Here is a 230,686-nt window from a genome sequence, read left to right on the forward strand (position 1 = left end):
GGGTCAACAGATCTTCCACCAGGCTCTGCATACGTCGCGTCTGCTCGCTCATCAATTCCAACGCCCATCTGCGCGTATCGGGATCTGGTTGATTATCGTCCGACAGTGTTTCGAGAAATCCGCCGATGACGGTCAAAGGCGTGCGCAGTTCATGCGAGACGTTGGCCACAAAATCACGGCGCATGGTCTGGATTCTTTCAAGCTTGGTTATATCACGGCTGAGGAGCAGTTTCTGCTTGTCGCCATAAGGAACGAACTGCAGCGAGAGCGTCAGCTCGTGCTGCCGCGGCTGTTTGATCACCAGGGGTTCCTTGTAATTCCGCGAAGCGAGATATTCCGCGAACTGGGTTTGACGCATCAGATGCGTGATATGCTGTCCGGTATCGAGACTGGCATTGATACCCAGATGTTTTTCGGCCACTGGATTGCACCATTCGATGTGGTCCATTTCATCGAGGATGACCACTCCCTCGGGCATGGCTGAGGTAGCGCGCCGCAGACGCTCCAAAGCGGAGCTGAGGTTTTGGTGGGTTTGTTTTTGATCGCGCATGAGCCGGGCCAGACGCGCGAATACATCTCCCCATCTGCCGGAGCTGTCGGGTAGCGCAGCTTCTTCACTATGGAGCCATCGGTCCAGCCGCTTCAGATTGTGCGAGTGGCGCAGGACCAGCAGGAACAGAACGATGACATAAAATGTCAGCGCCGCAGCTGCGCCGAACACAGTCATCAGTACTCCGCTTACAACGGCAATCAGTACGAGAGTGGCAAAATGCCCCCAGAAACCGGACACGAACGTCAGCTGGAACGATTACAACAGATCATTCCAGCTTTCATCCCGCGTTCACCGCTTGCCCTGCCGAGAGGCGATAGCCGGAGCCCCGTACCGTCTGCACCAATCCATCTTTGTCGACGTTTTCGAGAGCCTTGCGCAGGCGGCGGATATGCACATCCACGGTACGGTCCTCGACAAATACATGATCGCCCCATACCTGATCGAGCAATTGGGAACGGCTATGTACCCGTTCGGAATGAGTCATGAGATAGTGCAGCAAGCGGAATTCGGTGGGTCCGAGCACGACTTCAATCTCATTCGCAGTGACGCGATGGGTTGCCGAATCCAGCCGCAGTCCACCGATCTCCACAATATCGTCGGCGGCTTCGGGAGCGCGCCGCCGTAGCACCGCCTTGATTCTCGCCAGCAGTTCCCGGGGTGAAAAAGGCTTGGTAATGTAATCGTCGGCGCCGCTTTCCAAGCCGGTCACCTTGTCGCTCTCGTCCGCGCGAGCAGTGAGCATAATAATGGGAATATCTTTTGTGCGAGTGGCTCGCCGCAGCATGCGGGCAAAATCCGCGCCGCTCATGCCGGGTAGCATCCAATCCAGGAGCACTAGGTCGGGCAGCGTATCATTGATGATTTTCATGGCTTCCTCTGCGTTTTTCGTCGAGGAAACCGTATGCTTGGCCTGCCGGAGACTATATGAGATCAGTTCCTGGATCGCGGGTTCATCTTCCACCACCAGTATCGTTGCTGCCATTAGATCATTCCTTCTATCGTCAGAATCTTCTCCGTTTTTGATTTTTTCTTATATTTCGATGATATGTAAACAGTATTGCGGTTTTGTGACATTTGCAAGCAGCGAGAGATCCGCAGCAGGTATCGTCAAGCCACGAGGAGGTTCCGGCGGCATCGAGGGATTCGAACCTCCTGTCGAAGATTCACAAAATCAGTATGACGCGGTAGTCGTTGACGTTGGTTCGGGTCGGGCCGGTCGTGACCAGATCGCCCAGCGCTTCAAAGAAGGCATAGGCATTATTACAGGTTAGCAAGGATGAAGGGTTCATGCGCCGCTCGGTGGCGCGCCTGAGGGAGTCCGGCGTGATGAGCGCGCCTGCATTGTTTTCAGTGCCGTCTATGCCGTCGGTATCGCATGCGAGCGCGTAGATGTTTGCCGCACCGTTCAGTTCGATGGCGAGCGACAGCAGAAACTCGGTATTGCGACCGCCCCGTCCGCTCTTCTTACATCCTTGTTCATTTTCCCGTAATGTGACTGTCGTCTCGCCTCCTGAGATCAGGGCTACCGGCAGCTTCCACGGCTGCCCATGTTGCCGCACCTCCTTCGTCATTGCGGCGAAGACCTTCGCCACCTCGCGCGCTTCCCCGGTAACGGAATCTCCCAGCACTACAGCTGGAATTCCTTGGGCACAAAAATATTCCGCCGCTGCCACGAGTGAAGCATGCGCTGTTGCGATCACCCGGTTTTCCACCCGATCGAAAACGGTATCCCCGGGTTTGGGCGTCTCCCTGAGCCTGCCTTCCACTCCTGCACGCAACGTTTCCGTCACGGCTGCCGAGGCATCGATTTTATAGTGTTCGAGTATGGCGAGCGCATCGGAGAACGTCGTGGGATCAGGTGCGCAGGGGCCGGAAGCAATATGGGTCGGATCGTCTCCTGTTACATCGGAAATGATCAGTGCCAGCACCGGAGCACGGCTCGAAGCCGCCAGTCGCCCGCCCGCTGTCGCAGAGAGATGCTTTCGTACAGTATTGATTTCCTGGATGGCTGCACCGCTGCGCAGCAGTTGGGTAGTGACATCGCGGAGATCATCGAGCGATATGCCGGTTGCCGGTACCGACAGAAGACTGGAGCCGCCCCCACTCAGCAGGCACAGCAGGAAATCGCCAGCTCCCAGTTTTTCTATTTCCGCCAGAATGGCACGGGCCCCTTGCTCCCCGCTTTCGTCTGGCAGTGGATGGCCTGCTTCTATCAACCGGATTCGTGCGAGGGGCAGGCCGTGACCATAGCGGGTGAGTACGATTCCGCTCAAAGGCATCTCTTGGGGCCAATAGATTTCCACAGCCTGCGCCATTGCCGCCGCAGCCTTGCCTGCGCCTACCACCAGGGTCCGTCCCCCGACATGGTTCCTGATACGGTCCCTAATGCAGCCTTCATGCTGTTTGACTGCAAGCGCGCGAGATGACACGGAAGCAAGATGCAGGGATACGACACGCAGCGGATCGGCTGCGGCGAGCGCAGCGTTGAAACTGTTGAGCAGGAGTACCCGCGGGTTCATGACGCGCCTTTACCTTTCAACAGTGCATTCAGGTGGTCGCGTGAAGATTCTCCAGCATGCCCTTGAGGTGATGCCCGGTAAAGCTTCTTTCATTCGCTGCTATTTCCTCCGGCGGGCCCTGTGCGATGATTTCACCGCCACCTTCGCCACCTTCGGGGCCGAGATCGATAATCCAGTCCGCAGTCTTGATCACATCCAGGTTGTGTTCGATCACGACCACGGTATTGCCATGGTCGCGCAATCGATGCAACACTTTGAGCAGGAGGTCGATATCCTGGAAGTGAAGCCCGGTGGTGGGTTCATCCAGAATGTAGAGCGTGCGTCCGGTATCCCGTTTGGAGAGCTCCAGCGAAAGTTTCACCCGTTGCGCTTCGCCGCCTGAAAGCGTCGTCGCCGATTGGCCCAGGCTGATGTAACCCAGGCCGACATCCAGCAAGGTCTGGAGCTTGCGTGCCACCACGGGTACGGGACTGAAAAATTCATGCGCCTGCTCTACCGTCATCTGCAGGATTTCATGAATGTTTTTTCCCTTGTATTGAATCTCCAGCGTTTCGCGGTTATAGCGCTTGCCGTGGCAGACATCGCACGATACGTAGATATCGGGGAGAAAGTGCATTTCCACCTTGATCATGCCGTCACCCTGGCAGGCTTCGCAACGGCCGCCCTTCACATTGAACGAGAACCGCCCCGGTCCATAGCCGCGTTCCCGCGCCTGGGGCACACCGGCAAATAACTCCCGGATCGGAGTGAACAACCCGGTATAAGTAGCTGGATTCGAGCGTGGCGTGCGTCCGATGGGACTTTGGTCCACGCTGATCACTTTGTCGAAAAACGCCAGTCCTTCCAGATTCTGATAGGGAGCGGGTTCTGTTGCGCTGCCATAAAGATGGCGGGCAGCAGCCTGGTAGAGCGTTTCGTTGATGAGCGTCGATTTACCCGAGCCGGATACACCGGTAACGCAAACGAACAATCCCACCGGCAGGTTCAGGGTGACGTTTTTCAGATTGTTTCCCGATGCGCCTTCAATCCGCAGCCAGCGGTCATTTTTCGGTTCGGTGCGTTTTTCGGGGGTGCTTATGGTCAATTCGCCCGAGAGATACTTTCCGGTAAGTGAGCCGGCATCGCGCTGGATAGCTTCCGGCGTACCTTGGGCGATGATGGCGCCCCCATGCTCACCGGCCCCGGGGCCCATGTCTATCACATGATCCGCGGTCAGTATTGCATCCTGGTCGTGTTCCACCACGATCACGCTGTTGCCGAGATCGCGCAGGTTCTTGAGGGTTTTCAGCAGGCGGCTGTTGTCCCGCTGGTGCAGGCCGATGGAAGGTTCATCCAGCACATACATCACACCGGTGAGACCTGATCCAATCTGGCTGGCAAGCCGGATGCGCTGGGATTCCCCCCCGGACAAGGTATCGGCGGACCGATCCAGCGACAGGTAGTCCAGTCCGACATTGTTGAGAAATGATATACGGCTCGAGATTTCCTTGATGATCTTCTCTGCAATGGCAAGCTTATGACCGGTCAGCGTCACCTGGTCGAAAAAAACCTTTGCTTCCTTCAGCGGCAAGGCGTTGATTTCATATATTGCCATGCCGCCTACATGCACATGGCGTGCTTCCCGCCGTAAGCGCGTTCCAGCGCATTCAGGGCAGATCTGGGAATTCAAATATTTCGCCAGTTCCTCGCGTACGGTAACTGAATCGGTTTCCTTGTAGCGCCGTTCCAGGTTGGGAAGGATTCCCTCGAACGTATGCTTGCGATAATTTCTCGATCCGTTTTCGTTGAGATACGAAAACATGATTTTTTCATTGCCGGATCCATTCAGGATGAGGTCCTGAATATGGCTGTTCAGTTGCTCGAAAGGCACTTCCAGATCAAAATCGTAATGACTGGCCAGGCTCGCCAGCAACTGATGATAAAACTGGTTGCGCCTGTCCCATCCCTTGATGGCGCCGGCAGCCAATGACAGATGCGGAAACGCGACGATCCGTTTGGGATCGAAGAAGGTGATTCTGCCCAGTCCATCGCATTTGGGGCAGGCGCCCATCGGGTTGTTGAACGAAAACAGACGGGGTTCGAGTTCGGGCAGCGAATAGCTGCATATCGGGCAACTGAACCTGGCTGAAAAAAGATGCTCCGCGCCGAAATCCATCTCTACCGCCAGTGCGCGCCCCTCGGCATGGCGCAGCGCTGTTTCGAATGATTCCGCAAGCCGCTGCTTTGAATCCGGCGAAACCTTGAGCCTGTCGATTACCACCTCGATCGTATGCTTCTGGTTTTTTTGCAGCTTGGGCAGGGCATCGATTTCGTATACGTTTCCGTCGACCCGCAGCCGGATGAAGCCTTGCGCGCGCAGTTCATCGATCAAGTCCACCTGCTCGCCCTTGCGCCCCACTACCAGTGGCGCAAGTATCATCAGCCGGGTATCCGGCGGCAGGCACAGCACATGATCGACCATCTGGGAAACGCTCTGCACAGTCAGCGTGATGCCATGATCGGGACACTGCGGATCTCCTACCCGCGCGAAAAGCAGGCGCAGGTAATCATGTATTTCAGTGACAGTGCCGACAGTCGAACGCGGGTTATGGGAAGTCGCTTTCTGCTCTATGGCGATGGCGGGCGATAATCCTTCAATCAGATCGACATCCGGTTTTTCCATCAATTGCAGGAACTGGCGGGCGTATGCCGAAAGCGATTCCACATAACGCCGCTGGCCTTCCGCATAGAGCGTGTCGAACGCCAGCGAAGACTTGCCCGATCCGGACAGACCCGTAATGACGACAAGCTTGTTGCGCGGCAGATCGAGGTTAATGTTTTTGAGGTTGTGCGTGCGCGCACCGCGGATCTTGATGAGTTCCATTGACTCCTTTCGCTGACGGTCCGGCGCCTGCTCCTCCAGCGAGGCAAGGCTACCTGAGAACCGGCCAAACCTGTTAATATACTCAAGTTTCCGCGTTTTCCCAATCTGATTCATGTCCCCCTCATCGTCTCCCGAGAAACTGTCACCCACAGAGGTACGCGCGATCGCGGGCCTGGCGAGTATTTACGGCCTGCGCATGCTGGGAATGTTCATCATTCTCCCGGTATTCGCGTTTTATGCCGAACGTCTGCCGGGAGGAGACAACTACACGCTGGTCGGAATTGCACTGGGGGCATACGGGTTGACGCAGGCGATATTGCAGGTTCCGTTTGGCTGGCTGTCTGATCGCTTCGGTCGCAAACCGGTGATTTACGGCGGCCTGCTCTTGTTCGCCCTGGGCAGTTTTGTCGCAGCCGCGGCAACGGATATTTACTGGGTAATCGCTGGCCGCGTCATCCAGGGAGCAGGGGCGATTTCGGCGGCTGTGATGGCGCTTGCCGCGGATCTCACACGCGAAGAGCATCGCACCAAGGCAATGGCAGCGATCGGCATGACGATAGGGACGACCTTCGCGCTGTCGCTGGTCATTGCGCCGTCGCTCAACCGCATGATCGGCGTACCCGGAATTTTCTTCATGACAGGCGTGCTGGTGCTGCTGGCGATGATCGTGGTTTCGCGAGTGGTTCCCAACCCGACAGACAGCCGGTTTCATTCGGATACGGAAGCATCCGCTGGGCGATTTTCCAATGTTTTAAGAAATCCGGAACTGTTGCGGCTCGATTTTGGTGTCTTCGCACTGCACGCCGTACTGATGGCACTGTGGCTGGTGGTACCGCTGTCGCTGCGGCAGGCAGGGCTCGCAGCGGATGATCACTGGCAAATCTATTTTCCCGCGCTGGTCATTTCCATGCTGCTGATCATTCCAGTGATCATCTACAGCGAAAAGAAGGCAAAGCTCAAGCAAGTGTTTGTCATATCCGTCGCTGTGCTGCTGGTAAGCCAGATCCTGCTGGCTTTTACATTCGATTCGATATGGGGCACCGCAGGAGCCCTGCTGGTATTCTTCACCGCCTTCAACCTGCTGGAAGCGACCCTGCCTTCGCTCATTTCCAAGATCGCTCCCGTAGGGGCAAAAGGCACCGCCATCGGTGTCTATAGCAGTGTCCAGTTCCTGGGTACGTTTATTGGTGCCAGCGCCGGTGGCTATCTCTATCAACATTACGGGAGTACCGCACTGTTTGCATTCTGTGCCGTGCTCCTCATGTTGTGGCTGATATTTGCCGTTACCATGAAGGCGCCCGCGGCTGTTCGTACCAGGATGTACCACGTGCAGGTAATGGATACCGGCACCGCCCACGGACTTTCACGGCAACTGGCGGCGCTGCCGGGAGTACACGAGGCGCTCGTACTTGCGAGCGAAGGGGTGGCTTACCTGAAAGTAGATATGCGCGGTTTTGATGAGCAAGGCGTTGCTCAATTACTTGGAGGGGAAGCATAAATGGCATCAGTCAACAAAGTCATACTCATCGGCAACCTCGGCAAGGACCCTGAGACGCGCTATATGCCGAACGGTGACGCGGTAACGAACATCACCGTGGCAACAACCGAGACCTGGAAAGACAAGAACGGCGAAAAGCAGGAAAAAACCGAGTGGCATCGCGTCACCTTCTACCGCAAGCTGGCTGAGATCGCAGGCGAATACCTCAAGAAAGGACGCTCCGTCTATGTCGAAGGACGGCTGGAGACGCGCAAGTGGACCGACAAGTCGGGCGTCGAGCGCTACACTACAGATATCATCGCTACCGATATGAAAATGCTTGGCAGCAAACCCGGGGGAGCCAGCTATGAAGCTCCGGCGAGGGAAGAAGGCGGATTCGCGCCGAGTTCATCCGGGGGCAGGGCGCCCGCCAGAAGCAGCACCGGGTTTGATGATATGGATGATGATATTCCATTTTGAATGGAGATGAGTCAAGATCATCATCAGAATCTAAGCTCTAGCGCGAGTACTGAACCGTCGTGATTGCCACTAGCCACTGGATTTGAACGGGTAGCTCTAAAACCTTTATGCCGTCGACGCATCAGCAAGGTAGAAAGGGACGCATGACCTCTCAAAAGAGGGCAATTTCTGCCCAATCTTTTTGCTCCAATCGCTCCTAAGCGTTCGCACTAATCCACAGTTCCAGACTCCCGAACTGCTGTCCGATAGGTCTTATGCAATCGTCCCCAGCACGAGGCCCACAGTAACGCCCAAAATACTTTGCTGTATTCGAGTGTATGAGAGTTATCTGGAGCAAAATTTGGAGTCTATAGCTATGTATAAGCTGTCGCGCTCGAATGCCCTATGTTCAAATTAAGTGCAAATGGCCGATTGACAGGGGCGTTCATTAGTCTAGGTGATCTCTATGTCGCTTATCGAAAAGCCAAGGTTGAGGCTTACTACGAAAACACCCATTTTCACGCACTCGCCTTTACAGAGTATGAGCAGGACCTACATGAGAATCTAACTCGCCTACATCAATCGTTATTGAAACCAGGCTTCGCTTGGGCCTTTGATTTGGCGTTTATTGGGGACTTCGCTTATTTGCCAAAGTCAATCGATTCCTCAGTATGGGAAAGTCAGGCTGATGGGCATTTCCGCGCATTAGATCCACTGAGTGATTGGGAGCAGCGGTTTCATGAGTCAACGATCCGCGCACCCGCCAAGTTAAGGTTGATCATTCGACCCACGGTCAACTTCCAAATTGTGTCCGCTCTCTGGATTATCAAAGTTGGTCATCTATTCGACGGTGTGATTAAGCCGGCGGTGTCATACGGGAATAGGCTTCGTCGCTCTTACAACGAGTTCGGCGATCCGAGAGTGGATGGACCGGCGATAAATTTGACGACAACAGGTCTCTTCGCTCCCTATTTCTCTGCCTACCGTACGTAGCGTGAAAAGGGATTGTCAGCGATGGAAAGGTCGCTGCAAGAAGGGAAAAGTATCTTGGCGATCACAATGGATATAGAACAATTTTACCATCGTGTATCGCCCAAGTTTTTACTAAGGAAGACATTTCTAGACTCAATAAAGCTGTCTCTTTATCGGCAAGAATCCATATTTACGAGAGCACTGTTAGCTGCAATCGACGTCTGGTACAAATCGACACCCGATTACGTTGATCGTCCAGAGGGAGGAATACCTGTTGGTCTTTCGGCCTCAAAGATCATCGCGAATGTATTGCTTTCAAACTTCGACAATGAGCTTGTTGATCGGTTAAAACCGATATATTACGGCCGTTACGTCGACGATATTTTTCTTGTCTTCGAAAATCTAGAGGGACTTACGACTGCAAGGCAGGTAACGAAGCGAATAGCTGATGTTTTGGCACCTGAATTAGTTCTTGAAAGCAATGATACGGAAGCACCGTCTCTGAAACTTCGTCTCCCCTATGCAAAAGATTCGGAATTGCTTTTCGTCGGGAAGAAACAAAAGATATTCGCGTTGTCGTCATCGCATGGCCTCGATCTGATACAGCATATTCGAGAGCAGATTCGCATTCAGTCCAGTGAATATCGTCTGCTCCCCGCTGTTCCGACAACCGGTGTCAGAAGGGCGTCCAAGGCATTGCTGGCGACTCCTAATGCAACTCTACAAGTAGACGCGCTTCGGAAAGCGGATGTGGTGTCCGTGAAACGCCTAGGAGTATCTCTCTTACTTAGGGATTTGGAAGCTTATTCGGCTGACTTACATCCTGAATCATGGAGTGAAATACGTAAAGAGTTTTACGGACTAGCGAAGCGCCACATCTTAACGCCAATAGGTTTTTTTGAATTTTTCGGCTATCTGCCTCGGATTTTTGGTTTGATGCTCACGAGCCGAGATGTGCGCGAGGCTAGTCAACTCATTGAAGACTTGATCGCGGTCGCAAATCTTGTCAAGAGAACGACCACAGTTGGCGAGGCTGCTCAGTTGCCGAAATTTAGGCTGTGCTTAGTGCAATATGCACAAGCTTTTCTCCAGGCTGGCTTACAGGCTGCGACTGAACGTACCCTAAAGTTGGATCGTCAGTATCTTAAAGTGTTGCACGCGCTGTTAGGGTTGGATAAAGACATCAAAATTCCCACTTCACTGCGCTGCCTAAAGACGCGTGCCCATCAAATTCTATTGGCTGATTGGGGAAGACGCCCCTATAAGGACTATTGGTATCTGAGCCAAGAGAACGATGAGAAAGGACCACCCATACCTCGCCAGCTGGAAATTCAACGAAAGATTAGATTGGGTGGCATTCGGCGTTTCAGTACACAATCGACCAATCTCAAAATTCCGCATTGGCCAGCCCTTGCATTTCCGACAAGGCCCTTACGAATCGACGAAATAGCCTTGGTTGCACCGAATGTTCTTTCGGATCCTGTGCAGTTTAAGCATGCCATTCTGGTTTTACGTGGAGCGAAGGTGTCAGCAAGGTCGCACCTAGGGTTTGTACTGGGAAGTGAGGCGGGTAACGAGGAACCAGCCATATTTATTGTTCCTGGGCACAGCAAAAAGTTGATAGGGGTGGCGATCACTAGTCTTGAAACGACTGAAGTACAATGGGCTAAGGCGGCAAAAGGAAAACAAGATCGATCAATAGAGCGATATAGAAATCTAAACGGACTGGTAAACCAGATTCTTCGGGAGACTAAGACCCCTGACTATATTGTTTTTCCCGAACTTAGTATTCCCCTTCGATGGGGTTTGAGGATTGCGAGGAAATTGGCGGCAAATGGTGTTTCACTGCTTGCAGGAGTTGAATATCACAGAGATCGAACTACAGGGCGATTGCGTAATGATAGTTTGATTTCCCTGGTTACAGATTGGCCAGGCTACGCAAGTCATGTCGCGAGACTTCAGCCAAAATTTTTCCCTGCTCATGGCGAAAAAGTAAACTTAGCTAATTTAAGACTAGGAAAGCGAGGACACTTTTTCAAACCATCCGGACTCTATGTAAAACCTACGCTTTATGTACATAGAGGGTTTTGCTTTTCTATTCTCATATGTAGCGACTTAACCAATATAGCGCACAGGCATCAACTTCGTGGCAAGGTAGATGCTCTGTTTGCCTTGGAGTGGAATCCTGACATTAAGACATTTGCACCGCTGATTGAGGCGACAGCCAATGATTTGCACGCTTACGTTGCTCAAGTAAACAATCGAACTTACGGGGATAGTCGTCTTCGGGTGCCTGCGGTGGAAGACTATTTGAGGGACGTGGTACAGGTTAAGGGAGGTATCAGTGACTATTATGTTCTAGGCGAAATCGATTACCTAGCGTTGCGTAAGGAGCAATGCCGCCCTCCGAGGAAACGTAAATTCAAGCCAGTACCGATCGGGTACAAATTCTCGCCTCTTAGAAAGAAAGCAAAGTAGAAAGGAAAGCTTTCCTTTCGTTACCTTGGGTCGGCATGTAAAATGGTAACAACTCTTCTATCTTCTAGGAACTCCAGGGCTGTTTACATTTTCCGCTTGTTTTTTGGAGTCGACCGTTAGTTTAGGCAGCATCGGTTTGTATTTTCCAGGTTATTAACATCATTAGGTATACACAACCGTTCTGATGCGACTTTCCGACATGACTGCAAGATGCTGCATGACCGAATCTGCTAGAAATATGACCAAACTGTTTCTTCTCCTTATTACGCTGTTTGTATTTAGCGGAGCGGTATTCGCGGCTGTCAATATCAATACCGCTAGCCAGGCCGAACTGGAAAGTCTTCAGGGAATCGGCCCGGCCAAAGCCAAGGCGATCATCGACTATCGCAAGAAGAAGGGGTCTTTCAAATCCGTGGATGATTTGCAGAACGTAAGCGGCATTGGTCCCGCCACGGTTCAGAAACTGCGCAAGGATATCACTGTCGGTGGCGGCGCGGCAGCCAGGAAGGAGCACAAGCCTGCTGCCAGGGAATAATCCTCGCATACCGGTTGGTGCCGCAGAATGCGGAATGGGTGAAGGCTTGACCGCACCCATCTACTATCGATAAGTTACGCTTTTACCCCATCTCCTACGATCACTACGCGCCACTCCGGCTACTGCGGGAATTCGTTGTGACGTTTCACAAGTCGGACAGGTCATGTTCAAAACCATAGAAGATTTTGTCGGCAATACGCCTCTGGTCAAGCTTAAACGCCTGCCAGGGAATACTACCAACACTGTCCTCCTGAAGCTGGAAGGCAACAATCCGGCGGGTTCGGTAAAAGACCGTCCCGCTATGTCGATGATTACGCGCGCGCAGGAGCGCGGGGAAATCAAGCCAGGCGATACGTTGATAGAGGCCACCAGCGGCAACACCGGCATCGCGCTCGCCATGGCGGCGGCAATCATGGGTTATCGCATGGTGCTGGTAATGCCCGAGCATCTCAGCGTGGAGCGCCGGCAATCGATGAAGGCGTACGGAGCGGAAATCATACTGACTTCCAGAGAGGGCAGCATGGAAGAAGCGCGCGACGTGGCCGAGCGCATGCGCGACGAGGGGCGGGGAATCATCCTCGACCAATTTTCCAGTCCGGATAACCCACGCGCCCATTACGAAGGTACTGCTCCCGAAATCTGGCGGGATACCGAAGGAAAAATTACTCATCTGGTGAGCAGCATGGGCACGACCGGAACGATCATGGGTTGCTCCCGCTATTTCAAGGAGAAGAAACCCGAGGTCCGGATCATTGGTGTACAGCCGGAAGAAGGCGCCCAAATTCCTGGTATCCGCAAATGGCCTGAAGCCTATTTGCCAAAAATCTATGACTCGGGCCGGGTAGACCGCATCATGCTGGTTTCCCAGAAGGAAGCCGAAGAAATGACGCGGCGACTTGCGTCCGAAGAGGGGATCTTTGCCGGAATTTCGTCGGGTGGCGCGCTCGCCGCGGCGCTCAAGGTTTCTGCGGAAACAGAAAATGCAACGATCGTCTCGATCGTTTGTGACCGAGGGGACCGTTACCTTTCCACCGGTGTTTTCCCTGCGTGATTACTGGTTTCAGGGGGTAGACGGGTCGGAGAGCTGTAGCAGGGGAGCAGCAATAGGCTGAGGTTAGACACGCATCCCAGCATGGCCAATGGCCACCGGAACATATCGGGCTTCCTTCGTCATCTCCCTATGATAGAAGGGTGCGGGTTGAAGCTGCAACCCATCACTGGAATTCGATGGTTACGCTTCACTCCATCCATCCTGCAATCCCAACCAGCACAGCTTGTGCCTGGTCTGCAAATGACAAAATTCCTCATCAGGATACTGGCAGCGTTCTTCCCCGCAGTGGTATCCGCGCAGGCTGCGTCTCTTACCTTTTCTGCAGAGGCTATCCGCGGCCCCTTTTCCAATATCAAGGGGATCCAGATCACCCTCGCTGGTGCTCCTGCGGCGTCCTCGCTGGGGATGAAGCTGTCCGAGGTGGCGATACAGGGAAAGACCTGGCATAACCTGCATCTTTCATGCGATCGATTTCGTGCCAGCAGGGAGGAGATCAACTGTGATAGCGGTGCGCTGAGGTTGTCGGAGTCCGCGCCACTGCCTGTGTCATTTCGTTTGTCTGTTCCAGGCAGAACTTCCGACGTAAAAATCCTGGATGTGAGAATCAGAAACAGTGCAGGCAAGACAGGCGAGGGGTGGAAGCTGTCGCTTCGCATGGGAAGAGCAGGTTGGGAAGGGACGCTTGTCGCGGCTAACGGAGAGGTCGCGCAGATCGTACAATTGCTGCCGGTCAGTGAGAATGCCATCCTGCCTTCATCCACGAAAGGGAAAATCAATGGTACAGCGAAACTGCAGGCTGACCTCGACGGACCTGCTGACATCGATGCCCATCTGGCGGTGGAGGGCGTGGCCTTCAGTGATGTCAGCGGTTTGCATGCGGGCGAGAATATCAGTGTTACCGTCGACGCAAGGGCCAAACGCAAGCCTGGACAGATTCCCTCGCAGAACACCCGGTTATGGGAGTGGCAGGCGGATGCCCAGTGGCCGCAAGGGGAAGTATTCTGGCAACCCCTCTATTTCGCTGCCCAAGGTCATCGTTTCAGCGGGCGGGGCGAACTCGATGACGGCATCCTTCGTCTCCAGACGGGAAAACTTTCCCTGGCAAAGATTGGGGAGATCGATCTATCCGGCAGTATGGACTGGGGCGCGGGCACGCTGCATGATTTCGACCTCGACGCGCCTGATCTGGAAATGGCAGGGTTGTACAGCCAGATCGTAAAACCTTTTCTGGTCAATACTTCTTTTTCCGCATTGAAGACCGCTGGACAGGCGGGAGTAAAGTGGCGATTCCGGAATGGTGTAAGCGAAATGCTCGATGTCGATTTGCGTGACGTATCGCTGGAGGACGAGAGCGGGCGTTTTGCGCTGCGCGATATCAATACGCGCATCCCCCTGCGCGCAGATGCGCTGACGCACGCGGCCATTACGATAGGGGGCGGTCACGTAAGTCGGCTACCCGTAGGGCCAGTTCATATTCCCCTGGAAATAACCGGATTAAATGAACCGGGTTTTCGCATACCCCGAATGGAAGCCCCCTTGCTTGACGGCAAGCTGACCCTGGAGAATTTCAGTGCCATCAGGCAAGCGCAGGGATCGCTTCCAGGCTGGCGTTGGCAGTTCAGCGGCGACCTCTCGTCCATATCCATGGAGCAACTCACCCGCGCGCTCGGGATTCAGCCGATGCGCGGCAACCTCTCGGGAAAAATCCCCAAGGTAACATTCGACGGCTCCGCTGTTGAAGTGCAGGGCGCTCTGCTTCTCAACGTGTTTGATGGCACGGTGCTGGTATGGAACCTGAAAGCGCTGGAGCCATTCAGCTCCGCACCCTCCCTCATGGCGGATGTGGACATGCGTAATCTCGATCTTGACCTGCTCACCGGCGCATTCTCATTTGGCAATATGGAAGGCCGCATAGATGTGGTCGTGCGTGATCTCGAGCTTTTTGACTGGAAGCCAGTGAAATTCGATGCCCACCTCATGAGCAGCCCGGGCGATTACAGCCGCCGCATCAGCCAGCGGGCGGTGCAAAGCATTTCATCACTGGGTGGACTGGGCGCTGCCGCCGCAATCCAGCGCAGTTTCCTGCGTGTCTTCGATGAATTCGGCTATTCGCAAATCGCGTGGAGCTGTACATTGCGCAATGGCGTCTGCAATATGGGCGGAATAGAATCGGAACCCTTGCCGCACGGATATCTGATCGTCAAGGGGGGCGGAATCCCGGCGATCACCGTGATAGGTTATAATCGCAGGGTGGACTGGCGGGAATTGGTAAGTCGTCTTCAACGGATTACGGACGGCAATGCCAAGCCTGTCCTTCAACAGGATAAACAATGAAGAACCTTTTGTTCCAGGCAGCTTCGCTGACCCTGGTCGGCGCGGTGTCAACCGCCTGCGTCACCATCAATATTTATTTCCCTGCCGCTGCAGCTGAAAAAGCAGCAGACAAGATAATAGAAGAAGTGTGGCAACTCAAGAAACCGGAAGGGGGTGAGAAGACGGAGCCCGTTTTGCCTCCTTCTTCTTCCCAACCTGCGGTAGAGCAGCAGCCATAACAATAAAGGCAGATATCATGGTCAGTTCGATTTTCCGGGCAGCACTGCTGATGTTGCTGTCATTGGCGCCGCTTGCGGGGCATACACAGGTCAATATCGAAATCGATACCCCCGCAATAGCAAGCATCAAGCGGAGCATGCAGCAACGCCATATCCAACTGGAGCCGTATTATTCAAGTGGAGCAATAGGCCTCACGCGTGACGGCCTCATTGTCATGCGGGATGCCAACGCGGTGCCGCTGGGGGCACGGCAGTCGGTGAATGGATTGATCGCAGCGGAAAATCAGGACAGAAATGCGCTTTATCGCGAGATTGCCCGCGCCAATAGTCACCCGGAATGGGAAACGGATATCCATTCCACGTTCGGCCAACGCTGGATCGAACTGGCGCGGAGCGGTTGGTGGTATCAGGGTGTGGACGGCGGATGGGTCAAGAAGTAAAGTCGGATTGCCGGGCACACTCAAAAACAGATACACAGGATTTATTTGAACGTCTAGCGTGATTCCCGTACTGGTTTTCGACATCGAGACTGTTCCCGATACAGAGGGATTGCGCAGACTCTACAATCTTCCGCACGAGCTTCCAGCCGTCGACATCGCCGAGATGGGGTTTCAGTCACGCCGCCAGGCGGTCGGAAGCGATTTTCTTCCCCTGCACCTGCAAAGAGTAGTGGCGATTTCCTGTGCGCTGCGCGACAAGGATGAATTCCGCGTATGGTCTTTGGGGAGCCCGACGGATTCCGAAGCCGAACTCATACAGCGCTTCTTCGACGGCATAGAGAAATATAGTCCGCAACTGGTCTCCTGGAACGGAGGTGGGTTCGACTTGCCCGTGCTCCACTACCGCAGCCTCATCCACGGCCTGAAGGCCCGGCGCTACTGGGACATGGGCGATGACGACCGCGATTTCAAATGGAACAACTATCTCAGCCGCTACCATACGCGCCATCTCGATTTGATGGATATCCTGGCGCTGTATCAGCCACGGGCGAATGTTCCGCTGGACGAGCTGGCGAAGCTGATGGGTTTTCCAGGGAAGTCGGGGATGGATGGCTCCCAGGTCTGGAGTGCTTTCCAGAAAGGCGAGGTTGTCGCCATTCGCAACTATTGCGAAACGGACGTGGTGAATACCTACCTTGTGTTCCTGCGCTTTCAGCTTATGCGCGGAACCTTCAACAACGAGCAGTATCAACGTGAATGCGAGCTGGTTCGCTTCACCCTGAGCAAGTCTTCCGAGCCGCATTGGCAGGAATTTCTCGAACAGTGGTTCTGTTTGAGCGAAGCGTCTTCATTTCTGGATTGATCGACAGCTGCTGCGGCTGCTCATTCTCCTGCATGGAGGTGCGGCAGATTCCGGAAAGCATCCGAGGTTGGAATATCCAGTCCTTCTGAACCCGTTCCCGATTTCGAACCTGCCAGTGTGAATATGACTGCTCCCGTTCTTATCGAATCCCTGGATCAGGAAGGCCGGGGCGTTGCGCATGCCGAAGGCAAGGTCATTTTCATTGAAGGCGCCCTGCCGGGAGAAGTGGTCACCTATAACCCCTATCGCAGAAAACCGAGCTTCGAGCTTGCCCAGGTCGATCAGATTCTCAAGCCTGCGTTTTCGCGGGTAACGCCGGAATGCCGTCATTTCGGCATCTGCGGCGGTTGCAGCATGCAGCATATGGACGTTCGCACCCAGGTGGCAGCAAAACAGCGCGTGCTCGAAGATAATCTCAAGCACATCGGCAAGGTCGCACCCGAACTGATATTGCCGGCGGTTTATGGATCACCTTGGGGTTACCGCTACCGGGCACGGTTATCCGTCCGCTATGTGGCAAAAAAAGGTGGCGTACTGGTCGGTTTTCATGAAAAGCGCAGCAGCTTCATTGCGGACATGCAGGCCTGTAGGATCATGCCGCCGCGTATTTCCGCGCTCATCATGCCATTACGAAAGCTGGTGGAAAACTTGTCCATCCGCGAGCGTCTGCCGCAGATTGAAGTTTCACTGGGCGAGGACGTGGATGTACTGGTCCTCCGCATTCTCGAACCCCTGACCGTGCAGGATGAAACCTTGCTCAAGGCTTTTGCCGATCGGCATCACGTTCAGCTTTTTCTGCAAACCGGTGGTCCTCAAACAGCTTATCCTTTCTATCCCGAGGACGCGCCGGAACTGAGTTATACGCTGCCGGAATTCGATGTAACCATTCCATTTCATCCGACTGAGTTCACCCAGGTGAACCCGATGGTCAATCGCATCCTGGTGCGGCGAGCGCTCAACCTGCTCGATCCCCGGACCGGAGAACGCATCGCGGACCTGTTTTGCGGCCTGGGTAATTTCACCTTTCCCATTGCGCGGCGCGGCGCGCAGGTAGTGGGCTATGAAGGCAGCGCGGCGCTCGTCTCCCGCGCCCGTCAAAATTCACAACGAAATGGGCTGGCGGAGAGTACACGATTCATGGAAGCCAACCTGTTTGAAATCAATGAAAGCTGGATGCATGGGCAGGGGGATTTCGACAAGATGCTGATCGATCCGCCGCGGGAGGGCGCTATTGCCATGGTGACCGCCCTCGAAGAGAAACAGCTCAAGCCGTGGCGCATTGTTTACGTCTCCTGCAATCCCGCCACACTCGCTCGCGATGCAGGCGTGCTGGTACACAGGAATGGGTACACGTTGAAGGCGGCAGGTGTCATCAACATGTTTCCGCATACCGCGCATGTCGAGTCCATCGCGCTGTTCGAGAAAGCCAGCAAGCAAGCTTGAAAGAGGCATGAAAAAAGGCGGCTGTTTCCAGCCGCCTCGGAGGTATTTCCGGATTCCCCTGGTTTGCTTTGCTCCTGGGGTTTATCCAATATTTTTTTCTATGGCGCTTTGCGTCAGTCTTTTTCGCCCGACAAAGCCAGCAGCAGGTGCAGCAAACTGGTGAAGAGGTTGTAGAGGCTGAGGTAGATGCCCATGGTCGCCATCACGTAGTTGGTTTCCCCGCCGTTCACGATGCGGCTTACATCAAACAGAATGAAGCCGGAGAACAGCAGTACCGCAACTGCCGAAATGGCAAGCGAAGCTGCCGGTATGGCAAAGAACAGATTGGCGATCGATGCGATCATCAGGAGTATCAGCCCCACGAACAGGAAGTTCTGCATGAAGCCGAAATCCTTCTTCGTCACCGTGGCGATGGTGGCCAGCGTGAAGAAGATTGCTCCTGTTCCCGCTGCGGCGGTTGTGATGATTTGCGCGCCATTCTTGAAATGAAGCGCATATTGGAGCATCGGGCCTAGCCACCACCCGGCCACAAAAGTAAACAGAAACAGCAATCCGATTCCCACCACGCTGTTACGGGTGGCGCTCACGCCAAACAGCAATCCCATCATGATGGCCAGCATCACCAGCGGTCCCATGATAGGCGCTTGCGCGAGGAACGCGAAGTTGGTGCTCATTCCGATCATCGCGCCGATCACCGTTGGAATCATGGTCAGGCCAAGCATCCAATAGGTATTGCGCAGTACCTTGTTACGATCGACTGCAAGTCCGGTTTGCACAGTCGGGCTGGAATATCGAAGTTCAGGTTGCATGACGTCTCCTTGGTTGACGAAACTTTACACGCATAAGACTACTCATCTTTATGGAAAGTTGCAATCCTGTCGTCATTGCGGACGCATTGCTGGAAAAACAGGCCCCAAACGAGTATGATTCGCAAGCAGTTTCGGAGGCGTGGCCGAGCGGTTTAAGGCAGCAGTCCGAGAGTCAATGGAAGAGTGGCCGAGCGGTTGAAGGCACCGGTCTTGAAAACCGGCAATGGGCAACCATTCGTGGGTTCGAATCCCACCTCTTCCGCCATCCATCGCGTAAATACGCGGTTTTAAGGTAAGTTGGAATTTATACCCACCATTAAAACCACCAAGTTTTAGCCGGTTAATCAACGCGTTTTGATTTAACTAAGGCCATTTCTCACGTTCTCATGCGGTTTCCGTAGTTTCCCGGTTTTTTCGAAGTTAACTGCTCCACACCTAGCTAAGTTACCGGTGAGGACACAACGTCCATGAATGCGGGTTTATTCTCACCAGAGAGGACGGGGTTAATCAAAGAGGAGTGATTTACAAGGTAGGTGTTATCTGCTGAGCCGAACGGAAAGAATGAGAAGAAAGAAGGCAGGCTCGTGTTGAGGGATTTATGGATTAACAGTATTCAATTCATATAATCTGGTTACATCTATATTGTTGCTAAGACATTGAATTATTAATATTTTAACTGTTAAGTGAAACGGTTCAGTTCTTTTTGATTCTTGTGAATTGTGTAATTTTCGCTGCGCAATTACACAGGAATTACACAGATATATGTCATCTCCGATGAGAGTAGTTTGTTGTGGCACATACAACGCTCCCCCTGCTAAAGGTTAAGGGGCGGGGGAGTACGCGACGTGACCTAAACCACACCCTGATTTTAAGGCCAAATACCCACGATAAAATACGTTATCATGGGTAAAAGTATACGAACCTGACCAACATCTTTCAAAAAAAACCGTCAGAATGGACGTGCCAAAGATGCCTTCTATCGTAATTATGTTGAAATGGAAGATGACCCGAAGTCCCTGGATAGCGCAACCTTGATGTTGACGGGCATGTTGGGTAGGGATAAAAGCGGCATGGATATGATTCTTATTTTGTTTTCTCAGCGAGCAATGCATCTCCGGCACGTTTCCACTCCCGTCTTCTAGGATCCTCTGCCGGCACATTTGCCAGCCCCAGCAGGGCACCCAGTAGCTCCCCTCGATCGAATGCCGGAGTACGGGTTGCCGGATCCACGAGACCTGCGAGAATCAGCAACTCGGCAGCATTGTACAATTCCTGGTCACGCTCTCTGGAGGCCTCCTCCCTGTTGATCGCTTCCAAAATACGTGCCGCTTCCTCGTCCCTGGCCGCAAGGCGGGCGGCTTCTGCCTTTGCCCTTTGTGCTCGCTCGGCCGCCGCCTCCGCCTTGATTAACGCGGTAAGGATATGGGAGTCTACGTCAGTGCGCTTGAGCTTGTCCGCCAACAAGAGGAGCTGTTGTTGTTGTTCGCTGGGTGCTTTGAGGCCACCTAGATACGCCAGTCTCGCGGTAAGCCATTTGTCGTGCAACATGAACACCTCCTGGTTCATTGATTGACAGCCGTTCTAGCTGCTTCGAGAGAGGTGAGAGTAAGCTGGAGACCGTAAACCCTCATCTTGAGGGGTAGTGTGATCAGATATCCAGCTCAGAGAGTTAGCGAGCGGACAATAGGTGTTCGACGCCACGCATCCGATCGATGGATGTAAAGTCAACGCACAGGTTCGTCTGCTTCGCCACTTGCTATTGAGTTATCCTCTCGTCCGATGTTGGAGTAGTCGTATAGCTCTCCGTATCGCTATGTGTTAGTTGCAGTATCAGCTGTCAGCCTCGATCAAGTTTTTTATATTACGTACCGTTCGCTCAGCTCCATGCTGAGCCGCGATGCGTATTAGTCGTTCGAAGGGTCGCATAAATATCTTCATCTCCAGCAACTCGAAGGTAAATATCAGTTTGACCAGACCTTCTCTACCTTCATCCTGTATCTCGTACATGCAGTGAAAAGGGTCAGAAATACCCGCAAAAGCCAGGGATCGGTTGGGTTCATAAAGCGTAATTCTGAATTTGGATTCAGACCGGTGTCCACCATCAACACGCACTTGCCTTGCGGTAACTCCTGGGCCCATTGGCTGATCTCCGATTTGCTTAAGCTCTTTAACTTCGGGAGACCATTTTGGGTAATTCTCAAAGAAATTATCGCCCAGATAGCGAAATACCTTCTCAGTAGAACCCTTCATAAGAATACTTGCTTTGGAAGCTACCGGTTGGGCCGGTCTCGAATCAAATATCGATCGCAAACTGAACATATGGGTATACTCTTTGAAAGGTGATTCCTTGAGTGAAAGGTAACCCAGGGATTTGAAAATCGGCTCTTTGATCTTGATCTGGTCGCGGGCAGGCGCTATAGATTATTAAAATCATCAAAAGCTGTTCTCGTTTATTCGAACCGTTGATGATTTCCTAAAGAAAACCGTTCATATTACCGAACCATGCCTCCACGGTCTGTTCGTTGCCCCACTATTCATTGATCTGGGAGTTGCGGCTGCTCCGCTGAGGGCAGATCAATCCAGAATGTACTGCCGGCCGCGACAACACTTTCAACACCGATTTCTCCTCCCATAAATTCAACCAGTTTTTTCGTAACGACCAACCCAATACCAGTACCTTCCTCAGAACCGCTCTCACGACCAAGGCGATTGAACGGCTGAAACAGCTTGTCGAGCTGATCTTGTGTTAACCCAGAGCCAGTGTCACGAATGCGGATGCGAGTCACCCCAAAATTATTTTGAGAATATTCCACCGTTACATCACCCCCCTCACGGTTATATTTGATCGCATTGGTGAGAAGATTGATTAGAACCTGCTTCAGTTTGGTCTCGTCAGCCAGTACATGCACGGGAAACGTATGCTCATATCGGGGAAAATTCAGTCTGATGTTTTTTTTCTGTGCCTGGGATTTAATCATCGTTTGGCACTCTTCCAAGATGGTGAATAGCGATAATGGCGTTTGCAAGAGGGATAACTTCCCCGATTCAATCGCTGCCGAATGGAGGATTTGATTAACCAGACTCAATAGGTACCACCCTGATTCCAGAATATATTCAATATTTCCCTTTTGGGATGATGTTGGGGGTGGATTATCCATTTCCATAAGTTGAGCAAACCCGAGTATGGCATTTAGCGGCGTTCGTAATTCGTGGCCCATACTTGAAATAATTTCCGATTGCTCTAAGTTGGCTTTTTTCGCGGCATCTTTGTTCCGGATTATCTGGGTCAGTATTCGGCTCAAGTTAAGGCTTGATTCCAGCCGATCCATGATGAGACACGCCAAATCCTGTAAGCTGGCAAATTCTTTCTCATTCAATACCCGAGGCTTTCGGTCGATAATCCATAACGATCCCAGATTAAAACCTCCAACTGTAATCAAGGGCGCTCCCGCATAGAACTCCATACCTGCCACCTCGGTTGCAAGCATTTTTGTAAGCAGGCTGGTATCGATCTTCGTATTTGCAACAATATAGGGAGCGTCACATAGCAGAGTGATCGCTGGATATTCCGGGGGAAACCTAATTTCGGTGGCTTCAAGGCCACAGCCGGATACAAGCCGAATATGATCGCTATCGACAATACCGATTACTGCAACCGGAACGTCAAACAGTTGTGCTGCGAGTGCGGTAATTCGATCTAGGGTTCGGTCTGGGGTGGGTAACAATATCTCGTATTGCTTCAACACGAGCGCCCGTTCTGTTTCATTCGCTGACATAAATCAACCGATTAATTTTTGGTATCCATCACTTTATGACGGAACAGACAGAGCGCGGGAACGATTGGGAGCAACTACTCAGCCTGTGAAATAAGGCTTTTTCTACCGGCAGAATCTATTTGGAACACAGCACGCCTGCTGCCCCAAGGAGTTTACTAAGAAGCTTCAGAAGATATTCCGCTGCCGTTGAGTCTGGTTCGTTTCGCTTGACTGGAACCTAAACGGAACGTCATATCTATATTTTTAGTGGGATGCGCGGCAGAGGAAAGCGGATGGCATGGTCTATGCGCAGCAAGACTCATTCACTCCAGCGCGTGCCGCAGCAGGATAACTGTAAATAGTAGGGAGTCCGGGGACTGAGATCTGGCGCGGGCTAGCCCGCGAGGATGATACAATTTCTCAAACGAAAATCCCAAAACAGGAATTTTCGTTTGTTTTGTTGACTTTTTACTGGGGTCTAATATTCGATGCCTGTAAACCCTTAGGCCCGCTTATCACATCAAAAGTGACACGCTGGGCCTCTTGCAGCGTTTTGAAACCTTCACCCACAATTGAAGAGAAGTGGGCAAAAAAATCTTTTCCACCTTCATCTGAGGTAATAAAGCCAAAGCCTTTATCATCGCTAAACCATTTTACAATACCTGTTTCTGTTGCCATGTCATTTCTCCTTAATAAGATTCCACTCACAGTGACCTGCAAGTGATCAGTCTGTGAATATCAAGGGAAAGAGTCAACCAAAGGTATCGTTTTACAGCTTGAATCCAAAAGACCTACTTCAGGATACACGCTATATGAAGAAGGTCAAACTTTATTTTGCACAACCGCGCTGTCAGGCAGCATACCAGAGCACGGCAAAGTAATGGCATGTGGTGCCTGCTATCACAAAGAGGTGCCAAACGAAGTGACCATACCGCAACCGTGAATCGAGCGCGAAAAAAACCACTCCGAGTGTGTAAGACACGCCCCCCGCAGTCAACCAGAGCAACCCTTGTATTGGCATTTTAGCCACCAAGGGATCAGCCGCAATCACAACAAGCCACCCCATAAACAGATAGAGGATGGTTGATAGAATGGGTAAAGAGGCTCTATAAAATACCTTGAGCATTATACCGGCCACCGCAAGACCCCAAATTCCCACGAGAAGGGCACGTCCCCATACTCCATCAAGTACTCCGAGAGTGAACGGCGTATATGTGCCCGCGATAAGAACAAAGATGGCAGAATGCTCGACAACTTTAAACACGCGCTTGGCCTTGCCTGTCGGCAACGCGTGGTATATGGTCGAGGCAAGATAAAGAAATATGACAGTCGCGGAGAAGAGACTCGTGCCTACAAGGAATCTGGTGTCGCCGGAGCGGGCAGCATGAGTGATGAGAAATGGAGTCCCTACGAGTGCGGCGACCAAGGCTATACCATGGCTAATGCTGTTTGCAATTTCTTCCGCTTGCGACTGCTCACGCTTTAGCGGCAACTGATTGAAGTACGGCATGATACTTGAGCTAATCTTGGCGCCTCTCTAACAACCCACCTTGAACGTTTGACTATCTGCCGGTCAGCTCTTGTTCCATAAAGGAAAGGCGAAAGGACTAACTGAGTATAAGCTTGATGGCTTATCGAACATTTCGTGGACCCAAGCATTCAGACTTTGTCGCCTTGTTTATAACGCTCTAGCTTTCTTTTTTATCCATGTTAGGTCCTATTATTTTTCTTGTTCAGAACAATTTCAGTATAGCTAACCTTGGGCTTACATATCTCTCTTGCTAGGGAGATGGTTTGATGTGCCCCCGGTAGTAGTGCCAGGGCGTTCTAGCAAAGTCCCAGTTAAAAATCAGTTTTTGTTTCTTTCACAGCTTTTATTTCTTTATTTATGCGGCAGTTGGCGGCGAATTCTGCCGGAGTTTGATAATTCAATGCGCTGTGCGGTCGATGCTCGTTGTAGTCGCGCCGCCAGACTGATATTCGAATCCGTGCCTCAGCCAGGCTGGTAAACCAGTGATCGTTCAAGCACTCATCCCGAAACCGACCGTTGAAGCTCTCAATGTACGCATTTTGCGTTGGCTTACCCGCCTCAATCAATTTGAGTTGGACGCCATTCTTATAAGCCCACTGATCCAGTGCCTTGCTGGTGAACTCCGGTCCCTGATCGGTGCGAATGGCCAAGGGCAACCCACGAAACTGTGCCGCCCGCTCCAGGACACGCACGACATCTATCACAGCTTTAGTGAATCGTGTGAGAGTAAATGATCATTGGTTACGCGACAATTTCAACGATCGATCAGACGGCGGGTTTCGAGTCCCAGTTGAGAGAACTTGAAGGCGTCAAGTGCCAAAAAATCTTCCGGGAACAAACCTCATCGGTTGGTATTCGTCTACAGCTTGAAACGGCGCTGGAGTTTGTGCGGCAAGATGATGTTCTCGTGGTCATCAAGCTTGACCGGCTTGCCAGATTCGTCGCCGACCTTATGAGAATCATCCAGGCCCTGGAACGAAGGGCGCTGCCTTGCGGGTTCTGAACCTCCGGATGGATACAAGCACGCCCACCGGAAAGCTGATGTTGACCGTACTGGGAGGCATCGCTCAATTCGAGCGGGAAATGATGCTGGAGAGGCAAAGGGAAGGTGTGGCCAAGGCCAAGGCCGCGGGAAAATACAAGGGACGAAAACCAATCTCGGACGCGATCAGGCAGGAAGTAATCCGCCTTGCAGGAGAGGGGACGACCAAGCCGCCATCGCTAGCCAATTAAGAATTGGTGAAGCAACCATCATGTATCGGATTCTCGCTGGTTCCTCAAAGCTAGAAGTTCTCTCACTAAAAAGGGTTTAACGAATGGCTGCGCGTGCACGTTGGGAAACGGCGCAGCGTTGGTATGAGGTTGAGCCTGTTTGTGATTTGGTAGGCGACTGGATCCTTATGTGTAACGGCTCGCAATGGAAAACGGTTGTGCTCGCATTTAACGCCGTTTTCGGCTCAGAATAACTGCAACTGGCAGAGCCTGCCGGCTCACACATATGAATTGAGCCAAGTCCGATACCGTTAGAAATACCGGCAATAATCGATGCACAGCATCGATAGCTGTCGATAAATAATGAGATTATTATTTGTTATAAATAGATGCTTACGCCAAGTGTTCAAACAGTCGCGCGACCGCCTCAGCACCTGGATCAGCGTGACCGACCAAATGCTTGGCATTGATATAGGAAGCGCGGCCCGCATTCGCCTTGCTCATGTGGGCAGTGCGGTCGGCACCCGCACGCGCGGCTTTCGCCGCCTCGGGCAGGCTCTCTTCCAGGGCATCAAGGGCCGGCGCAAGAGCATCGACCATGGTGCGGTCACCCGGACGTGCCCCGCCGATCTCCTGCATTCTCCGCAACCCGGCCTGCAACGCTTCGCGCATTGGCAAGCCGCTTGAGGCGGCATCGCCCGCTGCGGCGAAGAAGATCGCGAGGAGGACACCGCACGAGCCTCCCATGGTTTGGGAAAGCTCCAAGCCAATGGCTCGATAGAGCTGGGTATGGTCGGCAAGCGGCAATCGGTCCACGGCGCCGATCAGGGCGCGTGCCGCGCCAGCTAGCGTGCTGCCGGTGTCGCCATCGCCTGACTTCGCGTCGAGCGCGTTGAGGTCGTTCTCGGCGGCGATCAGAACCTCGCAGCAACTGGTCAGGAACTCCCTGGTCGGCTTGTGCATCGAGGGCATCGGAACGACAGCCGTCAGGCCGTCCGGAAGCGCCTGAATCGCGACTTGGCCTAGCCGGGAGACCCGTGGCCATGTCGCCAGGGGCGTGTGCTGCTTGAGCAGGGCGATCTCGGCATCGTCGGCAGGATAGGCCGAAATCGAGAAGCCATGCATGTCGAGCGATGTCATCATGGTCGCCGGCCCGATGACGTGGGTTATCCGCTCGCCAATCGCTGACCGCCGGATTTCGTTGAGGATGATCGACATCTCGATGACCGACGTGCCGCCGAGATTGTTGACCATAGCGACATGCGGCTTTTCTTCCATTGCAGCTGACAGGCGCTCGACCATGGCAGCGACAGCTTCGCTCGCGTCCTTGAACTCGACCTGCTCAACCCCAGCTTCACCGTGGATGCCAAGCCCAAGCTCGGACATTCCGGGCGGGATGCGATCCTCCTTTGGCGAACCTGGGATGGTGCAGGTGTTTAGCGACATGCCGATGCTTTTTGTCTTTGACACGACCTTGCGCGCGGCCGCGGCGACGTGCGCCAAGTCGGCCCCATTCTCGGCCAACGCGCCGGCTATCTTGTGCACGAAAAGCGTGCCGGCGACGCCGCGGGCTTGGGGCAAGTCGGGCAACGCCACATCATCGTCGACGATCACTATCTCGACATTCAAGCCAAACTGGCGAGCGCGTTCGGCCGCCAGCCCGAAATTCAATCGGTCACCGGTATAATTCTTGACGATGAGCAGGCAGCCGGACAATCCCGTCACGGCAAGGATGCCTGCCAGTACCGCGTCGACTGTCGGCGAGGCGAAGATGTCGCCGCACACCGCGGCCGTCAGCATCCCTTCCCCGACGAAACCCGCATGTGCCGGTTCGTGGCCCGATCCGCCTCCCGAAATCAACGCGACCTTGGACTTGTCCCAGTCATTGCGTACGACCACCCGTATATGCGGATAGCCGTCGAGCCGCGCCAGCTTACCGCCAGACGCCGCGACCAGACCATCGACGGCTTCGGTGACGATGCTTTCTTTGGTGTTGATGAACTGGGCCATGTTTTCGGCTCTGTTGCAAAAAATGATTTTTGATAAAAAGTGAATTTAAAAGTTATTAAAAATATTTAATTAAAAATTAAAATATAGCTGTTTCTTATTTCTTGCAACAGAGCTGGATTTTTGGCCACGGGTCTTGTCCGTGCCCGCTGGAAACGGCGCAGCGTTGGTATGAAGTTGAGCTTGTTCTTGATCTATTGGGCGATTGGGTTCTTATGCGTCGATGGGGCAAGGCCTCCCGGAGATACGGAGAACTGTCCCATGTGGTAGCGGGAGAGGCCGAGGGAAGGCAATTATTGAACGAATCCATTTAGTGAGACTACGGCTCAAGCCAGCGTACTGGCGGGTCTATTAATCGCTTTCCCTTTTGCCTTGTGGAAAGCTGTGGACTGCCCAAGTAGCGGATTGCGTGCCGGGAGGGGCTTCCACAACCTAAGTATCTGACTACTGCGATTCCAGATAAATTGAAAGCGATCTCGTTGAAAGAGGAAGTATTGAAAAAATTGAAAGGACAGGGTGTAAAGATATAGCAAAAGGAAGCCTTTGCTACTTATCGGCTCGCCCAAAAAGGACAATATTGCAGAACAAGAGACGAGAGCTCAATAACGTTTTAAATTTTCCATCTTCTTCCGTCTCGCCATAAACCCGATCAAACCCAACCCGGCGAGCATTAAGGCATAGGCTTCAGGTTCGGGATAGTAGTAGGAATAGCAATAGCAATGACTTGGCCCCTGTTATTGATATCCATTGCCTTGACTAGAACCATCCCTTGAGGGAGGTCAACCAACGAATTGAGGTCCGTCATTCCTTCACCATCAGGACCGGTGATGAAGGCATGGTAATAACCTTCAGCCGTGTAAGAGTATCCCACTACCTGTCCGATATCGTTGATGTCGTTAGCCTGGCTCCCGTTCCCACCTAATAAAGTGCCCAGGTCTCTCATCTCCACCCCATCAGGACCGGTGATGAAGGCATGAAGACTACCTTCAGCCGTGGAAGAGTTTCCAACCACTTGTCCGGCATCGTTGATACCGTACGCATAGCTCTCACCCCCCCCCCAAACTGCCCAGGTCTCTCATCTCCACCCCATCAGGACCGGTGATGAAGGCATGACGATTACTATCAGCCGTGAGAGAGTATCCAGCTACCTGTCTGGCATCGTTGATGCCGAAGGCATAGCTCCAGCGCCCGCCCAGAGTCCCTAGGTCTCTCATCCCCATGCCATTCGGATCAGTGATGAAAGCATGGGCATAGCCTCCAACAGTGCCAAAGCCTCCCACTACCTGTCCGGCATCGTTGATACCGTACGCATAGCTCTCACCCCCCCTCAAAGTGCCCAGGTCTCTCATCTCCACCCCATCAGGACCGGTGATGAAGGCATGCTGACCACCTTCAGCCGTGAGAGAGTATCCAGCCACCTGCCCGGCATCGTTGATGCCGGAGGCATTGCTCCAGTTCCCGCCCAAAGTGCCCAGGCTAATTGCTGTCCTGCTGTTAAGGTCAACAAGGAGGACTATTTCGGCGTTTGCAGGATTGACAAAACCAAGGCCGGTAGTTAAGGCTGCGGCCAGGATAAGGTGGCAAGCTTTGAAGGAAGGGCTGAGTAGTGTCATGATATCTCCGGCAAGGCGATGTTTGGCAATCCATTGCTTCAATGTAGATAATGGAGTTCATGCTGTCAAAGCAGCTTCTCTCGGTTTTTGGTCTGATTTTGAAACTTCCCCACAACTCGCCTGATCTTTCTTCTTATCGGATGTATTGATAAAGGGTCTCGCGGCTTATCCCAAACTCCTTCGCCAGCTTTGTCCGGTTTGCTCCGGCTGCGGCCTCCTCTCGCAACCGGGCAATCCTCTCTGCGTTGAGTGCAGGCTTCCTGCCCTTGTAGACGCCCTTGGCCTTTGCCAGGGCTATCCCTTCCCGCTGCCTCTCCTTGATCAGAGAACGTTCAAACTGAGCAAACGCGCTAAGCATCGTAAACATCAACGTAGAGCGTGGATCATCATTACCGACAGTGAAGTTCATATTCTCTTTAATGAATTGAACCGATACTCCCCGGCTATTCATTTCCCTCACCAGCCTGAGCATGTCTTCCACATTACGGGCGAGCCTGTCCATTGAGTGAACGATGAGCGTATCTCCTGCACGAACATGATCGAGCGCCGCCTGGAGCTGAGGCCTGTTTGTATCCTTGGCTGATGCCTTGTCAGTAAATACCTTGTCTAGCGTAATACCATCGAGCTGGCGCTCATGATTTTGATCCAGCGAACTCACCCGCACATATCCGATTCTTTGACTGGACACGACGCTCTCCCCATAAATCGTCAGGATAGAATCTATAGCTCTTACCAAGGAATGTCAATTAATAATAATTAAAAGTCTATTTTGACAAAAAACAGTAGGAAAAGTGTCAGGCAGATTTGTCAGGATGGGGTGTCCCACAAATTGACACAATCGATACCTAAGGGGTTACAAAAATGGGGAGATTAGAAGCAGCTGATAAAATACGTTATCAAGGTCATAACGGCCCTTTAACGACTCGCAAGTAGCTTCTCCTGATGGTGGTTCTGGACGGTAAGATAAATATAAAATTGCATGCATAGCGGCAGTACTGCTATATCTAAAGATGCAGTTAAAACGCTCATAACGGTAGTTGTCTTAATGCCGCAGGGCTGATCAGAAGCATCCAGAAGGGTCCTTTCTATGTCCTTCCTGAGGAGATGCTTAAAGAAATTCAGGCGCGAACCACTGATGAGTAATCCCTCTATATGCCGGCAGGTGTACCAGGAGGCACAACTCGATGGATGTAGCTGAGAACGATAATGATGCATTACGCCGCTTGCGGCGAACAATGCGGGATTTAGTAGCTCTCTCGACCTTGTCGGAGGCGTGGGCTGGTTTAGAACCGGAGGATATTGCCAAGAGACTCGCTAAAGTTCTCTTGAGTACTCTTGATCTTGACTTGGTCTACATCCGCCTTGCCCAGCCCAACAGCTCTGGCTTCACGGAGGCTATATGCGACAAGCATCGTCCTGATGCGGACCCCTGCATTTACGAAGTGCGGGACTGGCTCACTTCGCTCTTGACCGATGCTGCTTCAATCCCGGTTGCTATAGTGCCTGATCCGTTTGGCACGGGCACTCTGCGAATGACTCTCACTCGGTTCGGCTTGGAAGAGCGTGATGTGTTAGTCACTGGTTCGCAGCGCGCAGGCTTTCCAACTGAGGATGATCGGCTGCTGCTGGAGCTCGCTGCCAACCAAGTTGCTGTCATTGCCCAGCAGCAGCGGGCCGAGCAGGCCCTCCAGCAAAGCGAAGAGCGGTTTCGCGGCTTTGCCAACGCCGCTCCAGCCATGCTCTGGGCGACCGAGCCGGACGGTTTCTGCTCATTCCTCTCTCAAGGGTGGTACGAGTTTACTGGCCAAGACGAGGACGAAGGACTGGGCTTTGGGTGGCTCAATGCCGTGCATCCGGAAGATCGGGAAGAAGCAAGCAAAAATTTCCTTTTCGCAAACGAGCGGAAAGAAGAATTTTTCATCGAGTATCGGCTGCAGCGGGCCGATGGTGTGTACCGGTGGATCATCGACGCAGGCCGCCCTCGCTTCTCCCTCGAAGGCCAATTTCTCGGATATGCCGGAAACCTGCTCGATATCACGGATCGCAAGCAGGTCGAGAAGGATCTTCAGGAAAGCCGAGAGTATTTGCGGGCTATCTTTGAATCCGTCGGTGATGGTCTTTACGTAATGGGACCAGATTTCCGCTGCACCTACCTGAATCCAGCTGGGGCAGCGATACTTGGCTACCAGGCCCGAGAGCTCGTCGGTCGGCACCTGCACGACATCATTCACCACACACACCCGGGCGGCGGTCATCGCGCTGTCAGCGAGTCCCCTGTGGCCTTAGCTGTGCGCGAGGGTGTGCCAGCCCGTGTGGACGACGATGTCTTCTGGCGAAAGGATGGCAGGCCAGTACCGGTTACCTACTCTGTTTCTCCGATAATGGTCGATGGGCGGCCCGCCGGAGCAGTCGTCGCATACCGGGACGTCACGGAGCAGAAGCAATCCGAAGAAAAGATGGCCGCTCTCTTGGGAACAGAGAAGTGCCGTGCTGCACTTCTGGCACGGGTAGCCAATGCAAGCAAGTCGATGAACGTGGAGTGGTCGGTGGACAGCATTGCCCGGATTTTGACTGAAGAAGCCCGCTCTATGCTTGGAGCTCACCAAGCAGTCACTTCCGTGACTATTTCAGCAAACTGGGCACAGGCGATTAGAGCGGTATCACTGTCGGACAAGTATGCCCACTATCATGCCTATTCCGAGAAGCCGGACGGGTCTGGCATTTACATGGAAGTATGCCGTACCAATCGTCCGATGCGGATGACTCAACAAGAGATGGAAGCCCATCCAGCATGGAAAGGGTTTGGAAAACATGCCAAAGATCATCCACCCATGAGAGGCTGGCTTGCCGTACCGCTGATCGGCCACGGGGGGAAAAACCTCGGCTTGGTCCAGCTCACGGACAAGACTCAAGGCGAATTCACCGAAGAGGACGAGGCGATTCTGGTGCAGCTTGCTGCGATTGCCTCTGCTGGGATCGAAAACGCCTATCTTTATGAGCAAGTGCGGGAGCAGGATCGACGCAAGGATGAATTCCTCGCCACGCTGGCTCATGAACTGAGAAATCCTCTTGCCCCCGTTCGTAACGGACTTGCCGTGCTCAAGCTGGCGCCTTCAATGGAGGCCACGGTGAGGACGCGAGAGATCATGGAGCGACAGGTGGAACATATGGTCCATCTAATCGACGATCTGCTTGACGTTTCCCGCATTACCAGCGGAAAGGTCCAACTCAAGAAGGAGTGGGTAGATATTCGCACGGTACTGGATGCAGCTCTTGAACTGAGTCGGCCTCTTATTAAGGAAAACCAGCACAGGCTGTTCATTTCGAATCCTAAAGAGTCGCTCCTGCTTGACGCCGATCCAACGCGTATGACCCAGGTAGTGAGTAACCTCCTGAATAACGCGGCGAAGTACACTTCCAAAGGAGGACAAATCGAGCTGTCTGCCGAGAGAGATGGCAGCGAAGTAATCATCAGGGTGCGGGATAACGGAGTCGGCCTTACGTCAGAGGCTCTGCCAGAGGTATTTGAATTATTTAGTCAGGTCGGGAAAACCCTGGATCGCTCACAGGGAGGATTAGGCATCGGGTTAGCCCTCGTCAAGCGACTTGTAGAAATGCACAACGGATCCATCACAGCGGAAAGCCAAGGCCTCGGGCAAGGCAGCACGTTCGTTGTCCATCTTCCCCTCCCCCCAACGCAAATAATCAAGAGGCAAGTTGCTGGGGCAGGTGACTCCTGTACCCTATCTATTCCCCGCCGCATCCTTGTGGTGGACGACAATGTGGATGGTGCTGAAACACTCGCCATGCTCCTCATGATGTCCGGACATACGGTAGAGACGATTCACACTGGCCCGGATGCTCTTAAGGCCGCTCAGACCTTTCAACCTGACGTAATGTTCCTCGACATTGGCCTTCCTGGTCTGAGCGGGTATGAAGTTGCACAACAACTCCGTTCTGATTCGAACATAAATGGCTTGATCCTGGTAGCTTTGACCGGATGGGGATCCGAAGATGACCGCCGACGAGCGCGAACTGCTGGATTCGATTATCACCTTACCAAGCCAGTCGAGATAGAAAAGCTGCAGCGGTTACTCAGCGAAATAGATCAGGAATTAACCACCAAGAGTTGAGGAATACGTTCGTAGTGCAGGTAATTGTTTGGGACCTACTGATCATCTCAAATCAGGAAGGATGAAGCCCTTCTATCCTTGCTTAAACCCTTCTACGTCCGAACCTTTTTTCACGGTGGAGAATTTATCGATAGCTCGCCCCGGTTGACAATTGCTTTTGATGCAGGAAAGGGTGGAGGATGCACCCCAAGAGAGGATAAAAGGAGATAAAGTAGAGGTTGAGATATTTTTTCCGAGGGAATATATGCAGAACCTGAATTTGAAGTTATTGGTGGTTGTTTTTTTCCTGTTTCCGCTTTCATTTCTCTCCGGTTGCGCGGCGGTGGCGGTAACGGGGGCGGCTGCGGGCAGTGGATATGCGGTAGCTGAGGACAGGCGTACAAGCGGCACCATGATGCAGGATGAGAGCATCGAGTTCAAGAGCAATGGGAGAATCAAGGACAAATTTGGCCGCAAGGTTCACGTGGAGGCCACGAGCTTCAATGGTAAGGTACTGCTGACTGGCCAGGCAGCATCCGCGAAGGTTAAAAATGAGGTTGGAGACATCGTGCAGGCCGTGGAAGGCGTGCGTGACGTCACCAATGAAATTGCCGTAGGAGAGATCAAGCCGCTTACCGCGCGCAGTTATGATGCCTGGATTACATCCAAGGTCAAGGCGAAGTTTGTGAATGAGGGGCTATTCCAGGCTAACCACGTCAAAGTCGTGACCGAGGATGGGGTGGTTTATCTGATGGGAATGGTGGATCGGGAGGAAGCGCAAAGCGCGGTGAAGATTGCGAGATCTACGGATGGCGTTCGCAAGGTTGTCGAAGTGTTCGAGTATCAGGAGTGACATTTGAATTTTTTAATCTACCTGGAATACTGTCCGACACGATCCGATCCCTTTGAGCGGGCGCTCAATGCATCATGGCGATGAATTCATAGCTTCCGTAGCGGGGAGGCGAAAAGGCTAACCAGGCTTCTTGTCGAGCTTGTCTGTTCCGGCTTCCGGTTTGCGTAGCCGGCGTGCGGCGGGTTTTTTCCTTCCCTTGGTTCCTGGTTTTTCTGACACTGTTTGATCTGCCGGATTGCCGGCAGTCTGTGCAGTTTCTGCCCCGGGCACAGGAGTTGCTGGCAGCAAATCTGCTTTCTTTTCCCCGGTCTTTCGACGGCTTTTTCTCTGCTGATGAGTTTCATCCAGGGAGCTGACGCCGTCGAGCGGCACTGATGGGGCCGCAATCTCAAGCGAAGCAGGAACAGGCGGCGATGCTTCCACTGCTGTGCCGCTATCGGCCGCCGCACTGCTGCTGCGATAAACATACGTGCCCGATTTCTCATCACGCCCCAATTCCAGCAGGCCTCGGGCTTGCGCCTCTTCAAGCAAATTACCGAAAGCACGAAAGCCATAATAAGACTCGTTAAAACCGGGTTTACGGCGCTTGATCGCTTGTTTGAGCGTCGATGCCCAGATTTTTCCGCTGTCGCCCCGCTCGGATACCAGGGCGTCGAAAGTCTCTACCGCCATGTTGATTGCCTGGCCCTTGCGTGCTTCGAGTTCTTCTCCTGGGCGTTTTTCCTCCGCAGGCGCATGCTTCACCACAGGCGGTGCTTCTGCTGTATCGTGTTTCGCGGCAGTCCGCTGGATTTCCCGTACCAGATCGTCATAAAAAATGAATTCGTCGCAGTTGGCTATCAGCAGGTCGGAAGTTGATTTTTTGACTCCAACACCGATTACTTGTTTCGCGTTCTCGCGCAACTTGGAGACGAGTGGCGAGAAATCGGAATCGCCACTGATAATGACGAACGTGTTCACATGCGATTTCGTATAACAAAGATCGAGCGCATCCACGACCAGGCGGATGTCGGCTGAGTTTTTACCGGACTGACGAATGTGCGGAATCTCGATCAATTCGAAATTTGCTTCGTGCAGCGCAGTTTTAAAGGTCTTATAACGATCCCAGTCGCAATAAGCCTTTTTTATGACGATGCTGCCTTTGAGCAACAATCGCTCCAGCACCGGCTTGATATCGAACTTCTCGTATTTCGCATCACGCACGCCAAGAGCGACATTTTCGAAGTCACAAAATACCGCCATGCTGACATTTTCCTGAAGTGTGGCCATAAGGTTTATTTCCTATCAATAATGGGGGGTCAGGGTCAGGGTGATTTCCCCTTCCCGTGTTCGACGTGTTCGAAATCCTGTATCAATTTCCCGATATGCCTTACCGCTTCGGGAGGCAGGGTGGGGTAGATAGGCAGGGCCAGCACTTGATCGGCAAGACGTTCCGCCAGCGGCAGTGAGACACCGGCGTGCGATTCCGAGAAGGCTGACTGCCGATGGCAGGGGAGAGGATAGAAAACGGCAGTTGAAATATTATGCTCTGCCAGAAACAGTTGCAGCGCATCGCGCTGCGGATGGGTAACTACGAACTGATGGTGGACGGGAACAGTGCCTTCAAGGACTGTCGGCCAGTTGCATTCCGTATTTTGGAGAGCTTGCTGGTAGAGCGCGGCAAGCTGGTGGCGCTGCGTGTTCCAGTTATCCAGATAGGGAAGCTTGACTCTCAATATTGCTGCCTGGAGTTCGTCGAGGCGGCTGTTGAAGCCGATCTCGGCGTGCTGGTAGCGGTCCTGTCGCCCGTGATTTCGAAGGCGTCGCAATCGCGACGCGAGATCGGGATCGCTACAGGCAATCGCTCCACCGTCGCCATAAGCGCCCAGGTTTTTTGTCGGGTAGAAGCTGAAGGCGCCGGTGATACCGAAGGATCCGATACCCCGGTCGTGATAGCGCGCGCCGATTGCTTGCGCCGCATCTTCGATCAGCCACAGATTGTGGCTTGCGCAGAATTCCTGTAACGGCGCGAGGTCGACCGGCTGCCCGAAAAGATGGACGGCGATGACGGCTCTTGTCCGCGGCGTTAACGCCTGCCCCACGCTGCTCGCATCGATATTGTATTGGCCGGGTGCACAGTCGGCAAAACAGGGGCGCGCTCCCGCAAGGCTTACCGCCTCTGCCGTCGCAAAAAAGGTGAAGGCGGGCACGATTACGTCATCTCCCGCACCTATTCCCAATGCCTTGAGGGAGAGTAACAGCGCGTCGGTACCGGAATTGACGCAGATGACTTCAGCAGCTCCGATGTATTCCGCAAGCTCGTATTCCAGTGCCGCGTTTTCTGCACCGTCGATAAATGTGCCTTTCAAAAACACCTGCTGCACAGCAGCGTCGATTTCTGCACGCAGTTGCTGATACTCCTGAGCTAGGTCGAGTTGCGGGACGATCACGGGCAGGGCCTGAGTATCTGCTGGCGGATGTGGTGCGCCAGCTCCAGGGCAGCATTGCCTTCCGCTGGCGTAACCTGGGGTAATGAACGGTTGCGGCAGGCATCGAGGAAGGCTGCGAGTTGCAGGCTCAACGTATCTTCCTGTATCCGTTGCGTGGGAAACGCAAGCGTGTGGCCGTTCACAGGCAAAGGACCCGTTGAGCTGTTGGGTGCCTTGCGATAGGTTATCCGGCGCCTGAAATCGATGACCCATGTTTCATCGTTTTCCAGTTCCGCAACCATGCGACGTTCTTCCTGCTTCGTACCCCGCCCCCAGTATGCGTCCAGGAATGCCCGGCACCCATTGGAGAAAGCCAGTTCAACTTCTGCTTCATCTATGGCTGTTAAACCGCAGCTTCTACCGGAGGCATGCAGCTCCACCACGGAGGAATCCAGGCTATGCAGAACCAGGTCAAGATCATGGATCATCAGATCGATGACCACGTCCAGTGCGCTCGGTCGCGGGGGATGTAGTGTGGTACGCACCGATCGGATGGTACGGGCGAACGGGAGGAGTGTTCTGCCAGCGGTAAAGGCCGGATTGAAGCGTTCGATATGTCCGATTTGCAGGATGCATTGATTTGCCTCCGCTACCATTCGCAGTTCCATCGCCTGTACCGCGGTTTCCGCAATCGGCTTTTCCAGCAGCACGTCCAGCCCCTGCTGGAGCAAGGATCTGGTCAGCCCGAAATGCGTGGCAACCGGTGTCGCAACCGATACGGCGCGGATTGTGGGCGGAAGTTCTGCAACACATGTAAACCAGGGAACATCCAGATGCTCAGCCAGGAATTGCGTAATCGGATCGGGGTCGATCAATGCCTGGAGGCGGCTTCCCGGCAAGCGGGAGTAGCACAATGCATGCAAGCTGCCGAAATACCCCACGCCGACGACAGCGGTATCAACAGGCAACGCCGGTTCGAGGACAGGGGATAGCGGCACGAGTGCATTCATCAGATTCATCAGGAGAGCGGCATCTCTGCCAGCATCCATAGACCCAGTATCTTTCCGGTTTGCGGATTTTCGACGATACGGTCCAACGGAGGGGGAAGGTTGAAAGGCGCCAGCGTCAGGTTCACGGAACGCCATCCGCCCGTGGCGATGTCTGTGTTGGCGCTGGTCATTTCATGGCTGGTTGCCAGCAGGTACTTTGCTCCGGAGCGACGGATATTGGAAAGCGCCCGCAGAATGTCCGCCAGTGACAGGTGGATCAGGGCATCGCGGCAGAGCACTGCATCACCGCGCGGCAGGCTATCTTCTACCAAGTCGGCAACCTCGAATCTCCAGTTGGGATGGGGAAAGCGCTGCCGGTTTTCCTCTATCAGCGCAGGAACGATATCGACACCGATGTATGCATCGAGATCGATTGCAGTATGCTGCCGCCAGTTGCAATCCCCGCAGGGTGCATCCACCAGTGTGCGAACGCCGAGGCGGGTTAGCAGAGGGGGAAGTTCACGCCGCAGTATCCCAGTTCGTTCCAGCGTGGAGCCCGGCCCCGAACGGGATTCAGAACTCTGCCAGGCGTTGCAGGTATAGATTTGCTCGAATACGCTGACACGATCGCCCGGATGGCTGTTTTCTCCAGCCTTGCTCTCGTTCTGATCATTTCGATTCTCCCGGCATCGATTTTCTCGACGTGCCCGAAGGACGGCAATGGGACGATTCCATAACCTATACTTGAGCCGATAAAGCGACATGACAAGTGGCCAGAGACGCGAATTGTGGATTTTCGCCAGCTCGAACCCGGCCTGCTCAGCACGTGTGCGCTCCGCTGCGGCTTCAGCCACAGCAAGATGTTTCTCCTGCTCCACCTGATGGCGCCTTTTGGTGAAATCGGCGATCTCGCGGAGATATCTGCTTGCCGCCTGAAGGCGGGAGTCGGAGGAGCTTTCCTGCTTCGGTTTCCTCTCCGTGGATTCGCGGACGTGCGCTTCGATTGCCTCCTGGTAAACCTGGAGAATCCGCTCGATCGCCGGATCGATACCCGCTTCTGATCGCACGCGCCGGGTAACCTCACGCGCTCCGGCCACCTCATACCGGTCGAGTTCCCGCGTGATGGTATCCAGAGTAATGGGATTGCGCAAACTCCGTATACCGAAATTGAGCGCGCGAAAGGTTTCATAGTTGTCCGGAGTGATCATGCCCCCGAGTCCGGCTGCGTCGCAGGCTATTACAGCCGTTCCGCTGGCAAGGGCTTCAAGCGCGCAACGTGCTTTCGCAAAGACAATATCATAGCGGCCAAGAATCTGTTCAGGCCGGGCTTCACTGTGCCCGACAGAAAGGCCGATGGCATCGAGTTCGATGCCGTGGCCGGCACAGGCTCGGCGCAGGATTTCCAGGCGACCGTCCTCACCGATGTAATTACTGAAAACCAGGGCCTTGCGCGGTATGGCAGGTAAATCCGCGCGCAGGCCGAATCGCTCCAGATCGACAAAATTGCGTATTACACAAATGCGCGCGGGAGGGATGCCATCGAGGCATTGCAGTCGTTCCTGGCAGAGATCGTCCACAGCAACATAGCGCTGGATTGTGGGGAAGCGTGGCGCCATTTCTTCCCACGGCAGCCAGCCATGGCAGAAGTAGACCGCAGGCGTATCGGGAAAATGCAACATGGCCGTCATTGCATCGAGATGATGCTGGCCATGAATAATGTCGGGCGGAACCGTCAGCAGATTGAGATCGTCGATGACAGGAATGGCCGCCGAATGTAACTCCTCTGCAACCGCTCCAAGTCGAGTGCTATAGGCCACAGGGTTATGGCCGCGCCGCAGCAGCGCCGAGGCCAGGTCGCGGACATACAGTTCAGAGCCGGCGCGGGTGTCGAGCGTGTTATTGGTTATGAGTACCCTCATGGCGCTTTTCTGTTTTTCCCTGCTCTATCCGCCCCAGCCGATATCTTTGTATTCAGCCGGTTCATGATTGGCAGAACATGCTCATGAAACCGGATGACGTCCCGGTAACGCCCGTCCGCCACACGTTGTTCCCCGCGGATTTCATAAAAAGGTTTCTGTTGCAGGAAATTTCGTTCCGGCTCTTTCCCCGGTAAGACAGCCGCATACAGGTATTCACGGCCAAAAGCCTCTTCACCATACGAGCGGAACGCATCCTCCACCTCCTGCTGAAGGATTCCACCTGCTCGACTGGCATACTCGCGCATGGTTTCCAGCTTGTGCGCCAGTTCACGCTCGTTCAATTCGATAATGCACTGCTCGCTCTCCTGCTGGATGACAGGATTCGCGCTTTCTGCACGACATGCAGTTGGCTGCACAGTGGGTCGCGGATCCCCCATGAGGGGGATAGTGTAATGCCGGACAAGGTATTCTTTTCCATCCGCAACCCTGGCGATATTGGGGACGTTGTTGGTAATAGCCACCGCAGTCCGGACAAGTACCTCGCATAAGTCATGTGTCGGGTTGTAACCCTCGATGCCGTCGCTTACCACCGTGCGAATATCCCGCGCAGCGATAAGTGCAGTCAACCGCTCGCAGAGGTCATCGAACATATCGTATTCGCCATGCAGCATCTTCCTGTAGATTTGCCGGTCGGTAAGTTCACCGCACACCGGCGCGATTTCAGCCCCCAGCCCCTGCAGGATATTCAAGGTAGCCGACAGCCGGGGCTTATCATCGCTTCCTGAACCGTCGGTAAGAATGCAAACCAGAGGTTTCGTCTGCGCGATCCAGCCGTAGAGGCGCAGTTCATGCCCCGGATGGGCGATGACCAGCAAATTGCGCCTCCCGGAAAGATTGCCGGAAAGATTGTTCCGCCGGGCGTCGTTCATTCCAGAACCCTTACATCGAGCGTATTCGGCAGATAAACCTGTGTCCAGAACTTTGCAGTCTGGTTAGGCAGCACTTCGAATACGTGGGCGATCTCCACGATATCGAAGAACAATGCCTGTTGATGGGCGTTGACGGGATGTGTGAGCGAAATTCTCAAGCTGTATCTGCCGTCAGTCAGCGGGAGCGATGTCCGGTAAAGCACCTCGGCCTGCTGCGATGGCTCCAAGGTCAGCAGCGTCTGTCTTTGCATGAGGAAGTCCGCTCCTATTACCGGCGTCCGATTCTTATCGCAAATTTTGTAGTTGACTGAAAAAGTACAGGGGCGGGCGGCTTCAACGATGATACGTATGAGGACTGATTGTCCGAATTCTGCCGAGCGTACCAGCAGTCCTTTATCATCTGTCATTTCCGCGTAAATTACACGCACATCGCCAGTCCCCGAGCGGCAGTGATTTGCATTTTCAGCAAAGCGTGCAAGATGCTCCTTCTCCACGCTCTGGAACGGGCTTGCTGCCGTAAAGGATCCAGACGCGGAGGATCCAGACGCGACTCCAGACACCGCCCTCGAGCTGGTGGGGGAAGCAGTACGGTGAGGGGGAGTGATCCCGGTCTCAGAAGCGTCGGATGTGCTCGCGATTCTCGAATCGTTGTTTCCAGAAACGGCTACGTTTATTTTCCGGTTATTTGCTTCCTGTACTTCACGAATATAGCGTGCAACGATATCCGGAGTGGGACCGATTTCCAGTGCCCGACCATGCTTGAGGTAAAGGGTGTGCTCACATAAGGCGCTCACCACTCCCACATCATGACTGACAAAGAGGATGGTGGTACCGCGTTCCTGCATCTGCTTCAATGTCACCATGCACTTCGCCTGGAATTCCATATCTCCCACCGCCAGTGCTTCATCTATGATCAGTACCTCCGGCTCGACCGAGATGGCGACGGCGAATGCAAGGCGTACATACATGCCGCTTGAGTACGTCTTTACCGGTTGATCGAGGAAATCGCCAATGTCGGCATAAGCAGCGATGCGCTCGTAGCGCTGTCCGATCTCGTCAGGATTCAATCCCGCAATCGATGCCGCCATATGGATATTCTCGCGGCCGGTAAATTCCCCGTTGAAGCCGGCTCCCAGTTCAAGCAAAGCCGAGACCTTGCCTTTGATATATATTTCACCCTGGGTGGGTGTCAGCGTTCCCGCGATCAGTTGCAGCAGCGTGCTTTTCCCGGATCCGTTCGGACCGACGATCCCGAAGGTTTCTCCACGACGAATCTCAAAGGAAATGCTATCCAGCGCCCGGAATTCCCGATACAGTTGCTTTCGGTTACCCCACAGGCCTTGCAGCAGCCGGTCCTGCGAACGGCCATAAATGCGATAGGTCTTTGACAGCCCCGATACGCGAAGCGCAATATCTGCGCTATTGATATCATCGGTTGCCGTTGGCGGAGAGGAGGCCATGGAGGAGTCGCATCTTGTTTCGGCTGTGAGTTCTCTCGGGACTGTCATTACAAAGTCGCGTCGAGGCCTCGTTCTGGCACGATCAAACGCTTCGGATGGAATGGGGAAGTATGGCATGTATGTAATGTATGCCGAGAATTATCTTAGCCGAGAACCGGGGTTCCTGCTACTGGTGCCTGAAGTATCCGGAGTATCAGCGATTACGCAGTTCAAGTTTATCAATGCGGGACTGACTCATGAAGGAAGCCAGTATCCACCCAACAGCCATTGTCCATCCCGGTGCGCAACTTGGCTCGGGCGTTATCATCGGGGCTTATTCCATCGTGGAAGAGCATGTTGCGATTGGCGACGATACCTGGATCGGGCCGCATGTTGTCATAAAGGGGCATACGCGCATCGGGGACAATAACCGGATTTTCCAGTTCTGCTCGCTAGGGGATGAGCCGCAGGACAAGAAATATAAGGGCGAACCTACCCGATTGGAAATAGGCGATCGAAATACGGTTCGCGAGTTTTGCACTTTCAACCGGGGTACCATCCAAGGCGCGGATGTTACTCGCCTCGGGAATGACAATTTCGTGATGGCTTACGTCCATCTGGCGCATGATTGCCAAGTGGGTAACTTCACGACCTTTATCAATAACGCTTCCCTGGCGGGCCATGTACAGGTGGGCGATTACGCGGGACTCGGGGGATTCACCTCCGTCCATCAGTTCGTTCGCGTGGGCGCCTACAGCTTCACCGGCTTAGGCACCGTGCTGACTCAGGACCTGCCGCCTTATCTCCTGGCGGCAGGAAATCCCGCCATGCCTTACGGTCTCAACTGGAGAGAACTCAAGCGCCGGGGTTTTTCCGATTCCACTATCGGGGCATTGAAACGCGCCTACAAGCTGGTATACCGGTCCGGCCTTGCATTGAAAGAAGCGGAAGCGCAGCTCATGCAGCTTGCTGGCGATACGCCGTCTGTCCAACGCTTTCTTGATTTTATTTCCGTACGAGGACGTGGAATTATCCGATGATGGGTTAGCAGGGCTGATCTTTTCGGCGCGGTAAGCATTTGGAAAGTTGCAATCAAGACTTCACTTGGTAAAATAAGCTTTCAGTACTCAGCGGAAAGATCGTACAAGTAGCTTTGGAAGGCAGCTTTGGAATCAGGTTTTATCGAATTACCTGTTACTTCAAAGGATGCAGCCCGGGTTATAACCTTTACACCACCACGATCCTTTCGATCGACTGCTGATTGCAGATGCTTCTGATGCTTGCGCGGCTTATAAGCGCGCCGACTCCGCGTTGATGCCCGTTGCGTTATTCGTTTTTATTGATGAGGTAGGACGTGGGTTTACTGAATCACAATCTGAGCGGGAGAATCGTCATATGAAGAATCAAAAACAGAAAGCGATTGCACAGGCAACGCGGGCGGTAGTTAACGGAGGGTTGTTTGCAAGTTGCCTGTCGTTCAGTCTCATTGCAAATGCGGGCATCGATTTCCAGTTTGTATACAAGGATGCGCCGGGTACGGGATTTCTCGATCCCGTAAACGGTGCCAGTCGACAAGCTGCGCTCAACACTGCTGCCACGGAATTCTCCAGAATGTTTGGCAGCCACTTTGCCAACTCAGGGACCATTGTGCTGGAAGCGACGGCCACGAATGATCCCCAGAGCAGTACACTGGCAGGGGCCGGCAGTGAATATGTCGTTCCCCAGGTACCGGGATTCAATCTCAACGAGGTCGTGCGCGAGAAACTCCAGACAGGGATTGATCCCAACGGAAGCAGACCCGATGGCTCTCTCGACATCAACTTTGGGAACAAATGGGAGCTGGGCTTCAACACGCCGGTTCCGAAAGAACGCTACGACTTCTACTCCACGATGTTCCACGAATTTACGCATACGCTTGGTTTTTCTTCATCCATAGGGCAATTCGGTGATCCGCTCGGGGGTACAAAGGATGCGGGAAGCTGGAGCACCTTCGACAGCTATCTAGCAAACAAGAATGGTACTCCGGTCATTGATCCCACGACTTTCGCGCTCAATCAGACTGTCTGGGATGCGGGCAGCGTGGGAGGCACCAGTCCCTCGGGAGGCCTGTTCTTCGATGGACCTCACGCCATGGCGGCAAACGGAGACAATCCGGTGGGTCTGTACACACCGTTTCCGTGGGAGGAGGGGAGCAGCGTTTCCCACCTGGATGATAATAATAGCGCTTATGCGGGAATGATGATGCTGGCCGCCTCGGATACGGGACCTTATGCCCGGGACTACAGCGCGGTCGAAATCGGCATGCTCCAGGATATTGGATATACGGTAACGGCTGTGCCAGAGCCGGAGGCCTACGCAATGATGCTGGCCGGCCTGGGCTTGCTGGGCTGGGGAACACGGCGCAAAAAGCGCCATGACCAGTAATGCTGGGGAGATAATCTTTCTTGCCGCCGCCTTATCCTTATGGCGGCGGCGCAGTCTGACTTGCTGGGCACTGTTACCGAGGTCTCGGACTTATCGAACTTTTCTTGCCAGGCTGTTCCCTGTTTTCATCTTGCTCCTTGTGGGGTCAGCGTCCATGGCAGCCGAACGCACCTTGGGGCCTGAGGGTCCTCCACTCACCTATCCCATCCAGGAAGTCGATCTCCATCTGATCCGACAGGCAGGCAATGCGGCCTTTCCTGTACAGCGGATCAGCCTGTCAGGCAAGGAAAGCGCTACTTTCGAACGGGGTGATAAACTTCTGCAAGTTTTCTATCCAACCAGCGCACTGGTTGCTCTTCTGAACGAGCTTTACAGAATTCGTTTCTTCGAATTTCCTTCGCAATATACCCCACGCTATTCTGTCTTTCTCAAGGATGATGGGATGATTGCGACTTCTGCATTGCGCATGATGGATACAGGGAGCACGCGCATCTGTTTTGCGGTGACCGGTTATGAAAAATGTGTTACGTATGGACGTGATGGTCCGCATGACCTGGAGAATATCGTCAATCGCGTTTTTGACGATATTGAGAAGCAGGTGAAGCGGAAATAGCGCGGAAAGCATCAGTGGGGGCTCGATGCTCTGCCCTGTATATTAGAGAAGCCGGCGCTTGTGGAACTCACTCGATAAGGTTGGTTGTTGCTCGTATCTATTTTATGGATTCGTTGCGAAAAGAAGAGCACTCTGCATCCTTTCAGAATCGTGCTCAATCGTCTTGCACAGGTTTTTTGCTTGGTAAACAATAAGAAGTTGATCCTGACATTTTTTTGAAAGAGGAGGTAGTATGGCCAATGAGGGTTACCACGAACCCATTGAGGAACTCTCCGACGAAACCCGGGATATGCACAAGGCGATCGTTTCGCTGATGGAAGAACTGGAAGCGATAGACTGGTATAACCAGCGTGTGGATTCCTGCAAGGATAAGGAACTCAAGGCAATCCTCGTGCATAACCGCGATGAGGAAAAGGAGCACGCAGCAATGGTGCTCGAATGGATTCGCCGTAAGGACCCCGTCTTTTCGATGGAAATGAGAGACTATCTATTCACTGACAAGCCCATCGCCCACAAATCATAATCAATGGGGTGACCCATCGGTTTATCCGGGCAAGCTTTTCAGCCAGCGTTCCCTCGCGTTACGCGCCTTGGCGAAAAGTCTTTCGAGGGCATTCCCATCGCCAACCGAGAGCATTTCGCGCACCGCTGTCAATTCCTTCTGATACGCATCGATCTGGTTTAGCAACGCCTTCCGATTGCCAAGACATATGTCGCGCCACATTTCGGGAGAGCTGCCGGCGATACGCGTAGAATCGCGAAAGCCGCTCCCGGCAAAGCGCAGCAGATCGTTGTCGTGGGTGTCGTCGCTTCCATTGACTTCGGCAGAGACGACATGATTCATCAGCGCAAAGGCAAGAACATGGGGGAGATGACTGACAGCGGCCAGTATCTCGTCGTGCCGGTTCGCACTCATCCGGGAAATCCGCGCCCCGCAAACCTCCCATAATTCCGTTACTTTTTGCGTTGCCTCCCGGCTGGTTTCCTCAAGGGGGGTCAGTACAACATTTTTGCCGCGAAACAGATCTGCATTGGCTGCGCCTGCTCCACTCCTTTCCGCACCGGCAACGGGGTGTCCGGGAACAAAATTTTTCAGATGAGGGGCGAGATGGGAGCGTGCCGCCTCTACTACATCCTGCTTGGTGCTGCCCGCATCTGTCACGATGGTGGAGGGCGCAAGGTATGCGGATATCTGCGCCATGATTTCGCTGGTTTGTCCGACAGGTACGGCAAGGAACACCAGTTCCGCATCCTTCAAGGCGGACTCAACGTCGTCGGCAATCTCATCTATCTCACCCAGCGCAAGGGCTCGCCGCATATTTTCCCTGCTGCGACCAATGCCGGTGATATGCTGCACCATCCCAGCCTCGCGCAACGCAAGCGCGAATGAACCGCCGATCAAACCTACCCCGATAACCACCAGTTTTTGGATCACAGTAGTAGTCATTGTCGGCATCGGTTTATATGAGCGGTTGATATGAGCGGTTGATATCACGCCTCGCATGGCTATCAGGTGCAGCGGCTATTCATCACAGACTCCGTCCGATTACTGCCGCTATCCCTTGCAGCGACCCCATCAGATCGCGGAATTCCTCGGGATTCAATGCCTGGTCTGCATCGCACCAGGCTTCGCATGGGTTGGGATGCATCTCCACCAGCAGCCCATCCGCTCCCGCTGCAACTGCCGCGCGCGCCAGGGCGGGCACCATCCATGCCTTTCCCCCCGCATGGGAGGGATCGACGATTACCGGCAAGTGCGTTTCTTTTTTCAGCACGGGGATGCAGGTTACATCCATTACGTTGCGATAAGCAGTTTCAAAGGTGCGTATGCCGCGTTCGCAGAAAATGATGTTATGGTTGCCGCCCGCGGCGATGTATTCCGCCGCCATGAGCCACTCGGAAACGGTTGCGGACATGCCGCGCTTCAGTATCACGGGCTTGTTGATTCGCCCCACTTCTTTCAAAAGTTCGAAGTTCTGCATGCTGCGTGTCCCGATCTGGATCACATCCACGTCATACTCAAGGAAAGTGTCCAGCATGCGCGCATCCATCAATTCCGTGACGATTCGGAGGTTGTGCTTATCCGCAGCCTTGCGGAACATTTTCAATCCTTCTTCGCCATTGCCCTGAAAGGTATAGGGACTGGTACGGGGCTTGAAGGCCCCGCCGCGCATCAGTCGGCAGCCCGCATCCGAAACATGTTGCGCCGCCGAATCCATTTGCTCTTGCGTTTCCACCGAACAGGGACCTCCGATCACCTGCACCTGATCGCCGCCAATCGCCACACCTCCCACATTGATTATCGAGTTATCCTTGTGCCATTCGCGCGACACGATCTTGTACTGCTTGACGATATGCATGGAATATTCGACGCCGCTCAGGGTATCGAACATTTCAGGACTGAGCTTGCGCTCATCGCCAACTGCGCCGATTACGGTGCGCTCGGTGCCGCGCGAAACGTTCGCGTCGAGGTCGAAGCTTCGAATTTTTGCAACCACCGTTTCGATCTGCTCTTCGGTGGCGCCGTTATTCATGACAATGATCACGCTGATCCCCCCGATGCAACTTTGTGGATGCTCACCATCATCTCCGGTATTGTGTCTGCTGCTGCCCCTCCCGCCGTCTCCAGCGCTATCGCCAGCGATTTCAGGAATTTCTCATTTTCAGATTCGAGCCCGACAGTCACCCGGAGATGTTCCGGCATTTCATAGATGCTGATGGGGCGGACAATCACGCCCTGCTTCAGCAAACTCTCGTTTATTGCCTTGACATTGCCTGGCACCCGAAAGCTCAGGAAGTTTCCGTAGGATGGAATGTACTCGATTCCCATCCTACGCAGTCCGGTGACAATCTGCAGCATGCCCGCCTGATTGAGCGCATAAGAACGCTTTACGAATTCCTCATCCTGCAGCGCAGCCACCGCTCCGGCGAGACCGATATTGTTGACGTTGAATGGCTGGCGCACGCGGTTCATCAGACCGGCGACGTCAGGATGCGCAAGACCGAAACCGACGCGCACGCCTGCCATACCGTAAGCTTTGGAGAAAGTGCGGGTAATGAGGAGATTGGGGAACTGCTTCAGCCAGGCAATGCTATCTCCCTTGAGGGCGGGTGGCAGATACTCGTTGTATGCTTCATCGAGTACAACCAGCACATCCGGGGACACACGCTCGAGAAAGCGCAGTACATCATCGGCAGGCAGCAACGTGCCGGTGGGATTGTTGGGATTGGCAATAAATACAACCCGTGTTTCAGGCGCGACAGCATCCAACATGGCGTCAAGATCATGTCCATAGTTCCTGGCGGGAACGGAAATGCCAATTCCACCTACCGCTTTCGTCACCAGTGGATAAACCGCAAAGGCATGCTGCGAATAAACGGTCGAGGCCCCCGGCTTCAGAAATACGCGGGCGGCCAACTCCAGAACGTCGTTGGAGCCGTTGCCCAGCACAATCTGATCGCTGGTCACGCCATAGCGCTCGGATAGAGCTGCTTTCAGTTCAAATCCGCTTCCGTCCGGATACAACGAAACTTCGTCGAGTGCCTTGCTCATTGCGCTCAGAGCCATTGGACTGGTTCCCAGAGGGTTTTCATTGGACGCAAGCTTGATGATGGACTGTTCATCCATCCCCATCTCCCGGGCCAGTTCAGAAATAGGCTTGCCGGGCTGATAGGGACTGATGGCACGGATATACGCAGGAGCGAGATCGCAAATATTCATAAGATGGTATCGTGATTTGCAGAGGGAAGAAAAAGCAGAAAATAATAACCGTCAACAAGACAGGCAATTCCACAAAAAGCATGGATTCATGCTTGCAATAACCCGTTTCCCGGCTGTAGGCAAAATCTTCGTCATGGCCGCACCATCGAGGATTCCGGGATGCGGAGCCGCAATGATATGACGCTGAATTTTTCGCAGGGTAACAGGATCATCGCACGGATTCACTTTACGGCATTTCGTGGTAGTGCATGGAGGTTTGTGAGAAAACAGAGGAGGAGGGTCAGGCTGCGGGATATGAGCCGAGCACTTTGAGAAACGCCGCTTTTTCCACCAGCTCGCGCAGCGCCTGAGAGACTTTCGGCTCCTGCTGGTGGCCTTCGACATCCACGAAAAACACGTATTCCCATAAACCCGCGCGGGACGGGCGCGATTCAAGCCGGGTCATGCTGACTCCATAATGGGCGAACGGGGCCAGTAACTCATGTATGGCGCCCGGCCGATTCCTGACCGACGTTACCAGCGACGTCTTATCCCTGCCGGAAGGTGCAACTTCCTGCTCGCCTATTACCAGGAAGCGCGTCGTATTGTTGGAATCATCCTCGATGTTCTCGGCACAGACAGTGAGACCATATACTTCTCCTGCCTTTTTTCCCGCCACTGCCGCGGCGCTTTCATCTTCCGCCGCCAGCCTCGCGGCATCCGCATTGCTTGCGGCGTTGATTCTTGCCGACGCGGGTAAATGGGGCAGATTGGCATTGAGCCACGCGTGACATTGAGAAAACGATTGAGGATGAGAGTAAATCCTGCGAATGCGTGCAAGGTCGGTATGATGCGCCAGCAGAAGCTGATGTATGGCCAGCGCCACTTCGCCGCATACCTTCAACCGGGTTTGCAGCAACAGATCGAGCGATCTGCCCACTGCGCCTTCGGTTGAATTCTCTACCGGTACAACTCCATAGTTTGCCTTGCCGGCTTCCACCTTGCTAAATACGTCATCTATCGAATTGCACGGCAGTGCGGTCACCACGCTACCGAAGCGCTTGAGGGCGGCCTCTTCGGAAAACGTGCCTCTCGGCCCAAGATATGCCACTGTCAGAGGTTCTTCCATGGATCGGCAGAGAGACATGATCTCCGTAAATAACCGCGCAACCTGTTCATTCTCCAGCGGCCCCGGGTTCAGTTCGCGCATCCGCGCCAGCACCTGAGCTTCACGCTCGGGCCTATACGCAGTGCCATTCTTGATTTCTCCGATTTCGCGTGCGAGATCTGCACGCGCGCTCACCAGTTTCAGGAGCTCGCTGTCGATTGCATCTATCTTGTCGCGCAGCTGTTTGAGTTGAGCGGTCATCGCGGGATAATTTCTGTTTTGAACCGTACCTGCCAGAGCTATAGCATAAGATGGCAGCTATTTGGCTGGTATGGGCAGGTAGCGCACATTCAGCACACCCTTTATCGCCGCAATCTCGTCGATCGTTTCTTGTGGTACCGGACTATCGACATCTACCAGAGTGTAGGCCATTTCGCCGCGCGACTTGTTACCCATGGTGTGGATATTGAGACCGGCTTTCGCCATGGCGGTGGAAATTTGTCCCACCATGTTCGGGACGTTGGCATTCGCAACGGCCAGTCGATAAGGGGATTCCCGTTCCATTGTTATGTTGGGGAAGTTGACTGCATTGGTAATGCCGCCGTTCTCCAGATAATCGATTATCTGCTTCGTCACCATCACTGCGCAATTCTCTTCCGCTTCCTGGGTGGATGCGCCCAGGTGCGGCAGGGTGATCACCCTTGCATGATGTTGAAGTTTTTCGCTGGGGAAATCGCTTACGTAATATTTTATCTTCCCCATCTCGATTCCTTCGAGCACGGCATTTTCATCCACGATGCCGTCACGCGAAAAATTGAGCAGAATTGTACTGTTTCTCATGCTTTGCACAACCTTCCGGTTGACGAGGTGACGGGTCGAATCCAGCAGGGGTACGTGCAATGTTACAAACTCGCTGTTGCGCAATAAATCTTCGATACTTTCCGCGCGTTTGACCTCCGAGGACAGGTTCCAGGCTGCATCCACGGTGATATTGGGGTCATATCCCATCACCTTCATGCCAAGCCGAAGCGCTGCATCAGCCACCAGGCGTCCTATTGCACCCAGACCAATAATGCCCAGCGTACGTCTTGGCAACTCGATGCCCGCAAACTGTTTTTTGCCGCCCTCAGCCAGCCTGCTGAGGGTCTCGTTATCGCCTTCCAGTTTTTCGGTGAAATGAATCGCCGGAATCAGGTTACGGGAAGCGAGCAGCAGGCCTGCCAGCACCAATTCCTTGACTGCGTTGGCATTGGCTCCCGGCGCATTGAAAACGGGCACCCCGCGCAGGTTCATGGCGCTGACCGGTACGTTGTTCGTGCCTGCCCCAGCCCGGCCTATTGCTTTCACACTGGAAGGAATATCCATGTCCAGCATATTATGGGAGCGCACCAGAATCGCATCGGGCTCGGTTGTATCGCTGCCCACCTTATAATGGCCGGAATTGAAAAGCTTGAGGCCCAGCGACGAAATCTGGTTGAGGGTCAGTATCCGGAAAATTTTATGTGCACGTTCAGGCATGATTGTTTGCAAATTCCTTCATGAATTCCACCAGGACCTTTACGCCTTCAAGCGGCATCGCGTTGTATATCGAAGCGCGCATTCCGCCGACAGAACGATGGCCTTTCAACTGGATGAGGCCGTGGGTTCGCGCCTGTTTCAGAAACCCTTCATCGAGCGCCGGATCTTTTAAAGTAAACGGCACATTCATGCGCGACCGGTCGGGTTTCGCCACGGGGCAATGATAAAAATCAGTAGTGTCCAGGAAGTCGTACAGCAGACGCGCCTTGGCAAGGTTGATTTTCTCCATTGCCTGAAGTCCACCCTTCTGTTTCAGCCATTCCACCACCAGCCCCGTAATATACATCGCATAAGTCGGCGGCGTGTTGTACATGGAGTCGTTGTCGGCGTGAATCTTGTAATCGAACATGGTCGGTGTGCCCGACACGGTTGTTCCTATCAAATCCTCGCGCACGATGACAATACACAGACCTGCGGGACCTACGTTTTTCTGAGTGCCTGCATAAATCAGCCCAAACCGGCTTACATCCAGGGGGCGTGACATAAAGGCGGAAGAAATGTCCGCCACCAGGGGCATATCGGTACCCGACAAGTCCGGAATCCAGTTGAACTCCACTCCGCCAATCGTCTCATTGGGCGTGTAATGCAGATAAGCTCCATCCGGATCGATGTTCCATTTATCCTGGGTGGGAGCGTACGTAAAATTTGCATCTTCCGAGGAAGCTGCAACGTGAACGGCGCAATATTTTTTCGCTTCCTTGATCGCTTTCGTGGACCACTGGCCAGTGTTGATATAGTTGGCGCTTTTCTTTCCGCGCACCAGGTTCATCGGCACCATCGCGAACTGGCTGGAAGCGCCGCCGGATAAAAAGAGTACCTTGTAGTTGGCAGGGATGCCGGCCAATTCCCGCAAATCCGCCTCGAGCCTGGCCGCGATGGACATGAATTCCTTGCCGCGGTGGCTCATCTCCATCACCGACATACCGCTGCCGTGCCAGTCGAGCATTTCGTCGCGCGCCTGCTGCAAAACTTCCTTTGGTAATACCGCTGGACCTGCGCTGAAGTTATAGATGGGTTCCATCGGAGTTCCTTATGAATTCCTCATGAGTTCCTTACTCTGGCTGTTTCACGGCAAATCCGTGGACAAGCCTTCCTCTAATCCTGGCGCTTCGTCAGTTTCCACGACTCTTTCCAGCCCGGCAAGTTTCTCACCCTCATCCAGGTTGATCAGTATCACGCCCTGTGTTGCCCGGCTCATCTCGCGCACCTCTTTCACGCGTGTGCGAATCAGCACGCCACCGGTCGTAATGAGCATGATTTCGTCATCCTCGCGCACAAGCCGCGCCCCGACGACCTTGCCGTTGCGCTGAGTCGTCTTGATCGCAATCATGCCCTGCGAACCGCGGCCATGACGAGTGTATTCGCTGATGGGAGTACGTTTGCCATAACCATTCTCGGTTGCGGTCAGCACCGCCTGCTCCTCGCTCTCGGCCACCACCAGCGAAATCACCTTTTGCCCCTTGCCCAGCGTCATCCCGCGCACACCACGCGCGCCCCGTCCCATCGGGCGTACGTCATTCTCGTCGAAACGCACGGCTTTCCCTCCATCGGAGAAGAGCATCACATCATGCTTGCCCTCGGTCAACGCTACACCGATCAGAAAATCATCTTCGTCGAGACCTACCGCTATGATGCCACTCGCGCGCGGCCGCGAAAACTCCGACAGCGGTGTTTTTTTCACCGTGCCCAGGGAAGTTGCCATGAATACATAACGGTTGTCATCGAATGTCTTTACCGGAAGAACGGCATTGATCTTCTCGCCGTATTCCAGTTGCATCAGATTGACGATAGGCCTGCCACGGGAAGTGCGCCCTCCCTGCGGCACGGAGTACACCTTGATCCAGTAGACCCTCCCTCGGCTGGAAAAGCAAAGGATATAGTCGTGCGTATTGGCGATAAACAGGTTATCGATGAAATCATCATCTTTGGTGCCTGTTGCCTGCTTCCCGCGGCCGCCCCGTTTCTGCGCGCGGTAGTCGTCGAGCGGCTGGGACTTGATGTACCCATTGTGCGATAGCGTCACGACCACATCCTCCGATGCGATCAGATCCTCCATGCTCAGATCCTGCGTATTGATGACGATCTCGCTGCGGCGTTTATCACCAAACTGTTGCTTCATCGCAACAAGCTCCTCGGTGATGATGGCCGTGATGCGCTCCGGGCGGGCAAGAATGTCGAGAAGGTCGGCTATTCTTTCCATTACATCCCTATACTCGCTGACAATCTTGTCCTGCTCGAGCCCTGTCAGGCGTTGCAGGCGCAATTCCAGTATAGCTTGCGCCTGCGCATCGGAAAGATGATAGCCGTCATCAAATAACCCGTATTCGGGCGCCAGGCCCGCGGGACGGAATTGTTTCGCATTCACTGCAGCGCGCCCCAGCATTTGCTCCACCAGTTGCGAGCGCCATACCCGCGACATCAATGCTTCCTTGGCTGCTGCAGGCGTCTGCGCCGCCTTGATCAGGGCAATCACTTCATCCACGTTGGATAAGGCGACAGCGAGCCCCTCCAGCACGTGGCCGCGTTCACGCGCCTTTTTCAACTCGAACACGCTGCGCCGCGTAACAACCTCGCGCCGGTGGCGCAAGAACGCCTCCAGCATCTGCTTCAAATTCAGCAGGCGCGGCTGCCCGTCAAGCAGGGCCACCATGTTCATGCCGAAGGTGTCCTGCATTTGCGTTTCTTTATACAGATTGTTCAGCACCACCTCGGGTACTTCGTTGCGGCGCAGTTCGATAACCACACGCATCCCCGATTTATCCGATTCGTCGCGCAAATCGGAAATGCCTTCGATTTTCTTGTCCCGCACCAACTCGCCGATACGGACAAGCAGATTGGCCTTGTTTACCTGGTAGGGCAGCTCGTCGATAACGATGCTCTGGCGTCCGCCCCCTTTTTCCATATCCTCGAAGTGAGTGCGCGCGCGCATGATCACGCGCCCGCGGCCCGTGCGGTAGCCTTCTTTTACACCAGTCACGCCATAGATCAGGGCGGCGGTGGGAAAATCCGGGCCGGGTATCAGTTCGATCAGATCCTCGATGGCGATTTCGGGGTCCTTCAGCAGGGCGAGGCAGGCATCCGTCACTTCATTCAGGTTATGCGGCGGAATATTGGTTGCCATGCCCACCGCAATGCCAGACGAACCATTGATAAGCAGGTTCGGGATTTTGGTCGGCAGGATCAGCGGTTCTTTCTCCGTCCCGTCGTAGTTAGGGCCGAAATCAACCGTTTCCTTATCCAGATCGGCCAACATTTCATGCGCGATGCGCGACATGCGGATTTCGGTATAACGCATTGCTGCCGGGTTGTCGCCATCCACGGAGCCGAAGTTGCCCTGTCCATCCACGAGCATGTAGCGCAGCGAGAAATTCTGCGCCATCCGTACTATAGTGTCATATACGGCGGTATCGCCGTGCGGGTGGTATTTACCGATGACATCACCGACGATGCGCGCCGATTTTTTGTAGGGACGGTTCCAGTCGTTGGAGAGTTCATGCATAGCGAATAGAGCCCGGCGGTGCACCGGTTTCAGGCCGTCGCGCACGTCAGGTAATGCGCGTCCCACGATGACGCTCATGGCGTAGTCGAGATAGGAGCGGCGCATTTCCTCTTCGAGGCTGATCTGCAGGGTTTCTTTCGCGAATTGATCCATTACTTTTGAAGGGGGACAAGAACTTGCGGGAACGGGAACATATCGAGGATATATTTCTTTCCTGATATCGGCGCATAAAGCCCCCCATTTTAGCATGCCACCCGTATGGGAGTCACCCGGAAAGCCCAGTTTTCATGCCGATTGCAACACCCCTATTTGACAAGGACAAATATATGAATACATAATCGAAGCGCGATTATGCGATGATGAGCCATGCTACAATGAGGTGGCTTAGTCTTTCATTTGCATGACTTACAGGGATGATCTGATCTTGAATCTTAGTTTTTCTAAAAAGGGGCATAGCATGAAAAATACAGTAACGAAAAAACTCTTGCTTGGAGCAGCTGTTTTGCCAGTGCTGTTTTCAGGCGTCGCTATGGCTCAGGAGGTACCTGAGGCCTACGCGGTCGATAGCGTTGGCGAAGTAGTCAGAGATTCTTCCGGAGACTGTTGGCGCACCGGTTATTGGACACCTGCAATGGCAACCTACGAGTGCGATCCTGACCTGCTGCCAAAACCCGAGAAAAAAGTCGAAGCGCCCGCTCCAGAGCCCATTCCTGCCCCTGCTCCTGCTCCTGCTTATACCGAACCTGAGAAAATCTCCCTCTCCGCCGATCAACTGTTCGATTTCGACAAGGCCAACCTGAGGCCCGAAGGCAAACAGACCCTGGATGATCTCGTGGCCAAGCTCGGTGGCGTCAAGTACGACACCGTGGTTGCCATCGGTTATGCCGACCGTCTCGGCAGCGATGCGTATAACAAGAAACTCTCCATGCGTCGTGCTGAAGCCGTCAAGGCTTATCTGGTCAACGAAAAAGGCATTCCGGCTGATCGCATCTTTGTCGATGGCAAGGGCGAAGCCGACCCTGTGACGGGCGATACCTGCAAGGGTAACAAGAAGACGAAGGCACTGATTGCGTGTCTGCAACCCGACCGTCGCGTCGAAGTTGAAGTCGCCGGTACGAAGGAAACAGTACAATAATTCGATTCACATACAAAAAACATAAAAAAATCAGACCCTGCCATTGCGGCAGGGTTTTTTTTTGCTAAGCTTTGGCGATGATGATGGATCCGGTAAAAATCGATACGCTGCTGGAGGCGCGCTGGATAATCCCGGTTGAGCCCGCGGGTACAGTGCTTCATGATCATGCCATTGCAATTGACGAGGGCATGATTCGCGCAATCCTGCCCCGCGACGAGGCACGCGTGCAATTTGAGCCACGCGAACGCGTCGTGATGAACAGGCACGCGCTCATTCCCGGCCTGATAAATCTCCACACGCATGCGGCCATGTCGCTGATGCGAGGAATGGCAGATGACCTGCCCTTGATGGAGTGGCTAACCAATCATATCTGGCCGGCGGAAGCGAAGCACGTGGACCAGGGTTTTGTTTTCGATGGTACGCGCCTGGCATGCGCCGAGATGTTGCAGGGCGGAGTCACCTGTTTCAATGACATGTACCTGTTTCCGGAAGCAACTGCGCGTGCTGCCTTGGCCTCGGGCATGCGCGCCAGCATCGGCATGATCGCAATCGACTTTCCCACCGCCTACGCCAGCGATCCTGACGACTATCTGACCAAGGGCCTGGCGCTGCGGGATGATTACAATTCGCATCCCCTCCTGTCATTCTGTTTTGCCCCGCATGCACCTTACACGGTAGGTGACAAGAATTTGTCCCGGGTTCTCACTTATGCAGAGCAGCTGGATGTGCCCATTCACATTCATTTGCACGAAACCGGGGATGAAATCAACAACAGCCTGAAAAGCTACGGAATGCGTCCGCTTGAGCGCATGCACAAGCTCGGGCTGCTCGGTCCCAATCTGATTGCGGTACACATGGTGCATCTTACCGAGGGGGAAATCGAACTGCTGGCGCAGCAAGGCTGTTCCGTAGCCCATTGCCCTTCTTCCAACCTGAAACATGCCAGTGGACTCGCGCCCGTTGCCGCTCTTATAGAAGCAGGCGTCAACGTGGGATTAGGGACGGATAGCGCCGCAAGTAACAGCCGCCTCAAGATGTTCGAGGAAATGCGGCTTGCGGCACTCCTGGCAAAAGGACAAAGCGGCAGGGCAGAAGTATTGCCTGCGTGGCAGGGGCTGCAAATGGCCACGCTCAACGGGGCCAGGGCTTTAGGGCTGGGAGACCGTATCGGCTCCCTTGTTCCAGGCAAGGCTGCGGATATTGCCGCAGTGGATTTCTCCAGTCTTGATCTGGCGCCCTGCTATGACCCTGTTTCCCATCTTGTCTATGCTGCCGGACGTGAACATGTGAGTCATGTGTGGGTAAATGGTAAAATGCTGCTGCGTGACGGGGAATTGACTACGCTGGACCGGGAAGAATTAGTGCACAGGGCTGAATTCTGGCGGGAACAAATGACAACAGGCGTGATAGCAGTTCACGAAAAATGATGGATAAAGAAATCGAAAATAGCAGTGTCAATGTTGATCTGCTGGAACTGGAAAAATTCAACCAACTCGCGCATCGCTGGTGGGATCCCAACAGCGAGTTCAAGCCGCTGCACGAGATCAATCCACTGCGGCTGGGTTACATAGAACGCCATGCCCGCCTGGCGGGTAAAGTCGTCCTGGATGTCGGCTGTGGCGGAGGTATCCTGTCTGAAAGCATGGCGGAGAGTGGCGCTCAGGTAACCGGTATCGATCTGGGCGACAAGGCGCTGAAGGTGGCAAAGCTGCACCTGCTGGAAAGCGGGAATAAAGTCAATTACCGTAAGATCTCGGTGGAAGCGCTCGCCGCGGAGCAGCCTCATCATTACGATGTGGTTACCTGCATGGAAATGCTGGAGCATGTGCCGGATCCTGTCAGTACGGTGAGAGCCTGCGCGGAGCTCGCCAAGCCCGGTGGCTGGGTGTTCTTCTCGACCATCAATCGCAACCCCAAATCGTACCTGTTTGCCGTGATCGGCGCGGAATACGTGTTGAACCTGCTGCCGCGCGGGACGCACGACTATGCCAAATTCATCAAACCTTCGGAGCTTGGGCGCATGGCGCGCGAAGCAGGGCTGGATGTGCAGGAAGTGATCGGCATGAGCTACAATCCCATCACCAAAGTGTACTCCCTGGGACAGGATACCGACGTCAACTACATCATGGCATTCCGTGCCTGAAACCCTCACGCTCCAAGGCCAGACTCAAGCGATCATTTTCTGCCTGTCCGATCACCGGTGACATCGTCAATCTGGATTGGCGTCCATCTTTATTCCTTCGGTTCGTATCCATCCTTCTTCCATGATTAACGCCGTTCTCTTCGATCTCGACGGAACGCTTGCCGATACCGCACCCGATCTCGGGTACGCCCTGAATCGGCAGCGCATTGCCCGCGGGCTGCTGCCCCTGCCATTGGAACTTATCCGCACCGAGGCTTCAGCGGGCGCGCGCGGCCTGTTGGGCCTGGGATTCAACATCAAGCCGGGGGACGCAGGATATGACGCCATGCGCGCCGAATTCCTCGACTTCTATGCGGAGCACCTCTGCCGTGAGACATTCTTATTCGCAGGTGTCGCGGATCTCCTCGATCAGCTCGATGACCGGGGCCTGATCTGGGGTATCGTCACCAACAAACCCGCCCGTTTTTCCGTCCCGCTCATGGAGGCGCTGGGTTTGGGCAACCGTGCTTCCTGCCTTATCAGCGGGGGCGATACCACGCACTCCAAACCCCATCCCGAGCCCCTGCTGACTGCAAGCGGAGCAATAGCCGTTCCGCCGGAAGAATGCATTTATCTGGGCGACGACCTGCGCGACGTCCAGGCCAGCCTCGCCGCCGGCATGGAACCCATCATCGCGAGATACGGCTATCTCGGCAATGTAGGCGCCCCCGAAACCTGGGGCGCAAGATACCTCATAGACCGGCCCGAAGAACTGCTCGGTTATTTGTAAAAACCGTTCGCACGATCCTTTCATACTTGTTTGTCTGGAAAAACCCCCTCTCTGGCAGGGAGAGGAACGGGGAAAGAGAAGTGCCGGCCCTTCGCCCGACGTTCGTCCAAAGACCCCCTCTCCCTGCCAGGGAGAGGGCAGGGGAGAGGGTGGCTTCACTTCAATCTCTCGACTCCCGTTCCCCCTGATCCTGAGCTTGCCAAAGGATCGAAGGACCAACGATGAAGAAGATGCTAATAGACGACTTACTATTGGTATCACTCCAGTAATGACAAAATTCAGGATATGATGCGGTCTACCCCAGTAGTTAAAAAAATATCGGGTATAATCCCAGCCAGTATTGCTGCAAATCAAGGGAATCTTTGGGCAGACGTGCCGAGGGACTAATGCGTAGCACTCTCCATTGAACTCTTTCGGTTCACAGTCATCTAATTAACCGTAATACAGAATGCCGGGGGCGACCTGGCTTCGACGTGGGTTGCAAAGCAGAGCAGGGCATACCGAGGACCAGTTACCTCGTAAATACATCTGGAAACCAATAGTCGCAAACGACGAAAACTACGCTTTAGCCGCTTAAATCCGGCTAGACTCCGCACCGGTGGGCCTCAACGCCGGGTCTGGCAACAGGCAGCGGAGCCATTAACGAGGATCGCGCTTTGTAGGGTTACTTTATAGAGCGCTAAACAATAGGTAACTCGCCTGCCATTAGTTCGCCGGTTGACGGATGCCAGGTTAAATTAAAAAACATGGCTAAGTATGTAGAACTGCCTGTAGAGGACTTGCGGACGCGGGTTCAATTCCCGCCGCCTCCACCAATTGAAAGTCCAAAATAATCCAAAGAAATCCAGAAAACCCGCATGAATTAAGGCGTGCGGGTTTTTTGTTGCCCAAACAAATCCAAACTCATCTATTGTAATCCGACGGTAACTGACGGTAAACTTGACGGTAATAGAGTTACCGCCAACTGGAGTTACCGTCATGGCACTTACCGACACCGCCATTCGCAATAGCAAGCCTGCTGACAAGCCCCTGAAGCTAACAGATGAGCGCGGCCTCTATCTGTTATTAAAACCGAATGGCTCCCGCTGGTGGCGCTTTGATTACCGCTATGGCGGCAAACGCAAAACCCTTTCCATGGGCGTCTACCCCGACGTGAGCCTGAAGGAAGCTCGCAATCGGCGTGATGAAGCGCGTAAGCTGCTTGCTTCCGAGGTCGATCCTGGCGAAAACCGTAAAGCGGTCAAAGCTGCCAAGCTGGAGAAGGCTGCAAATAGTTTCGAAGTTGTCGCTAGGGAGTGGTATGCGAAGTATTCCCCGACCTGGAATGAAAGCCATGGCGAGCGCATCATTCGCCGCTTTGAGCGTGACATATTCCCCTGGATAGGCAGCAAGCCCATTGCCGAGATAGCCGCACCTGAACTGCTGACAACAGTGCGGCGCATCGAAGACAGGGGCGCAGTGGAAACCGCGCATAGGGCATTGGGTAACTGTGGACAAGTTTTTCGCTATGCCATAGCAACCGGACGTGCTACCCGAGATATTTCCACTGATTTGAGAGGCGCCCTTCCCCCGGTTAAGGGAGAACATTTTGCTGCTATTACTGAACCTAAGCAGGTAGGAGCGTTGCTCCGGGCAATCGATGGCTATACAGGTTCTCACGTTGTACGTTGTGCCTTGCGTCTTGCTCCGCTGGTATTCGTGCGTCCTGGCGAGCTACGTAAAGCTGAGTGGAAAGATATAGACCTAGATGCGGCGGAATGGCGCTATACCGTCACCAAAACCAATACTCCGCACGTTGTTCCGCTTTCAACACAAGCGGTAGAAATATTCAAGGAACTGCAAGCCTTAACCGGCAGAAGTCGCTTTGTTTTCCCTGGCGCACGCACCAATGGCAGACCAATGAGCGATAACGCGATTCTTGCTGCACTTCGGCGCATGGGCATAGACAAGGAAGAAATGAGCGGACATGGCTTTCGCGCCATGGCACGAACCATTCTTGATGAAGTGCTAGGTGTTCGCCCCGACTTTATTGAACACCAGCTAGCCCATGCTGTTAGGGACCCGAACGGACGCGCTTACAACAGAACTGCACACCTTCCGGAACGGCGGAAAATGATGCAGCAATGGGCGGATTACCTCGACAAATTGAAGGCGGGAGCAGAAATAATTCCTTTAAATAGTGCTCTAGCTCAAGGCTGAGGCATTTTCGATTAGAATTTAATCTGGGTGCATAAAGACACCGAAGACCTCACGGCAGAAATTTGTGCGACGCGGCGATATATGCAAATAGCATCTCAGAAGGTCTTCAAATAATACTCTCTCTAATGACTAGGTCGGGCCGAAGGTTGCGTCGGGAAGGTTTTTTTGTTTTTGGTGACGAGGTGTGAGGCTGTCCCGGGACTAGACGAACAGCTAGATTTAATGGAAGCAGGACGAGGATTATCTGGGCGGAAATATGCCTCTCGTACTTGCTACAACTCTTAAGGTGATCCGCAAAGGCAATCTCGCAATGATCCCACTATCTTAACTTTAGAAGCGTACACCGAATAAGACTATGGGCAAAAACGTTTCCAAGCTGAATAAGCTGAAAGAGAAGCTGACTATCTTAGATACTGCGCGTGATCTGGCAAATTTTTTCGATGAAGAAGTAACCGAAGCTGATGTTCTCCAGCTGGCACTTGACAAGAAATTACAGTTATCTGTTTATTTCCCGAGTCTTGCGATAGTTCGTCCGGAAAAAATTGTGGAATACAACGACGCAGAGTTGCGAGCCGCAACAGAAAAAGGGATTTTCCCCGAAGAATTGGACTGGCTTACATTGAATCCAGCAATAATTGAGGTGCTTCCGAGTTCGCTTCGTGAAGCAGGGGAGATCAAACATCTCTTAAGTGTGCCGCTCGGAGATAATCGATACCTCAGTTGGAGCAGTGAAGTGAAAACTGCTGTTGGAGTGTGTGATCTGCCCTTGCTAGGTGATGAGTTGTTCGACATTGAACGGAAATACCAAATACTTATTGGTGAGCAGCCTACCAATAAGAGAACGTTTACAGGTGCAATAGTTAAACTACCTAGTGGGGAATTTGCTCAGCTTCAAGCAAAATACGATGACAACGAAGATCATCCAGGATCACTCGCCGAATTAGAACAAATTCATGAGATATTAGCTGAGCAAGATCTGAGTCCAGCAGACAAAAAACGACTGCTGGATGAATTCAAGCAAAACCAAATTAAGTTCTTTACAGAGAGAAGCTCCCGACCACCCCCAGTTGACTATTACTGCTGTAACTTGCCTGAGGATAGCGTATTTGTGGTGCGTCCTGCTGCGCTGGAGGAATTTAAACAAACAATAAACGGAGCATCAGTCTCTGATAAGAAACTGGGAACAAATGAGCGCAATACCTTGCTTATCACGATTGCAGCTCTTTGCAGGGAGCACTCAGGAATAAACATTAAAGAGCGTGGTGCTGCGGGCAAGATTGCAAGGATGACGGAGGAACTCGGAGCAGGAATTACTGAAGAAACAATTCGTAAGATCCTGGAAAAAATCTCTGAGGCCCTGGAAAGCCGTATGAAATAAATAGCTATTCCCAAATTTGGTTTTAATTTCCCAAATTTGGTTTTTCCCCCTACTTAGAGAATTAGGATGCAATCGTCTTATCTTGGACGGAGGCAATTCCTAATGAACCAAATCCCTGAAATAGGCTTTCTTCGCCTGTCGCAAATCATCGGCAATCCCAAAGCCGTACCACCTATCCCTCCTATTATTCCTGTCAAAAAATCCACATGGTGGGCCGGGGTCAAATCTGGCCGTTATCCAAAATCGCTGAAACTCGGCCCGCGAGTTACTGTTTGGCGGGTTGAAGATATCCGCGCCCTCATTGCTTCAAAAGGAAGTGAGATGGTCATAAAAACGAAGGGTCACAACCGCCCAACTGAGCCACCCCGGTAACTTCCTGCAAGCTGATTTATTCGCCCACCTGCTGCCCATCTTTTGGCAGAGGGAGAGGAACTGATTATCCAACGTTGGCTTGCGCATAGTTAAGAGACTGATGAAAAGTCATTACCTGTGCTTGAACAATGCAATACCGATTCCGATGGGAAGGATTATTTCATGCCCAAAGCAAACATCATACTGAAACAACTCCGGAAAGACGAGGAGAACCATTATGGTAAAACGAACAGAGAATTCCGCAGCGAAGGGTGAGGTAAAACCCGAACCTGTTTACAACCCCCGCAAATCAGTAGTGCTCGACTGCGGAAAAACAGAGGCGGAAATACGGGAAGGATATGCGGCGTTGGTCACGTCACCCGAGCTCGCGGGATACCGGATTATCCATATAGCCGAGCAAGGAGTAGGGATCGGGACACAGATAGACGTGCCAGCATTGATGGAACGATTACGCGATGAGGCAGCCGCCGTGAACCGCGGAGATCTCACACAGGCTGAGGCGATGCTAATGAATCAGGCAACCGCGTTGCAAAGCTTGTTTGCGAGACTTACTGAGCGAAGCATAGGTTGCGACAGCATCTCATCATTTGAGGTTCACATGAGAATGGCGCTGCGAGCACAAAGCCAATGTCGGACCACGCTGGAAACTTTGGCAATGATCAAAAACCCTCCAATGGTTTATGCGCAACAAGCCAATATCGCCCATGGTAATCAGCAAGTAAACAATAATTCTGCTGGTCCAATATCACCGGAGGAGAAAGACCGCGATATTTGCGCAGATATCCCGGAAAAGACCCACCAGCTCACGCGCGCGGAAATAAAAAGTGAGCAAAACAAAGTATTAATGGAGGTGCAACGTGGCCAGACAGTGGACGCTCGAGGAACGGATGAGGCAAGCGAAACTGATTCAGCAGTGGAGGCCGTGGAGAAAGTCAACAGGACCGCGAACACCCGAAGGTAAGGCGGCCACGGCACGAAATGCATACAAAGGAGGAACGCGAAAGCTGATGCGGAATCTGTCCCGGCTATTAAAGGAGCAATCTAATCAGCTTTCAAGCTATCGAAAGGGGCAATAGATATGAGCAAAGAAAAGCCAGAATCACCCCGAAACGCAACGTAACCAATTCATCCAATATTTAGAGGAAGTCCAGGATTCTGTTCTGAGAGATGGTCACGAGCAACAGGAGATCCTAGACAAAGATCATAGGAGAGGAGAATGAAGCGAACCAACCAGCTCAGGCGTGGGAGTTGCATCTCTTTGTTTAAACGTAACCGCCTTCCCTCACCCTTTCAATACTATAAGGGTCAGGGGCTTAAATTCATCGGAGGAGGCGAATGGAAGAGCGCTTGCTGCCCATTCCATGACGACAAGAGGCCGAGCCTACGCGTACGTCTGGACACGGGTGGCTTTCGCTGCATGGCATGCGGAGCCTACGGCGGTGATGTGCTCGCCTTCCACATGCAGCGACACCGATTGAGCTTTATTGAAGCCGCAAAGCAACTGGGAGCATGGGAGGCCGAGCGATGATTCCAACACCAGAGCGAGTACGTGAAGCCGCGGGCAAGTTCGCCCGCAATGCCGAAATAGCAAATGCGGATGAAAAGGTACTCCATACCTACACGGATGAATCGGGTAATTCCCTGTACTGGCGCATTCGCCTTAAAAATACAGCAACCGGCGAAAAATGGATCAGGCCATTTCATTTTGACGGGCAAAAATTCGTTTTGGGCGAGCTGCCTGCTCCAGCAGCAGGCAAACCCTTATACGCCCTCCATTTGCTGGCGCTTCATCTGAATGCGCTGGTTTTGATCGTAGAAGGAGAGAAAGCAGCGGATGCTCTCAATCAGGCGTTCAAGGAATGGAACGTGGAATCGCAGTACGTGGCCATCACGTCTGGAGGAGCAGGCAGTGCAGGATCAGCGGACTGGGCACGACTCACAGGGCGACGCGCTCTCATATGGGGCGACAACGACGATATAGGTACGAAGTACGCGCTGGAAGTGGCGGCTGCATTGAGGGACCGAGCGGCTTCCGTAAGGTTGTTCAATGTTGCTACCCTGAATCTACCAAAAGGGGGTGATGCATTCGACTGGTTGCAGCGGGACGATGCCAGCGCATCCTCACTGATGTTACTGCTCGATTCCAACTGCCTGGATCCATATAAGTCTGTTCCAGGAGATTCTCAAAGCCCTGATTCCATTCTCCCCGGTGCAACCCAAAAAAACGTGGAGGAAGAACTCCAGGATGAGATAGACAAACTCCTCGCCATGCCGTCACTCGAGTATGAGCGTACCTATAAGGACGTGGCTAAAAAACTAGGTATGAGGGCAACGAAGCTCGAGCAGGAGGTCAAGGCAGCGAGATCCAGAATAATTGAAGAGCAAGGCAGTGGCGAGATGTTTCCCGAAGTGGAGCCGTGGGAGTCGCCAGTCGACGCAGGTGAGATTCTGTCCGAGTTGGCAGAAGCCTTCCGACGCTATGCCGTATTGCCTCCCCATGCCTCTGAGGTTCTGGCTTTATGGTGTGCTTTCACATGGTTTTGTGAGGCATCGCATATCGCCCCATTGATGGTCCTGCGCTCTCCTGAAAAAGGATGTGGTAAATCCACTGTTCTTGGCATTATCGCCCGCCTGGTTTGCAGGCCCCTGCCGCTGTCCGGAATAACCGCTGCTGTATTGTTTCGTATGGCAGATAGATATCGCCCGACAGTCTTAATCGACGAAGGCGACACCTTCCTGAACAACAAGAATCAGGAAATGCACGGTATTCTCAATTGCGGACATAGCCGGCACGCACCCTATATCTGGAGGTGCGTGGGCGATGACCATGAACTTCAGTGTTTTAACGTGTTTGGCCCCAAGGCGATCGCGCTTATCGGACACACCCGTGACACCTTGCACGATCGGGCGGTGGAAGTTGAACTCATGCGCAAGTTGCCGCACGAGAAAGTATCACGCTTGCGTAATGGTGATGGCAGGGAACTGGAAGAATTGGCCCACAAGCTCGCTCGATTAGCAAGGGATCGCCTTGATGACTTTGCCGAGATGAAGCCCAACTTACCCGAGAGCCTGCCTGACAGACAGGCAGACAACTGGGAGCCCCTGCTAGCCGTAGCCATGCTGGCCGGTGATGAATGGCTAGAAAAAGCAACAAGGGCGGCATTGGTCCTGACCAAAAGCAAGGAGCAGTCAGCCCCGATGTCAGTGGGCGTGGAATTGCTGAGAGACTGTTATGAGATTATCAAGACCAAAGGATGGCGCAGATTCTGGGACGAAGAATTGTTGGAAGAACTTCGTGATCATCCGGAAGCAGACTGGGGGATTTACAACCGAGGCAAGCCCATAACCCGCAAACAACTTCGCGACTTGCTGGGTAAGTTTGGAATTACCAAGAAATCAGTTCGAGGGAGTAAGGTATGCAGGGGCTTCAAGATAGAAGAGTTTGAGGAGGCCTTTTCCCGCTATTGCACTTCAGTTTCCGAAGACACCGTAGAAAACGTTACAACGTTACAACCCAATATTGATGCGACTCCTCATGTAACAGATCGCGAAGTTGTAACAGTTACAAAGATACCATTTGTTACATCAACAGCCAGTATTGATGAGGGTTGTAACAATGTAACAGAAATTTCCGAGGGTGCAGTCGCACCAACTCTAAATCCCTCTAAAGGTTCAAGCTTGAGGATTTGATTAATGGGTGCGCCTGATCTGATACTTCAACTGCGACAAGCCGGATACTCGATCAGTGCCGATGACAATTATCTAGATATTTCACCAGCTGATAATTTGTCCCCTGATTTATTGCAGCAGCTCAAGCAGCACAAACCCGAAATACTAGCCGCTTTGCGTCTTGAGCAGCAGCGGGAAGCGAGGCGAGAGAAGGTTCTGGCCATGCTGGCGGCTGATCCCGACATGAAGCGCGCGACCTATGTTGATACCGATAGCGACCCCGAGAATGCGATTCTTGCGATAGCAATCAGACATGCCGCTACATTCGAAATGCAAGTACCGAGGGCGAACTTTGACCCGTGGCAACTGCTCGCACTCATTGATAAAACGGGGGTGGACGATGTTCATTAATCGCCTATGTTCTTGACCGATCTAGAAGGCGTTCGAAACCGAGGATATAAAGAGACGCATCGAGGGTGCGTGGCTTCGCTTTGCTGGAAGTGTACTTCAGTCCAATGGTAGAAAGGTTGGTAAAAAGAAACAATACCCCTCACAGAGCAAACAACAGCAAGGGAGGGAAATGAAGAAAATAATGATTGCATTACTGCCTGTTGCGGGACTCCTTATACCCGCCTTATTCGCCTTTTTACTCTCAGGTATTGCCCAAGCAGAGCCGCCACATCTCCGAGACCGCGAAACGGGTAAATATTTGGGTAATTTGAGTGCTAATCCGTACGATCCCGACTCGGTTAACAATCCCTACGGCAGGTATGGCAATCCATATAGCGCAGACTCTATCAATAATCCCTACGGACAATATGGGAGCCGTTATAGCCCAGATAGCGCCAATAATCCCTACGCTACCAATCCTCCTGCAGTCTATGGCGACGACAACTATAGGTACTAAATTTCATTAATTTCAGAGTGAACAGTTGAAAGTTCGAGACAACTACAACAGTAGTCCGTATAGGTAATCACGACATGAATAATATTGTGAAAGCGGTTCTTGTTTTCTTCTTGGCTCTGTTGCCCCCAGTGGCATGGGGGTATGGCGGAATAGGCGCATTTGCTGATGGGTTAACACGTGGAATGCAGCAAGGAATGCAATTACGGTTGCAGCAACAGCAACTGGAAATGATGGAGCGGGCTAATAAGCGGGAAGAAGATCTCCGTCAACAGCAACGGAAAAAAGAAGAAGCTAGATTTGAGGAAATTAAGCGCGATTTTTTTGCGTTTAGAGATCAACATCCTGAATATGATGACAAAGACCGTCTGGCTGAGCTGCAATCAGAAATTAAACGTCTGAGAGAAACGCCCGGTAATGAGGGACGTAGTATGCGATGGTTTCTTGAAACTGGGCATGCTGCAATTATCGGGCGCGAAGAAGCAAACGCAGCCAATATTTCAGTTTCAGCAGCAACCCAAGGTCTGCAAATACCCTACGATGACCCAAAAAAACTTGTACAGATGGCAGAAGTATTTAGTAAGAACGGGTTTGCAGATGTTGGATTCGAATTTATTGATCTTGCCGAGAAAGCAAAAAGAAAGGCTGAGTTGAATGTCTTCCAAAGTCTTTTGCTGAGTGACGTTGATAGCGCTATTGATGCAGCTAAACTCAGTGGTCGACCTTTTGCAGATCGTCCCGTGAAGTTGAAGCCGAATGACCCGAATGACAACGGGTGGAAGATTCAGTATGAGGGATCTCCCGAAACAGTGGTCAACGTAAAGACATTGTTCGAGATTCATGCACAAATTGCCGAAGCCACGCCCAAAAGTCCTTATGCAGGGTCATTTGAGAAGCTTATGAAGGAACGGTGATAGGCCTTGCGAGTACAGGAGCAACAATGAGTAATAAGTTGCTCTATATCTTGCCACTCATCACGCTACTTTTTTTACCCTAGCACATGCAGCTGGAAACCTTGGCAGCCAATTTGTAACAGCCAAACTGAGCAGATGTAAATCATCGAATCCTAGATTATGCGTAGGAAGATCAAATGTCACTTGCAAACTGCAACGAGTGCCATAAACAAATTTCAACTCTTGCAAAAGCCTGCCGACACTGCGGATGTCCAGTGACGACTCTAGAAGGGCCTTTAAGATTTAACGCCCTTAATGGAGAGATCACAAAACAGCGTGAATTTAGAGTTGCCTATGAACTGGGCGAGCTGGCTGTCATTGAAAAGACGCATGCCTCCTATATTAAGAATGCATTGAAGTAGATCGGGGCACAGCCACCCTAACTAATCGCAGAATTGTTTCTTGTGGGACCATGGGTCAGTTAATGATGTTAGCTGCAGTACCGGTGCTGGCCGTAATGACGGCAAAAGTTTTCCCGAAAATCCACCTTCAAGTCCTGTTTCCTGTCAGAAGACATATTGCACACTGAAATTAAGAAACATGGATTTTCGAAAAAACTTGTTATCCATACAAAGCAAGGGAGGTCATATTCATTAGGCTTAGGAGCTGATGATTTATTGGCGTGGCAAGAACAATTAAAACAGGCACAAATCCCAGTAGAAGCTTGATATCTTGCTGTGGGTAATAGGTTCATTGGAGCAGAGTGAATTTGACTCTTAGCTAAACCTTCTCAGTAACAAACAGGATATGCGATATAAGAACTTGGTAAGTACTGTTGTAGCTATTTCCATCAGTGTATTCATGGGAGAGGCTAATGCAGACGAAAAGGTTTTTAGTCCACCATATTGCGAATTTTCTGTTGTATTTCCGAATGGCTACAAGCCTAAAGAGATAATTTCAAAAACTGCTACTGGCGCTGCAGCTACGGGCCGAGCAGGTTCAACTGGATTAAGCGCCGAGTGCTGGCCCTGTGAGGAGCGAGTCGAGATTCAGGCTTATGCACGTGAATTGGCTTCTGAAATGCGTCGGAGAGGGGGAATCGTTGATAGTGTCATCATAGATAGAAACAACAAGATAGGAGAGCAAATTATCCTTACAAGCCGAATTAAGTCTGGCAGCGATTCATATCATATAAAAATTGTCTCATTCAGGGGAACTCGGACAAGGCTTGATCTGGCGATTGTCGACCAAGAGATGGCGAGCTCTGCCCAAATCAATTTTCGTAACAGCGTAAAGAGAAATAGGTAATCGCAGGTTCAAGCGCGTCTGCGGAATCTCTGTGGGAACTTGCGGTAAACGGGAGTGGACGAGGTTCATTAAGATCGGAAAATAGAATTGGAATGCAAAATGACGATGAGGCCAGCGTAAATTATTCGCTGGAAGCTTTTGATGCACAGGGAAAACTGCTTGCCCCTATCCCCCTAAAATCGACTTTCGCGATACCGATGTCGTAAGACGGGAGCTTGCTTCTGTTTACGAGATATGCGAACTGGAAGGATAGAGACACAGGAGGGGACCCGTGCCTATGTTCTTAACCCGATCCGGAAGGCGTTCGAAACCAGGGATATAAAGAGACGCATCGAGCTCATTCCATCTCCTCTTTTGTTGGCCTCTCGATTAGCATGTCGGTCAATTCTTGGTTTGTCTTGTCGAATAAGTGAACACTCGAATGAGTAGCATTTCTTAACTCTTTGCCATTTCAACACTTTTGCAGTAGGCATACATTTTGCTTGAAACATTCTTAAGCCAGAAAAGAAACGACACATGTGCCATTCATTGGCTTTTGTTAATAGCCTGAAGTGTGCCTCTTGGCTGTGTTTTCGTTCCCTCTGGTCCCGTTCAATTTAACCTGAAGCGTTGTTTATGGCGCTTCTCCATAAAGTTTGATGTAGCAAGCCCGCTCGGGGGTAACCACAACGTCTGCCTCACAAGCAGAAATGGGGGTTGTGGCTGGCGGGACCCATCCCCCACCGGTTTACTATCTGGCGACGCCCATAGAAAAAAACACTCGTCTCTTGGCTGCTCCAGTACTTTCTCCAGCCTGCAAACTCTCGAGCATCCGCGAAAACCTCCCTTCCTACAGAGGTTGGCGAAGTGAAAACTATTGACCAGGATATGAAATGCCTCGCACCCTTTCTTACTGTCGGCCGGACCATATTGAGGCTCGGTTCCACCATGCTGACGAGTTCGACTTCATCGATCTCGACATACGTTTGGTAGGAGACATCACCCTAGCTCTCGAATGCGAAGATCAAGGCGAAGACGTGGAGCCGGTCAGGCACGAAAGGGAGACAATCGATTTCACGGTTTACATGTCATCCGTGTTTTGTACATTCAGAGACTTCATCCGATTTCTTGAAGCTATCACTCTTGAAGTAAAAGAATGTGCCTTTGAATGGGAGGCCGAAGGTCCGGATGGGAGGCTGCGTTGGAAACGACGCTATGTCCAGGATGTGGGGTTTCTTACCATCGAATGGGATTCATATAAGGAGAAATTCAGCCATCGAATGATGCTGAATACACGGCAAGCAGTAAAGATGCTTTATTCAGCCTTCAGAATGTTTGTTGATTCGCCCGAATACGATCCGTTACGGTACGAGAGGCTCTCTTACGGCGAAAGTTTTGCTTTGATACTTTCCAACGCCTCACTCGATGATCTAGCTGCCACTCTTGTCCGGATGAATGCTGACGCAGCAAAAACCTTCCTTCAAGCCCTTGATGAGGCCATTTATGACCGACATATGAAGGGGCCGAAGCCGAGCTGGCCAATTGAGTACTTTCATAGAGCAACGGAACCCGTCGAACCTTCGAACCAGTATAACGCCTGGATTGATCCTGAGTGGGACAACTGGGATATAGAACAACGAATGAATCAATTGAAAGAGTTGTTCAGTTGGAGTGTCAGGAGCTGGCATGGGGAAAATTTGCGTGAAATGCGATCGAAGTTGATTGAAGATTGGCTGTCGTTACCTGAAGCTGTAGCTGTCCACGATTAATGTTATTTGAGGGCGCTAATAATGGAATTGCGGACTGTAGTCCACCTGTACCGCAGGACCTCAATTATTTTTTCATGGAACCGAGACTGACACCGAAGTTTTCGATCTCTACCAGCCCACAGAAAGACGTAGGCTCGCTTTTGGGGATAGGAGGATAGGCTGGCGAGGGGATACTGAATTTTCTGGAGATGTTGAATGGTCTTTGATGAGGAAGATTGGAAGAGAAGATTGGGAAAGGCCCAGACGCAGGAAGAATTATCAGCGCTGATAATGGAGTTGCCGGAAAGAGGGTCTCCTGAGACACAAAAAGAATTCGAAGAAGACGGCAGAGAGTTTTACTTGCTCGAAGGGAGAACGCCAGTTCGCTGTTATGACGAACGGGAGGTCGATTTCTTCGTTCCAATCTACGACAAGATAGGAAAAGACTGCATACAAGGGATACAGATTACAACAATGTTTGTTTTCATGGACCAGCGATATAACGGAAGGACGCATTGGCTTGGAAAAGATGGACCTTTACTTTTTGCGTCGATAATCCGCCCTACGGTTCTCTCTAGGGGAACGAAGTCGCTTAGCATGCTGTGCGGTACTTACGAGGAAGCCGAACAAATGCATCAGATAGCAGTAGAGCGTGTACGCACCACCCCGTTTGAGGAACTGGCAAACGTCTATCCGAATATGCATGTGGGTGCAACGATTCGGTGACTATTAAGTGAGGCTATCAGGAACAGTTCACGGAACCTTGTTTCTACTCCCGAACGTTACGCTGGTCGCGCACTCAGGCTTGTTGAATTTAACAAATAGAGGGCGCAATAAATCTTAACTCGAAATCTTTGGGGATAACTTGATGATCCCCATCGCTCTAGATTCCCACCTATTACTTGAGCAACAGGGCCGCTTACTGTCGGGGAAATTGCCCGCCATCGAGTACCTGATTTACCTTCACTACGATGATTTCCATCGCCTTTTCTTGATTGCATAGAACGTGGTAAGTAGACGCATATATTACGAGCGCGACAAGCAAAAGGAACTGTTTTACAGGGACAAGTAATCAGTGTTTCAAAAACGCGGGGGACTAAGGCTGCTTACTGACCTCGTGGAAATATCCATACTCGCTGTTCGGTGTACCTAAGTCCAATTGCTGGCTCAAAAATACGCACTTAGAATGACTGCGACCGCGAACACAGGTTCTTTTCCCAATCTGTTCATGGCAAAAGAGTGTGTTTTTTAAGTGTACCTGCTACTTGCCTTACTTGTTACCACCGATCGAGTATTTGCGAGCGGAATGGATTACAGGTCGACAAGCTGCTCGATTTAAATAGAGAAAAAAAGCAAATGACCTGGCTAGCCAACTATCTAGGACATCCCTCTCTTGGCAACATGAGCGGTGTCCCGTTATGGATGTTCATCTTAGTTTTATTTCTGACCATCGTTTTCATCCTTGGTTATCTCATCCAAGGCCTACGAGTCTGGTTCCAGCTCTGGTCGCCCGTGCGACGCATTCAGCTTTTCGAAAAAGAGAAACAGCCGGTTAAGCCCTCCGAGCTCAGAGAAATCTTCCGGTGGGAGCCGCTTAAACACCTTTGGGATGAATATACAGATACGCTGCATGAACTGAAAAAGGCAACAAATGGGACGCTAAGCCTAACCGAGATTCGGGCAACTGTTCCTGCCGAAACGTTCTTTACTCGAGACGTTCTTGTTGATGGACGCCTGTTTGATGACTTCACTAGACATTTGCCTGGAGTTCTGACTGGCCTTGGCATCATCGGGACATTCGCTGGACTTCTGGAAGGCTTGGGAAAGTTTGACCCTTCGTCCACCACTACGGCGGTTTCAGGGCTCGGCCCACTTATGGCGGGCGTAGAGCATGCTTTTATGGTTTCTGCCATTGCTATCTCCTGCGCGATGGGCGTCACTTTTTTTAGCAAGCTTGTGCTTGCTTGTTTTTACCGTCTCGTCGAGAAACTTAACCACGGTATTGACGCGCTCTACTCGACTGGTGCTGGCGAAGAGTATCTGTCTCGGCTGGTTCAAGCGTCAGAGAAGAACGAAGCACACACCGCCCAGTTGAAGGACGCGTTGGTCGAGGACCTTACGAAGCTCATGACCAACCTGGTAGACCGCCAGATCCAGGCGCATGCTGATGCTTCGAAATTACTAGGTGATCGTATCGGCGAAACCATTTCTGGATCACTTGCGGCACCTATAGAACGAATGACTCAGGCGATGGAGCAAACTAATCACGGCAACAATGAGGCCGTAACGGGTATGCTGGAAACGATGCTTGCAGGGTTTATGGCAAAACTCGAGGATACGTTCGGAGGGCAGATGCGCGGCCTCAATGAGCAGATGCAGCGCTCCATGGATTCGATGTCTTTCGTGCAATCAGCATTACAGCAGTTGCTTGCTGATATTGCTAAGGCGAATGAGCAGGCGACCAATCGGATGAGTGGAAAACTGGAAGATGCTATGAAGCAAGCTGCCTCTAATCAGGCATTACTAACGGACCAGATGAGAGAGTTTGTCACGGAGTTCCGGAAACTTGTAGCCGAAGAGCAAGACAAGTCTCGGGGAGCCATGGATCAGGCAGTTGCGGCTGTTTTCGAGAAAATCACCCAAGCCGTCGATCAGCTTGAGGTCGTGCGAATTGCTGCTGCAAGCCAGGAACAAGCACGTGGGGAGCAATTGGCCAATGAAACGAAGCAACTTGTAGGTGGGCTCTCTGATCAGGTAGATGCTCTGCTGAACAGGGTTGTTGAACAGATGCAACAAACTCAGCGAAATATTGATCAGCTCAGTAGTGTCTCTTTGCGGGCCATTGATGGAATGAACCAAGGCGCGTTGACAATGGGTAATGCGGCTCAGCGTTTTGAAACAGCTGGTGGTGCTGTGAGTACGGTTTTTGAACGTTCGTCCACGATAGCTGACCACTTGGTTACGACCGCGGCTACCCTACAGACCACGGCAAACGCGGTTCGACAAGGGTTCGAACAATACGACACCACCCGCAAGAATGTCGATAGCCAAGTGGCTACGCTGACATCCCTTATTGAAAGCGCGAAGAAAGAAGCTGGGCTTTCAAAGGAACTGATGGGAGATTTGGAGCGTATCGTTGAGCAATTACGAAGGGCAGAAATGCAGAGCAAGGAGTATCTGGAACAGGTGAACGAGGCCCTTACCAACGCCTTTATGGCCTTTGGTACTGCACTAACAAATCAGCTGAAATCGACAATTGCGGAGACCGATCGGCATCTGGCAGGTGGGGTAGGGCATCTTAACGGCGTCGTGCAGGAGCTGGCCCATGCAGTTTCACGCATGAAACCAAACTGAAAATGCTTAGCCGGATTATTCTCAAGCGGGGTGCGAAACCGGAGGGAGAAAGTCCATTCTGGATTTCCTTCTCCGATCTTATGACGGCTCTGATGACGCTGTTTCTCGTTGTTATGGCAGTTACACTTATTGCTGTAACTAAAAGTGTGACTGCCGAAGAAGAAGCAAAAATTCAGCGAGAAAAGGATATTCGTGAACTCATGTCTCAAATTAAGGAGGCTTCGCGCGAGTTCAGAGAGGTCAAGGTCAACGAGTCCACTTACCGCATAGACCTTGGGGATGTTGTTCGCTTCGACAGTGGGCGATATGACATTCAGGATCGAGAAGCGAAGTTTCTTCGAAAGTACATACCGGTGCTTCTAAAAGCACAGGAGTCACAAGTTGGTCGACGATGGATCCGACGTATCGTTGTCGAGGGGTTTACGGATCAGGATGGTACCTACCTCTACAACCTCGGTCTTAGCCTCAACCGGAGCCGCAGCGTGGTATGCGTAATGTTTTCGCCACAAAAAGCTGATGAGAAACAGCTTACTGATCACCAGAAGCGCCAGATTCGCGATCTCTTCTTGGTGGGAGGTTATTCCTTCAACTCGGTCCGAGCAAAGAAGGAGGAAAGTCGGCGTGTTGAGCTGAAGCTGGAATTCTGGGCTCTAAATGAAGACCCTGTCGTCAGCCCACTCATTGAGAATAAAGAGTTTGGCCAATGCTGACTTTGCCGTCCATCGAATTACTTACGCATCAGCTTAAAGCTGCTATTGCCTCCATAGATTTTTCTGCAGAAGGGCTGGGAATGTCTCAGCTCGTAGAGAAGGCCTGTGCTGAATCAGAAAGGCTGTTCCAGGGATATGCGAAAGCCAAACCCTCTAAACAGGATGCGTATGCAGCAGCGCTAGCATTTATGCGTGGCCAGCAACTTGACATCCGTCAGCTCGATATGATCGCCAGTGCTCTAAGTGAGCCCATACGTGAGCAAGGAGGGGGGAGACCACTCGGTCACCAAAGGCTCCCCTCTCTACTCAAGCATTACGAGGCGGAAGCAGAAAAAGGAAACCTTTGGCGCCTCACTTGGTACGGGCTACTCAGTTCGTATTTCAGTTTTGAGCCACAACGTGCTTTGGATGCAGAACTCTTGGGCTGGGAGCAGCTGCGTTCCCTGTTACACAAAACCTGGCCTCTAGTTGACAAACATGCGGGCGGGAATCTAGTTCCAGATTGGATTGCTGTTATGCGACGAGAGCCTCAGCTACTTACCAACCAACCGACCGACAAGTATGCCCAAGATTTCCTACAGGGACAAACTGAAGCGGTTGAGAGATTCGTAACAGATCTAGGTATTCCTCAAACAAGCTGGTTTTGGCATACACTCGTGCTAAGCGCAGTCGGTACAGCAACGAGGGCCAGCGATAACGCATTCAGCAACCATATCCCTAGGCTCATCCAGCTCATCGAAGAAAGGCCTGTGTTCAGAGATGAGGCAATCGAGAAAATTCTCATTCGCTACCACAAGAGTGCTGTAACGCCTGTACATGAGCGCCTGAAGGACTACGTGATTCGCAAGGATGTCTGGAGAAACCCCAAGCTCAAGGCAGCGGGTATCGCCACAGCTTGGAATCGAGTACCAGACCCAGTCTGGCAAATGGTCCTCGAGTGGGTGAACGAACGCAGCCTTCGAGACTTCTTCGATATCCTCGCAGCCCGCAATGGGGCCGATGAAGGCCGTTTGTCGTTCTGGTCGAAATACCTGAAGCAAATAACTTGGACACGGCTAATCTTCAGTTCCGATACCTTAATCCTTGCACGCCAGCAGCAGAGTATTCGAGATCTTATTGCCCGTGAAGAAGGGTCATACGCTACCCTTACTTCGAAGCGAGATGTCGATGCATTCATGATGCAAATAGGAAAATACATTGTCATTGAATTCAGTAAGAAGCCAAACGCATGTTACGTGTACTCCTTAGAGAGTCTAAAGTTTGACCGTAACGCAAGGCGTTACTCAGGCACAACAGATGATTTGGCCTACGGCTTCCATGGGGGAGCGGAGGCGCGCATTATTCACAGAAATGGTTGGCAAAATCAGGCCCGCTATGAGCTTGAAGCTCTTGGGATCCGACCTGATACCTTGGCCACTCGGCATGCTGGAGATAACGTGCAACACCCTGGCTCTGCGCAGACTCTCAGGGGGAACTACAGTGAGGCGTCTCTCTCCTATGGCACAAGCAGGAGTCCTCGACGCGAGCCTCCTGGGACTCCTTTTTCCATGAACGAGCTTGAGCGTTTAGTCGCCCGATATAGAGATGCTCGTATCAAAGACAGGCGAGGAGTCAGCGGTGGCCGACTGTGGGTCGAAGATCCTTCACAACACAGCACACTTGCAACTCAACTTCAGGCGTATGGTTTCCGGTGGGGGAATGCGCGCGCAGCTTGGTATTACCCGGAAAGCTAATGGGTCTCCTTGGTCTTTTCCGGCGCAAAAAGAAAGGCGGTTCCACTGCAACACTCACCTCTGTATGGACTCCACAAGGGATACAAATAAGTTTTGTTTCGCCCTTGGCTGAGGCCTCTCCGGAAGCGCTGCTAGATGCTGTCCATGGAGCACCGGCAGAAGATGCGTTACTTGGGGCGTATTTGGCTCAGCTAGCCATCGAGGGGCTATGCCAAATACAAGCCGACACTGTGCTGCTTCCTTGGAAGCAAGTGTACGATCTCTTGAAGTCTCCTGAGCATGAAGGCGCGATCCAGTTTCTCGCGCTTCCACCACAACGAGCTCTTCGCCCCATCCTAAGCCATGAAGCGAGCCTATCAGATTCAAACTTTGAGCTTCATATTGATGGGTGGGTCGAAGACCAAGACCCGGTGATGTTCAGCCAATTACAAGGTGCTGTCGCATTGGTGGATGGTGAATCTTGCTTGCTGTCAGAAGCCGCCTGGACGATTTCCGATGCTGTTAGATTGTTTGGTCTCCGTGGTCCGGAAATGCGTTCCCAGCATGAGAATGAATTGGCTTGGGGAAGGATTCGAGCAATGGCGGAAGCCGTGGACGCATTTTACGCAAGTCCATATCTTGAAAGCACGTATGTTCTTACACCGCAAACCCTTAGATTGCCATTGATTAAGGAGGAAACATCATTCGGGCGTGTATTCACTGTTTCACCAACATTTGAAGATGCACCTGAGGGATGGCTAAGGGCATTCGATGGATTCAATGCTGTCCAACCTCATTACGATCTGACACGTGGAGGTAGGGGGCGAATACGCATTGTTATTTCAGAACCGGTTCAGAAAGTTCTGCAAGTCATCAAACGTGATATGCCTGGGCGACGTGTTTCAGGGTCCAGGGCAGAGAAGTTTATTCACAATCCTTGGGCTTTCCTTGGAGACGCGGCTCATGAAGTTCTTCGAGAAGAAGATTTCATGCAGGACAAAGCGGAAGCTGGCGCCGTTGCCGCGATCTTCACTCTTGTACCTCGCATGTCAAATGAGCGTATAGAACACGTCGATTTGGTGGTAACAGAATCTTTCGGAAATGGCTCATCATGCACAGATGTGAAGAGTTTTGAGAGGGCCATGCAGCTCGAGGAATTCTTGAAGATGCTGGAAACGGCTCTACGCGAGGACCGAGAACGTTTCCCATGGAATGAATATGATTTAACGATTGATGCAGAATCAACGCTCCAGCTTGAGCAAGGAATGCAATTGGCTTTCCTTTGGAGAAACCAGCCTGCCGGGCACATTTCGTTCGAGGATATATATCAGCTGGAAGGTTACAGCAACCGGATCGAAGGGATTGGTGTAGCCAAACCTATCTACGTACCCATTCTGCAAAAACCGAACGTAGGGGATGAGAGCAAGCAGGGTTGGTTGCCTGGCGACCTTACCCCCATGGTTCGAGTAATGCTTCAGGGACACGAAGGTCAAGTAATAATACCGCTTAGTAAGATTTGGGTAGACGAGTTTGAGAGTCAGATTGTCCGTGCGGAGAGGGCGGGGGTATCCGAGGTCAGAAACGAGGCCCTTCCGACGCTCATCTCTACCATTCAAGGGCGCAACCTTGTCGATACTTTCCGAACCATGCTCGGGGTGCAGGACCGAGTAAAAGGAGATGGTTCATCTAAGCCCAAGAACAAACGTCTCTCTCGCGAAACCTTGCTAGTCAAAACTAATTTTCATGGTGTTGACTATCAGGAAGAGCGTAGGGTGTCGCTCGCTCTGCCTGAAGGAACTAAAGCACAACTGCCAGTATCGCTGCGAACTAATATTGGGCTAAAGAAGCACCAGTTGAATGGGGTTGCCTGGTTCCAGCACTTGGTGTCTAAAGCTCCTCATGACTGCCGTGGAGCGCTGCTCGCCGACGATATGGGGCTGGGAAAGACGCTCCAGCTCCTGACTCTATTGGGTTGGTATTATGAGCAGCATTGCAATGCCACACCTTCAATCATCTTTGCTCCGAAGAGCCTGCTCGAGAACTGGGCTAATGAGGCAAAGAAGTTCTTTACACCGTCTTTCCCGGAAATCCTGGTTCTATATGCGGACGAATTGAGGGAGCGCAAGCAACCTCCTGGTTTAATAGACGAACAATTGCATTCCAAGGGGGTGGTGGATTTGCTAAGGCCGCGATGGGTGGGTGACGCGAAAATTATCGTCAGTACCTACGAAGTTCTCATCAGCTACGAGTTCTCCTTAGCTAAACAACCTTTCGCTTTTGTCATCTGCGATGAGGCTCAACGTATCAAGACGCCGGGGACCCAAGTGACCTTGGCGGCAAAGAAGCTCAAGGCGGATTTTCGTATCGCTTGCACCGGTACACCTGTAGAAAACTCCTTAGCTGATCTCTGGTGTCTGTTCGACTTTGTTCAGCCTGGGCTACTCGGGGCACTTGAGGAATTTGGTAAAACTTATCGACGGCCCATCGAGTGCGAAACGGAGGAACAGAAGCAAGCTTTGGCTAGACTGCAATCCCTTATAGCACCTCAGACCCTACGCCGCACTAAAGCCGATATTGCTGATGAACTGAAGAAAAAACTGTTTGGATGGAAAACAGCCCATACCAATGTATTGCGGTTCAAGGAGGGACTGGGGCAGCACGAACGTCTGGAAATTGCTATTTCAGAATATCAACGCATTCTCTACAAGGGCGGCCTGAAAAAGCTACAGGAAGCAAACAAAGAAATTGATGGGAAAAAGCGAGCACGGCTTTCGTTTGGTGCGCTTCACTTAATGAAAGCTGTATGCGCAGAACCTTATTGCTTGCCAGGCACAAAATTTCTACCAGAAAAGCTAGGACGTGATGTGCACCTCACTAATTCACCTAAGCTGCAATGGGTACTTGAGCAACTGGAGCAAGTCAAAGCGGCTGGCGAGAAGGCAATCATCTTCACTGAATTGCGGGAAGCGCAGGCAGCCTTGTACTACTTCCTTCGAGAAACCTTCAGTTTGAAGCCTTTTATTATTAATGGTGATTCGCAGGGGCGACAAGGATATATCGATCGCTTCTCTCAAGCTCCAGGCTTTGGCGTCATTATCCTTTCTACCTTGGCAGCCGGTGCTGGGCTAAATGTTACAGCAGCAAATCATGTTTTTCACTTTACGCGAGCATGGAACCCAGCCAAGGAGAATCAGGCCTCGGACCGAGCCTATCGTATCGGTCAGGAACGGGATGTCTTCGTTTATTGCCCTACCGTAGTTGCGGATGACTTCCACACTTTCGAATTTCGCCTTGATGAGTTACTCAAGAAGAAGGCAGGGCTTGCTGATTCCACCATAGATGGCGGCGGAATGGCTTCGATGCTTAATGGTTCTGGCCGTGATGCCACATTTAGCGATTTTATTGATGAAAGTGGAGATGGGGCAGCAATTCCTCGTCGGATTCTCAATATCGATGATGTAGATCGCATGGATGGCTTTAGCTTCGAGGTGTTTTGCAACCTCCTCTGGTCGAAGCAGGGATATCAGTCATTCATTACTCCTAAACAAGGGGGTGACGGCGGCATTGATGTGGTTGCATTGAAGGGACGTGAAGGCGAACTGCTGCAATGCAAAAGCTCCATCAATAGTGAAGTTGGCTGGGATGCCATCAAGGAGGTAACTGCGGGAGCGGCTCTCTATCAAGCTCGTTTCGCAGGTACTCGCTTCAGAAAAATTGCCCTTACTAACCAGAGATTTACGTCCGGAGCTATAACTCAGGCCGAAGCAAACAAGGTTCAGCTAATTGTTCGCGATCGGCTTGACGAGCTATTAAAGGCTCACCCCATCACTAATCATGAATTCGATGAAGAGTTGATCGTGTGGAGCCATTAATACACTAACAGAGGGGGTATTGACGACGGGCTGAGGTGGGGAGGCGAGAAGGAAGTTATGCTCAAACCGTTCCTAAGGCCGGAATGCACCAAAGTGTGCGGAATAATGGAGGTCGAATAGGGTGCAATTTAAATCCCATTCCATTCCGTACTCTGTGATCTTCTCGATCTCAAAATGAAGAGCCCTTAGGACAGGAGCTAATATTGTTGAGATGAGTAAAATTCCGAGCAGACCCCCTAAGCAGCTCGATAAAGAATGTTTAGGCATGAGGTATACGACACGGTAATGAGAGGAGACAGGGGAATAAATGAGTGAATTAGAGAGCGGTGAAACAATACAAATCGTTATAGAAAACCCTGCTTGGATTACACGGAAGAAGTTTGAAATTTCTTCTATACACCTGAGGTTTTTTCCGGCAGACGCACTTGGTGCTCGAGGAGAGGCAGACAAAGAAAAGTGGCCGGAGCGTGGCAAACCGGTTGAGTTTGATTATGGCATTGCAAAGAGTATTAATGATATCGCGACGTGGAAAAGCGGAAAAATGCGTCCCAGAGATAATCGGGTTATGAGAAATTTTTTAGAGGCAAACAAATTTGCCTTGGGCGATATTGTATGCATCACCCGGACTGATGAACGGAGCTACAAAGTCTCTCTTATTAAACGCTGAGATGGCCCAACCATTTATTGATGAAGTTTGGGGATTTTCCCAAGTATTAACTCAAGAAGAAATTGCAAATGGAAAGTTGGAGTTCAACCTTAGATATCGAGACCAACTATCAAGGTATCAAGAAAACGAGGGCGTTTTTCGTTTTCTAACAGATGACGGAATCCTCTTTAACGCAACAATTTCATCACTTGGACTTCCTTTTATTCTCAGTACGGAAATACAAGAATATTTTTTGCGAAAAGACGTAAGTGTTGGCACAACTATTTATTTGGAATTCACCGATCCATCAAGAATTATGATTCGCAATTCTCCCCGGGATAAAGCAGTTCAGAAAAATTTTGACAAAATGGCTGGAAGCAATGGAGTTATGCCTAACGGTGATTTGAATACCATTTTGTATGGTCCTCCCGGAACCGGTAAAACCTACACGACCATAGAGTTGGCTTTGGAGATTCTCGACCCTGGATTTTTAGCAGATTATAAAGAGGATCGGACGGCGCTAAAGAAACGCTTCGATGCCTTAGTTAGCACCGGGGATGTTCGGTTTGTAACGTTCCATCAAAGTTTTAGCTATGAGGATTTTGTCGAAGGCCTCAGAGCGAGGAACGATGAGGATGGCAAGCTGCATTATGAGGTCGTGGACGGTGTGTTTAAGAATATTTGTACGTCAGCCGTCGCACGTGTAACTCAGCAGGCGGAAGCTCCTCTTGATCTTCGAGGCCGACGAATCTGGAAGATGTCTCTGGGTAACACTCAAGGAGTTGATGCTTATATCTATGATGAATGCATTGAACGGGGTTGCGCGCTTCTAGGCTGGGGAGGAACGATCGATTTTTCCGGGTGTAGAAGCCGAGAAGAGGTCTATCAGCGATTCACGGCGGCTAAAGAAGTGATTAGCAAGGATTCGTACGCTGTTTCTGCGGTTACCACGTTCCTCCTGAAAATCAAACCCGGCGATTTACTCATAGTCAGCGAAGGTAATTTCAAGTTTCGAGCCATTGGTGAGGTAATGGGGGATTACATCTATCTGAATAGAGAAGAGCAAGGAGATCACTATGGCCAGTGCCGTCGCGTATCTTGGTTGCGGGTCTACGAACCAGCTTTGCCCCTCGATCAACTGATGAATAATCAGTTCAGTCAGATGACCCTCTATGAACTCAAGGACACGGCAATTGATATGGCTAAGTTGGAGAAACTATTGACTCGAAGTACATCTGCCCCCATTGATTCAGCTACTGGCACGTTATTTCAAGTGGGGGAGCGCCTTGGTGGCTATCTCGTCCTCCGAGCGACATCGGAAGTTATTGAACTAGAGAAGCCCAATGGCAAGCACCTGCCCTTTACAATCGAATTTCTAGAGACCCTGGCCGGCTACATACGTCAGGGAAAGCTGACTATCAATGATATTCGCGAGAAGCGCGTTTTTGACAAAGTACCAGATACCCAGCTAGAGCCTTATCTCGTGAATGGATATTACAATGTACTACCGTCTTTGGTTGAGCGGTTGTGCGGCAGTGCAAACGTAGTTGCAGAACCAAACTCGATAGGTGAGAAGGGGACGAACACGAAGGTACTTATCATCGACGAAATCAATCGGGGCAATGTCTCTCGTATTTTCGGTGAGTTGATTACACTGATCGAGCCATCGAAGCGTCAGGGTAACGATGAGGCGCTGGAAGTCGTCCTCCCCTATTCGAAAGAACGATTCAGCGTTCCGAATAATGTTTATTTAATCGGCACTATGAACACGGCCGACAGGTCGCTGGCTGGGTTAGACATTGCCCTGCGTCGCCGCTTTACCTTCAAGGAAATACCCCCCGATTACAGCCTCTTCGATGGAGTGCATGTTGAAGGTGTCTCGATCGGGGAGTTGCTCCAAACAATGAATCAGCGGATCGAAGCACTGTTGGATCGCGATCACTGTATTGGGCATGCCTATTTTCTACCATTGCGGGACAACAGAACTGTCTCACACTTGGCATCTATCTTTCGGCAAAAGATACTTCCGTTACTACAAGAGTATTTTTTCGAGGACTGGGAACGCATCCGTTGGATATTGAATGATCATCGTAAGGAGACTGAACACCAGTTTATTACGCAGGGCATTTCCTCCTCACTTGAATTGTTCGGTAATAACGTCGAGGGCCTTGGTAACGTTAAGTCGCAATGGGAGCTACGTATCGAATCGTTTAATACCATCGAAAGCTACCGGGGCATAATCGGAGTTTAGGCATGAAGGGGACGGTCACTGTGCGAGAGTATGCTCGCCTAACTCCCGGTCCCACGCGCAACTCCCTCGATGAAGCGACTGTAGCTCAAGTCGACTTCGATTGGCTGTGTTGTCTAAGCGCTTCCTTTCGAAATCGCGGTGCACCCCTACTTCAAATTGATAACCGTCAATGGTTGCGTCTAGATAATTTTGTCGGGGTCATCGAGATGCCCAGCGGCGGATCCCTCGAAATTCTTCCCAAAGACTTTGATGCTTCGGCCAATATAGAGACGTCGAGAAAACTGCTGTGCCGCATGATACAGGGGGCCATGGACCTTCCGGTCCGAGATGTTGGGGCAGCCGATTTGGCGTTACTTGATGCACCCGTAAGCGAATGGGTTATTCGCCAGTTCTTGCTGGCCGTGGATCGGCTAGTGAAGCGCGGGTTGAGATTCGACTATGCTCAAATTGAGGAGGAGCAGCGGTTCTTGCGTGGCCAACTCGACGTGGGGCGGCAATTACGTCAGCCAGAAGGGAGGCAGCACCTCTTCTGGATTAGACATGACATATTCTTGCCGGATGGGCCCGAGAATCGGCTAATTAAATCTGCGTTGGTGATCGCAGGCGCCAATACACAAGATGCAGAAAATTGGCGGCTTGCACACGAATTGCTTGGATTGATTGCGGAAATACCTATATCTCAGCAAATCGGAGAGGATTTCAAGCGCTGGCGACGTGATCGGCTTATGGCCCATTATAAGCCGGTCCGCCCCTGGTGCGAACTTATCCTACGACAGCAATTACCTTTTGCTGGAAGCGGGGTATGGCGTGGTATCAGTCTACTGTTCCCAATGGAGAAACTATTCGAACGTTATGTGGAAGCCAGTTTGAGACAAGCGTTACCTGGGGATATACGATTTATTTCACAGTCGACCAGCAAATATCTCTGCATTCACGAAGGGCAGGGTTTCTTCCAATTGCGACCTGATATATTGCTTTCAAGACAAACACAGAGCTGGATCCTTGATACTAAATGGAAACTTTTGGATACTCTTGATCTGGTCAATCATTATGGCTTAAGTCAATCTGATTTCTATCAGTTGTTCGCCTATGGTCAGAAGTATCTGGGTGGTAAAGGAGACGTTATTCTAATATTCCCGAAAACAATAAGGTTTTATGAGCCCTTACCCCCATTTTATTTCTCCGAAGCACTTCGCCTATGGGTGTTGCCTTTTGATCTAGAAAAAAAACAACTAATCGAACCAATTCTTAAATTGTTACCTTAATCCGGCTGTGACAGAACTCAACGCTCGAGTTTAAACGTAAATACATTGATGGGCGAAGTTTACGCTGCTGGAAACATGCAAACCCCTGATTTCCGCTTCAGCCCAGAAGATGACTGTGCAATTCGACTTGCATCTACTCGGGAATGCCCGCCTACCCGCGAATCATTATTCCTGCACATGCTAATCAAGCAGAGCTCGAGTTCAGCTTCCTTGCTGGCTTACCCCTCCAAATAAGGGGGCCAGTAGGTCAGCAGGGCTTTAATTATTTCTTGCAAACCAGGTAATCTAGATAAGCCCAGTGCTGCGATATTTAGATCCCATTGACGAGTTTACAAAGGTCGCCATATCTGTGCTGCTCGGCAAAGCTCTTGAGCTCCTTGACCATTTCACTGGTCAAGTCAGTTTTGCGCCTTACCCAAGTTCGGTAGGCAGAACGAGATTTCCCCCTTTCCTCGCCTACGTAGTACCCTACCCGTTCAAGGCCATAGGCTACTGTTTGAAATAAAGCTGGAGGAAATCTATCCTGGGGAAAGGAAGTTAATATGTCGAGAATGATTTGGAGATTCTGGTTATAGCCTTCAAAATTACCATTGGGTGCAGAACGCTCCCAGGTTTCATCAATACATTTATTTAGGAACGATAAGAAGCCGGCAATTAAATGCATTTCGAATTTCGACAACACTTTGAGTACTTGTTTTCTGTATTTCTGATCGTCGATAAACTTCTTAATCATCCCATCATCAGCGTCATCCAATTTAACGGCCAGTTTCTGGAGCTTAGCTTGTTCTTCACCCTCACTCGTCAGTAATTTCGAACGTACTGCAATAAACTCGTCAAAAAAATTTGAAAGATCGGCCGTTTCAAGAATTACTATACTGTTTCTGTCTCTGTAGGGCTCTTTGCGGGGCTCCTTTGTTCGCAGGATCTGGATAACGTCATGTGGATAATTGACTTGCTCGCTCTTAAATACGTTTCTTGACCAATCTAGTGCTGTCAAAACATTAACGTCACCTAATCCATAACCTAGCAGTAACGTTGTAGATTCCTTTATCGTTAGCGCTAACTTAATCTGTCTATACTGGTTTGGCCGGAATAACGCTACAAAATCCTCTTGAGCTATGATAATTTCTTGAGGATTAGTTCTAATGCCATGCAAGTGAAATACAGGAATTACCCCTCTTCGAGACGATAAAGCATCATTCGGGCCAAGTGGAGCTGACTTCCCGGTGAGTAGACTTTCGATGACTAAATCATAGTTGGTTGTAATAATCCAAGAGGGAGAAAGGACTTCTAGGTACTTCGAGAATTTTTCTCTCTTGGTTTGATTTGGATACCAACTTGTGAGGGTGGAAATTTTGCTCTTTAGTTGAACAAGTGATTGCCCATACTCGCATCCAGTTGTCTCGCTATGTACTTTGCAAATCGCAGAAGCTATATCCGGATAACTTACCCCTTCCTTTCCAATCTCCTTATAGTTAACACTTAATTTCTTAGAGGCTTGCTCTAGCAAATCTCTCCAGGATAGAGCGATTTCTTCAATATCGTCATTTAGAACCGCTTTAGAAAACCCAGCGCCAATAAATGCCCCTAGATTTCCATAGCTCGCAGACCTAGAGAGGAAATCCAAGACATCGTTTCTGGTTGGTAAGGTAGGTAGAGTAAACACGATTAAGAATTCTTTGTTTGCTTTGTTACAGCTGCCACGCTCTACCTAACTCATCCGTTAATTGGATGGTATTTGACAGAGCAGGAACACTTTGAGGTAGATAAGGAGTGGAAGATTACCGAAAACAAAGGCGGGCCCATTCAGCCCTCAAGGCACCTTTAACCTCTCAATCTTTCGGATACTTGTCTTTAGCCTTGCCTTTCCAGGCTAGCCCCCGTCTTCATGGCCACAGCGGTTGTTACTGCAATAACGTGCGGTGCAGAAGGGGTGGCTGAGTCGGCGGGCATTTGCCTTGATCCCATAAATTTCGAACAAGCCTAAGAATCTGATTTTCGGCCGCAGCTCGTTTCGAGTCACAGCTTAAGCGCTTGAATCGACCCCCACAGCACTTTTTGCAGCTAAGCACATGCGGCAATGTTTGTCTGGCTGGAGGGTATAGTAGAATGCCACCAAATTACCGATTTAATTTATTTGAAGGCAAGGCCTAAGCAATTCGGATAGGCATGACAACTGCTGGCATAAGGTTAAAAAATCTGGAAAGCTGCTGCGGGCTCTGCCCCTGGAAGCAATGAGGCGCAATCTGCGGTCGAAAGGTGATTCAAGCGAGCTTTCGCCAGCCCCGGAGCAGATGGGTGCGCCTGTAGCAGTCCAATGATGAGTACCTCTCGGTTCCAGCAATCATCATTGCAGCGCTGGAAAGGGAATTTGAGCGGCAGAGTAGGAAATTCTGAGGATATACATGAAGCGACTCGACGAGAACATTGGCAGGCAAACGGCTGTCGAATTTAGTAACTTTGTGGCTGGTCGCAAATTTAAAACTATCCTCGCAGACCCGCCTTGGCAATTTCAAAACCGGACCGGGAAGATTGCCCCAGAGCATGGGCGCCTTAGTCGGTATGGCACTTTGACGCTCGACGACATCAAAGCGATGCCGGTCGAGTCCGCTGCAGAAGATACTGCACATTTATATCTCTGGGTGCCGAATGCACTACTTCCAGAGGGTCTTGCTGTCATGGCTGCTTGGGGATTTAACTACAAGAGCAACTTGGTATGGCACAAGTTGCGTAAGGATGGTGGCAGTGACGGCCGTGGTGTCGGTTTCTACTTCCGAAATGTCACTGAGCTTATCTTGTTTGGAGTACGCGGTAAGAATGCACGCACTCTTGCCCCAGGCCGCACCCAAGTCAACTACATTGGAACGCGTAAGCGGGAACACTCTCGCAAACCCGATGAGCAGTACGACATTATCCAAGCTTGCAGTCCAGGACCGTACCTGGAATTGTTCGCCCGGGGAGAGCGCCCTGGCTGGACTATCTGGGGCAATCAAGCTGACGAGAGTTACGTTCCTACATGGTCGACTTATTCAAACCATTCGCGCAGCCAGATTTTCGACTTGGAGCCTACGAAGTAGCGGGGCTAAACATCCTAGGATGTTTCAGTATGGCCTGAATCATCCGATAGATCCGCTTCGCTAATTTCGTCTACTCGGGCAGCATCGAATTGTACAATTGACGCAGGTAAGCCAATTAACAGGAGCGGGCATGGGTTGCCTACTCCTCGCTCTACGCGGTGAATGAGCTTTGCCCAATGAGTTGTCGCTGCGCCATATTTGTTTGATACGAAGTTGTCGACCCAGGCGTTTGCAAATGGTATCGGGTCTCGTGTTCGATTTACTCGCTTTTCAATATTTGCCCGTTGCCGAGGCGTTGGTATAACGCCTGCCGCGGCGAGAGAGTCAAAATCAACAATATTCCGTTCGGTGGCAAAACGCGTAACCATTTCCGACATTCTCTCTTGGAGGCTTGATCCGCGAGTTATTAAGACTCCAACTGATATTGCGCCTTCTACATGTAAGCGCTTGAAATTCTCAAGGTCCCTATCAAAAAATGGATCTTTGTTGTTCCATTCAATTTCGCAAGCGATAACTCCTGCCGGGTACCGCTTTACATGGTCAACTTCATGTGAGGTAGCTTCGCGCGGTACTCCATCAATCGTTTTCTCGAGAATAAAGTTGTGTTTTCTCCAGCCCAGGCCTGCTAAAGCATGGCGTAGGCGTTGGGTGAACTTGGTTTCCCCCCCGCCGGAACCGATAACTTCAGTAATGGGTAGATCCATTTCCAATAGAATCTGATTAATTTCAGCGCTTGCGTCGGGAAAGTCGCCCGCCAATATGGCTGCCGCGTGAGAGACGTAAAGAACCTCGAAACCTCGTCCAGTCAGATCGTGGGACGGTTTGGTAGTGATTGGCTGTGTGCGCTCATCTAAGGCCATGTGGCCCTCCTCTAGCGAAATAAAAATGGAAAACTGCCTCTGACCGAAGTAACTCAATTAGGGGGTAGGAACCAGTACGAGCGGTGGTGGTAGCGAGTCCCCCAAGGTCGACGCCGGCACTTATGGCTTCAACGGCAAGGTTTTCGTGCGGCGCTAGTGTCCCGCCATTGCCCCATAGAGCTATACCCTACCGTCTGTAGACCAACCCTCCCCGGAAAAGAGGCACTCCTACTCTCGGTTGTCTGCAACTTCCAAAAAATTTTCCTAAAAAGATATTTACACTATCTCATCAGTAATCCTGAGTCCATTTCATCACTGCCAGAAAATCGTAAAGCGACGTTTAGAGCTAGGGGGGTGTAGTATGATAAAGGAATTTAATGGACGTACAGCGGTAAGGGAAGGCATTTCTGCCGGGTAGTTTGGCAGAGCGTTAGGGTCAAAACTGGGACTTTGCTAGAACGACCCTGGCACTACTATCGGGGGCGCATCAATATACCCATATTAAATTCCAAAAGGTTAAAGTGCGATAGGTAAGTGCCAGCTTAACGAACCAAATAATTTGTCGTCATCGGTTAAGCGATCAGCACTTCCCCAATCTTCCGCTTCACGGAAATGAGCAAATTCAGACCAGATTTTTGGGTAAGCAGTTCTAATTATTAGGCGCATAAACCTCGAAGGCTCCAGCGCACGTTGAACTGGCATTCTAAAATTTTCCGTACCCAAATGAAGATGAGTACAAGAATGATTCTCTGCCTCTTGCTCAGGAGAGTAATCAAATCGCAATGGCGCCTGCATAGAGAGCGTCTCTACTGGAGAGGTTAAAACTAGCTCATTAATGGTAGCGAATTCCAATTCTTCCGGCGAAAACACAACTGGGCATGGATACCATACAAGTCTGCTTGTTTTGATCTCATTTCTTGTGGTCTGGACGTCATAAGACATTTGGATTAGCGACCCGTCTGTCAACATAAATTGAAAGTGCCTCCCCTCAAGGAAAAGCAAATACTCCTTTATATTGGAGGTCGAAATATCGGATAGTTCAGGCCTAGTACCAGTAGTTGCCCACGTGATTCTCTGCCTTCCTCGCTCTGAGCGTTCTATTACACTGCCGTTCCAATCTCTGAGCAAATTGCATTCAGCTAAACGCTGCTTCAGTGATTCAAACGAGCTAAGAATTGCTTTTGGTGTCGCCTTCATTTACCGCCTTTATTTAACACCCTTACGAAGCATTTCTGCCAATCCCGGGGGAAGCTCTTCTAATGCTACTTCTCCATTTAGAATTCGCTGCAATAGTCTTTCGGCTGATTTGATTTCTTTTTTCACAGCTTGCTTTTCTCGGGAAGTACGTTCTCGATACGCTGTCTTAAGCCTTTCAATTTGTTGCTCTGTTGGATAAACGAAGGTTAAATCAAAATTATCTGCCGCAATTCCACGCATTTCATCTGCGATTAACTGCATCTCTTGCCCAACTCCACACACCCTTACCCAAGCTTTTGCTCTAGTAAGCGCTGTGAAAAGCATATTGCGTTTCCTGCTTAACTCATATCCACCCTGACAGAATTCAGTGTTAATTACATAAACTAGAGGCGCTTCATTTCCTTTCGCTCTATAGATTCCGCTCATAGCAACAGAGTTATCTATAAATACGATATCCAAGCTCCCTGTAACGCCAATAAGATGGCTCTTAATTTCAAACTTCTTAAGTTCGCTTGAAAGCTTCAATGCAATTTTTGGCGCATTTACCGAATCTGGAATGACAACTAATATGTCATTTGGATCAAGCTCCTGAATTGTTAGCACTCTTTTTATATCAGCCGCGACCCATGCAGCTTGGGTAACGTCGTCTGGGAAAACATGCCAAGTAACGGAGTCAGCAGGCGTTAAGCACTCATTAAAAAAAGGTGCGCTTCTATCCTCTTCGCGTTTAAGTCTTACAGGTGCACCTAAAGCTAGCTGGCCCTGTATAGGCTCATAGCCAATTTCCTTCCAAAAATCCGGCTCCCTGAACATTTGCACGAACTGGCCACCACGTTTAGTACCCAAGCCAAGACCAAGTGCCAGAGACAACAGCCACGGAGGGTTTCGGTAACAGATAGGCAGTAAGATGTCTTGTTGTGGCTGTCCCTCAACGTTGTTAATTTCGATTAAAGGATTGCCTTCTTGGTCTACACCGAACAGTTGGTCCAATGTAGGCATCGAGGTGTCATTTAATGTTTGAAGCTCGTCATATGCCCAAACAATCCGTTTAGGTGCTTTGGTTGCTGCATATGCCAGTTGAAAAAATGGAGCTGGAAAATCCTGCGCTTCATCAATCAACATGTAATCAAAAACTGGCTCGAATGAAGTCCTCGCTAAATGAGCCACTAATTCGGCGCATGCACCGGAAAACGCGTTTGGATAACCGTATTTATGCCTTGCCACACCAAAAGGCATAGGCGCAGCACCTGCAAGAGCAGCTATCGTTGAATAGACCCCTGCGTCCAGCTCGCCACCCCAAGCATGTAATATTTTTAGTTTTTCCCAGTTTGGCTCATCGAAAACCTGATCAAAATAGAAGCGTCGTATCAGGCTCTTAAATTGCTGATATAAGGATCTTGTATTAAACGTAACAACAATTTCCGCTTCGGGGTCATTCGCGTGTAAATATGCTGCCTTTAAAGCTAAGATAATAGTTTTACCACTACCAGCTAAGCCTCGAATTCTCTGTGGCCCTTCCGGAGATTCAATTGCTGCGTTTTTTTGCCATCGGTCCAAATTCGCTATTTGTGATTCAAGGAATTTAATGACCGCTCCCATTGAATCTTCTTTGCGAACATTTAATCGTTTCTTTTTTGGTTTTAACGCAGCAGTTTTCTGAATTGCCGCATTAAGTGGCTTAAAGAAATGACGTTCTAAAGGAGCAAAGTTAGCTAATTCTGCGAGTAAATTATCTCTTGTTACTAGTCTTGGAACATTTACATTCTGTACCTCATACGGTAAGAACGTAATTACTTGTATTGGAAAAGCTAACCTTATTCCGTCCTCTTCCAACAATTCCTCGTACGCCACTAATCTAGAATTTAATTTTCTTAAAAGTTCTCTTTGACGAGCTTTAATCGCGGCTTCCATGTCTCCTGGCGGCAAATTAAAGAACTCTTGGGATGAGAGATCAAAGATTACTGCGCCAGTTTCGATAGATGTCAGCAGCGCATCTGTTACTGCCGAGGCGTCTTCACTACCGAATACGGGATAGCCAACATAAAGTGTTCCCTCCCAGTCTTGCTCGCGCAATAAATCCACAACAGCTTCTACAGCTTGCGGATTGGTTTTTTTCCCGTAGACGATGTCTAACATTCTCTTACTATCCCAATTTATGCTGTCAGTAGATAATTTTGATTCAGTTTTTGCTACTACTTAAGCTTCTTAAGAATTTCCCGCCCTGTAATTTAAGTAAATTGTATAAGTTAAAGTATTTTGGAAACCAAATAATTTGAGTTTCTTCCTTCTGATTAACCTGGAATTACTTACCTTGAACCGCCCCGGGTTTTGAGGAGGCTCCGACATCTGAGAGAATGGAGCCATGAAGAAATCAAACAAGTTTTCCCCCGAGGTACGCGAGCGTGCTGTGTGCATGGTGCTTGAGCACCGTGGCGAGTACCGGTCCATGTGGGCAACCATTGAGTCCATTGCGCCCAAGATAGGGTGTGTTCCGCAGACCTTGCATGAATGGGTACGCAAACATGAGGTTGACGCAGGCATGCGTGATGGAGTGGGCAGCACTGAGCGTGAGCGAGTGAAGGCGCTGGAGCGTGAAGTTGGGGAGTTGCGCCGCGCCAACGAGATTTTGCGGCTGGCCCGCGCGTTTTTCGCCCAGGCGGAGCTCGACCGCCGATTCAAGTCCTGAGAGATTTCATCGACTAGCATCGGGATACCTACGGGGTCGAGCCGATTTGCAAGTTGCTGCAGATCGCCCCGTCTGGCTATCGACGTTATGCCGCACAGCAGAGGAATCCTGCATTGCGTTGCGCACGTGCCAAGCGTGATGACATTCTGATGCTCCAGATTGAGTGGGTTTGGCAGGCCAACATGCAAGTCTACGGCGCTGACAAAGTCTGGCGTCAGCTTAATCGTGAAGGAGAGTGCTTGGCGCGCTGCACAGTCGAGCGGCTTATGAAACGCATGGAGGTGCGCGGCGTGGCAAGATTGTACGTACCACGATTGCCGATACGGCAGCGCCTTGCCTATTGGACCGGCTCAATCGGCAGTTCAAAGCAAACCGTTCTAATCAGCTTTGGGTCCCAGACTTTACCTATGTTTCGAGTGATCTCTTGTTTATACGCGACTTAAAATCCCTTGTACAGAGTAAGAAAAGCGCTTTTAGCTGGGAGGGAGGTTAGCCTTTTCGATTGGTATGAGGCATATAACAAGGAATAAGAAGCTTTCAGCTATAAATGTGGTCCCCCTCGTCCTAAAGTGGCCGATGTAAGATGGCGAATCGCCATCTAGTCGTTCTGAAGTTCGTCATAACATTTTCAGGAAGTAAATAGAATCATCGCCAGTTATCGCAGCGGCAGAAAATTCCTTGGCAAGCATGGTTCATCGCTCGGGTTGCTTAGAAGATATTGAGAAATTTAAAGCGGAGCACTACCATGGTTAAGCATTTGCAGGGTAATGATTTTGTACTACTCCGCGAAATAATTGAAATCTTCGTTGCTGAGCGAGACTGGGATCAATTTCATACCCCAAAGAATCTATCTTCTGCACTATGTATAGAAGCTGCAGAACTTGTAGAGCTTTTCAACAGGTTAGAACTGGAAACAAAGATGAGCTCAATGAAATACAGTTTTAGCAGATTCGGCATGAAATGGCTGATGTTTTAGTCTATTTAATTTGCCTAGCCGATAAGCTTGATGTCGACCTCATCAGAGCGGTAACCGAAAAAATGGCAATTAATCGAACCAAGTACCCTGCAGACAAGGTGCGAGGGTGACTCGCGTAAATATTCAGAGTACAAGAAAGATTAGGGATAATTAATATATCGGACATCATGCCAATCGCCGGCATCCTGTCAGCAGTTTATTCAAAATGACCGCTAGTCTATTAGCTATCGTCAAGTGGAAAACCGGGCCAAGGGCATGACGTTTTCTCATTAGTTTCTTGGTCGGTAGTGGAGTCCTCCAGGGGGAAGCGTAGAAACCGAGCCAGAAAGAGCGCCTCCTCATGCGAACGGTTGTGATCTGTACAGTGCAGGTCAATATCTCGTCCCAAATTTCCTACCAGCAGAACAACCCGATATTTGGCCCCACTAAACTCGTCTATCGCATACCGTAGTCCCACTGCGTGATAATCTCGAAGGCAGACGTCTTCGCGCAGCATCGGAACGAGCAGTCCCCATAGTTTCTGTATCCTTCCCCGACTAATATCGATAATTACCCAGCGCCGACTGAACAAGAAGCCAACAACTAAAAAAAAAGCCAGCCCCATACCGAAGCCAACGAGGCGTGGCCATATAACCTCAGCAGTGTTGATGATCGGTACTATACCTAACCCGATCAGTGTGGAAATCAGCGCAGCTGCCAGGAATGGGATGGCAAGCAGCAGCGACAGGCAGCCTCCGTCCTCGCGGATTTCCAGCCTATCAGGTGTCGTTTGTCTAAATCGCTTTATTTCTTTCATTTGATTCTATTGATTTTTGTTGACGATCACGTGATGTCAACCGTGCCCATCGGCAGCTTAACCGCTTGATGTTTTTCTCGGTATCTTATCAACACTTCTCCCGCCGACCATTGAGTCCATAGTATGCTCCAGTTCACTGGCGGCCATATAATTGAAATGGAGCTCGGTAACCTGTCCGGTTTTATTTTATTTAACTGCTACAATTCAAACTGCCGGTTCTAAAGCAGATAGTAGGCGTGATTTATGAGCAGTCTATGCACCTTGATTTCAAGAATACGGTCCTCCATGTCTGGCTCCTACCGTAACCGAATTACAGATTTACATCGTTCAGTTTCATCTTTATTTTCCTGCTGAGTTCACAATGCAAGAATCAATAGGGTCAGACTCTTTTGAATATTTGCGAATTCAGCAAAGGCGAGACGAGCCAAATTCCGTCCCCGAGGCGGAGGTGTTCATGGGCACCGAGGATGAGGCAGCCGCCGGGACCGAGCCGTGCAAGCAGCCCCGTGGTGATCCTTCGCTGCAGAGGTTCGGCGAAATAGGTGAAGGCCAAGTTGCGGCAAAGAATGAGATGAAAAGAGCCATCCGGCAATTCCTCACACAAATCCCACTGCAGGAATCGGACCAGCCTACGCAATTCGGGACGAAGGCAAAAATCCTCGTTGTCCTGCACAAAAGCCCGTGCCAGCCAGTCTGGACGAGCTTCTTTTAGACTGCTTACGGGGTAGCAAGCAATCTTCGCGCGGCGAAGCACGTCCGCATCAATGTCGGTGGCTAGAATGGACAGATTCAGCGCCGGCCATCGGGTCCGAAGGTCCACAGCAGGCTCACACTGTAAGGTTCCTCGCCGCTTGCGTAGCCCGCGCTCCATACGCGTAAAGTCTCCTCATCCTTTTTAAGGGCCAGTTCGGCCAAGGCGGGGAGGATGGATTGTGCCAGGGCATGGAACATGCACCGGTCCCGGAAAAAACGGGAGACGGTTACCCTGAGAGTGGCGCGTAGCGCTGTCCACTCTGCCGGATCCTCTTCCAGCCGTCTGCGATAAGCCGGCATATCGGCCAGACCCAGTGCATCGACTCGTGCGGGCAGGCGTCTGCAGACCTGGCGTCGCACCCTGCGGTAGCCCTCCCAGCGGTGGTTGAGATGAGGCAGCGCCCATTGCAGCAGAGCAGTGCAGTCCCGGTCGCTCATGCCAGATAGTCCACCCCTGTGCCAAGTTTGGCCCAAGGCGCTTTCACGAGCTTCATGCTCACATCCCTGATGATGATAATCAGTTTATGCAAGAGAATACCGTTTAACCATCACGCTTCTCCCTCTACCGGCAATCAATATTTAGGATTATGATGGATCAACTCAAGCTCGACAGGAAAGATTAGGATAACGGTGTTAAAGCTTATAAGGAAATTTCACTCGTTTATTAGGGAGTTTCTCTCTCCCTATAAACTTACTGAGATGCTTAAGAGGAATGGTTTTATAAGTGAAGAGAAAAAAGGGGAATTTAAGGAATCATTTAAGAAATTTCTTGCCGCCTATAAATCCCCTAAGGTGTTGAAAAAAGACATTACTCTAAGTCAAGAGAAAAAAACGGAACTTCAAGAATATTACAGAACTATTCCTCCTAAGGACTTCGATACGCTTTTTTCCCTGTATCGTGATTATCTTAAACATGAAGATGGCCTCATCAATTACAGGGCGACCTGGTTTGTAGGCGTCCAGTCGTTTTTGATTGCAACTTTTGGTTTGTCGTATCAAAAGAAATTTGAGGTAGTGGCCCAAGCCATAAAGAATTGTTCAATTGGACAATTGGAAGGATCAATATATTTATATGATATTTCTTTGCTTTTATTAGTAATTGTTGGAATTTTCTCAAGCTACGCTGCAATAAGTTCGATTCGCGCAGCGGTAGAAGCTATTGATGAATTACAGCGCAAGTGGAAAGAAGAGATTATTCAAGGTCAGACACTTCATCATCTACCAAATATTATTGGTGGAGGAATGAAGGACACTGTGAAGGATGGGGCTGAACTTGCTCTCAATCTTCCAGTATTCTTCCTTCGTTTCTGGACGGGGGTAGTTGTCTTTGGTGTCGCTGATGCTTTCCATGATTACTCTCTTTTGAATTAGTCTTTGAGCTTATCGATGTCTCGTTCTAAAAAGCAAGCAAAGTCTTCCTATTTTTCTATAGGCTAATTATAGGTAGGGCTGTAGTATGGCGGTAACTTTGACGGTAACTATAATTAGTCAAACGTGGAAGGCTTAATAAGCATGAGCATTACGCAGAATTATTCGATTGTCGCCGCCGACAGATCCAGCGCTGGGAATCGGGTCCGCAGGTCGAAGTTCCACAGCAGGCTCACACTGTAAGGTTCCTCGCCGCTTGCGCAGCCCGCGCTCCATACGCGTAAAGTCTCCTCACCCTTTTTAAGGGCCAGTTCGGCCAAGGCGGGGAGGATGGATTGTGCCAGGGCATGGAACATGCCCCGGTCCCGGAAAAAACGGGAGACGGTTACCCTGAGAGTGGCTCGTAGCGCTGTCCACTCTGCCGGTTCCTCTTCCAGCCGTCTGCGATAAGCCGGCATATCGGCGAGACCCAGTGCATCGATGTGTGCGCCTAAGCGTTTGCAGACTTGGCGTTGTACCCTGCGGTAGCCCTCCCAGCGATGGTTGAGATGAGGCAGCGCCCATTGCAGCAGGGCAGTGCAGTCCCGGCCGCTCATGCCAGATAGTCCACCCCTGGGGCAAGTTCGGCCTGAGGCATTTTGACGAACTCCATGCCCACATTCCGTGCGATGATAATCAGTTTATGTAAAGAGAATGCCGCCAAGTTCACCCCCATTGCCATTTTGCGTTGGGGTTCCCTCATCGGCGCAGGATCGCCAACCAACGGGCCATGTTGAGGAGAGTCATCAGGGAAGCTGCGACATATGTCCATGCCGCAGCGCCAAGCAAGCGCCGGGCGTGCGGCATATCACCATTGATCAGGTAGCGTTCTCGCTCCAAAAGGGGCAGGGCCCGGTCGAAACTGGCATTCAACTCCATTGGTAAGGTTACCGCGTGCACGAGCACCGCGCTTCCCAGTGTCAAGATGCCACCGACAAGCAAAAGCAACCCCGCCGCAGGTGAGCGGAATACCGTCATCATTACAGGAGCCAACATCAGGATACCGGCACCCAGTTTCTCCACACCAGCACTCCATTGCACCAGCCTGGTACGCATGGCAAGGGGTGGATAATTATCGTGATCCTGGATGGCATGGCCAACTTCGTGCGCTGCAACTGTTATAGCTGTCAGTGAACGGCCGTTGAATTTATCCGGTGTGAGACGGACTGTTTTTTTCAACGGGTCATAATGGTCGCCCGATTCGGTTACCTCCACGCCTACATGTGGCAGCTTTGCACTGTTCAGCAGGTTGCGAGCCAATTCCGCTCCGGTAAATGAATAGCGATTCGCGGGTTCGCTATATTTTTCCATTGTATGTTTGACCCAATAGGAAGGCCCGACGATCAGGAGAGCAATGAAACAGATCAATATCAGATAGAGCATGCGGAAATTTAATAAAAAACTACTTTAATCGACTGTCCAGATGACGCTTATCTATAACTCAGCTTCGAAGCGCACTATATCTGTACGTTTGATCAATAATGTTCAAAATAATTTCTTGAGCCCAACCAGACAAAGCCTAAATAGAAGCGTTTGCGTCAGATACCGGCATCCGCCAAACCTGGCGCGCCAAGTGTAGAACGAGGCATCAGAAAAGCCATGTTGATGGCACAATTCCCCGACCGGAATGCCTCCATCTGCCTGCTTCAGAAATCCAATAATTTGCTCATCCGTAAAACGCTTCTTCACATCCGCTCTCCTCTCGAAAAACGAACTTTACTAGATTTCAAATGGCACATTTTTACGGAGCACATCAGGGCTTCTAAAAGCGTTAAAGTTTTGCCGAATAAATCATCATTTAATTTAGCGTGGCGAAGCTTTATCCTTATGCCATCGCGCCCATCAGGTATCTGCTTAGACAGGGCGATATCGCAGGCGTAATAGCCATTTGACAAAGTGCATTTTATCTATGGGAGAGGGAGGGAATATGGCGGATAACAAACAAAGACACGAACTTGTTCCAGTACAACCACGAGTAACCAAACCGCGAGAAACCATGACGCGAGTTTATGAGATAGACGGCGTCAGATACGTGGAGACTCAAGAATTCGGTTGCCAGCTGGTTAGTCGGGAGAAGAAGAGGCCCCAAGTCACTATTGATAACGGGAGGCAAATCCTGGGGGAGAAGTTTGTTCCTTTGCACTCCCAAAGGTCGGGGTTATTTGAATACAAAGTCTTCTGGTGTCTCCAATCCGTTAAAGATGATCAGGGACGAAGGATCAGCAAAACACAACTATTCAGAAATTTATTCCTAAGTTAAGGAATTCATGAATGGCTTAAAGTTTGGCTGGCAGTTATAAAGCGTGAATTTTTTGGAATCCGGTTCGATTCCAAAAACAGAATCGAATAGTTGAAGTGAGGTGCGCGCGGCCAGTCGATTTAACGTGGCCTACATGTTCGCTTCGCAAACGCGGAGCTACATTGATTGCGCGATTGCTTCATCAACCTGCAGGCCGCCGCATGTTCAAGTCATGATGGCCCAGTACACCCGTCGCTCTTGTCGGGCGGAAGTGTCTACAGATATTTTCGCTTCAGGTATGCAACGAAGGGTTTCGACGATAAGTCATGACCGGTCACACGGCGGATCAGTTCTTGCGGGAAAAGACTTGAGCCATACTGATAAATGTTTTCCTTCAGCCACGAATGAAGGGTGCTGAAATTTCCCTGCATCATCGCCTCCGGAATTTCCGGATGGGCTTCGAGAGCAGCCTCGAAGCATTGTGCGCTAAAGAGATTTCCAATCGTATAGCCCTGGAACATTCCGCCAACGCCCCCGTAATACCAATGGACATCCTGAAGGCAGCCCTGCACATCGGACGACGGACGTACGCCAAGGTCAGCCTCATACCGGTCATTCCAGGCCGCTGGCAGATCCTTCACTTGGAGTGAGCCATCCAGAAGCTGCGATTCGATGTCGAAGCGGATCATGACATGAAGGTTGTAGGTCACTTCATCGGCCTCGGTTCGAATCAACGACGGTTCCACGCGATTAATGCCGCAATGGAATTCTTCCAGCGAAACATCCCCAAGAGCCTCTGAAAAGTGGGCCTGCAGATGGGGATAAAAATATGTCCAGAATTCCCGGGACCGGCCCACTTGGTTTTCCCACAGCCGGCTTTGGCTCTCGTGAATTCCGGCGGAAGTGCCGTGACCCAGGATAGTTCCATCCAGGCTTGGCGAAAGCCCCAGTTCGTAAAAGGCATGCCCGCACTCATGAATGGTGCTGAAAATACCATCACAGAGATTGGTCTCATTGATTCGAGTGGTGATGCGAACATCCCCGGCGCCAAGCTTTGTCATGAACGGGTGGTGAGTGAGGTCCTGCCGTCCCCGATTGAAGTCATAACCGATATTCCTGGCAAGCCAGTTCAAAAACCCCACCTGCTGGGACTTGGGGCAGGCCCGTGATAAAAAATCGGTTCGTGGCTTGCTTCGAGACGACAACTCCTGGACCAATGGTACGAGATCATGCCGAAGGTCAGCAAAAAGCGTCTTGAGAGCTGTCGTGGTCATGCCCGGGTCAGCGTCTTCGATGTGCGGGTCCATCGGATGCGTCCACGCGGTTTCTCCCGTATTGAAGAAATCCGAGAGGGCTCGTGAGTATGCGACCGTCTTTTCCAGAAAGGGCGCGACGACGTTGAAGTCATTCAATTTTCGTGCGTGGACCCAAACTTCGTAGGTCTCGGCCATGTGCTGAAAAAATTCGGCCTTGAAACCGGAAGGGATTTTCGACGCGCGGACAAACTGCCGGCGAGCCAGGCGTAGGAACGCGCGATCATCTGCAGACAGCATTGCATCGGGTAATGCCCCTGTTTCCTCCAGAAGCCCGGCCAGATCGGGGTCGATGAGTTTTTCGTGAGCGGTCTTTTCAACCGCGGCTATCATGCGGCCCCGGGAGGCTGTTCCGTCCTGAGGCATGTAGGTGGACATATCCCAATGGAGCACGGAAACGGCCCGCCGTAGGTCATCGATTTCTGCAAACCGGGCCTTCAAAGACTGGAGGGCTGGATACATGGCAGCATTGTCCTTTCTAAGTGAGAAGCGCTCAGGAAAAATAAAAGCTTTTTTTCATGGAAATGAAATTACATGGAAATGGTTAAAGGCGCAATCGGGTGAAACAGGACAAGCAAAATAACTAGAAGGCAATGAGCTGCATTTGATTGCGGGTTACGGATCGAATTTATTCAGGGCTAGTAGCCTTAGAAGAAAATCACTTCCTTGATGCTCAACATCAGAAAATTTTTGCCCTCCTAAAAAGTTACTCTCTTATACTCTTGCATGGAGAAGGGCGATACCGCAGGACGTAACAAGCCGTTTGAACAAAGTTTATTTTTATTTAAGGGAGAGGAAAGAGATATATGGCTGATAAAGAACAGAAACATGAAGTTGTTCCAGCGCAACCGCAAGAAACCAAACCGCAGGAAACCGTAACACGAGTTTATGAGATAGGCGATGTCAGATACGTTGAGACTCAAGAATTCGGGTGCCAGCTGGCTAGTTGGGAGAGGAAGAGGCCCCAAGTCACTATTGATAACGGAAGAGAAATCCTGGGAGAGAAGTTTGTTCCTTTGCACTCCGAAAAGGCTGGGTTATTTGAATACAAAGTCTTCTGGTGCCTCGAATCCATTAGAAATGATCAGGGGACAAAGGACCAGCAAAACAAGGCTGTTCAGAAGTTTATTCATAAGCTAAGGAATTCATAAATGTCTTAAAGTTTGGCTGGCAGTTATAAAGCGTGAATATTGCAGGAATTCGAACCGAAGTTCCAAAGCAGAAATCGAACAGACTGAATGAGTTTGCTTGGGCTCGCTCCTCATCATCTTATACTGCCCCCAACCTGGAACTCCAAGTGAACTCCAGAACCCAAGCTGATTGGATTTAAAAGCTCTGTAAAATCAGAGGAAAAAACGCTGAATGGTGGAGGTTATAGATTCCCCCTGCTTCCACCATTTATTTACCCACAGCCCAACTGTTCTCGTTGGGCTTTTTGTTGCCTGGAATGCCGGTGCTTCGCCCAGATTCATGGGGGAAATGGTCCCGGTCCACCAAGTGCCTTCTTCAATGCGCAATAGCTATTCTATTTGCCGCCCCGCAGTCGGGATGACTTGCCCGAATATTCTGAGCCTCCACCTGAGGTTCTTGATTCTCAACAGGAAAATCAGGAGAGTGACTGCTGCAGATCGGTAGAACCTGGATTGTGAACTCGATATTTGAATAATTCCTGCCTGTAGCCAATTGCCTGCCGGTTCCTAATCGGAAGATCGCTTCTCCCATGGGGAAGCGTTGCAAAAAGGGGCGGGGTTCCATTATGCGTGAGACAGGCGCAGACACATCCATAGCGCTGCGTAATTTTCCTCTCATCGGCAGCACCAACTCGCACCCGTAAGCGTCTACGCAATTCTGCGTAGCTGGCGTACGTATTCCTGCGCTTTTCCGGGCATTCATTCAGGCGTGTAATACCTCAATCCGAGCCTGGTTCACAGAATACAACTACTTAGATCAACTTAAAAATAAGGGGAAAAGCAATGATCTCAAGAAAATGGACAACCTTTGTTTGCGTGCTGACATTGGTTTTTAGCTCTGGATGTTCAGTCTTCATGGCCGCCAAGCAGCCAGACAAGAAGAATGTTGATTTATTCCGGATAGGTACTCCTCGGCCCATGCTTTTGGGAGAGTTTGGCGCTCCTGCAACAAGCGAGATAAGAAACGGCAGGAAACATGAAATTTTCAAGTTCGTCCAAGGCTACAGCACGGGGGTAAAAGCTGGCAGGGCACTTTTCCACGGAGCAGCCGATGTAATGACCTTGGGCCTATGGGAGGTAGTGGGTACCCCAGCCGAAGCGGTCTTTAGTGGCGACGAAATGGCATTCGAGGTTTCGTATGACCGGAATAATCGGATCGATCAGGTAACGACAATAAAGAAATAGCTGAAATCTTTAATAGCCCATTCTTCATTCAGCTTTGAAGCTTTTTTCATATAAAAAGCGATGTTCCTGAGGCATTTTCCGAAAAAATTGAATTCGGCCTTTAACTATTCCACATCGAAAATCATGCGAAATAAATCTTTTTTTACTTCCGTTCTCATTGCAGCTGCTTTGACCCTCACCGGTTGTGCTACGCCTCAGCGGCATGTTTCTCTTTCTGAAAGCACATTACCCTCAAAAACCCAGCGGGTTGGTGTCGCCATGACGCCGCTGCCAAAAGTGGACATGCAGTTGCCGGGAGCCAACTGTTTGCTCTGTATCGCTGCCGCGACCCTGGCAAATTCCTCACTTATCGATTACACACGCACATTGCCGCACGAGGATCTACCGAAACTCAAGGACAGTCTGGCTGAGCTGCTTCGCAAAAAGGGTTTCAATGTAATCGTCATCTCCGAAGACTTGGATATCAGCAAGCTGCCGGATTACAGTGGCAAAGGCATTGACATCGCCGAGAAAGATTTTTCGCCACTGAAGCAAAAATACGGCATCGACAAAGTTATTCTTATCCAGATCACAGACTTGGGGATGCTTCGGCCTTATTCCACCTATTTTCCCACGAGCGAGCCTAAAGCAATATTGAAAGGAGTGGGGTCTATGGTCACTCTTAACAACAACGCTTACGAATGGTACATGCCAGTGGATCTGGCGAAGGGTTCAGAGGGTCCATGGGACGAGTCTCCGAATTTTCCGGGTTTAAGCAACGCCTACTTCCAGGTATTGGAAATGGGCAAAGATGCCTTTCTCAAGCCATTCAATAATTGATGGCATGCTTATAGTCGAGGAGACTTTCATTCATGAGACCTACATTGGCACGACAAATGATACAAACGGCATTAGCTGCCGCAAGTGTCCTCATACTCGTTATCGTAATGTCCCCAGCAGAGGCTGGTAGTGATGCACAATCTGGGGAGAGAATAGCCCCTGTAAGGTTGGGCACAGAACAGAATTGGTCTGTCCGCCTGCCGGAAGTCGACAAGGTGGTCTACAAGGGCGAGCTCATTCAAGACAATAAGAACGTTGAGGCAAACGGGATCCATTCCATCGATGTTCTTTACTCTCTGGCGTTTGTCACCGGGAAGTACATCAAGGAATATGGAAAAGATGAGGAACTTCAGGCTGAAGCCGACAGAGTACTCCTCCCATACCAAACTGCACTGGGCGATTTCACATATAGGGAATTGGTGCAACGAGGATTGAATAAGACATCGGTGGGTGGTAGCAAGAAATGGGTTGAGTTCAATACTCCATCCGTAGCTGAATGGGTAGTTGAAGTAACGCCATTCTTCACCCTTACTCAAGACCAAAGTGCCATCGTTCTGAATAACCACCTTTCCATCTATGCTCCCGGCTCACCTTCAGAGCCCCTTTATAAGAATCTCATCAGGATTGTTTCCGACCCAAGAGATGAACCGGACCCTGCTGGTTTCTGGATGATGGGCGGGGGTGAAAGACTGAAAGAGGAGAGCGCTAATCTCTTCGCACGATCTTTAGAAATCGCCTGGGGGGAAATAGATAGTGCTTCCCGCAAGGATGACCCAGCCCGTCCAAAGACGATACGGTATCGCCAGGGAAAATCCGAAAAGACGGAACGGGCCGGGGTAATTGATATGAAATGCAGTCGCGCGCTGGTCAGGAGCTTGAGGGGTTGGCTCATGTCTGTTCCTTTGGCAGAACCAAGGGAGAACGCAACTGGGAACGAATGTGCCAATAAACTCAGCAAGAACCTTCATTGAAGGCTGAATTTACGCAGGTGGCAGTGGGCGAGAAAATGATTTCAAATTTCCCACCCACTGATTCAACACGTTCTTTCATGCTGCATAACCCGCTGCTCTGGTCAGGATTTCTTGAAACAAGGGCAACGTCAAAACCTACACCGTCATCACAGATCTCAAAGATGAGCAATCGCGCGCTTGGCAATTTCTACGTAGCTCTTCAGTTCCACGTCCTTCGTGGCAAGATATGCTGGGTTAATAATGGATTGCTGCTGCTGCTGCTGCGCGAGCGATAGTGCGTGGTGCCGTACTGTGATGGCGATCATCCCAAGCGCTATCGCTAGGGGATGAAACGTCCAGCCATGCCTTTCATGGCGAAACTCATTCCATTGGATACTCCGGGCAGCGCAGGCGGTATTCCACGCCGAGGATGACAAGCAGATTGGGGTTGCTCGTTTCTGCTTCCGGAAGGGTCGCCTTCAGTTTCTGCCAGATATTGTGCCGGTGGGTATTTACAGTGGCCTCGACTATCTTCATTCTGGCTGCAATCCTGGCGGTGTCGTATTCGCGGTGACCAGTGAGCCACAATACCACCCGCTCGCTCCCGGTAAGCAGCAGTTCGGGGCAGGATATCTCGGGAAGAATCTTTTTCCCCGCCATGACCGTATGAATCGCATTAAAGATGGGCTCCGGATCAGCGGTTTTCACCACGTATCCACTTGCTCCTGCCGCCGTTGCGCGGCGGATGTACGCGTCCCCATCATGCATCGTGAGCATGAGTATGGCGAGCTTCGGATAACGGGCGCGAAGCCGCGAGGTCAGTTCAATGCCGTCCGTGCCCGGCATGTTGATATCCAGCAGCACGAGATCGATATCCGTTTTCTCCAGATGACGCCACGCTTCCTTTGCATTCCCCGCTTCCGCCATTACCCTGAAGCAGACTTGAGTTTCGAGCAGGTCCCGCATGCCGTGACGGAATGCGGGGTGATCGTCCACAATCAGTATCTTAATGGGGAGGTTTGGCATGATTTTTGGGTATCAGTCGTTGTAAAAAGGGTCGGGGAAGAGTGGCGGTCACCTTTGTGCTGCCCGGCTTCGAGGTAATGGTCAGCCGTCCGCCTGCCTCTTCCACGCGGGCATTCATACTGCCCAAGCCGAGGCCGCGCATCCAGTTGCGTTCTAGGCTGCCGGCATCGAATCCGGTGCCGTTGTCCCATACGGTGAGTCGCACTGTCCCCCTGTTCCCTGTCAGGCGCAGCGCTGCCCTGCTGGCACAGGAATGCCGCTTGACGTTGGAGAGGCACTCCTGGGCGAGCCGATAGAAGACGAGGTTGGCGTCACCGGGAAGCCCTTCGACCAGGCCCCGGCTGCGGAACCGAATTGAGGTTGCGGCATTTTCCATGTCATGCGCAAGGTGCCGCAGCGCCGCCGCGAGCCCGAAATCCCTGAGGATCATCGGATGCAGTCCATGCGCGATTTCCCGCGTCTCCTGCAGGACATCTTTCAAATCTTTCTCCAGATACCGAAACGTGGTTTGCGCCGCGATATGGGATGACGGCACGCCCGCCAACTGGATGAGGCCGGTTTGTGTGTGCAGCTTCGCTGCCACCAGCCGCTGGCAGATGCTGTCGTGCAGCTCGCTCGACAACCGGGCGCGCTCCGCTTCCTGTGCCTCGCGGCGGCCCCTAATGTTTAGCATCAGGCCGCAGACGATGATGACTGTCATGCCCAGGGACGCAGCCAAGCCGATCCACAGCAGGGTGTCGTAGTTGTTGACTGCCACCTGCTCGTCGACCTTTGCCAGTACGCCGTGGACATCGTCCAGGTAAATGCCCGTGCCCAGCACCCATCCCCAGTTAGGGAGAAGGACGGAATAGGTAAGCTTGGTAGCGGGTTTCCCGGTGGAAGGTTTTTCCGTCGCATATTGGACAAATCCGCCGCCCTCGCGCGCCTTTCTGATCAGCATCTCAACGGTGGGGTAGCCATTAATGTCACGGTAATTCAACCGGTTTATCCCAATCAGCTCCGGTTTGCGCGAGTGCACGAGCAAGGTTCCCTGCAGGTCGTACACAAAAAAATAACCATCATTTCCGTAATCCAGGCGGTGCAGGATCGCCTTTGCTTCCGACAATGCGGCTTCGTCCGTGCGGCCTGATCCGTGAAGCGGGGCAATGGCATGCTGCGCCAGCGTCAGGTAGCTCCTGAGCTCGTCCTGCTTGCTGGTGAGATATGCCGGTTCGATCACGTCGCGCTGCTCTTTGGCCAGTTCGACTGATTGGTGGTTGACCATGACGGCCACCGTGCAGAGCACCAGTACAAGCGGCGCCAAGGCCAGCAGGATGAGTTTTCGCCTGAGTTTCATGGTTCCATTATGTGTGAGCCAGGCGCATACGCATCCATAGCGCTGCGTAGATGAGCTACATACATTTACGTTTTTCCTTCTTTTTCGTTATCTGTTTTGCCGGAAAACAGTTTCCCTCTCATAGGCGGCACCAGCTGGATGCTCGCCAATAGAATACGTAATTCTGCGTAGCTGGCGTACGTATTCCTGCTCTTTCCCGGCATTCGTTCAAGCGCTTAATATCTCAATCTGAGCCATGGATGCTTTTGTCGAAACTACCAACCAGGCCGAATGAGCCAACTCTCAATTCTAAATGAGAACGATATGACTCAGCCATAAGAGGGAAGGGTGCAACCCATGAAGATCGTGGCGCGGAACGCGCTGATGGGGAGAACCGAAAGCCTGGGCATGATGCTTGCGGAGCTTGCGCTGCCGGGCAACATCGCCTGACCTCTATCGAAGAACTGAATCTGGAACCCACTGTTGCGCTCATACAATGTTTGAAAATCTATCAAGAACCGCGTCGATTGAGGAACTGACAATATCAGGCAGTTGCCGTGCCGGCCGCAGCGGTGGCGCACTCAACGGTTCAAAAAAGCAAGAGGTGGGAATGGGCGCGGTAAATACATCAGTTGAACGAGGCGGCGCGTCACTTGCAGGTATCAAAGAACTTCGAAATCTGTCAGTTGCGGAGTTGGAAGCAGTGACTGACTGCTGCCGCACCCGTAGATATGCGGCGGGGGAAACTATTATCAGGCATCAGGATGATACAAATAGTACTTTTTTTATTGTGGAAGGCATGGTACGGGTTACCTATAATTCCTGCAAAGGTCATGAGGTTATTTTGTGCGACTTATCAAGCGGAGACATATTTGGAGAGCTGGCGGCAATTGACGGCCATACTCGCTCGGCAACTGTGACTGCTAAAAAAGATTCAGTGGTGGCCTCTCTGCCGACACAATCTTTCCTGGATCTCATTTATTCCAACAAGGAAATATATTTAGTTGTTCTGAAGCGATTGACAAGTCAGGTAAGGCATCTTATAGACCGGGTTTATGGCCTTAGCGCACTGAAAGTTCCGAACCGTATTCGTGCGGAGCTTCTGCGCCTTGCGAAAACGCATTCAGCAGCATCAAATCGGGGCCTAATCTCCCCGGTACCCACTCACGCGGAGATAGCCATCCGTCTCAACACCCATCGTGAGACCGTAACTCGCGAATTGAATGCATTAGCTAGACAAAAGGTGATAGCGCGGACAGGACGTGATCTGCACATTCTTGATATGACCCGCCTGGGACAAATGGTAAATGGTAATGATTGAAGCGATATGCGGTTCTTTCCGCTAGATCGCCTTCCGCCTTCTACCTCCCTTTACCTGGAAGTATATGTAATCGAGCTATTAGCCGTTTCCATTTTGTTTCCCGTGGTTAACGCCATATCTATTGATACCGGGGAGGTATCGCTGGAGGTGAAATAGGTCGCGATATCATGCAAATCGCTGATCCCGACTATTCCTGCGGCCTTCCGTAACCGAAGATAGGCAAGTAGATAGCCATAACGCGCCTCAGCGAGATCCCGCTTTGCTTCAAATAACCGCTGTTGGGCATTAAGGAAATCGAGATTTGTTCGTACCCCGCCCTTGATGCTTTTCATGGTGGCTTCCATCAGAAAGCTTGCTGAATCGACAGATTTTACTAGAGCGGCAATACGAGAAGTGCTTGTCAAAGCAAGATTGAACTGTTTACGCAATTCCACGGTTATTTGATTCGTTTTCGTCTCCAGATCAGCTTTCGCTTTTTCGTAGTTGGATTTTGCCTGGCTCGTCATGGCGCTTACATTGCCACCGGAATACAAAGGCAAGCTTACTTGCACGCCTATGCTTTGCGTAAGCGCATCGATGCCAACCAGGAGAGGGTTATCGGATTTGTTGCGCGCGATCGCTGCCACAGCTTCCACCCGCGGGAAGTGGCCTGCCTGCTGCTTGTTGATCTCCTCCCGCGCCACGTCCACCGCGTGACGCCGAGTGGCAATTTCGGGATTATTTTCCAGGGCGATTTCCTTCCAGTCGTCAAATCGTCCTGGCTGCAGGGGTTTGACCCGAAAAGCATCCGATAATGGATCAAGTTCCGTGACTTCTTCGCCCATGATGGAGGCCAGCACATCCCGTGCGTTCGCGAGACTATCCTGTGCTTCGAGTACCTGGGCTTCCGCGAGATCATGTCTTGCCTGTGTTTCCAGGGCATCAGTTTTTGTACCCTCACCTTTTTCCAGCATGCGCTCGTTTGCCCGGCGCTGCTCCTCCAATGCTGTCCGTTGTGCAGTCACTAGCGCCAACTGATCTTCGGCGTACTTCACATTAATATAGGCTCCTACAAGACGCAGGATAAACTCTTGACCCTGGTTGGAGAATTCGGCGTTGCTCTGGTTCGTTTTTGAAACCCCTTGTTTATAGCCTGCGAACGCTCCCAGGTTGATAAGAGATTGTCTTAGCTGAATCGTAGCCGTTTGACTTTCATAGCTTCGTTGGAGGCTGATGGCTTGACGGGTAAAATCCTGCTGGTTCTGGTTTATCGCAAAACTTGCGGAGAGGGAGGGGAGCAAGGCGGATCGTCCAATCGCCGCAAATTCCTGGCCCGCCCTGTTTTCGTGAATCGCCGCCTGATAGGCGGAGTCGTTCGCCAAAGCTGTTTCGTAGACCTGAACCAGCCCTGCTGCCAATGCCTGCTTCGGTGGAAACAGCGCGAGCAGGCCCAGTGCTGGAATAATCAGACGGTGCGCGCGAACAGACATCCTAATCCTCCGTCATGGCCATTTTTAAATGATCCAGTATCGGCTTCAGGATGTAGTTCATCATCGTACGCTCACCCGTCTTCACGAACAGATCAACCGGCATTCCCGGCTTGATCTGCAGGGCGGCGATCATTTTTATCCCTTCAGGCGCTACCCGGGCTTGCAGTTTGTAGTAGGGCTCTCCCGTGTTTTCATCAACAAAGCGGTCCGCAGACACCTGAGTCACTATTCCCGGTATATGAGGCGTCAGATTGCGATTGAATGCGGTAAATATAAGTTCCACGGGAAGATCGGGATGGATTTTATCGATCAGATGAACTGGCAGGCGACCTTCAACCATCAATGGATCATCTCGGGGTACAATGTCCATAATCTTAAAACCGGGCGCGATTACACCGCCTCGGGTGAAGACGTTCAAGCCGACTACTGTGCCATCAACCGGCGCTTTGACCAGCACGTTTGCGAGGTCATGATCCAGAGCGCTTAGCTTGTGAGCAAGCGCCTCTGCTTCTTTTTGCACATCCGACAACTGAGAGCGTACTTCCTTCTGGTATTCCTGCTGGCGTTGGATACGGCGCAGCTTCAATTCGGCAATTTGCCGCTGTCCTCGCCCGATGTTGCCAATGTCTTCAGAAACTGCCCCCCTGATCTGTACATACATTCGCTCCAGTTCCAGCAATCGATTGCGCGCTACGTAACCTTCGGAGGCCAGCTCACGCATCCCACCCAACTGTTCTTGTAAAAATTCCAGTTGCTGTTTTTTACTATCCCGTGATTCCTCCAGGCCACTGGTTTGCAACTTCAGGCCGGAAATACTCTCATCCATTGCGGACAACTCACTCTGTATTCCCAATAGCCGGGAGCTGAATAGATGCTGCTGCAGGGCGATATAGTTGGCAACAATCGGGTCGCTTTTCATCTTTTCCAGCTCTATGGGAAAAACAATGGCCTTTTTTCCATCACGCTCAGCAACCAAACGAGCTTCTGCTGCACGCGCAGCAAAATATTGGACTCGCATCGTTTCGGCGTTAGCTTTGACTTGCACGCTATTCATGCGGACCAGTACAGTTCCCGCCTCAACCACATCTCCTTCTCTCACGAGGATGTCTTCAATTGTTCCCCCCGCTTGATGCTGAATTGCTTTCCTGTTGGTCGCCACCGTAACAGTTCCGCTAAGTGGGACCCCTTTATCAAGCGGAGCCAATGAACCCCACAGTAAAAAACCTCCGATACCCGCGACGACGATTCCCCAGCCGAGGCGGATGTATTGGAGAGCATCGTCGTCTACTCCTGAAAGGGGCGATTCGTGGGGGTCGCCATAGGTACTGCCGCTGCTCTGCAACTTCATCTGCATTTCATCACTCCTACGATCTCATACTCGTCAGGCAGACTTTGAATTCTCTGATAGACATTCTCTCTTTACTTCCGGTCAATTTTTATCTTGATTGCACCTGCTGTACCTGCTGTACTGGTTGTGGACGAGGTTTTCTCAACCTGTCCAGAACTTGAGCAGTCGGGCCAAACAATTGCGCTTTTCCATCCACTAACAGCAACAACTTGGTTGTGGCAGCCAGTACACTGTTCTTGTGACTGATTATTACGATGGTTTTACCCTGCTTGCGCAGATCCTCGATTGCCTCGATCAATGCCTGCTCACCCACTTCGTCAAGGTTTGAGTTGGGTTCATCCAGCATAATCAGGGAGGGGTCGCCGTACATTGCCCGCGCCAGGCCGAGACGCTGCTTTTGACCGCCCGATAATCCTGCTCCGCCGTCTCCAAGAGGGGTGTCGTAACCTTGGGGGAGGCGCAAGACCATTTCATGAATTCCCGCGCGCTTGGCTGTCATTACCACGTTTTCTGAATTGATCTCTCCAAACCGGGCGATATTCTCCGCAACCGTTCCCGCAAACAGCTCGATATCCTGTGGCAGGTAACCGATGTGCGGGCCGAGCTCATCCTTGTTCCAGTAATAGACATCTGCCCCATCCAGACGTACTTTACCCATTGCGACCGCCCAGACCCCCACCAGCAAACGCGCTAGTGTCGATTTTCCCGAACCACTGGGGCCGATGACTCCCAATACATCACCGGGCACAATCTTAAAACTCAAGTTTTTAAGAACGCTGACTGTAGAACCCGGGGGAGCGGCAGTCACAGCTTCCACCGACACTTCCCCAAGCGGTTTTGGCAGCGGCATTCCTGTTTCACACACGGGATTCGCCACCAAAAGTTCGTTCAGACGCTGGTAAGCACTCCGCGTGCTACTCCAGCTTCTCCACACACTTATCAACTGCTCCACCGGGCTCAATGCCCTGCTCAGTAGAATCATGGCGACGATCATCATTCCGGGCGTAATTTTCCCTTCCAGGACAAGCAGGGCTCCCAGACCCAATATGAGCGACTGCATCGAAATCCGGACGAACTTTGTAATTGAACTGATCTTTCCCGCCTTTTGGCTGGCTTCCGCTTGCAGTTGCAGAACTCTGTCATTGAGTCTTAACCAGCGTGCCATCAGGTCGGGCAGCATACCCATTGCGGCAATGACTTCCGCATTCCGCAAATTGTTGGTTGCGAGACTGCTTGATGTAATCGCTACCGCATTTGCTTCCTCAAGTGGTTTTTTGGATAAGGCCTGGTTGGCAAAGGCCAAAGCAATGAGCACCGCGGCTCCAGTCAAGGCAAACAAGCCTAGCAGCGGACTAAACAGGAAAATGACAGTCAGATATATTGGGAGCCATGGAACATCAAAAAAAGCAAACAGCCCTTGACTTGTTAAAAACTGACGGATGGTGGTGAAATCCTGCAGCGCCTGCCCCGCGCTACCCCCTGCGCGCTTCAGATTTTGTTCAAACGCAGCTGTATAAATGCGTTTATTCATCTTCATATCAAGCTGCGCCCCGATCCGGATCAGAACAAAGCTTCGTACAAGCTCCAGAGCGCCAATGAACAGAAAGGCTCCGAGCGCCATCAAAGTCAGCATCAGCAAAGTAGTTTCGTTCCGGCTTGCCAGAACTCTGTCATACACTTGCAGCATGTACAGGGATGGAACCAGCATCAACAAGTTGATAATGGCGCTGAAGATTCCTACCGTTCTGAATGCCCCCTTGAAGCTTAGAAGGACTTGCGCAATTTCTGTCTTGGGAAATTTCAATTTGTAAGTCACCTCAGAGCCAGGTCCAGGCGTAACTGTATGAGTGGGAACGAACTCTTTGCGGGACCTGAATGATTATGGTCTGGGGAAGAGGAACTCGCTTCCTCCCCAAAATCTACCAGGTCACGCTGCGTGACCCAGTAGAAGATGAGTTATCAGCGGTTAAGCGATAACATCCAGGCTTGGATTAAATCCTGAGGCACCGATCAGGGCGATCTGAAGGTCCGCGCCTCCGTACACATCGGCAGTCAATAGGCCTGAGGAGGGGTTATACGATAATTGGCTGGAACTGAAACTTTGATTGCCAGTCGCCCACCAGTTCACGTCTGCATCGATTGCGGAAAGATCAATCGCATCCCCTTCCCACCATTTGAAGTCGGAGATGGTATCGATTGCTCCCCAGGCTGGACTCTCGGTTACCGAGTTGAAGACGAACGTGTCCGCTCCAGTGCCGCCCGTAAGAAAATCCTTTCCGGCTCCGCCGACGAGTGTATCGTTACCGGCTCCCCCGTCGAGGCTATCGTTACCACCCCAGCCGTACAACTGGTCGTTGCCGCCATATCCATAGAGAGAGTTGGAGTAACCATTGCCGGAGATAAAATTACTGAGGTCGTTGCCGTCTCCAAAATAGGCAGTACCGGTCAGAGTCAGGTTCTCGACATTGGCGGGCAACCATTTGTAATTGGTGCTGACCGAGCTGTAGATATGGTCAACGCCTTGGTTGTAGTACTCGATTACTTTGTCTGTCGTCGTATCCACGTAGTACACATCGTTGCCAGTCCCACCGTACATGGAATCCGTACCTGTCCCACCGTCTAGCGTATCGTTACCAGAGTATGCGTAGAGGTTGTCATTTCCCCCATAACCATAGATGTAGTCGCTGCTGCTTGTGCCTATCAATGACGGAAAGAATTTATATTCGGAAAACCATCCGTTCCATGCCCACTGCGACGTGCCGTTATCATGAAACTGGGTTCCATATATTGCTGCCATGACATTCTCCTCAGTAGAAGTTAAAGACAAGCGTGTAGTTACCACGCAAGTAGAGAGTAATTGTGTCAAGTGGAATAATCTGTGAGAAAAATCACATGAGGGTCATGGCTTCAACGCAGACTCTCTCTCACTGCTTTTTGCAGGAAATGCCCCAATCTTTCGATTACCAAGCTTCAAACGGGAGGATTCTGGAAAGTATTAACGGAGGCTTTTTGTACGTTGGACCGGGAATGGGCCTTTACCTACGTGATAAGGGAGTGGGAAAGCGGCTATGTCGAATATGGAGCGATCTTCCGGCCTGAGTGATCGAAAGGAATTCAAGGAAGCGATCGGCCACTTAGTTATTCCTCGTCACTATTTGAAGCGGCTGCCACTGGATTGGGTAAAAATCGATCGTCATTTATGAATGACGTGTTGACGGAAAGTAATAACGCTACCCTTGGGCGCGCTACTCTGCTTTTGGCCCGGGAATAGAATTATCCCTCAAGAGAATTACCCCTCAAGGCCATCCCTTCAAGCAAATTTTGACAGGATTTGTGCCTGTCAGAAGCTTATCTCCAATGTTTCCCCCAGCTTGACAACAGCCGTCTGTTAACATATTCTTCACAAAAAAATAACAAAAAGATCACAAAATTGAGGAGAGAAACGGAATCAATCCGTTATGTTATATGGCTAGGTTGAGCTGCTCGCTACAAAGCGGGTTTTGTCGTTTCCAAGATTGAATAACTGAATACCTTCTTTGAGGAAAAAAATGATTGAATTGATTGAGTTTTTGAAGCCGGCTCTTTTTGGAGCCCCGTTGATGACCGTGCTTTATGGAATCATGCAGATATGGGAGGAAGCCCCGGATCAGTCTACCTAAGTAGATATTCGAGAAGGCATGCACGTACCTCACAGGGGCATATTCCTGGTATGCCAGCCGAGTATGCCTGTCCGCATGCATCTATCGCTTTATGCTGTCTCCGAGCGTGGAGTTCAGTCTCCGCCAAATCCAGGCTCCTCTGATTTTCAATCCTGAAAACAGGGAAAAAGATACCCTGGATAGAAATCTGTCCAATTTCCTCTGCATTTTGCAACAATCGATCGACAGTCGACATTGGAATACCGGATTTGCCCCGCTGATTACCTGCTGATTGAAGGGAAGGGCTTCAACAGAAGCCCTTCAAGCTGAAAACCCCGAGTTCAGACTGCTGCTTCGGCTGGTGGAGTGCCGGGTGCGATTTTCCCGGTCGGCTCTGTCATATCGATAATGACGGCGGTTGGGGCGTTTTTCTTGACTGATTCTATTCCGCCATCCCGTGCTTTTTCCGTCTCATAGGATTCACTGGTACCAATCACCTGATTATTGCCTGATTTGAGATTGAACCTGTATTTGCCGCTTTCAGTGGTTTTCCGTTCATACCGGACGTCATCAGGCGCATTTTTTCGGACAGACTCCACTCCGTTCATGCATCCCGCTCTGGCCTTGTAGCCTTCACTGGCAAGAATGGTTTGCCCATTGGTGGCTTTCAATCTGAACCGAAACTCACCTGCCTTATCCTTGTAGATTTCGAATTTTGCGGCCATGAAATTTCCTTTCGTATTATGTTAAGTCGTATCAGCTTCTTGATCTTTTCGATTCTTTTACGAACGGCAGTATCCTTACAGCTTGCAAGCTGCCGCATTGTTTAACGCAGAGAAAGAGCTGGCGTTGACCTGCTATCATTCAGGAGCAACCTGCCATTCAAGAGAGATTGAAAAGAACATCCGTGCGAGCAGCCAGGATGGTAATCAGTGACAAAGCAATTTAGGATGCGCCTATCGGTTGCTATTGCTTGAATGGAGCGTTTTGTTTTGTTTGGCTTATTGCATTGAGGTGATGCATAGGCTGAATTGAGGCTAGCGAGTCCCTCATTAACCTTCCAACTGCCTAGACGATGGCGCATAACAAAACAGTTCCACAGGTCAAGGGCGATTTTCTGCTGGGTAATTTAAGGCAGATGATTGCGAGCCCCCTTCAAGCCTTTTATAACTGGCAGCAGGATTATGGGGATTTGGTCAGCTTCAGATTGGCGGCTCGCCAATTTTATTTATTCAGCCACCCAAAACTGGTTGAACAAGCCTTGATCAGGCAAAGCGATGTTTTTGTAAAAATCTACAATCCTGAAAAACCAACCGGTCTGGCATTGATTTTAGGCCAGGGATTAGTAACAAGTCAGGGCGATTTATGGCAAAGACAACGGCGCTTGATGCAGCCCGTTTTTCAGAGAAGTAATGTAACCACGCTGCTGCCGCAAATGGCTACCGCAGGTAACAACATGCTGGGTCGATGGCGGCAGATGGGTGAAGGAGCGCACATCAACCTGTCAGGTGAAATGATGCGGCTTACATTGGAGGTCATCACCCAAACCATGTTCAGCACCAGTGTCCTCGATAAAATAGAACAGATCGCTCCGTCCTTGGAGATTTTATTGAGATATGCCGCTAAAACCATCGCAAATCCTTTGACTCTTCCGTTATATGTGCCCACTCCGGCGAATCGAAAATTCAAGCAGGCATTGGGAATAATCGATGATGTCATTTACGGGATCATCGATCAACGCCGCACTGCGCCCTCGGATCAGAATGACCTGTTGGATATGCTGTTAAAAGCGCGTGATGACAACAGCGGTGAGAAGATGACCGATAGGCAGGTTCGTGATGAAGTTATTACCATTTTTAGCGCGGGCCATGAAACAACCGCGAATTTACTAAGCTGGACTTTATATTTACTCGTCCGCCACCCAGGCGCGCTCGCTCGGCTGCGTGAGGAACTTGATCGATTGTTGCAAGGAAAAATACCGAACGCCGAAGATTTGCAGCAGCTTGTTTATACCAGGGCCGTACTCAGTGAATCGATGCGCCTCCGTCCACCTGCCAGCTTTTTGCTGCGTAAAGTCAGTAAAGATACCGAGGTTGACGGTTATTTTTTAAAAGCCGACAGGCTTGCGATATTCAGTATTTTCAATCTTCATCATCATGCCGACTTTTGGCCACAACCAGAGCAGTTTGACCCCGAACGATTTCTGGTATCCCAAAACCGGAGATATTCGTTCATACCTTTCGGGACAGGTGAACGCATCTGTATCGGCAGTCATTTTGCATTAATGGAGAGCCAGCTTTTGCTATGCATGATAATTCAGCACTGTGATTTACAGTTGCTTGATCCAGAGGAAGTCGAGATTGAGATGGCAATAACCCTGCGACCCAAAGGTGGAATTCCGGTCCGCATAAAGTGGCGATAGGATCAATCTTCGATTCTGTGGCTCGGCATCGGCCAAGCTTTCCAGAGGGGGGCATTAATGATTGGCGGATGGTAGTCGGCATTCGATCCCGTTCTCTCCACTCTTTATGAAGGCACTGGCCGCATGGCCGGTAATGTCAATTCTCTGGGCCCGCTCTTGCAGGGTCAGGCCGAAACCGCCGCGTTCCTTTTCCGTTCCGTTGTCGGTGCATTGCAGTTCGAGCAAGTAGGTAAGCCCCTTGCAGATACGGTGTCGATAGCATTCGGTCCGCTTATCGTCTAAGTTGCATACAATCGCATAAGCCTCGTTGAGGCCCTCAAGGGCGCAGGCCACTTCCACTGAAACCTGCTGTGCCGGGTGGCGCTCGACGTTCTCATAGAAGTCCCGCTCCATGATCTGGTCGTGCATCCGGCAGAGGTAGTCGGCGACATCCTTCTTGATCTCCGTACTCTGCGTGCACTCGAACAAGAGGCGGCACGCCTGTGATTGCCAGTTGGCGAAGAAGACAAGGATGTTTCCCGCAACCCGATGGCATCGAAAGTACTGCGCATCATAATAGGAGAAGGCGAGTTCCACGCTTTGGAGGCACCGGGCATCCTGCAACTGCCGGTAGGTTTCCAGAAGAGCGAGCATTGCCTCGCCAGCGTACAGTTCTTCTCCGTGGTCGGGCAGATCATGGAAATACACCTTGTACGAGCCATCCGGCCTCTGCTGATGGAGTATCCCCTCGGCGAGAGCAGTGATCTCCTCCATCCGACGGGGGGATAGGGCGTGCAGCAGGGCGAGAATCATAAAGGCACTGTGGGCGATCGATGAAGGCTCCTCCAACCGATCCGGGTCGAGGATCAGGTGACTGTCGCGCTCCACGAGGTAATTCACGTAATGCCGCAGCGACTTCCGGATCAGTGACCGAAGCTCATGCTTGTTCAGAAAATCGCTGAGCATTTCCACGTCCCACACAGAGGCAATATCCCGGATGGGAGATTTTTCGCGCACGAATGTGTCAGTCTCGGGGATGTAGAGGTACTCAAGCATTCCTGTATCCCGGTTGACCATGCCCTGGTACCACCGGTAGACGAGTTTCAAGCGCTGCTTCAGTAATTCTGCTGTTTCCATGGTTTGTCTCTCCCAGAGATTTAACCGGAGTGTTTGCATGCAAAAGTATGACAATCAATAGGTCATCCCTGATCGAGCTATCCCTTGTAGGGGAGAGAACGGACGCGGCTATCAGCAGGCATTTTGACAAAAAGCATTTCGAGTCCTACCCTTGATTGATGCCATAATCCCTGCGGAATCTGCAATGCCTGCCAGCGATACGGATATAAAGTCGGGCCACACTCAATGACAGCAAGACTTCATGCCATTCGTGGTGATATTACAAAACTGGAAACAGATGCAATCGTGAATGCCGCCAATTCATCATTGCTGGGCGGCGGTGGCATTGATGGCGCTATCCATCGGACTGCTGGTCCAGAGTTGCTGGAAGAATGCAGGTTGCTTGGCGGTTGTAAAACCGGTGACGCAAAGATCACAAAAGGCTACCGTTTAAAGGCAAAGCATGTCATTCATACCGTTGGTCCGGTTTGGCGTGGGGGAAAAAGCAATGAACCGGAACAACTTGCCTCCTGTTATCGGCGGAGTCTGGAAATTGCCGCTGCCAATGGTTTGAGTTCGATTGCGTTTCCATGCATCAGTACAGGTGCATATGCTTATCCGCGTGAAGCAGCCGCTGAAATAGCGGCCAACACTGTGCGGCAGTTTATTGAAACTGAGACTTCGCTCAAAGAAGTGATATTTTGCTGTTTCTCCGAGCAAGACTTTCAGTTATATCAACGAGCACTGGATTAATAGGTGTCTCGATTGATCTTTTGAGTCGAGATGGAGTGAGATGGGGCACTGCACTCCTGGATTGGCTCTCAGCGACGATATTTTCAAAAACCCTTGCTTCTCAAACTGTCGGCAACTTGAGTGGGTCCTTCAGGAGCAAGATGTGGTGTTCTTCCGCAGTATCCACCACCTCGATGCTGTAGAGGCCTTCGGCATCCTGTTCGACGTAAATCTGCTTCGGATGTCGGATATTGTGTTCAATCCCCTCGACTATCACTGCCAGAACGTCTCCCTTGGGGTCGTAGCTCAGTCCAATCAGTGGCAACCAGTCCACCTCAACCTGGTCCCCGAGTTCAAGTCCTGTGACCTCTATTTCCACCAGCTTCGCACCCAGCACCTTGGAAACGCCGTCGAAGTAATTCTGCCACTCGGATTTTGGAAGTTGTGTCAATGCCATGTCTTAGCTCCTTCGATGCCATAAAATCGAGCAGACTATCGTCCAGGTGTACCGTCTTCATGATTGACTTCAGCACCGGCATGCATGAACTGGAGGTTGACGTTAATTCATCCAATCATGATTATTCAACATAGCAGCAGTTTCTGGTTCAATCCAGTGATGTGTCACCGGTATTTTTAGAGAATTGAAGATTTACTGCCGTGTGAGCCTCGTATCACCGTTAACGGAAAAAGTACCGCTTGGGTTCTCAATGATTCCCCAACGAATTACGATGTTCGCCTTCTGTCTTTCTTACTCTTGGATCTGTTTAGATGACGATACACATGCGCGGAAATACTGGGAATGAGTCGCCGATCCGGCTCGTGATTCACGGAGGTGCCGGGGCCGTGAAACCCGGCCAGCGGCGAGAACGCGAGCAGGCTTACAGGGAGGCGCTCGCACAATCGCTGATCGCTGGCCATGCGGTGCTTGCAGCAGGCGGCAGCAGCATCGATGCGGTGATTGCGGCCATTGCGGTGATGGAGGATTGCCCCTTGTTCAATGCCGGCAAGGGCTCCGTGCTGACCCACGATGGTCGTAACGAACTGGAAGCTTCAATCATGGAAGGGGTCACCCGCGCGGCAGGCGCCGTTGCGGGAGTGACGACGATTCGCAATCCGATTCGCGCCGCACATGCGGTAATGACGAAAAGCCCCCACGTGATGCTCATCGGTCAAGGTGCGGAAATTTTCGCTGCAAAGCAGGGTCTGGAAATCGTGGATTCGTCCTATTTCTATACCCAGCACCGGTGGAATCAACTGCAAAAAGCTATCGCTAAAGAAAGTATTCTGCTCGACCATGATGCGGGTCTGGATACATTGCCGGGTGAGGATGAAAAACGCGGAACCGTCGGTGCAGTAGCGGTGGACTCCCATGGCAATCTGGCGGCCGGCACGTCGACCGGTGGGCTCACGAACAAGCACTCCGGCCGAGTGGGAGACTCGTCCATTATTGGTGCGGGAACCTACGCGGACAATCGCTCGGTTGCAGTATCCACGACTGGCACAGGCGAAATGTTCATTCGTACCGCTGCCGCTTTCAACACCGCAGCGCAGGTGCGATTTCTGCATGCCCCCATTACCGAGGCAGCCGATAACACGCTGGAGGAAATCGCCGCGATTGGTGGGGATGGCGGCCTGATCGTCCTGGATGCGGACGGCAATTATGCGATGCGTTTCAATACTGGCGCCATGTTTCGCGGCACAATCGGGGGGGATGGCATAGCACGGACAGGTATTTTTTCTGGGCCTGAAACACCGGCTATGTCAAGTTGACAAGCTGCCGCCTTCTACGAGCCAAATATCGCTGCCGCGTATGAGGATGAACCGGTTACGGCAAAGAGGAGAAAGATAGCCTATACTTTGAGAGACAGACTTCGGCTGTTGCAGGCTAAAAGTGCTGGCAGGTGCCAGCAAAGCGTGCTGTCAATAAAAACTATCCAATGGACTTGTGGAGGCTCTCATGAGATACATACCAGCAGGTTTTGCCATCGGTGTTTTGGGCGTTCTTCTGGCGCCCCCGGCGATTGCCGATCATCACGCTGCCCAGGCGATCGAACATGCCGCGATGGCAAAGGCACATGGCGAGGACGGTCACGCAAAAGTGCTGCTCAAGCACGCGGAAGAGAGTCTGACCCATGCTCAGGCATCGGAGAAACAGCACGCCGAACAACATAAGCATATGACGGACTCCATCAAGGAACTGAAGCAGGCAATCGAGCATGCCAAAGCAGGACACGCCGATGTTGCTACCAAGCATGTTGACGAAGCCCTGATGCACATGCGTAAGTCAACAAGCGACTAGACCCGGGGTCAGGCTTGATTGATTCTATCCCTGGCAGAAGGATCTCAATCTGGAGGGATCGGATTCAATCGAGCCTGACATGATGCAGGACCGTGGTCTTTCGAATACCACGGGGACACCGAATGAGTAGGAGCGGTTTTGTACACGCCGATATTCTCCTGTCCCCACTACCGCTCAGAACTCCCCGGACTGTTTCTCAAAATAAGCAGCAGCATCGAGAACCGGCTTCGGGTCGCAGCCTTGCTCCACGATCATCTTTGCAGTCTCCCTGTAGCCCTTTGCCAGTGATTTCGCCTGTTCCGGAAATAACGCCTCGCGCTCCCTCAGTTTGAGATCGTTCACTTGCTGCGTCTTTTTTCGATTCTCATCTTCCGCCTGCTCTGTTGTTTTGGCTGTCTCGTCAGTCTTTTCCGCAGCCGCATTTGCCAAATCGGCGGCGCCACCCGCACCTGGAAAGGAAAACACAAGCAACAGGGAGAGGAGAATACCGCTCAAGCGAATGCCGTTTATTCCCGGAATTCCTTCTGGTTCCTCCTGATTGCCTAAAAAAACCTGGCGGTCGCCAACGTTCATCGAGTCAACCCTCTATCGACCTCGTACATGGTGGCCTTCGTATCCACGCTGATGTTTCCGATAAGCTGGCCGCCATAAATCTCCCCTCCGGAAAGACCAGTGACACGAAGGTGAGGCACCGCTTTGTTTGCCGATAGAGTAACCCGATTGGTTGTCCGATTCCATATTGCATCGATCTTTGCAGACCTGGCGTTGAGGCTTTCCGCAGTATGGTCGCCGATTTTATAGTAAGGAAGATTTTTGACCGGCAGGGTGAACAATCCCTCATATTCAGTGAAGACTGCATCGAGCCAGTCAAACTGGAGCGTGCTGCCGTTTTCATCATATCGAGCAAGATTCGACTGATGAAAAAAATGTGGCCAGCGGCTAAAGCTCAACATGTGCCGCACTGTGGTATCCGCTTCGAGTGCGAGGATTTCGCGGTAGCTCCGGGGAGAGCAAGCCCTTGCCTGTGCCTCGCATGGATTTTGTCCCGCATTGACAAACCGATAATAATATAAGTAGTTATACTCGTCCTCCAGCTGGGAAGGATTTGTCACGTTATAAAAAATGTCGGTTGGCCAGCGTGGCAGCATGAGTCGATCCGTTTTGCTGCCATCTTCATACTGGGTTATATACTGTTCAACGTTTTGAGCTTTTTGTGACGTATCGGCAGCAAGATATTCCACGCCTGCGGTGGCAGCCGCCTGAAGCAATAGCGGATTGGCGCCACCTGCATCAAAGGCTATGTCGTCAGCCTGAAGATTGAACATAGCCGGGTGTAAGGCTGGATCATCCGTGCATTTCTGATCTTTCAGGCCGGAATGGGCGCCGGTAATGAGCACGCGATTGTTCTCGTTTCTCTCGGGAAGATCCAGTAGCGCCCACACGTTCTGGTTGGCAGTGATTTCAGCCCTGATTGCCTCTGCATTCGTAAAAGTGCGGTAATCGCAGGGCGCATCAGCCGGAACCGGTGACTTATCCATGTCTGCATGCGTGAAGGTGTGGTTGATAAAGCGGAAATGCGTTTTATTGGCCACTATTGCTGCTACCAGATCATCTTTCCAGTTTGCAGCGAGCGGCATTGCCTGTGGATTCACCACCGCTCCCGCACCATTGAATGCGAAATCCAGCTTGAAATTCCCCGCCGTCGGATGTGCGGCCCGGAGGGCAGCCTGTTTGCTCACCGCATTGGTTATATCAGCGCCGGTCAGGCGATAAGTGCCATTCTCCTTATCGAGAGCAGAGTTCCATTGAATGTTGGTACGAAACAGATCATCCACATGCGCAGCCAGATGGATGAAGCGCGCACCGATGAAAACTCCCTGGGTTGCCCAGTTGACGAACTCATAAGCCAGAACTTTCGAATGCAGGAGGAACGACCCGTTCGTAACCGTCGAAATCAGCACTTCGCGCACTGGCATCTTACGGGCAGGCTTCATGTACCGTACGATGGACAGCAGTGCTTCGCCCTGTCCGGTTCGTAATAGCGGTTCGACATAGGGTATCGAGCCGTCTTTCAGCCGGTTCATATCGTTTCGGGGATGGGTCGCAAAGGCAAGGGATGTAATTGGAAGCGGATTATTCCTGTTTACGTATTCAAAGACTTCCTTGCTGTACCTCCCCGGTATTGTCCAGCGCGCATCATAATTGTGTCCGCTTGAGGAGTAGACGAGACCATAATCCAGATAGGTGTCGTGAGGCGGCTTCGAATTCGCATACGTGGCCGGCCACCCTGACAATACCGCTTCCCGGATCCGGAAATTCTTCTCGTAATTGTGCAATATGTCCCATTCGGCCGGGGTGAAGCCTGGAATCAGGTCCGCGTCGGTGAGGATGACTCCATTGTAGTTGCCAACACACCCTGCCTCCTCGGCCTTGCAGGCCGTTCCCTGCGAAGAAGCAGCCAGGAACGCGGGCGTCAGATTCTGCACCCTGGTATTCAGCACGACATATGGAACGCCCATTTCATCGAGGACAGGCTTGATATAGGCCAATCCCAGGTCTTCCGTCACCTCTCCCGTGGAAACGACCAGTATTCTCAATTTGACGGCATTATCAGCGTGCACCGGGGCCACGGCAATTATGGTAAGCAGCATGGCTATTGCTGCAAGAAGAAGCTTGCGCTTCATGCCATGATTGCGCTTCATGAATGAAGTCTCCTTATCGCAAAACAAAAATGTAACGATTTGACAAATCCTCTTGTTGTTTAAGTTCTCTTTGCAGTCATCTTCATACATCATCACTGCGCTAATCAACCATAAGATAAGATCGCTTGATGCATGCGGACATCTTGAGGTGGACATTTATAAGCAAGTCCATTTATAAGCAAGTCTTGAGAACAGTGCAAAGCGTGCAGCTCAAAATATGGAACTATTAATTCAGAACCGGTTGAAACAGGAGACGGGGATAATCTTTTTTTAACGGGGTCCCTGGTTCCGGTTCTTGTTGTTCCGGTTGTTTTAAGAAGTTTGAAAAGCATTTCCCTTGCAGATGGAATCTGTTACGGTTCCGATCCTCAACCTGAATAACAGCCGGGAGGTAAGCATGCAAAGCATCCGAAGGATTACCCCGTGTTTGTGGTTTGATAATCAAGCCGAAGAGGCAGCAGAATTTTATGCGGGTATCTTCAAAAATTCCAGAATTGGCAAAATGAGCCGCTATGGTGAAGCCGGGCACGAGGTTCATGAACAAGCGGCGGGAACGGTAATGACTGTAGCATTTGAGCTCGATGGGCAGGGATTTGTCGCTCTCAATGGCGGCCCCACGTTCAAATTCAATGAGGCCATCTCGTTTCAGGTCAATTGCGAAACCCAGGAAGAAGTGGACTACTACTGGGAAAAGCTTTCCGAAGACGGAGACGAAAAGGCGCAGCAGTGCGGCTGGCTCAAGGACAAATATGGCGTTTCCTGGCAAATTGTCCCCACGGTTTTATCCGGGATGATCAGTGATCCCGATTCCGAAAAATCCGGGAGAGCGACGGACGCAATGCTTAAAACGAAGAAAATCGACATCGACAAACTCAAGCGCGCATTTAATGGGACCCTTTGAACTCCACTTGGCGAGAGAAGGAACGGACCGTCCATTGGGCATCGCCTATATTGACTGACTGATAGATTCCAGATATGGAAATATGAAAGAAAGGTAACCGGAAGACCAAGGTCAGCGCTATTACGTTCCGTTTCGTGCGCTGCTGATAGTTCTGTTCAGGCGTCTCCTGCAAGACGTAACAATCTGGAATTACCCCATCTTCGACGCGCCGCCCGGCTGGGCACCATCCCCGTGCGGGATATGATGAGCAGGGGCCCAGTCCAACGCCGTGCGATCTCCGCCTGTTTGTCCACCTGAAACAATTTTTTGAATCACGGACTTCAGCCTGTTCTGAGCTTGACCGAAAAATCCGCGATACCGATTTTGAAGAGCAATTTGGCTGCGGCATCGAGTGTCTTGAATCCGCGCGTTTCGCGTTTGGAGGTCTCAAGGGGCTGGCCGTCGATCACGACCATGTATCCGGCCGACATCACCGCGTAATGCACCTGTACACGCTTTATCGCATTAGCATTAAGCAGAAGCTTCACTTCGCGCTCTATCATGCTTTCTTTCCTTTTGCCAAAGCATCGGTAAGATCCGATGGAGCCTGTGTTTCAAACAGGTCCGGCTGATCGATCGTCACAAGCAAATCGCCCGGCTTCACCTGCAAAAATCTGCAAAGTTTTTCCAATACGACACGATCGAAACTGTTCACACGGTCGTAGTAGTAGCGATCCAACGTAGCGCGAGCGATACCCGTTCCACGGCACACATCCGCGACCTTGATGCGCTTGGCGCCGAGGATGACAGAAAGTCGACAACTGATCATTTAGTAGTATTATTTGCTCTGAATCGAGCAAATAATACCATTATAGAAGTAAGATGCGCTAACGACTCATTCAAACATCACAATGCTACAGCCACCCATCATGCTGGAGAGGAACCATGGTCAGAGCTACTACCTGAACTTGATAATCTGGGGTGGCGAGCAGTGCGTGGTTACCCTTCGCTACGCACAGATATTGCAATTTTAGCAGCGGGGATCCCAACAATGATCGCGCTCCGCTACGACCCCAACGGCCGACTGCAGGGTTGCAGCCCATCAGACATGCGCCACGATCTGCTGGCTGAATCAGACATGCGCCACGATCTGCTGGCTGAACCAGGAAGCGCGGTTTAGCCGTGGCAATAAAAAACAACTAACCAGAATCTACAACCCTTGGAGTGAGGTACATCGTGAAATTCGTCACCCTTGCCCTACTTGCCGTATTCATTTCCCCCCTAGCCCAGGCTGATCCACCAGCCCTCAGAGACAGGCAAACCGGAAAATATCTAGGTAATCTCAGCGCGAATCCCTACGATTCCAATTCGGTCAATAATCCCTTCGGGCGCTACGGAAGTCCATACAGTGCGGATTCCATCAACAATCCCTACGGGCAATACGGCAGTCGCTACAGCAACGACAGCCCCAACAACCCCTATGCGACCAATGGCCGGGAATATATGGGAGTGGTGGAGACGACCGCGGCTATTAGCGATGGAAAATGCTACTCTGCCTGGACAAGACAAGTTATCAATAGAACTGGATTTAATATGTTCTGGGAATCGTGGGAGATACTCCCATCCGGATAAGCCTACATGCCAACGCCATCACGCTACTAATTGCCGATGTGTTTTGGGTGATTGTGACTACGAGTTTTTTCCATACGCATCATGGCGACTTGGCGGAACGGTGTCCTTGACAGGATTTGTTCCGAGCCCGTTCGCACCTTCGACAAACTCAGGGCAAACGGAGACGAAAGGGGCTCAAGGCAAACGGGATGGTTCGATCAAGAACGATTATCCTCTTCATCATTGATCGTCCGTCTATGCCAGATCGCCGTTCCTGTACACTTCCCTGATCCGGTGAAGGGGGACTTCGCGAGTACGTCCTTCCTGATCGTTAAAATGGAAAAAGAAATGATCATTGGGTGTGAGTTGCATCTGCTGTAGCGGAACCTGGATAATTTCCCCGGTCTTGCGATCGTAGTATCCGATCACGAAATTACCTTTTCCGAATGACTCATCCCAGCGAATCTGGCTGAGCAGGTCTTGTATGAGAGTCATGAAGCTTCCTTTTCAGGCAGATGGCCAACTGCGTCAGCTTCCCGAAAGAATTGTGTTCATTCCGGTCATGCGACTCTTGATGCTACATTGAATTGTAGGTCGAAAAACCTATTGTTCCCGGCTCTATCAACCAAAGAGGTCAGAATGCGGGAAATCGATGGTTCCTATGGAGAAGGAGGCGGCCAGTTGCTCCGCACGTCGGTTGCGCTTGCGGCGATAACGGGACAATCGGTTCATGTGTACAACATTCGTGCAAAACGTTCCAACCCTGGTCTTGCGCCTCAACATCTGACCGCCGTAAAGGCGGTGGCAGCGCTTTGCAGGGCGCAGACGGAAGGGGTGGAAGTCAAATCGCAGGAAGTCATTTTTCGCCCTGGCCCGTTGCGCGGGGGGGAATATGATTTTCCGGTAGGCACGGCAGGCAGTGTTACCCTGGTGCTCCAGGCAGCGCTTCCGGTTGCTATGGCATGCGGAGAAAAGGTGCGGATGAACATTTCCGGTGGTACCGATGTTCGCGCTGCGCCACCCCTGGATTACTTCCGCTACGTATTGCTGCCGCTGGTTTATAGCATGGGTGCCAGGGCGAAGATCGAAGTGTTGCTGCGGGGGTATTATCCCCGCGGCGGAGGAAAGGTGGTGGTGGACGTAGAACCATGCCTGCCTCTGCGTCCGCTGGTCCTGAACACATCGGAAGGGCTGGAGGGTATAACCGGTTTTGTACACATTTCAAACCTGCCCAGGCACATCGTCCACCGTATGGCTAATGCAGCACTGGCGGAACTTTCGACTTTCCCCACGCCAGCCATTGGTCTGGAGGTATTCGGGAAGGATGAAGCAATAGGTGAGGGCGGAGCAGTGCTTCTGACCGCGCATAAGGAGCATAGCCGTCTGGGGGCGTCTGCCGTGGCAGAAAGAGGCGTGCCAGCCGAACGCCTCGGTGCTGAGGCGGGGCGGTGCTTGCGCGAGGAAATCCTGTCCGGCGCAACGCTGGATATTCATGCGGCAGACCAGGTATTGATCTACCTCGGTCTGGCGAGCGGCGTGTCCTGCTTTCTCACGAGAGAACTCTCCTCCCACGCCGCAACCACCATTTGGCTGCTGGAACAGTTTCTGCCGGTACGCTTCCAGGTCACACAGGAAGCGCATTTGATTTGCGTCCGCGCTAAGCCGGAATTTAATAACATGTCAAGCTTTTTGTGGCGATAAGAGGATTTACCGGGCGGAGCCCGCCCTGCTACTGTTATTCGAGCCGTGCCTGCTTGGTTCCCTTGCCCTAAGCCTCCAAGCTAGATGGGCTCGACTTCAACGCCGGCTCCGGTAGAAGTCTGAGGACAGAACTGAGGATCTGATGCATGCGACATTCTACATCTGGCTTGTTGATGTTCATGCTTTACGTGTTGGCCGGGTCGGCGCTTGGCTCTTCTGGCATTTTTGATGAAAACACCTATATTGAAAACACCAGCTCATCGAGCGGCCAGCTTTTAGCTTGGAACAATACAATGTGCGGGGGAAAAATGGCGGAGCAGCGTGAAACTTATAAAGGTCGGGAGATTGTTGTTCGAACAGGGGAAGACGCACCAGCAGAAGGCGCCGCGGGATTGGAGGCCGCGGGAGCGGGAAGGGCAGCAGGTGGAGAGGCAGTAGACGTGAGGATTGATGGAAAGAACGTTTTCGTTATAAGGAATTCATCCGGCTCGTATATCGCATCCGGCTTCGCTTTCGATCCGCAACCTTCGCCTATGGACTTGGCGCGGAAAATTATCGATTACCGTGAAGCGGGGAGATAAAAATGGGAACCCGAAAGAATCAATCCACGTTGACAGCCGCGGAGAAGGCAGCCTTTGTTGCGGCGGTAAAAGCACTCAAGGCAAATGGCGCCTATGATATATTCGTGGCCCAGCACCGTACCGCCTTTCTTGCCGGTGTGAACGATCCGGCACATGGCGGCCCTGCCTTTCTGCCTTGGCACAGGGAGTATCTCCGCCGGTTCGAGCGTGCCCTTCAGCAGATCGATCCCAGTGTTTCCATCCCGTATTGGGACTGGACAGTTGATCGCACGACGAACGCCTCCATCTGGAATGCGAATTTCATGGGTGGAAATGGAACGGGCCCTGGCGGACGTGTGATGACGGGTCCGTTCGCCTTTTCTACAGGAGAGTGGACGCTTACTGTTCTAGACCCCGGTGACACAGATAATTTTCTCACCCGTGCCTTCGGCGCCATGGGGGCGCTGCCCACCCAACAGGGGGTGAATACCGCCATCAATATCGTGCCCTATGATTCAGCGCCCTGGAATCGTAACAGCAGCATGAACACGAGTTTTCGAAACCATCTCGAGGGGATTATCCACAATCCCGGCCATATGTGGGTAGGCGGCTCGATGATGGCAATGTCATCCCCCAACGATCCGGTGTTCTGGCTGCATCATTGCAATATCGATCGGTTGTGGGCAGTATGGCAGCGGGAAAATCCTGGGCAGAATTATCGTCCACCGAGCGGCACGGCGGGCGTGGTGAACGGCCACGGACTGGATGACCCGATGCCGCCATGGAACAATGAAGCTTCGCCACCTACGCCCCGGGATGTTCTCGATCATCATGCGCTTGGCTACACCTACGATGACGAGGAAGAAGAACCTCCGCAGATCGTACCGCTGACCGTTGATGCGGCTCCGTTTGCCGCTTCCATAGGCCAGGCGGGAGAAGTGGACGCATACAGCTTCGTTGCCCCAAGCCAGGGGAATTATGTCATCGAAACCGAGGGTTCCACCGATGTGGTGGCAGCCCTGTATGGTCCGAATGATGCCAACGCACTCATTATCGAGGATGACGACAGCGGCGCCGGGCAGAATTCGCGCATTGCACGAGACCTGGGGCCGGAAACATATTATGTTCGCATAAGGCACTATAGCGGCTCATCCACTGGAAGCTACCGTATTTCAGTGCGAGGGTCAGGAGGGCCCCAGCCGGGTATTCAGACTATTGAGATAAATGGCCCGGCACTGCAGGGCACACTCTCCGCCAACGAGAGGGACCTGTACACCTTTACTGTCAGCACGTCCGGCTCATATACGATAGAAACCGCGGGTAGCACTGATTGCTTCCTCACGTTATTCGGTCCCGACAGTCAGACCACCGTCATTGCCCAGGATGACGACAGCGGTCCGGGAACCAATTCGCGGATCGTGCAAAACTTGGGGGCCGGTGTCTATTATGCTCAGGTCAGGCATTACAGCCCGACCGGTACAGGGGCGTATAGCGTTTCCGTCAGAACATGACAGGAAATGCGGCCGGGATTCTTTTGATTTCCTGACGGCGGCCTCGGGTGAAAAGTGTTCTGGCGCTCATCGTTTTTCTTCTTGCCGGCTGCAGCTCGATAATCGCACCCAAACCCCGCGGAAACGGTGACAGTCCAGGCGTTTATACCATCACAAATTTATATGATGGCAGCCAGGCATCAAAAGAGCGACTTGCGGGATGGATGGATACCGAGGCGCAGAAGGTATGCCATTCCCCCTATTCACTGATTTCGGAAGAGTCGGTTCCGACCATCAACCGCCTGGGCGAAGCGACGTTTTCACGCCTTGTCTGGAAAATCAGGTGCCGGGGACAGACGAGCGAATAAGGTTGAAATTGTTTTCAGGGGCTGTCTTCTCGTGCCTGATTTGAGGCAGTCCGATTTATTTCAGGATATTCAAAGCACCTGTCAGCAGCCTTCATCCGTTTTCTGAACCGTTTACAAAATTGCTTCCCGCCCAGTCAGGGGGCATTCCGCCTGCCCCTATGCTGTCTGATGTATGATGCCATGCTTCGCCTTACCCACACAGCGATGCCAGGCAAACTCCAGAAAACTCTCCCGATAAAAAACCTCCCGCTGATACATCAAATACTGCCCGTATTTGTGCTGACTGCTTTCGCTGTGCTTGCGCCCTTTCTGTGGCAGGGGCACAAGGGATTCAATCTGTGGGATGAAGGTTACCTATGGTACGGGGCTCAGCGGGTATTGCTGGGGGAGGTGCCTCTGCGCGATTTCATGTCCTACGATCCTGGCCGTTATTACTGGTCGGCAGCTCTGATGAGCTTGTGGGGCGACAATGGCATTATGGCTTTGCGTGGCGCGGTGGCGGTGTTCCAGACGATAGGCTTGTTCACCGGTCTGCTGCTGATTGCACAAAAAAGCCCCCTGCACTTCAAGTTTCCGGGTTTTCTCTACCTGTTGCTTTCGGCCCTCACTCTCATGGTGTGGATGTATCCGCGCCATAAGCTGTTCGATATTTCCCTGTCCATTCTTCTCGTTGGCGTCTTGAGTTTTCTGGTTCAACATCCGGCGAGACTACGCTACTTCGTATGCGGTCTGTGCATCGGTCTGGTGGCTGTTTTTGGCCGCAATCACGGTGTGTATGGAGCGGTGGGCAGCGCCGGAGTGATGGTTTGGTTAGCGATCAAACCTGGTGGGCCAAGGGATCAGCCGGGGTTCGTGGAGGGATTATTGCTCTGGGCAGCAGGAGTGGCGGCTGGCTTCACGCCGCTGCTTGCGATGGTGCTGCTTGTGCCTGGTTTCGCTGGCGCATTCTGGGAAAGCATCCGCTTTTTGTTTGAAGTGAAGGCGACCAATCTTCCTCTGCCCGTTCCGTGGCCATGGAAAGTATCCTTCGATTCGATATCGAGCGAGGAAGCAATTCGCGGCGTGTTGGTCGGCGTATTCTTCATCGGAATACTGATCTTCAGCCTGGTCGGAATTGCATGGATCCTTTTCCAAAAATTTCATAACAAAGCTGTTTCGCCCGTGCTGGTTGCGTCGGTGTTCCTCGGGTTGCCCTATACGCATTATGCATATTCCCGCGCCGATGTCGGGCATCTTGCCCAGAGCATCTTTCCGTTATTGATCGGCTGCCTCGTACTGCTGGTCGCGCAGCCTGCGAAAATCAAATGGCCTTTCGCAGTGGCGTTATGCACCATGAGTTTGTGGGCAATGCATGCTTTTCATCCGGGTTGGCAATGTCATGCCAGCGGCCAATGCAAGGCCATTGAAATTTCGGGTAACCAACTCATGGTTTCGCCGGAGGTGGAAAGCGATGTTCGTCTGCTTAGGAAACTGGCCAAGGAATATGCGCCAGATGGCGGAAGCTTCGTCGTGACTCCATTCTGGCCGGGCGCCTATCCACTGCTGAATACCAAGTCTCCGATGTGGGGGATATATGCTCTTTTTCCCCGAAATGAGGATTTTCAGCAAGAGGAAATCAAGCGCATTGCAGCGGCCAGCCCGGGCTTTGTTCTGATATACGATCTGCCCCTCGATGGACGGGAGGAATTACGCTTTCGTAATACCCATCCTCTTATTTACCGCTACATCATCGAACACTTTGACCGAGTGTTTGATTCACCCAATCCTGTCTACCGGATCTACACGAGCAGAAAGCCGCCAGAGTAGTGGGCAGTCGAGTCCAAGCCTGTCTCTCCCGATCTGTGCAATGGCGTACATACCAATTGAATCGTTTCACCTATTGTAATTCATGGTGTTATTTCGGCTCTATGGATGAATTCCCGCTTTCCGGCTCGCATTTCTGCCTTAACGCCTACCTGAACAGGAGCGCAGAGGACAGAAAGGGAAGGAAGGGGGAAGAGAGGAGGACAGCATGAATATCAAGGAGGTAGAGGCTCTCGTCAAAACTTCTTTTTCGTCCTGGCTGGACGATTATGCTCCCAGCATGGGTGCGGCACTGGCCTACTACACCATGTTTTCGATCGCTCCGCTTTTACTGATCGTCATTTCGACGGCAGGACTTGTCTTTGGCGAAGAAGCAGTGCGTGGGGAAATCTTCGGACAGTTGCGCGACTTGATGGGGGATCAGGGGGCGGCCGCGGTGGAAGGCTTGCTGGCAAGTGTCAGCGAGCCGGAAAAGGGCGCGGCAGGCGCCGTGGTCGGAACAGTTTTACTCCTGATTGGTGCAACCACTGTATTTGGCGAGCTGCAGAACGCATTCGACCGTATCTGGCGCGCACCCGGAAAAGACAAGAACGGCGGGATATGGGAACTCATCAGAACCAGATTGCTATCGTTTGGAATAATACTGGGAATAGGCTTTCTAATGATGGTATCCCTTGTTTTCAATGCCGCTGTGTCCGCATTGGGAAAGTGGTGGGGCGGATTTTTCTCGGGGCTTGAAATTCTGGTAACGAGCCTGAATTTCATATTCAGCTTTGTTTTTACCACCGCTGTTTTCGCGATGCTTTATAAATTTATGCCCAAAGTGAAAATTCAGTGGAGGGACGTGTGGGCCGGAGCAGTTGTTACCGCGCTGCTTTTTACCATTGGTAAAACTCTGATCGGTCTTTACATTGGAAAAAGCGCGATCAGCTCCGGATTCGGTGCAGCAGGATCGCTGGTTGTCGTGTTGGTATGGGTTTACTACTCAGCCCAGATTTTTTTACTCGGCGCTGAGTTTACCTGGGTATATTCTCATGCTCGTGGATCGCGAAAAAACCAGGAGATTCCACCCAAAACCCCCTCTGCTATCCCGTCAGCGGCAGGCAAGGTTGGAGCAATGGAAGACTCTCTCCCGAAGAACCCTCAGGAACGCGCTTTTCGATAGCCTTTTGCCGTATCCGCATCGCTTCCTTTGATACCACTCTGGGGAAGCGACCGCAATAATTGCGCGGTTTGGGCGACGATGTCGTTCAGATCGAACTTCTCTTCGACTCGTTTTCGGGCTGCTTCCCCCATCCTGATACGGATCGAATTGCTCGTCATCAGGGTGACGACATCATTGGCCAGGCCTTCCGTATCTCCGGGTTTTTTCAGCAGACCGGTACCGCCTACCTCGACAATATCGACCACGCCCCCGACATTCGTAGCCACCACCGGAAGGCCTGATGCCATCGCTTCCACAATCACTAGGGGCATTGCTTCAGAATACGAAGTTGACACAACGAGATCAAGGCAGGGGTAGATTTTTGTCATGTCCCGCTGGAGACCTGCCATATGAATGTGATCTGTCAGATCGTGCTCGTCGATTTCGTTCTGGAGCTCTCGCCGCATCGGCCCTTCGCCCACCAGTACGAAATGGCAGTTCTTGAGCCTCTTATGGGCTAGCTGCGCCATGCGAACGAACATTTCCGGTCCTTTCTCGGGCGAGAGGCGACCGATGAAGCCTACGAGGGGTGCTTCCGGAGGGATCTTGATCAAGGAATGAAGGTAATTGGACTTAGGAGCCGGATAGAAGATCTTTGTATCAATTCCGTTAGGAATGAAGCGCAGTTTGGTGCTCGTTACGCCCAGGGTCAACGCTTGGAAGTAGGCGGTTTTTGCAACCACGCTGATATGGGTATTCATGAGCTTGTGCACTTCAAAATCACGCATGCTCAGGTAGCGTCCGTGGATAGTGGCTATTGCCGGAGTGTCGGTTAGCCTGCTCAGGATGCCTGCAAGCGAGTGCGCATTTGGAAGGTGTGCATGGATGACGTCGATCGCATCCGCCCGGATAAGGCTGGCGCCAAGCAGGATAGACTGCCAGTCAGGCTCATCGGTGATAGGGGTGATGTGAACACTGCAACCGATATCGCGTAATTGGGATGTCAGTTTACCTTCCGCCACACAGAGGCAGGTGACACGAAAAGTATCCTGCGGGAGCCGTTCGAGTAACCTCAAGACGTAAGTTTCCATTCCACCGACGATGGAAGCCCCTATGATCTCAAGAAGATTGATAGGTCGTTCGGCGGTTGAAATGATTTTCACGTCAGCTTATCCCCAACCAGGCTGCGGCTGTCCCTCCCATGATCCGGTCGCGGCTGGATTTATCCACTTCGAGACGTTCCAGCAGCGTCAACACATCGTCAATTCGGCTTTTTATCAAATCTGCGCTACAAGGTAAAAATACATCGCTGCCGAATTGCAATAAATCGGGTGTGAGGACGTCGATTGCTTTTCTCAGAACTTCAAGGCGGTAAACAGGGGGCGCACCAAAGGAAATGTCGAAGCGAAACTGGCTATCATCGGGCGGCACTCCGTTGATAAGGTCTATGAGACCTACCGCATTCGCCTCATCGGACCATGGCCACCCGAGGTGGGCAAGGGTAACGCGCAGCTCAGGATAATCGCGTATCGCTTCGTAAAAGCTGGGGCGGCAGAAACGCCCCGATTTTCCATCGATGAAAATACCGCTGTGGAACAGGATTGGAATTTTCAGGCGGCCTGCTGTTTCATAAACGTTCCGTGCACAGTCGTCATAAGGGTACCATCCGGCTGGCACCATTTTGAGACCAGGAAGTCCCAGCTCATGCGCGCTGACAAGATCTTCGCACGCACCCTCTAACGAAGGGTTGATTACCCCAAACCCGATCAGCCGATCGGTGTGATGGCTTATCAGCCGGGAAAGATACTGGTTGGCCGACCTTAACGACGCACTGTCGTGCATGGAATACGCGCCGCTCAAAAACGGCGCAAGCACAACAGCCTTGTCCACCTGCGCCTGATCCAATGCCTGTAGAACGTCATCTACTTTTTCGTCTCCTGAGCAATGAATATGAGCATCTATTATCATGCTTGATCACACTGCGGTTTTGTCGGCAACACGTTCTTCGCTGTCAATGAGTTGACTGATAACTTCTGCTGCCTTTTTTCCTGCAAGGAAAGCATGATCGGAGTTGTAATATTCCCACTCGCTGTAGCGCCCGGCCAGGATAATATCGCGCTCTGAAAGCCATTGTCGGATGGTTTCAACGCTCTGCTTTCTCGCATGGTCATATACTACATAGGCGTACGGCATATCGACCAGATTGGCTGTAATCAATTTATCGTCCCGCGTAAACAAACCTACCTTGATGCAGTCTTCCACGCATCGGTCGATTAACTCCTGGCCATCGAGTGGGAGAGGCTTGATCGGCGAGTAGGATATTTCGCAGGTGAGCCCAAATCCGCCGGGGGGGTTGCAGGCAGGGCTTGCATTTCCCTGGAGAAAAACCCGATGGAAGAGGGTGTCTTCCGGATAATAGATCCAGTGCTTGTCTGAAATATTTTCCCTACCGATACCCAGGTTGACGCAGCGTACCGAAACGTGGCGCAACGCAGCTGCCGCCTTTTTGATTGGCGGAGGCGCTTCATCGCCGATGCTGCGGATCAGCTCGGGTAGCGGTATCGTGCTGAGCAGGTACTGGTACCGGTAGCGCCTTCCATCAGCCAATGTAATCAAGTGTTGGTCCGGTGAAATGCGGGCGACATCTGCATTCAATTCAATGGCACCTTTGATGTGGGGAACAAAGCCAGACATCATTGCCTGAAATCCTCCCCGAAGAGGGTAACCAAAGCGCGCATTGGGGCCCATGGGTTTGGCGACAGGCTGTAGTGCCCCTTCTATGATTTCCTCCAGATCAGGCAGGGGTACGCGGCCCCCAAGCCAGGAAGTTTCCATTTCTGTCAGTGGAACTGTCCAGAGCTTTCTGTTGTAAGGTATCGCAAAATGTTTCGCGATGCCTGCCCCCCAAACCCGGTAGATGAAATCTTCGAAGTTTTCTGCTTTGCTTCTTTCAACCACGCCTTCGGCCCCTCGTACTTTGCCGGAGTCGGGCGCTATATTCCCGGTCCCATCCGCGCAGCAGTCGGATACAACGGCAGCGGCACCATCCGTACCCTGGCAGGTTCCTTCCATTAATTTTGCTTGAGGAGTCTTTAATGTGCCATAACGCGCTTCCATTGCACCGACGATGCATTCGCTGATGACATCGGCCGGTAGACCATAGAGGGCGCCCTGAAATGGATAGCGGGTATGAATGCCTTTGCTGTAAATCCAGGCTTCGCGATCCTGCCAATGAACGTTATTGCCGAGCAGAATCTTGTAGAGCTGATGAACATAGGGGTCGTTTGAAAACATGATGTGACCGGCGTGATCAAAGGTGAAACCCTTGTCTTCAATCGAGCGGCACCACCCGCCGACAATCGAATTCTTGTCCAGCAGCAGCGTCTCTTCGTCAAGATGATAAGCAGCACTCAATCCGGTAGGTCCCGCTCCGATAATGACAGCCTTTCTGTTTTCGGCAGGAGTAGGCTCGGGGTTCCGATGGATGAGGGATTCAGGTTCCATGAACCGGTGTGTACCCCTCGTTGATCCTTCGTTTTGCAGGGCGGCGACCTGCATGAGTTCATGCATTTTTTCCGCAGTTGTATTCCAGGAGGTTGCCGATACCATTTCCCGCATTCTCATAATCGTTTGCGTATTGTCTTCGGGTGTGGTCAGCAACGCGTTCTCGCAGGCCCGTATGAAAGCCTGCGGGGTATCTGCAATCGATACGACTTCTCCATAAAGTTCCACTACATCTGCAACCGGTGTGCTGACTATGGGCAATTCGACAGCCATATACTCCAGCGTCTTGGTCGGGCTGATGAAACGTGTGGATTCGTTCAATGCAAAAGGCAGCAAACATACGTTCCAGCCAGCCAGAAAATGCGGAAGGGCCTTATAGGGCTGTTGACCCAGGTAGTGGATGTTATGCCGCCGTGGCAATGCACTTCGGCTGATCTTCGCGACGGGCCCCACCAGGACGATCTGCCATTGCGGATGCGCTTCTGCCAGACGATCGATGAGTTCCAGATCGATTCGCTCATCTATCACGCCATAATAACCGAGCCGGGGGCCGGGTATATCCTCGTGAGCCGGATGGTGACTGCTTCGGTCCCTTGCTTGTTCAAAATGTACAATGTCTACACTACTCGGGAAGCAGTGGACGTTCGGGTGGCGGGCCCGCTTTGCTCGGTAGAGGCTTGGTCCGCCGGTAAAAACGAGGTCCGCAATTCTCAACAGTGCATTTTCCCGTTGAAGCATTTGCTTTGGCGGATTCTTGAAAGCAGCGAGTTCATCCATGCAATCATAAATAACCAGGGAGGGTTGCAGCTCCTGCAGCAGCGGCAGCGCCATGGGCGTATAAAACCAGGCGATGTGCTCTTCTTCCAGAACAACGAATTGCTGCATCAATTTGATCAGATGCGGCAGTTGCTCATCGTGAAAACCCGATGCAGCGACCGGCGTGTGAGGCTTGATTACAGTAATGTTCGGCGCGGGTTGGGAGTATTCGAGGAAGCTGTCGTGCTTATGCAGGGTCGGCTCTTCAATGAAAACAATTTTGTAGTTTTCAGCAAGCCGGGAGAGAAGATGTTGGGGCCGTTGATATACAAAGTCCCAGCGCAGATGGGAAAAAACAATGATCGTTGTCATTGGGGTTCCTTGAGTATTGGGTGGGACGAACGTAGTTCGACCGATGAAAAATCGAAGTGGCCGTCTTTTTCCGCTGATCGCCAACCCACACTTTCCCGGATGGGCCGGAACCTGAAATCCTCCAGCAGGAAGTAATCGTGATATGCCAGAACCATACGTCGGATCGCATGAATCATGGATAAAGGCAAGTCTGCACCATCAATCCGGACCTCCATAGCCTGGCCACCAAAAAGAACGAAATATCTTGTTAATTATTATGCGCGGCCATCCCTGATATCAGAGAGCTGAACTACAGGAAGCTGCGCAGTCTTGCGTCAAGCGTGATGCTTCTAGCATCGTTTGACTATTGGGTAGGGCGTATAGCCGTCGCTATCATCGGAGTTTTTATGGAAGACTACTGTGCGATAACGAACAGTTCGTGCATTACTCGTACAGCACTTCGGGTTTCATCGTCAGCCCATCCATTCGGCTCTTCGATCCTTCGGCAAGTTCAGGATCAGGCGAAGGAGAGGAAGGATTCAGATTTGGTAGGCCGGGTTAAGCGCAGGGAGCCGACGGTAAAGAACGGTGAGAAGGCTCAGGCCACGGGAGCGTGTGGCTCTTCGACGTGTGTGGAGCGTTAGGGCGTCAGGACAACCTTGCGGCAGTCGTCTTCTTTTTTTTCGAAGATTTTATATGCGGTAGCTGCTTCAGCAAGCGGCATCCGGTGACTGATGATGCCATCCGGTTGCAGCTTTCCGGATTCGATATGTTCCAGCAGTTCGGGGAGGAAGCGCTGGACATGAGTTTGCCCCATTCTGAAGGTCACGCCTTTCTCGAAAGCATCACCGAAAAGGAAGGCATGGATAAAACCCGCATATACTCCCGGCACGCTGATCGTGCCGCCCCGCCTTACTGCTGCAATGCATTGGCGCAAGGCCACGCCACTGCTGCCTTCCAGTTTCAGGTTGGTCATGACGGTTTCCAGCGCGCTGCCTTTGGCCTCAAATCCTATTGCATCGATGGCCGCATCGACACCTCTATAAGAAGTTTTCTCGACAATGACCTCGGCAGGATCGACCTCATCGAAATTTAGAGGGAGAACGTCATAGGTTTGGCGGGCAAATTCGAGTCGATACGGGTGATGGTCGATCATGAAAATCGTTTCCGCCCCAAGAAGCCGTGCGCAAGCCGCAGACATCAGTCCCACCGGGCCGGCGCCAAAAATCGCTACGCTGGAACCTGGGCCTATCTCTGCATTCACGACAGCCTGATAGCCGGTAGGCAAAATATCACTGAGGAACAGGACTTTCTCATCCGGAAGCGTTTCGGGGATCTTGATGGGTCCCACGTTTGCCTTCGGCACTCTTACATATTCAGCCTGGCCGCCCGGCATCCCACCATACAGGTGCGTATAGCCGAAGAATGCTGCGCCTGAACGCACGTTTTTTTTGTTCACGATTGCGCCCCGATCCGGATTGGTCGTTTCACAAGCGGCATACAATTGCCTCTCGCAGAAGAAGCATTGTCCGCAGGCGATGACGAAGGGGACCACCACCCGGTCGCCTTTTCGCAACGCTGTAACCCCCGAGCCCGCATCGACGACTGTTCCCATAAACTCATGACCGAGTATGTCGCCATTCTTGAGTTCCGGCATTTTGCCCCGATACAGGTGCAAGTCAGAGCCACAGATCGCAGTAGCGGTAATTTTTAGAACAATATCGTCCGGTTCCTGAAGTATCGGGTCGGGTACGGTATCCACGCGAACGTCGTAACTTCCATGATAAGTGACTGCGCGCATTGGTTTCTCCTTTGAAGGGCGAGTGGCGGTTTACCAGACGTGCGGGACAGCGGTGGCTCGAGGACCGGGATCATCCTCGAGCCAGATTTACCTTGCTATTTCGGCTAAGGGGAACTTTGCGGTATCGTGGTGGCTTCTTCCGGACTTATTATTCCGTTTCGATCCAGGTCCGCCCCTTCCCGATTTGCACGATTGAGTCTTTCCTTCATCGGGTCGCGTCCGCTCATCAAGCCGCTTGGTGGAGGACCGGACTGTACCGGACCGATCTGGTTGGGGGCGAGCGGTGGCGTCGTGATATCGTTTTGTCTCACCGAGGGCTGTGCCGGCATGGGGGGGGGAGGTGGCTGCCCGATGATGTAGCGCCCCCCTTGGGTGTAGTCGCCCCCTTGGGGGTAGCCGCCTCCTTGAGGGTAGCCACCTTGGCTAGGGGGTTGCCCTACGATGGAGCCTCCCGGCCCCGGCGCGACCTGGGCATGAATTGGTGTCGGCGCCAGGAAAACTGCGCCCGCCAAGAGCAAGGATTGAGTCGCAAATTTTGAAGGTTTCATAGCTGCTCTCATAATGATTTCAGGAAATGACCGGCCGATCAAAAACGGGATTCTATTTGGGGAAGACATGATTTTCGGTGCGGAATCGCACTAACAGCACGAGAGAACTACCGGGTGATGGAATCTGCCGAGAGCGAGCTGCGAAGCACCTCTATTGCCGCGTTCAACAGGGGTTCAGTGGAAGCGGCAATGATCCGGCCATCCGAATTCAAGGTGAGGGGTTTTCCTGTCCAGTCTGTAATCTGTCCGCCCGCGCCGTTAATTATCGGTATGAGTGGGAGGTAATCGCAAGGCTCCAGGTTGTCCTCGACTATCAGGTCACAATAGCCGGAGGCGAGCAAGCCGTATGCATAGCAGTCGCAAACAGGACGAGTGATGGCGGCGACGTGGTACAATGCCTCGATCCCTGCATATTTCTCATCAGAATCGGCTCCTGGCGGGGCTGCGATATAAAGCCGGGCTGCATCAATGGAGCGACAGCCACTGACATTCGCCTGGCCATTGCTGATCCCATCGGTGAATGTTGTCCTTCTGCCCGTTCCACCCCATCGCTCTCCCATTGCAGGAAGATCGACCAGTCCGGCGATAGGTTGGCCGTCATCCAGTAGTCCAATGAGTGTCCCGAACAGCGGGTTTCCCATTGTAAAGCTCTTCGTCCCGTCAATCGGGTCCAGGATCCAGCTATAGCGTCTGCCGGGAGTGCAGTTATATTCTTCCCCGATAATGCCATGATCCGGATATCGATTACGTATTAAGCTACGCAGCATACTTTCAATCTTGCAATCTGCAATCGTCACGGGACTCGAGTCTTCCTTCCAGCAGATATCCAGTGAAGTACGGAAATATCGTAGCGCAATGGACCGGGACACATCAGCCAGGTGTTGGGCAAACTCTAACGCTTCCTCTTGATCCATCAGGGTTCCTATATGGTTTTTTTATTTTTATGCTTGCCCGGTGGGAGTTCCGTTCCCCCTGCCATCGTGCAGCAACACGCTGATTTCGCCGTCTTCTTCAAGATACGCAATTTTTACCTCCTTTAAATTCTCGATACCCTGTTCCCGTAATTTTGATTCCAGTTCTTCGACAGTGATCAACTCCCGGCGCATGGCTTTACGCTGGATTTTGCCATTTTGTACGAGAGCCAGTGGGGGCGGCTGAACGATGCGCCGGATGGCGGGAAAATGAAAGCTCAGCGAGTCCAGGAGATAATTCCAGCCCGCAAGGGTGGCAATAAGAAGACAACCATCCGTGATGGAGTCGTAATTCCCGGACATGCCGTTACTGGCTGCATCCGCGATCAGGACAAGCAGCATGACATCGGCAATGGCAATAGCGCCTACATCGCGATGAAGTATCACCCGGAACAGCAAAAAGATGAACCAGTAGATGACAGTTCCCCGGAGAACGATCTCGGCAGGATTTACAGAAAAACCAAAAAGACGAGACCAATCAACCATGTCTTTGCCTTCCCCAGGAAACTTCGGATGCGGGTCAGAGTTGAATGAATATGGCGGTGAGATGAGCCCGCTCTGCAACCCGGCGATGAGATGGATAGGAAATCTGCAATGAATATAGAGGGTTGCTTTGATCACCTCAGTGCGATAACGCACATTCCGAGCCTCTGCCATTGAGGTAGAGTGGCAACAGTCTGGCATGAAATACTGCTAATCTATTGCCGGGGATTGGGAAAACCGGCTTCAGTGTTTCCTGAATGCAGTGACGCCTGACTTTCCGGGGGCCGCGTTTATCGGCGAGGCGAACCTGCTTGCGGTACACCTCCGACGGGGAGGCTTCCGGGAGAGTAGGACAGTCACGGCTAATCCAAATGCGAAGGTTCCATAGACGATGAGCAGGGAGGGTTGGGAAAGCCGATGCTCAAACCCCGGCGTCAGCCGTTTCGGTGTGAAGTGAAAATCGACGACGTAAGCCGCGGCGGTTGTTGCGACAGCCGGAGCAAGAATGCTCGCAGCGCTTTCGGCAGGCGGGAGTTGCTGACGAAGCTTTTCATACCAGATTGCCCAGAATACGGACGCGGCGTGATGTATCGCATAGCCGATAAGCGTGTATCGAAGGCTGAAGTGGTCCTGATAGGGAGCATGTCTTCCCCATATCCATTGACTGGGCCCGTTGACAGGGGCGGCAAACTTGTCCAGTTCCGCCTTGCCCAGGATCGAAAGCGCAATGGTCGACACAACGCTTGCCACAGTGCCGGAAACGAGGCCGCTACGAATTGCGCTGCTCCAGATTTTTTCAGGGCGCATCATGGCTGAAACTATACTTTATTTCGATCTTAAAGATATGTATCCCGCACGAAAATCCGTTGATCTGTCTGTGCGGGTTTTAATTCCAGTGTATACGATATGTCCACCATTTTGATTACCGGCGCCTCTGGCTTCATCGGCAGCCATCTGGTTGTGGCATTGGCTGCTGCGGGACACAGAATCGTATGTGCCACCCGGCGCGGTCAACCGGAGGATATAAGGGATATAAAGGATTTGAAGGGAACCCGGCTCACTTATATCGCGGCAGATTTTACGCGCGATTTCGATATGGAGGTCTGGAAAAAACGCCTTGCCGGCATCGATGTGGTGATAAATGCGGTTGGAATATTGCGGGAGCACGGAAGGCAAACATTCCAGGCACTGCATGACCGTGCCCCAAGGGCGCTATTTGCGGCTTGCGAAGCAGCAAATGTGAAGGTCGTGCAGATATCCGCGCTCGGTGCGGACGAGAATGCGCGCAGCCGGTATCACCTCAGCAAGAAAGCCGCAGATGATGCATTGCTTGCCCCTCCGAACAAGAGGAACAAGAGCAACAGGAGCATGGTCGTACAGCCATCGCTCGTATATGGACCGGGAGGAACAAGCGCGCAATTGTTCAACCTCATTGCGAGCCTGCCGGTTATCCCGCTGCCCGGAGCGGGAGACCAACGGATACAACCGATTCATATTGACGACCTGACGCAAGCCGTGGTGGAGCTTCTCGAAACCGATCGATATCTTGGACAGCGTATCCCTCTGGTGGGGCCGGAACCCATCACTTTTCGAGACTATCTGGGTGAATTGCGGCATCTGATGGGATTGGGCCCTGCTACGTTTTTGCCGGTCCCTCTCGGATTTGTCGAGTTCAGCGCGCGCGTGGGCCAGCGACTCGGGAAGGGTTTGCTGGACCTGGAAACGTGGCAGATGCTTCAGCGGGGGAACATCGCCGATCCTGCCATGACGTGCGCGCTGCTCGGTCGCAATCCCCGCCCTGTACGGGAATTTGCCTCAAAGTGGGAGGTGCAGGCCCTCCGCCTGTCGGCGCTCCTTGGCTGGTTGCAGATCATGCTGCGTGTTTCATTGTCAGCAGTGTGGTTTGTGGCAGGTGCGGTTTCGATGGGGATTTATCCGGTAGAAGAAAGCTATGTTTTGCTTACCCGCGTGGGAATTACTGGCGGCCTTGCCCCAATAGCGCTTTACGGTGCCGCAGCTATGGATATTGCTTTTGGGTTCGGAACCCTTTTTCTCCGCGACCGTCGGTTACTCTGGATAGCTCAGGTTACCCTGATTGGCGTCTATATGGTTGCCATCACTCTTTTTCTCCCTGAGTTCTGGCTGCATCCCTTCGGTCCGTTGATAAAAAATCTGCCCATCCTTGCAGTCATCCTGTTGCTGTACGAGTTGGAGAAACGGTGATCGACTACGTAGTGGTAAAGTGGCTGCATATCCTTTCATCGACATTGCTGTTCGGTACGGGCATAGGTACAGCCTTTTATATGTTTTCGGCGAGCCTGACGCGTGACTCCTCCATTGCTGCTGCAGTTACCAGAAATGTCGTTACCGCTGACTGGATATTCACGGCAACGACCATCGTCATCCAGCCGCTTACAGGTTTTTATCTCGTCTACCTGGCAGAAATTCCCGTGACCAGCAGGTGGGTAATGTGGTCGACAGTTTTATACCTGATTGCGGGAGCTTGCTGGCTTCCGGTGGTGTGGCTCCAGATACGGATGTACCAGCTCGCTGCTGATGCGAGCAACAGAAAGGACGAGTTGCCGCCCTTGTACTGGCAGTACTTCCGGTTCTGGATCGGATTGGGTGTTCCCGCGTTTGTTGCACTGGTTGTTGTGTTTTATCTGATGGTGGCCAAGCCGATATGACGGCGGTTCTGAGCGATGAACGATAGCTGTGTGCTTCATGAATGCTCCGTTGCGCTTCTTTTAATCGATGTCATCAATGATCTGGAATTCGAGAGTGGACAACAGCTCGTTGAATATGCGATACCAATGGCGCGAAACATCTCGTCCCTTAAAGCCGAAGCCAAGAAGCTCGGCATTCCCTGTTTGTACGTGAACGACAACTTCGGACAATGGCAGTCCGACTTCAAGCATCTCGTGTCGCGTTGTGTAAAAGATGGTGTCTGCGGCGCGTCGCTCGCCCGTGAGCTTGTTCCTCAGCAGGACGATTATTTTGTTCTCAAGCCGAGGCATTCGGCCTTTTTCCAGACGCCTCTGGATCTTCTGCTCCAGAGTCTGCATGCGAGAAAGCTCATCCTTTGCGGCCTTACCACGGATTCCTGCGTGCTGTTTACTGCCAACGATGCATATTTGCGCGGCTTTGAGATCTACATTCCTTCCGACTGCTGTGCAGCGATAAACAAAAGCAGACATACTGACGCTCTGGGCCAGATGCGACGAACGTTAAAGGCTAACACGGCGGAATCAGCCCGCATCGATCTGGAACAATTACTGGGCGATAAATAAGCTGGTATTGTCTCCGGGAAGAATCCCATTTCTTGCTGTCCACGCTCTCCCGTGTTGCTGCAATTCGGTGCTTCCCGTCCCCGTTTTTTCGGGCTCCTTCGAACTTCCGGAGGGCACATAATTTCTTGACTAACCGTTCGTTTAGCTATAAATTTCCGTATCCCTTCTTTCCGGCAATTACCGCTTCTCCCGTACTTACTCTAAAGGTCGCAAACAATGACTCTCGGTCTTATCGACTTGCCATGGTGGGGTTATATCGCCGTTACTCTCGGCCTTACTCACATAACCATAGCCAGTATCACAATCTTTCTGCATCGTCATCAAGCTCATCGCTCACTGGATCTTCATCCCTTGCCGAGTCATTTTTTCCGCTTCTGGCTGTGGCTCACGACTGGGATGGTTACCAAGGAGTGGACCGCCATACACCGGAAGCATCACGCCAAGTGTGAAACGGTCGATGATCCCCACAGTCCGCAAATAGTGGGGATCACCAAAGTGCTGAGGGAGGGATCGGAGCTCTATCGCGCAGAAGCCAAAAACATGGAAACCGTGGAAAGATACGGCCATGGTACGCCGGATGACTGGCTGGAGCGGAATGTCTATGACAAGCACAGCCGCAGGGGTGTGGCCCTGATGCTGATCATCGACGTCATCCTGTTCGGGCCGATCGGTCTTACCATCTGGGCCATTCAGATGGCATGGGCGCCCATCATGGCTGCGGGCGTGATCAACGGGATAGGACATTACTGGGGCTACCGTAATTTCCAGGCCGAAGACGCCAGCACCAATATCGTTCCCTGGGGAATTCTTATTGGCGGAGAGGAGTTGCACAATAACCACCACGCTTATGCCACTTCCGCGCGCTTATCCAACAAGTGGTATGAATTCGACATCGGCTGGATGTATATTTGCATTCTCCAGTGGATGGGACTGGCGCAGGTGAAGAAGGTGGCGCCGAAGCTGCGCCTCGATGCCGCAAAGACAGAATGCGATGCAGATACGCTGCAAGCTGTCATTTCCCATCGCTACGAAGTCCTAGCAAAATATGCCCAATCTCTCAAGCAGACGCTGGCAAAGGAGGTTGATCATCTGAAAGAAGCGGCGACAAATCTTGGCGTTGATCGTTCCACACTCAAGCGTTGGGTGCTTGCGGACTCCAAGACCCTGCAGGAAGACGAGCGGGCAAAGCTCAATCTGGTGCTGAGCAAGACGAGTACGCTGGATAAGGTTTACAAAATGCGTGAGGAATTGATAACGGTATGGCAGCGCTCCACTTCATCCAAGGATGAGCTGGTCAGGCAGCTGGAAGACTGGTGTCACCGCGCCGAGGAAAGCGGCATCGAAGTACTGCAAAATTTCTCCCGCAGGCTGCGCTGCTACGCTTAAGGATTTCTAAAGTTTAAGAAAAATTACATAGGGCTCAAAAACAAGGGCTCAAAAACAGGAAACCCGCCAAATGGCGGGTTTCCTGTTTTTGAGCCCATATTTTCTTGACTTATATTTTTACAATACTTATTCCAGAGCTTCCCTCATCCCGGTGCGAGGAAATCTATTTGAGCTTGATTTCCTTGTATTTGACGTGCTTGCGCGCAACCGGATCGAATTTGGTAATTTCGATTTTTTCCGGAGTAATGCGCTTGTTCTTGGTTGTGGTGTAGAAATGGCCCGTTCCCGCCGAGGATTCGAGCTTTATTTTTTCTCTCATGGGTAATGTCCTTATCCTTACTTAGATTACCTTTTCGTTACCTTATCGATACAGGCCAAGTTGCCGACTGAATGCGCTTTAAATTCTTAGATGCTGGCGCGACGTGCGCGCATTTCAGCCAGTACTGAATCGATGCCATTCTTGTCAATTGTACGGAGCGCTTCATTGGACACCCGCAGGCTGATCCAGCGACGCTCACTCTCAACCCAGAAGCGGCGGCGTTGCAGATTGGGCAAAAAACGCCGCTTTGTTTTATTGTTCGCGTGGGAAACGTGGTGGCCGGTCATGGGCTTCTTCCCCGTAACTTCACATACTCGTGCCATGATTGATCCTATCCGAAAGCGGAAAAACGAATATTATATCCCGATTTTCGGGATTTCCTCAAATCAAATCAATCCCTGTTCGGCAAACGATAGGGTCGCGCCCCTTCCAATAATAAAATGATCCAGTACTCTCACACCGACGAGCAGAAGTGCCTGCTTCAGGGATTGCGTGAGAACCTCATCTGCCGGGCTTGGCTCAGCAGCACCCGAAGGATGATTATGTGCAAAAATCACAGCCGCGGCATTATGATGAAGTGCCCGTTTTACTACTTCACGCGGGTAAACGCTGGTCTGTGTAAGGGTGCCTCGGAACAGTTCTTCAGTTGCAATGACCCGATTCCGTGCGTCAAGAAAGATGCTCACGAAGACCTCGTGCTCCTTCCCTTCGAGGCTGAGGCGCAGAAAGGCCCGGACAGGTCCCGGCGAATCCATCGCATCGCTGCTTTTCAATTCTTCTTCCAGTGCGCGGCGCGCCATTTCCAGCACTGCCTGCAACTGCGCGAACTTCGCCGGACCCATTCCCGGCACCTGGCAGAATGTGCTTTGGTCTGCGGCAAAGAGCCCGGTCAAACCTTTGAAACGTTTGAGCAGTTCTCTTGCCAGATCCACAGCGCTCTTGCCGGCGATGCCCGTACGCAGGAATATCGCCAGCAGTTCCGCATCGGAAAGGTAGGCGGGCCCGTTCTTCAGGAGTTTTTCCCGCGGGCGCTCGGCTTCGGGCCAGTCTGAAATCGGCATAGTAAATGTAGCAATGTAGCGAGGATTTGTTTAGAGATTCCTTCGCTTAAACGTCAGTTTGTGAAAAAACTGTAGTTGAAAAATATATCGCTCCGTAAAGCGGTGCGAGTTTTGGGAGTATTGAGTTAGACTCCTCTTTTTTGGGGAGTGATTCGGTTGGAGACGACTGGCAGGACGTCTGAGGCAAGACGCGTGCTTTTGGGACTCACGGGGGGAGTTGCGGCATACAAGGCGGCAGAGTTGGCGCGCCTTTTGATAAGCGGTGGCGTGGAGGTGCAGGCAGTCATGACGGCGTCAGCCTGCCGTTTTGTCGGTACGGCAACGCTACAGGCCTTGACCGGTAAGCCCGTATTTACCGAGCTATGGGATGCCAGCGTAGCCAACAACATGGCTCATATCGACCTTTCACGCAACATCGATGCAATTGTCATTGCGCCCGCCAGTGCTGACTTTATTGCCAAGGTTGCCCATGGCCTTGCGGATGACCTGCTCTCCACATTATGCCTTGCGCGCGCGTGCCCCTTGCTGATTGCTCCCGCAATGAATCGGCAGATGTGGGAAAATTCCGCTACCCGTCGCAATCTCGACACACTGCGCAGGGATGGTGTGACAGTGCTGGGTCCTGCCAGCGGCGTGCAGGCGTGTGGCGAAACCGGCATGGGACGCATGCTCGAAGCGCATGAACTCGCGGAAGCCGTACACGCTTTTTTTCAACCCAAACTGCTGCAGACCAGGCGCGTACTCATCACTGCCGGACCCACCTTCGAAGCAATCGATGCAGTTCGCGGAATAACCAATTCAAGTTCCGGCAAAATGGGGTATGCGGTGGCGCATGCCGCAGCCGAGGCAGGAGCGGAAGTAATCCTCGTATCCGGCCCGGTTTGCCTGGAAGCCCCACCGAGCGCCCGTCTCATCAAGGTGACAAGCGCGCAGGATATGCTGGTAGCCGTAAAAAGCGAAGTTCCACACGTCGATTTTTTTATAAGCGTCGCTGCCGTGGCTGACTATCGTCCCAAAAGTGCCAGCGAACACAAAACGAAAAAGAACGACAGGAATATCATGCTGGAGCTTGTTCCCAATCCTGATATTCTTGAATACGTGGCAAATCTGCCCGATCCGCCGTTTTGTATCGGTTTTGCTGCGGAGACTCAAAATCTGGAAGAGAATGCCGAAGCCAAGCGCCATCGGAAAAAGCTTCCACTTCTTGCTGCCAACCTCGCCCAGGAGGCGATAGGCGCGGAGGAAGTTGCGTTGACGCTCTTCGATGATTCCGGCAGGCATTCCTTGCCAAAATCGTCGAAAATCGAACAGGCTCGCCACCTCATCGCTCACGCAGCATCGCTTTATGAAAAATGGCGGAATTTTAATTCATGAAAAAAATAGATATAAAAATTCTCGATTCGCGCTTGAAAGACCAGTTGCCCACCTATGCGACCCCTGGCTCCGCCGGCCTCGACTTGCGCGCCTGCATCGAGCATGTGATGACGATTCAGCCTGGAGAAGCTCACCTTATCCCCACCGGAATCGCAATCCATTTGTCTGACCCCGGACTCGCCGCACTGGTGCTCCCTCGCTCCGGCCTCGGCCACAAGCACGGTATCGTGATGGGAAATCTGGTTGGGTTGATCGACTCGGATTACCAGGGGCAGATATTCGTATCGTGCTGGAATCGAGGGCAAGCACCTTTCCTGTTGAACCCGATGGAGCGCATTGCGCAACTCGTAGTGGTACCCGTCGTACAGGTTGGTTTTAACGTGGTGGATGATTTCGAGCAAAGCGGGCGGGGAGCGAATGGTTTTGGCAGTACCGGGAAGCATTGATGCGTATCTTCGCCTTTATTCTCGTTTTTCTTTTATCGGCGCCAGGCAAGGCAGAAATGCCGGTACGTCAGCTCAGCATATCCCACCACACTTTTTCGGTTGAAGTGGCGCATACGGAATCTGCCCGGATCCAGGGATTGATGTTTCGACAATCCCTGGGTGAAAACGACGGAATGCTGTTCGTATTTTCTCACCCTGAACACTACAGCATGTGGATGATGAACACGGATATTCCATTGAGTGTTGCTTTCCTGGATGAAAAAGGGGTTATTCTTAACATTGCCGACATGATGCCTCGCACGACCACAGCGCATAGCTCAGCCGGCGCGGCAAAATATGCGCTCGAGATGAATCTTGGCTGGTTTGCCGCAAGAAACATCAAGCCGGGCCAGCGAATCGCCGGTCTCGAAAAAGTACCGCGGGCGGAATGACCTGAGGCGACGCGAGTATCTCTCGCAGCCCTTGCGCTTGTTAAGTGGTTCCTTTAGCGCATGCCGGGCAGTATTCCCTTCATGCTTCGCAGCATTTTTGTCATACCTCCCTTATTCATCATTTTCATCATTTTTTGCGCCTGCTCGAACTGCGCCAGCAGTCGATTCACTTCCTGTACCGTGACACCTGCGCCTGCAGCAATACGACGCTTGCGCGAGGCCTTGAGGATTTCCGGCTTGAGACGTTCCTGCGGAGTCATGGAATTGATGATGCCTTCGGTGCGGCCCATAACCTTATCATCGACTTTTACATTCTGAGCAGCCTGGCTCAATTGAGCGGGCAGTTTGTCCATCAGCGCGCCCATGCCACCCATGTTTCTCATTTGTTCAAACTGCATCTTGAAATCGTTCAGATCGAAGCTTTTGCCCGATTTCATCTTTTTGGCAAGCTTCTCGGCCTCCTGCTGATCCACGCCGCGCTGGGCTTCCTCGATCAATCCCAGTACATCGCCCATTCCCAGAATCCTTGAGGCCATGCGGTCGGGGTGGAACGGCTCCAATCCGGTCAGCTTTTCCGCTACACCGGCGAATTTGATCGGTTTCCCGGTTACGTGAAGCACGGAAAGCGCTGCTCCGCCTCGCGCATCTCCATCCAGTTTTGTCAGTATTACGCCGGTCAGGGGTAGGGCTTCAGAAAATGCCTTGGCGGTGTTGACGGCATCCTGTCCTTGCATGGCATCCACCACAAACAAGGTTTCGATGGGTTTCAGCAATGTTTCCAGCTCGCTGATTTCTGCCATCATTGCTTCGTCGATGGCGAGGCGTCCGGCCGTATCCACGATCATCACATCATGGAAGTGCCGGCGCGCGAAGTTGAGGGCAGCGGCCGCAATTTCTTTCGGCTGCTGTCCGGCTTGAACCGGAAAGAACTCGGCGGCCGTTTGTCGCGCCAGCAGTTCCAGTTGCTGAATTGCGGCTGGCCGATAGGTATCGCAGGAGACAAGCAATACTTTTTTCTTTTTTTGTTCCATCAGCCACTTCGCCAGCTTTCCGCTGCTCGTGGTTTTTCCGGCGCCCTGCAATCCCGCCATGAGAATCACTGCGGGGGGGACAGTGGCAAGGTTGATATCTGCTTTCTGGCCTCCCATGAGGGCGATCAGTTCCTGGTGGACTACGCCCACCAATGCCTGTCCTGGCGTAAGACTGCCGATTACTTCCTGGCCAACTGCTTTTTCCTTCACCCGCGCAATAAATTCCTTGATCACCGGCAGCGCGACATCAGCTTCCAACAGCGCCATGCGCACTTCCCGCAGCGCTTCCTGTATATTGGTTTCAGTCAGCCGCGCTTCACCCCGCAAAGTCTTGATGACACCTGAAAGCCGGTTGGTAAGATTGTCAAACATGCAAAATGCCTCTCCGGAAAAATTGGTGTAGACTAAATGAAGGTTTCATTTAATCTGCAATGTCAATGTCCGATATTTTAGCCTATCTCGTTGCCTTCCTGCTCTATGCACTGATCGGCTGGCACTTCTGGCGCACCCGGTGGAATGTTCCTGCGAGGTCAGGAGGAGGTGAGGTCGCCGTTGCGGGATGGGAACGGTATGCCATTGTCGCGCCCCTGGTATTGCACGGCTATACGCTGTATGAATCGGTGTTTGCAGGGGTAGGATTGAATTTCGGCGTGGGCAGCGCGGTTTCTTCCATCGTATGGCTCACCGCCATGATTTACTGGCTATCCGGATTTTTTTATCGGCTGGAGGGGTTGCAAACACTGGTCGCGCCAGTTGCAGCCGTGGCGGTACTGCTGCCGCTGGCATTTCCTTCCCTGCGCCCCCTGGCCAATACCGAATTTCCCGCCTTCAAGGCGCATATCTCGATTGCCATGCTGGCTTACAGCCTGCTGACCATTGCCGCACTGCATGCGTTGCTCATGGCAGTGGTGGAGCGGCGGTTACATCACCCGACCTTGCCCTCGGTACTTACCAACATGCCGCCGTTGCTGACCATGGAAAACCTGCTGTTTCGCGTCATCTGGGTGGGGTTCATACTACTCACGCTCACACTCATCAGCGGTATCGTCTTTTCGGAAGAGGTCTTCGGGCAACCCCTCAAATTCACGCACAAAACCCTGTTCGGCATCATTTCATGGTGCGTGTTCGCAGCACTGCTGGCGGGCAGGCAGTTATACGGCTGGCGCGGCCGCATCGCCATTCGCTGGACACTGAGCGGATTCGTCATCCTCCTGCTGGCTTATCTCGGCAGCAAGTTTGTACTGGAAGTGATCCTGCATCGCTAGCAGTACCTGTGTGTCAGAAAACAGGTATAGTTGGGGTGGAAAAAGTGCGAGGAAATTCGGGAATGAAATTTCCGGATATCCCGACTTCCTTCCGTCCTGAATTTTTGTCTACTTGCAGAAAGGCCTTCTCTTGGAAGACATGCCGTGGTATGTGCTGCTCGCAGCACTGGCTGTTCTGTTGATTTTATCCGCTTTTTTTTCCCTTTCCGAAACCAGCATGATGGCGATCAACCGTTACCGGTTGAAGCATCTTGCAAAAGAAGGCCATCGCGGCGCCCATCTCACCAGTCAGCTGCTGCTGAATACCGACCGTCTTCTGGGGGTGATTCTCCTTGGCAATAACTTACTGAATGCGGCTGCAGCCACACTGGTTGCGGTGATTGTGTCCGTTTTCTTCGGCCACAGCGATATGGCTCTTCTTATTGGAACGGTAGGGGTGACCTTCGCTATTCTGGTATTCAGTGAAATCACCCCGAAAGTTGTCGCCGCTGCCTATCCCGAGCGTATCGCCCTGGCTTCAAGCTATGTATTGACGCCACTACTGAAAGTCTTCTCGCCGGTGGTATGGTTCATCAATCTGTTTGTAAAGGCGCTGCTTATCCTCCTGCGCTTGAAGCCCGGTACGGAGGAGTTAACCCAGAAAATCAGCCTTGAGGAACTCAAAACGCTCGTGCTGGAAGCAGGCCAGTTCATCCGGCAAAAACATCAGAGCATGCTGCTCAACCTGTTCGATCTGGAGAATGTCACGGTCGACGACGTCATGGTGCCGCGCGGCCAGATCGAGGCGATAGACCTCGAAGACGACGATGAGAGCATCCGGGATCAACTGCTCACGTGTTATCACACGCGCCTGCCGCTATACTGCGGTACGATGGATAACGTCATTGGAATAATTCATGTGCGCAAGGTGCTCAACCAGATGAGAAGCGAGAAAATCACGGCTGCCACGCTGGAGAAAATCATGCGCGAGCCTTACTTCATTCCCTCCGGAACACCCCTGTTTTCGCAACTGCAATTATTCCAGGAAAATCGCGAGCGCGTCGGCCTAATCGTGGACGAGTATGGAGAATGGATGGGTCTGGTGACACTGGAGGATATTGTCGAAGAAATCATCGGAGAATTCACCACTCATGCACCTTCGCAGGCCGGTAATTTCCTGAAGCAGGAAGACGGCAGTGTAATCGTGGAAGGCAGCAATCTGTTGCGCGATCTCAACCGCAAGCTTGGCTGGAACCTGCCTCTGGGGGGACCCAAGACATTGAATGGGCTTATTCTCGAACACTTCCAGGACATTCCTGAGGCCGGCACCAGCGTGAAGATTGCAGGTTATCCTATGGAAATCATCCAGACCCAGGACCGCGTGGTAAAAGTGGTGCGGATCTTTCCTCCGTTAGTGCCGATCGAGGAGAAACTCTCAGACTCCTATGCGGAATCCTGATCCCTGGGGATGTCTTTTAGATGTCTTTTATCTCCGTGCTGCAATACTCTCCGGCGTTCTTTGTCTCGTTCTGCGCTCTCATTGGCCTGATTGTCGGCAGTTTTTTGAATGTAGTTATCTACCGCCTGCCGAGAATGCTGGAGCGGGAATGGCGGCAACAGTGCGCCGAACTGCACGCGGAACTGTCCTCTGGAACAAACGGGACAGAGCCAGCACACGAACCGCATGAAGCCCTTGCAGCGGGGCCGGCTTTCAATCTCATTACGCCGTCTTCCACTTGTCCCAATTGCGGGCACAGGATTACGGCGCTCGAAAATATTCCACTCATCAGTTACGTCGCGTTGAGGGGACGCTGCTCGCAGTGCCGGACCGCCATTTCCATACGCTATCCCGTTGTGGAAGGGTTAACCGCAGCTCTGAGCGGCCTTGTCGCCTGGCATTTTGGTTATGGGGTTATCGTTTTTGCGGCGCTTGCGCTTGTATGGGCCATGATTGCGCTTGCTTTCATCGATCTGGATACTCAACTGCTGCCCAATGACATCACCATGCCCCTGTTATGGGGAGGGTTATTGATTAACCTGGGGGGTGGTTTTGCAGATATCCATTCTGCTGTGATTGGCGCCGTGATGGGATATCTGGCCCTGTGGTCGGTGTATTGGGGCTATAAACTCCTGACCGGCAGGGAGGGAATGGGTTATGGGGACTTCAAGTTGCTGGCTGCCATTGGCGCCTGGCTGGGATGGCAAATGCTGCCCCTGGTGATTCTGTTTTCATCCCTCGTGGGAAGCATGGCAGGGCTTGGTCTGATGCTGGCAGCAAAGCACGGGCGTCATGTCCCTATCCCGTTCGGACCTTATCTGGTGTGTGGGGGAATCGTGGCCCTGTTTTGGGGAAACGAGATCAATAGAGCTTACCTGGGGTCATTTTAGCGCCATGCTGGTAATCGGCCTGACCGGGGGCATTGGCAGCGGTAAAACCAGCGCTGCCAGTATTTTTTCCGCGCTCGGCGCCGGTGTGATCGATACCGATGAGATTGCGCATGAGCTTACCCAGCCGGGAGGGCGCAGCCTGCTTTTCATCCGGCGAGCATTCGGGGAGAAATACATCACGTCGGAGGGGGCCCTGAACCGCAAGGAAATGCGTAACCTCGTGTTCAATGACACGGATGCGCGCCGCAAACTGGAGGCTATTCTTCACCCGCTCATCCGGGACGAAGTGTCGCGGAGAGTAGAACTTGCTCAGGCGCCTTACCTGATAGTCGTGGTTCCGCTGCTGCTTGAGACCGGCCACTACCGAGGAATAGTCCAGCGCGTTCTGGTGGTGGATTGCAGCGAAGGTGTGCAGATCAGCCGCGCCACTGCGCGCAGTGGAATGGATGAACAGGCAGTGCGGGCCATCATGGCTGCGCAGGTCTCGCGTGACGAACGGTTGGGGCAGGCGGATGATGTAATTGTCAACGATGCCGACCTTCCCAATCTCGAGCGGCAGGTACGGGCTTTGCACAAGAAATATATGACCCTGGCCCAGGGAAGCTGATTTCAACGCCAAGCGGGCTTCCTGCAGGACTTCACATTTGTTGCCTACGGATTTGGCTGCTAAAATAAGAATTTGGAACAACGCCCATCTGCAGTCGCGGTTCTCTGCTCTGGGCTTCTATCGTGATCCGTTACGAACATCCTCTCAACGAACGCGTCCGCACGCTCTTGCGCCTTGAGGACTTGTTTGACAAGTTAGCGTTCTTTTCTGCGCAGGAAGAGCCCTATGATCACCACGCTGCACTTGTCACCCTGTTCGAGATTCTCGACGTGACAGGCCGCGCCGACATGAAGTCGGAACTGCTGCAGGAATTGGATCGGCAGAAGCAGGCGCTGGAACTGTTGCGTAAGAGCCCGCAGAACCCGGAAGGCGAGTTGGACGAGATGCTGGATGACATTCAGATCTCCTCTCAGGATCTGCGGACCGTTGCCGGAAAAATCGGAGAACCCATGCGCGACAATGAGTGGCTGATGGGCATCAAGCAGCGCGTCGGCATACCCGGAGGGGCATGCGAATTTGATTTGCCTTCATATCGCTACTGGCTGCATCTCGATCCGGAAGTGCGGCGAAGCGACCTCAATGAATGGATCGCGCCGCTGCTGCCAATCGAGAAAAGTTTCCGTATCCTTTTGCGTCTGCTGCGGGACAGCGGAAAAACCGACAACTACACCGCGAACAAGGGCATGTTCCAGCAGATGGGAGCGGGGAGGACAGTGCACCTGCTATCCATCAAGCTGGACGAGAGCCTGCCCTGCGTTCCTGAGATCAGTGCGCACAAATTTGCTCTGACCATTCGCTTCGTTGTTTCCAGCTCCACACAGAAAACCAGGCTATACGAAGAAGATGTGGAGTTCGAATTGACTTCCTGCACTCTTTAGGAGAAACGGATTCTCTATCCATTTCTTCGTTTTTCCGGCGCGTTATTGTTCACGCTGCTTTCCTGCTAGGGCGCGCGTCCTTCTAGGCGAGCCTTCCGGTGTTTGTGCTCGCGCTGGCAATCAATCCCGCGTTTGGCGATCGGATAAGCCGACAACCGCTCGTATCGGATATCGCCCGGCAGTTTGTGACTCACCGTATGTTCCTGCCTTGGTTCGATCCCGCGCCGCGACAATATCGCGAACGTCCTGTAGGTTCTGTCGAATGAGTGCCTTGTCGACGGCAGACAGGGAATCGAGTGCTGGTGCGAAAATTTGGAGAGGGAATCTGAAGACGGGAGAATCAGTGTTCCAGAAAGAGATTGTTCTTGCTCATACTATGCTTTTTCAGCAATTTCCCGAATGCGCGGCGATCTTTTCCGACAAGGCTCGCAGCTCTTGTCACGTTACCTTGCGCTCTGACCATGGCTTCGGCAAGGTAATATTGTTCAAAAGCTGCTATGGCGCGGTTTTTGGCCTCGGTGAAGCTCAAGCCGTTCAACTCGGGGAGGCGGCGGTCAAACCCGGATCGCCGTTCGACCACTGTGGGCGCGAGCGATGCAATATTTATGACAGGTTCGTCAGCGAGAAGATACTCGCGATAGATCAGATTTTCCAGTTCCCGTATATTTCCGGGCCAACTGTATTTGTCGAACCATGCGACAGTATTCGGATGTAAGGTTTTGTTGCCGCGATTAAAACGCGCGGAGCATTCGCGCAGGAAGTAATCTGCTAACAGAGCCGCGTCACCTTGGCGCTCACGGAGGGGCGGCAGGGTGAGATACATGATTTTAAGGCGAAACAGAAGATCAAGCCGGAATTCGCCTTTCTCGGCCAAATACCCCAAATTTCTGTTACTGGCAATAATTATTCTCACGTTTGCAGAGCGCGCTATGCCGCCTCCCAGCGGAAGGTACTCCTGCTCCTGGAAGAATCGCAGCAGAGTAACCTGCGCCTTAGGAGATAACGCATCTACTTCATCCAGGAAGAGTGTGCCGGACTGCGCGTGGGCAATCAGATCCGGGCGTTTCAACTGGGCCTCGGTACAGGAGTCCCGTTCGTGTCCGAACAGTTCGTTTTCAATCAGGGTATCCGGGATGGCGCGGCAATTTATCGGCACAAACGGCCTGTCTCGCCTCGCGCTGCTGCCGTGAATTGCCCGTGCGGCCAGTTCTTTTCCTGTGCCTGTCTCGCCTTCGATAAGAACAGGTGCGTCGCAACCTGCAATTTTCTCAATGAACTGGGTAACCTTTGCGAAGGCAGGGGATTGTCCAATCATGTTCTCTGCACCTGGAAGCGGGAAAATTAATCAATTCTTACGTAAGAGATTCAAAAAAGCCGTGTAGAACTCATCTTTCTGCATGGCTCCGTGGTATAACTATTAAAGGACAAGATTAAATACGTCGGTAGCTGTAAAATCTTACAGGTTAAGGGTACCCAGTCAGCCCGGTGTTTCCTCGCAGTGTTTCCATCGTATTTCCATTGCTAATTTTCACGGTCTAACAAATATTCACGTGCCTGCCTTCGTTTGACCCATCAATTCAGCTCCTTCCTGTAATACCCATGCAAAATTTCTTCGCACTCATTCCGGCGGCAGGTTCAGGCTCGCGCATGGGCGACCAGATGCCCAAACAATACTTGAGTCTGGCAGGAAAACCCATGATTCATCATGCGCTAGCAACGTTATGCAACTCGCCGCGGCTTTCCCGAGTCTTTGTTGTGCTGTCTCCGGGAGATGGAGAATGGGCGCGGCATGACTGGTCAGAATTCTCAAACAAGCTATCGATGCTCGAATGCGGAGGAGCTACACGGGCCGAGACCGTGCTGAATGGTTTAAAAGCAGCACAGGAAGGGACGGTGATCGAGGATGATGACTGGGTGCTGGTCCATGATGCTGCACGGCCCTGTTTAGGAGGGAAGCTTCTGGATAAACTGATGGATGAACTGGAAGAGGACGAAGTGGGTGGATTGCTTGCGGTTCCGGTCGCAGACACCTTGAAGCGAAGCGATCCCGCTTGCCGGGTTGAACGTACAGAACCGAGGGAAGGTCTTTGGCAGGCCCAAACACCGCAGATGTTCCGATACCGAACGCTGGTGGACGCTCTGAGCAGGGCAGGAGGTGTAACCATGACGGACGATGCAGGCGCGATCGAAGCACTGGGCCTGCGCCCAAAACTGGTTGTGAGCGATGCGCGCAACCTGAAAGTTACTTATCCTCAGGATCTCGCGTTGGCGGAGTTGATACTGAAAAATCTGTAAGTAGTGTAATGAGGGTTGGCGGCTTATTAGCAGCTGAAAGCAGTAGTAGATCCAGGCGTCGGATGAACAAGATGTCGGGCAAAGCCCGAGAGTCGCGCAAAGCATCGATTACTAGCACGGATACTGTTTTCTCATGTTTTCTCGCTAATTAAACAAGAAGAGGTGATAGTGGGCGGGTTCAGAATCGGGCAGGGTTTTGATGTACACCAGTTGGTCGAGGGTCGCAAGCTTGTTATCGGCGGAGTGACTATTCCCTACGAGAAAGGTTTGCTGGGGCATTCCGATGCGGATGTGCTGCTGCATGCAATATGCGACGCGGTACTGGGAGCTGCGGCACTCGGTGACATCGGCCGGCATTTTTCTGACACTGATCCGCGTTACAGGAATATTGACAGCCGCGTGCTACTGCAGAATGTGGGTAACCTCCTCGCGGAGCGCGGCTATAGGGTGGTGAATGTCGATGCCACTATCATTGCGCAGGCACCCAGGATGGCTTCCCATATCCCCTCAATGATCGCAAATATCGCACAGGACCTGTGCATGCAGCCCGGAGATGTCAACGTCAAGGCCAAGACGGCTGAACGTCTTGGCCCGGTGGGGCGGGGTGAGGGAATAGAGGCGGAAGCGGTATGCCTGATTACCCGCATGAATCAAACGACTGACTGAGGATGGAAACGGAGCGGAAAGCAGTCGGCGAAGGGGCGGTAGATGACTGGGGGATGAGCGGAAACCCGGATGGCTGAAGAGACGAGGCAAAAAGCAGTACGCCTGTTTTTTGCGATATGGCCCGACAAGGAAACCCGCATGCAGCTGGGACGGCTGACCGGGCGATTGGCATCGGTTTGCGAGGGACGGAAAACAAAAGCGGAGAACATTCACCTTACATTGGTTTTTGTAGGGGAGGTGAATGCAAGCCAGGTAGATGCGCTGTGTCGGGCGGCGGATGAAATTGAAGGTCATGGCGTGAAAGCATTCGACCTTGTTATCGAAAGAATCTGCGTGTGGAAACGCAAGAATATCGTTTATGCGGAAATCAACGAGATTCCCCAGTCGCTCATCGATCTGGTCGAAGCTTTGCAGAGCAGACTTTCATTGGCAGGGTTTTCATTGGAGGAGCGGCCTTATTAGCCCCATATCACGCTCATGAGGAATGCATCCTGTAAAACGCTGCCTGAGCGAGCGGAACAAATGGTGTGGCGGGCGCGGGAGTGGGTACTGGTTAAATCGGACCAGACCAGCGACGGTCCGGTTTATACGCCGATCGGTCGCTGGTTCCTGAAAGGATGATCAACTCTTTAAATCGTCAAAGATAAATGCAGCTCTCCAGTTGCTTTACCAGGTTTCTTTCATTGGCCCTGGTGTAATCCTTTTCAAAAGTATCGCTTACGAGGTTGCGCACCTGGCTTCCCAGATTGCTGTTGATGAGACCGATGAATGGGGCCGATACAACCAGGATCAGGCGTTGATAGCTGTTGGTTTTGCGCCCATTCTCCAGTTCCCGTGCTAGCTGGGAGGCGAAAGTCCATGCCTCATGCTGTTTTGGATCGGTGGCGGGTATGTAGGAGCCACGCCCATTCCCGTTACTTCTGTTATGTCCCGGACGATCGGTAACCAGGTCCACCCGTTTTTCCCTGCTGGCGTCATGCCGGAATTCCCTGAGCTTCTGTAATCCTTTTCTCGGTCCGTAGTTTGCATAAAGATATGCTGCGCTTGCATTTGCAACCAGAATCCACGTGATGCTCATGACTCCTCCGTGCGATTAGTGATAAAGTTAAACGAACTGGAGTGTTGCTCAACAATAGACAATGATTTTTCTGCCGAAGTTTCCATACGGCAGTTGTCATTGTACTGACATTATCCTCGATATTTATTCGACTTTGCCTTGAAAATTCTTGCTTTCGATACATCCAGCGAATACTGTTCCATTGCAATGTTGCTGGAGCGTGACATCCTCGGTGAGGAGGTTCTTGCGGGCCAGCGCCACTCCGAGCTGGTTTTGCCGATGGTGAGTCGAATGCTGGATGAAGCCGGGCTGACGCTGGCGCAACTGGATGGCATCGCTTTCGGCTCGGGTCCCGGATCCTTCACCGGGTTGCGTATCGCATGCGGAATAGCGCAGGGACTGGCTTTTGGGGCGGGACTGCCAGTGCTCGGAATAAGTACATTGGAAGCATTGGCACATCAAGCCGGCGGAACACAGGTCGTTGCAGCGCTGGATGCGCGCATGCATGAGATCTATCATGCCGCGTACAGGAAAGTGCTGGACGAATGGCAAGTCGTGAGCGAACCTACACTCTGTTTGCCGCAAAATGCGCCTTCCGTGCCGGAGCAGGGCTGGACAGGTTGCGGCAGCGGGTTCGATATGTATTCCGAAGTGTTGCGCACACGTTACGAAGGCTACCTCAATCACATCATCAGCGGCGTTCGCCCGGACGCGCGTGCAATGGCGCAACTGGCCGCTCCCAGACTCGCGAGGGGACAGGGTGGCGATCCGGCGGATGCCGCTCCGCTCTATATTCGAAACAAGGTGGCCTTGAAGGAAAAGGAGCGATGAGTGCCCAACTGCAGGAATCGCCCCGAATAAGGCGAATGGTCCCGTCAGACCTCGACGCGGTGGTGACGATTGAAAGGGAAGTTTTTCTTTTCCCATGGACCCGGGGCAATTTCAGCGATTCGCTCGACGCAGGCTATCATTGCCTGGTATTGGAGCAGGATGGATATATCTTTGGATATGGCGTAATGACAATCGGGGCAGAAGAAGCCCATTTGCTGACGCTCAGTATTGCGCCGGAATCGCAAGGGAAGGGCTGGGGTGAAAAATTGCTGCGCCACTTCATCGAGATTGCAAGGGAGCAGCTGGCACTCACCATGTTTCTGGATGTGCGCGTATCCAACCATGCTGCTGCCCGCCTGTATGAACGGCTTGGATTCAGGCAGATCGGGAAACGCAAGGATTATTATCCCGCGATGGGCGGGCGCGAAGACTCGTTGGTAATGGAACTGGTGTTGTGATCAGCAACGATAGAAAACGGGTCAGACGCGGCAAGATACTCAAAGAGTTGGAGTTGACGCCGGTATGGCGCGTCAGGGAGCGTACCGAAGACGAAAGCCCCTCCAGGGTGCTGGAATCGGATCAGGTGATGGTAGCCCCGGTTGTTGCGCATCCCGAATTCGAAGAACAGGTAGAACAGGTTTGCGTGCCTTCTGCTGACACGACGGAGGACGTAGCAGAGAAGCGCCGGGCGATGATTCTGCGGATGGAATGGGATCAGCTTAAAGAGAGTGTGGAAGGCTGTGTGGCCTGCCGGCTATGCAACTCGCGTACGCGCACCGTGTTTGGCGTGGGTGACCTGGAGGCGGATTGGCTTTACGTGGGCGAAGGACCGGGCGCGCAGGAGGATGCCCTTGGTGAACCCTTCGTCGGGCAGGCAGGCAAGCTGCTGGATAACATGCTGATGGCCATTGGTTTGAAGCGAGGCCGCGATGTTTTTATAGCCAACATCGTAAAATGCCGCCCGCCTGGCAATCGCGAGCCTTCCGATGATGAAGCGCAATGTTGCGAACCGTACCTCGCACGGCAAATCGAGCTGATCAAGCCGAGGCTGATTGTCGCGCTCGGAAAAACCGCTGCCAGGAATCTGCTCAATACTGATGCAAGCATAGGCAGCCTTCGGGGCAAACTCCATCAGCACGAAGGTATTCCGGTTATCGTCACCTATCACCCGGCTTATCTGTTACGCACGCTGGTTGCCAAAGCGAAGGCATGGGAGGATCTGTGCTTCGCCCAAAGCACCATGCAGGCCTTGAAGGCTCCTGAATAAATCGCAGGTTTTGGAATAGGAGGTTGGAGTGAATGCAAATCATGGATTACATCCTCGACTCTTCATCCACGAATGGTAAAGTGATGAATTCTTGCGCGCAGCTATCAAGACATCGTCATGCCTGCGAAAGCAGGTATTTATTTTTTATGAAATAGGATTATAAATCATATGGTTACGTTCGAGAAAATGACTTTTGGCCGAGAATGATAAGGTTTCCAGGCACTTGACCTCATTCAGCCAGCCTCTCTTGAAATCCGCTCGCTCGTCCTTATTTCTATCCTTGTCCAGCAGTTCACCTATACTTATTCATATATCGGCAATTTTTCCCGGGAAGATTTTCATGAACAACCTGCTGCGTTCTCTGATATTGCTTCTGGCAATGAGTTTGAGTGGCTGTGGATACAATACCTTGCAGTCTACGGATGAGCAGATCAAGGCAAGCTGGGGTGAAGTGCTGAACCAGTATCAACGCCGTGCTGATCTCATCCCCAATCTGGTAAACGTTGTAAAAGGTTTTGCTGCCCAGGAGAAAGAGGTATTGCTGGGTGTAACCAATGCACGCTCCAGGGTGGGCAGCATCCAGGCCACGCCGGAGCTTTTCAATGACCCGGAGGCATTTGCGAAGTTTCAAAGTGCCCAGGGGGAACTGTCGAGCGCTCTGTCACGTTTGCTGGTCGTAGTGGAGAAGTATCCGGAACTGAAATCAAATGCCAACTTCCGGGAATTGCAGGCGCAACTGGAAGGCACGGAGAATCGTATTGCCGTGGCCCGCAACCGTTACATCAAGGCGGTTCAGGAATACAACATCGTAGTACGTTCCTTCCCCACCAATCTTACCGCGATGCTATTTGGCTACAAGGTGAAGCCCAGCCTCACGGTTGATGACGAGAAAGCGATTTCAACCGCACCCAAGGTGGAATTCGGCAAGCCCTAACCGGTAGAGACGTTTGCTGACCCGGGAATTTGAAATTGGCTTCAATTTTCATTTGCATGTATTTTGATTAGCATTTATCAGATTGAATTCTTCCTTCCATTCGTTCTGAATCCCTGGCGCTTGTTCGCTTCTTCGACAAGCTCAGGGCGAACGGAGCTTGGGGCCGGCCGGTCGAAAGGGTGAAGGGGATCAGGGTAAGTTTGTCAGGAATGAACGAGGAAAAATAAGGGAGCGCAAGGATCATATCCTTCTGGGGTTATCCCAGACAGTCCAACAGGAAATGTGAAATGACAAAGGGCTTACATATGATTCATGCCGGGGGAAAGATCCTCGTATTCATTGCTTTGCTTGTTTCTGCCTCCCTGTCGATGGCGGATGCCCCGATTCCGCCCCTCAAAGCGCGCGTTACCGATCTCACCGGGACACTTTCTGCAAACGAAGCTACCCAACTGGAGCAGAAGCTCACCGCATTTGAAGCCAGGAAAGGCAGTCAGATCGCGGTACTGATCGTCTCCACCACCCAGCCTGAAACCATCGAGCAGTACTCAATTCGGGTAGTGGACGCCTGGAAGCTGGGACGCAAGGGTATTGATGACGGCGTTCTGCTGTTGGTTGCAAAGCAGGATAGAACCGTGCGTGTGGAAGTGGGATATGGTCTGGAGGGGGTGCTTCCGGACGCCGTGGCGAAGCGCATAACCCACGAGATCATCGTGCCGGAATTCAGACAGGGACGATTTGCGGCAGGCATAAATGCCGGTATCGACCGAATAATAGGGGTACTCGAAGGAGAGCCCTTACCGCCACCTCCCGCTCGTTCCGCACGTGGCGGCGATTCTTCCGCTGCCGCCGATATCCTGGTGAATAATATTATTTTTGTCTTTATCCTGCTCTTCATTGCCGCCAAGGTATTTCAGTCCATTTTCGGCCGCTTTCTCGGAGCGACCCTGTTGAGCACAGCGGCAGCCATTATCGTCTGGCTGGTATTCGCTTCGATATTCCTGGCCTTGATCGCTGCTGCCTTTGCGTTTTTCATCAGCCTGTTCGGTCACGCCGGCAGTGGAATTTACAGAGGAGGGCGCGGCTGGCCGGGTGGCTTTGGTGGTTATGGAGGATGGGGTGGCAGGGGCGGTCCCGGCGGCTTCGGGGGTGGCGGGGGTTTCGGCGGAGGCGGGGGCGGCTTCGGTGGCGGCGGCGCCTCAGGGAGATGGTAGATGGATTTCACGCGAGTACTGCGGCATCTTTTTACGGGGCCCCTGGCGGTACGCAAGGCATTTCCCGCTACGGCCCTTACCGCTATCGAATATGCGATCGCACAGTCGGAATTCAGTCATCGGGGAGAAATCCGCTTTGCAGTGGAGGCAGCACTGGATATGCGGCCTCTGGTGAGAGCAACATCGGCACGCGAGCGGGCTGTCGAAGTATTTTCGCAGCTGCGCGTGTGGGATACCGAGCATAACAATGGCGTCCTGATTTACCTGCTTCTGGCCGATCACAATGTCGAGATCGTCGCTGACCGGGGCATTGACGCGAAAGTCGGTCATGAAAAATGGGAAACCATCTGCCGCGAAATGGAAACCCATTTCAGGCAGGGGCAGTTTGAATCAGGGGTCATTGAGGGAATCCGGGCTATCGGCGATCATTTAAAAGAGCATTTTCCGTCCGAACGGGGAGGCGGACAAAATGAACTGCCCGATCAGCCGGTTATCCTGTAATCACTGCTTACCCAAATGAGATGCGGTGAATCTTCTATCGGAGCCACAAGGGTATCTACTCCTATTGTGGCTTTGAATCGGGCTATGCTCAGGAAATCTTGCGACGACGCGAAATAACGGTCATCAGCCCAAGGCCAGCCAGAAACATCACATAGGTTTCCGGTTCGGGAATGGGGGTTAGCAGGAAGGCATGGTTTTCACCTATTAGGCCAATCCGCGCCTCCCCAATAATCCACCCATTGTCGTTGATATCGTATGCTCGCTCCAGTACCCAGCCTGCATTTACCATGCTCGCATCGAGAAAACTGTTGAGGTCGGTTGCTATTCCATCATTTCACAGCGTGGCATGGACCTCGGCTGCGGTACTGGCCCATCCGACCACCAAGCCAGCATCGTTGATTGCGTGAGCTTCGCTTCGACTCCCACCTAGAGTACCAAGGTCAGTTGCCATGCCGTCATCCCAAATGATGGCGTGGAAGGTGCTGTCGCCAGAGACATAAGAATATCCCACCACCTGGGCTGCATTGTTGATGTCGTTGGCCACGCTGCTACGTCCACCCAGGGTGCCTAAATCGGTTGCCGTGGTACCATTCCAGACAGTGGCGTGGTGTAATTGCCAGGAAGATAGGAATACCCGACAACCTGACCAGCATTGTTTATGGCGCTGCCAAAACTTTGGCGGCCCAGGTCAGTAAAGATATAAGGTCGGGCGTTGGCCTGACTTGCACCAGCCAGCAGCGTGCCCGCGGTGACCAAAGCAAGACTCACTAATTTGGCATCCATTTGGTCTACGTTGATAGCGGTAAAAAATTACAATCAGAAAAGGCTCGAACCATATTTTGTGCCACCTGCTCCAGCCATTCCTGGCGTTCAGAGCAGCGTTACACTTATTTGTTATAGCTCATTCTGGAGCATTTTTTTCCTGATGTGCTAATGTCCTTTATGGGCACCAATGAGATGAAGCGAATCTTCAATACTCTGATTGCGCAGATGCCATTGACGTATCACCGCCATGATCACGGCTACGAACAGGCCGAACAGAATAATCACCGTATACACGTGTACGTCAAAGCTCACCAGTAATGCATACAGTCCCAGCATGGTGAGAATACTCAGATTCTCGTTGAAATTCTGTACAGCAATAGAGTGACCGGCGCCCATCAGGATGTGGCCGCGGTGTTGCAGCAGTGCATTCATTGGCACGACAAAAAATCCGGCAAACCCGCCAATCAGCATGAGAAGCGGAATCGCAATCCACAACTCGCGGGCAAAAATCATTGCCATTACCACAATGCCCATGGCAATGCCCAGAGGGATCACCTTCACTGATTGCCGGAGTGACACTATTCGTGCTGCAATGACTGCCCCTATGGCAATGCCGACGGCGACTACGCCCTGGAGTTGCGCGGCCTTGCTCAAGGGATAACCGAGGGCGGCATCTGCCCATTTCAGCACGATGAATTGCAGTGTTGCCCCCGCCCCCCAGAAAAGGGTCGTCACTGCCAGTGAAATCTGTCCCAGCTTGTCTGCCCACAGCAGCCTCATGCAATGGCTGAACTCATGCACGAGAAACATTGGATTTTTCCTGAGAATGCGATGATCAACCCCTGTGTTGGGGATGTAAAGATTGAAGATGGCAGCAGCAGTATAAAATATGGCGATGAGCAGTATGCTTGCCTCCGGTACAGTGTCCACGCCGGTATCGATCAGGGGGAAATCGAACGACAGCAGGGCGGCGGAGATGGCTGGCGAGATCAGCAAGCCTCCCAGCACGGTGCCCAGTATGATGGAGGCCACAGTCAAGCCTTCGATCCAGCCATTGGCGATGACGAGTTTTTCGGGTGGCAGCAGCTCAGTCAGTATCCCGTATTTTGCGGGGGAATAGGCAGCTGCACCAAGCCCGACTACCGCGTAGGCAGCGAGTGCGAAGTACTGGTGCGTTGCCAGGAAAAGCAGGCTGCAGCCCAAAATCTTGATTGCATTGCTGATGAACATGACGCGGCCCTTGGCCATGGAATCCGCGAAGGCTCCGACGAAAGGCGCGAGGATCACGTAAAAGAGAACAAACACAAACTTGAGCATCGGGGTGAGATAAGCGGGCGCGTGCAGCTCCACCAAAAGGGCAATGGCAACGACCAATAGCGCATTGTCGGCCAGCGAAGAAAAAAACTGGGCCGCCATAATGGTATAAAATCCGCGTTTCAAGCGTTTTCTCCTAGAACTTGACCTTCTTTTTTAACGATGAGGCGTGGCATTATACAACGGTCGTCGGCACCTCTCCTGATGGAAAATTTCAAGCCTTTGAGGCTGCCCACAAAACGACTTGATCCGGAGCATTCATAACTCTCGGTTCCCGCAAAATTCCTTCAAAGAAAATCTTCCGAAAAACTTCCGGATATCCTGAATTACCATGTCGCGTCCCATTCAGGCGTTGATTGATCCCGCCGCGCTCGAGCACAACCTGTCTATCGTTCGCCGCCACGCGCCGCGTTCACGCGTGATGGCCGTCATCAAGGCGGATGCATATGGTCACGGATTGCTGCGTGCTGCCGAGGCCCTGGCGGAGGCAGAGGGATTTGCCCTGCTCGAACTGGATGCTGCCGTGCGCTTAAGAGAGGCGGGCTATCGCCAGACGATCCTGTTGCTAGAAGGTTTTTTCGACGTGGACGAACTGCGCTGGATCGAGCAATACCATTTAAGTACCGTGGTGCATCACCCCGAGCAACTTGCCATGCTGGAGGCGGTTCGACATCGTGCAACGCTGGATGTATTTCTGAAGCTCAATAGCGGCATGAACCGGCTCGGATTTACGGCCAAGGAATTTCCCGCTGCGCTGGAGCGCCTCAAGGCGAATCCGGCGGTGCGGCAGATAACCCTCATGACTCATTTTGCATGTGCCGATGAACCGGACAGAAACGACAGCATTGCAGCGCAACTGCAATGTTTCAACCTGGCAGCGGGAGGGAGATATATGCCCCGTTCGCTCGCGAATTCTGCTGCCATTCTTCGTTTTCCCGAAGCACATGCTGACTGGGTGCGTCCCGGCATCATGCTTTATGGTTCCTCGCCGCTTGCTCACACAACCGCAGAGCAATTGGGTTTGCAACCCGCCATGACTGTATCGAGCAGGATTATCTCCGTGCAAACGCTCAGGCCAAGCGACGGAGTGGGTTACGGGCATGCTTTTCGGGCTGACCGACCGATGCGAGTGGGCATTGTTGCAGGCGGCTATGCTGACGGCTATCCTCGCCATGCCCCTACCGGTGCCCCGGTGCTTGTAAAGGGAAGACGAACGCGGGTCGTGGGACGCATCTCCATGGACATGCTGCATGTGGACCTGAGCGAGATGGAAGATGCAGGCGTAGGCAGTCCGGTAACGCTGTGGGGGAGGGGCATGCCGGTTGATGAGGTCGCGCGGGCCGCTGGCACACTGAGTTACGAACTGTTGTGCGCGATCGCGCCGAGAATGCAAAGGGTAACGTAAGCTTCTTCTCTTTCACTGCAGAACAAAAAAGGCAGCCCTCGCTGCCTTTTTTGTCTCGGAATTGCGCTTCCGAGTAGAGGGAATAAGGAAATAAAGCTTGCGGGAAGAAAGCTTACTCGACTTTCGCTTTCGAGCGGAGATCGTTGACCGAGGCCGCGAATTGACGTTGCAACACACGCTGGGCCAGGTTTTGTTTTATTTCCTCGAACGGGGGAATTTTCAGGGGTCGCACATCATCCAGGCGGATCACGTGCCAGCCGAAAGGGGTTCTTACCGGCTGGTCGGTGAGCTGGCCCTTGTGCAGCTTGGTCAAGGCCTCGGCAAAAGGTTGAACATAGCTTGCGGCCGGACTCCAATCCAGTTCGCCACCCTTGCTCTTGCTGCCCGTGTCCAGGGATTTTTCCCCGGCAAGTTTGTCAAACTTTGTGCCTTTTTTTAACTTGGCGATAATATCTTTGGCTTCCTCTTCTGTAGCCACCAGAATATGGTGCGCCTTGTATTCCTTATCTCCCATCTGCGTTTTTACCGTTTCGTATTCCTTATGCAGCTCTTCGTCGCTTACCGGATGGTTCTTTATGTAATCGATCTGGTATGCCCTGACCATCGCTGTCTGGCGCGCCATGTCGAGTTGGGTGACAAAGTCCGGATCCCTGTCCAGCCCCTTCTTCTTCGCTTCCTGGGCGATTACCTCTTCAGTGATGAGATCCTCGCGCAAAGCTTTCCTCGCCTCCGGCGTATCCGGCTGGCCCTGGCCAGCACGCGCCTTCATTATGAATTCGAGGCGCGATTGGGGAATCGGCGTACCATTCACTTTTGCCATGGTTGAGCCGGTTTGGGCCTGAACGGCCGTCGTGGCGATCAGTCCGGAGATACCCAGTGCCGCAAGTCGAGTAAATTTCATAAAATGCATGAAGGTTCCTTCTCAGTGGATCGAATCAAATTCCTCGGGAGTATACGCTTTTACACTTAAGGCGTGAATATTCTTGTGCATCATCTCGCGCAGGGTATCGTAAACCAGCCGATGCCGCGCCAGCGCCGACTTACTGATGAATTGATGTGAGACGATGGTAAGTAAATAGTGACCACCTCCTGCTTTGGCGCCTTCATGTCCCGCATGGCGCGCGCTTTCGTCCGCAATCCGGATTACCACAGGCTCCAGAGCAGCGAGTTTTTGCTTCATCAGTTCTATAGTGTTCATCCGGCCTCTGGTCAGGTTATGCCGGTAAAACCTTTTTGAACGGCTTCACCGTCACTTTTGCATAGACGCCCGAAGTGGCGTAGGGATCCGCTTCCGCCCAGGCCTGGGCTGCTTCGAATGACTCGAATTCGGCTACGATCAGACTTCCTGAAAATCCCGCCGGTCCGGGATCGGGACTGTCAATTGCGGGATATGGACCGGCTAAAACAAGGCGGCCGTCTTCCTGCAACGCTTTGATGCGTTCCAGGTGAGCAGGACGTGCCGCCATTCTTTTGTCAAGGCTGTCAGGCACATCCTCGCCACTTATAGCATATAGCATCATGCCTCTTTATCCTCGTCGGTTACCATGTATTTCCCCAGCATCAATCCCTGTAATACGACAAAAACCAGCATCAAGCCCATAAAGCCGAACAGCTTGAAGTTAACCCAGGTTTCAGTAGAGTAATTGAAGGCGACATAGAGGTTGGCGGCGCCCATAAACGCAAAAAAAGCTGCCCAGCTCGCGTTCACCCGGGCCCAAACCGATTCCGGCAGGGTGAGCTGTTCTTTCATCATCGTCCGGATAAAATTTTTCTTGAAAACTGCCTGCGCTATCAACAGCGCGGCCGCAAACAGCCAGTAGAGCACCGAGGGCTTCCATTTGATGAATGTTTCATCCTGCAGAATAAGTGTTGCGCTGCCGAAGACGACTATGAGAACCAGGCTGACCCACAGCATGGTGTCGACTTTGCCATGGCGGAACCATACCCAGCCGATCTGCACAAAAGTGGCGCCAATCGCTACAGCAGTGGCGGCATAGATGCCATAAATCTTGAAAGTTATGAAAAACAGGATTACTGGAAAGAGATCAAAGAGAAATTTCATCTGCGCAGTATATTGCCAGTTGCTAGAGTTTAGAGTTGATGGGCTAATCATTGCATCTACCCCCGAAAAATCTGATGAATTTTCCATGGAGTTTGAGCGGCACAGCTATTTGGGAGTGCAAGGCGCAATTGGCAAAGCGCATTGCGTCCCATTTAACTTCCCTTGCTGCCCGTTTATTCAGTCTTCGAAGAATCTCGATCGAGCTTGAGGGAAGCGGAATTGATGCAGTAGCGCAGCCCGGTCGGAGCAGGACCGTCCTCGAATACGTGACCGAGGTGCGCGTCGCAGCGGGCGCACAACACTTCTACCCGCCGCATGAAATGGCTGTTATCTTCCTGATTGACGACATTTTCCGACCGGGTAGGCTGCCAGAAAGAAGGCCATCCCGTACCGGAATCGAATTTGGTATCCGAGTCAAACAAGGCGGCGCCGCAGCAAGCGCAACGATACACCCCCTGATCGTGGCAGTTCCAGTATTCCCCTGTGAATGCCCCTTCCGTCCCTTTTTCGCGGCATACACGATACTGCTGCGGGGTCAGCTGGTTTTTCCACTCCTGGTCGGATTTAACAAGCTTGCCGCTCATGATTCCCCTTCCGGAAAAAATTGATGCTCCTGAATAAGATGATGAACATTCTCAATGCAGGTGTATGGGCGCTACTTCACCTTCTTCCGGGAATTCTGCATGCACGATTTCACCATTCGCGTTGGGAAACAGGGGTCCCCCGCATTCTTCGCAGTACTCCAGAAGAAAATGCTCTTGCAGCAGGATGGTTTGTGTCACTCCGCATTCCCGCAGCGCTGCCTCGATCTGAGCGACGCTATCCGTATTTTCATCCTCATCCCCTACCAGTCCCCAGATGATGCCGTAGAGCACGTTTTCCCGATCCTTGAGGGTGAAACCAATGCGGTATTCCTCCAGCCACTGATCATAGAAAGGTGCGATCACTGCACGCAATCTGTCTGGGGAAATGCCCAGAGTGGTTTCCAGAAAATCAACCGTGGCACGTACCGAATAGGGACGGGCCAGGCGGTCCGCCGCGCGCCATGCTGAAAAAAAGCCATCCGGCATCAGCAGTTCAAACGCACAGCCCTGGAATAGCGGCAGCAGCACCGCAGTACCGTGAGTCTGCCATGCGTGCAGTATCTGCTCTTTGGAGAACTGGAGAGCGGAAACGTTGCTGCCCTTGTGTTCGCCCGTGTTGCCTTGCTGCCAGCGGAACATGGGTTTTCCCTGAGGTACCGCGATCCCGCCGAGGAGATAACGGGTATCAGAAAGAAATCGCCCCGTTTCAGCAAGCTGCCGTGGGTTCATATGCAAATCGCGTTGTCCTGTCACTGCTGTCGACCAGAGTTTGCGAGCCAGTTCATGTGTAAGATGATAGCCTCTTGGCAATTGATCGGGGCTGAAAAGACAATCCGCAAGCGCAAGCTGGGCATCGTCCGCCAACACCTGTACCTGCAACTGACCCCGGAGTTCGGAAAGCACGGATTCTGCTAGTGGTCCCGAGGGAATCGAAAAACGTGACCAGGTGAGCATCGGTACAGCAAACATTAAAACGTCGTAAGTGTGATCCCCTCGCGTGAATATGCTGCATTCTATCGCGGCTTCGATGGCATACATGAATTCACTGTAGCCTCCAGGATCAGTGTCATAAAGCTGATCCAACGCAGATTCGAGATTCTGATCGTCCCCCGTACGCAGTTGGGCATGTATTTTTGCCGCAAGGCGATTCTCCCAGAAGGCGTCTTCTACGCGGCTGCCAGAGGCGGCAAGTCCCGCAGCCAGGCGAACAAGCTCCTGAACCACGCGCGCAGACTTGGTGCGATGAGGGACGCGAAGTTTTTTCATCAAATTGGCGTCCTGGATGGTTAAAGGATTATTTTAACCTAATTCCTGAATTCCCTGATATTTTGAAGCACTTAGGATGAAAACATTTCATCCGTTATGGCACGGTGGGGAAGAAATCCTCTCGGCTCAAGCGGATCGGATGGTCGGCAGGCAGCAAGGCATGGCGTAAAGCGACTGCGAAGCATAGCCGGAGGCAGGCGGGTTCCTGCTATGTCCTATGTCTTCTGCAATCAACTCCGCCCAATTCAAAATTGAAAAACCAGCAAGCCTCGCTCAAACCCCGCCTGGTTTTCAGTTTTTTCATCCCCCCTGATAAGTGTCGTATCGACTCCTGCATCGCCGGATATAACAGGGCGCGCCCACGCCGGGCGGCGGACAGCAGAATTGCTGGCCCCGTACGCATCGACTGCAACGAAAAAAACTTCGAGAGACAGAAGTTGCCCCCTGCTGTGGGGTTATTGCCTGTCGGCTTGTGCTTCCAATCGGGCTTGTAATCGAATGGTATTGCACGGTAGTCCGGGGGAGCGCATCCCCCGCAGTAAATCCTGGCATACTCATTTCCTGCCTCCGGGATTCAACAGGTTCTAATAGGGTGACAGGCGAGTACAGCAGCATTCCCTCCCCGTCAGGGAATCGCCTCCTGTGCCCTTCTGCACCCTTTTCGGCCACCTCCGCACGGCTGCGGAGGTGATCACTCATCACATCAGTTCTGATAGCTTCCTCAAAACCTTTCACGGACAGGTCCCCATGGAAGGAAGGGGCACAAGGTCGCGTCACAGCTACAAGCTCCGGATGCAGGATTGCAATCGCAAAACAGCGTACATCCGGGCCCGAGATCTATCGTTCGCATCATTTGCGGAATCACCGCAGTGTTATTCACGGAGCCCTGCTTACTCTTGAAATAATTCCCGGTTGTTTTGTAAACCGATGACTCCGCGGTAAATCCTGGTATGTTCATGATGTATCTCCTTTTCAATGAGTGCAGCGATACTTCCCTAAAGCTCGCCCAATACCGCATGAATTGCCCGTATGGCGCCATGTTCCGATCTACAGATACAGATGTCGGTTGCAGCATCACAGTCGCATGTCCACTCCTGCAGCTTTATACGTTGAGGGATAACTGATCCCTCTGCCCGATGCATTGGCCCGGGCAACCGCCGAGCGATAGTATTTGTGCGACGAAGCGAGGCTTCAGCAGTAAATCCTGGCATATTCATTTTCACACCTCCTTCTTTAAAATCAACGTTCATAGTACGGAGAGATCTTGGTGACGAGGAAAGGAAACTCCTCAGTCACATCCACGCGCACGAAGTATTTCTCGGTAAAATCGGTATTGCGGTTGGTATAGGAGAAAATGACCTCGACGATGTTGCGCCCGCTGCTCAAGGCCGAGGGACGCACCTCCACGCCCGTCAGGGAATGATCTTCCGCGAACTCTTCCGCCGCCTTGGCATAAATGGCGGGATAGCGCATGGCAAGGTAGTTCAACGCCCGATGTTCATCCGTGGCGCCTGCGTTATCGGTCATGTGCATGATCCGGTCAAACAACTCCTCGGCAGCGGAGCCAAATCGCTCCTTGGCCATTTTCTCCGGTTTCGGGATTGCCCTGATCAATTCATCTCGTCCAAAGGAGTAGATCTGGTCGAATACCACTACCGGCACCATCAGCCCGTTACACATCTCCGGCGGAGCAATGGGACCGCGCATTCCGATGACCACATCGATATCCTGGGGAGCAGGTGCAGGCCGGATGGCATCGATCAACATATCGACGTCGGCAGGATCACGGGGAACCAGAAGGTAGGTTTCTAGTCCCTGTACCGTCAGCACCCAGCACAGTTGCCGCACCAGATACCGGTTCTGCCGCTGGGACAGGACTTCATGGAAGGCCTGCTGATCGGTTTTGCCAGCGGTTTCCGCACGCCCGGTCGCCTGCGCAAATTCTTTTTCCACACTCAGATTAGGAAAACGCGCTTCCACTCGTCCTATGGCATAAACAAAGCCATTCATGCCGCCATTCGCATTCATGCCTTCTGTGCCGCCCGGACTTTGACTCATGCGAGTTCCGTTACAACCGCAGCCTCCTCCCATCTGGGGAGAGATCATTGCGTTCGAGGCCGAATCAGGCCTTGCCTGGATCGGTTGGCCTGTTGTGCTTTCGACTGGCTCCGCCATCATAGTTTGTTCGCTCATATTGCTTCTCCCTTAACTTGATAGTGCCAACAGCGTTAAAAAGCTGAAAATCTTCTCTAAAATGACCTTCTACTTCTCTTGCCATACTTTTACTTCCGGCCGCGGGGTGTAAAAGCGAGCCAGCGGTTGAGCGCAGCTGCCCGCCGTTCGCAGCCTCCGCAGGGTTTCATTCGAAATAAGTGGCGGCGTGCTTGATCGCATCACCGAGCCCGATCTCCTCATCGGTAATGAAACCGGGCAGGCGCACGCGGTGAGCGGCTTGCTTGCTTGTATCTGCAACGCTTTCACGTTTAACCGGGTTTTTATCGCTTCCGTCATTTGCATTCCTTTCGCTTGCGTTCCCGCGACCCGGATTTACGTTGATATCATTTCCAGTCACGCTGTTTGCCTCCTTGTATTTACTGTGGACAGTATTTGCCAGGCCGACTCGGCATCCAGCAGGGGTGGAACCACCGAACCCCGACGTGGGAGATGGAGCTGCATGCGGTCGCCTCCGGTTTGCCTCGTGGTTGCTTGCCGAAAGTTTTGAGGTTGGGACATGAGGGCGAGCTTGATCTGGGCTGCCGTGGCGTCAGGAAACTGCGACCACAACAGCGCAATGGCGCCGGTGACAAAAGGCACAGCGACACTTGTACCGCCCATAGTGAGGATTTGTCCCTCAGCGCCGAGGCCGGTGATGTTGTCGCCCGGCGCGCTCAAGCCGCGTGTTCCAATCGTGCTGCCGAGATTGGACTCGTTGATCGGATAGCCGCGCAAATCGCAAGCCACAACCGGAATAACCCACGGATGGCGAGTAATGACGGAACTGCCCAGTATGCCCTGATTGCCTGCTGCAGCAGTAATCAATACACCCCGGCTGAGTGCCCGATTGAATGCTTCATCCAGCAGCTTCTCTTCCCTCGTCGAGGGCTGTGCCAGGGCCAGACTCAGGTTGATAACGCGCGCTCCCGCATTGATGCAGTCAAAGATTGCCCCTGCCAGCTCCTGTGGAGTGGCACTAGGCATGTGCTCGCGTCCGGAGGTGCTTTCGCTGAAAATCGGGCGAATAAGGAGCGTACAATCGGGACAAATGGCAGGCGCGGGCGAAGTGCGCCTGGCCGCGAGGATACCGGCGATGAAGGTTCCGTGCAGGCAGGCATTGCTATTGTTCCTGGTACAGCTCGCCCCGTTATTTCCGGATATCTCCTGAAGACGTCCGTTTGTCAGATCTGCATGACTGATGGCGACAGGTCCGTCGATGAGCCCGATCCTGATATCGGAACTGCCGTGGGTACGCTCCATCAATCTGGTGAGCTTGACGAGTTCGGTAGGTTGCAACACTTTCTCCTGAATCTAAAGTTATAACCTTCCATGCAGCCCGAAGCAGCTTGAGCCAGGAAAGTACTCACCAACCCTCGCCTTTTTTATGTTTAGCACACCCCATCCCGCAAGCAAGCTCAACCAAATCCTTGAACGGGCAGGTTTAGCGGGAATAAAAACCGGGGAAATTTTTATCCGGAAGTGGAAGTGGAAGCGGGAAGGAGACTGTCACCCTAAAAACAGCAGCAGCAAAAGGCCCGACAGGTGACAGGAGCTGGATGTTCACGCACCGTTGCAATTTGACCCATACCAAAATGGGGAAGGGAAATTGATAAGGAGGAAGAAAGGAGCGGGTGTAGAGCCGGTGATGCTCGCTATTAACCCGGATATTTCACCGGATCACGGGATAATGACGAGGTGTTTTGGAGTAGATTTGTATATCCCGCTCCAAACCAATAGCCGAGTCTATCGGCGCGACGCGGGAGGGCAAAGATGCCGTAAAACACCTGCCAGCGCCCGTGAAGGGTGATGAGACAAACTGGGCTCACTTGGTTGATCAAATACTCATGTTCATGCGGCTTTCTACAATTCTCAGGCCGGTTTGGTGAAATATCCGGGTCGATGTTCACTCACATGATTGATCCGTTTGAAATCACGAACGTGTGGTAGGTCATTTTTAGGAATGGAGCCGCGACAGTTGGACCAAAAATAGGGAAACCGACGTTATTTCAACTTGTCCCGGCGGGATAGAGCGCGTCTCTTCCATGGACGAGATGGTACAGCACCGGTAGTACCAGCAGTGTCAGCGCCGTGGATGAGAGAATTCCTCCAATGACCACCGTTGCCAGTGGCCGCTGCACTTCTGCCCCTATACTTGTAGCCAGGGCCATGGGAACAAACCCGAGGGCAGCCACCAGGGCTGTCATCAATACCGGCCGCAATCTCGCGAGTGCTCCTTCCTTGATGGCATCTTCCAGCGACCGGCCTTGCGCACGCAAATCCCGTATGAACGACAGCATCACGAGGCCGTTCAGCACGGCGACACCAGACAGAGCAATGAACCCGACCGCAGCGGAAATGGACAAGGGGATGTCCCGCAACCACAATGCCACTAAACCGCCACTGAGGGCAAAGGGAACACCGGTGAACATCAACAGCCCGTCCCGAAAATTACCGAACATGGTGTAAAGCAGCATCAGGATCAGCCCAAGCGCCAGGGGAATTGCTATTTGTAACCGCTTCGCCGCGGAAACCAGTTGCTCGAACTGCCCACCCCAGGTAAGCCAGTATCCGGAAGGAATTGGCACTTGCTTCACCACCAATGCTTCCGCTTCTTCGACAAAGGAACCAAGATCCCTCCCTCGTACATTTGCCGTAACGACAGCCCGGCGCTTGCCGTTTTCCCGGCTCACCTGGTTGGGTCCCTGGAGAACTTCGACAGTGGCAACTTCGCCGAGGGTAACGTAGGTGGTCATGCCGACAGGTGCCTGGCTTTGCGGGCCTCCGGTTGATGCCTGGCTTTGGGGGCTCCCGGTGGCTGTCTGGCTTTGCGGATTTCCGGTTGACGGTCCCTGCAGGGGAATACCGATGGGCAATCGCCTGAGTGCGTCAGGATCGGCGCGCAACTGTTCCGGGAGCCGCACCTGCAACTCGAAGCGGCGGTCGCCCTCGAAAATGGTCCCGGCGTTTTTTCCACCAATGGCAACCGCTACTGCATCCTGTATATCCGCAACATTCAATCCATAACGGGCAAGCTTTACACGGTCAGGCTGAACGGTCAGCACCGGCAGGCCGGTAAGTTGCTCGATTTTTACATCCGCCGCGCCCGGAACAGTCTCGAGCAGATGCTCGATCTGGTCTGCCACCCGGAATAGGGTGTCCATGTCATCACCGAATACCTTTACCGCGACGTCCGCTCGCACACCGGACAGCAACTCATTGAATCGCATTTGGATGGGCTGGGTAAATTCATAATTGTTGCCCGGTACCTGGCCTACTGCCTGCTCCAGTGCAACAATAAGATCTGCCTTCGTGGAATATTGTTTCCGCCATTGTGACTGGGGTTTCAGTATGACGAAGATGTCCGCCACGTTCGGCGGCATGGGGTCGGTTGCAATCTCGGCAGTTCCGATCTTGGTGAAAACACGCTCCACCTCGGGAAATGCCTTGATCGTCTCCTCCACTTCATGCTGCATCTCGATCGCCGTGGTCAGGCTGGTACCGGGAATGCGGATCGCGTGCAGCGCGATATCTCCCTCATTGAGGCTGGGTACGAACTCTGTACCCATTTTTGTGGTCAGCAGGCCGCTCAATGCAACAATCACAACGGAGGTCGTGACGGTGAGGCCCTGGTTTCTCATTACGGCGTTGAGAACCGGCAGATAGGCTTTCTTTGCCCACGCAACCACCGCATTTTCCTTTTCTCTCACCTTTCCAGTCAGGAAGAGTGCAATCGCCGCCGGGATAAACGTTATGGAAAGAATCATCGCCCCTAGCAGGGCGGTTAATACCGTATAGGCCATTGGGTGGAACATTTTCCCTTCCACTCCTGAAAGGGTGAAGACGGGAAGATAAACCACCATGATGATGAGCTCGCCATAAATGAGCACACGCCGCGCTTCCCTGGTCGCGTCGAATACCACCGCGAGACGCTCGTTCAATGAGAGTTCCCGCCCCAGCCGCCCCTGCTCATGAGCCAGCCGGCGCATGCTGTTTTCCACGATGACGATGGCGCCGTCCACGATGAGGCCGAAATCGAGTGCCCCCAGGCTCATCAGATTGGCGCTGACGCCATTGGCGACCATTCCGGTAAAAGTGAACAGCATCGAGAGGGGAATCACGAGCGAAGTGATGACGGCCGCACGCAGATTGCCAAGGAAAAGGAACAGCACGACGATGACCAGTATCGCGCCTTCAAACAGGTTGGTGGCAACCGTCCTGATCGTCTTGTCCACGAGCGTCGTCCGATCATAGACAGCAATCGCTTCGACACCTCTCGGTAGATTCCGGTTGATTTCGGCAAGTTTTTTTGCGACCGCCTGGGAAACGACACGACTGTTTTCCCCGATCAGCATGTGGGCGGTGCCGATCACAGTCTCTTGCCCATTCTGGGTCGCGGCACCCGTGCGCAATTCCCGTCCTATCAGCACATCGGCCACGTCCTTGATGCGTATGGGTATCCCCAAGCGGGACCCAAGGGTAATATTGCCGATCTCTTCCAGGTTTGCCACCTGTCCCGGCACTCGCACCAGGTACTGTTCGCCGCTTTTCTCGATATATCCGGCGCCGACATTGAGATTATTGAGGCGCAGTGCGACGATGACGTCATTCAGTGTCAATCCGAAAGAGATCAGCTTTTGGGGGTAGGGCGCGACATGGAATTGCTTGACGAAACCTCCGACAGCGTTTATTTCCGTGACACCCGGTACCATGCGCAGCTGCGGCCGGATGATCCAATCCTGGATTTCCCGCAGGTCGGTGATGCTGTATGGCGACCCGTCAGGCTTTCGCGCATCCTTTTTTGCATTGACAGACCACATGAAAATCTCGCCCAGGCCGGTCGAGATCGGTCCCATGGTCGTTTCCACATCAATCGGTAAACGCTCTTTGGCTTCCTGCAGCCTCTGGTCGATCAACTGGCGAGCGAGGTAGATATCCGTGCCGTCCTCAAAAATAACCGTAACCTGCGAGAGGCCGTAGCGGGAAAGCGAGCGGGTGTACGCGAGATTGGGGAGTCCCGCCATGATCATCTCGATCGGGAACGTGACGCGTTGTTCAACCTCGATCGGGGTATACCCGGTTGCCCGTGTATTGATCTGTACCTGCACGTTGGTTATGTCGGGCACGGCGTCGATTGGGAGCTTCTGGTAACTATGGATTCCCACGGCGCCCATCGTCAGCACGGCCATCAGAACCAGGACGCGCCGCTGAATGGAGAGTTCGAGGATGCGCTCAATCATGATGCCGGTGAAACTGATCTATTTGATCAAGAGGGATGGAGCCCTTACTTGACCTGCCTGACCCGGATCTAGTGCTCATGGGTAGCCCCCGATTTACCCAGCTCGGCTTTGATCGCAAAGCTGTTGCCTGCCGCGTATTGCTCTCCTGCCTCCAAGCCCCGGAGAACCTCGATCGTCTTGCCGTCGCTACGTCCCAGTTCCAGCGGCCGCGCTTCGAAATATTCACCATAACGCCCGAATACTACAGTCGAGTCATGAAGTGTCTGGAGCGCATCGGCAGATACGGCAACCGGTACGGGAATTTCTGCGGCCACCATTTCGGCAGTTACAAACATCCCGGGGCGCCATTTTCCCTCCCTGTTTTGCAGGGCGAGCCGCGCCGTGGCGGTACGGGTCTGGCCGCCGATCAGAGTAGTGATGTAGATAACAACGCCTTCTCCCTCCAGATTCGACGCCGTTGCCCTGACGGTTGCTTTTTGCCCGACCTTGACTACATCCAGATCTTTTGGATAAATCGTGATGCCGGCCCATACTGTCGAAACATCGGCAATAACAAAAATATGTTCATCTTCCTTCAGCGTCTGGCCGAGGGCGACAGTCTTGTCAATGATGAGCCCGGATATCGGCGCACGGACTTCATAGCTGGCCAGATTGCCGGAAGAAGCCGGCGCTTCCGGCTGCACTCCAAGCGACTGCAGCTTGACTGCAGCCAGGTCCAATGCAATCTCGGCCTCATTCAGCAGTTCCTGGGCCACGAGGTAGTCCTGCTTGGCAGAGATTTTTTCTTCCCACAGCTGCCGTTCGCGCTCATAGGTCGTTTGTGCCAGACCGAGCCGCTTCTTGGCTACCCGGTACTGGCTACGCAGTTCAGCCAGCATCTGGCTCTCTATCACCACAAGAATCTCTCCTTTCTGCACCTGCTGGCCGTGATGACGCTTCACCGCGGTGACTATTCCCGGGAGGCGGGGTACCACCTGCACGATGGTATGCTCATTGAAGATGATCTCCCCAGGCAGCTTGAGCAGGGGTTTGATGATTGCCGGGCCGGCCGTGCGTATTTCGATGCCGGCGCCTTTCAGCATCTCGTCCGGCATTTCCACCCTGGCCTCGACCTGACTGTATTCCCAGTGGATTGTCTTGCCTTTCCATTGAGCAGTAATCACGGCATCAAACGAATGCGGTTCCTCTACTATCTGATCGCTCACCAGATAATCAGCCTCAGGCGTGAATTTGAATACCTGCACGGGTGCCCCAAGGCGTGACAATGTCATGATGACCTTGGCAGCGGCGGGTGGAAGGGGCTTGCTCTTTTCATATAGATAGAGCCTGAAGCGTGGCGGTACGTTGGCCTCAAAAATAGTCACCTCCAGGCCAAAGCCGTCTGTTCCACCTTCGGTAAAAAGCTTTCCGCCTTTGGGTCCCTCCCGATAGTTCGATGATGCCTTGCCTTCGACCGCCGGTGCTTCATGAGCGGGATGAGCTGCGGAATCTCCGGAGATGGATTGCGAAGTCTTGTCGGAGCTGAGTATCAACCCGCCGAGTGCAATTCCTACGGCGATTACGGAAAGGATCGGAATCAGTTTCTTCCTGTTATTCACTTCTACTCCTTATCATCCGTAAAATCGGAATAGGCCGGTTCATCGGTATCCTGCCTGGCAACACCATCGAGGGGGGCCGCAATCAAACGTTCGATTTCATTGACAAGGCGCTGGTAGTTGGCGAGCGCCCGCACATACAGAATCTGGTTCTGAAACAAGGTGCGCTGTGCGTCGAGCACTTCAAGAAAGCCGAATTTGCCGAACTCATAACCCTTGTTCGTCACATCGAAAGCACTTCGGGCCGCAGGCAATATCTCCCCGCGCAATATTGATATCTCGTTTTCGACTGCTGTCAACGATTCGTAGGCTTGTACCAGCTCTGCCTTGAGGCGCAGGTCTGTCGCGGCTTGCTCATCCTGTGCCTTATCCAGGCGTTGATAGGCTTCCCGCAGGTTTCCCTGGTTCCGGTCGAATAATTGCAGCGGCATGGAGATACCTACGATTGCAGTCGTTCCCCCTGATTCCCAATGCTTGATCATGCCGCCCGCAAGGGTGATATCGGGAATGCGACGGGATTGCTCCACTTCGAGCAACGCTTTGCGATGTTCAATGCCTTTTCTGGCGCGATCCGCTATGGGGTTCGATAAGACTCGCTCGGTCAATGTGGCTAAATCAGGCAGGACGACCATCGATTCCAGAGCTCCTAGCGCTTCCCCAAACTGAGGCGAATTGTCACCCCATAGCAGCGCAAGGCGTTTGCGCGCGGCGGCCAGTTCGCGTTGTGCCTGTCCCAGAGCAATTCGCGTCGTGGAAAATGCCACCCCCGCTTTAGTCTCTTCTATCGGCGGTACTTTTCCCGCCTGCACCCGGTGCCTGACAGTATCCACCACCTGCTGTGCCAGCCTCTGGCTCTCCTCGGCCAGCCGCAACTGCTCCTGCCCCGCCAGCACCTCTGTAAATACGTTCGCTACCCGTGCGACGAGTTCGAGCCGTTTGGTTTCGAAGTCCTTGCCCGCCAGTGCTTGCCCGAGCGACGCAGCATTTACCCGCGCTGCACGTTTTCCTCCCAGCTCGATCAATTGGCTGATGCGAATGATCAAATCCTGCTGCTCGACATTTTGCTTGATGGCTCTTTGTCCGTTTTCGTTCCCCATGTTTCCGGCATTGTCGACGTCCACCGACAACTGAGGGTTGCGCAACAATCCGGCCTGTAACGTAACACCCTCCAGGGCGCGCATCTCCTTATCGAAGGAGGCCAGTTCGGGGTTGTGTTGAAGTGTGAGCCGCACCGCATCCCGCAGGGTGAGATTGCTCTTGACTCCAGGACCAGCAGCATTGGGAAAGCGCGTGCCCTCAATCGCACGAATGCCCGTAAAAGAGCTGTCAGCACCTGCTGACGGCAAGCAAGTCATCGCAAGGACAAGCATGGCTCCCACACGCACACACTGCCTGATGATGAGCAACACATGAAAATTCATGGAGATTTCTCCGCGAGTAATCAAGGGAAACGCCTAACCTGTAGCTGATTACATAAATAGCGGTTTCGCCCTGGGTCCTTAGCCTCCTGTTCGCCCCCGAACCCTCTAACAGGCTCAGGACATCCTGGCCAAGATCGAAAGGTCGAATTTGTTCAGGACTCGCTTCAAGGGCCGAGCAGGGGCCAAACGGATGCAACGGATGCTCAAGACAGCCTTATCGGGGATCGACCGTTCTCGGGTTAAACAAGTACCGGAACAGGTATGCCCGAGGGTTCAGGGTGCAATATAGAAACCATTTACCCTGCGAAAAGCTGGCCAGATAAACCAGAAGGCGTCCGGCGTTAATTCAGGGCTAACAGGTTTCGAGTTTGGACCATGTCACGCTTGGCTACCCGGCGACTTGGCTTAAGAGATTCTGCGGGGGGGGTGAAGAGGTGAATCTGGGATGGATTCGGGAATAGTGACAATGACGAATCCTGTTATGACTTCCTCAGCAGTGGAAGCTGCCACCATGAGGGGTGCTGTCAGGAAAAAGGGCTGATATTGCCCGGCTGCGTGCAGGCACAGATGTGTCGCGGCATCCAGATGACCTTTGTCGTCACGCAGGGCATGCTGATGGGCTTCGAGGTGAGCCGTCGGATCCAGGGACAGAACGTGATGCGCATGATCAAGCTCATGCGCAAAGACTTCCCCATTAAATGCCCAGCTCAAGGCGTTTGTCATCATGCTGACGAACAGCATGAGCATGACGAAATGGATACGGTGCCTGGGCATGATTCTGTTCATGGCATAAGAAAAACGGGAAAAGGAATTCTATACCCTTGAAGCCGGTAGTGCCAATGTTTGTTCGTTTCGCGCACCTGGACCGACTGGGGTCCCCATACTGCTTCTTCCAGCAATAAAACTTCTGCTCCACAATCCAATCTTTCTTCTCATTGTGCTCATACCTTTCCTTGACATTCGCTGCTCATAAACTAGTTTTAATAACACAAAATAAAATGATGGTGTCGAACACAGCTATGCATTGGATGATAAAAAAACAAACAGCGACCAGGATATCGTTGAGCGGAGATCAGAACTAGAACTGTATGGCGCCCTGTTCGATAGAACTAAAAAAATTCTACGAATATCAAAATTCTATGCATATCAAATATAGGAGCAAACCGCCATGCCACTTATCGCCCCCGACTACAACACCGCCTTTACCTGCGATGTTCTCGGACGTTACGACTGCAATACCTTTGACGAAGCGCTCGTTACTATAGATCCAAACGCCCGTGCCGCTGCCGGCCTGTATGCTCGAAGCGATCTTCGGCCGTTTGATTTCATCATAATTGGTGGCGGCACATTTGGCGCGGCTATTGCTGAACATCTGTGGTTCCGAAGCACTCAGCGCAGTGAGCGTATTCTCGTGCTCGAGGCGGGCCCCTTCCTCCTACCGGAACACGTGCAGAATCTACCAATGCTCGGCCTCGATACTGCGGGCGCGCGCAAGGATCATTCGCTGCAAGGCGAAGTCTGGGGCCTTGCCTGGAATTCAAGTGATCCTTTCGGTTTTCCTGGGCTTGCTTACTGTCTGGGCGGACGCTCGATTTACTGGGGTGGTTGGTCGCCCCGATTGCTCGACGCAGAAATGCCAAAAGACGTTTGGCCAAAAGAGGTGCTCGACGATTTAACGGCAAAAGCTCTGTCAGACGGCCGAAAGGGTTATTTCCGGCAATCAAGCGATCAGATCGGCGTCACAGAGACGAATGATTTCATTTTTGGCGATTTGCACCGGGCGATGCGGCAGCAGCTGTTCGGGGGTCTCTCCTCGATCCCTGAGGTATATGATCTTGCGTTGCTGCCCGACCATCCCGCAGTCTATTATGGCAACACTCCAGTAACAATCGACGATCTGGCCAAGCTGCTTGGCATCGATAAATTGCCGAGCCCGCCGCCTTCTATCCAGAAACTCCGTGATGAGGCAAAACTTGAAGCACCGTTGGCCGTGCAGGGACAAGTGGGCCACGCCGGATTTTTTCCGTTTAACAAATTCAGCGCTGTTCCGCTACTCATGAAAGCAGCCCGCGAGGCGGCAAGCCAAACCCCGTTCGATGGAGTAATAAATCGGCTTGATGACGTAAAAAAACGGCTAATGGTCGTGGAACGCTGCCACGTTACCCAGCTCAACACTGTCAATACCGAAGGGGGTAGACGCGTGAGCGAGATCGTTACCGAGCGGGGAGTGCTGCCGGTTTCCCCGGACAGCAAAGTCATCATTGCTCTCGGCACGATCGAGAGCGCTCGCCTTGCGCTAACCTCCTTTGGGACGGATGGAAAAATCGGCAGGAATCTGATAGCCCATTTACGCTCGAATGTCGATTTTCGAGTTCCCCGCGCCGCACTGGCAGCGCTGCCAACGGCGGTCAAAGCCCTCGAAGCGTCGGCACTTTTTGTAAAAGGCCGACATGAGTTCAAGAAGGCCGATGGTTCCTCAGATGGCTTTGCACACTTCCATTTCCAGATTACTGCGTCAGGTCTGGGCACCAACGGGACCAATTCTGAAGCTGAACTGTTTAAGAAAATCCCGGACATTGACTTGTTCGATGCACACAAGAATGCGACTGACACACACGTCGTCATTACAATTCGCGGCATCGGTGAGATGGGACCCAAGAACGACAATGACTTCAGCAACTCGGTTACGCTCGATCTTGATCCACAACAAAAAGACGAGTTTCAGGCACGGCGAGCATTTGTGAACCTCCAGCCAAGCTCTCGCGACTACGAACTGTGGGATGCGATGGATAAGGCGTCGGACGAGGTCGTGAAAATCTTTGCCAATGGGCACAAAATCGATGTCATCAAGGGCAAGAACGTGATTAAGGACGTTGACCCGAGCTCACTCGCAACGGTTCTGCCATATAAATTCTCTGATCAGGCCGGTCCGGGCCGCCGCGATGGCTTGGGCACGACACATCATGAAGCTGGAACATTGCGAATGGGAGAGGACGCGAAAAAATCGGTGACCGATCCCGATTGCCGTTTTCATAATGTGACAAACACTTATGTCGCTGGACCCGCACTCTTTCCTACCATCGGTTCACCAAACCCGATGCTCACAGGCATTGCCCTGGTCCGCCGGCTAGGAGATCACTTGATGCCGGAGCCGCCACTCGTGGTATCGGAACCAGGTTTCACGTATCTATTCGACGGGAGCGATGTGCAGTTCGCGAATTGGGAGATGGCTGGGGGAGGCTCGTTCTCCCGATTTGGTCGCACGATAATTGCCCAGCAGAATGAAAAAGGCATGGGTTTGCTCTTCTACAAGCCAAAACCCTTTGAGGATTTCACACTGCGCCTCGATTTTCTTCTTCCTCATCCCCGAGGCAATAACAGCGATAACTCAGGTGTCTTCATTCGGTTCCGCGATCCACGGCTGCCTGATCCTGCCCCCGATCCGGTCGATCCTGCAGGCAATGCCGCTTTCGTTGCGGTTCATACTGGATTTGAAATCCAGATCGATGAAGAAGCGCGTGGTGATACGCGTTTTGGCGAGCCCGACGGTTCATTTTTTGCGAGAACCGGGGCAATTTATAAAATCAAGTCATTGGGGACCGGCGTAGGACAGCAGAATTACCAAAACAACATCTCTCTTGCGGCACGGCAGTGGCATCGCTACGAAATCGAGGTAAAAAAGCAGGATTACGTGGTTCGGCTCAACGGTCAGGAGGTAACCCGGTTTAAGCGTAGCCCTTCCGATACTGCTAGAGGGAATCCGCCCAGCGTTGATCCCAATTCAGGTTATGTTGGGCTGCAAACGCATACAGGCCAAGTAGCTTTCGCAAATGTTCGGATCAATGCATAGAGTGGAGAACCCTATCATTTCGAAGGTTTAAAAGTTCTGCCGATTGGTTCGGTTGCTGGGGGCAAGCCGAAAAAGCGAAAAAAGAGATTTGCTCCAGTTTATGAAAGATTTGGCCGTTCAAAAAGCTGCGCAATCGGCGTGGGGAATAAGGTATTCCTGCTGCCTCAGTCAGCAGCTTTTGAGGTTGGACAATAGACCTTTATATTGATACTCCCGCTGTATCGGTGTAGTCGATCAAACGTTGGCCAGACGTTCGGTCAGGAAAGTTCTTCAGGGGAGGTCAACACCTTTCTCTCCTCCTTTGGGTCCCCAGAATACTACCCAGGTTCCGAAATCGCTTGAGAAATTCTCGAACCGGTGCTCAACGTTGGCGGGTACAAAAAGACAGTCGCCCTCTTTGAATGGATAACGCTCCCCTTCAATCATCAGTTCACCCGTTCCCCGATGGACGAAATAGACTTCATCCTGCTCGTGCGGTGTTTGCGGATCATGCCCGACGGGAGCGTAATATTCGACGGACATGGTGCCATGTGCCAGCGCAACGGCAAAACGTTCTCCCATTGGCCATTCCACGGTTACCGGACCGGGAATGCGGGACAATACTTCTTCAACGGTAGCTTTGATTTTCAATGAAGACTCCTATTGGAAAAGATCGTATGGTTTATATTTCGATGTGGAATATCATCTGCCCTCATCCCCCTAACGCTGTAAAAGGCAGAACGCATGCGAGGAATGTTGTAAACGCTATTTGTCAGGAAGAGATTCCTCCGGAGTCTCGTCCGATATTTCCTGAAATCTGCCTGACAAAGCAGCCAGAAACTCGCTACGGGAGGTCAGAAACCGGTAAAGTGGATATGCAAGAATACCAAAGACTGCCCCCAGAAGCAGGCCGGCGAACGGAGCTAAAAAGAGAGCGAGCAGCGCTCTACCGATCCCGCTGCTTTCAAAAGTGAAAAGTGCGTTGAAAGGAGAAAACAGCGTATTGGCGCAACAGAACGACAACGAGTTGAATTTTATAAAGGAGATGAAGTCTAGCTGGACTAAGTATCTGTTCATTTGATTGTCCCAGCAGCAATGTGGGTTATCGGTTGAGAAAAGGTAATACATCGGAACATCTCCCGATGCTCCTGCAGTGATTCTATCTTGCCAGGCGTTCTTCCCGTCAATGTTTGAGTGATCTGTTCCAGTATATTTGCCTCCTGAAAGCCGCTCACAATTCCCCCGCTTTTTCCCCCACCTGACAGGAAACTTGCTGGATGAAGATACCGACGCCAGTCCATCAACGGGCATAAGAAGTTGACCCTCAGCCGTCCGGTGCTAGACTAAAGAGAATAGGTGGCCTTGCTGTGGTATTGCAGCCAGATTGCCAAAGCTATTGAGCGCGTATGAGCCGGAGAACTATACGGATTGCTCAGCCGATTCCTCGAATGTTTCTACAGAGAGACCGCTATGGGAGAGCTTATTGTAGCCAAGCCGGAATTGCCTCAGGATGTGATTGCTCTCATACCCATGCGCAATATAGTGCTATTCCCGCATGTTCTGACTGCAATCACCGTGGGTCGTGCCAAATCCATTGCTGCACTGGAGCATGTGCTCGATCCTAAACGGCCCCTGGGCATCATCCTGCAGAAAGATCCTGCCGTGGATGAGCCGGGGCAGGATGCGCTGTTTAATGTAGGTACCGTGGTGAACGTTGTGCGGCATCTTGCCTCGTCCGATGGGCTGCGGCATGCCGTCTGTCAGGGATTGGGCCGCTTTTCCATCGAGGAAATAATCGAGGACCATCCTTTTCTCGCTGCCCGTGTGCGACTTATTGCGGAACCCGATGAGGTATCGACGGAGGCTGAGGCCCTGGCGATGCAATTGCGGGAGCGCACGGTGGAGATTCTTTCTCTGCTGCCGGGTGTACCGGCAGAGCTGGCGCATGCGTTACAAGCTACCCGTGCCCCTTCGCATCTGGCTGATATCGCGGCAAGCCTGCTCGATACCGAAGTTGCGGAGAAGCAGATGCTGCTTGAAACGGTCAGTACCGAGGAGCGGCTGCGCAAGGTGCTCCAGATTTTGTCGCGCCGCATCGAGGTGCTGAGATTATCCCAGGAGATTGGTGAGCGTACCAAGGAGCATCTGGAAGACCGCGAACGCAAGTTTCTGTTGCGGGAGCAATTGAAGACGATCCAGAAGGAACTCGGCGAGACGGAGGGGGACGACCAGGAAATAGAGAAGCTGGATGAAGCGGTCGCCAAGGCTGGCATGCCGGAAGAGATCGAGGCGCAGGCCAGAAAGGAATTGCAGCGCTTAAAGCGCATGCCTCCGGCTTCAAGCGAGTATTCGATGCTGCACACTTACCTTGAATGGATGACAGAGCTGCCCTGGAAGCTTCCGGAAGATGCACCCATCGACCTCGATGCCGCACGCCGGATTCTCGAACACGATCATTTCGGGCTGGAGCGCGTCAAGCAGCGCATTATTGAATTCCTGGCCGTTCAGAAGTTGAAGCCGCAAGGGCGTGCTCCTATCTTGTGTTTTGTCGGGCCACCCGGGGTAGGCAAGACTTCGCTCGGTCAGAGCATCGCACGGGCACTGCAGCGGCCCTTCGTGCGGGTGTCGTTGGGAGGCGTGCATGACGAGGCGGAAATGCGAGGTCATCGCCGCACCTACATTGGCGCCATGCCGGGCAACATTGTGCAGAGCCTGCGCAAGGCTGCCGCACGAAACTGCGTGATGATGCTCGATGAGGTGGATAAGATGTCAGCCAGCCTCCATGGCGACCCATCGGCGGCTCTGCTAGAGGTGCTGGATCCCGAGCAGAATTCCACGTTCCGGGACAATTACCTGGGAGTGCCCTTCGATTTGAGTCGTGTTGTTTTCATCGCCACGGCGAATGTTATTGACAACGTGCCGCCTCCGGTGCGCGACCGGATGGAGATTATTGATCTCCCGGGCTACACCCGGGAGGAGAAGCTTCAGATCGCGCAGCGTTATCTCGTAAGCCGTCAACGTGAGGCCAATGGCCTGAACGAGGATCAGTGCGAGATAATGGTGGAAGCGCTCGATGGTATCATCGCCAATTACACCCGTGAGGCGGGAGTACGGCAACTCGAACGGGAGATCGGGCGGGTCATGCGGCATGCAGCCATGCGGGTTGCCTCGGATGCGCAGGTCAAGGTGCGGGTGGAGGCCGCAGACCTGGATGCTATTCTCGGGCCTGCCAAATTCGAGCATGAGACCGGGCTGCGTACCAGTCTGCCCGGGGTTGCGACGGGACTTGCCTGGACGCCCGTAGGCGGCGACATTCTTTTTATTGAAGCAACACGGGTGAGCGGACGCGGACAGCTTATTTTGACCGGGCAGCTTGGCGGTGTGATGAAGGAAAGCGCCCAGGCGGCGCTTACGTTGTTGAAAGGCCGGGCAGACAGTCTTCACATTTCCGCATCTTTGTTTGAAGGCATCGACGTGCACGTGCACGTGCCGGCCGGTGCTATCCCTAAAGATGGCCCCAGTGCGGGCGTGGCGATGTTTATAGCGCTTGCTTCGCTATTTACCAACCGGCCGGTACACCACGATGTGGCGATGACGGGAGAGATCAGCCTGCGAGGGATGGTACTGCCGGTGGGAGGTATCAAGGAGAAGGTGCTTGCCGCCCAGCGGGCGGGCCTGCGCAGGGTGCTGCTGCCTGCGCGTAATGAGAAAGACCTGCGTGAGGTGCCTGAAACAGCGCGTTCCACATTGGAGTTCGTTTTTCTGGAAACAGTGGACGATGCGATTCAGGCATCGCTGGGTCAGCGGGCGCGCCGTCAGGAATCGGAGTTCAAGCTGGTCTGAGCGTAGGCTTCCCTCTCCCACAAGGGTATAGGGTCCTGTGCCTTCTTCAATCTCTTTTCTCCGCTTCCAGCCCCACATCGAATGCAGTCGCATAGCCTGTCTCTGCTTCGGCAAGCTTGAGCATCAGCTGCCTTCCACCCTTGAGATAAATGCTGTCATCTTCATTCCTGGTTCTCTGCTGATATGAACCCTTTCTCGCATGTTCCGCATAAGGGGGTTGCGCGTGCACCTTATCGGTAATCGCATCATCGAAGTAGAGTTGCGATGTAAATTCGCGGCCGCGCGTATAACCGGAATCGGTACGTATCTTGAAATGAATATGAACAGTTCTGCCAGGATACCACCCTGGATAAATGGTGATAAAACGCACGCTGCCGTTCCTGTCCGTTACCTGATAGCCGCGCAGGAACTTCTTTCCTACTGTATTGAAATTCCTGTCCTCGACATCAGAATAGATTCCCTGCGCATCGCAATGCCAGATGTCGACTATGGCATTGGCAAGCGGCAGGCACCTGCCCGTACCCTCGTTGCCCACCGTGAAAACGCGCATTTCGAGTGCAAGCGGAAAGCCGTCCTTTACCGAGCCATCGGAAGGATCGGATCGAATGTCTGAACGGTGCAGGCGCTCATCGACGAAATAAGGACCTTCCGTTTGTTGGGGTGTTACCACGCATGAAATCATTTTACGGGCTACCTCCTCACTTCCGGCATGGACGGATGAATGTCGTCCTGCCATGCCGATTCCGGTTATCCCAAGCAATCCCAGCAGTTTTCGTCGATTCATGCCTGCTCCCCATTTTGTATTCCTTGATGGTGATGGCGACTGATATACGATTGAGCCGCCCTAAGCTTGGAGGGTTTGCCCGCTTTTGAAGTTCCTGCTGGAAGGACTGGAGCCTGCGATATATCTAATAATAATGCAATATATTATTCGGGCGGGGGATTCCCCTGATCAGACGAGAGTTTGTTCAGCAGGTTGTTCTTCACTGACGGCCATTCATGGTGGAGGATCGAATAAACGACAGTATCGCGGATGGAGCCATCACGCATGATCTGGTGGTTGCGCAATATCCCATCCTGTTTCGCACCCAGGCGTTCAATTGCGGTCCTCGAGACCTGGTTGAAAAAATGTGTTCTGAACTCTACCGCTATCGCTTTCTTTTTCTCAAAGACATGCTGGAGCAATAACAGCTTGCTTTCGGTGTTCACCCCTGTTTTACAGACTGATTTCGCATACCAGGTGTAGCCGAGCATGGGACGCCTGTTCGCTTCATCCACGTTATAGAAACGGGTCGTACCCACTATTCCATCTGTCGCATTCAGTCTCACTGCAAACGCGATGTTTCCTTTTTCAGCATTTTCAATGGCAGCGATCACATAGTTTTCCATCTGCGCGGGCGAAGGCACGTTTGCAAACCAGAGCTTCCAGAACTCTCCATCCCTGACCGCACATCGCAAAGGCTCGATGTGATCAGGTACAAGCGGTTCCAGGGTGACAATCTCACCCTTCAATACGATACGTTCGAGCCAACTCATTTTTTCATGCTGCCCGCTATTTGCCGGTACTCTGCCAAGCTTTGAAACATTGACATTGGCCTTTAAAACATTGGCTTTTTCGCAGCCGCGTTATAGCGGTTCACTCCACTCGTAATTTCCACTTCGGCTTCCGTTACCCCTGTCCATCCGGTTATCTTCACCCATTTGCCGGGTTCCAGGTCCTTGTAGTGTTCGAAAAAATGGGCAATCTGTGAGCGTGTCAGTTCAGACAAGTCGGCGTGAGATTTCACCGCACGATAGAGAGCGCACAGTTTGTCGATTGGCACTGCCAGAACCTTCGCATCTCCGCCTGCCTCATCGGTCATTTGAAGCATACCCAGCGGCCGACACCGTACCACCACTCCTGAGATGAGTGGAACCGGTGAAATCACCAGAACATCCACCGGATCCCCATCTTCCGAGAGGGTGTGCGGGATATAACCGTAATTACAGGGATAGTGCATGCATGTCGACATGAAGCGATCAACGAACATTGCGCCCGTTTCCTTATCCACCTCGTATTTGATGGGGTCGGCATTCATGGGTATTTCTATGATGACATTGAAATCGTTCGGCACGTCACGGCCGGAGTTGACTCTGTCAAGATTCATTCTTGTTCCTGTTACTGTTGACTGAAAAATCGCTATTATAGCTGTCGGCTTCGGGGATTAACTGCGGATTAAACGATCCATGCGCATGCTGCTCAGCTTGGCCATCATGGCTGCACTCATCTATGTCGTTTTCGCGGCGGTGATATTCTTCGCCCAGCCCAGCCTTATTTACTATCCTGAAATCGGACGTGGCATCACCGGGACTCCAGATGAGTCAGGCCTTGCGTATGAGTCTGTCGAACTGGAGACTGCAGATGGGGAAAGGCTGCATGGCTGGTTTGTCCCGGCATCTCATGCGAAAGCGACTGTCCTGTTTTTTCACGGGAATGCCGGGAACATTTCCCAACGGATCGACTATTTGTCGATGTTTTACCGCCTTGGATATAACACCTTCATTTTCGATTATCGGGGCTACGGCGAAAGTAGCGGCAAACCGACAGAGCAGGGGACGTACCGGGATGCTGTTGCTGCATGGCGGTACATAACCGAAAAGAAGGCTATTCCTCCTGCCGATGTTGTGTTATTCGGAGAATCTTTAGGCGGTGCAATCGCTTCCTGGCTGGCGGCCCGCGAAATACCCGGCGTCTTGGTTCTGGCTTCCGCGTTTACCTCGGTCCCTGACATGGGAGCGCAACTGTATCCCTATCTTCCCATCCGGCGGCTTTCCCGTTTCAAATACAACACTCTTGAGCATTTGAAGGATGTGAGCTGTCCCGTATTCGTCGCCCACAGTCCTCAGGATGAAATTGTGCCGTTCAAGCAAGGGCAGGCCCTGTACGAGGCAGCACGCAATCCCAAGCGATTCATCGAGCTGCAGGGCGGTCACAATGAGGGCTTCATTTACACGAGGGAAGACTGGGCCAAGGCTTTGGGTAAATTCATAGATGCGAGCCTGGGAAGACATTGAATATGCTGATACTGGCGCATCGTGGTTATCACGCGACAGCTGCGGAAAATACGCTCGAAGCTTTTGAAGCAGCGATAATGGCAGGGGTAAACGGTATCGAGACGGATGTGCGCATGAGCCGGGACGGTGTGCCGGTGCTGGTTCATGATCGGGTAATGGCTACCGGACAGGCAGTGTCTGATCTTGCCCATCGCGAAATCGAAGGTGTGTTGGGGCATAAAATACCTACCCTGGATGAGGCGCTCGCGCATTTTCCCGACATACTCTGGAATGTCGAACTCAAAACCCCGCATCACTTGTCAACGGTATTCGGTGTTCTGGAAAAGTATCAAGCCCCCCATCGTATTATCGTCAGCTCCTTCCGGCATGATCTGATTGCAACCTGCGCGTCCTCATTGAAGCTCGATTGCGGTCTGCTGGTCGCGCACCGGCCGCAAACCCTCGATTCCCTGTTGACTGGTTTCGATTGTGATGGCAACGCCAGGATCAACCATCTGGTTTGGGATTACAATGTGCTGGATCAAGCCTTGTTGGCCCAGGCGGCCGTGACTGGCTTTCGCAACTTCGTTTACGGTCCGATAACCCGGGCTGAGCATGAGGAATGTCGGCAACTGAGTGTGGATGGGGTAATTACGGATTATCCATTGCTTATGCAGGGTTTATAAACAGCGGCCGCCAACGCGCAGTTGTTCTCTTGTCACACGAAAATTGAGTGATGCGCCGACGTTTTCTGCAAGCCCTTATGGTCGGAGCCGCGGCCATGACATTGAGTAGAACGATTTCAGCGAAGAACAAGGTACTCACCGTCTTCACATTTGGGGATTCGATTCTCGACTGCGGGCGTTACAACGAATATGGTGTCCATCCGGGGCAGTTGATCGTTCGCAACAATGATTTCCTGTTTCCAGAGTTCAAGGGGCGCGATCTCATGTCTCAGTCATCCTCGATGACTGCACTGCTGAACCACCGTGCGCGTGATGGCAGCGTGGTTGACAATCTCTCCTGGCAGGCGCGAGGTATCAAGGCAACCGATCCCGCTGTCGCCCTGGTTACAGTAGGTGGCAACGATCTTCTCACTGGTCTTGCTGCGGACCGAGGGGAGGGCATCGCGTGCTTTCAACAGCAGTTAGATGCTTTTCTGCAAGCGCTTCCGGTACGGCCAGTTCTGCTGGGCACAATTTACGATCCGACTTTCGGCGATGACTCCCGCAATTTTCTTGCCACCGATGCGCGCATTGCCCGATCCAACTTCAACCGCATTAATGCCGCTATTCGGCAGCTCGCTCCGCGTTATGGAGAGCTCGTCGATGTGCACCGCCATTTCCTCGCGGGTGACGCGTCCTGGTTTACAGGTACTATCGAGCCAAGCTTGCGCGGGACATCAGAGGTGCGTACTGTATTTTTGCCTGCAGTGCTAAGAGCATTCCATGCCGCGCAAAATGCTTAGACTGGAAGGGGATATCAAAAACGATACAACATGGCATGAAAAAGCAAAAAGAAAATGATAGGCCTAAAATAGACAAGACAAGTAACGATTCCTGCAGCAGAAAGTGTATCAATCAGGAGGAAACAGATGAGCGAGAAGATAAAACCGCAGATGGTCGGCATCAATCATATCGCGCTGGAGGTGGGCGATATCGAAGAAGCGCTGGCTTTTTATGGCCGCATCTTCACCTTTAAATTACGAGGACGAAGCCAGGGTGCTGCCTTTATCGATATGGGAGACCAGTTCATTGCATTGATGGAAGGGCGGTCGCAAAGCCCGGACGACGACAGGCATTTCGGCCTTGTGGTCGATGACCGCTCAAATGTGCGCGAACTCGCTGAAGCAGCGGGAGCGACAATGCTCGAAGGAGGCTTCCTCGACTTCCTCGATCCTTGGGGTAATCGCGTTCAGGTAGTCGAGTATCGCGATATACAGTTTACGAAAATCCCCGAAGTGTTGAAGTACATGGAACTGGATCTGGAGAAGAGCCAGGATGCGAAGGCGGAGCTGCAAAAAAAAGGAATTGAGACGTAAACTTCGGCAGCATAGGAGTTCATAGCCGGATGTGCAGATTCAGTTTATTCCACAGTTCCTCATGAAGATCCTCGAAAAGGGCTGGAAAAAAGCGGGAGCTAGAGGATGAAGACGATAAGCTGCCAGCGAGGTGGTCCGAGTTCGAAACCGTGGATATGTTCTTCGTACTCCGGCAGTAACTGTCCTTTCTTTACAACAATTTCCTGGCCGCAGCCTATGCACCGATAGATACCACTTACCGATGCGCTGGTACCAGGTGCACGCTTAACGTTGAAATCAAAATGGTCGCAGCGGATAAGATAGCTGCTGTCTTGGTAAACGGCCATAGTGAAATTCGTTAAAAGAGTAATGATATCATGCACATAGTGGATGAACTTTCAGCTCTACATTAATTTTATTACTTGTCGCTCACCTAATTCTGTTCGCTTTAGCACAAATACGCTTAACACAGCATAAAGTATCAAAAGTCCGATTTTCGTTGAGGCGGTCTCTGCCAATAAACAAAAACTGCCGAAGCGGGACAAACCAGTTCAGGGGAGGAATAGGGGAAGGCGCGGCTTGAAGGCATATTGCCTTTAAAAGTGGGTGACGATCGACGTAGTGAAAAAGGTGGCGCTATCTCTGGAAGTACCGTTTTTACCAGCAAAAATATCGTCATTGCTGCGCAGCATTCTGGCCTCAAGCCTCCATAGTAGATTGTCAGTGATGTTGTAATCGAAATTGGCTGAAAAGCCCCATGCCCGGGAACCATGAGGCGTTGCGAATGTAATGATTACGCCTTGTTTGTCATTGTAATATTCTGCTCTCACTGCAACGGCTGTTCTGGGCGTTTGCACAATATCTCAGAATGACTGTAGGGTTGAGCCACATATTCAGGCTGCCCGAATGTTGCTTTTTTGTTCGATGCCGATATCGAATCCAACGGCTGCAAGCGCCTCATTCAGTTTGAAAATTCCGGCTATCCTGTCGCAAGCAGGTACAGTCGAGCATGGCAGCGAATTTAAAAATGAGCCTTATAAAGCTCATTTAATCCACCGAAAATAAAAAAGGCAGCCAAGGGGCTGCCTTTTTCAAAGTTCAGTAACCGATTATCAAGCTGCCGGTTGCTTTTCCATTTTCTTGCCGTATTTCTGACGGAACTTCTCGACACGCCCGGCAGTATCGACGATTTTTTGTTTGCCTGTATAGAACGGATGGCAAACCGAGCAAACCTCGATGTGCAGGGGTTTGCCCATGGTGGAACGGGTTTGAAAAATGCTACCGCAACTGCAGGTCACGGTTATTTCCTGGTAATCTGGATGAATATCTGGTTTCATGAAATGATCCTCAGCTTGCAAATGCTCCCCGCACGATATCTGCCTGATTTTGGGGAAAGCCGCGTATTATCCTCCACTCGCAAACGGGATGCAACAAGGCATTCCGGGAGCGGAGAGGCCTCCAATGTTTAGGCTGAGTAATATTAGACCCGCCGCATTGAATCGAAGAAATCCGCGTTGTTCTTCGTTGCCTTGATCTTGTCGAGCAGAAATTCCATTGCTTCCATGTCATCCATCGGGTAGAGCAGCTTGCGCAGTACCCAGATTTTCTGCAATACATCGGGCTTGATCAGGAGTTCTTCCCGGCGGGTGCCGGAACGGTTGACGTTGATGGCGGGGTAAATGCGTTTTTCCGCCATGCGCCGGTCAAGATGGATTTCCATGTTGCCGGTGCCCTTGAATTCCTCATAAATCACATCGTCCATGCGCGAGCCGGTGTCGACCAGAGCGGTGGCAATAATGGTGAGAGAGCCACCCTCCTCGATATTGCGCGCCGCGCCAAAAAACCGCTTCGGCCGCTGCAGCGCGTTGGCATCCACACCGCCCGTCAGCACCTTGCCGGAAGCAGGTACCACTGTGTTATAGGCGCGCGCGAGCCGGGTGATCGAATCCAGCAGGATTACCACGTCCTTCTTGTGTTCCACCAGTCGTTTGGCTTTTTCGATGACCATATCCGCCACCTGCACATGACGTACAGCCGGTTCATCGAAAGTGGAGGAAATCACTTCGCCTCTTACCGACCGGATCATTTCGGTCACTTCTTCAGGGCGCTCGTCTATCAGCAGCACCATCAGCATCACATCCGGGTAATTGGCGGCAATGGCGTGGGCGATGTGCTGAAGCATGACGGTCTTGCCCGATTTGGGACTGGCTACCAAGAGGCCCCGCTGTCCTTTGCCGATGGGGGCAATCAGATCGATGATGCGGCTGGTAACGTTTTCTTCGGCTTTGATCTCGCGTTCGAGCTGCAGCCGTTCGGTGGGAAAGAGCGGGGTGAGATTTTCAAACAGTATCTTGTGTTTGGAGTTTTCAGGAGGTTCTCCATTGACCTTATCGACCTTGACCAGCGCGAAATAACGTTCTCCGTCCTTGGGCGTCCTTATTTCACCCTCTATCGAATCCCCCGTATGAAGGTTGAAGCGTCGTATCTGGCTGGGTGAGACATAAATGTCATCCGGACCGGCGAGATATGAGGTGTCGGGAGAACGCAAGAAGCCGAAACCATCCTGCAGCACTTCCAGGGTGCCTTCGCCGAAAATGCTTTCGCCTTTCCGTGCCTGATTCTTCAATAACGCGAAAATCAGATCCTGTTTCCGTAGCCGGTTGGCGCCGTCAATTTCGTTAGCAATTGCCATCTCCACCAGTTCGGTGACGTGGAAGTTTTTGAGGTCGGATAGATGCATGAACGGAATCCGTGGGTGAAGAAGAGGGACGTAAAGAAAGCGTCAGGAAGCGTTGGGAAAACTGATGGAGCCGAACGAGAATTCGAAGCGGCGAACGTAATCGAACCGGAAACTACCGGAGAGTTTGCGGAATGCGTTAATTATAAATTAGCAGTTTTAGATGTGACTGTCAATAAAAGCAGTGAGCTGGGATTTCGATAACGCCCCTACTTTGGTGGCTTCAATATTTCCGTTTTTGAAGAGCATGAGGGTAGGGATACCGCGAATACCATATTTGGGCGGCGTAGCCTGGTTTTCGTCGATATTGAGCTTGGCAACCTTGAGACGGTCGCCATATTCTTTGGCTACCTCGTCCAGGATGGGCGCTATCATCTTGCACGGTCCACACCATTCTGCCCAATAGTCAACCAGTACAGGTACTGTCGACTGCAATACTTCGGTCTCAAAATTTCCGTCAGAAATATGGTGGGTATGACTCATGTGCTTTTCCAAATCGCTCAAATGAAATATGTACGACTGACATTCAGTTAATTCTGCAAGGGCAGGGGTATATTAATGATACTCTGCCAATTGATACCAGAAGTGGCAGTGATAGATACAAGAATATCAGGAATTATATTTTTTGTTGCTTCGCAGGCCAGCAATTTCGGCCAGCCTGTCATTTTTCAGTATCCTAGCGAAAAAAAACGAGAAAGGGAAGTACCATTTTAATGGTATCTCGATACAAGCAGTCCATTCAATCGTTGGCGGGAGCAAAGCCGTACAAATTGGCACTATCCTGCTCGCAACGAAGCCAGCATACTTGTCAGAAATCAACCCGGTTTTCCCCACGAATCACGCAGGGTGACCGCGCGATTGAATACGGGTCTTCCCGGTTCTGTTTCCTTCAGATCTGCGACAAAATAGCCATGACGCTCGAATTGAAAACGTTCTTCCGGTTGCGCTGTCATGAGTACGGGCTCGACATAGGCTGCAAGGACCTTCTTTGAATCCGGATTCAGAAATGCTTTATAGTCCCGGCCACCTGTGTCAGGATGAGCCTGACTGAACAAGCGATCATAAAGCCGTACTTCGGCTTGTTGCGCATGGGCGGCTGAAAGCCAATGAATATTGCCCTTGACCTTGCGTTTATCGGCTCCGGGCGTGCCGCTCTTGCTGTCCGGATCATGGGTGCAATGGATTTCCAAGATTTCGCCATTGGCCCCTTTCACAACATCCACGCATTTTACGATATAGGCGTACCGCAACCTTACTTCGCCGCCGGGTGACAGGCGAAAATATCCCTTGGAAGGATTCTCCATGAAGTCACTGCGTTCGATGTAGATCGTTTTCGTCAAGTGTACGATACGGCTTCCCCATTCCGGCTTTTGCGGATGATTGGGAGCAAAGCACTCTTCCTCGGCATTCTCTGGATAGTTATCGATAACGACCTTGAGCGGGTCGAGGATAGCCAGGCGCCGCTGCGCACGCTCATTCATATCTTCGCGCAGGCATTCTTCCAGGATACCCATGTCTATCCATGAATCGGCCTTGCTGACGCCGATGCGTTCTGCAAACAGACGGATGGATTCCGGTGTATAACCGCGTCGTCTCACTCCGACAAGCGTATTCATGCGCGGGTCATCCCATCCATCCACAAAACCCCCGCTAACCAGTTCGATCAGCTTGCGCTTGCTCATGACGGTATAGGTGAGATTCAAACGCGCAAATTCGATCTGTTGCGGATGACATGGAACAACATCTGCCAATTGATCCAGTATCCAGTCATAGAGGGGACGGTGATCCTCGAATTCCAGCGTGCACAGCGAGTGCGTGATCCTTTCCAGCGCATCGGATATGCAGTGGGTGTAGTCATACATCGGATAAATACACCATTTGTCATTCGTCCGGTGATGGCGGACATGACGAATCCGGTAAATCACGGGATCGCGCAGATTGATATTGGGGGAAGTCATATCAATTCTGGCGCGCAGAACGTGAGCACCGTCAGGAAACTCACCAGCCTTCATGCGGCGAAACAGGTCAAGATTTTCCTCGATGGAGCGGTCGCGGTAGGGACTGTTTTCACCCGCCTCGGTAAGCGTGCCTCGCAGGGCGCGGATTTCCTCGACAGTAAGGCTGTCCACGTATGCTTTACCCTGCTTGATGAGATGTTCGGCAAACTCGTAGAGCTTGTCAAAATAGTCCGACGCATAGTGCAGGTACTCGCCCCATTCGAAGCCAAGCCACCTTACCGCATCCATTATTGAATCGACATACTCCTGCTCTTCTTTTTCGGGATTGGTGTCATCGAAGCGCAGATGACATATTCCGTTATAGTCCCGCGCCAGGCCGAAGTTGAGGCAAATGCTTTTGGCATGACCGATGTGCAGGTAGCCGTTGGGTTCGGGCGGAAAGCGCGTTTCAATCCGTCCGTTCCACTTGCCGGTGCGATTGTCTTCTTCGATGATATTGCGTATGAAATTGGACGCGGACGGTGTTACATCGCTAGGTGTAGCTTTTTCGTTCAAACTGGACCTCTCGAAAGGGAATTCCTGCTCGTCTTTTCCGGGAATTCATGGGCAAACGGGAACGCCGGTTCTGCTCTCTCCTGTTCGTTTGTACTTGCCCGGCTGCTCATTATAGTTGAATAACGTATCGAGCCAAATTCGACCAGAAACCCCTGCTGACTTTCTTCCTGCATTTCTTTTACTGTTAGCGAGAATGCGCGTGGCAAAGTTCCATTTCCATTTATTTACACTACACTGATTACATGAATCCACTCACCTTTTCCATTCTCCGGCTGCTGAGCGATAACGAATTTCATTCAGGTCCGGCTATTGCCGAAGCTCTGGGAGTTTCCCGCGCCAGCGTATCGAACGCCCTTCGCGATGCGGATGAAGCTGGATTGACCATTCATAAAATCAAGGGGCGCGGCTATCGCCTGCTCGACCAGGTGCAATGGCTGGAACGAAATGTCATTCTTGAGCACCTCGGTCATCAGGCGAACAAGTTCAATCTGGAAATACTCGATACGATCGACTCCACCAACAGCCTTTTACTGCATGAGGCGGACAACCGGTTGAGTCTGGGTGACAGGCTCATTCATGTGGTAGCGGCCGAGTTGCAAACGAAGGGGCGTGGACGACGGGGACGGCAATGGCACTCTGGCCTGGGAGTCGGTCTCGCGTTTTCCGTGCTATGGCGGTTTCAGCAAAGCGCAAGCTTTCTTTCGGGTTTGAGTCTCGCCATAGGAGTTGCAATAGTACGCGCGCTCGAATCTTCGGGGATACAGGGAGCCGTACTCAAATGGCCAAACGATGTCATGTTCAATTTCTGTAAACTAGCAGGCATATTGATAGAGCTGCATGGCGATATGCTCGGTCCCACCGTCGCTGTAATCGGTGTAGGCATGAACCTGAAATTGTCCGACAGCGTCCAGGCGCGGATAGACCAGGGCGCAACGGATATTTTTTCCATCAGCGGAGAAATACCGGATCGCAATAAATTGCTGGCTGAATTGTTGCTGAATATTGCTCGAGTATTGAGAGAATTTGAGCAATCGGGTTTTACGCCATTCAAGGAGGAATGGGTTGATCGTCATGTATGTGAAGGCAAAGCCGTCACCCTCAGGCTACCTGACGGGTCGGGCCAGGAGGGGCTGGTGCACGGGGTATCGGATAGCGGGTCGTTGTTGCTGCAAACATCACTGGGTCTTCGCAGTTTCAGCGGCGGCGAGATATCGCTGCGCAGGACAGCATAAATGAAACCCCTTCTACTGGCGGTGGATTCCGGCAACACGCGCGTGAAATGGGGACTGCACGATGGCCGCAACTGGCTCATGCAAGGGGTCGCAGCGCAGGGCGACACAGTGCAGCTCGAGCGGGAATGGGGAGATTTGTGTGAACCTTCACGTGTAGTGATATCCAATGTCGCCAAGGTCGGGATCAAGGCCAGTCTGTCAGAGCTACTGGCGCGGTGGAAAGCAGAGCCACAATGGATTACTGCCGTTCCCTATCAATGCGGTGTCCGCAACTATTACTCCAACCCTGCGCAGCTTGGCAGCGACCGCTGGGCGGCGCTCGTGGCAGCGTGGGTGCTGGAACGACAGGGGTGCTTGGTAGTCGATGCGGGAACCGCTATGACGGTGGATGCCCTTTCCGACACAGGTGAATTTCTCGGAGGAATCATAACCCCCGGGATCGATCTGATGCAGAAGATACTGGTGGAGGACCTTGGCTCACTGGAATCGGGGGACGGAAAATTTTGCGATTATCCTGACAGTACCGCCGATGCACTCTATAGTGGTGCCATGCACGCGATGGCGGGGGCAATCGAACGCATGGCGACCTTGCTTGCAGGTACCCTCGGTCGCATGCCCGAGTGCATTCTCAGCGGCGGTGCAGCGCAGCAGTTGCAGCCCCAGCTTAACGTGAATGTGAAAGTGATGGATAATCTCGTTTTGCAAGGCTTGCTGGCCATTGCCCGGGAGACTTCAGAAACAGCTTCGGGAGGGGCCGCGGCTTCCCCGGAAGATTCCATCGGAAATTGATTTTCTTTTGCGTCCTGCGGACGTAGACTGGATATGTCCGTTTTTCAGAACGCAACCTTTTACACTACCGTCAGCGAGCTGCGCGACCTGCCCCCCCCGGTTGGGGTCGAGATAGCCTTTGCTGGCCGCTCGAACGCGGGCAAGTCGAGTGCGATCAATACTTTGGCAAACCGTAACCGCCTCGCTTTCGTTAGTAAAACACCGGGACGCACCCAGCATCTGAATTTTTTCCAGTTGGGTAACAACAGGTTTCTGGTGGACTTGCCTGGCTACGGCTATGCAAAAGTGCCGGCGGAAGTCCGTCAGCATTGGGAGCGTCTGCTTAGTACCTACCTTCAGACAAGGCAATCGCTTCACGGCATGGTTCTTATCATGGATGCACGGCATCCTTTAACCCCGCTGGATCGGCAAATGCTTGCCTGGTTTGCACCAACGAAGAAAGCGGTGCATGTGCTGCTTACCAAGTCGGACAAGCTCACGCGGCAGCAGGGGCAGAAGGTTCTCAAAACCGTGCTGGGTTTTTTACGTGAATCTTATCCACAATGCAGCGTACAATTGTTTTCCAGCACAAGCAGAGAAGGTGTTGAGGAGGCGAGTGCCTTGCTTGATGCATGGTTCGGATCAGGAATCGACCTGGATACCGATATGATCAGGGAAGCTGGTGCGTCGGGGAGCGACAAGGGGACAAGGGAAATGCGCCGGAAAACACCGAACGCCAGAAATAAAAAACCCCCGGTTAAAGGGGAATAAAACCGGGGGCAAACTACCTTAATAGGGATTAAGGTACCCGCTCAGGGAGGAAAAGCGGGAGACAAATAAACAACGTCTGTCAGTAAGATAGAAAATCCAACCACAAGTTCCCGGATTTTTGATTTTTTATCAGATTTTTTCTTTTTTTGCAGAATCATCATGCCAGCCATTAGTCAATTTCCCCAAAAAAGAATGCGGCGCATGCGCCGCGATGAATTTTCCCGCCGCCTGATGCGCGAGAATCAGTTACATGCGGATGACTTGATCTATCCGGTATTCGTGCTGGATGGTGAAAAACGTGAGGAAAAAGTCCCGTCCATGCCCGGCGTTGTACGGCAAAGCCTGGACGTTCTACTATCCCATGCCGAAAAATGCCTGGAACTGGGAATCCCAGCGCTGGCTATTTTTCCGGTCATCGACACGGGACTGAAAAATGAAACCGCTTCCGAAGCGCTCAACCCCTCGGGTTTGGTACCGCGGGTAGTAAGTGCGTTGAAAGCACGTTTTCCCGAACTGGGTATCATTACCGACATCGCCCTCGATCCTTACACGAGCCATGGGCAGGATGGATTGATCGATAACAGCGGTTATGTGATGAACGAGGAAACGGTGGCCGTTTTGACCCAGCAGGCCCTGGTGCATGCGCAAGCAGGCGCTGACGTAGTTGCGCCGTCGGATATGATGGATGGCCGTATAGGCGCAATTCGCGCTGCATTGGAGAACCAGGGTCTCATCCATACCCGTATCCTTGCTTATTCTGCAAAATATGCTTCCAGTTTTTATGGGCCGTTTCGCGATGCAGTGGGATCAGCGGCCAATCTGGGTACCGGAAACAAATATACTTACCAGATGGATCCCGCCAACTCGGATGAAGCATTATGGGAAGTGGGACTGGATCTGGAGGAGGGTGCCGACATGGTCATGATTAAGCCGGGGCTGCCTTATCTCGACATTGTCCGGCGGATCAAGGAGCGCTTCGGAGCGCCCACCTTCGTTTATCAGGTGAGCGGCGAGTATGCGATGCTGAAAGCGGCTGGGCAAAACGGCTGGCTGGATGAAAGGGCCTGTGTGCTTGAAGCCCTGCTTGCCTGCAAGCGCGCAGGCGCCGATGGCATTCTGACGTACTACGCCACCGAAGTCGCTGAGTGGCTGAGACAGCGCTGAGCCGGAATAAGGGCTGGAGGAGGACTGAAACAGGACGAACAGGCAGGAAGCGGGAATCGCGCCATTTCTAGTTCGACAGAAAGTCGTTTATGATGTCCTCCACCGATCTGATCGTGATATCTATTGGATCCTCTTCTTCAGGAGGAAGTTGCTCTTCCATGAAGTATTCCTCCAACGTCGCGCCGTTGCCTCTGAGGCCGGTTTCCGGATTAATCCTGGCGGTTGTGATCCCACTTGGAGGGGAATAGGAGGCGACCGGTACACCTTTCAACGCCTTGTCCATATAATTCATCCAGATGGGAAGTGCCGCCCGACCGCCGGTTTCATTGTCTCCCAACGATTTCGGATTATCGAAACCGATCCAGGCAATGGCGACCAGATCGGGCTGATATCCGCAGAACCAGGCGTCGACATAATTACTGGTAGTGCCGGTTTTACCAGCCAGATCGTTACGGCCCAACTGTTTCGCTCTGGTTGCGGTTCCACGCTGCACCACATCCCGCATCATGCTGGACATGAGAAAGGCATTGCGTGGATCGATAATCTGCTTGGCGTTTTCACCCGCCAGCGGGGGCTTCGATTGCTCCACGATATTGCCGTTGACATCCTCTACGCGTTGTATGAGATAGGGGGATATCAGAAATCCCCCATTGGCGAATGCAGCGTAACCTACCGCCATCTGCATCGGGGTGACTGAACCGGCGCCCAGCGCCATCGCAAGGTAGGCGGGGTGCTGCTTGGGATCAAAACCGAAGCGTGTCACGTAATCCTGCGCGTACTGCACGTCGATTGCCTGCAGAATGCGAATGGATACCAGATTCTTTGATCTCGCCAGCGCTTCACGCATGCGCAATGGGCCATCATAGCTGTCCCCGAAGTTTCGGGGATCCCATTGATCGCTTCCGGTCTCTTCAGCCGTAAACGAAAGCGGAGCATCATTGATGACAGTCGCCGGTGTGAAGCCTTTTTCCAGAGAAGCGGAATAAATGAATGGCTTGAAGCTGGAGCCAGGCTGGCGCCATGCCTGAGTAACGTGGTTGAACTGGCTGCGGTTGAAATCAAAGCCTCCCACCATGGCGCGGATTGCCCCGTCGTGGGGATTAAGGGCGACCAGCGAGGCTTCCACTTGCGGCAGTTGCGTAATCTCCCAGGCGCCCTTATCGTTTTTATGGACACGGATCAGGGAGCCGGGTCGAATGACCTGCTGGTTGGCGGCAGGTTTGGCAGTCAGATATTTCTGCGCGAATTTGAGCCCGTCACCCTTGATTTCGATGATCTCGCCACCTTTGCGGTACGCCTTGACCCGCTTCGGGGTTGCCTCCAGCGCGACCGCGGCAAGAATGCCATCGCTGTCAGTCACTTCCTGCAAGGCTTCCTCGAGTATTTCTTCCCGCTTCAAGTCCCCTGCCGACAGCTTTATGACCGCTTCCGGACCGCGATAACCGTGCCGGTCGTCATAGTCCAGCACGCCCTGGCGTACCGCATTATAGGCGGCTTCCTGGTCGAGAAAACGGATAGTGGTATAGACCTTGTAACCTCTCGTGTATGCATCCTCGTGGTAGCGCTGATACATGGCCTGGCGCGCCATTTCCGCGACGTAATCCGCCCGCAGAGCGTATTCCTGTGATTCCCGCCTGATGATTTGCATCGGTTGTTTTTCGGCTTGTTCGAACTCCTCGTTCGGGATATAGCCCAGGTCACGCATGCGCCGGAGCACGTATACTTGCCGCGCCCGCGCGCGTTGCGGATTGACGACCGGATTGAAGCGCGAAGGCGCTTTGGGGAGTCCAGCGAGCATCGCGGCTTCCGCCAGATTGATCCTGTTCAGGCTTTTACCGAAGTAAACCTGCGCGGCAGCGGCAAAACCGTACGAACGCTGACCGAGATAAATCTGGTTGAAGTAGAGTTCGAGAATCTGGTCCTTGCTTAAACTGTGTTCGATCTTGAATGCAAGCAAAGCTTCGCTGAATTTACGGTTCAGTGTTTTTTCCTTTGTCAGGAAAAAATTTCGTGCCACTTGCATCGTGATGGTGCTGGCACCTTGGCGCAGACCGCCGGAGGTGAAATTGGAATAAGCAGCACGCAATATACCAGTGTAGTCTACCCCACCATGCTGATAAAACCGGTCATCTTCGGCGGCTAGAATTGCTTGTTTCAGTCGCAGCGGAACTGAATCGATTTTGACAACCTGGCGTCGTTCTTCTCCAAACTCGCCGATCAGGATGCCCTCTGCGCTATACACGCGTAACGGTACCTTGGGCCGATAGTCTGTCAAAGCCTCGAGCGAGGGTAAGGCACGTATGGTCACCAATGCTGCGAAACCGAAAACCAGAGTCCCGATGACACCCAATGCAAAAAGCGCGGCCAAAGGGTAAGCCCACCAACGCCACCGCGCTAGCATGTGAGTAGGTTCTTGCAGAGGAAGATTAAGACAAGCATGGACGTTCTATAAAAATAATACTACGTTTTATGTAAGATACAGCAATCGCTCGGGGAGCATTGGCAGGGCATTTTGAAAGATTTTCCGGAAAATGCAAGGGCCGCGATCCAGTTTCTTACGAGATGGGGGGAAAAACTGCGGGATTTTTTGTCAGGGCAACCAGTACGATATAAATAAATACGAATTGGGCTGCGACACATGCGGATATTTTCACTTTGCGCGTTTTTCCAAATCTTAACGCTGTCATGCCCAAGCCGATATACAGCAGCAATCCGACGACCTTGGCGCTGAGCCAGGAGTCATGTACCGGGTCCTGTTGGATACGGATAGCCAGCGCAACAGCACTCGCAAGCAGTACGGTATCCACCACATGCGGTGTAATTTTTACCCAGCGCCGTTTCAAGTCGGCAGATCCTTGGATCATCCAGATGCTGCGCAATGAAAACAAAAGATAGCTTATTATAACGCTGCCGACATGAATCATTTTTATTGCTGCATAACTCATGGCTATCCTCCCTGCAGCATCCAGCCGTGGCTGCCGGCCACTGCCCCGGCAATGGTAACGAGACTTAAACTCAGCAATATCCTGTGCATCCGCTGCGCCAGGGCGAAAGTCCTTGCGGGATCGCGTTGAGACATTTTTGCCTTCTGCCTCCGGAATACCAGGGGTTCCACTATAAACAGCATCAAGGTGAAGATCAGCCACACCGCAACCATGGCATGCATCCACCAGAAGCGGGGCTCAGTAAAACGGTTCCAGGCGTCGAGAACATGGACCATGTAGAAGCCGCTCAGACCCACGATCAGTGTTGTCCAGCGTGCCTGGGGAGCAAAGCGGTTTTCGATGTGGGTGAAAAATTCCGTTCGCTCGGTTGCGCATTTCATTTTCGCCATAATGGGAAACAGGACGGCTGTCACCATGGCGACACCCCCGATCCACAGCACAACTCCCAGTACATGCAGCACTCTGGCAAATGCGAATTCATTCATCAGGCTTTCCCTTCCGCTATTCCCGAACTAAGACTTCCTTTGTAAATATTAAGTTCTGGCACTGACTGCATTTGTGCGCTTTTGGTATCCTCAAGCTTCATGCCGGAGTTCCGCCATATGCTGATGAAGTATCCAAATCTGCGGCGCAACGTCTGTGTGGCATCAATCCAGCGCCTGTGCACCGAACGCCTCACAGCCTGCAAGGTCGGATTCGCGACAGCGGGGAAGTTGTTTCGAGAGCTCGCGTAATGCAGTCCGCAGGCCTTCTTCCAGGACGGGATGATAAAAGGGCATGCGCAGCATGTCATGCACTGTGAGTGAGCGGTCGATCGCCAGTGCCAGCAGGTGTGCCATATGCTCCGCATCGGGACTGCACATTTCAGCTCCAAGCAGCTTGCCGCTGACCCGCTCGGCGTAAATGCGCAGAATGCCGTCGTTACGTTGCGCCATGCGGGCCCGGCTCTGGCGTTCGAAACGAACCTCTCCGGTCAATGTTCCGGGGGGGAGAGAGGCATGTTTTTTACCGACGATGGCTATGCCGGGATCGGTAAACACGATCGCAAGCGGCGTGCGACGCTCAAAGCGAATGGGAGCGGGATGGGTGGCATTGATTCCTGCAATGTGGCCCTCGTCCGCTGCCTCGTGCAACAGAGGCCTCATGCCGCTCGCATCACCTGCCATGAAAACCGGCAGGTCTGCTATCTGCATGGTATGGGGATCAACAGGAGGCAGCCCTCTTTCATTCAACTGGATGCCTAGCGTCTCCAGTCCCACATTCTCGATATTAGGCCTGCGGCCCAGACTGGCAAGAACAGCATCGACCGCGGTTTCCTGCGTCCCGGCAGACACCCGCATGCCTCCATCAGCTGCCCGGAGATCTGCCTGCTTGCCCAGATGGACCCTGAACTCGTCTGCGAGAAGCTCTGCTGCAACCGCATTGACTTTCGGATCGCTCAGACCGGCGATGGTATCGCTTTCACTGAATGCCGTTACCTCGATTCCCAGGCGGCCGAGCGCTTGAGCCATTTCCACGCCCACTGCTCCCAGACCTATGATTGCTACCCGATCGGGAAGGGTTTCCTGTTCGAATAATGTATCAGTCGTCAGGATCTGCCTGTCGAGTGCAAGCCAGGGAGAAGGTACAACCGGGCGGGAGCCAGTGGCAATGATAATGTTTCGAGCGCGTAATTCCCGTCCGTTTACCTCGAGCCTTCCTGCTTCAAGAAGGCGCGCACGACCGGAAATAGCTCGTTCTCCCAGCACTTCCGTCGCCTTCAGCGTGCTGGCGACAAAGTCATCCCGCAGCCAGCGCACACGTCGCAGGACAGCTGCAATATCCGGCGTGAGGCAATCCGCCCCTTGGATGCCGAATTCCTCAAAGGAGGTGCGGCGATGGAACGCCTTCGCGGCCTCGATCAGTGCTTTGGAGGGCATGCAACCGACACGCGCGCAGACTGTCCCCCAGGGACCATCGTTGATAATGGTGAAATTGTCAGTGCGCTTCTTTACTTCCTTGAGAGCGGCCAATCCTGCGGTGCCGGCGCCGATGATGATAACGTCGAAAGTTTCACTCACGAGGATTTCCTCTTCATCAGAAATGTTGCACGAATTTATATGAAATGAAGTGCTTCCACCTTGATCTGCCAATTGACTGCGAGAATCATTTATCGCAGGATAGCTCCCTTGGCAGTCAGTTGTTCTGGTGAAGGGAAGGACGTGTTATTCAGCGGCGCGTTGTTTGGCAGTTATGGTTTACGCCGATAGGGTGCTGATTCAACTCGGTCAGCCTCTTTTCCGCTTTCCGGTCCGGTTCGTGCCGCCAGCCACTCGCGGGAAATCTTCTGTGCCTGCGCCAGTTGCTTGCTGCTTAGCGCGCGCATGACTTCATCCCTGGCTGCCATGGCCTGCTGGACGCCGGCGGCGGCCGCAAGATTCAACCATACGTAGCTTTGCACATGGTCCGTAGGGAGGCCGTATCCATTCCGATAGATGAGGCCCAGCTCATATTGCGCGGGTCCGTAGCCTTGTTCTGCGGCCAATTGGAGCCATTTTGCGGCTTCGGCAAAGTCCTGGAGTGCCCCGTTCCCCGTCAGATACAGCAGCCCGAGCTTATACTGCGAATCCGCATCTCCGTTAATCGCTGCCTCCTGATAGAGTCGAACGGTAAAACGATGATCCTCCAGGGGGTTTCGCGCGGGGGCGGAAGGAGGAGTGCTCCCGGCCGACTGGGTGACGTCGGGAGTTCTGCGCGTCCCCGGTGCCGGGCCGGGGGGCGCTTCCTGGCTGTTCTGCGATTTGCTGGTCCCGGGGGCAACAGGATCAGCAGAGTCTTCAGTTCCAATTTCCGTGGCGGGTCCCGCATAGGGATCGGCCATGTTGTGCTCTATGATCAGCCAGACCGTTGTAATCAGCAATGCGCCAATGAACAGCACTCCCCCCAATGCAAGAAAGGCATTCGGATTTTTCATCCAGAAGCGCTCCTTGCATTGCCGGCAGCGTATGGGTCGAAGAAACAGCATACCCAATGTTCGCTCGCCAGGACGCACGCGAGAATGGTGCGTTCTTTCGCTCCCGCACTTGATGCATTTTGGGCACATGATATCGGGTAGGGTGATTGTCCTGCTTGAGGAACTCATTGCGGTGTTTGTATCTGTTTTTTTTCCACAAGTCTAAATATTGCCTGTGCGAGCGTCAACCACCGAAACCATCTTATTGCGGAACTGACCCCGCGGAGTTGTTTTTCCGGGATAGGAAAGCCGGGCAGGACGAGTGCTTCGGCATTTGCAATTCGACAGCTTTCCGCAACGAAGCCCGGGCCCCGGTATTTTACACATCACGGGATAATGACGAGGTGTTTTGGGAGCAGATTTGCGTAGCCCGCAGGCAGGACTAGATGCCGGCGCCGCCATCAAACACTTCGTTGCGTGTCTGCGCCTGGGAAATGACGCTGGCAGGAGGCACGCTGCGGGTGAGCCATACATTCCCGCCAATGGTTGAGCCTCGGCCAATGGTAATGCGTCCCAGGATCGTCGCGCCAGCGTAGATGACGACATCATCCTCGACGATGGGGTGACGCAAATTGCCTTTTACCAGAGCCCCATGCTCATCCACGGGAAAGCGCTTGGCGCCAAGGGTGACAGCCTGGTACAGGCGCACATGTTCCCCGATGACGGCGGTCTCGCCGATGACTACACCCGTACCATGGTCTATGAAGAAGAATCCGCCGATTTGCGCACCGGGATGGATTTCGATGCCGGTGGAAGAATGAGCAATTTCAGAAATCATTCTGGCGATCAATGGCGCGCCCAGCCGGTGCAGCTCATGCGCCAGCCTGTAGTAGGTAATGGCGGTAATTCCGGGATAACATACCAGAACCTCATCCACGCTTCGGGCCGCCGGGTCTCCTTCATAGGCTGCCTGAATGTCGCTTTCAAGCAAACTGCGTATACGCGGCAGCCTTTGGGCAAAGGCTTGCGTAATTCCCGCTGCCCGCTCCCTTTCAGAATTGCCTGGCGCGTCCGCATCGCCAGCAAAGCGCAGCTCACGGCGCACCTGCACCATCAATTCCCGCAGCGTTACGTCGAGCGTGTGGCCCACATAATAATCGACGCTTTCATTGGTGAGGTCGGGCATTCCCAGACGGTTGGGAAACAGTACGGCTCTCAATCCATCCGCAATGCCGACCAGCACCTTGCGGGAAGGAAGCTTGGGTGGCCTGTCGCGTCTCTGCCGATTTTCCAGGGATTTGAGGCGCAGTGCACGTAATTCGGACACCACATCGCCAATTTTCAGCGCTGTTCGTTTCAATGAAAAATACTCCTCCATTTATTATTATCAAGCCCGCTATTCCCGAGCCTTTTACATATCTTCAAAAAGGTTGGAGCTCAGATAGCGTTCTCCTGAATCCGGCAGAACGACAACAATGGTTTTTTCGGCATTCTCCGCTCGCTTCGCATAATTTAATGCGGCTGCAACCGCTGCTCCGCATGAAATCCCCGAGATAATGCCTTCTTCGCGTGCAAGACGACGTGCATAGTGAATCGCGTCTTCATTGCTGATCTGCTGTACATCATCCACGAGGGAGAGGTCCAGATTGGCAGGAATGAACCCTGCGCCAATTCCCGGAATTCGGTGAGGTTCAGGTTTCAGGGGTTCGCCAGCCCGATGTTGCGTGATCACCGGGCTGGCAGCGGGCTCAACGGCGACCGAGATGATGGACTTTTTCTTCGTCCCCTTTATATATCGCGAAACACCGGTAATGGTGCCTCCCGTACCCACGCCGGCAACAAAAATATCAACTGCCCCGTCGGTATCGTTCCAGATCTCCGGCCCCGTGGTGCGCTCGTGAATAGCGGGGTTGGCCGGGTTGGAGAATTGCTGAAGCAGGAGGTATCGGCCCGGATTGGAAGCAACGATTTCCTCTGCCTTCGCTACCGCACCTTTCATGCCCCGTGCGCCCTCGGTCAGAACCAGTTTTGCCCCGTAGGCGAGAAGCAGCTTGCGGCGTTCCAGCCCCATGGTTTCAGGCATGGTCAATGTCAGGGGTATGCCGCGCGCGGCGGCAACAGAGGCGAGGGCGATACCGGTATTGCCGCTGGTAGGTTCCACCAGTTCTATTCCGGCACGAAGCAGCCCGCGATGTTCCGCATCTTCGATCATTGCCGCGCCGATACGGCATTTTACAGAATAAGCGGGATTACGCCCTTCGATCTTGGCCAGTACCATTGCCGGAGCGCCATCCGTAATGCGATTAAGTCGGACCAGCGGCGTAACCCCGGTGGTCTGGGAATTATCTTTGAACCAGTGCGGCATTTTCGATGCATCCTTCCATATGCGAATTGTCCGGGAAATACCGGGGATTCGAGCGTGATCTGCTTCCCGGGAGGCAATTGTGCTTATTATTTATTCGGAATTGGAGGTCGATTATAATAGCCGGTTTTATTGCCCAACTGGCTGTTTATCGATGAAGACAATCCCTGAGGCAAAGTGTGAAATTTATTGACTTGCCGGTAGTCGGGCGTGCTCAGGGTATCGTTCGCTTGCCTGGCTCAAAGAGCATTTCCAATCGAATTTTGTTACTTGCCGCGTTGTCGGAGGGGGTAACCGATATCTGCGACCTGCTGGCTTCCGATGATACTGCCCGTATGCTCGATGCCCTCTCCACTCTGGGTGTATCCATCCTTCAGATTGGTAAAGACCATTATCGCTTGCAGGGAGTGGGGGGCCAGTTTCCTCTTCGTTTCCCTACAACAGAAGCAGATCTGTTTTTAGGGAACGCAGGGACCGTTTTCCGTCCGTTGACGGCCGTGCTGGCGCTTGCTCAAGGGTACTACCGCCTGTCCGGCGTCCCGCGAATGCATGAACGCCCCATTGGCGATCTGGTCGATGCCCTGCGGCAAGTAGGCGCGGATATTACCTATCTCGGGAAGGAAGGTTTTCCGCCGCTCCAGATCAAACCCGGGCGGATCCATCCTGGGGAAATAACGGTAAGGGGCGACGTATCGAGCCAGTTCCTCACTGCCCTGTTGATGGTGCTGCCTTTCCTGCAAACAGAAATGGATGAATTACCGGCCATTACCGTGGCAGGGGAACTGATTTCGCGCCCCTATATCGGTCTTACCATCGCCTTGATGGCGCGTTTTGGGGTGCAGGTGGAGCGGGAGGAGTGGCGGCGCTTTACTGTATCCGCAGAGCAGCGCTATCGGAGTCCGGGTCAGGTATTCGTCGAGGGCGATGCGTCCTCCGCCTCCTATTTTCTTGCAGCCGGCGCAATCGGGAGAGGGCCGGTACGCGTCGAAGGCATAGGACGTGATAGTGTCCAGGGAGACATTCGCTTTGCCGAGGCGCTCAAGCAGATGGGAGCGGATATCAGATTTGGCGATAACTGGATCGAAGCAAGCGCTCCCGGACCCGGTGGCTTGCGAGCAATCGATCTGGACTGCAACCATATTCCGGATGCAGCGATGACGCTTGCAGTGACAGCCTTGTTCGCGCGGGGAAACACCGTTCTCAGGAATATCGCGAGCTGGCGGGTAAAGGAAACGGATCGTATTGCAGCCATGGCGCAGGAATTGCGCAAACTCGGCGCAGAAGTGGAGGAAGGGCACGATTTTCTGCAAATCACGCCGCCCCGCGGGGAACTGGTGGCGAATGCGGCTATTGATACCTATGACGATCATCGCATGGCAATGTGCTTTTCTCTCGTGTCTTTTGGCGCGCCCGTTCGAATTAATGATCCCCGGTGTGTCTCAAAGACGTTTCCCGATTATTTCGAAAAATTTGCGGCCATCGCCCCTGCCGATCCAGGGCAGGGTAAATTCGCTGCCAGGGTCGATTCTTTTGATATTTTATGAACGATAAGACTATTCAGGATATTCCCGTCATCGCGATTGACGGTCCTTCTGCTTCCGGCAAGGGCACCGTAGCGCAACGGGTTGCCGCAAAACTCGGCTTTCACTATCTGGACAGCGGCGCGCTGTACCGTCTGGCGGCGCTGGCGGCAATGCGATCGGGAATCGAGCTTAAGGATGAGCATGCGCTGAGTGAAGTCGCTGCACATCTGAATGTCGTTTTTGCAGATGCGGAGATTCGCCTGGACAATGAAAACGTCACGAATGCAATACGTTCGGAAGAATGCGGCAGTGCGGCTTCCAGAGTAGCCGCTTATCCTCTCGTTCGCGCGGCGCTGCTGGAACGGCAGCGCGCATTCTGCCAGATTCCGGGTCTGGTAGCCGACGGTCGCGACATGGGATCGGTTGTATTTCCCACTGCCATCCTCAAAGTATTTCTCACGGCGACTGCTGAAACACGTGCTCAGCGGCGTTATAAGCAGTTGATGGAAAAAGGGATGGATGCTAATATTGCCACCCTTTTGCAGGACATACGGGAGCGTGATGCGCGGGATAGCAATCGCAGCATTGCGCCATTGCAACTGGGCGCAGATACACATTTGCTGGATACCACTTCACTCGACATCAACCAGGCGGTAGATCGCGTATTGAGTCTGTACGCTGAAATTTCTGCAAAAGGACCCATTTGAGTACGTTGTGTAGAGAGGTTTTATCCATCAAGAGGTTTCATCCGTCAAATCCTATAAGCTCGCCCTCGCTTGGCTTAAAGCGCTCCTGAGTGACAGGAACACGTAAAAAAATCCATTCCCCGGATCATTTTGTGTTTTTTCGCATTCAATCGCGTCGAATGCCGGGCAACTGGATTCAGGATGAACCAGAGCAGGAAGTGTAGTTGAAGCTGGATATTTCGAATGTTCGAGCAGTTGAAACATCGGTAATACGAGCGCTGCCATATCGTTATGGCTCTCAGAAAAAGAGAACCATCAGAGCAGTTATTATTAACCCTAACCCCATGAAACCTGCCGGTTTTGATGGGACCACATCAGGTGTTCTTACAATGGCCACTGTTTCCCCCGCTGTCGATTCTTCCGAAAGTTTTGCAGCGTTATTTGAAGAAAGCCTTTCCCGTCAGGAAATGCGTATCGGTGAAGTCATCACCGCGCAGGTCGTCCGGGTCGATTACAACATCGTAGTCGTAAACGCCGGACTCAAATCAGAGAGTTTCATCCCCGTCGACGAATTCAAGAACGACAAGGGCGAAGTTGAAGCCAAGCCCGGCGATTTCGTCAGCGTCGCCATCGAGGCGCTGGAAGATGGCTATGGCGAAACCCGCCTGTCGCGGGACAAAGCAAAGCGCCTTACCGCCTGGCATGATCTGGAGGCTGCAATGGAAAGCGGGGCCATCGTATCGGGTGTCGTGAGCGGCAAGGTCAAAGGTGGATTGACTGCCATGATCAATGGCATTCGCGCCTTTCTGCCCGGCTCGCTGGTGGATATCCGGCCAGTCAAGGATACGACTCCTTACGAAAACAAGGAGATGGAATTCAAGGTTATCAAACTTGACCGGAAGCGAAACAACGTGGTGGTGTCTCGCCGCGCAGTGCTGGAAGAAACCCAGGGCGCCGACCGCCAGACGTTGCTCGCCAATCTGACCGAAGGCGCCATCGTCAAGGGTATTGTCAAGAATATTACCGATTACGGCGCATTCGTGGATCTGGGGGGCATAGACGGCTTGCTGCATATTACCGATCTTGCGTGGCGGCGGGTAAAGCATCCCTCCGAAGTCATCAGTGTTGGTGATGAAGTAACCGCGAAAGTTCTCAAGTTCGATCAGGAAAAAAACCGCGTTTCGCTGGGTATGAAGCAATTGACGGAAGATCCATGGGTAGGATTGTCACGGCGGTATCCGCCCCATACCCGGTTATTCGGCAAGGTCAGCAATCTTACCGATTACGGCGCGTTTGTTGAAATCGAGCAAGGCATTGAAGGCCTCGTGCATGTCTCCGAAATGGATTGGACCAACAAGAACGTGTACCCGTCCAAAGTGGTGCAATTGGGCGATGAAGTGGAAGTGATGATTCTTGAGATCGATGAGGAGCGGCGGCGCATCTCGCTTGGCATGAAGCAGTGCAAAGTGAATCCGTGGGAAGATTTCGCCATGAATCATCAAAAAGGCGACAAGGTGCGGGGTCAGATCAAATCCATTACGGATTTCGGCGTCTTTATCGGGCTGCAAGGCGGGATAGACGGACTGGTACATCTTTCCGATCTTTCCTGGAATCAGCCGGGGGAAGAAGCCGTGCGCAATTACAAGAAGGGTGACGAGGTCGAGGCAGTCGTGTTGTCCATCGATGTGGAGCGCGAGCGTATCTCGCTTGGCATCAAGCAACTGGAAGGTGATCCCTTCAACAGCTTTGTCTCCGTTCATGACAAGAACAGCATTGTCAAAGGTACGGTAAAGTCGATTGATGCGAAGGGTGCCGTGATTTCACTCGAGAATGATGTCGAAGGTTACCTGCGCGCTTCAGAGGTATCGCGCGACCGGGTTGAGGACATTCGTTCCCATTTGAAGGAAGGTGATGTGGTTGAGGCGATGATCATTAACGTCGATCGCAAAAATCGTGGCATTAATCTTTCGATCAAAGCGAAGGATATGGCGGAGGAATCCGACGCGATGCAGAAGGTGGCAGGGGACGCATCCGCCAGCGCGGGAACTACCAGTCTGGGTGCTTTGCTCAAAGCCAAGATGGATGTTAAGAATACGGAACAATAAAGGGCATCATGACAAAGTCTGAACTGATCGCGAGGCTTGCAGCTCGCCATCCTCAACTGGGAACAAAAGATGCCGAGCTGGCAGTCAAGGTTATACTTGACGCGATGGCGAAGAGTTTGTCACAAGGGCAGCGTATTGAAATTCGTGGATTTGGCAGTTTCGATCTGAACTATCGTCCCCCGCGTGTCGGACGCAACCCGAAATCGGGAGAAAAAGTTCGGGTACCGGAAAAATATGTCCCTCATTTCAAGGCAGGAAAGGAAATGAGGGAGCGGGTGGATCAGAAAAACTGAAAAACGCGAATTGAACGGATGGATATAATGGCGGCATGATTGAAAGATCATGCCGCTTTTTTATGCACGTGGATAAGCTTCAGGTCGATTACCTGCGCGATGTTATCCTGGTCTGAGCAATGCTCCTGCTGTCAACGCGAGTTCTTTTCCGGAAAAACTGATGATGCGTTATTTGATATGGTTCCTGCGGATTGTACTGTTTCTCCTCCTGCTGGGCTTTGCTGTGAGAAATGTCGAACCGGTAACGCTTTATTATTACTTCGGTTATGAATGGACGGCACCGCTGGTACTGGTAATATTGTTTTTCTTTGCACTGGGGGTGATGGTTGGCGCTGCATCCTGTCTCACCATCGTATTCAGGCAAAGACGGCAACTCGCCTCATACCGGAGAAAATATGACGTCCCGGACGTTCATTTGTAAATCAACTGTACCTTCCTGTGATTTCCGTTCCCGATAAATTGCATATGAATGATCCTCGTATTATCGTCGCCCTGGATTTTCCGGACTCAACATCCGCACTCAATCTTGTAGCCCGTCTGGATCCCTCGCTATGTCGGCTTAAAGTCGGCAAGGAGCTTTTTACCGCTGCCGGACCGCAGTTGGTGGAAAAGATGATGGGTAAAGGTTTCGAGATCTTCCTCGATCTGAAATTCCACGATATTCCCACTACGGTGGCAAATGCGTGCAGGACAGCTGCAGCTTTGGGAGTGTGGATGATGAACGTGCATGCGCTGGGCGGAAGAAGAATGCTGGCAGCAGCTCGTGAGGCTGTACCGCCGGGCTCAATCAAGCTCATCGCAGTGACGCTGCTGACCAGCATGGATCAGAGCGATCTCGATGAAGTGGGTCTGAAGGGCGAACCGCAGGACGTGGTGCAGCGCCTTGCCTTGCTCACTCGGGATTGCGGCTTGGATGGAGTCGTATGTTCCCCGCTCGAAACGTCCAGACTGAGGAATGCGATAGGCGCGGACTTCTGTCTGGTCACGCCGGGAATACGGCCGGCCGATAGTTGTCCGGACGAACAGCGGAGGATAGCAACCCCTCGCGAGGCGATTGAGAACGGATCGAATTATCTTGTTATTGGCAGACCTATTACCCAGGCAACTGAACCAGTGGCGATGCTGAGCCGGCTGAACAAGGATATCGAAGATATCAGGGATGTCAGTCACTTCGACAATTTCTGAGGGAGATGAAGCCTGTACCCAGAAATCTGTCGAAGGGCTTGTTGATTTTAGAAAAAATCGCTATTTATTTCGCCCACAAGTCGGATCGGGCGTCGCGTTTTTTCTTTCGGTTTATCCGGCTACCTTCGAAGTCACCCCAGAGTTTGTTTTTATTTGATTTTGCATGCTTTGTCATTCGGGTAGTGGCAGGTTCAAGCCAATTATCAAATTCGGCAGTATTGAGATCGAAGCCCCTGTATGCGTTTTTCATATACCGTTCTCCACGAAAGAAACTGTCAGATAGAGTAGCAATTACTGAATGTTCTAATCGAGCCTGCCGCAAACCGCAAACTGGACAGATCAATCGGAGCCATCTCTGCGATAAGCGTGAGAGCAATCTTCTACAGTTTGGCTACGCGCCTCTGTTCGTTTTCCCACATAAAAGATCGGATCAAGCACACGCTGATGGTTTTGCGTTCACAACAGATTTTTTCTGCCGGGAAGCACGGGTAGCCTTGTACTCCGAATGCCTGGATGAAAGGATGGCGGGCCAAGCAGCGTACCTGATAAGAGGCTCTCTTTGAGGTTTTGCTATATTCGACGTTACAAAAAGTCGCATTGACCCTTTGTGAAGGTGGGCGTAGAGTTAGATTTGGGGGAATGCTTGAATTCGATTTCACTGATTTCAAGGGTATTCCCTCCCTAATATGGAGGATATCGCTATGTCCGACTATCATCTCCTCCCGGCGCAGCGTCTTACGGGCGCTGTACGGGTCGCAACGCCAGCCCAGCCTGAACCGGTAACTCTGACATCACCCGCGCTCGTCGTAATGACCGACTTACGGCATATTCCGGCCGCTGTAATCGAGCCGGATGTGACCATGGAGTCGGCTAATGCCTATATGATGCTGCGCGGAATTCGATCTCTGCTCGTGTTGAATCGGGACAAGCTTCTCGCAGGCATTATTACGGCGACCGATATTCTGGGGGAAAAACCGCTGCGTTTCATTCAGGAAAGGTGCGTCAAGCACAATGAAATTCTTGTTTCCGACATCATGACCCCCTTGGATCGGCTGGAAGCGATTCACATGTCAGAAATCCAGCATGCAAGAGTCGGAAATATCATCGCCAGTCTGTGTGACACCGGCCGGCAGCATACCCTGGTAATAGAGAATGGCGTGGATGGCCAGCCCACCGTTTGCGGGATGTTTTCCCTGACGCAAATCGAAAAGCAGCTTGGAACTATCATTCCTTCAGTGGAAATTGCCAGGACCTTTACCGAAATAGAGGCGGCGCTCGCAGCAGGCTAGTCTGGATATTTCCCCGAATCACGGGATAATGGCGAGGTGTTTTGGAGTAGATTTGCGTATCCCGCGCCAACCCAATAGTCGGCCTATTGGCGCGAAGCGGGACGCAAAAATGCACAAAACACCCGTCAATGCTCGTGAAGGCCGATGGTAAAAACCGGATTTCAGTCCTGGTTGAAAAATACAGTGTTCATACTGCTTTCTATAATTCCCAGCTGGTTTGGTGAAATATCCGTGCTGAGTACTGGAGCGGCAGCATGCCAGGGACCTCAGGCAGCTCTCGTTCACGTTCGGAAGCCTTGTCTTCTCTCGGCCGCGTTGGAGAAAGGGAGGTGCGGGTCAACTCCTGGAACCAATACAATATCGATGGCGGAATAGTATCGTAATAGAAGTGCTTCACCTGCGTGAGGGAGGCGCTTACCGAGATGCTTCCAGGGCTCTTAATTGCCGCATGATGTGCGTTCGATGCGCACACCTACTTTTTTTACACCCCGAATTGCGCTCAGTTTCGCCACGTTTACCTTGATCCACGGTGATTTGAATTCGAGCAGGATGGTCTGCGCGATGTGCTCGGCCAAGGCTTCAAGCAGGGAAAAATGCCTTTCGGAAAGGACCTGATGAATGCGCTGCACGATAAGGGAATAATCCAGCGCGTCCTCGAAATTGTCAGTCTGACAGGCCTGGCTCGTAGGTAATGCGATCTCCAGATCGAGTTGGATCGTCTGCGCAACTTTGAGTTCCCACGGGTAAATTCCAATCAGCGTTTTAACTTTGAGTTCGTGCAGGAAGATGATATCCATTGTTAAGCATTAAAGCATCGGCGAGCAACATTACCGAAGCTGTTTTTCAAGTAGAATCAGCAGGGGATTTTATTCTATTTGCAAAGATGACGCTGATAGCTTTGGTTCTGCCAGCATATTTGCTGGGTTCGATTTCCTTTGGCGTGCTGGCGAGCCGGTTCTTTCAACTACCTGATCCGCGCACGTACGGCTCAGGCAACCCCGGCGCTACAAACGTCCTTCGATCCGGGAAAAAATCCGCAGCGATATTTACATTGCTGGGGGATGCAGGCAAAGGCTGGCTTGCGGTCGCGTTGGCGGAGTATTATGCACCCTTTTTGAACCTGGGTAACGAGGCAGTTGCGGCAGCGGCCCTGGCGGTTTTTCTAGGCCACCTGTTTCCTGTGTTTCTGCATTTCAAGGGTGGAAAGGGAGTGGCAACCGCGCTGGGGATACTGCTGGGATTCAATCTCTGGATGGGATTGCTTGCGGTCACAATCTGGCTCGCAGTAGCGGTGATCTGGCGTTTTTCATCGCTGGCGGCAATAGCGGCCGCAGGCCTGGCGCCATTCTATGCCTTATTTTTTCTCGGCTTCGAAGCGCGCACCCTTGTGGTTTTCATCATGTCCCTGTTGCTCATCTGGCGGCATAAGTCAAATATCGCCGGCCTGATCTCTGGCAGGGAATCGCGCATTGGCAAGCGCAGTACCTCTTGAGGGCTGGGCAATCCGCCTTCCCGGTTATCGTCCGGCGAGCAGAACAAGTGCGGAAGCAGATGGCATCTTATGCTTCCCGCCCGATTTCCTGCATTTCCAGATCCCAGCGGGCGTTTATCGTAAACTTGCCAAGCCTTAAACTTTCAGGTTCTCCAGATTCCAGGCGCATTGCTCCCGCAAATGCGATCATCGCCCCGTTGTCAGTGCAGAATTCGAGTTTCGGATAATACACCGTAGCGCCAATCGTTCCTGCTCTGTAGTCGAGGTTGCTCCTCAGCTGGCGATTGGCTCCCACCCCGCCAGCCACCACCAGTTGGGTAAGTCCCGTTTTTGCAAGTGCCGCAAGCGATTTCTCGGTCAGCACTTCGACTGCCGCCTCCTGGAAAGCCTGTGCGATCGCACCGCGAGTCTGGGGTGTCATCTCGTGTTTGTTCACCAGCGTCAGCACGGCTGTTTTGAGGCCACTGAAGCTGAAATTGAAATCCCCGCTATGAAGCATGGGGCGTGGAAGCTCGAAGCGCACGGACTGGCCTGATCGGGAAAATTCATCTGCCAGCCGGGAAAGCGCGGGCCCTCCTGGATAACCCAGACCGAGCAGCTTGGCTGTCTTGTCGAAGGCTTCTCCTGCCGCATCATCCACAGTTTCGCCAAGCAATCGGTACTGCCCCAGGCCGGTCACTTCCATCAGTTGCGTATGGCCCCCCGATACAAGCAGCGCTACGAATGGAAAAGCAGGGGCGGGGTCGGAGAGCAGAGGAGATAAAAGATGGCCTTCGAGGTGGTGAATCCCCAGCACGGGAATTTTGAGCGCAAAACCAAGCGCGGCTGCCACGCTTGCACCTACGAGCAAGGCTCCGGCAAGTCCCGGACCTCGGGTGTATGCAATGGCATCCAGATCTCGCAGTGTGAGCCCGGCTTCCGCAAATATCTGCCGGATGAGGGGCAGCAATCGCCTGATGTGGTCGCGGGAGGCGAGTTCGGGAACTACCCCGCCATATTCCCCGTGCATTTCGGTTTGTGAATATAGCGCATGGCTGAGCAAGCCCTGCCGGGTGTGATAAAGCGCGACACCCGTTTCATCGCAGGAGGTTTCAATTCCGAGTACGAGCAATTGGGGCAGGGAGAATCAGATTCTTTACAGGAGTTTTTTAGGAATTGTTACTTGTTATATAATAGTGGGCTGTCTATATTTAGACGAAGACCCAGTTGTCACTTTTTTATTGATCAACATTTTCAGGAAAGGAACCCCCTCTTCATGACTACTATTAAAGTCAAGGAAAACGAGCCCTTTGAAGTTGCAATGCGCCGCTTTAAGCGCACGATAGAGAAAACAGGCCTGCTTACCGAATTGCGTGCCAGGGAATTTTACGAAAAACCGACCGCCGAGCGCAAGCGCAAACTGGCGGCAGCAGTAAAACGGACCTACAAGCGCCTGCGCAGCCAGTTGCTTCCACCGAAACTTTACTAGTTCGAGTCAGTCGAAAAATAAGCAGTTATCAGTTATCCGTAAATCTCTGTAAATTTCCGTTCGGCCGCCGTGAGTCTGAAACAGCAAATAACCGAAGATATGAAAGCCGCGATGCGAGCGGGTGATGCGCGGCGGCGTGATGCTATCCGGCTGTTGCAGGCTGCGATAAAGCAGCGTGAGGTGGATGAGCGCAGAGAGCTGGACGATGCAGCCGTCGTTGCCGTTATCGAAAAAATGCTCAAGCAGCGCAGGGACTCCATTGTCCAATATGAGGCAGCTCACCGGCAGGATCTCGCGGATGCAGAGAAGTATGAAATGGAGGTGCTGCAGTCCTATATGCCCCAGGCATTGAGCGATAACGAGGTGGAATGTGCTGTCGCTGAAGCGATTTCCGCTGTCGGCGCCAAGGGACAACAGGATATGGGGCGGGTAATGGCGCTGCTCAAGCCCAGGCTTTCCGGGCGGGCGGATATGAGCAAAGTGTCTGCTCTGGTCAAGATCAGACTCGCCATCTGACGCATCGCTTGCGCCTCATTGAGGTAGCGGACTTCAATTGCAAGTACTGCATGTATCAAAAAAAGTGGAGTGCTCTTTTCTCGCACAAGTGAATTTTCTGTCGGCGCTCCACTCTCCACATGCTTGCCTGATCTGTCATAAATGATTTCACAATCATTCATTCAGGAACTGCTCGACCGGACAGACATTGTCGACGTCATCGAGCGCGATGTGCCCCTAAGGAGGGCAGGCGCGAACTACAGCGCCTGCTGCCCATTTCATAGTGAAAAAACCCCCTCCTTCACGGTAAGTCCTACCAAGCAGTTTTATCATTGTTTCGGTTGCGGCGCCCACGGTAATGCCATTGGTTTCGTGATGGAGTACGGTGGCATGCACTTCGTGGAAGCTGTGAATGAACTTGCGGCGCGAATCGGGCTCCAGATCCCTGCGCAACAAGCTGAAACGGGAGCAGGGTCTCAACCAGATTCTGCACGGGCAAAGCTACAAGGAACAGAGGGAACAGAAGGAACAGAACACTCCCCGGGCGCTTTGCTGGAGGCAATGAAGGTTGCCGCACGTTTTTACCGGGAGCAACTCAAGCTTTCGAAAAATGCGATCGACTATCTGAAGCAGCGCGGCCTGACGGGTGCAACCGCTGCGCGTTTTGGCATCGGATATGCTCCGGCAGGCTGGCAGAACCTGCACACTCCGTTCCCCGGGCAACCGGAGAATGCTACGAAACGCCTGCTGGTACAGGTCGGATTGATGGTCGAGGGTGACGGAGGCAAGTGTTATGACCGGTTTCGCGATCGCATCATGTTTCCCATCGTCAACCTCAAAGGGAGGATTGTCGGATTTGGTGGCAGAGTCCTGGAGAAAGGGGAGCCCAAGTATCTCAATTCCCCGGAAACGCCTCTATTCCAGAAAGGCCGCGAACTCTACAATCTCTTTGGCGCCCGGCGGGCGATCCGGGAAGCGGGAAAGGTTATCGTAGTGGAGGGCTACATGGATGTAGTGGCTCTTTCCCAGCATGGAATCGAATACGCGGTGGCTACCCTGGGCACTGCCACCACGCCTTATCATATCCAGAAGCTCCTGCGACAGACCGATAATATCGTCTTTTGCTTTGATGCAGACAGCGCTGGAAAAAAAGCGGCTTGGCGCGCACTGGAGGACAGCCTTGCACAGCTTGCCGACGGCAAGAGCATCAGTTTTCTTTTTCTGCCGGAGGGGGAGGATCCTGACAGTTACATTCGCAACCATGGTAGGAGCGCCTTCGAAAAGCTGCTTGAGCAAACATTGCCTCTGTCTGTTTTTCTTTTCAGGGAACTGTCGGCGCGAGCTGACCTCAAAAGTAGCGAGGGGCGTGCCAAACTGGTGCAGGATGCCAAACCCTTGCTGGCGCGAATCGCCGCACCCGGGCTTGCATTGATGCTGGTGAAGCGATTGACGGAGATCAGTGGTCTGAGTGAGCGCGAGTTGGAGGGTATTTTGAAGATCAGACGGGTTACCGCTTTTCCAGTGCGCGAAAAGCCTTCCCGTCCCAAGCCTGTTTCTCCCTACGAATGGCTGCTCCAGATATTGTTGTACCACCCTGCCTATATCCAGAAGCTTGACAGGGAACTGCTTGCCTATGACCAGGAATATGAGAAAGAAGTAGTAGCGCTGGCGGCGCTCGTTGAATTTATCGACGCCCACCCCCATATAGGAGGAGGTACGGCGATACCTTTGATGACTATTCATTTCCGCGATAGTCCTTATCGGGCGCTCCTTGAGCAGGCGGCAAGCAAAACACTTGGCTGGGACGGCGAGATCGACCTGGAAGCGGAATTTGCCGGAGCGATGGCGCGATTACATGAGATGAAACGCAAGCAACGCATGGCAGTGCTGCACAATAAATCCCTGAGCACCCTTACCCCCGAGGAAAGACAGGAGCTTCAGCGAATGGCGATGCCGTGAAGCAGAATTGTCAGGTGTGGTATGAATGCAAGTATGTTCTGATATAATGGAAAAATTTTAATTTTCAACGGAAAGAACGCGGTCAAACCCGGACACAAGTCCAAACAGCGGTAAAAGCAAAGATGGCTGTGTCTGCCGAAGTTTCGGGTCAACCTGAGGGCGAGGTTCGGATGGCAATCAAGGAATCTGAAGATATGAAGAAGCTGTTGAGAGCGCAGGCGAAAGAAGCAGCAGCAAAAGAACTGACGAGGGTGGATGAAGAAATGTTCGAAAATGATAGTGAAACGGAAACGGATTCAATGGCTAAAGCTCCGGAGCAGGTGACCGAGATTGCGAAGGCAGTGATGGCGGCGAAAGAGCCTGCCCTCGCCAATGGCAAGATCGCAAGATCAAGAGCGGCCCGGGAAGGAAAAAACTCGCACGCCAAGGATCCGGAAAAAGTCACCGCCTCCCAGGAGCTCGAGGCGCGCCGCATGCGTCTCAAGAATCTGATCGTACAGGGTAAGGAGCGCGGCTATCTCACTTACGCCGAAATCAATGATCATCTCCCCGACGATATGCTCGACGCGGAGCAGATCGAGAATATCATCAGCATGATCAATGACGTCGGGATTTCCGTTTATGACGAAGCGCCCGACGCGGAAACGCTGCTCATGTCTGAAACTGCCCCTACCGTGGCCGATGAGGATGTGGTGGAGGAAGCAGAAGCTGCGCTTTCCACTGTGGATTCGGAGTTCGGACGCACAACCGACCCTGTCCGCATGTATATGCGCGAAATGGGTTCCGTGGAATTGCTGACGCGTGAGAGCGAAATCGAAATCGCAAAACGTATCGAGGACGGCTTGAAGCACATGATACAGGCGATTTCCGCCTGTCCGACAACCATAGCCGGAATTCTCGAACTCGCCGACAGAGTGTCGAAAGACGAGATGCGTGTGGATGAGCTGGTGGATGGGTTGCTCGATCCCAGCACGGAGGAAATTATCAGCGAAGAGATTTCCGACGAATCCCTGGAACAGGAATTGAACTCGGATGCAGAAGATGAGGATGTCGCTGCAGTTGCAAATGCCAACCTCCTCAAGCTGAAAAATGACGCGCTAGAGCGTTTTGCAGTGGTTCAAAAGGCTTATGACGAGATGCAGAAGGTGCTCGAAAAGAAGGGATCGGGCAACAAAGCTTATAAAGACATCCAGGAGCAGATTTCATCTGAGCTGATGGCTATCCGTTTCTCTGCCAAAATGGTTGAACGGCTGTGTGATACGCAACGCGCACTGGTGGATGAAATGCGCGGTTACGAACGAAAAATAATGGAGCTTTGCGTAAGCAAGGTGGGAATGTCGCGTAACCACTTCATCAAGACCTTTCCCGGTAACGAGAGCAACCTGAACTGGGTGGACGAGGAGATTGCGCTCGGCAAACCCTACAGCGCAACCCTGGAACGTTATCGTCCCGAGATTGTGGAACAGCAACAGAATCTGCTGGCACTGCAAAAGCAGGTAGGCATTCCCTTGAAGGAACTCAAGGAAATCAACCGCCGCATGTCCACGGGTGAGGCGAAGGCGCGCCGGGCCAAACGTGAAATGACTGAAGCAAATTTGCGACTGGTGATTTCCATCGCCAAAAAATATACCAATCGGGGATTGCAGTTCCTCGATCTCATTCAGGAAGGCAACATCGGCCTGATGAAGGCAGTGGATAAATTCGAATACCGGCGCGGATACAAGTTCTCCACCTACGCAACTTGGTGGATTCGTCAGGCCATCACACGTTCCATCGCGGATCAGGCGCGTACCATCCGTATCCCGGTGCATATGATCGAAACGATCAACAAGATGAACCGCATTTCCCGCCAGATCCTGCAGGAAACCGGGCAGGAGCCGGAGCCCGCCGTCCTCGCCCAGAAAATGGAAATGCCGGAAGAGAAGATTCGTAAAATCCTCAAGATTTCCAAGGAACCGATTTCCATGGAGACGCCGATCGGAGACGACGAAGATTCTCATCTCGGGGATTTCATCGAGGATTCAGCCACCATGGCACCTGCGGATGCGGCGGTTTATGCCAGTCTGCGCGATGTTACGAAAGATATACTGGATTCGCTGACTCCGCGCGAAGCAAAAGTACTGCGCATGCGTTTCGGTATCGAAATGAATACCGATCACACGCTGGAGGAAGTCGGCAAGCAGTTCGACGTGACGCGCGAGCGCATCCGCCAGATCGAGGCCAAGGCACTGCGCAAGCTGCGCCATCCGTCCCGTTCCGAACGCCTGCGCAGCTTCCTGGATACTGAAGGCTGATCAGCCTTCAGTGGCTAGTTCAATACAGTTCCAAGTTAAGAGTTTTAAAGTTGTAAGAGGGTCTGTAGCTCAGTCGGTTAGAGCAGGGGACTCATAATCCCTTGGTCGTTGGTTCGAGTCCAACCAGACCCACCAAATAAACAAGGAGTTATAGCTTGTGGAAGCTGTAACTCCTTTTATTTTTTCCAAAATGTAACCGTTTTGTAACCAAGAAATCTCAATAGATTTTGTTCATGCGGGTCTCTTGCTTATCGATTCTCGAACAAGATTTGCCAATACCAATCTTGCCATGCTTTCTGCGGTCGTTTGTTGACAATGCGCTTTTCTGCTATTTCCGTCATACGAAACGTTTATATAACCAGCCTCCCAGGTATAAGTTCCCGAGTAGGTTTTGCCATCCACCTTGTACTCAACGTCGTTGATAAACAGCGGTCTCATCGCTTTGCTTTTGCTCATTTTCATCCTCCTTGGTTGAGTTTTTGCCTATTTTTAATAGTAGGGTAGCCACCCCCTAATTTAAATCGATTGTAGGGCTTCTGGTAGAGCCTTGTTATCATTCCACGTCATCCCATGGCCGGGCTCCAGATGCCTTGTTGGCCACTACAGCAGCAGTCGCTGCGGTATAGCGCGATTGCTGGGTAAGTCTCGGTTTCGTAGCAAAGGTCTGAATCAAACGCGCCTGGCGCTCGATCATCCCATGAAGCCTGTTGAGGGTCTTTAAATCTCCCCCTCCATCTACCAGCTCGGCTTCGAGCGAATCGGCCTGGGAGGTCAAGAATTCATGCGAAGCGATAGATTTCACGTACCCGCAAAGCAGTGGGGCATTTGCTCGATCAAACCAGGCTGCAGGTTTTGACAGTACGATCTCCTTCCACAATTCTTTCTGTCTGGCAGTTAGGGTTGTAGGCGGGGATAGGGGCGTGGCAACGCGAGGGGGAACAACGGAAAGACTTGCGGATGATTTCTTAGCCATAAAAATAGCCCAAATTGTAACGATTTATGAAAGGGAAGCTCCGAGCGCGCTCTAGAGCCTCAGGAGGTAGAGATTCAGCCTCCCCCTACCCTAGCTGGACTCATTGAGGCTGCATCTACCTTCTGCTGAGGCACATAACTGAATGACCATTCAGTATTGGAGTTAACATTTTTTATTGATAACTCGCCGGCTGAGATTATGTCCATGCCGACAATCACATCCCACCACACATCGCCCGGCTTCTTTAAGACAACAGTCAGTTCAAAGAAGGTAATCTTGTCGGGAAGAGAGAGATTTATTTGATAGGCCTCACTCTTTTCCAGCCCGTTTACACCTTGTGTAAAAACGGACCTTACGCGCCTTATAGGCTTCAAGCCTAAGGCCTCGACAACTCGCGGCGTTATTATTGAGTGGGTCGCACCGGTGTCCCAAAGGGCGTTAAATTCAACTCTTGGGTATCCCGGAGCTCCATTAGCAGGATTGAATGCTTGAGAGACATGGCATGGAGTTCCTAAAGCTGTCAATAAACCGTCTTCAGTTTTAACGGTAAAGCTTCTATTCATTAACATAGTCCTTGAATTGGCTCATCACAGACATTGGCTGCCGTGATGATATTGGATAGCGGAATATCCGCAGGGTTGACGCCACACATCTCTGATGTGAGATAGTCATAGGTGGCCAGTGCCGGATTCTGGCTCCATTTCGTCTCGCCAGTGCGCGGGTCATAGAGTTTCTTGCCGCGCATCAGGACTTTTATATCAGGGACACCTCCCTGGAATTCCGGTTGCCTCAAATCCAGTCTGATTACTGTGTAGGTAAAGCCGGTAAGCGTAGCAGTAGGCTTCCACTTGTCTGGACATTCCGCCAGTAAAGTAGCGTCAGCAGGATCCCCGGGGGCTCCCAGGTGCTTTTGAACGCGCACCTGCGAAGTATTTGTCTGGTACTGATAGCTCACGCTGTAGTGCGTGATCTGCATTGTCCCGCCGAACGGGAACGGTGAAGTCGGCGCAGCCGTGACCATTATCGTCTTGCCTGATACGGTATAAGGAACCTCTCCGGATGACGGGAACCGGAAAGCGCCGGAAATCCACGTGCCGTATGCTACAACCCGGACCGCGCTGCTCGGCGTATGCGAAAGCGTGAATGGTGCCGCGCTGAACGTCTCTGTTATGCTCTCAGTTTTTGTTGAGTAGTATTCGCCGCTGGTAACAAAGCCATCGGCATCGAGCTCCCCCAGTTCTTTGCCATTGATATAAATTTTCTCGATCCCATCGCTCTCATGTGCGGCATGAACACAGACGAGGTGCTTGAATTCTTCATTCAAGCCGCTGGACAGAATCGCCACAATATCCGCTCCCACCATTGTCCGACCGTAAACGTACCGATGTGGCGCGTCTGTAACGATACGGGTAACCGTGCGCTCTTGTAAGCTGTTGAGGAAGTCTTCCCGTGCCTGTGCTGCCCTGCGCTTCGCCTTCTTCGCGGCTGCGCGTTGAGCTACAGCGCCAAATACCGTGGTCCCGATGGTCAGGGAAATGGACGCTACCGTTATCGCCGTCGTAAGAGTCATTTTGGCTAATGCAGCGCCGATGACCGCAACTAATGTTACAGGATCGGCATGAGCAACACCCGGCAGCAGCAGTAAAGCTAGAAGCGGCATGAGAAAAAAACGGTTTTTCTGAACTGGCTTGCGCGGTCTGCCCGCCATTTGATTTGCTGAATTATTTTCAAATACGGAATTTTTTGTCTGCGTGAGTCCGGGCGCGGTGTCCAAGCGTCGTTTCCCCAAAGATTTGCCCACCCCCCCTCCAATAAAAATCCCCGATTTCAGGCCGGGGGTTCTTATTGCATCAGCTGCGTAGCGCCAATGGAACATCATTTAGCTCGCCGCAAACTTCAT

218 protein-coding genes, 2 tRNA genes, 1 other RNA gene, 5 pseudogenes and 1 other annotated feature (2 of these 227 cut by a window edge) are annotated in these 230,686 nt (G+C 52.4%); of the genes and pseudogenes, 112 read left to right on the forward strand and 114 right to left on the reverse strand.

Annotated features, from left to right (window positions below):
* The 4 genes from phoR to uvrA form a co-directional block, all read right to left on the reverse strand.
* On the reverse strand, positions 1-790 hold the 5' portion of the coding sequence (gene phoR / locus BMW46_RS00490; RefSeq protein ID WP_074703739.1) for a phosphate regulon sensor histidine kinase PhoR. The gene continues 503 nt to the left of window position 1, outside the view; 790 of the gene's 1,293 nt are visible here — the first part of the coding sequence; it begins with the start codon at positions 788-790; its stop codon lies off the left edge, out of view.
* A 40-nt stretch (positions 791-830) separates the two neighbouring features.
* Positions 831-1,535, reverse strand: a complete 705-nt coding sequence (phoB, locus tag BMW46_RS00495; RefSeq protein WP_074703740.1) for a phosphate regulon transcriptional regulator PhoB — start codon at positions 1,533-1,535, stop codon at positions 831-833.
* 181 nt (positions 1,536-1,716) lie between these two features.
* Positions 1,717-3,072, reverse strand: a complete 1,356-nt coding sequence (locus BMW46_RS00500) for a glycerate kinase type-2 family protein (RefSeq protein ID WP_074703741.1) — start codon at positions 3,070-3,072, stop codon at positions 1,717-1,719.
* 28 nt (positions 3,073-3,100) lie between these two features.
* Positions 3,101-5,935, reverse strand: a complete 2,835-nt coding sequence (gene uvrA / locus BMW46_RS00505; RefSeq protein WP_074704448.1) for an excinuclease ABC subunit UvrA — start codon at positions 5,933-5,935, stop codon at positions 3,101-3,103.
* Positions 5,936-6,047: 112 nt separating this feature from the next.
* Here uvrA and BMW46_RS00510 point away from each other — a divergent pair, with 112 nt between their 5' ends.
* From BMW46_RS00510 to rlmD, 11 genes are all read left to right on the forward strand, one after another.
* The gene (locus tag BMW46_RS00510) at positions 6,048-7,433 is read left to right on the forward strand and encodes an MFS transporter (RefSeq protein ID WP_074703742.1); all 1,386 of its coding nucleotides are present in this window, start codon (positions 6,048-6,050) and stop codon (positions 7,431-7,433) included.
* Positions 7,434-7,892, forward strand: coding sequence for a single-stranded DNA-binding protein (ssb, locus tag BMW46_RS00515; RefSeq protein WP_074703743.1), 459 nt, complete (start codon positions 7,434-7,436; stop codon positions 7,890-7,892).
* 384 nt (positions 7,893-8,276) lie between these two features.
* Positions 8,277-8,864 (forward strand): hypothetical protein, encoded by a 588-nt coding sequence (locus tag BMW46_RS15515; protein ID WP_218141731.1) that lies wholly within the window; start codon positions 8,277-8,279, stop codon positions 8,862-8,864.
* A gap of 21 nt (positions 8,865-8,885) precedes the next feature.
* Positions 8,886-11,321: a reverse transcriptase domain-containing protein gene (locus BMW46_RS00520; protein ID WP_218141732.1), complete on the forward strand. Its 2,436-nt coding sequence runs from the start codon at positions 8,886-8,888 to the stop codon at positions 11,319-11,321.
* 217 nt (positions 11,322-11,538) lie between these two features.
* Positions 11,539-11,856 carry a ComEA family DNA-binding protein gene (locus BMW46_RS00525; protein WP_371113482.1) on the forward strand — a complete coding sequence of 106 codons (318 nt, stop codon included), beginning with the start codon at positions 11,539-11,541 and terminating at the stop codon, positions 11,854-11,856.
* A 163-nt stretch (positions 11,857-12,019) separates the two neighbouring features.
* Positions 12,020-12,907, forward strand: coding sequence for a cysteine synthase CysM (gene cysM, locus BMW46_RS00530; RefSeq protein WP_074703744.1), 888 nt, complete (start codon positions 12,020-12,022; stop codon positions 12,905-12,907).
* 147 nt (positions 12,908-13,054) lie between these two features.
* The gene (locus tag BMW46_RS00535) at positions 13,055-15,241 is read left to right on the forward strand and encodes a YdbH domain-containing protein (protein ID WP_256376897.1); all 2,187 of its coding nucleotides are present in this window, start codon (positions 13,055-13,057) and stop codon (positions 15,239-15,241) included.
* Entirely contained in the window at positions 15,238-15,459 is a 222-nt protein-coding gene (locus BMW46_RS00540; protein WP_074703745.1) for a hypothetical protein, read from the forward strand. Before BMW46_RS00535 ends, BMW46_RS00540 begins: the two co-directional genes overlap by 4 nt.
* 17 nt (positions 15,460-15,476) lie before the next feature.
* Positions 15,477-15,899, forward strand: coding sequence for a YdbL family probable chaperone protein (locus BMW46_RS00545; protein ID WP_074703746.1), 423 nt, complete (start codon positions 15,477-15,479; stop codon positions 15,897-15,899).
* A 58-nt stretch (positions 15,900-15,957) separates the two neighbouring features.
* Positions 15,958-16,761 carry a 3'-5' exonuclease gene (locus BMW46_RS00550; RefSeq protein ID WP_074703747.1) on the forward strand — a complete coding sequence of 268 codons (804 nt, stop codon included), beginning with the start codon at positions 15,958-15,960 and terminating at the stop codon, positions 16,759-16,761.
* A gap of 123 nt (positions 16,762-16,884) precedes the next feature.
* Positions 16,885-18,204, forward strand: coding sequence for a 23S rRNA (uracil(1939)-C(5))-methyltransferase RlmD (rlmD, locus tag BMW46_RS00555; RefSeq protein ID WP_074703748.1), 1,320 nt, complete (start codon positions 16,885-16,887; stop codon positions 18,202-18,204).
* Between the two features lie 113 nt (positions 18,205-18,317).
* Here the strand turns inward: rlmD and BMW46_RS00560 are convergent, their stop codons facing one another.
* Positions 18,318-19,013, reverse strand: coding sequence for a Bax inhibitor-1/YccA family protein (locus BMW46_RS00560; RefSeq protein ID WP_074703749.1), 696 nt, complete (start codon positions 19,011-19,013; stop codon positions 18,318-18,320).
* Positions 19,014-19,190: 177 nt separating this feature from the next.
* Between BMW46_RS00560 and BMW46_RS00565 the strand changes: the two genes are divergently transcribed.
* Positions 19,191-19,278, forward strand: a tRNA-Ser gene (locus BMW46_RS00565).
* An 818-nt stretch (positions 19,279-20,096) separates the two neighbouring features.
* On the opposite strand, the gene traD is transcribed toward BMW46_RS00565, so the two are convergent.
* From traD to BMW46_RS00595, 6 genes and pseudogenes are all read right to left on the reverse strand, one after another.
* Entirely contained in the window at positions 20,097-20,561 is a 465-nt protein-coding gene (gene traD / locus BMW46_RS00570; protein ID WP_256376898.1) for a conjugal transfer protein TraD, read from the reverse strand.
* Between the two features lie 282 nt (positions 20,562-20,843).
* Entirely contained in the window at positions 20,844-21,332 is a 489-nt protein-coding gene (locus tag BMW46_RS00575) for an SRPBCC family protein (protein WP_074703750.1), read from the reverse strand.
* A 215-nt stretch (positions 21,333-21,547) separates the two neighbouring features.
* Complete coding sequence (locus tag BMW46_RS00580; RefSeq protein WP_074703751.1) at positions 21,548-22,789, reverse strand: GAF domain-containing sensor histidine kinase; 1,242 nt, start codon at positions 22,787-22,789, stop codon at positions 21,548-21,550.
* A gap of 447 nt (positions 22,790-23,236) precedes the next feature.
* Positions 23,237-23,446 (reverse strand): cold-shock protein, encoded by a 210-nt coding sequence (locus tag BMW46_RS00585; RefSeq protein ID WP_074703752.1) that lies wholly within the window; start codon positions 23,444-23,446, stop codon positions 23,237-23,239.
* Positions 23,447-23,618: 172 nt separating this feature from the next.
* A complete protein-coding gene (gene trhA / locus BMW46_RS00590) occupies positions 23,619-24,278 on the reverse strand; it encodes a PAQR family membrane homeostasis protein TrhA (protein ID WP_074703753.1) in 660 nt (219 codons plus the stop codon).
* A gap of 339 nt (positions 24,279-24,617) precedes the next feature.
* Positions 24,618-25,000: pseudogene (locus tag BMW46_RS00595) on the reverse strand (integrase core domain-containing protein); the annotation flags it as partial.
* A 29-nt stretch (positions 25,001-25,029) separates the two neighbouring features.
* Between BMW46_RS00595 and BMW46_RS15650 the strand changes: the two are divergent.
* A pseudogene (locus tag BMW46_RS15650) lies at positions 25,030-25,532 on the forward strand (recombinase family protein).
* A gap of 372 nt (positions 25,533-25,904) precedes the next feature.
* On the opposite strand, the gene BMW46_RS00605 reads toward BMW46_RS15650, so the two are convergent.
* From BMW46_RS00605 to BMW46_RS00625, 5 genes are all read right to left on the reverse strand, one after another.
* Positions 25,905-27,521, reverse strand: a complete 1,617-nt coding sequence (locus BMW46_RS00605; protein ID WP_074703754.1) for a dihydroxyacetone kinase subunit DhaK — start codon at positions 27,519-27,521, stop codon at positions 25,905-25,907.
* A gap of 596 nt (positions 27,522-28,117) precedes the next feature.
* Positions 28,118-28,189 carry a hypothetical protein gene (locus tag BMW46_RS14990; RefSeq protein WP_074704460.1) on the reverse strand — a complete coding sequence of 24 codons (72 nt, stop codon included), beginning with the start codon at positions 28,187-28,189 and terminating at the stop codon, positions 28,118-28,120.
* Positions 28,189-28,530 carry a hypothetical protein gene (locus BMW46_RS15655; RefSeq protein ID WP_256376899.1) on the reverse strand — a complete coding sequence of 114 codons (342 nt, stop codon included), beginning with the start codon at positions 28,528-28,530 and terminating at the stop codon, positions 28,189-28,191. The genes BMW46_RS14990 and BMW46_RS15655 overlap by 1 nt, the downstream gene beginning before the upstream one ends.
* Positions 28,531-28,564: 34 nt before the next feature.
* Complete coding sequence (locus BMW46_RS15660; RefSeq protein ID WP_081355607.1) at positions 28,565-29,131, reverse strand: hypothetical protein; 567 nt, start codon at positions 29,129-29,131, stop codon at positions 28,565-28,567.
* 133 nt (positions 29,132-29,264) lie between these two features.
* The gene (locus BMW46_RS00625) at positions 29,265-29,819 is read right to left on the reverse strand and encodes a recombinase family protein (RefSeq protein ID WP_074703755.1); all 555 of its coding nucleotides are present in this window, start codon (positions 29,817-29,819) and stop codon (positions 29,265-29,267) included.
* A gap of 496 nt (positions 29,820-30,315) precedes the next feature.
* Between BMW46_RS00625 and BMW46_RS00630 the strand changes: the two genes are divergently transcribed.
* Together BMW46_RS00630 and BMW46_RS00635 are read left to right on the forward strand one after the other, a co-directional pair.
* Positions 30,316-33,264: a PAS domain S-box protein gene (locus tag BMW46_RS00630; RefSeq protein WP_074703756.1), complete on the forward strand. Its 2,949-nt coding sequence runs from the start codon at positions 30,316-30,318 to the stop codon at positions 33,262-33,264.
* A 244-nt stretch (positions 33,265-33,508) separates the two neighbouring features.
* Positions 33,509-34,096 carry a BON domain-containing protein gene (locus BMW46_RS00635; RefSeq protein WP_074704463.1) on the forward strand — a complete coding sequence of 196 codons (588 nt, stop codon included), beginning with the start codon at positions 33,509-33,511 and terminating at the stop codon, positions 34,094-34,096.
* A gap of 117 nt (positions 34,097-34,213) precedes the next feature.
* On the opposite strand, the gene BMW46_RS00640 is transcribed toward BMW46_RS00635, so the two are convergent.
* The 6 genes from BMW46_RS00640 to BMW46_RS00665 are packed head-to-tail and all read right to left on the reverse strand — an operon-like array spanning position 34,214 to position 41,801.
* On the reverse strand, positions 34,214-35,365 hold the full coding sequence (locus BMW46_RS00640; RefSeq protein WP_074703757.1) for an NYN domain-containing protein: 1,152 nt from the start codon (positions 35,363-35,365) through the stop codon (positions 34,214-34,216).
* A 35-nt stretch (positions 35,366-35,400) separates the two neighbouring features.
* Positions 35,401-36,525 (reverse strand): DegT/DnrJ/EryC1/StrS family aminotransferase, encoded by a 1,125-nt coding sequence (locus tag BMW46_RS00645; protein ID WP_218141735.1) that lies wholly within the window; start codon positions 36,523-36,525, stop codon positions 35,401-35,403.
* Entirely contained in the window at positions 36,522-37,553 is a 1,032-nt protein-coding gene (locus BMW46_RS00650; RefSeq protein WP_074703758.1) for a Gfo/Idh/MocA family protein, read from the reverse strand. Before BMW46_RS00650 ends, BMW46_RS00645 begins: the two co-directional genes overlap by 4 nt.
* A complete protein-coding gene (locus tag BMW46_RS00655; RefSeq protein ID WP_074703759.1) occupies positions 37,523-39,412 on the reverse strand; it encodes a glycosyltransferase in 1,890 nt (629 codons plus the stop codon). Before BMW46_RS00655 ends, BMW46_RS00650 begins: the two co-directional genes overlap by 31 nt.
* Complete coding sequence (locus BMW46_RS00660; RefSeq protein WP_074703760.1) at positions 39,409-40,341, reverse strand: hypothetical protein; 933 nt, start codon at positions 40,339-40,341, stop codon at positions 39,409-39,411. Before BMW46_RS00660 ends, BMW46_RS00655 begins: the two co-directional genes overlap by 4 nt.
* The gene (locus BMW46_RS00665) at positions 40,338-41,801 is read right to left on the reverse strand and encodes an ABC transporter ATP-binding protein (protein ID WP_074703761.1); all 1,464 of its coding nucleotides are present in this window, start codon (positions 41,799-41,801) and stop codon (positions 40,338-40,340) included. The genes BMW46_RS00660 and BMW46_RS00665 overlap by 4 nt, the downstream gene beginning before the upstream one ends.
* 236 nt (positions 41,802-42,037) lie before the next feature.
* Here BMW46_RS00665 and lpxA point away from each other — a divergent pair, with 236 nt between their 5' ends.
* From lpxA to BMW46_RS00685, 4 genes are all read left to right on the forward strand, one after another.
* Positions 42,038-42,820 (forward strand): acyl-ACP--UDP-N-acetylglucosamine O-acyltransferase, encoded by a 783-nt coding sequence (lpxA, locus tag BMW46_RS00670; RefSeq protein ID WP_074703762.1) that lies wholly within the window; start codon positions 42,038-42,040, stop codon positions 42,818-42,820.
* A 355-nt stretch (positions 42,821-43,175) separates the two neighbouring features.
* On the forward strand, positions 43,176-44,204 hold the full coding sequence (locus BMW46_RS00675) for a PEP-CTERM sorting domain-containing protein (RefSeq protein WP_074703763.1): 1,029 nt from the start codon (positions 43,176-43,178) through the stop codon (positions 44,202-44,204).
* 154 nt (positions 44,205-44,358) lie between these two features.
* Entirely contained in the window at positions 44,359-44,817 is a 459-nt protein-coding gene (locus BMW46_RS00680) for a hypothetical protein (protein ID WP_074703764.1), read from the forward strand.
* Positions 44,818-45,049: 232 nt separating this feature from the next.
* Entirely contained in the window at positions 45,050-45,340 is a 291-nt protein-coding gene (locus BMW46_RS00685) for an encapsulin-associated ferritin-like protein (protein ID WP_074703765.1), read from the forward strand.
* Positions 45,341-45,361: 21 nt separating this feature from the next.
* Here the strand turns inward: BMW46_RS00685 and BMW46_RS00690 are convergent, their stop codons facing one another.
* From BMW46_RS00690 to gyrA, 7 genes are all read right to left on the reverse strand, one after another.
* Positions 45,362-46,264, reverse strand: a complete 903-nt coding sequence (locus tag BMW46_RS00690; RefSeq protein ID WP_074704469.1) for a prephenate dehydrogenase — start codon at positions 46,262-46,264, stop codon at positions 45,362-45,364.
* Positions 46,265-46,346: 82 nt separating this feature from the next.
* Positions 46,347-47,363, reverse strand: a complete 1,017-nt coding sequence (gene aroF / locus BMW46_RS00695) for a 3-deoxy-7-phosphoheptulonate synthase (RefSeq protein WP_074703766.1) — start codon at positions 47,361-47,363, stop codon at positions 46,347-46,349.
* The gene (hisC, locus tag BMW46_RS00700) at positions 47,360-48,538 is read right to left on the reverse strand and encodes a histidinol-phosphate transaminase (RefSeq protein WP_074703767.1); all 1,179 of its coding nucleotides are present in this window, start codon (positions 48,536-48,538) and stop codon (positions 47,360-47,362) included. The genes aroF and hisC overlap by 4 nt, the downstream gene beginning before the upstream one ends.
* Positions 48,539-48,818: 280 nt before the next feature.
* Positions 48,819-49,886 carry a prephenate dehydratase gene (gene pheA, locus BMW46_RS00705; protein WP_074703768.1) on the reverse strand — a complete coding sequence of 356 codons (1,068 nt, stop codon included), beginning with the start codon at positions 49,884-49,886 and terminating at the stop codon, positions 48,819-48,821.
* A gap of 57 nt (positions 49,887-49,943) precedes the next feature.
* Positions 49,944-51,143, reverse strand: a complete 1,200-nt coding sequence (locus tag BMW46_RS00710; RefSeq protein ID WP_074703769.1) for a phosphoglycerate dehydrogenase — start codon at positions 51,141-51,143, stop codon at positions 49,944-49,946.
* Entirely contained in the window at positions 51,136-52,224 is a 1,089-nt protein-coding gene (gene serC / locus BMW46_RS00715; RefSeq protein ID WP_074703770.1) for a 3-phosphoserine/phosphohydroxythreonine transaminase, read from the reverse strand. Before serC ends, BMW46_RS00710 begins: the two co-directional genes overlap by 8 nt.
* Positions 52,225-52,269: 45 nt before the next feature.
* Complete coding sequence (gene gyrA / locus BMW46_RS00720; protein WP_074703771.1) at positions 52,270-54,855, reverse strand: DNA gyrase subunit A; 2,586 nt, start codon at positions 54,853-54,855, stop codon at positions 52,270-52,272.
* A gap of 304 nt (positions 54,856-55,159) precedes the next feature.
* On the opposite strand from gyrA, the gene BMW46_RS00725 reads away from it, so the two are divergent.
* The 24 genes from BMW46_RS00725 (at position 55,160) to BMW46_RS00840 (ending at position 85,009) form a co-directional block, all read left to right on the forward strand.
* The gene (locus BMW46_RS00725; protein ID WP_074704471.1) at positions 55,160-55,837 is read left to right on the forward strand and encodes an OmpA family protein; all 678 of its coding nucleotides are present in this window, start codon (positions 55,160-55,162) and stop codon (positions 55,835-55,837) included.
* An 80-nt stretch (positions 55,838-55,917) separates the two neighbouring features.
* Positions 55,918-57,264, forward strand: a complete 1,347-nt coding sequence (locus tag BMW46_RS00730; protein ID WP_074704477.1) for a TRZ/ATZ family hydrolase — start codon at positions 55,918-55,920, stop codon at positions 57,262-57,264.
* Positions 57,261-57,980 carry a bifunctional 2-polyprenyl-6-hydroxyphenol methylase/3-demethylubiquinol 3-O-methyltransferase UbiG gene (ubiG, locus tag BMW46_RS00735; RefSeq protein WP_177171007.1) on the forward strand — a complete coding sequence of 240 codons (720 nt, stop codon included), beginning with the start codon at positions 57,261-57,263 and terminating at the stop codon, positions 57,978-57,980. Before BMW46_RS00730 ends, ubiG begins: the two co-directional genes overlap by 4 nt.
* Positions 57,981-58,101: 121 nt before the next feature.
* Positions 58,102-58,749: an HAD-IA family hydrolase gene (locus tag BMW46_RS00740; protein WP_074704480.1), complete on the forward strand. Its 648-nt coding sequence runs from the start codon at positions 58,102-58,104 to the stop codon at positions 58,747-58,749.
* 453 nt (positions 58,750-59,202) lie between these two features.
* Positions 59,203-59,564, forward strand: a transfer-messenger RNA (tmRNA) gene (gene ssrA, locus BMW46_RS00745).
* 163 nt (positions 59,565-59,727) lie between these two features.
* Positions 59,728-60,948 (forward strand): tyrosine-type recombinase/integrase, encoded by a 1,221-nt coding sequence (locus tag BMW46_RS00750; RefSeq protein ID WP_074703772.1) that lies wholly within the window; start codon positions 59,728-59,730, stop codon positions 60,946-60,948.
* A 355-nt stretch (positions 60,949-61,303) separates the two neighbouring features.
* Entirely contained in the window at positions 61,304-62,326 is a 1,023-nt protein-coding gene (locus tag BMW46_RS00755) for a hypothetical protein (protein WP_074703773.1), read from the forward strand.
* A 102-nt stretch (positions 62,327-62,428) separates the two neighbouring features.
* Positions 62,429-62,698, forward strand: a complete 270-nt coding sequence (locus tag BMW46_RS00760) for a helix-turn-helix transcriptional regulator (RefSeq protein WP_074703774.1) — start codon at positions 62,429-62,431, stop codon at positions 62,696-62,698.
* A 217-nt stretch (positions 62,699-62,915) separates the two neighbouring features.
* Positions 62,916-63,659 carry a hypothetical protein gene (locus BMW46_RS14845; protein ID WP_081355611.1) on the forward strand — a complete coding sequence of 248 codons (744 nt, stop codon included), beginning with the start codon at positions 62,916-62,918 and terminating at the stop codon, positions 63,657-63,659.
* 255 nt (positions 63,660-63,914) lie between these two features.
* On the forward strand, positions 63,915-64,226 hold the full coding sequence (locus BMW46_RS00770) for a CHC2 zinc finger domain-containing protein (RefSeq protein ID WP_074703776.1): 312 nt from the start codon (positions 63,915-63,917) through the stop codon (positions 64,224-64,226).
* Positions 64,223-66,388 (forward strand): DUF3631 domain-containing protein, encoded by a 2,166-nt coding sequence (locus tag BMW46_RS00775; protein WP_074703777.1) that lies wholly within the window; start codon positions 64,223-64,225, stop codon positions 66,386-66,388. The genes BMW46_RS00770 and BMW46_RS00775 overlap by 4 nt, the downstream gene beginning before the upstream one ends.
* Before the next feature lie 3 nt (positions 66,389-66,391).
* Complete coding sequence (locus tag BMW46_RS00780; RefSeq protein ID WP_074703778.1) at positions 66,392-66,778, forward strand: TubC N-terminal docking domain-related protein; 387 nt, start codon at positions 66,392-66,394, stop codon at positions 66,776-66,778.
* Between the two features lie 570 nt (positions 66,779-67,348).
* Entirely contained in the window at positions 67,349-68,185 is an 837-nt protein-coding gene (locus BMW46_RS00790; RefSeq protein ID WP_143049053.1) for a hypothetical protein, read from the forward strand.
* A gap of 176 nt (positions 68,186-68,361) precedes the next feature.
* Complete coding sequence (locus BMW46_RS15000) at positions 68,362-68,586, forward strand: hypothetical protein (protein WP_143049054.1); 225 nt, start codon at positions 68,362-68,364, stop codon at positions 68,584-68,586.
* Between the two features lie 400 nt (positions 68,587-68,986).
* Positions 68,987-69,472: a hypothetical protein gene (locus tag BMW46_RS00795; protein WP_177171008.1), complete on the forward strand. Its 486-nt coding sequence runs from the start codon at positions 68,987-68,989 to the stop codon at positions 69,470-69,472.
* Positions 69,473-70,344: 872 nt separating this feature from the next.
* The gene (locus BMW46_RS00800; protein ID WP_074703782.1) at positions 70,345-71,220 is read left to right on the forward strand and encodes a hypothetical protein; all 876 of its coding nucleotides are present in this window, start codon (positions 70,345-70,347) and stop codon (positions 71,218-71,220) included.
* Positions 71,221-71,415: 195 nt separating this feature from the next.
* Complete coding sequence (locus BMW46_RS00805) at positions 71,416-71,925, forward strand: hypothetical protein (protein ID WP_074703783.1); 510 nt, start codon at positions 71,416-71,418, stop codon at positions 71,923-71,925.
* Positions 71,926-72,555: 630 nt separating this feature from the next.
* The gene (gene zorA / locus BMW46_RS00810) at positions 72,556-74,553 is read left to right on the forward strand and encodes an anti-phage ZorAB system protein ZorA (protein WP_074703784.1); all 1,998 of its coding nucleotides are present in this window, start codon (positions 72,556-72,558) and stop codon (positions 74,551-74,553) included.
* Between the two features lie 2 nt (positions 74,554-74,555).
* Entirely contained in the window at positions 74,556-75,263 is a 708-nt protein-coding gene (locus BMW46_RS00815) for a flagellar motor protein MotB (protein WP_074703785.1), read from the forward strand.
* On the forward strand, positions 75,257-76,996 hold the full coding sequence (locus BMW46_RS00820) for an EH signature domain-containing protein (protein WP_074703786.1): 1,740 nt from the start codon (positions 75,257-75,259) through the stop codon (positions 76,994-76,996). Before BMW46_RS00815 ends, BMW46_RS00820 begins: the two co-directional genes overlap by 7 nt.
* Entirely contained in the window at positions 76,996-80,847 is a 3,852-nt protein-coding gene (locus tag BMW46_RS00825) for an SNF2-related protein (protein WP_074703787.1), read from the forward strand. Before BMW46_RS00820 ends, BMW46_RS00825 begins: the two co-directional genes overlap by 1 nt.
* 307 nt (positions 80,848-81,154) lie before the next feature.
* The gene (locus BMW46_RS00830) at positions 81,155-81,514 is read left to right on the forward strand and encodes a hypothetical protein (protein ID WP_074703788.1); all 360 of its coding nucleotides are present in this window, start codon (positions 81,155-81,157) and stop codon (positions 81,512-81,514) included.
* A 1-nt stretch (position 81,515) separates the two neighbouring features.
* A complete protein-coding gene (locus BMW46_RS00835; RefSeq protein WP_074703789.1) occupies positions 81,516-83,744 on the forward strand; it encodes an AAA family ATPase in 2,229 nt (742 codons plus the stop codon).
* Between the two features lie 2 nt (positions 83,745-83,746).
* A complete protein-coding gene (locus BMW46_RS00840; protein ID WP_074703790.1) occupies positions 83,747-85,009 on the forward strand; it encodes an McrC family protein in 1,263 nt (420 codons plus the stop codon).
* A gap of 310 nt (positions 85,010-85,319) precedes the next feature.
* Here the strand turns inward: BMW46_RS00840 and BMW46_RS00845 are convergent, their stop codons facing one another.
* On the reverse strand, positions 85,320-86,675 hold the full coding sequence (locus BMW46_RS00845; protein WP_074703791.1) for an SIR2 family protein: 1,356 nt from the start codon (positions 86,673-86,675) through the stop codon (positions 85,320-85,322).
* A gap of 739 nt (positions 86,676-87,414) precedes the next feature.
* Between BMW46_RS00845 and BMW46_RS00850 the strand changes: the two genes are divergently transcribed.
* Positions 87,415-88,086: an MT-A70 family methyltransferase gene (locus BMW46_RS00850; protein ID WP_074703792.1), complete on the forward strand. Its 672-nt coding sequence runs from the start codon at positions 87,415-87,417 to the stop codon at positions 88,084-88,086.
* Positions 88,087-88,100: 14 nt separating this feature from the next.
* Here the strand turns inward: BMW46_RS00850 and BMW46_RS00855 are convergent, their stop codons facing one another.
* The 3 genes from BMW46_RS00855 to BMW46_RS00865 all read right to left on the reverse strand — a co-directional run bounded on the left by BMW46_RS00855 (position 88,101) and on the right by BMW46_RS00865 (position 92,279).
* Complete coding sequence (locus BMW46_RS00855) at positions 88,101-88,946, reverse strand: BglII/BstYI family type II restriction endonuclease (protein WP_074703793.1); 846 nt, start codon at positions 88,944-88,946, stop codon at positions 88,101-88,103.
* A gap of 516 nt (positions 88,947-89,462) precedes the next feature.
* A complete protein-coding gene (locus tag BMW46_RS00860; protein ID WP_074703794.1) occupies positions 89,463-90,143 on the reverse strand; it encodes a DUF2290 domain-containing protein in 681 nt (226 codons plus the stop codon).
* Positions 90,144-90,152: 9 nt separating this feature from the next.
* Positions 90,153-92,279: a DEAD/DEAH box helicase gene (locus tag BMW46_RS00865; protein ID WP_074703795.1), complete on the reverse strand. Its 2,127-nt coding sequence runs from the start codon at positions 92,277-92,279 to the stop codon at positions 90,153-90,155.
* A gap of 226 nt (positions 92,280-92,505) precedes the next feature.
* Between BMW46_RS00865 and BMW46_RS14850 the strand changes: the two are divergent.
* From BMW46_RS14850 to BMW46_RS15670, 3 genes and pseudogenes are all read left to right on the forward strand, one after another.
* Positions 92,506-93,247, forward strand: a pseudogene (locus tag BMW46_RS14850) (IS3 family transposase); the annotation flags it as partial.
* Positions 92,784-92,900 (forward strand) — a sequence feature (AL1L pseudoknot). (Overlaps the previous pseudogene by 117 nt.)
* A 327-nt stretch (positions 93,248-93,574) precedes the next feature.
* Entirely contained in the window at positions 93,575-93,805 is a 231-nt protein-coding gene (locus BMW46_RS15665) for a nucleoside triphosphate pyrophosphohydrolase family protein (RefSeq protein ID WP_256376932.1), read from the forward strand.
* Positions 93,790-93,915 carry a MazG-like family protein gene (locus BMW46_RS15670; protein WP_256376900.1) on the forward strand — a complete coding sequence of 42 codons (126 nt, stop codon included), beginning with the start codon at positions 93,790-93,792 and terminating at the stop codon, positions 93,913-93,915. Before BMW46_RS15665 ends, BMW46_RS15670 begins: the two co-directional genes overlap by 16 nt.
* A gap of 110 nt (positions 93,916-94,025) precedes the next feature.
* Here BMW46_RS15670 and BMW46_RS00885 read toward each other — a convergent pair whose 3' ends face one another.
* The 3 genes from BMW46_RS00885 to BMW46_RS15015 form a co-directional block, all read right to left on the reverse strand.
* Complete coding sequence (locus BMW46_RS00885) at positions 94,026-94,601, reverse strand: hypothetical protein (protein WP_074703796.1); 576 nt, start codon at positions 94,599-94,601, stop codon at positions 94,026-94,028.
* 379 nt (positions 94,602-94,980) lie between these two features.
* Positions 94,981-95,421: a CheR family methyltransferase gene (locus tag BMW46_RS15010; protein WP_177171009.1), complete on the reverse strand. Its 441-nt coding sequence runs from the start codon at positions 95,419-95,421 to the stop codon at positions 94,981-94,983.
* Positions 95,391-95,792, reverse strand: coding sequence for a CheR family methyltransferase (locus BMW46_RS15015; protein WP_143049057.1), 402 nt, complete (start codon positions 95,790-95,792; stop codon positions 95,391-95,393). Before BMW46_RS15015 ends, BMW46_RS15010 begins: the two co-directional genes overlap by 31 nt.
* Positions 95,793-95,984: 192 nt before the next feature.
* Here BMW46_RS15015 and BMW46_RS00895 point away from each other — a divergent pair, with 192 nt between their 5' ends.
* Positions 95,985-96,725, forward strand: a complete 741-nt coding sequence (locus BMW46_RS00895; protein ID WP_074703797.1) for a hypothetical protein — start codon at positions 95,985-95,987, stop codon at positions 96,723-96,725.
* Positions 96,726-96,883: 158 nt separating this feature from the next.
* On the opposite strand, the gene BMW46_RS00900 is transcribed toward BMW46_RS00895, so the two are convergent.
* From BMW46_RS00900 to BMW46_RS00920, 5 genes and pseudogenes are all read right to left on the reverse strand, one after another.
* On the reverse strand, positions 96,884-97,318 hold the full coding sequence (locus tag BMW46_RS00900) for a CheR family methyltransferase (RefSeq protein ID WP_074703798.1): 435 nt from the start codon (positions 97,316-97,318) through the stop codon (positions 96,884-96,886).
* Positions 97,315-97,464, reverse strand: coding sequence for a hypothetical protein (locus BMW46_RS15265; protein WP_177171010.1), 150 nt, complete (start codon positions 97,462-97,464; stop codon positions 97,315-97,317). Before BMW46_RS15265 ends, BMW46_RS00900 begins: the two co-directional genes overlap by 4 nt.
* Positions 97,461-98,144 (reverse strand): zinc metallopeptidase, encoded by a 684-nt coding sequence (locus BMW46_RS00905; RefSeq protein ID WP_074703799.1) that lies wholly within the window; start codon positions 98,142-98,144, stop codon positions 97,461-97,463. The genes BMW46_RS15265 and BMW46_RS00905 overlap by 4 nt, the downstream gene beginning before the upstream one ends.
* 168 nt (positions 98,145-98,312) lie before the next feature.
* Positions 98,313-98,450: pseudogene (locus BMW46_RS00910) on the reverse strand (transposase); the annotation flags it as partial.
* Between the two features lie 825 nt (positions 98,451-99,275).
* A complete protein-coding gene (locus BMW46_RS00920; RefSeq protein WP_074703801.1) occupies positions 99,276-100,775 on the reverse strand; it encodes a carboxypeptidase M32 in 1,500 nt (499 codons plus the stop codon).
* On the opposite strand from BMW46_RS00920, the gene BMW46_RS15675 reads away from it, so the two are divergent.
* The 5 genes from BMW46_RS15675 (at position 100,774) to BMW46_RS00940 (ending at position 104,478) form a co-directional block, all read left to right on the forward strand.
* A complete protein-coding gene (locus tag BMW46_RS15675; protein WP_256376901.1) occupies positions 100,774-100,896 on the forward strand; it encodes a hypothetical protein in 123 nt (40 codons plus the stop codon). The two genes, BMW46_RS00920 and BMW46_RS15675, sit on opposite strands and share 2 nt — an antisense overlap.
* 223 nt (positions 100,897-101,119) lie before the next feature.
* The gene (locus tag BMW46_RS00925) at positions 101,120-101,464 is read left to right on the forward strand and encodes a hypothetical protein (protein WP_074703802.1); all 345 of its coding nucleotides are present in this window, start codon (positions 101,120-101,122) and stop codon (positions 101,462-101,464) included.
* Between the two features lie 822 nt (positions 101,465-102,286).
* Entirely contained in the window at positions 102,287-102,688 is a 402-nt protein-coding gene (locus BMW46_RS00930) for a hypothetical protein (protein ID WP_074703803.1), read from the forward strand.
* 123 nt (positions 102,689-102,811) lie between these two features.
* Positions 102,812-103,507, forward strand: a complete 696-nt coding sequence (locus BMW46_RS00935) for a Rossmann-fold NAD(P)-binding domain-containing protein (RefSeq protein ID WP_256376902.1) — start codon at positions 102,812-102,814, stop codon at positions 103,505-103,507.
* Between the two features lie 32 nt (positions 103,508-103,539).
* Entirely contained in the window at positions 103,540-104,478 is a 939-nt protein-coding gene (locus BMW46_RS00940) for a hypothetical protein (RefSeq protein WP_143049058.1), read from the forward strand.
* A gap of 155 nt (positions 104,479-104,633) precedes the next feature.
* Here the strand turns inward: BMW46_RS00940 and BMW46_RS15270 are convergent, their stop codons facing one another.
* The 3 genes from BMW46_RS15270 to BMW46_RS00955 are packed head-to-tail and all read right to left on the reverse strand — an operon-like array spanning position 104,634 to position 106,819.
* Positions 104,634-104,783, reverse strand: a complete 150-nt coding sequence (locus tag BMW46_RS15270; protein ID WP_177171011.1) for a hypothetical protein — start codon at positions 104,781-104,783, stop codon at positions 104,634-104,636.
* Between the two features lie 55 nt (positions 104,784-104,838).
* Positions 104,839-105,483, reverse strand: coding sequence for a response regulator transcription factor (locus BMW46_RS00950; RefSeq protein WP_074703806.1), 645 nt, complete (start codon positions 105,481-105,483; stop codon positions 104,839-104,841).
* Positions 105,464-106,819: a cache domain-containing protein gene (locus BMW46_RS00955; protein ID WP_074703807.1), complete on the reverse strand. Its 1,356-nt coding sequence runs from the start codon at positions 106,817-106,819 to the stop codon at positions 105,464-105,466. The genes BMW46_RS00950 and BMW46_RS00955 overlap by 20 nt, the downstream gene beginning before the upstream one ends.
* 475 nt (positions 106,820-107,294) lie before the next feature.
* Here BMW46_RS00955 and BMW46_RS00960 point away from each other — a divergent pair, with 475 nt between their 5' ends.
* Positions 107,295-108,119: a Crp/Fnr family transcriptional regulator gene (locus BMW46_RS00960; protein WP_256376903.1), complete on the forward strand. Its 825-nt coding sequence runs from the start codon at positions 107,295-107,297 to the stop codon at positions 108,117-108,119.
* A 50-nt stretch (positions 108,120-108,169) separates the two neighbouring features.
* Here the strand turns inward: BMW46_RS00960 and BMW46_RS00965 are convergent, their stop codons facing one another.
* The 5 genes from BMW46_RS00965 to BMW46_RS00990 all read right to left on the reverse strand — a co-directional run bounded on the left by BMW46_RS00965 (position 108,170) and on the right by BMW46_RS00990 (position 115,299).
* Positions 108,170-109,588 carry a TolC family outer membrane protein gene (locus BMW46_RS00965; protein WP_074703808.1) on the reverse strand — a complete coding sequence of 473 codons (1,419 nt, stop codon included), beginning with the start codon at positions 109,586-109,588 and terminating at the stop codon, positions 108,170-108,172.
* A gap of 1 nt (position 109,589) precedes the next feature.
* A complete protein-coding gene (locus BMW46_RS00970) occupies positions 109,590-110,942 on the reverse strand; it encodes an HlyD family type I secretion periplasmic adaptor subunit (RefSeq protein WP_256376904.1) in 1,353 nt (450 codons plus the stop codon).
* 82 nt (positions 110,943-111,024) lie between these two features.
* The gene (locus tag BMW46_RS00975; RefSeq protein WP_256376905.1) at positions 111,025-112,740 is read right to left on the reverse strand and encodes a type I secretion system permease/ATPase; all 1,716 of its coding nucleotides are present in this window, start codon (positions 112,738-112,740) and stop codon (positions 111,025-111,027) included.
* 162 nt (positions 112,741-112,902) lie between these two features.
* Entirely contained in the window at positions 112,903-113,733 is an 831-nt protein-coding gene (locus tag BMW46_RS00980; protein WP_074703810.1) for a calcium-binding protein, read from the reverse strand.
* Between the two features lie 1,182 nt (positions 113,734-114,915).
* Positions 114,916-115,299 carry a YegP family protein gene (locus BMW46_RS00990; protein WP_074703812.1) on the reverse strand — a complete coding sequence of 128 codons (384 nt, stop codon included), beginning with the start codon at positions 115,297-115,299 and terminating at the stop codon, positions 114,916-114,918.
* Positions 115,300-115,649: 350 nt separating this feature from the next.
* Here BMW46_RS00990 and BMW46_RS00995 point away from each other — a divergent pair, with 350 nt between their 5' ends.
* Entirely contained in the window at positions 115,650-116,996 is a 1,347-nt protein-coding gene (locus tag BMW46_RS00995) for a cytochrome P450 (RefSeq protein WP_074703813.1), read from the forward strand.
* 54 nt (positions 116,997-117,050) lie between these two features.
* On the opposite strand, the gene BMW46_RS01000 is transcribed toward BMW46_RS00995, so the two are convergent.
* Entirely contained in the window at positions 117,051-118,112 is a 1,062-nt protein-coding gene (locus tag BMW46_RS01000; protein ID WP_074703814.1) for a hypothetical protein, read from the reverse strand.
* Between the two features lie 225 nt (positions 118,113-118,337).
* On the opposite strand from BMW46_RS01000, the gene BMW46_RS01005 reads away from it, so the two are divergent.
* On the forward strand, positions 118,338-118,844 hold the full coding sequence (locus BMW46_RS01005) for an O-acetyl-ADP-ribose deacetylase (RefSeq protein ID WP_074703815.1): 507 nt from the start codon (positions 118,338-118,340) through the stop codon (positions 118,842-118,844).
* Between the two features lie 100 nt (positions 118,845-118,944).
* On the opposite strand, the gene BMW46_RS01010 is transcribed toward BMW46_RS01005, so the two are convergent.
* Positions 118,945-119,280, reverse strand: a complete 336-nt coding sequence (locus BMW46_RS01010; RefSeq protein WP_074703816.1) for a DUF5335 family protein — start codon at positions 119,278-119,280, stop codon at positions 118,945-118,947.
* A gap of 323 nt (positions 119,281-119,603) precedes the next feature.
* Between BMW46_RS01010 and BMW46_RS01015 the strand changes: the two genes are divergently transcribed.
* Both BMW46_RS01015 and smbP read left to right on the forward strand, forming a co-directional pair.
* Positions 119,604-120,593 (forward strand): isoaspartyl peptidase/L-asparaginase family protein, encoded by a 990-nt coding sequence (locus BMW46_RS01015; protein WP_256376906.1) that lies wholly within the window; start codon positions 119,604-119,606, stop codon positions 120,591-120,593.
* A gap of 187 nt (positions 120,594-120,780) precedes the next feature.
* Complete coding sequence (gene smbP, locus BMW46_RS01020; protein ID WP_074703818.1) at positions 120,781-121,122, forward strand: small metal-binding protein SmbP; 342 nt, start codon at positions 120,781-120,783, stop codon at positions 121,120-121,122.
* Between the two features lie 174 nt (positions 121,123-121,296).
* Here smbP and BMW46_RS01025 read toward each other — a convergent pair whose 3' ends face one another.
* Both BMW46_RS01025 and BMW46_RS01030 read right to left on the reverse strand, forming a co-directional pair.
* Positions 121,297-121,695, reverse strand: coding sequence for a hypothetical protein (locus tag BMW46_RS01025; RefSeq protein WP_074703819.1), 399 nt, complete (start codon positions 121,693-121,695; stop codon positions 121,297-121,299).
* Entirely contained in the window at positions 121,692-123,824 is a 2,133-nt protein-coding gene (locus BMW46_RS01030) for an Agd3-related carbohydrate deacetylase (RefSeq protein WP_074703820.1), read from the reverse strand. The genes BMW46_RS01025 and BMW46_RS01030 overlap by 4 nt, the downstream gene beginning before the upstream one ends.
* 397 nt (positions 123,825-124,221) lie before the next feature.
* On the opposite strand from BMW46_RS01030, the gene BMW46_RS01035 reads away from it, so the two are divergent.
* On the forward strand, positions 124,222-124,725 hold the full coding sequence (locus tag BMW46_RS01035) for a VOC family protein (RefSeq protein WP_074704491.1): 504 nt from the start codon (positions 124,222-124,224) through the stop codon (positions 124,723-124,725).
* Here the strand turns inward: BMW46_RS01035 and BMW46_RS15885 are convergent.
* The 3 genes and pseudogenes from BMW46_RS15885 to BMW46_RS01050 form a co-directional block, all read right to left on the reverse strand.
* A pseudogene (locus tag BMW46_RS15885) lies at positions 124,709-125,040 on the reverse strand (YpsA SLOG family protein). The gene BMW46_RS01035 and the pseudogene BMW46_RS15885 overlap by 17 nt on opposite strands.
* Before the next feature lie 5 nt (positions 125,041-125,045).
* Positions 125,046-125,267: a hypothetical protein gene (locus BMW46_RS01045; RefSeq protein WP_074703822.1), complete on the reverse strand. Its 222-nt coding sequence runs from the start codon at positions 125,265-125,267 to the stop codon at positions 125,046-125,048.
* Positions 125,264-125,533, reverse strand: a complete 270-nt coding sequence (locus BMW46_RS01050) for a helix-turn-helix domain-containing protein (protein ID WP_074703823.1) — start codon at positions 125,531-125,533, stop codon at positions 125,264-125,266. The genes BMW46_RS01045 and BMW46_RS01050 overlap by 4 nt, the downstream gene beginning before the upstream one ends.
* A 407-nt stretch (positions 125,534-125,940) precedes the next feature.
* On the opposite strand from BMW46_RS01050, the gene BMW46_RS15020 reads away from it, so the two are divergent.
* Positions 125,941-126,336 carry a hypothetical protein gene (locus BMW46_RS15020; protein ID WP_143049059.1) on the forward strand — a complete coding sequence of 132 codons (396 nt, stop codon included), beginning with the start codon at positions 125,941-125,943 and terminating at the stop codon, positions 126,334-126,336.
* A 234-nt stretch (positions 126,337-126,570) separates the two neighbouring features.
* Here BMW46_RS15020 and BMW46_RS01060 read toward each other — a convergent pair whose 3' ends face one another.
* Positions 126,571-126,810 (reverse strand): DUF504 domain-containing protein, encoded by a 240-nt coding sequence (locus tag BMW46_RS01060; protein WP_074703824.1) that lies wholly within the window; start codon positions 126,808-126,810, stop codon positions 126,571-126,573.
* A 144-nt stretch (positions 126,811-126,954) separates the two neighbouring features.
* Here BMW46_RS01060 and rtcA point away from each other — a divergent pair, with 144 nt between their 5' ends.
* The 6 genes from rtcA (at position 126,955) to BMW46_RS01090 (ending at position 133,402) form a co-directional block, all read left to right on the forward strand.
* Entirely contained in the window at positions 126,955-128,016 is a 1,062-nt protein-coding gene (gene rtcA, locus BMW46_RS01065) for an RNA 3'-terminal phosphate cyclase (protein ID WP_074703825.1), read from the forward strand.
* Between the two features lie 146 nt (positions 128,017-128,162).
* Complete coding sequence (locus BMW46_RS01070; RefSeq protein WP_143049060.1) at positions 128,163-128,597, forward strand: tyrosinase family oxidase copper chaperone; 435 nt, start codon at positions 128,163-128,165, stop codon at positions 128,595-128,597.
* 2 nt (positions 128,598-128,599) lie between these two features.
* Positions 128,600-130,087: a tyrosinase family protein gene (locus BMW46_RS01075; RefSeq protein ID WP_074703827.1), complete on the forward strand. Its 1,488-nt coding sequence runs from the start codon at positions 128,600-128,602 to the stop codon at positions 130,085-130,087.
* Positions 130,088-130,134: 47 nt separating this feature from the next.
* Positions 130,135-130,434, forward strand: coding sequence for a hypothetical protein (locus BMW46_RS01080; protein WP_074703828.1), 300 nt, complete (start codon positions 130,135-130,137; stop codon positions 130,432-130,434).
* Between the two features lie 180 nt (positions 130,435-130,614).
* Complete coding sequence (locus BMW46_RS01085; protein ID WP_256376907.1) at positions 130,615-132,240, forward strand: hypothetical protein; 1,626 nt, start codon at positions 130,615-130,617, stop codon at positions 132,238-132,240.
* A gap of 205 nt (positions 132,241-132,445) precedes the next feature.
* Complete coding sequence (locus BMW46_RS01090) at positions 132,446-133,402, forward strand: YihY/virulence factor BrkB family protein (protein WP_074703829.1); 957 nt, start codon at positions 132,446-132,448, stop codon at positions 133,400-133,402.
* On the opposite strand, the gene BMW46_RS01095 is transcribed toward BMW46_RS01090, so the two are convergent.
* From BMW46_RS01095 to BMW46_RS01140, 8 genes are all read right to left on the reverse strand, one after another.
* Positions 133,381-134,544 (reverse strand): glycosyltransferase family 4 protein, encoded by a 1,164-nt coding sequence (locus tag BMW46_RS01095; protein ID WP_074703830.1) that lies wholly within the window; start codon positions 134,542-134,544, stop codon positions 133,381-133,383. The genes BMW46_RS01090 and BMW46_RS01095 overlap by 22 nt on opposite strands.
* A 1-nt stretch (position 134,545) precedes the next feature.
* On the reverse strand, positions 134,546-135,349 hold the full coding sequence (locus BMW46_RS01100) for an amidohydrolase family protein (RefSeq protein ID WP_074703831.1): 804 nt from the start codon (positions 135,347-135,349) through the stop codon (positions 134,546-134,548).
* Positions 135,350-135,355: 6 nt separating this feature from the next.
* Positions 135,356-138,013, reverse strand: a complete 2,658-nt coding sequence (locus tag BMW46_RS01105; RefSeq protein WP_074703832.1) for an NAD(P)-binding protein — start codon at positions 138,011-138,013, stop codon at positions 135,356-135,358.
* A gap of 619 nt (positions 138,014-138,632) precedes the next feature.
* Entirely contained in the window at positions 138,633-139,793 is a 1,161-nt protein-coding gene (locus BMW46_RS01120; RefSeq protein WP_074703835.1) for a zinc-dependent alcohol dehydrogenase, read from the reverse strand.
* 104 nt (positions 139,794-139,897) lie between these two features.
* Positions 139,898-140,341, reverse strand: a complete 444-nt coding sequence (locus BMW46_RS01125; protein WP_143049061.1) for a hypothetical protein — start codon at positions 140,339-140,341, stop codon at positions 139,898-139,900.
* A gap of 107 nt (positions 140,342-140,448) precedes the next feature.
* A complete protein-coding gene (locus BMW46_RS01130) occupies positions 140,449-141,255 on the reverse strand; it encodes an inositol monophosphatase family protein (RefSeq protein ID WP_074703837.1) in 807 nt (268 codons plus the stop codon).
* Positions 141,256-141,282: 27 nt separating this feature from the next.
* Positions 141,283-141,798, reverse strand: a complete 516-nt coding sequence (locus tag BMW46_RS01135) for a DUF421 domain-containing protein (protein WP_074704497.1) — start codon at positions 141,796-141,798, stop codon at positions 141,283-141,285.
* 240 nt (positions 141,799-142,038) lie between these two features.
* Entirely contained in the window at positions 142,039-142,605 is a 567-nt protein-coding gene (locus tag BMW46_RS01140; protein ID WP_074703838.1) for a hypothetical protein, read from the reverse strand.
* Between the two features lie 96 nt (positions 142,606-142,701).
* Here BMW46_RS01140 and BMW46_RS01145 point away from each other — a divergent pair, with 96 nt between their 5' ends.
* The 4 genes from BMW46_RS01145 (at position 142,702) to BMW46_RS01160 (ending at position 146,471) form a co-directional block, all read left to right on the forward strand.
* The gene (locus BMW46_RS01145; RefSeq protein ID WP_074703839.1) at positions 142,702-144,018 is read left to right on the forward strand and encodes an NAD(P)H-binding protein; all 1,317 of its coding nucleotides are present in this window, start codon (positions 142,702-142,704) and stop codon (positions 144,016-144,018) included.
* A complete protein-coding gene (locus BMW46_RS01150) occupies positions 144,015-144,482 on the forward strand; it encodes a DUF2269 family protein (RefSeq protein WP_081355616.1) in 468 nt (155 codons plus the stop codon). Before BMW46_RS01145 ends, BMW46_RS01150 begins: the two co-directional genes overlap by 4 nt.
* Before the next feature lie 15 nt (positions 144,483-144,497).
* Complete coding sequence (locus tag BMW46_RS01155) at positions 144,498-145,085, forward strand: cysteine hydrolase family protein (protein WP_074703840.1); 588 nt, start codon at positions 144,498-144,500, stop codon at positions 145,083-145,085.
* Positions 145,086-145,301: 216 nt separating this feature from the next.
* Entirely contained in the window at positions 145,302-146,471 is a 1,170-nt protein-coding gene (locus tag BMW46_RS01160) for a DesA family fatty acid desaturase (RefSeq protein WP_074703841.1), read from the forward strand.
* A gap of 163 nt (positions 146,472-146,634) precedes the next feature.
* On the opposite strand, the gene rpmG is transcribed toward BMW46_RS01160, so the two are convergent.
* From rpmG to radC, 3 genes are all read right to left on the reverse strand, one after another.
* Positions 146,635-146,790: a 50S ribosomal protein L33 gene (rpmG, locus tag BMW46_RS01165; RefSeq protein ID WP_074703842.1), complete on the reverse strand. Its 156-nt coding sequence runs from the start codon at positions 146,788-146,790 to the stop codon at positions 146,635-146,637.
* An 86-nt stretch (positions 146,791-146,876) separates the two neighbouring features.
* Positions 146,877-147,113, reverse strand: coding sequence for a 50S ribosomal protein L28 (rpmB, locus tag BMW46_RS01170; RefSeq protein ID WP_074703843.1), 237 nt, complete (start codon positions 147,111-147,113; stop codon positions 146,877-146,879).
* Between the two features lie 63 nt (positions 147,114-147,176).
* Complete coding sequence (gene radC, locus BMW46_RS01175; RefSeq protein ID WP_074703844.1) at positions 147,177-147,851, reverse strand: RadC family protein; 675 nt, start codon at positions 147,849-147,851, stop codon at positions 147,177-147,179.
* A 192-nt stretch (positions 147,852-148,043) separates the two neighbouring features.
* On the opposite strand from radC, the gene coaBC reads away from it, so the two are divergent.
* Genes coaBC through BMW46_RS01190 form a run of 3 tightly spaced genes read left to right on the forward strand, consistent with a single transcriptional unit; the run spans position 148,044 to position 150,102 of the window.
* Entirely contained in the window at positions 148,044-149,225 is a 1,182-nt protein-coding gene (gene coaBC, locus BMW46_RS01180; protein WP_256376908.1) for a bifunctional phosphopantothenoylcysteine decarboxylase/phosphopantothenate--cysteine ligase CoaBC, read from the forward strand.
* Positions 149,222-149,671 carry a dUTP diphosphatase gene (dut, locus tag BMW46_RS01185; RefSeq protein WP_074703846.1) on the forward strand — a complete coding sequence of 150 codons (450 nt, stop codon included), beginning with the start codon at positions 149,222-149,224 and terminating at the stop codon, positions 149,669-149,671. The genes coaBC and dut overlap by 4 nt, the downstream gene beginning before the upstream one ends.
* Entirely contained in the window at positions 149,671-150,102 is a 432-nt protein-coding gene (locus BMW46_RS01190) for a DUF192 domain-containing protein (protein WP_074703847.1), read from the forward strand. Before dut ends, BMW46_RS01190 begins: the two co-directional genes overlap by 1 nt.
* A gap of 53 nt (positions 150,103-150,155) precedes the next feature.
* Here the strand turns inward: BMW46_RS01190 and ffh are convergent, their stop codons facing one another.
* Positions 150,156-151,505, reverse strand: a complete 1,350-nt coding sequence (ffh, locus tag BMW46_RS01195) for a signal recognition particle protein (protein WP_074703848.1) — start codon at positions 151,503-151,505, stop codon at positions 150,156-150,158.
* A 65-nt stretch (positions 151,506-151,570) separates the two neighbouring features.
* Here ffh and BMW46_RS01200 point away from each other — a divergent pair, with 65 nt between their 5' ends.
* From BMW46_RS01200 to BMW46_RS15275, 6 genes are all read left to right on the forward strand, one after another.
* Positions 151,571-152,398, forward strand: coding sequence for a cytochrome C assembly family protein (locus BMW46_RS01200; protein WP_074703849.1), 828 nt, complete (start codon positions 151,571-151,573; stop codon positions 152,396-152,398).
* Between the two features lie 139 nt (positions 152,399-152,537).
* A complete protein-coding gene (locus BMW46_RS01205; RefSeq protein WP_081355645.1) occupies positions 152,538-153,836 on the forward strand; it encodes an HlyC/CorC family transporter in 1,299 nt (432 codons plus the stop codon).
* A 20-nt stretch (positions 153,837-153,856) separates the two neighbouring features.
* Positions 153,857-154,765, forward strand: a complete 909-nt coding sequence (locus tag BMW46_RS01210; protein WP_074703850.1) for a prepilin peptidase — start codon at positions 153,857-153,859, stop codon at positions 154,763-154,765.
* Between the two features lie 4 nt (positions 154,766-154,769).
* The gene (gene coaE / locus BMW46_RS01215) at positions 154,770-155,372 is read left to right on the forward strand and encodes a dephospho-CoA kinase (RefSeq protein WP_074703851.1); all 603 of its coding nucleotides are present in this window, start codon (positions 154,770-154,772) and stop codon (positions 155,370-155,372) included.
* Between the two features lie 122 nt (positions 155,373-155,494).
* Positions 155,495-156,250 carry a cell division protein ZapD gene (gene zapD / locus BMW46_RS01220; RefSeq protein ID WP_074703852.1) on the forward strand — a complete coding sequence of 252 codons (756 nt, stop codon included), beginning with the start codon at positions 155,495-155,497 and terminating at the stop codon, positions 156,248-156,250.
* Between the two features lie 98 nt (positions 156,251-156,348).
* Entirely contained in the window at positions 156,349-156,516 is a 168-nt protein-coding gene (locus BMW46_RS15275) for a hypothetical protein (protein WP_177171012.1), read from the forward strand.
* A 74-nt stretch (positions 156,517-156,590) separates the two neighbouring features.
* On the opposite strand, the gene BMW46_RS01225 is transcribed toward BMW46_RS15275, so the two are convergent.
* Complete coding sequence (locus BMW46_RS01225) at positions 156,591-157,565, reverse strand: sigma 54-interacting transcriptional regulator (protein ID WP_074703853.1); 975 nt, start codon at positions 157,563-157,565, stop codon at positions 156,591-156,593.
* A gap of 284 nt (positions 157,566-157,849) precedes the next feature.
* Here BMW46_RS01225 and ispD point away from each other — a divergent pair, with 284 nt between their 5' ends.
* From ispD to thpR, 3 genes are all read left to right on the forward strand, one after another.
* Positions 157,850-158,545, forward strand: coding sequence for a 2-C-methyl-D-erythritol 4-phosphate cytidylyltransferase (gene ispD / locus BMW46_RS01230; protein ID WP_074703854.1), 696 nt, complete (start codon positions 157,850-157,852; stop codon positions 158,543-158,545).
* Between the two features lie 168 nt (positions 158,546-158,713).
* On the forward strand, positions 158,714-159,211 hold the full coding sequence (gene ispF, locus BMW46_RS01235) for a 2-C-methyl-D-erythritol 2,4-cyclodiphosphate synthase (protein ID WP_074703855.1): 498 nt from the start codon (positions 158,714-158,716) through the stop codon (positions 159,209-159,211).
* A 69-nt stretch (positions 159,212-159,280) separates the two neighbouring features.
* A complete protein-coding gene (thpR, locus tag BMW46_RS01240; RefSeq protein WP_256376909.1) occupies positions 159,281-159,673 on the forward strand; it encodes an RNA 2',3'-cyclic phosphodiesterase in 393 nt (130 codons plus the stop codon).
* A gap of 175 nt (positions 159,674-159,848) precedes the next feature.
* Here the strand turns inward: thpR and BMW46_RS01245 are convergent, their stop codons facing one another.
* Positions 159,849-160,289, reverse strand: a complete 441-nt coding sequence (locus tag BMW46_RS01245; RefSeq protein ID WP_074703856.1) for a host attachment protein — start codon at positions 160,287-160,289, stop codon at positions 159,849-159,851.
* A gap of 138 nt (positions 160,290-160,427) precedes the next feature.
* Between BMW46_RS01245 and tsaB the strand changes: the two genes are divergently transcribed.
* The 6 genes from tsaB (at position 160,428) to BMW46_RS01275 (ending at position 165,012) form a co-directional block, all read left to right on the forward strand.
* Positions 160,428-161,099: a tRNA (adenosine(37)-N6)-threonylcarbamoyltransferase complex dimerization subunit type 1 TsaB gene (gene tsaB / locus BMW46_RS01250; RefSeq protein ID WP_074703857.1), complete on the forward strand. Its 672-nt coding sequence runs from the start codon at positions 160,428-160,430 to the stop codon at positions 161,097-161,099.
* Positions 161,096-161,557, forward strand: a complete 462-nt coding sequence (gene rimI, locus BMW46_RS01255; protein WP_074703858.1) for a ribosomal protein S18-alanine N-acetyltransferase — start codon at positions 161,096-161,098, stop codon at positions 161,555-161,557. The genes tsaB and rimI overlap by 4 nt, the downstream gene beginning before the upstream one ends.
* On the forward strand, positions 161,554-162,366 hold the full coding sequence (locus tag BMW46_RS01260) for a uracil-DNA glycosylase (protein ID WP_218141736.1): 813 nt from the start codon (positions 161,554-161,556) through the stop codon (positions 162,364-162,366). The genes rimI and BMW46_RS01260 overlap by 4 nt, the downstream gene beginning before the upstream one ends.
* Before the next feature lie 340 nt (positions 162,367-162,706).
* Positions 162,707-163,300, forward strand: coding sequence for a LemA family protein (locus tag BMW46_RS01265; protein WP_074703859.1), 594 nt, complete (start codon positions 162,707-162,709; stop codon positions 163,298-163,300).
* A 287-nt stretch (positions 163,301-163,587) separates the two neighbouring features.
* Positions 163,588-164,511 carry a TPM domain-containing protein gene (locus BMW46_RS01270; RefSeq protein WP_256376910.1) on the forward strand — a complete coding sequence of 308 codons (924 nt, stop codon included), beginning with the start codon at positions 163,588-163,590 and terminating at the stop codon, positions 164,509-164,511.
* Positions 164,512-165,012 carry a TPM domain-containing protein gene (locus BMW46_RS01275; RefSeq protein WP_074703860.1) on the forward strand — a complete coding sequence of 167 codons (501 nt, stop codon included), beginning with the start codon at positions 164,512-164,514 and terminating at the stop codon, positions 165,010-165,012.
* 88 nt (positions 165,013-165,100) lie between these two features.
* Here the strand turns inward: BMW46_RS01275 and BMW46_RS01280 are convergent, their stop codons facing one another.
* From BMW46_RS01280 to lplT, 4 genes are all read right to left on the reverse strand, one after another.
* On the reverse strand, positions 165,101-165,301 hold the full coding sequence (locus BMW46_RS01280) for a PEP-CTERM sorting domain-containing protein (RefSeq protein WP_074703861.1): 201 nt from the start codon (positions 165,299-165,301) through the stop codon (positions 165,101-165,103).
* Between the two features lie 45 nt (positions 165,302-165,346).
* Entirely contained in the window at positions 165,347-165,556 is a 210-nt protein-coding gene (locus BMW46_RS01285; RefSeq protein ID WP_074703862.1) for an HAF repeat-containing protein, read from the reverse strand.
* A gap of 23 nt (positions 165,557-165,579) precedes the next feature.
* Complete coding sequence (locus tag BMW46_RS01290) at positions 165,580-165,780, reverse strand: hypothetical protein (RefSeq protein ID WP_143049062.1); 201 nt, start codon at positions 165,778-165,780, stop codon at positions 165,580-165,582.
* 162 nt (positions 165,781-165,942) lie between these two features.
* The gene (gene lplT, locus BMW46_RS01295) at positions 165,943-167,217 is read right to left on the reverse strand and encodes a lysophospholipid transporter LplT (RefSeq protein ID WP_074703864.1); all 1,275 of its coding nucleotides are present in this window, start codon (positions 167,215-167,217) and stop codon (positions 165,943-165,945) included.
* Between the two features lie 205 nt (positions 167,218-167,422).
* Between lplT and alr the strand changes: the two genes are divergently transcribed.
* Positions 167,423-168,496, forward strand: a complete 1,074-nt coding sequence (gene alr / locus BMW46_RS01300; protein ID WP_074703865.1) for an alanine racemase — start codon at positions 167,423-167,425, stop codon at positions 168,494-168,496.
* Positions 168,497-168,608: 112 nt separating this feature from the next.
* Here the strand turns inward: alr and BMW46_RS01305 are convergent, their stop codons facing one another.
* The 13 genes from BMW46_RS01305 to BMW46_RS01360 all read right to left on the reverse strand — a co-directional run bounded on the left by BMW46_RS01305 (position 168,609) and on the right by BMW46_RS01360 (position 183,649).
* Positions 168,609-169,406 (reverse strand): peptidylprolyl isomerase, encoded by a 798-nt coding sequence (locus BMW46_RS01305; RefSeq protein WP_074703866.1) that lies wholly within the window; start codon positions 169,404-169,406, stop codon positions 168,609-168,611.
* 12 nt (positions 169,407-169,418) lie between these two features.
* Positions 169,419-169,694 (reverse strand): BolA family protein, encoded by a 276-nt coding sequence (locus BMW46_RS01310; RefSeq protein WP_074703867.1) that lies wholly within the window; start codon positions 169,692-169,694, stop codon positions 169,419-169,421.
* A 16-nt stretch (positions 169,695-169,710) separates the two neighbouring features.
* Positions 169,711-170,013, reverse strand: coding sequence for a YciI family protein (locus tag BMW46_RS01315; RefSeq protein WP_074704511.1), 303 nt, complete (start codon positions 170,011-170,013; stop codon positions 169,711-169,713).
* A complete protein-coding gene (locus BMW46_RS01320) occupies positions 170,013-170,558 on the reverse strand; it encodes a septation protein A (protein WP_074703868.1) in 546 nt (181 codons plus the stop codon). The genes BMW46_RS01315 and BMW46_RS01320 overlap by 1 nt, the downstream gene beginning before the upstream one ends.
* A gap of 173 nt (positions 170,559-170,731) precedes the next feature.
* A complete protein-coding gene (gene msrB, locus BMW46_RS01325) occupies positions 170,732-171,142 on the reverse strand; it encodes a peptide-methionine (R)-S-oxide reductase MsrB (RefSeq protein ID WP_074703869.1) in 411 nt (136 codons plus the stop codon).
* 51 nt (positions 171,143-171,193) lie between these two features.
* Positions 171,194-172,408, reverse strand: a complete 1,215-nt coding sequence (locus BMW46_RS01330) for a DUF2863 family protein (RefSeq protein WP_074703870.1) — start codon at positions 172,406-172,408, stop codon at positions 171,194-171,196.
* Between the two features lie 1,239 nt (positions 172,409-173,647).
* Entirely contained in the window at positions 173,648-174,601 is a 954-nt protein-coding gene (locus tag BMW46_RS01335; protein WP_074703871.1) for a cyanobactin maturation protease PatG family protein, read from the reverse strand.
* A 166-nt stretch (positions 174,602-174,767) separates the two neighbouring features.
* Positions 174,768-174,980: a hypothetical protein gene (locus BMW46_RS15280; protein WP_177171006.1), complete on the reverse strand. Its 213-nt coding sequence runs from the start codon at positions 174,978-174,980 to the stop codon at positions 174,768-174,770.
* Positions 174,977-175,918 carry a S8 family peptidase gene (locus tag BMW46_RS01340; RefSeq protein WP_074703872.1) on the reverse strand — a complete coding sequence of 314 codons (942 nt, stop codon included), beginning with the start codon at positions 175,916-175,918 and terminating at the stop codon, positions 174,977-174,979. Before BMW46_RS01340 ends, BMW46_RS15280 begins: the two co-directional genes overlap by 4 nt.
* A 710-nt stretch (positions 175,919-176,628) precedes the next feature.
* Positions 176,629-179,859, reverse strand: coding sequence for an efflux RND transporter permease subunit (locus BMW46_RS01345; RefSeq protein ID WP_074703873.1), 3,231 nt, complete (start codon positions 179,857-179,859; stop codon positions 176,629-176,631).
* A gap of 68 nt (positions 179,860-179,927) precedes the next feature.
* Positions 179,928-181,457, reverse strand: coding sequence for an efflux RND transporter periplasmic adaptor subunit (locus tag BMW46_RS01350; protein WP_074703874.1), 1,530 nt, complete (start codon positions 181,455-181,457; stop codon positions 179,928-179,930).
* A 2-nt stretch (positions 181,458-181,459) separates the two neighbouring features.
* The gene (locus BMW46_RS01355; RefSeq protein WP_074703875.1) at positions 181,460-182,875 is read right to left on the reverse strand and encodes a TolC family protein; all 1,416 of its coding nucleotides are present in this window, start codon (positions 182,873-182,875) and stop codon (positions 181,460-181,462) included.
* Positions 182,876-183,280: 405 nt separating this feature from the next.
* Entirely contained in the window at positions 183,281-183,649 is a 369-nt protein-coding gene (locus BMW46_RS01360) for a hypothetical protein (RefSeq protein ID WP_074703876.1), read from the reverse strand.
* A 394-nt stretch (positions 183,650-184,043) separates the two neighbouring features.
* On the opposite strand from BMW46_RS01360, the gene BMW46_RS01365 reads away from it, so the two are divergent.
* Entirely contained in the window at positions 184,044-186,725 is a 2,682-nt protein-coding gene (locus tag BMW46_RS01365) for a 3-keto-alpha-glucoside-1,2-lyase-like domain-containing protein (protein ID WP_074703878.1), read from the forward strand.
* A 270-nt stretch (positions 186,726-186,995) separates the two neighbouring features.
* Here BMW46_RS01365 and BMW46_RS01370 read toward each other — a convergent pair whose 3' ends face one another.
* Both BMW46_RS01370 and BMW46_RS01375 read right to left on the reverse strand, forming a co-directional pair.
* Positions 186,996-187,355: a cupin domain-containing protein gene (locus BMW46_RS01370; RefSeq protein WP_074703879.1), complete on the reverse strand. Its 360-nt coding sequence runs from the start codon at positions 187,353-187,355 to the stop codon at positions 186,996-186,998.
* Between the two features lie 114 nt (positions 187,356-187,469).
* A complete protein-coding gene (locus BMW46_RS01375; RefSeq protein WP_139176738.1) occupies positions 187,470-187,781 on the reverse strand; it encodes a hypothetical protein in 312 nt (103 codons plus the stop codon).
* A 393-nt stretch (positions 187,782-188,174) separates the two neighbouring features.
* On the opposite strand from BMW46_RS01375, the gene lon reads away from it, so the two are divergent.
* Complete coding sequence (gene lon, locus BMW46_RS01380; RefSeq protein WP_074703883.1) at positions 188,175-190,547, forward strand: endopeptidase La; 2,373 nt, start codon at positions 188,175-188,177, stop codon at positions 190,545-190,547.
* Between the two features lie 46 nt (positions 190,548-190,593).
* Here the strand turns inward: lon and BMW46_RS01385 are convergent, their stop codons facing one another.
* The 3 genes from BMW46_RS01385 to ppa all read right to left on the reverse strand — a co-directional run bounded on the left by BMW46_RS01385 (position 190,594) and on the right by ppa (position 192,694).
* Positions 190,594-191,331: an intradiol ring-cleavage dioxygenase gene (locus tag BMW46_RS01385; protein ID WP_074703885.1), complete on the reverse strand. Its 738-nt coding sequence runs from the start codon at positions 191,329-191,331 to the stop codon at positions 190,594-190,596.
* A 143-nt stretch (positions 191,332-191,474) separates the two neighbouring features.
* Positions 191,475-192,083: a GNAT family N-acetyltransferase gene (locus BMW46_RS01390; RefSeq protein ID WP_074703887.1), complete on the reverse strand. Its 609-nt coding sequence runs from the start codon at positions 192,081-192,083 to the stop codon at positions 191,475-191,477.
* A 62-nt stretch (positions 192,084-192,145) separates the two neighbouring features.
* On the reverse strand, positions 192,146-192,694 hold the full coding sequence (ppa, locus tag BMW46_RS01395; protein WP_074703888.1) for an inorganic diphosphatase: 549 nt from the start codon (positions 192,692-192,694) through the stop codon (positions 192,146-192,148).
* A gap of 85 nt (positions 192,695-192,779) precedes the next feature.
* Here ppa and BMW46_RS01400 point away from each other — a divergent pair, with 85 nt between their 5' ends.
* The 4 genes from BMW46_RS01400 to BMW46_RS01415 all read left to right on the forward strand — a co-directional run bounded on the left by BMW46_RS01400 (position 192,780) and on the right by BMW46_RS01415 (position 195,621).
* Positions 192,780-193,601, forward strand: coding sequence for an alpha/beta hydrolase (locus BMW46_RS01400; RefSeq protein WP_256376911.1), 822 nt, complete (start codon positions 192,780-192,782; stop codon positions 193,599-193,601).
* Between the two features lie 2 nt (positions 193,602-193,603).
* Complete coding sequence (locus tag BMW46_RS01405; RefSeq protein WP_074703891.1) at positions 193,604-194,266, forward strand: glycerophosphodiester phosphodiesterase; 663 nt, start codon at positions 193,604-193,606, stop codon at positions 194,264-194,266.
* Positions 194,267-194,361: 95 nt separating this feature from the next.
* Positions 194,362-195,048, forward strand: coding sequence for an SGNH/GDSL hydrolase family protein (locus BMW46_RS01410; protein WP_256376912.1), 687 nt, complete (start codon positions 194,362-194,364; stop codon positions 195,046-195,048).
* Positions 195,049-195,174: 126 nt separating this feature from the next.
* Complete coding sequence (locus BMW46_RS01415) at positions 195,175-195,621, forward strand: VOC family protein (RefSeq protein ID WP_074703894.1); 447 nt, start codon at positions 195,175-195,177, stop codon at positions 195,619-195,621.
* A 98-nt stretch (positions 195,622-195,719) separates the two neighbouring features.
* On the opposite strand, the gene BMW46_RS01420 is transcribed toward BMW46_RS01415, so the two are convergent.
* The 6 genes from BMW46_RS01420 to BMW46_RS01445 form a co-directional block, all read right to left on the reverse strand.
* A complete protein-coding gene (locus tag BMW46_RS01420; RefSeq protein ID WP_074703896.1) occupies positions 195,720-195,947 on the reverse strand; it encodes a hypothetical protein in 228 nt (75 codons plus the stop codon).
* A 249-nt stretch (positions 195,948-196,196) separates the two neighbouring features.
* Positions 196,197-196,457 (reverse strand): outer membrane beta-barrel protein, encoded by a 261-nt coding sequence (locus tag BMW46_RS01425; RefSeq protein WP_074703897.1) that lies wholly within the window; start codon positions 196,455-196,457, stop codon positions 196,197-196,199.
* 255 nt (positions 196,458-196,712) lie between these two features.
* Positions 196,713-196,937, reverse strand: a complete 225-nt coding sequence (rpmE, locus tag BMW46_RS01430; protein WP_074703899.1) for a 50S ribosomal protein L31 — start codon at positions 196,935-196,937, stop codon at positions 196,713-196,715.
* Positions 196,938-197,080: 143 nt separating this feature from the next.
* Complete coding sequence (rho, locus tag BMW46_RS01435) at positions 197,081-198,340, reverse strand: transcription termination factor Rho (protein ID WP_011381390.1); 1,260 nt, start codon at positions 198,338-198,340, stop codon at positions 197,081-197,083.
* A gap of 156 nt (positions 198,341-198,496) precedes the next feature.
* Positions 198,497-198,820: a thioredoxin TrxA gene (gene trxA, locus BMW46_RS01440; protein WP_011381389.1), complete on the reverse strand. Its 324-nt coding sequence runs from the start codon at positions 198,818-198,820 to the stop codon at positions 198,497-198,499.
* 332 nt (positions 198,821-199,152) lie between these two features.
* Positions 199,153-200,850, reverse strand: a complete 1,698-nt coding sequence (locus BMW46_RS01445; protein WP_074703900.1) for a glutamine--tRNA ligase/YqeY domain fusion protein — start codon at positions 200,848-200,850, stop codon at positions 199,153-199,155.
* Between the two features lie 242 nt (positions 200,851-201,092).
* On the opposite strand from BMW46_RS01445, the gene BMW46_RS01450 reads away from it, so the two are divergent.
* Genes BMW46_RS01450 through yihA form a run of 3 tightly spaced genes read left to right on the forward strand, consistent with a single transcriptional unit; the run spans position 201,093 to position 203,621 of the window.
* Positions 201,093-202,082, forward strand: coding sequence for a biotin--[acetyl-CoA-carboxylase] ligase (locus BMW46_RS01450; protein WP_074703902.1), 990 nt, complete (start codon positions 201,093-201,095; stop codon positions 202,080-202,082).
* Positions 202,083-202,871 carry a type III pantothenate kinase gene (locus BMW46_RS01455; RefSeq protein ID WP_074703904.1) on the forward strand — a complete coding sequence of 263 codons (789 nt, stop codon included), beginning with the start codon at positions 202,083-202,085 and terminating at the stop codon, positions 202,869-202,871.
* 33 nt (positions 202,872-202,904) lie between these two features.
* Positions 202,905-203,621 (forward strand): ribosome biogenesis GTP-binding protein YihA/YsxC, encoded by a 717-nt coding sequence (yihA, locus tag BMW46_RS01460; protein ID WP_074703905.1) that lies wholly within the window; start codon positions 202,905-202,907, stop codon positions 203,619-203,621.
* A gap of 41 nt (positions 203,622-203,662) precedes the next feature.
* On the opposite strand, the gene BMW46_RS15680 is transcribed toward yihA, so the two are convergent.
* Positions 203,663-203,791, reverse strand: a complete 129-nt coding sequence (locus BMW46_RS15680) for a hypothetical protein (RefSeq protein WP_256376913.1) — start codon at positions 203,789-203,791, stop codon at positions 203,663-203,665.
* Here BMW46_RS15680 and hemB point away from each other — a divergent pair.
* Positions 203,781-204,785 carry a porphobilinogen synthase gene (gene hemB, locus BMW46_RS01465; protein ID WP_074703907.1) on the forward strand — a complete coding sequence of 335 codons (1,005 nt, stop codon included), beginning with the start codon at positions 203,781-203,783 and terminating at the stop codon, positions 204,783-204,785. The genes BMW46_RS15680 and hemB overlap by 11 nt on opposite strands.
* A 67-nt stretch (positions 204,786-204,852) precedes the next feature.
* Here the strand turns inward: hemB and BMW46_RS01470 are convergent, their stop codons facing one another.
* From BMW46_RS01470 to cysK, 7 genes are all read right to left on the reverse strand, one after another.
* Positions 204,853-207,186, reverse strand: coding sequence for a penicillin-binding protein 1A (locus BMW46_RS01470; RefSeq protein WP_074703908.1), 2,334 nt, complete (start codon positions 207,184-207,186; stop codon positions 204,853-204,855).
* Between the two features lie 154 nt (positions 207,187-207,340).
* Entirely contained in the window at positions 207,341-207,730 is a 390-nt protein-coding gene (locus BMW46_RS01475; protein ID WP_074703910.1) for a SirB2 family protein, read from the reverse strand.
* A gap of 2 nt (positions 207,731-207,732) precedes the next feature.
* Positions 207,733-208,215 carry a hypothetical protein gene (locus BMW46_RS01480; RefSeq protein WP_074703911.1) on the reverse strand — a complete coding sequence of 161 codons (483 nt, stop codon included), beginning with the start codon at positions 208,213-208,215 and terminating at the stop codon, positions 207,733-207,735.
* A gap of 162 nt (positions 208,216-208,377) precedes the next feature.
* Positions 208,378-209,790 (reverse strand): dihydrolipoyl dehydrogenase, encoded by a 1,413-nt coding sequence (locus tag BMW46_RS01485; RefSeq protein WP_074704514.1) that lies wholly within the window; start codon positions 209,788-209,790, stop codon positions 208,378-208,380.
* Positions 209,791-209,960: 170 nt separating this feature from the next.
* The gene (locus tag BMW46_RS01490; protein WP_256376914.1) at positions 209,961-210,683 is read right to left on the reverse strand and encodes a tetratricopeptide repeat protein; all 723 of its coding nucleotides are present in this window, start codon (positions 210,681-210,683) and stop codon (positions 209,961-209,963) included.
* 421 nt (positions 210,684-211,104) lie between these two features.
* On the reverse strand, positions 211,105-212,022 hold the full coding sequence (epsC, locus tag BMW46_RS01495) for a serine O-acetyltransferase EpsC (protein WP_371113483.1): 918 nt from the start codon (positions 212,020-212,022) through the stop codon (positions 211,105-211,107).
* A gap of 51 nt (positions 212,023-212,073) precedes the next feature.
* Positions 212,074-213,027 carry a cysteine synthase A gene (gene cysK, locus BMW46_RS01500; protein ID WP_074703916.1) on the reverse strand — a complete coding sequence of 318 codons (954 nt, stop codon included), beginning with the start codon at positions 213,025-213,027 and terminating at the stop codon, positions 212,074-212,076.
* 176 nt (positions 213,028-213,203) lie between these two features.
* Here cysK and aroA point away from each other — a divergent pair, with 176 nt between their 5' ends.
* The 7 genes from aroA (at position 213,204) to BMW46_RS01540 (ending at position 220,105) form a co-directional block, all read left to right on the forward strand.
* A complete protein-coding gene (aroA, locus tag BMW46_RS01505) occupies positions 213,204-214,568 on the forward strand; it encodes a 3-phosphoshikimate 1-carboxyvinyltransferase (RefSeq protein WP_074703918.1) in 1,365 nt (454 codons plus the stop codon).
* A complete protein-coding gene (gene cmk / locus BMW46_RS01510) occupies positions 214,565-215,254 on the forward strand; it encodes a (d)CMP kinase (protein ID WP_074703919.1) in 690 nt (229 codons plus the stop codon). The genes aroA and cmk overlap by 4 nt, the downstream gene beginning before the upstream one ends.
* Positions 215,255-215,622: 368 nt before the next feature.
* On the forward strand, positions 215,623-217,338 hold the full coding sequence (gene rpsA / locus BMW46_RS01515; RefSeq protein WP_011381374.1) for a 30S ribosomal protein S1: 1,716 nt from the start codon (positions 215,623-215,625) through the stop codon (positions 217,336-217,338).
* An 8-nt stretch (positions 217,339-217,346) separates the two neighbouring features.
* A complete protein-coding gene (locus BMW46_RS01520; protein ID WP_011381373.1) occupies positions 217,347-217,631 on the forward strand; it encodes an integration host factor subunit beta in 285 nt (94 codons plus the stop codon).
* Positions 217,632-217,791: 160 nt separating this feature from the next.
* On the forward strand, positions 217,792-218,052 hold the full coding sequence (locus BMW46_RS01525; protein ID WP_256376915.1) for a LapA family protein: 261 nt from the start codon (positions 217,792-217,794) through the stop codon (positions 218,050-218,052).
* Between the two features lie 44 nt (positions 218,053-218,096).
* On the forward strand, positions 218,097-218,816 hold the full coding sequence (gene pyrF, locus BMW46_RS01530) for an orotidine-5'-phosphate decarboxylase (protein ID WP_074704519.1): 720 nt from the start codon (positions 218,097-218,099) through the stop codon (positions 218,814-218,816).
* 701 nt (positions 218,817-219,517) lie between these two features.
* Positions 219,518-220,105 carry a CBS domain-containing protein gene (locus tag BMW46_RS01540; protein WP_074703922.1) on the forward strand — a complete coding sequence of 196 codons (588 nt, stop codon included), beginning with the start codon at positions 219,518-219,520 and terminating at the stop codon, positions 220,103-220,105.
* A 437-nt stretch (positions 220,106-220,542) separates the two neighbouring features.
* On the opposite strand, the gene folB is transcribed toward BMW46_RS01540, so the two are convergent.
* Complete coding sequence (gene folB / locus BMW46_RS01545; protein ID WP_074703924.1) at positions 220,543-220,902, reverse strand: dihydroneopterin aldolase; 360 nt, start codon at positions 220,900-220,902, stop codon at positions 220,543-220,545.
* 86 nt (positions 220,903-220,988) lie between these two features.
* Here folB and plsY point away from each other — a divergent pair, with 86 nt between their 5' ends.
* Entirely contained in the window at positions 220,989-221,597 is a 609-nt protein-coding gene (plsY, locus tag BMW46_RS01550; protein WP_074704523.1) for a glycerol-3-phosphate 1-O-acyltransferase PlsY, read from the forward strand.
* A gap of 67 nt (positions 221,598-221,664) precedes the next feature.
* Here the strand turns inward: plsY and tsaD are convergent, their stop codons facing one another.
* Positions 221,665-222,708: a tRNA (adenosine(37)-N6)-threonylcarbamoyltransferase complex transferase subunit TsaD gene (gene tsaD, locus BMW46_RS01555; protein ID WP_074703925.1), complete on the reverse strand. Its 1,044-nt coding sequence runs from the start codon at positions 222,706-222,708 to the stop codon at positions 221,665-221,667.
* A gap of 144 nt (positions 222,709-222,852) precedes the next feature.
* Between tsaD and rpsU the strand changes: the two genes are divergently transcribed.
* The 5 genes from rpsU (at position 222,853) to BMW46_RS01580 (ending at position 227,948) form a co-directional block, all read left to right on the forward strand.
* Positions 222,853-223,065, forward strand: coding sequence for a 30S ribosomal protein S21 (rpsU, locus tag BMW46_RS01560; RefSeq protein WP_004179462.1), 213 nt, complete (start codon positions 222,853-222,855; stop codon positions 223,063-223,065).
* Positions 223,066-223,134: 69 nt separating this feature from the next.
* Complete coding sequence (locus tag BMW46_RS01565) at positions 223,135-223,581, forward strand: GatB/YqeY domain-containing protein (protein WP_074703927.1); 447 nt, start codon at positions 223,135-223,137, stop codon at positions 223,579-223,581.
* A gap of 141 nt (positions 223,582-223,722) precedes the next feature.
* Positions 223,723-225,519: a DNA primase gene (dnaG, locus tag BMW46_RS01570; RefSeq protein WP_074703929.1), complete on the forward strand. Its 1,797-nt coding sequence runs from the start codon at positions 223,723-223,725 to the stop codon at positions 225,517-225,519.
* 263 nt (positions 225,520-225,782) lie between these two features.
* Complete coding sequence (rpoD, locus tag BMW46_RS01575; RefSeq protein ID WP_371113487.1) at positions 225,783-227,813, forward strand: RNA polymerase sigma factor RpoD; 2,031 nt, start codon at positions 225,783-225,785, stop codon at positions 227,811-227,813.
* Between the two features lie 58 nt (positions 227,814-227,871).
* A tRNA-Ile gene (locus tag BMW46_RS01580) sits at positions 227,872-227,948 on the forward strand.
* 96 nt (positions 227,949-228,044) lie between these two features.
* On the opposite strand, the gene BMW46_RS01585 is transcribed toward BMW46_RS01580, so the two are convergent.
* From BMW46_RS01585 to BMW46_RS01605, 5 genes are all read right to left on the reverse strand, one after another.
* On the reverse strand, positions 228,045-228,269 hold the full coding sequence (locus tag BMW46_RS01585; RefSeq protein ID WP_074703930.1) for a hypothetical protein: 225 nt from the start codon (positions 228,267-228,269) through the stop codon (positions 228,045-228,047).
* Positions 228,270-228,366: 97 nt separating this feature from the next.
* Positions 228,367-228,786, reverse strand: a complete 420-nt coding sequence (locus BMW46_RS01590; RefSeq protein WP_143049063.1) for a hypothetical protein — start codon at positions 228,784-228,786, stop codon at positions 228,367-228,369.
* Between the two features lie 74 nt (positions 228,787-228,860).
* A complete protein-coding gene (locus BMW46_RS01595) occupies positions 228,861-229,349 on the reverse strand; it encodes an aspartyl protease family protein (protein ID WP_074703934.1) in 489 nt (162 codons plus the stop codon).
* Complete coding sequence (locus BMW46_RS01600) at positions 229,349-230,494, reverse strand: hypothetical protein (protein WP_143049064.1); 1,146 nt, start codon at positions 230,492-230,494, stop codon at positions 229,349-229,351. Before BMW46_RS01600 ends, BMW46_RS01595 begins: the two co-directional genes overlap by 1 nt.
* A 171-nt stretch (positions 230,495-230,665) precedes the next feature.
* Positions 230,666-230,686, reverse strand: partial view of a phage major capsid protein gene (locus tag BMW46_RS01605; protein WP_074703937.1) — the 3' end only. It continues 1,110 nt past the right edge of the window; 21 of the gene's 1,131 nt are visible here — the last part of the coding sequence; the start codon falls outside the window, past its right edge — the gene reads right to left on this strand; its stop codon occupies positions 230,666-230,668.

The organism is Nitrosospira multiformis (assembly GCF_900111585.1).
Classification (GTDB): Bacteria; Pseudomonadota; Gammaproteobacteria; order Burkholderiales; family Nitrosomonadaceae; genus Nitrosospira; species Nitrosospira multiformis_B.

Coding starts and splice junctions, on each gene's coding strand:
- ssb (WP_074703743.1), top strand. CDS start 7,434: ATGGCATCAGTCAACAAAGTCATACTCATCGGCAACCTCGGCAAGGAC.
- rho (WP_011381390.1), bottom strand. CDS start 198,340: ATGCATCTATCCGACCTCAAAAACTTCCACGTCACCGAACTGGTGGAG.
- BMW46_RS01005 (WP_074703815.1), top strand. CDS start 118,338: ATGACAGCAAGACTTCATGCCATTCGTGGTGATATTACAAAACTGGAA.
- cysM (WP_074703744.1), top strand. CDS start 12,020: ATGTTCAAAACCATAGAAGATTTTGTCGGCAATACGCCTCTGGTCAAG.
- BMW46_RS01455 (WP_074703904.1), top strand. CDS start 202,083: ATGAAACCCCTTCTACTGGCGGTGGATTCCGGCAACACGCGCGTGAAA.
- lpxA (WP_074703762.1), top strand. CDS start 42,038: ATGAAGGAAGCCAGTATCCACCCAACAGCCATTGTCCATCCCGGTGCG.
- BMW46_RS01030 (WP_074703820.1), bottom strand. CDS start 123,824: ATGAAGCGCAATCATGGCATGAAGCGCAAGCTTCTTCTTGCAGCAATA.
- BMW46_RS15515 (WP_218141731.1), top strand. CDS start 8,277: ATGTTCAAATTAAGTGCAAATGGCCGATTGACAGGGGCGTTCATTAGT.
- BMW46_RS00835 (WP_074703789.1), top strand. CDS start 81,516: ATGGCCCAACCATTTATTGATGAAGTTTGGGGATTTTCCCAAGTATTA.
- BMW46_RS01540 (WP_074703922.1), top strand. CDS start 219,518: ATGTCCGACTATCATCTCCTCCCGGCGCAGCGTCTTACGGGCGCTGTA.
- radC (WP_074703844.1), bottom strand. CDS start 147,851: ATGCCGATTTCAGACTGGCCCGAAGCCGAGCGCCCGCGGGAAAAACTC.
- BMW46_RS00925 (WP_074703802.1), top strand. CDS start 101,120: ATGGCTGATAAAGAACAGAAACATGAAGTTGTTCCAGCGCAACCGCAA.
- trhA (WP_074703753.1), bottom strand. CDS start 24,278: ATGCCGTACTTCAATCAGTTGCCGCTAAAGCGTGAGCAGTCGCAAGCG.
- zorA (WP_074703784.1), top strand. CDS start 72,556: ATGACCTGGCTAGCCAACTATCTAGGACATCCCTCTCTTGGCAACATG.
- BMW46_RS01385 (WP_074703885.1), bottom strand. CDS start 191,331: ATGAATCGACGAAAACTGCTGGGATTGCTTGGGATAACCGGAATCGGC.
- BMW46_RS01085 (WP_256376907.1), top strand. CDS start 130,615: ATGCTTCGCCTTACCCACACAGCGATGCCAGGCAAACTCCAGAAAACT.
- BMW46_RS00995 (WP_074703813.1), top strand. CDS start 115,650: ATGGCGCATAACAAAACAGTTCCACAGGTCAAGGGCGATTTTCTGCTG.
- BMW46_RS01010 (WP_074703816.1), bottom strand. CDS start 119,280: ATGGCATTGACACAACTTCCAAAATCCGAGTGGCAGAATTACTTCGAC.
- rpoD (WP_371113487.1), top strand. CDS start 225,783: ATGTTCGAAAATGATAGTGAAACGGAAACGGATTCAATGGCTAAAGCT.
- BMW46_RS01375 (WP_139176738.1), bottom strand. CDS start 187,781: ATGAACAGATACTTAGTCCAGCTAGACTTCATCTCCTTTATAAAATTC.
- BMW46_RS01470 (WP_074703908.1), bottom strand. CDS start 207,186: ATGCTAGCGCGGTGGCGTTGGTGGGCTTACCCTTTGGCCGCGCTTTTT.
- BMW46_RS01045 (WP_074703822.1), bottom strand. CDS start 125,267: ATGATAGAGCGCGAAGTGAAGCTTCTGCTTAATGCTAATGCGATAAAG.
- BMW46_RS01600 (WP_143049064.1), bottom strand. CDS start 230,494: ATGGCGGGCAGACCGCGCAAGCCAGTTCAGAAAAACCGTTTTTTTCTC.
- BMW46_RS01450 (WP_074703902.1), top strand. CDS start 201,093: ATGAATCCACTCACCTTTTCCATTCTCCGGCTGCTGAGCGATAACGAA.
- thpR (WP_256376909.1), top strand. CDS start 159,281: ATGGCTGAAGAGACGAGGCAAAAAGCAGTACGCCTGTTTTTTGCGATA.
- BMW46_RS01420 (WP_074703896.1), bottom strand. CDS start 195,947: ATGGCCGTTTACCAAGACAGCAGCTATCTTATCCGCTGCGACCATTTT.
- BMW46_RS01525 (WP_256376915.1), top strand. CDS start 217,792: ATGATGCGTTATTTGATATGGTTCCTGCGGATTGTACTGTTTCTCCTC.
- BMW46_RS01145 (WP_074703839.1), top strand. CDS start 142,702: ATGTCCACCATTTTGATTACCGGCGCCTCTGGCTTCATCGGCAGCCAT.
- BMW46_RS01345 (WP_074703873.1), bottom strand. CDS start 179,859: ATGATTGAGCGCATCCTCGAACTCTCCATTCAGCGGCGCGTCCTGGTT.
- BMW46_RS00850 (WP_074703792.1), top strand. CDS start 87,415: ATGAAGCGACTCGACGAGAACATTGGCAGGCAAACGGCTGTCGAATTT.
- BMW46_RS01415 (WP_074703894.1), top strand. CDS start 195,175: ATGAGCGAGAAGATAAAACCGCAGATGGTCGGCATCAATCATATCGCG.
- BMW46_RS00790 (WP_143049053.1), top strand. CDS start 67,349: ATGAATAATATTGTGAAAGCGGTTCTTGTTTTCTTCTTGGCTCTGTTG.
- BMW46_RS00970 (WP_256376904.1), bottom strand. CDS start 110,942: ATGCAGATGAAGTTGCAGAGCAGCGGCAGTACCTATGGCGACCCCCAC.
- BMW46_RS00930 (WP_074703803.1), top strand. CDS start 102,287: ATGATCTCAAGAAAATGGACAACCTTTGTTTGCGTGCTGACATTGGTT.
- BMW46_RS00750 (WP_074703772.1), top strand. CDS start 59,728: ATGGCACTTACCGACACCGCCATTCGCAATAGCAAGCCTGCTGACAAG.
- BMW46_RS01125 (WP_143049061.1), bottom strand. CDS start 140,341: ATGAAACCTTCAAAATTTGCGACTCAATCCTTGCTCTTGGCGGGCGCA.
- BMW46_RS00900 (WP_074703798.1), bottom strand. CDS start 97,318: ATGAGCGGCCGGGACTGCACTGCCCTGCTGCAATGGGCGCTGCCTCAT.
- hisC (WP_074703767.1), bottom strand. CDS start 48,538: ATGAATATTTGCGATCTCGCTCCTGCGTATATCCGTGCCATCAGTCCC.
- BMW46_RS00840 (WP_074703790.1), top strand. CDS start 83,747: ATGAAGGGGACGGTCACTGTGCGAGAGTATGCTCGCCTAACTCCCGGT.
- BMW46_RS00585 (WP_074703752.1), bottom strand. CDS start 23,446: ATGGCAACAGAAACAGGTATTGTAAAATGGTTTAGCGATGATAAAGGC.
- ispD (WP_074703854.1), top strand. CDS start 157,850: ATGCAAAATTTCTTCGCACTCATTCCGGCGGCAGGTTCAGGCTCGCGC.
- BMW46_RS00865 (WP_074703795.1), bottom strand. CDS start 92,279: ATGTTAGACATCGTCTACGGGAAAAAAACCAATCCGCAAGCTGTAGAA.
- BMW46_RS00730 (WP_074704477.1), top strand. CDS start 55,918: ATGATGGATCCGGTAAAAATCGATACGCTGCTGGAGGCGCGCTGGATA.
- dut (WP_074703846.1), top strand. CDS start 149,222: ATGAAAAAAATAGATATAAAAATTCTCGATTCGCGCTTGAAAGACCAG.
- BMW46_RS01275 (WP_074703860.1), top strand. CDS start 164,512: ATGGATTTCACGCGAGTACTGCGGCATCTTTTTACGGGGCCCCTGGCG.
- phoB (WP_074703740.1), bottom strand. CDS start 1,535: ATGGCAGCAACGATACTGGTGGTGGAAGATGAACCCGCGATCCAGGAA.
- BMW46_RS00545 (WP_074703746.1), top strand. CDS start 15,477: ATGGTCAGTTCGATTTTCCGGGCAGCACTGCTGATGTTGCTGTCATTG.
- BMW46_RS01410 (WP_256376912.1), top strand. CDS start 194,362: ATGACATTGAGTAGAACGATTTCAGCGAAGAACAAGGTACTCACCGTC.
- BMW46_RS00580 (WP_074703751.1), bottom strand. CDS start 22,789: ATGTCAGCGAATGAAACAGAACGGGCGCTCGTGTTGAAGCAATACGAG.
- BMW46_RS15270 (WP_177171011.1), bottom strand. CDS start 104,783: ATGATCGCCATCACAGTACGGCACCACGCACTATCGCTCGCGCAGCAG.
- BMW46_RS01475 (WP_074703910.1), bottom strand. CDS start 207,730: ATGAGTTATGCAGCAATAAAAATGATTCATGTCGGCAGCGTTATAATA.
- BMW46_RS01225 (WP_074703853.1), bottom strand. CDS start 157,565: ATGATTGGACAATCCCCTGCCTTCGCAAAGGTTACCCAGTTCATTGAG.
- rpmG (WP_074703842.1), bottom strand. CDS start 146,790: ATGAGAGAAAAAATAAAGCTCGAATCCTCGGCGGGAACGGGCCATTTC.
- BMW46_RS00540 (WP_074703745.1), top strand. CDS start 15,238: ATGAAGAACCTTTTGTTCCAGGCAGCTTCGCTGACCCTGGTCGGCGCG.
- ubiG (WP_177171007.1), top strand. CDS start 57,261: ATGATGGATAAAGAAATCGAAAATAGCAGTGTCAATGTTGATCTGCTG.
- rpsA (WP_011381374.1), top strand. CDS start 215,623: ATGGCCACTGTTTCCCCCGCTGTCGATTCTTCCGAAAGTTTTGCAGCG.
- BMW46_RS00830 (WP_074703788.1), top strand. CDS start 81,155: ATGAGTGAATTAGAGAGCGGTGAAACAATACAAATCGTTATAGAAAAC.
- BMW46_RS01315 (WP_074704511.1), bottom strand. CDS start 170,013: ATGCTATATGCTATAAGTGGCGAGGATGTGCCTGACAGCCTTGACAAA.
- BMW46_RS01355 (WP_074703875.1), bottom strand. CDS start 182,875: ATGAATTTTCATGTGTTGCTCATCATCAGGCAGTGTGTGCGTGTGGGA.
- BMW46_RS00960 (WP_256376903.1), top strand. CDS start 107,295: ATGTTTGAAAATCTATCAAGAACCGCGTCGATTGAGGAACTGACAATA.
- BMW46_RS01595 (WP_074703934.1), bottom strand. CDS start 229,349: ATGAATAGAAGCTTTACCGTTAAAACTGAAGACGGTTTATTGACAGCT.
- BMW46_RS01405 (WP_074703891.1), top strand. CDS start 193,604: ATGCTGATACTGGCGCATCGTGGTTATCACGCGACAGCTGCGGAAAAT.
- BMW46_RS01490 (WP_256376914.1), bottom strand. CDS start 210,683: ATGAAAAATCCGAATGCCTTTCTTGCATTGGGGGGAGTGCTGTTCATT.
- BMW46_RS00775 (WP_074703777.1), top strand. CDS start 64,223: ATGATTCCAACACCAGAGCGAGTACGTGAAGCCGCGGGCAAGTTCGCC.
- BMW46_RS00755 (WP_074703773.1), top strand. CDS start 61,304: ATGGGCAAAAACGTTTCCAAGCTGAATAAGCTGAAAGAGAAGCTGACT.
- coaE (WP_074703851.1), top strand. CDS start 154,770: ATGCTGGTAATCGGCCTGACCGGGGGCATTGGCAGCGGTAAAACCAGC.
- BMW46_RS15015 (WP_143049057.1), bottom strand. CDS start 95,792: ATGAGCGACCGGGACTGCACTGCTCTGCTGCAATGGGCGCTGCCTCAT.
- BMW46_RS00665 (WP_074703761.1), bottom strand. CDS start 41,801: ATGGCCTCCTCTCCGCCAACGGCAACCGATGATATCAATAGCGCAGAT.
- BMW46_RS00815 (WP_074703785.1), top strand. CDS start 74,556: ATGCTTAGCCGGATTATTCTCAAGCGGGGTGCGAAACCGGAGGGAGAA.
- BMW46_RS01120 (WP_074703835.1), bottom strand. CDS start 139,793: ATGCGCGCAGTCACTTATCATGGAAGTTACGACGTTCGCGTGGATACC.
- BMW46_RS01335 (WP_074703871.1), bottom strand. CDS start 174,601: ATGAGCGAACAAACTATGATGGCGGAGCCAGTCGAAAGCACAACAGGC.
- BMW46_RS00740 (WP_074704480.1), top strand. CDS start 58,102: ATGATTAACGCCGTTCTCTTCGATCTCGACGGAACGCTTGCCGATACC.
- alr (WP_074703865.1), top strand. CDS start 167,423: ATGTCGCGTCCCATTCAGGCGTTGATTGATCCCGCCGCGCTCGAGCAC.
- BMW46_RS00660 (WP_074703760.1), bottom strand. CDS start 40,341: ATGAACGACGCCCGGCGGAACAATCTTTCCGGCAATCTTTCCGGGAGG.
- yihA (WP_074703905.1), top strand. CDS start 202,905: ATGTCCGTTTTTCAGAACGCAACCTTTTACACTACCGTCAGCGAGCTG.
- BMW46_RS00760 (WP_074703774.1), top strand. CDS start 62,429: ATGAACCAAATCCCTGAAATAGGCTTTCTTCGCCTGTCGCAAATCATC.
- BMW46_RS00990 (WP_074703812.1), bottom strand. CDS start 115,299: ATGGCCGCAAAATTCGAAATCTACAAGGATAAGGCAGGTGAGTTTCGG.
- BMW46_RS01025 (WP_074703819.1), bottom strand. CDS start 121,695: ATGAACGTTGGCGACCGCCAGGTTTTTTTAGGCAATCAGGAGGAACCA.
- BMW46_RS00675 (WP_074703763.1), top strand. CDS start 43,176: ATGAAGAATCAAAAACAGAAAGCGATTGCACAGGCAACGCGGGCGGTA.
- BMW46_RS01140 (WP_074703838.1), bottom strand. CDS start 142,605: ATGATGCGCCCTGAAAAAATCTGGAGCAGCGCAATTCGTAGCGGCCTC.
- gyrA (WP_074703771.1), bottom strand. CDS start 54,855: ATGGATCAATTCGCGAAAGAAACCCTGCAGATCAGCCTCGAAGAGGAA.
- rtcA (WP_074703825.1), top strand. CDS start 126,955: ATGCGGGAAATCGATGGTTCCTATGGAGAAGGAGGCGGCCAGTTGCTC.
- BMW46_RS01305 (WP_074703866.1), bottom strand. CDS start 169,406: ATGCATTTTATGAAATTTACTCGACTTGCGGCACTGGGTATCTCCGGA.
- rpsU (WP_004179462.1), top strand. CDS start 222,853: ATGACTACTATTAAAGTCAAGGAAAACGAGCCCTTTGAAGTTGCAATG.
- BMW46_RS00725 (WP_074704471.1), top strand. CDS start 55,160: ATGAAAAATACAGTAACGAAAAAACTCTTGCTTGGAGCAGCTGTTTTG.
- BMW46_RS00940 (WP_143049058.1), top strand. CDS start 103,540: ATGAGACCTACATTGGCACGACAAATGATACAAACGGCATTAGCTGCC.
- BMW46_RS00905 (WP_074703799.1), bottom strand. CDS start 98,144: ATGCTCTATCTGATATTGATCTGTTTCATTGCTCTCCTGATCGTCGGG.
- BMW46_RS01070 (WP_143049060.1), top strand. CDS start 128,163: ATGCGACATTCTACATCTGGCTTGTTGATGTTCATGCTTTACGTGTTG.
- hemB (WP_074703907.1), top strand. CDS start 203,781: ATGCCAGCCATTAGTCAATTTCCCCAAAAAAGAATGCGGCGCATGCGC.
- BMW46_RS01210 (WP_074703850.1), top strand. CDS start 153,857: ATGTCTTTTATCTCCGTGCTGCAATACTCTCCGGCGTTCTTTGTCTCG.
- BMW46_RS15670 (WP_256376900.1), top strand. CDS start 93,790: ATGGCTGATGTTTTAGTCTATTTAATTTGCCTAGCCGATAAGCTTGAT.
- BMW46_RS01160 (WP_074703841.1), top strand. CDS start 145,302: ATGACTCTCGGTCTTATCGACTTGCCATGGTGGGGTTATATCGCCGTT.
- BMW46_RS00520 (WP_218141732.1), top strand. CDS start 8,886: ATGGAAAGGTCGCTGCAAGAAGGGAAAAGTATCTTGGCGATCACAATG.
- BMW46_RS00770 (WP_074703776.1), top strand. CDS start 63,915: ATGAAGCGAACCAACCAGCTCAGGCGTGGGAGTTGCATCTCTTTGTTT.
- BMW46_RS01130 (WP_074703837.1), bottom strand. CDS start 141,255: ATGGATCAAGAGGAAGCGTTAGAGTTTGCCCAACACCTGGCTGATGTG.
- BMW46_RS01155 (WP_074703840.1), top strand. CDS start 144,498: ATGAACGATAGCTGTGTGCTTCATGAATGCTCCGTTGCGCTTCTTTTA.
- trxA (WP_011381389.1), bottom strand. CDS start 198,820: ATGAGTCATACCCACCATATTTCTGACGGAAATTTTGAGACCGAAGTA.
- ppa (WP_074703888.1), bottom strand. CDS start 192,694: ATGAATCTTGACAGAGTCAACTCCGGCCGTGACGTGCCGAACGATTTC.
- BMW46_RS01015 (WP_256376906.1), top strand. CDS start 119,604: ATGCGCGGAAATACTGGGAATGAGTCGCCGATCCGGCTCGTGATTCAC.
- BMW46_RS15660 (WP_081355607.1), bottom strand. CDS start 29,131: ATGACACTACTCAGCCCTTCCTTCAAAGCTTGCCACCTTATCCTGGCC.
- BMW46_RS01585 (WP_074703930.1), bottom strand. CDS start 228,269: ATGAGCAAAAGCAAAGCGATGAGACCGCTGTTTATCAACGACGTTGAG.
- BMW46_RS00680 (WP_074703764.1), top strand. CDS start 44,359: ATGGCAGCCGAACGCACCTTGGGGCCTGAGGGTCCTCCACTCACCTAT.
- BMW46_RS01135 (WP_074704497.1), bottom strand. CDS start 141,798: ATGGTTGATTGGTCTCGTCTTTTTGGTTTTTCTGTAAATCCTGCCGAG.
- BMW46_RS15665 (WP_256376932.1), top strand. CDS start 93,575: ATGGTTAAGCATTTGCAGGGTAATGATTTTGTACTACTCCGCGAAATA.
- BMW46_RS01330 (WP_074703870.1), bottom strand. CDS start 172,408: ATGAAAAAACTTCGCGTCCCTCATCGCACCAAGTCTGCGCGCGTGGTT.
- dnaG (WP_074703929.1), top strand. CDS start 223,723: ATGATTTCACAATCATTCATTCAGGAACTGCTCGACCGGACAGACATT.
- uvrA (WP_074704448.1), bottom strand. CDS start 5,935: ATGGAACTCATCAAGATCCGCGGTGCGCGCACGCACAACCTCAAAAAC.
- BMW46_RS01190 (WP_074703847.1), top strand. CDS start 149,671: ATGCGTATCTTCGCCTTTATTCTCGTTTTTCTTTTATCGGCGCCAGGC.
- BMW46_RS01090 (WP_074703829.1), top strand. CDS start 132,446: ATGAATATCAAGGAGGTAGAGGCTCTCGTCAAAACTTCTTTTTCGTCC.
- BMW46_RS00965 (WP_074703808.1), bottom strand. CDS start 109,588: ATGTCTGTTCGCGCGCACCGTCTGATTATTCCAGCACTGGGCCTGCTC.
- pheA (WP_074703768.1), bottom strand. CDS start 49,886: ATGACCGCTCAACTCAAACAGCTGCGCGACAAGATAGATGCAATCGAC.
- folB (WP_074703924.1), bottom strand. CDS start 220,902: ATGGATATCATCTTCCTGCACGAACTCAAAGTTAAAACGCTGATTGGA.
- BMW46_RS00885 (WP_074703796.1), bottom strand. CDS start 94,601: ATGAAAGAAATAAAGCGATTTAGACAAACGACACCTGATAGGCTGGAA.
- serC (WP_074703770.1), bottom strand. CDS start 52,224: ATGGAACCCATCTATAACTTCAGCGCAGGTCCAGCGGTATTACCAAAG.
- BMW46_RS00825 (WP_074703787.1), top strand. CDS start 76,996: ATGGGTCTCCTTGGTCTTTTCCGGCGCAAAAAGAAAGGCGGTTCCACT.
- BMW46_RS01060 (WP_074703824.1), bottom strand. CDS start 126,810: ATGACTCTCATACAAGACCTGCTCAGCCAGATTCGCTGGGATGAGTCA.
- BMW46_RS00780 (WP_074703778.1), top strand. CDS start 66,392: ATGGGTGCGCCTGATCTGATACTTCAACTGCGACAAGCCGGATACTCG.
- BMW46_RS01075 (WP_074703827.1), top strand. CDS start 128,600: ATGGGAACCCGAAAGAATCAATCCACGTTGACAGCCGCGGAGAAGGCA.
- BMW46_RS00650 (WP_074703758.1), bottom strand. CDS start 37,553: ATGGATGCTGGCAGAGATGCCGCTCTCCTGATGAATCTGATGAATGCA.
- BMW46_RS15680 (WP_256376913.1), bottom strand. CDS start 203,791: ATGGCTGGCATGATGATTCTGCAAAAAAAGAAAAAATCTGATAAAAAA.
- BMW46_RS00955 (WP_074703807.1), bottom strand. CDS start 106,819: ATGAAACTCAGGCGAAAACTCATCCTGCTGGCCTTGGCGCCGCTTGTA.
- BMW46_RS00640 (WP_074703757.1), bottom strand. CDS start 35,365: ATGGCCACACTTCAGGAAAATGTCAGCATGGCGGTATTTTGTGACTTC.
- BMW46_RS01320 (WP_074703868.1), bottom strand. CDS start 170,558: ATGAAATTTCTCTTTGATCTCTTTCCAGTAATCCTGTTTTTCATAACT.
- BMW46_RS00635 (WP_074704463.1), top strand. CDS start 33,509: ATGCAGAACCTGAATTTGAAGTTATTGGTGGTTGTTTTTTTCCTGTTT.
- BMW46_RS01105 (WP_074703832.1), bottom strand. CDS start 138,013: ATGACAACGATCATTGTTTTTTCCCATCTGCGCTGGGACTTTGTATAT.
- BMW46_RS01310 (WP_074703867.1), bottom strand. CDS start 169,694: ATGAACACTATAGAACTGATGAAGCAAAAACTCGCTGCTCTGGAGCCT.
- BMW46_RS15000 (WP_143049054.1), top strand. CDS start 68,362: ATGTCACTTGCAAACTGCAACGAGTGCCATAAACAAATTTCAACTCTT.
- BMW46_RS01270 (WP_256376910.1), top strand. CDS start 163,588: ATGACAAAGGGCTTACATATGATTCATGCCGGGGGAAAGATCCTCGTA.
- msrB (WP_074703869.1), bottom strand. CDS start 171,142: ATGAGCGGCAAGCTTGTTAAATCCGACCAGGAGTGGAAAAACCAGCTG.
- BMW46_RS00860 (WP_074703794.1), bottom strand. CDS start 90,143: ATGAAGGCGACACCAAAAGCAATTCTTAGCTCGTTTGAATCACTGAAG.
- BMW46_RS01205 (WP_081355645.1), top strand. CDS start 152,538: ATGCCGTGGTATGTGCTGCTCGCAGCACTGGCTGTTCTGTTGATTTTA.
- BMW46_RS01000 (WP_074703814.1), bottom strand. CDS start 118,112: ATGGAAACAGCAGAATTACTGAAGCAGCGCTTGAAACTCGTCTACCGG.
- BMW46_RS01390 (WP_074703887.1), bottom strand. CDS start 192,083: ATGAGTTGGCTCGAACGTATCGTATTGAAGGGTGAGATTGTCACCCTG.
- BMW46_RS00805 (WP_074703783.1), top strand. CDS start 71,416: ATGGTCTTTGATGAGGAAGATTGGAAGAGAAGATTGGGAAAGGCCCAG.
- BMW46_RS00560 (WP_074703749.1), bottom strand. CDS start 19,013: ATGCAACCTGAACTTCGATATTCCAGCCCGACTGTGCAAACCGGACTT.
- BMW46_RS00510 (WP_074703742.1), top strand. CDS start 6,048: ATGTCCCCCTCATCGTCTCCCGAGAAACTGTCACCCACAGAGGTACGC.
- BMW46_RS15675 (WP_256376901.1), top strand. CDS start 100,774: ATGGCAGCATTGTCCTTTCTAAGTGAGAAGCGCTCAGGAAAAATAAAA.
- smbP (WP_074703818.1), top strand. CDS start 120,781: ATGAGATACATACCAGCAGGTTTTGCCATCGGTGTTTTGGGCGTTCTT.
- BMW46_RS00820 (WP_074703786.1), top strand. CDS start 75,257: ATGCTGACTTTGCCGTCCATCGAATTACTTACGCATCAGCTTAAAGCT.
- cmk (WP_074703919.1), top strand. CDS start 214,565: ATGAACGATAAGACTATTCAGGATATTCCCGTCATCGCGATTGACGGT.
- BMW46_RS00710 (WP_074703769.1), bottom strand. CDS start 51,143: ATGCCTGAACGTGCACATAAAATTTTCCGGATACTGACCCTCAACCAG.
- BMW46_RS01280 (WP_074703861.1), bottom strand. CDS start 165,301: ATGGTAAATGCAGGCTGGGTACTGGAGCGAGCATACGATATCAACGAC.
- plsY (WP_074704523.1), top strand. CDS start 220,989: ATGACGCTGATAGCTTTGGTTCTGCCAGCATATTTGCTGGGTTCGATT.
- traD (WP_256376898.1), bottom strand. CDS start 20,561: ATGTTGCACGACAAATGGCTTACCGCGAGACTGGCGTATCTAGGTGGC.
- rpmB (WP_074703843.1), bottom strand. CDS start 147,113: ATGGCACGAGTATGTGAAGTTACGGGGAAGAAGCCCATGACCGGCCAC.
- BMW46_RS01050 (WP_074703823.1), bottom strand. CDS start 125,533: ATGATCAGTTGTCGACTTTCTGTCATCCTCGGCGCCAAGCGCATCAAG.
- lon (WP_074703883.1), top strand. CDS start 188,175: ATGGGAGAGCTTATTGTAGCCAAGCCGGAATTGCCTCAGGATGTGATT.
- BMW46_RS00935 (WP_256376902.1), top strand. CDS start 102,812: ATGCGAAATAAATCTTTTTTTACTTCCGTTCTCATTGCAGCTGCTTTG.
- BMW46_RS14845 (WP_081355611.1), top strand. CDS start 62,916: ATGGTAAAACGAACAGAGAATTCCGCAGCGAAGGGTGAGGTAAAACCC.
- rpmE (WP_074703899.1), bottom strand. CDS start 196,937: ATGAAACCAGATATTCATCCAGATTACCAGGAAATAACCGTGACCTGC.
- BMW46_RS00950 (WP_074703806.1), bottom strand. CDS start 105,483: ATGCCAAACCTCCCCATTAAGATACTGATTGTGGACGATCACCCCGCA.
- BMW46_RS00800 (WP_074703782.1), top strand. CDS start 70,345: ATGCCTCGCACCCTTTCTTACTGTCGGCCGGACCATATTGAGGCTCGG.
- BMW46_RS01100 (WP_074703831.1), bottom strand. CDS start 135,349: ATGATAATAGATGCTCATATTCATTGCTCAGGAGACGAAAAAGTAGAT.
- pyrF (WP_074704519.1), top strand. CDS start 218,097: ATGAATGATCCTCGTATTATCGTCGCCCTGGATTTTCCGGACTCAACA.
- BMW46_RS00605 (WP_074703754.1), bottom strand. CDS start 27,521: ATGGCCCAGTTCATCAACACCAAAGAAAGCATCGTCACCGAAGCCGTC.
- BMW46_RS01365 (WP_074703878.1), top strand. CDS start 184,044: ATGCCACTTATCGCCCCCGACTACAACACCGCCTTTACCTGCGATGTT.
- rlmD (WP_074703748.1), top strand. CDS start 16,885: ATGACTGCTCCCGTTCTTATCGAATCCCTGGATCAGGAAGGCCGGGGC.
- BMW46_RS01590 (WP_143049063.1), bottom strand. CDS start 228,786: ATGGCTAAGAAATCATCCGCAAGTCTTTCCGTTGTTCCCCCTCGCGTT.
- BMW46_RS01200 (WP_074703849.1), top strand. CDS start 151,571: ATGTCCGATATTTTAGCCTATCTCGTTGCCTTCCTGCTCTATGCACTG.
- BMW46_RS00655 (WP_074703759.1), bottom strand. CDS start 39,412: ATGAGGGTACTCATAACCAATAACACGCTCGACACCCGCGCCGGCTCT.
- ffh (WP_074703848.1), bottom strand. CDS start 151,505: ATGTTTGACAATCTTACCAACCGGCTTTCAGGTGTCATCAAGACTTTG.
- BMW46_RS00685 (WP_074703765.1), top strand. CDS start 45,050: ATGGCCAATGAGGGTTACCACGAACCCATTGAGGAACTCTCCGACGAA.
- BMW46_RS00500 (WP_074703741.1), bottom strand. CDS start 3,072: ATGAACCCGCGGGTACTCCTGCTCAACAGTTTCAACGCTGCGCTCGCC.
- BMW46_RS01480 (WP_074703911.1), bottom strand. CDS start 208,215: ATGAATGAATTCGCATTTGCCAGAGTGCTGCATGTACTGGGAGTTGTG.
- BMW46_RS00630 (WP_074703756.1), top strand. CDS start 30,316: ATGGATGTAGCTGAGAACGATAATGATGCATTACGCCGCTTGCGGCGA.
- BMW46_RS01360 (WP_074703876.1), bottom strand. CDS start 183,649: ATGCCCAGGCACCGTATCCATTTCGTCATGCTCATGCTGTTCGTCAGC.
- BMW46_RS00855 (WP_074703793.1), bottom strand. CDS start 88,946: ATGGCCTTAGATGAGCGCACACAGCCAATCACTACCAAACCGTCCCAC.
- BMW46_RS00980 (WP_074703810.1), bottom strand. CDS start 113,733: ATGGCAGCAATATATGGAACCCAGTTTCATGATAACGGCACGTCGCAG.
- cysK (WP_074703916.1), bottom strand. CDS start 213,027: ATGCCGCACTGGTTCAAAGATAATTCCCAGACCACCGGGGTTACGCCG.
- BMW46_RS15265 (WP_177171010.1), bottom strand. CDS start 97,464: ATGAGGGAACCCCAACGCAAAATGGCAATGGGGGTGAACTTGGCGGCA.
- rimI (WP_074703858.1), top strand. CDS start 161,096: ATGAGTGCCCAACTGCAGGAATCGCCCCGAATAAGGCGAATGGTCCCG.
- BMW46_RS00690 (WP_074704469.1), bottom strand. CDS start 46,264: ATGACTACTACTGTGATCCAAAAACTGGTGGTTATCGGGGTAGGTTTG.
- BMW46_RS00575 (WP_074703750.1), bottom strand. CDS start 21,332: ATGTTCAGTTTGCGATCGATATTTGATTCGAGACCGGCCCAACCGGTA.
- BMW46_RS01245 (WP_074703856.1), bottom strand. CDS start 160,289: ATGAGCATCACGTGGATTCTGGTTGCAAATGCAAGCGCAGCATATCTT.
- BMW46_RS00920 (WP_074703801.1), bottom strand. CDS start 100,775: ATGTATCCAGCCCTCCAGTCTTTGAAGGCCCGGTTTGCAGAAATCGAT.
- BMW46_RS01400 (WP_256376911.1), top strand. CDS start 192,780: ATGCTGCTCAGCTTGGCCATCATGGCTGCACTCATCTATGTCGTTTTC.
- BMW46_RS01035 (WP_074704491.1), top strand. CDS start 124,222: ATGCAAAGCATCCGAAGGATTACCCCGTGTTTGTGGTTTGATAATCAA.
- BMW46_RS01520 (WP_011381373.1), top strand. CDS start 217,347: ATGACAAAGTCTGAACTGATCGCGAGGCTTGCAGCTCGCCATCCTCAA.
- BMW46_RS00525 (WP_371113482.1), top strand. CDS start 11,539: ATGACCGAATCTGCTAGAAATATGACCAAACTGTTTCTTCTCCTTATT.
- BMW46_RS01265 (WP_074703859.1), top strand. CDS start 162,707: ATGAACAACCTGCTGCGTTCTCTGATATTGCTTCTGGCAATGAGTTTG.